Here is a 230,686-nt window from a genome sequence, read left to right as displayed (position 1 = left end):
AATAATGTAATTATGACAGCAAATTTTTTCTTAGGAGCTCCTGGTATTTGGAGTGTCGTACTGATTGTTGTAGTAGTACTACTTCTTTTCGGTGGTAAAAAGATTCCAGAATTGATGCGCGGCCTAGGCGGCGGTATCAAGGAGTTTAAAGACGCTTCTAAAGATGATACTGAGGACAGACCAAAAAGTAATATCGATTCAACTAAATAACCGGTTGAAGTATTTTATTGAAAAACCCCCTAGAAACTACGTTTCTAGGGGGTTTTTTGTATTCTAGCTTTACTGTGAGTTAAGAACTAGTCTTCTTAAATTCAATACTTTTCAAGATAGCTTCCAGCTCAAAGAGATAGTTGCGCTGACTAGCATTAGGAGCAGAAACGAAGCCCTCAATAATCAACCAGTTATTTTTTTGTTTATTGTAAACAGCATAGTTTACAAACGGACCGGCCATAAACTTATTTTTAGCCTCCCAAGTTCCTTTAGTCTCAAAAGCAAAAGCACCATCTATTTGCGTTTCATTCACAAATGGAGAAAATGCATTCTCTGTTTGAAAAATACCGTTATCCACCGGTATTTTCATCCCTCCTACAGAATCACGTACCCTTACAATGTCTTTTACGACAGCACTATCACGAGTAATTTCCTTTAAAGGCACCTCATATATCATGATATCCATGGTTCCCTCAACAATATCTCGTCGCAACCAGGTAAAGTCTGGATCTTCCATACTTGCATACCTATAGGCCTGAGGAACGTTAATAATAATCCCAAATCGATCTGTAATCTGGTCTGTGTTCAATTTTACCTTACGAATCAGTCGCTGCTTTTCTGCGATTTCACTGTCATTAAAAATCCGGATGATCTCGTCAGCATTCTCCCCTAAAACGCGAGATATCTCAGCAGCATTTGAACCTCTCACAATTATTCCTAACTGCGGTCTTGCATATTTATCATTTCTAATCGCGACGCCAGCACTATCTGATTTTTGAATAAAAAGGTAGTTTCTAGATTTCTTGAGCATCCCTTGAAAAGATTGGGGCTTCACCTGATTTAATGAAAACATAGGCTCCTCTCTTACAATTCCATCGATAGGACGCGCTAAAACTGCCCTGACGCTATCGCCTATCTGACCATCCCAGTTATCATTATCAATTACGACAAGAATATCATTCAAGCGGCCAGCACTATCATTTATAATGACAGATTTCTCGTTACAAGAGATAAATACGAACGATAAGGTTAAAATATAATAGAGATGTTTCATAGAATTATTTTAACACAAGAGTCATGCCCGGTTGAAGATCTTTTGACTTTATAGGGTTCAATTTCTTGATTTGATTGATGCTCAATCCATATTTTTTGGAAATTTCCCATAAACTATCGCCATTACGCACCCTGTACGTCTTTGACTTTGCAGTAGTCGCGACAGCGGTACCACGTGATACAATTTTAATGCGTTGCCCTATTTTGAGCCTGTTGCCACGCATACCATTCCAGCGTTTGATCTGGCTTATGGTGACCCCATATTTTTGAGCGATTCTTCCTAAAAAATCACCGCTTCGTACGGTATAGTAAGTATTAGTTTGAGGTTTTAATAATTCTGGACTGGGCTGTTCTACGTCATCTAATTCCGCTTTCGCGAAAGCGTAAATTTTTTTCTCATTACTAACAAAGTCCATCATCTCTTTATACGGCAACCTTAAAAATTGAGGTTTCCCATCAATAACCGGGATCACATCTAATTTATAACTGGGATTGTGAAATTTTATAGTTTCGGCATCCAGATCCAAAGCTTTTGAAATATGGGCAAAACTAATCTTGTTCTTAACTTGAACTGTATCTGTTCCTATACGTAATCTAGGCGTACGCTGCGGTTTAAAACCATGCTCTTTTGCATACGTATACAAATACAATATGGACTGGAATTGTGGTACATAATCTGCCGTCTCCCGTGGAAGATAAGGTCGTAAATTCCAGTAGTTTTTCTTTCCACCACTGCGTCGGATCGCTTTATTCACATTACCTGCTCCAGAATTGTAAGCTGCCAGTGCCAGATCCCAATCGTTGTACATATCATATAGATAATTGAGATATTTAGTTGCGGCAATAGTTGATTTTACAGGATCCATACGTTCATCAACGTAAGAATCAATCTCGAGTCCCATCGCACGACCGGTAGGTAACATAAACTGCCATAAACCAGTAGCGCCCGCTCTGCTGCGTATTCTAGGATCCAGTGCGCTTTCTACCACGGCTAGATATTTCATCTCTAGCGGGATGTCAAAGCGATCCAATTGTTCTTCAAACATGGGAAAATAGTAATCGCTCAAGGTCATAAGACGTTCCATGTAAACCCTCTTGTAGCTAAGCTTTTTCTTGATCAATTGCTCTAGTACGGGATTATAATCGATTTGAAATGGAGTACTCTCGTTAATCCTCTTTAATCGAGCCTTGAGTGTATCTGTAGGTAATGTATTGTCTAATAACTGATCGTTATTAATGGCACCCACATCATCAAACATATAGTCAAAACCATCATGAGTGTAGAGCAAGTCTAAAAACTCCTGATCGTATATATCTACTTGAGGATATGTAATCAAGCCTAGTGTATCACCTGCTGTCAGGGGCGCAACTACTAATTGACCTTCTAGGACTTTAACATGCAACGTATCCTTTTTAACAGCCTCAAATGACGCCTGTTCTTGGGCAAACGTCAGTGTGCAAAAAAGAAGTGCTATCGCTGTACTTATTTTTATTTTTCTCATCGCTTGCTATTCATCAAGGTTCTTGCCACTATCATCCTTTTATAGCCTTAATTCCCGGCAATGTTTTCCCTTCTAGCATTTCCAGCATCGCGCCGCCACCAGTAGAAACATAACTTACTTTATCTTCAAAACCAAATTGTTTCACCGCACTGACAGAATCACCGCCGCCTACTAAAGAAAAGGCGCCATTTGAAGTAGCCTCTGCCACTGCGTTCCCTAGAGCAATGGTTCCTTGAGCAAAGGGTTCCATTTCAAAAACACCTGCTGGTCCATTCCATAGAATAGTTTTGCATTTTTTAATTACTTCTGAAAAGATTACTCTGGACTCCTCTCCTATATCTAAACCCATCCAGCCGTCTGGAATGTCATCTATTGGAGAAATATCACGGGTTGCATTTTCAGAAAACGCGTCTGCTGTAATGGCGTCTACCGGTAAGTGAATTTGAGTGTTTAGGGCTTTGGCTTTTTTGAGAATATCCAAAGCCATTTTCTGCTTATCTATTTCAACAAGAGATTCTCCTATATGCCCCCCTTGAGCCTTGATAAATGTATAAGCCATACCACCTGCAAGAATGAGGTGATCTACTTTTTCTAGGATATTTTCTATCACGGTAATTTTTGAAGACACCTTAGCTCCGCCTAGAATTGCTACCACTGGTTTTTCTGGAGTTTCAAGAACTTTTTTCAAGCTTTCGATCTCGCGTAACATCAGTTTTCCAAAACACTTTTCTTTGAAGTACTTAGCGACCACTGTTGTAGAAGCATGTGCACGGTGCGCGGTACCAAATGCGTCATTGATATAGACATCTCCTAATTCTGATAATTCCTTAGCAAAACGATCGCTACCCGCAGTTTCTTCTTTATGAAACCTAAGGTTTTCTAGCAGTAACATCTCTCCAGGCTGTAAGGCCGCTGTTTTTTTCTTAACCGCATCACCTACACAATCATCAATAAATTGGACTTGTACGCCTAGAATATCAGATGCTGTATCAATCACGTGTTTTAAAGAATATTTTTCTTCTCTTTTTCCTTCAGGCCTGCCTAAGTGTGACATTAAAACAACAGAGCCGCCGTGTTCCAGAACATGAATAATCGTGTCCTTTGCAGCTCGTATGCGGGTATCATCTGTAACTTCCTCGTTATCATTCAACGGTACATTAAAGTCAACACGTATGAGCGCTTTTTTATTTTCAAATGATATATTATCGATATTCATATTCTTCTTTTTTTTGAGAAAGACAAATATAACAGATATGGCTCAACCTCTTGATCAGACCTATATCTTTGCACCATGCAAGAGGACAAGATTGTAGGTTTGGAACATTTGAAGAAACACCTTCAGACAACGGTGGTAAACAACCGTATTGCGCATGCTCAGCTTTTTGTGGCGCCTTCTGGCAGCGGTGCACTCCCGCTCGCGATGTATTATGCGAGTCTGATCCTATGTAAGGATCAAGAATCAAGCTGTCTTAAAAGAGTTCAACAAGTTTCCCATCCAGATTTGCACTTTGCCTATCCCGTTGCTTCTACTCCGCAATCTTCTACTAAGCCTGTCGCTGATGACTTTATAGAACAGTGGAGAACTTTTATTTCTGAGAATCCATACGGTGCTATGGAAGACTGGTATCAAACGGCCGACATAGAAAAAAAATCTTGTGAGATACGGGTGCATGAAGCAGCAGAGATTAGCAGGAAACTGAGCTTAAAGTCCTATGAAGGCGGTGCAAAAATATGCATCATTTGGGGTGCAGAAATGATGAATAATGCTGCTTCAAATAAACTGCTAAAGCTAATTGAAGAACCACCATCTGGTACTGTTTTGATACTAATTACGGAAGATGAGAACCAAATTATAAATACGATCCGCTCCAGGTGTCAGGTGCTGCATATTCCTAAATTATCCACTGCGGCCATTGCTGCATCACTGCGCAATTCAGCACAAGCTTCTGAACATGAATCAAACATGGTGGCTAGACAAGCAAATGGAAGTTATGGTCGTGCTTTAAAACTTCTTCAAAATACCACAGAAGATCTGCAGTTTGAAGAATGGTTTGTCACATGGGTACGGACAGCTTTCAGCGCTAAGGGCAAACCCAGCGCTATAATGGGCTTGATTGAATGGGCAGAAACCATTGCGGGCACTAATCGAGAAATTCAAAAAAGGTTTCTGCTATTCTCCTTAGAATTTTTCCGACAGGCCATGTTAACCAATTATAAAGCTACCAGCGCTGTTTATTTTCAAACTAAGACAAATTTTGACCTTAGTAAATTTGCAGCTTTCATTGATGGACACCGTATTACGGAAATCGCTGAGTCCTTAGAAACTGCGCTTATGCACATTGACAGGAATGCAAATGCAAAAATAGTTTTTACTGATCTGAGCATAGGAATGACTAAAATTCTACACAAAGCAGTTTAAATACCGATTAAAAGAGTCTGTAATCTAGTTAAGTACAGAAAATAACCCATTCCTTCCTATACTTGTTCAAAATTTCAATTTAACATGAATATTCCTGATATAGGACCCATTATAATTCTTTGCTTCATTTTAATTACCTATTTATTTTCAGCTTATGAGAAGATTAATGATTGGAAAGCTCAATTAGAATTTTATAGCAAAATGTTTCAATCTACATTTATAGCTAAAGCAATTACACCCGTGATTGTATTTATATTAGGCTTGGAAGTAATTATTAGCACATTGACTGGTTTAGGTATTTGGGATATAATAGTAAATGAGAGCTATGTATTTTCGGTTTATGCATTAATTGCCTCTAGCATTTTATTTACAATGCTACTTTTTGGATTGCGCATGGTAAAAGATTACGTGGGATCTGCTAGAATTGCGATTTACTTTTTGCTGTCGGTTTTTGGACTGTACTGGACACAATCAATGGTATCTATAGCATAACTGTGCATTATCAGATAATTCTATAAATAACTACTTAAAATTAACGCCTTCTGCGGTCGGTTCATAATTTTTTTAATATAAGATAATGCCGATCGCTAAATAGTCTCTTAAAACGGCTTTAATTTCGTTTTTGGAAGATATAGATGCGTGAAGAGGGCTGGGAAGTGAACATTGCAACAAGATTTGATATCAAACCCACAAAACCTCCAGAAATCATAGGTATTGGTAATTTCTTATATCGAGCCGAAAGAATTGAAACGTAAAAACTATCCCACCACATCGGCTTTGTGTTTTGAAGTTCAAAATGATCTTTGATTAAGTTTTCTATTCCCTTTTGATCAAAGTGAAATAAATGTCTAGGCACATCGTACCCTGCCCAATAAGTCTTAAAGAAAGAAGCATCCCAAGATTTATAATTTGGCAACGCGATTATTAGAATCCCATTTTCTTGCAGCATGGAATATAAATCGGTTATCATTTTCTCCGGATCTGGAATATGTTCTAGGACATGGAACATCTGAATCACTTTATAATGAGATTTTTTACTCACTGGTAAATAATCCCATAAATCTACCCCTTTTCTGTAAGCTACCTTTCTTGCAGCTGCACTAGGCTCGTAACCTTGTGCGTCTAAATGTTTTTCCTTTAGGTACCGAACCAGCTCTCCATTCCCTGCTCCTATATCCAGAATAGCTCCGTCATCGCTATAGCTGGAAATTAGTTTAAATTTTGAGTGGATGTTTCTTTTTCGCGCAAAGCGATACAATCTTGCAAACAAGGATCCATCGGAATCATCATGGGATAAATAGTCGTCAGTGTCGTAGTATTTTTCTAGATCTACTGGCTGAGGGTCTGTTTTTAAAACTCCAGGAATTTTAGTTCTGAAAATTTCGAACGCTTCTTTAGTAAGGAAGTAATCCTGTGTAGAAAGCTGTTTTGTGGTTTTATCAATCATTGTTTCACGTGAAACTATCTGCCCATATGTACTAACAACACCGAAATATCGCTAGGATTCACCCCTGAAATTCTGGAAGCTTGTGAAATGGTAACGGGCTGTACCGCTTTCAGCTTCTGTCGAGCCTCTATAGAAATCGATTGAATATTGCTAAAATCAAACCCAGACGGAATTTTAATATCCTCTAATCGATTCAACTTATCTGCATTATTCTTCTCCTTTTCTATGTATCCAGAATACTTTACTTGTACCTCAACCTGCTCTAAAATATCTTCATCCAGATCGTGTTCCTGTATATAATTCTCCACGTCGTCAAATCTTCTGATATCACTCAAGCCTATTTGAGGTCTTGAAAAAACTTTAAAGTATTTATCGTTTTGGGTAACCTCGGCGGTGTTCTTTTCATTCAAAAGCTCATTCATCTCCGGGAAATCATAACTCGTGTTTCTCAAGAATTGGAGCATGTTTTCTGTTTCTTCCTCTTTACGCTCGACTAGCTTTAAGCGTTCCGCATTTACAATTCCTAAATCGTAAGCACGAGGCGTCAAACGCATATCGGCATTATCCTGACGCAAAAGGGTTCTGTATTCTGCTCTGGAAGTAAACATTCTGTAAGGTTCTTCAGTTCCTTTAGTAATTAAATCATCAATTAGAACTCCTATGTAAGCATCATCCCTGCGCAGAATAAAAGATTCTTCCTCTCGTATTTTACGAACTGCGTTAATCCCAGCCATTAATCCCTGCGATGCAGCCTCTTCATAACCAGTAGTTCCATTAATCTGGCCGGCAAAATATAAATTCTCTACGATCTTAGTTTCCAGTGTATGCTTCAGTTGCGTAGGAGGAAAATAATCGTACTCGATTGCATAACCAGGACGGAAGAACTTGACCTTCTCAAAACCAACTACAGAACGGAGTGCTTTGAACTGGACATCTTCAGGCAACGAAGTGCTAAAACCGTTCACATAAACCTCAACAGTATCCCATCCTTCCGGTTCAATAAACATTTGATGACGGTCCTTGTCTGCAAAGCGATCGATCTTATCCTCAATAGAAGGACAATATCGCGGCCCAACTGATTGAATCCTACCATTGAACATAGGGCTGCGATCGAAACCTTCCCGCAACAAATCATGAACCAGCGGACTCGTATAAGTCATATGGCAATCGCGCTGTTGCGTAAGTTTGCTCGATTTATTGGTATAGCTAAATTTAGAAACGTCAATATCTCCAGGTTGCACAGACATCTTGGAATAGTCTAAAGATCTACCATCAACTCGCGGTGGCGTACCCGTTTTCATCCTTCCAGATTCAAAACCTAGATCGATAAGTTGCTCTGTAATTCCGGTACTATTTCGTTCCCCTGCTCTACCGCCGCCAAACTGTTTTTCACCAATGTGAATCAATCCATTTAGGAAAGTTCCATTGGTAAGTACTACAGATTTTCCTCGAATAGGCAAACCAAGTGACGATTTGACACCTGCTATTTTCCCGTTTTCAATTAACAACCCAGAAACCATTTCCTGATAAAAATCTAGAGTGGGTATAGCTTCTAATTGCAATCGCCATTCTTCAGCAAAACGCATCCGGTCGTTTTGTGTACGCGGTGACCACATTGCTGGGCCTTTAGATTTATTCAACATCTTAAACTGAATCGCACTCTTATCGCTAACGATTCCGCTCAATCCACCTAAGGCATCAATCTCACGAACAATCTGTCCTTTTGCAATACCGCCCATAGCAGGATTACAAGACATTTGACCGATCGTTTGTAAATTCATTGTAACAAGCAATGTGGACGCACCCATATTGGCTGCGGCTGCCGCGGCCTCGCTTCCAGCGTGTCCTGCTCCTACTACAATTACATCATATTCTTCTTGGAACATATTCTATTGTTTCACGTGAAACAACTTGATGTTTTCATCTTCAAGCAATCTCATTTTGTGTTTGTCTTCCTTAGTATGATCTCCAAAACCCAGCATATGCAAGATTCCGTGAACCATGACCCGGCGCAATTCTTCTTCAAATTCTTGACCGAATTCTACCGCATTTTCCCTGACGCGATCAATACTGATATATAGCTCTCCCTCTAAAACATCTTCCGTGCCGTAATCGAAAGTGATTATGTCTGTTAACGTATCGTGGTCTAAGTGCTGTACATTTAAAGAATGCAGGTATTCATCATCACAAAAAACATACCCCAAAGATTCAATCATGGCATCATAAGAATCGGCTACAGAGGTGAGCCAGTCGCCATGCTTTCTAACTTCGGTTAAATCGAAATCGGTTTGTGAAGAAAAATCAATCATTTGTCTTAAAGTATTCCTTGACCTTGCTGCGGTATTGCGGCTGCAAAGGTAATACTTGTCGATTGAGTATCTCTTTATTGTTGAAATAACGTTCTATAACGGCGGGATCTGATTTGAGCGGATTTACAAACTCATTTTGATTAAAAATAGACTTCCTCTGTTGCTCCTCCCCCTGTTCTAGGTTAGCGTCCTTCAGCTTCATCAAATCATGAATAATTTTAGTCATTCTGTTTTGGACCTCTCGATCAAAACCCTGATCCAGTAACTTGCGCTCTACACCTTTCATTTCGCCGGTGATGTCATCTACTTTCTTCTGCAGACCTTCATTGATAATCATGTTTTCCAGTTGATCTCTCAATTGTTGTTGCTGCTTGTAAATCTGATAAATCCGTTCACTTTCTTCTTCACTTTCCCTGTAGGATTGCTGACCTTCTTTCCGATCTGTTCCAGTACCAGCACCGGAGCCATTCTTTCCATCTGAACCTTCAGACCCTTGCCCAGATTGCCCATCAGTTCCATTCTTACCGCCTTTTCCGTTGCTGCCATTCTCACCAGATTTACCTCCAGACCCTGTTTGTCCTGATGATCCTTGCGAACCTTGACCTTGAGCGCCTGCACTTCCTTCTATCCCCTTCTGACCTGACTTGCCCGATTCCCCTTTTTTCCCTTCAGACCCTTCTTTACGGGATAGCCCAGGACTTCCTTGACTGGGTTGACTTCCTTTATTCCCTTGTTTGCCTTCTTTTCCCTCACCATCCTTTTTCAGGCTTTCTTGTTGTTCTATTATATTAGGCAATTGAAATCCAGCTCCTTGACCCGATTTATTCGGCTTGCCAGAAATACTTGCGTCATTTTCGGCATCTAGCAGCTGACTTAAAATAACGGCTAGTTCGTTGGATCCCTGAAGGGAAGACTGTTGCGAAATTTGCCCACGGTTCAAGTCAAGATCTGCTAATTGATCCAATGACTTTTCCATATAGTAATATACTTCTAAAACTTGCTTGTTCACCTCTTTCCCAATCTTAGCATTGCGGGAAGACAGCGCAAACAAACTATCGTCAACATGTTTAAAAGAAGACTCTAGTTCCTTCTGTGCTTTTAGACTTTTACTCAGATTCGGACTATTTCTTTTCATTGCTTTCACTGCCATTAACACGTCTTCCTGTCGTTCAGAAAACACAACAAGATTATCTAGAACCTGTCGCAACATTTCAAGATCCTCCTCAATTTGCTCCCCTTCCATTTGAGCCATGTCCTGATTCATAGCTGCAGCCTGTTGGCGCATTTTCTGTGCGGCACTTTTCTGTTTTGGTTGTGCCTTTTTCGCGTCTTGTTGGCCCAACTTATCACTAGCGTCTTTTTGGTCAGACTTGATCGCATCTGATTCCTGTGGATCAAACTCTAGATCCATGGATTTTTTTAATGAATTATTCTCCTTTTCAAGCTCCCGCAATTCGGCTTCCCATGCCTTGTATTCTGCATTTAAGGCATCTTGCTCGGCCTTCTTATTGTTGGCATCTGTTTTCTTTGATTGGTCATCTTGCCGCTCAGCAATTTCTTGCAGCTTCTTTCCTAACTGATCATATTTTTGGGATACATAATACCTCTTAGTAAGCTCCAGCAATTGCTGCAAACTGCGTTGCTGTTGCTTTGTATTTTGTTGGGTTTGTTCTAATTGTTCCTGTAATTCTTCCTTAGATATCTTGTCTTGATACTCTTCTAATTTCTTAAGAAGTTCCTCATTCTTCTTAGAATCGGCTGCAGTTTCCTTTAGTCGGTCTTGAAGTTGTTGCTTCTTTTCATTCTCCTGCGCACCTGACTTTTCCAGCTGATTGTCCAGTTTATTAATCTGCTTGCGGATTTGCTGCTCCTGATTTTGTTGATTTTTCAATGCCTGATCCAGCTTTTTCTTATCACTAAAACTGCGGGAATCCTTCTCAATCTGTTCCTGTGATAATTCCTTAATGTCCTCCTGATTTTTTTCTTGTTCCTTTAATGCCTTTTCAAGATTTGATAAGGATTCCTTTTGTTGCTGCAACCGTAATTCCTGTTCTTTATCTGCAGTAGGTTTGTTATACGAGTACACTTCCGATTTAACCGACTTATAATTATGTACCGCATCGTTATCTACAACTTCAAAATAGAGACTATACGCATTTCCGGGCTCTAATGGCAAATTTGCCGGGAATTCTTGAAGAAATTGCTGAAAAGTTCCGCCAGAATTGGTAAGTGATAACGTTTTCTTGTTGGACGGATCATCATTTTTATAATATACCATTTGCAAACGACGAATGCCATAATCGTCCGCAGCTTGACCTTTAAAATAAAGCGTACGCTCATCAATGGAATCACGCTTCATTTCCATTGCTAATTCTGGATATTCATCTGCAATAACCTCTATGTTGAAGTCTAGCTTTTCATAATCTCGAACGTATTCATTAGAGGTTGCGATGGTGTATGAAGTTTGTTGTGAGATCGCTTTCGCGAAAGCGAACTTCCCATCAATCACATCAAAATTGTAATTTTTCTGCTCCGTTCTGAATTGAACCAGGTCTGCCGCAATCGCATCAACCCGCCATGTAATTTGCGTTCCTGCAGGCACGAGCGCATTTCCCGTACTCTTGACAACTTCATCCTTTTTCCCGGTGTAGGCAGGGTAATCCAGCATAAGCTCAAAACTGCGGATCGTGGGAACAGCGTTGACAAGGAGCTGATAATCGACACTGCGTACATCATTTGCAGTGAAATAAAACGCAGTGTCGTCAGCGGGACGGTCAAAGGTGAAGCTGTAAGATTCCGGACTGTTTTGGATTAGAAAATAGTTTTGGCCATTGTAATTAATGGAAGCGTTTTCTGGTAACTTTGTTCCTGAAACCTTTATATCCAGTACAAAAGGCTTGTTTTGGAGTGCTTTAAGATCCTTATTTAAAATCTCAAAACTAAAAGGAGCTGGCGGGACGTAATCGTTCTGATAATCTGCCACACGAGAGGCGCTGGAAGTGATCACATTGTTGTTACCGGTAAAAATAAGTGCGGCAATTATAACCACAGGAATCGCCAGATACTTTAAATAATGGCTGTTCTTTTTGAAATCAATCGCCAGACTAAATGGGATGGGCTTGAGCGACTCGCTCTTCTGGTTGATGCTCGCCCAGGTCAACTCGTCATCACCACCCGTGCTGTGCAACTGCAACACATTAATCAACTTATCAGAAACTTCAGGGAAATACGTCCCGATCATGGTACTTGCATCCCTGAAATCGATCCCAGAAAATAACTTTACCAATCGCGCTATAGGAAACGCCACAAACTTGATCAACAACCCAATTTCTACCGCCACAAAACTCCAGAAAAGAATAGTTCTTCCCGTCTTGTTGAGCCAAAAGAAATATTCAATTCCCGAAACCAAAATAAAGTACAACAGCCCGATTGCAAAAAACAAAATCACACCACGAATCAACTCATTCACGTAATATTTACGTATAAATTTGTTGAGTTTAGACTCTATGATTTCAAAGTTGGTCATGGACGTTGTTATAATGTTTTATGGTGCGATCAATTTAAAAATGTTGAGTCCATTGATTTAACGGTTAGCAAAAATTATTTAATCTTCTAAATTAACCATTATTTGGGCATGAGCGCAACCTTTCGTCTCCGCTTCAGATAGGTGGTTCCTCTATTGTTTCAAGTTCTCGCCTTACCCATGAAAAATCAACAACGCTGTGGGCCGTCCACTTCTATATCTCACGCAGTTTACTTTCGAATTAATGCTTTACGAGAATAAAAGTAATTTACCAAAATCCCTCTCGACCTAATCTGAAAGACAGCTATTTGTATAAATAACAATATTCTGTTGCTATTATTTTAGTCGGCATATTCTTCGTCATTTTACACCTCAAATATCTTACCGCTTAGCCCATGTCCTATTATTTTATAAGTCATTAAACAGTACAATCCTCAATTGAGATATGGTCATCCTCCCATGCGGATTGTTACAATGCTCCCGCCGCTTAGGTTTTCGCTAATAAACAAGCATATTCCACACTAAGTGGTGGGGCTACAAACTACAGTTTAATCCATAGATCCATTCGTTTTTCATAGGGGTAGGCTGAAACCTAACCCTATGAAAACGTAGAGTAAAAGTGTAAAAGCTCCTTTCCGAGAAACCGGAAAGGTGGGCAAAGTAAGCGATAGAGAGCTTTGGTCGGATAGGTTGAAGTTCCACAAAACCTAAGTTAACCTTTGGGTTTAGAACAAGCCTCTTGCAACATCATCCACTCCCGATTGCTTAGCCATACAATGCGAAATCAATCTGTCCTATACATTCCTATCGTAAAAAAGCTTCTCCAGATGCGGGTTTCTTGGCAATGAGCCATAACCATTTTCTATCAGGTTCACACGCAACGACTCTGAACTCATAAATCTGAACTCATAACTTCTCTTCACAACTAGCGGATTCCTATCTTTGCACCCACTAAAAAATGCCAAGATATGAGTGCTGATGTACGTGTAAGATTTGCTCCTAGCCCAACCGGGCCATTACATATAGGTGGTGTGCGCACCGCTTTATTCAATTACCTTTTTGCCAAAAAACACAACGGGACATTCATCCTACGTATTGAAGATACAGATCAGAATCGGTTTGTAGAAGGGGCTGAAGATTACATTATTGAATCTTTAAACTGGTGTAACATTCCCTTTGATGAAGGCCCAGGAAAAGATGGTGGCCACGGTCCTTACCGACAGAGTGATCGCAAGGATCGTTATAAGAAGTATGCGTTGCAACTGATTGATAGCGGTGCGGCTTACTATGCTTTTGACACTGCTGAAGAACTTGCGGAAGCCCGAACAAAAACGGAGGCTCAGAAACTAACCTTCATTTACAACCACCACAACCGTTTAGATTTCACAAATTCCTTGACGCTTACTGAAAGCGAAGTCAAAGAACGTCTAGATCGTGGTGATGAATACACGATCAGGTTCAAACCGCAGCCTAAGACGTTGTTTATGTTTGATGAGATACGCAAGGGAATCGAGATCGACACGACCTTGATAGATGATAAAGTGCTGTTCAAAAGTGACGAAATGCCTACCTATCATCTCGCAAATATCGTAGATGATCACGAGATGGAAATCTCCCATGTCATACGCGGTGAAGAGTGGTTGCCTAGTATGGCACTGCACGTTTTGCTGTACGAAAGCTTCGGGTGGGAAGCTCCTAAATTTGCGCATTTACCATTGATTTTGAAGCCTGGTGGAAAAGGAAAATTGAGCAAACGCGATGGTGACAAATTAGGCTTTCCCGTTTTTCCGCTGGAATGGAACCCTGAAAACGGAGAGAAAAGCAGCGGTTATCGCGAGGATGGTTATTTGCCAGAAGCAGTCATCAATATGCTAGCTTTTCTAGGCTGGAATCCAGGAACGGAACAGGAGATTTTCTCGCTTGACGAGTTGGTTCAAGCATTTTCTTTGGAGCATGTCAATAGTTCTGGAGCAAAGTTTGATTTTGATAAGACAAAATGGTTCCAGCAACAATGGTTTGTGGAGCAGGACGATGCTGTGGTGGGAGACGCTTTCGCGAAAGCGTTACAACGTGAAAATATAGAGTATAAATCCCAAGATTATGTCAACATCGTGGTGGGTCTCGTAAAAGAGCGCGCCGTATTTGTGGAAGATCTGTTTGAACTCGCAGGATTTTTCTTTACCGCCCCCACCGAATTTGACGATAAAGCAGCCGGGAAATCTTGGAAAGCTGACACCAGCGAGATCATGAATAACGTGATCACCGTGCTGAAAAACACCACAGATGATAGCGCTGTAGCTTTGAGCGATGCCGTTAAAGGATGGGTTAAAGAACAAGAAATAGGTTTTGGGAAAGTGATGATGCCATTGCGTTTATCCCTTGTGGGAAGCTTGATGGGACCAGACGTTTTTGAAATTGCAAGTCTAATAGGAAAGCAGGAAACTATCGCTCGTATTGAAACTGCGATGGAGAAATTGGGTTAGAAAAGATGACAACCCGCAACTGCAGCAACACAAGTTTTACATTTTCATAATGGTAGGCTTAAGCTTAACCTTATGAAACAAGGTGTTTTTCCTTGTTAAAAAATCTCCGTTAACTAACGTGCCTCGCTGAAGTGAGTAAATATGGTGTCAGAAAATGAGTAAAAAACTCCTTTCCTAGAAAAAGGAAAGGTGGGCAAAGTGAGTGAAAGCGAGCTTTGGTCGGATAGGTTGAAGATTCATTGATATTAGTCTGAGTTCTGGATTACAATCAATCTTAGTGAAACTTCAACCACTCTCTATTGCATCGCCATTAATGGCGAGACCAATCTGTCCTTTGCATTCCTCTCATAAAACTCGTCGGATGCAGGACTCTAGACGAGGAACCACTAGCACTTTCCAGCAAAACAATTTAAAGCTCCTTTCATACGATAGTTGTATTAATTTCCCTTTTAGAAACCCTTCACTGCATGCATAGCGGTGCCGCAACAATGACAATAGAACCAGCAAAGAAATAAGGTTTGCGTGAGGGATAGTAGTGGAAAGCCCACAGGGCCATTGATTTTTTATCGATTGCTCGAGGACTTGTAACGTAAAGCCCGACCGGTTGTCTTGAGCCTAAAGCGAAAGATTGCTGGTCACGCCCATATCATTCTAGTCATACAAAACATTAGGCTAAAAGTAAAATCGCAATCCGGCGCTCAGGTAACTTAATTTTCCTTCCAACTCTTTCCCAGTCGTATCCACACTATCGAGTGCGTCAAAAAATGCATAGTGATAATGTGCGGTAACCCTGATAGTGTTTGTACCAGCAGACAAGCCTATTACTCCGTTGAGGTTTATCGGGTTCGTCTTCTGAAATTCTTCTAAGGACACCGAGACTTCTGATCCTATAAACCTAGATTTATCCACATCATCCAGTTTAAACTCTCCGTTGAGCATTAACGCCGGGCCAGCTTCAATCGTGATGTATTCATTTTTGAAAGGTCGGTATGCAAAAAGCAACTTCACTTCTGCACCCAGCATGCTGGCTTCTATAAGATCAGGAGTTGCAAACTCTTCCAATAATAGGTTATGATTAAAAATACCGATCGCATAAATGATGTCGAAATTGCGGCTCAATTCACCACGGGTTTCTAAAGAGCCCGCGTATCCTAATTTAGCCTCACTGTTTATGGCATTACTTTCCAGCTGCAAAAATGTCGCATCTGCCCCTACTCCTAATCGGTTAATTTTACTGGAAAAGCGCTGGGCATCAACTTGATTTAGAGCGTAGATCATAAGAAAGCAGATCACAATGCGTTTCATGAATTGTTATTTAGAAGCTAAACTTAAGACTAATGATTTGTATCTTGACATCTTCAAACAAATCAATATGGAATTATTTATTATACCGGTACTAATTGTAATCGGTCTCATTATGTTGTTCAGTGTATTCTTTACTGTAAAACAACAAACCGCGGCAATCATAGAACGATTCGGGAAATTTACAAGCATTCGCAATTCTGGGCTTCAATTGAAGATTCCATTAATCGACAAAGTCGCTGGTCGAATCAATCTAAAAATTCAACAACTCGATGTTATTGTTGAAACTAAAACAAAGGATGACGTATTTGTGCGTTTAAAAATATCGGTTCAATTTCAAGTGCGTCGTGAAAAATTATATGACGCTTTCTACCGACTTCAGAATTCCTCAGATCAAATTACCGCTTATGTATTTGATGTAGTACGTGCGGAAGTTCCTAAAATGAAACTGGATTTCGTTTTTGAGAAAAAGGATGATATTGCTATTGCAGTAAAACGTGAACTCAACGAAGCGATGATGGATTACGGTTATGACATTATTAAAACCCTTGTTACAGACATTGATCCTGATGTACAGGTAAAAGCTGCAATGAATCGTATCAATGCTTCAGAACGAGAGAAAACTGCTGCAGAATATGAGGCAGAAGCGGAACGTATAAAAATCGTTGCTAAGGCACGCGCTGAAGCAGAATCTAAACGTCTTCAAGGTCAAGGTATCGCAGACCAGCGAAGAGAGATCGCACGTGGTTTAGAAGAGTCTGTGGATGTCTTGAATAATGTAGGGATCAACTCACAGGAAGCAAGTGCGCTAATTGTTGTGACTCAACACTACGATACACTACAATCCATAGGTGAACACACGAACTCTAACCTTATCCTATTGCCTAACTCGCCACAAGCCGGAAGTGATATGTTAAACAACATGATCGCCAGCTTTACTGCTAGTGCCCGTATAGGTGAAGAAATGAAAAAAGAAAATAAAGACAAGGGAATCGTAAAGAAACCTAGAAAAGAAACCCCACCGATGCCTGATCAGAGCAGGTACGACGATGTGGATGACCAGTTTGATTCTTAGATAGTTTTATATTTATACTGAAGCGCTAATCGAGAGGTTAGCGTTTTTTTTGTGCCATCGTTTAATTAATATACTGAATGTGTACATGAGGTTTTATCAATATATTTAAACTTTAAGGTCTTAAAATCAGCTCATCATGAAATACTCCATTTTACTTCTTTTAGTTTTTTCGTTTTACAGCAATGCACAAACTAAATATGATATCCATGATGAGCTACTCTTTGATGCTTATGATCAAAAAGAAAGCGGCAACTGTGAACTTGCCCTCCAAACTTATAGAAGTGCGATAGAATTGATAAAGCCCAGTTCTGGAAGGTCCTATTTTCTCGCTGCAGAATGTGCCATAAAAATAGGGAAAATGGAAGTTGCAGATGAATGGATCAGAATGGGAGTTACACAGGCTGGAGCACCTTTGTCATATCTGCGGGAATTTGATGGCTTTCAAAACGTTCAGAATGAAACTTTTTACAAAACAATTATAGCAGATTACAATATTTTGCGACGGCAATATTTCAGTTCGATTGAAAATATTGATTTATACAATGAGGTGGAGCAATTGACATTTAGAGATCAATTTGTTCGTAAGACAGGAATGTATTTAGATGGTATTAGTGAACAAGATTATCAAGAGGCGGGAGATGGTTTCAGCAAAGCTCGAGAAGAAAAAGATACGATAAAAGGAAAAGAATTTAAAAAGATTCTATTCCATCAAACCGCAGCAAAATATAATGAAACCACAACTGATCTCATGCAAAAAGTAGATTCTTTGAATATAGCTAGACTAATGGAAATTACAGCAGAGCATGGATGGCAATCAAGGGCCTGGATTATTCTATGGCATCAAAGAGGAACTTATGGCGAGGATAATTACGTTTGGAATTACTTCAAACCTGTAATCGATGAGGAAATAGCAGTTGGAACCATGAGCAGATCCTTCTGGGATACTTTTGACCAATTTAAAGAGATAATGGAAACTGGTACTTTCGGAACTATTCAACTAGGAGAAAGGCCTAAGATTAGAGGAAAAACAGAAGAGAAAAATTAGAATAGATTCTACTATAATAAAATTACCCAGAGAGAGTTTCTAGTTTTATTTGTGTCTAACTATAAATCTAATATTTGCAATCTCTCAGCATAGAATTCAATAATGTTCGGTTAGAAAATAAAAGATACCTACAATAAAAAAAGCGCTGATCTTACGATCAGCGCTTTCTATATTATAGAGTAAATAATACTTCTAATTCCCTAATAATTTATGAGTAAAACTCAAAACATTATGACTCAAGTTATCCCATGCATTACTTGCTATATGAGAAGGGGAAAGACTTTCCTTAACATCAGTCAAATCAAGTTTCATTTTCTCGTAGTCGATTTTTTTCTCCAATTGAAGAATTTCTAAATCTCTATCGATTTGCTCGAAACTACTGTAAACTTTTAGATTCATCTAAGCCTTTCTTTTTTTTATCATTGAAATAGGAAATACTAGCTCTCTTTAAGATAATCTTCCTTAAGATAGGTTTTAAAGTATAGGCAGATATTATCATAATGAAAATATAGAATAGTCCTATAATTAAATAACCTAATGGTAAACTATCAAGTAAACCACCTATATAAATTCCAGCAGCTATACTTAAAAAAAGTAGAGCAATTAATAAAAAGAATGCAAGAATCAACTTGTGTGAGCCATCAACAGCCACGGTTATTGCTTTCTTAAAAAAATCTAATTTATAAAATGCAATCGACGATTCAATATAACGTTGACCTGTCGTTGATAGATCTTCAAAATTCTCTTTAATAGTTTTGCTCAACCCTTATTGATTTATACGTTTACCTTAGCACTTGTAGTTTTAGCAGCCTCACTTACAGATTCTGGCTTTTGATGTTTTGCATTTTTTGAACGCAATTGATCAAGTTTTTCCTCTAAAGCAACGATTGCATCATCTGCTTTATAAGAAGCACTTGAAAGAGCTTTTTCAATACGCTCACTCAAGCTACCTTTTAATTCAGAAGCTTTTCCAGCTAAATTGTTATAAGTATCACGTGTGGATTTCTCAATATCAGCTTGCGTTTTCTTTGCTTGCTTACCTATTTTTTTTCTTGTTTCTTCACCAGATTCTGGGGCATATAATAATGCAGCTGCTGCACCTACTGCTGCTCCTGCTAATAATGCTACTAGTGCGTTTCCTGACTTTGCCATTTTATAATAATTAATTGATTAATTGTCTAACAAAGATAATATAGGGATATAACGGCTATCGTTAATGAGCCGTTAACCTTACACCGTTATTGTATTAAATCATTCCCAATTTTTGTAATAAGACTAATATCATGTTAATTCATCGATGAATTTGCAACAAGTTATGAAGTATTTTTCGCTTTCGCGAAAGCGAACTGTCTTTAACTAATCATCAGGGTTCTCCACCTTAGCCCAAGTATCGCGCAAGGTAACGGTACGATTGAAAACCATGAGATCTTGAGTCGTGTCTGGGTCTACACAAAAATATCCCAAACGTTGAAATTGAACAGTATCACCCACTTTCAAATGTTGCATCGCAGGTTCTGACATTGCTGTAATTGTGGTCAAAGAATCTGGATTTACAAATTCCATAAACTCCTTTTCCTTATCAGTATCTGGTGATGGAACCGTGAATAAGCGATCGTACATGCGCACCTCAACAGGTACAGCGTGTTCTTTACTCACCCAGTGTAACGTTCCTTTTACACGACGCATACTCGCTTCTGTACCACTGCCGCTTTTAGAATCAGGATCATAGGTAGCGTGGATTTCTGTGATGTTCCCATCTGCATCCTTTACACAGGATTCTCCTTTTATGATGTAAGCATTTTTAAGACGTACTTCTTTACCTATGGTCAGTCTAAAATATTTCTTGTTAGCAGACTCCATAAAGTCCTCACGCTCTATATAAAGTTCTTTAGAAAATGGCACTTCACGATAACCGCGAGTTTCATCTTCCTGGCTATTTTCTGCATCCATGATTTCTGACTTACCGTCTGGATAATTTGTGATAACTAGTTTTACCGGATCTAAAACACACATCACGCGATCAGCCTTTTTATTGAGGTCTTCCCTCAAGTGGTATTCCAGGTGGTTCATATCCACAAGGTTTTCACGTCTTGCAATACCTATTGATTCGGCAAAGTTCTTTATGGAATCTGCGGTATAACCACGCCTGCGCAATCCTGATATGGTTGTCATTCTAGGGTCGTCCCAGCCGTTTACGACACCCGATTCTACTAATTGCTGCAATTTTCGCTTGCTTGTTACCGTATGTGATACATTACGTCTGGCAAATTCTCGTTGCTTAGGACGCACTTTTTCTGTGTCTACAACTTGGTCCAAAAACCAGTTATACAATTCCCTATGTGGTAAAAATTCCAGTGTACAAAAGGAATGTGAGATCTGCTCTATGTAATCACTCTCTCCATGGGTCCAGTCATACATGGGATAGATTTTCCAATCCGTTCCTGTACGGTGGTGCGCACGGTCGACAACCCTATATAAAATAGGGTCTCTCATCAACATATTAGTTGATTGCATGTTGATTTTGGCACGCAATACATGTTCCGATTCGCCGTATTCACCATTTTTCATTCCTTCAAAAAGTGCAAGGTTCTCTTCTACACTTCTATTCCTGAATGGACCATCAATGCCAGGTTCTGTGGGTGTTCCTTTTTGTTCTGCAATGAGAACACTGGATTGAGAATCTATGTAAGCTTTTCCATCCCTAATTAGTTGCACTGCCCAATCATATAATTGCTGAAAATAATCTGAGGCATAGCACAATGTATCCCACTCATAACCCAACCACTCTACATCATTCTTGATAGCGTCCACAAATTTTGCTTCCTCCTTTGCAGGGTTTGTGTCATCAAATCTCAAATTAACAGGTTGCCCATATTTTTGACCAAGGCCAAAGTTTAAACAAATAGCACTTGCATGACCTATATGTAAAAATCCATTAGGTTCTGGTGGGAATCTAAATCTAAGTTTCTTTTGATCAAGACCTTTTTCAAGATCCTCATCTATAATATCTTCTATAAAATTATTACGCTTAACAGCATCATTCATGGTCGCTTATTTTAAAGTACCAAATTTAAACATAACGCAGGTCTTTTTTAGTGCGTTGATTATATAGTTGAGAATGCGGTAATTTAAAGCAAATTAGATTTTGACGAGAGTAAAAACTGATTTGACATTAAATATCAATTCATTAAAAAATAGTTTTCGCTTAATGGGAAATATACTTAGGACTAAGAGAAGTTTTAGTTTTCATACAGTATCCCATATTCAATTATGAACATTCCCATAAGAAGAAATGTCTAAGGAATAAAGATCTTTCTTCTCATAGGCGAGTATATAGATGTTACGATCCTCTCAGTAACTCTATCAGCCTTGGCTTTGATTTTCGCTTTGAATATGATGTATCCAGAGAACATGTTTTGTGAACTACGAGGATTGTGTGTTAAATTATAATTAGTGTAAGTATTCCTGTACTGTTCATATTCATACTTAATACATTATGCTTGGTACTAATTTGGAGATCCTAACTACCTTTACTCCATGCATAAAATTCTACTTGAAAACGTACGCGTTTATACAAACCACGGTTGCTTGAATGAAGAAGAACTCATAGGAAGCGAGTATCGTGTTGATCTAGAAGTAACCACAGATCTTACCAAAAGCTCCCAAACGGATGACTTGAACGATACCGTAGATTATGTGTCTCTCAACAGGATTATCAAAGAAGAAATGGCCATTCGTTCTAAATTACTTGAACAAGTGGCACAACGCATTCTTAACCGAGTATTTAAAGAAGAGGAAATGGTAAAGGAGGCAACGGTAAAAGTCTCTAAGATCAATCCTCCATTAGGTGGAGATGTGGAAAAGGTTACCATTCAAATGACTCAAAAGCGATAATACCTTTTCAATTTAGAATATTCGATGACAAGCTATAGAAGCAAAGTTATAATTTACTACTTTTGCATTCCTTAATAATTAAGGCGTCATGGCCGAGTGGCTAGGCAAAGGTCTGCAAAACCTTGTACAGCGGTTCGAATCCGCTTGACGCCTCTTCAAAAATCCCTTGCCTATTTATTTAGGCAAGGGATTTTGCTTTACAGAATCTATTAGTTTGAGGATACTATCTTTTTCTTCAAGGTCTATTTCTGCTTTATGGCCTTCCCTTGATGGGTCAAATGGGATTAGATCCTTATTAACGGAATCTATTTCTGTAATGGCAGGAACTTTATCAATAGTATCCTTAACCACCTTATAGATAACCTGTTTCTCTAAGGTATCGATTTCTTCCGGCTCAGAAAGATCGGGCATAATGTGAATCTGATTTTCAAATTTCTCGGTTGCTTTAGGGAAGAGTCCTTTGAAGATTAAAACGCCACCACAAATCATCATGATAATTGCAATCAACCGTTTGAGCCAGAAGATACGTAATGGGGTGAGGTGTCTGTTAAGACTCTTAGCTAACAAGATCTTAATGATATCAACAATAAAATAAGTGACTAATACGGCAGAAAAGAAAATGAATATACGGTTACCATCGCCTTCCATTTGAGGACTGAATACGACTATCAATCCCAACCAAAAGCCCAGTACGCCAACATTAATAAAATTGAGTAGAAAACCTTTAAAAAGTAATTTAAAGTAATTATTGTGCTGGACAATAAGTACATTGGGATCTACCTCTTTAAGATAAGATTTTCTAGTTTGTGCAAAAGAGATTACACCATAGGCAGCGAGAATACCGCCTCCAAAAATAAACAGACCGGGATCATCCTTCAACTTGACTAAAATAGCCGATGTCATGAAATAAGCTACAAGTAAAAATACCACGTCGGCTAAAATTACTCCTATATCAAATGCTAAAGCCGCCCGAAACCCTTTAATAGCGCTCGTTTCTAATAATGCAAAAAATACGGGACCTATGAGAAATGCGATGACAAATCCTAAAGGTATGGCGCTAATAATGTCTTCTACCATGCAAATTTAATTGGCTAGTAAATCAAAGGTATGCAATAGCGCTTATAAAACATTAAAGGGATAGACAGTTCGCAGCAATATCCCTTTTAAAAATCTATTATTTGATTACGATTCTACCACCAAATGTGGTTTTCTTATTTACGTTTTCAGGATTTCCATAAACGGTGACATAACCTCCAGCACGAACGATGGCATCAACAGATTTACTTGCATATAATTCGACCTCGCCACCGGCCTGAACTTTTACATCGGCATTTTCTGACTTTAGATTTTTACCTTCTACAATTCCTCCGGTATTCACAGTGACTTCTTGCTTGATTACTTTACCAGAAATTTCAACTATACCTCCTGTAACCGCTCTTACTTCTACTCTATTAATATTTATTCCCGCAATCACTTTAGCACCTTCTTGCACTCTAATTTCCACCTGATCCTGTCCAGAAATATCATCTGCATAAATGACAGAACCTTCATTAGCATCAATTGTTTTTACATCTGTATAATAAACGGTCACAAACGTTTGTGCTCCATCAAATATCTTATCTGTTTCCATACGCAGCTTGAGAAGTCCGTTTTTAAAAACATATTCTACCTCGCTACCATCCTTACCTTTGATCTCAAGTTTATTAACGTCTGACTTTACCATTTTTACTTTGATCAAATCAAAAGTTTTGATGGTATTAAACTGGTCGATGTTAACTTCTTGATCTGTTTGTGCCGTTGCTATTAGAGTAACGAACAATGCGAAAGCAGTTCCAAATAATTTCATGATAAGGTTTTTTTAAATGATGCAGGGAAGCATCTATTGTTACAGTTATACTGCATCAATTATTCCTAACTCTTTAAAGAATAGAATTATTGTTTGTAATCCTCAATGTCTATAGCCCTTCCAGATACCACCATATTTATAATCTGGTAGCGCCTGGTTGAGTTCCGTGCAGTTTTTGCAGCAAAAAATCCATTCAGATCCCTTTATAATTTGGATTCTGTACAGCGTCGTGTGCTCTTGATGGCACGTATGACAGGTTTTAGTTTTCAAAGGAAAAGTGACTTACTTCTTTTGGTTGCCTTCCACTTTATCCTTGGCTCCTACCATCCAGAAATCGAGATGTTTTTTGACAAGATCTGCATTTTTAACCTTGACGTAAACCTCATCTCCTAGACGATAAGCATTTTTAGTCTTACGACCCACAACCGCAAATTCCTCTTCTACATATTCATAGGAATCATCGTCTAGGTCTCCCAGACGAATCATTCCTTCACATTTATTGGCGATAATTTCAATGTAGATTCCCCAGTCGGTTGCTCCTGAAATAACTCCTAAAAATTCCTCGTCAGCATGGTCTTTCATGAATTTGACTTGCATGTATTTGATGGAATCTCGTTCTGCTTTTGTAGCAAGGATTTCCATATCTGTAGAATGCACACATTTTTCCATCGTTTCTACCTCATTAACAGACTTTCCTCCATCTAGATAATGTTGTAATAATCGATGTACCATGACATCGGGATAACGTCGTATGGGACTTGTAAAGTGGGTGTAATAGTCAAATGCTAGACCGTAATGGCCTATGTTTTCCGTAGAATATTCTGCCTTAGACATCGTTCGTATCGCAAGCGTGTCGATCATGTTTTGCTCCTTGGATCCTTTTACATCTTCCAGTAATTTGTTCAGGGATTGCGTGATCGTTTTGCGATCTCTCAGGTCTAACGTACGACCAAATTTCGTTACAAATTGTGCGAGGGCAGATAACTTTTCATCGTTAGGCTCTGCGTGAATTCGATAAACAAATGTCTGTTTAGGAGATCTTTTTCCTATAAATGCCGCCACTTTTTTATTGGCCAGCAACATGAATTCCTCGATTAGTTTATTTGCATCTTTCGATGTTTTAAAGAAAACACCTACCGGCTCACTGTTTTCGTTGAGGTCAAATTTCACCTCAGTTTTATCAAAGCTTAATGCTCCTGCTTTCATTCGGGCAGCTCGCATTTTCTTTGCAATGCTGTCCAAAGTTAGAGTTGCCTCAACTATTTCAGGGCTGATTTGAGTTCGCTTTCGCGAAAGCGAAATATCCTCAGGCATATCCCCTTTTCCAGTCTCAATAATATGCTGGGCTTCTTCATAGGCAAATCGCTGGTCTGAATGTATAATCGTGCGACCGAACCATTCTTTAGTAACTTTACCGTTACCATCCATTTCAAAAACCGCAGAAAAAGTCAATTTATCCTCGTTGGGATTCAAGGAACAAACGCCATTTGAAAGTACTTCTGGCAACATAGGAACCACGCGATCCACCAGATAAACCGATGTGGCGCGCTCATAAGCTTCCGTTTCCAGAATCGTATTAGGTCTTACATAATGTGAGACGTCTGCAATATGAATACCGATTTCAAAGCTACCGTTTTCCATCTTTTTGAAGGAAAGTGCATCATCAAAATCCTTAGCATCTGCAGGATCAATCGTATAGGTTAGCGTGTCCCGCATATCACGTCTGACAGAAATATCGTTGTCTGATATGGTGAAATCAAGTTTTTTTGCTTCTTTCTCTACGGCTTCAGGAAACTCATATGGTAAACCATATTGTGCCAAAATCGCGTGGATTTCTGTATCATGCTCACCAGGTTCTCCCAGAACTGCCTTAATAGATCCTGTAGGGGAATCTTGCTTATCGTTCCAGTCGATGAATTCTACCAAAACGACCTGACCATCTTTTGCGCCATTGATCATTTTACCTGGTATGAAGAAATCAGTTTGTACTTTATGATCTGTAACGTTGACAAAAGCAAATTTCTCATGAACCTGAATGGTTCCTACAAATTCCGTTTTGTTGCGCTTGATGATTTTGGTGATCTCACCTTCTGGTTGCTGACCACGACGTCTATGATAAACGTGAACTTCGACATCATCACCGTTAAGTGCTTGTCCTAGCGATTTGCGAGGTACCATGATATCTTCCTGAAGTTCTGTTGTGATAACATACCCAGTACCTCTAGAGCTTATATCTATTCTCCCGGTATAGTAATCAATGGCTTTTATTAGCTTGAATTTGCCTCTATCTACTTCTTCAATTTGACCTTTGGCCTTGAGTTGGTGTAGCTTTTTAATGACTTGATTTCTTCCGCTGGTATCAGTGATACTTAACTTTGAACAAATCTGTTTGTAATTTAGGATACTATCCTTGTCTGTGTTAAAGACATTAGTAATTGCCTGAGTTAAGTTTTGAAACTTAGACTTACTTGGTTTTTTATTATTTGTACTCATATGGGCGTAAAGTTAACATATTCAGAGTACCACAGTTAAAAGATGATCTTAAAGGAATAACTTAATACTCTGTTTACCTGCAATTAACACTTAATTAGGTAAATAATGTATCTTTGTTAAACTTTTCCCTATAAGCAAAGTCATATAGTTATTATGAGATTAAAAAATCCTTTTACTATTTCAAATGTGACCATCTTGTTATTCGTCACCATTTTAATTTTAGGTGTTCTAGCCTTCTATTTTGTAGCCGTTAAATCCATTCTATAAATTCCTTTATTTTTTAAATAATTGAAGTGATTCCGTTATGGGAATTCCTATTCTATAGATTCATTTTTCTCTTATCAACAACTATATATATCATATTTCTTTTTTCTAATAATTTAAAATAAAAATGATGATGATGATGTACTGTGTATAGCGGTATATTTTTAAGAAGAATATTTAGCTATGTTGACATGTATCTAGTTATAACAGGTTGTTCACATATTATATGATAGGTATTGATTTTAAAAACAGCTATTTATATGATTCTAACCACAGTTGTCAATAAGTCAAATTAACCATCATTTGTTCAAAAGTGTATACATTTTTCATTGTTAACTTCTATTGAAAATGGTCTGAAAACTCGCTAGAAAATAGCCTACTTATATTTAGGTTTCCCAGCTCAAAATTTCCATAGCATTTTTTAAATGACTTATCCTAGAACTTTCTTTTAGATTTTATTAACAGGTTGTATGTTGTTTATGATACCTGTGAAAACTAGTATTGTTCATAAGTCCATAATGTGCTGACTAACCGTATTTTTGTATGATAAAAATCCATCAAATGAAAATTTCCATAGGTAACGATCACGCAGGACCGGACTACAAGAAGGCAATCGTTGATTTTTTAAAGAATGCAAACCATGAAATTACAAACCATGGCACTAATGATGAAAAAAGTGTGGATTACCCAGATTTTGCTCACCCTGTTGCCCAAGATATAGTTAATGGAAATGCAGAACTTGCTGTAGTTATATGTGGAAGTGCTCAAGGTGTTTCCATGACAGTCAATAAATATGCTGAGGTACGTGGTGCAGTTTGCTGGACCAAAGAAATTGCTTTTCTTGCTCGCCAGCACAACAATGCAAATATCATATGTATTCCTGCACGGTTTACTTCCATTACACAAGCAGTTGAAATGGTGGAGACTTTTATCAATACTAAGTTTGAAGGTGGACGTCACGATCGCCGCGTTCAAAAGATCAGTTGCTAGTCTATGTCTATAAAAAATTTAGAAAAGCGTTATTTTGAGTTGGCAAACGAACTGCCTACTATTCATAAAGATCTAAATTTTAAAAACCATTGCTACTGGCGTATAGTGCTTGATAAAGTTACTGCCGATAAGTGGAGCAACAGACTAGACACACCAGCGTACAAAAACCTAAATGCAATCCAATTAAAGCAAGTCATTGAGAGGTTGGAACTATATAAGATAGATAAGGAACAGCTTCTAATAGATAATCTGCAGTCTTTAGCATATCGAAAGTTTTAATAGAGTAGGATGTTTAATGGTGGAAATAAGAATGGTGCCATTTTAGGTTGTTATAGTAAATTATGAGTGTCAGTAACGACTTTTATAGCGTCAAGAAATGTTCTTAGCTCAACAAATGGTTGCTAGTCATGACGTAACAAACTGATAATTTAAAAAGATACCCGTAATGGGCAATAAGAGATGAAAAAAGAAGCTTCTATTATAATACACCAACTGCGAACTGCAATTCATCCAGAAAAAAAACTCATGGAAATCTGGCGGGAGTTGGAACTTTATGAGGAAGACGAAAAGGAAGAAACTCTAGAAGATCTAGATCGAGTGCGTCAGGATTTGATGGCACAAGGTGATGAAGAATTCGGTAATATGCTTGAGAAAATTATTACTGATATAAGAATAGGTATCAAACCACCCCAGCAAAATAATGTTCCCAAACGATTCTAGATGATTCAATTTAAGATTAAGACATTTGAAGAACTTACCTCTAATGAACTTTACGATCTCTTGCAGTTGAGATCAGAAGTTTTTGTGGTAGAGCAGGATTGTGTTTATCAGGACATCGACGGTAACGATCAAAAAGCTATGCATATTTTAGGTTATGATGGCGATTTGCTTGCAGCCTATACGCGGGTGTTTAAAGCTGGGGATTACCTTGATCAAAGCAGCATAGGTCGAGTGGTAGTGAGTCCTAAATCCCGCAGATTAGATTATGGTAAACAAATAATGAAAGTGAGTATGAAGTATGCTTTTGATGAGCAAAATGATCAGAAAGTGATCACTTTCAAGGAGCAAAGCGACGAAGAAATTCATATTGAGCGCAGTCGAAGTGCGGAGGCGGAACCACGCATCAAAATATCAGCACAGGTTTATCTTAGGAAATTTTACAATGATCTTGGATTTTTAGAGAGTGGTGATGAATATCTAGAGGATGGAATACCACATATGGAAATGACGGCTACAAAAATGGTTTGATTTGACCATTGCGGCAAATTTCAATTCTATCTGTAATAACTTACTGCTGTGAATTAATCTCCAATATGCTGATGCAGCAAATTTATAGTTGCATGAGTTCACATTGTTAAGGTTTGTATTAAGGTTTCTTATCCCTAAAGAGACTTACATAACAGGATCAGTTGGGTAGTAGCGCTTCTTCAACCAAAAAGAAACCCGAACTAATAAAATAAGCGCTGGAACTTCTACCAGTGGTCCTATAACTCCTGTAAAAGCTTGTCCAGAATTGAGACCAAAAACGGCAATCGCAACAGCAATCGCAAGCTCAAAATTATTTCCAGCTGCAGTAAAAGCAATCGCGGCATTCTCACTATAACTGGCTCCGCGAGCCTTACTGATGAAAAATCCTATCAAGAACATTACTAAAAAGTAAATCAACAACGGCACTGCAATCAAAAGCACATCTTGCGGTAGCTCCACAATCATCTCACCTTTCAAAGAAAACATCAGTACAATAGTTAGTAAAAGGGCAATCAGGGTGACAGGTGAGATAGCGGGTATAAACGTATGCTCATACCAGGTTTTTCCATATAACCTCACTAAAAAGTACCTGCTTAAAACTCCCATGATAAAAGGAATTCCCAAGTAAATCGCCACGCTTTCTGCAATAGTGGTAATAGAAATATCGACGATGGATCCTTCAAAACCAAAATAAGGTGGCAACACCGTAATAAATAGCCAGGCATAAAAAGAATAAGCAAAAACCTGAAAAATACTGTTGAGCGCGACCAGGCCAGCGCCGTATTCTGGAGAACCTTCTGCAAGATCATTCCATACCAGAACCATGGCAATACAACGCGCAAGGCCTATTAAGATCAATCCTACCATATATTCTGGATAATCATGCAGGAAAATAATAGCAAGAACAAACATCAAAACTGGACCAATTATCCAGTTGAGGAGTAATGAAATACTAAGAACCTTTGTGTTTTTAAAGACTTTTGGAAGCAGTTTATAATCGGCTTTTGCGAGTGGTGGATACATCATAAGTATCAATCCTATCGCAATGGGAATGTTTGTAGAACCACTACTCATGCTATTGATGAGTTTGTCCATATTAGGATCGAAATATCCCAGCCCAACACCTATTGCCATGGCAATAAATATCCATAACGTCAGGTATCGATTAAGAAACCCTAGTCTTTTAGAAGCCACTAAGCTTGCATTTCTGAGAAGACATACTTCATTTCGATAGCGATTTGGATGCTACACTGCATATAGGTTTCATGTTGAGAATCTGTACCGTCAGAAGTTTTAGGATCTTCATACGGAATTGAAAAACGCTTTTCGGCTCCAGAAATCACAGGACAATCCTCATCTGCTTGCGAGCAAGTCATGATAGCTGCAAAACCCTCTTCTGGATTGCTGGAATCTTCCACTTTTTTAGAGAACAAATAGGATGCATCGTCTTCAGAATAAGCTACAGAATATACCGGATTATCAGTTTCATCAACCAGTTCAACCTGGAAATGTTGCTTTTTAAGAGTGTCAATAATTGCAACAAATACGGCGGTTGCTTCAGTCCCTCCTGAGTACGTCATGACATTAGGAACCTGAAAATAGGCTGCCATAACTTGCGACCATACCTGGCCTAATTGACTGCGACGGGAATTATGGGTACAAATAAAGCTGAGGTGGATCTCTTGAGAGCTAGAAATCTTAGAAGAAATATAATCCTTCAATGGATTCAACACTTCTTTTCTTGATTCTGAAACGCTGGAGACATTCAGTTCTTCAATGTAAGTTTTTATTGGTGTAAACATAAGAGAGTTTTAGCAGCAACCAGAATCTGGTGTGCAAGAGTTAGCGGTGAGTGTAGAAATACGTATACGTGGCTTTTTCTCCGGAATGCCGCAAGCATCTTCTGCTAGACAAGCCGTTTGTTTATTAGTTAATACAAAGGATGTCCCATCGTACTCTAATCCATATTTACCAATGGTTTCGGCTTGATATTCTACCTCAATTTCTGCATTGGGTAAATTTAATTTTTGTTTTGAAAGTGCTATAATACTTCTCAATTTTTCAGGGTGTAAACGGTGGTCATAATCGTTTGCATTCCACAGTTGAAAATTGATCACTGTTTCTTCTCGTTCTTTACCGCCACAATCTATAAAATGCCGGTGCACTTTTCCTACTTCCGTTACGTGGAAATGTCCAGGAACTGCTGTTCCATCTTCTAGCAAGAATGCGATGCGATCCAGGTCTTCTAGTTCTTTTGAAAATTCAGATAATTTCATAATATATTATTTAGCAGCAATCACTTTTCAAGTTTGGAATTATGATCAAATGTTTGCGCAATTCTTGATTCATCATGTTCCATTTATCAGTATTAATGCAATAACAGATGCTCGCTCCCTCCACGGTGCCGCGTATAATACCGGCTTCCTTAAGTGCTTTTAAATGCTGGGAAATCGTTGGTTGGGCAAGTCCTATTTCTTTAACTAAGTCTCCACAAACACAGGTTTCCCGTTCTAACAGATATTTGATGATGACCAGCCGGGCTGGATGTCCCACCGCTTTCGCGAAAGCGGCAACCGCATTAATCTCCTTAGTAAAATGCTCTGTTTTAGTCAACCCCATAGTCATCGCAATATTACGATCATTAATTTCAAATAAAGGATTTTAATCGACTTTAGTAATATATAATTCCACCCGGCGGTCCTCTTTATCAGTGCCGCCGAGGGGTTTTTTACGACCGAAACCTTGAAATTTCATACGTTTCATGTCAATTTGATATTCTAAAAAGACCCTGTAAATCAATCGTGCACGCGCTTCAGATAGGTCAGATTTCATCGTATTCCTGTCGAGGGCATCTTCAAACCTTGAGTCGATACAACACACGTGCCCATTAATTTCAAAATGAATGTTAGGCCTGGCCCGCAAGATCTCAATCACACGCTTCACTAGCGGAATGGATTCTGGATTGAGTGTCGACCGTCCTCTTAAAAAGTGAATGTCCTTTAAAAGAATAGTCTCGCCTTCTGAAATGTCTTTACGCAACAAGGATTTAAAAGGTTCTTCCTTACTATTTACTGGAGGACTAATGACGGTGGGAACATAAAAATATTCATCCAGATCCATTACAGTTATGGCCTGCTTACTATCTGACTTTTTACGTACTTGATAGATTACTTTCTCTTCGTAATCGTTAATAATTTTAAGTTGATCTGACGTTAAATTCTTTTTCTGCAAGGATTTAATAGCGATCCGGTTTGCAGCAGATTCTTCTAAAATAAAACGTACGTCCACCCTCCTATTTTGTGCACGGGCTTTGATAATAGCCACTCTATTAGAATCTCCATTTAATGCGATTTCCCCTTTCCCGGCAATCTCTTTATAAATATTCATAAGGTTGATATCGTTGTCGAGCAACCACATAGCGACAGTTTCTACCCTATCTTCTGAAAGCTTTTGATTATATTCTAAGGTTCCACGATCATCTGTATATCCTAAAATGACGACATCGAGAATGGGGAGGTATAGTAAATCTTTAAAGAAACTTTCAAAAGACCGTAATTCGCTTCTTTTGAAGGTATGTTTATCTAAATCAAAAAATACACTGTGCTCCACAGTAATTTGCGCGCTAGCGCTAGCCATTAAACAAAACAAAAAAAAGCAAGTCGCTGTTAGCTTCATCAATTTAAAATCTTATGATATTCTGTGGGGCTATTGAGAACTTTAATAGCCGCTTGAATCTCTGCATTATATTTGAGTTGATGATTATAAAGACCCTCTCTATAGAAGTATCTCTTTACAATTTCATCAGTCAGCAAACTCATGATTTCGGCTTTTTTATCGCGTAAGTCTTTTTTCTTAGCATTTTGAATGGATTGCATCATGCCTTTATAACTGGTCGTTATATCATCATCCAGCTCTTCAAGGATCGCTGTTTTGTAAGCTTTCGCAAAAGCGGACTCCGTTTCTGTATCAAAATTAAAGCCGCGAGATTCGATCCACGCCACAAATGCATTGAAGTCTGCATCTGTAAGCTGGATCTTATCAAGGTCTGAATACTGGTGTGAATAATAGAAATCTGTAGCGTAGTCAAAAATCGCATTTTCCCGCAATAATGAGGTTGTGATGGGAGAATAAGCAGCGCTAGGGAGCTTTATGTCTGGATCCACGCCGCCACCATCATAAACGGTACGACCGCTGTTTACCGTTTTATAGGCTTTATAATCTTCCTTTTTTGTGCGTACAGCGTTACCATCTGTATCGCGATTCCAGTAATCCAGCGCCTGTATACTGCGACCGCTGGGTGTGTAATATCTAGAAATTGTAATTTTTACCTGCGTTCCATAACTCAACTCTTGTGGGCGCTGTACCAGTCCTTTACCAAAGCTTCTGGCTCCTATCACCACGCCACGATCGTAATCCTGGACACTACCACTGACTATCTCGCTAGCACTGGCACTGCGGCCATTGATCAAAACCACTAAAGGGATATCTGCATCATAAGCATTGCGTTTAGTCAGGTAGGTTTTATTATACTTATCCACGCTAGATTTTGTACTGGTAATCAATTTATCTTTTTCAATAAAGAGATTAGAAACGTTCACTGCCTCGCTTAACAACCCTCCTGGATTTCCTCGCAAGTCCAGAATAATTTTTTTAGCTCCTTTTTCCTTGAGCTGCTTGATGGCTTCCTTAGTTTCTCTAGAAGCTTTCTCGTTGAATTTTGATAGGATGACATACCCTATTTCTGGTGTAGCCATCTCAAAAAAGGGAACTGCTTGTATTTCTACGGCAGCTCGTTTTAACGTGGCAGTATTTTTTTTCCCTTGCCTCATGTAGGTCACATTCACCTCAGTTCCTGCTGATCCTTGTAGCAGTTCGCCAGCATTATCTTTATAATCTGAAATACTTGTACCATCAATTTTTATAATCTCATCGCCTGCTTTTAGTCCGGCTTTATCTGCGGGATAATCTTTCCAAGGTTCCATGATAATCAATTTATCTGCCTGAGTGCTCACATTTGCACCTATTCCAGTAAACTCACCGCGGGAATTAATCTTGGCTCTTTCGACTTCTTGTTCTGTCCAGTATATCGTGTAGGGATCTAGATCTGATAGCATTCCGTTTATCGCACTATCCATGAGCTCTGCAGGATTAGTTTCATCCACATAGTTCATGTTGAGCTGCTTGTACATTTCTGTAAATATTTCAATCTGTTTTGCGATTTCAAAAAAATCATCTTTAAAGCTCGCTAATGACAAGAAGAATCCAGCACCTAAAATAGGTAATAGAATATGGCGTTTGATACTGATGGTGCTCGATCTCATAAAGTATTGCTTTCTAATAAGTTAATTAAATATAGCTTAAACTGTAGTAAAGAAGCTTTTTAAGACGACTTGTTGACTTCTTCAGGTATGGTGCTTTTTGCCAATTGATGCAATACTGGTTTCATCAACCGTTCCAGGTGTTCATAGTCTGGGAGCTTATTAGACTGGTAGATCCACATGAAATTATAGAACTGGTTTTCTGGGGTTTTTATTTCATGCTGGTGCAATCGATATACCTCGCGCATCAATCGCTTTACCCTATTGCGATCAACGGCAAGTTTAAAAAAACGTTTCGGCACGCTGAAGGCTACTTTGTGATCTTCACCTCCTGGAACACTTAAATACTTTAGGCGTAATGCTCCTTTTCTAATGGACAACCCGCTAACAAAAAGTTGTTCTATCGCCTTTTTACTTTTCAGTTTTTTGTCTTTGCCCAAAGTGAATTTCATACGGTAAAGATACTGGAGTTAACTAATTCTGATAGTTTTTGAAAAAAAGAAAGCCAGCTCATTTGAGCTGGCTTGTCTATATAAAATCAGAACTCCTTATTTAGTATATAAGTTATTTTCCTTATTCACATCTGCCATTTTATTTTTTGGATCGATAGTGATGCTATCAATACTTGCTGCATCGACACCATCTATAGCAAACTCGTAGGTAGGATAAGCCCAGGCCCAGTCATTTTCTACAGTCCAGTTAGTAGGAACTGTTTTTTCATTGTACATCATTTCTAGTGGAACGTAATACATTTTGCTGCTGCCATCTGTCATGGTAACTTGAACATCAAGTGGCATAGGCATAAGACCCTTTCGCGAAAGCGATACCATAGCAGCTCCATTTTCTGTACGCACACCATCAATGGCATAATCGATAGTATTTGTTGTCATGGTCCAGTCTGTAAGGTACCAGTCTAATTCAAAACCACTCACGCGCTCTGCTACTCGTTTAAAATCGTTAGGTGTAGGGTGCTTGAATTTCCAAGTGTTGTAATATTCTTTAATGATCTGGTCGCGCACGTTTTCACCTACAATGTAACCTAACTGTGCAAGGAAAACGGCTCCTTTTGAATAAGCACTGGTCCCATAAGCACCGTTAAGTGCATAGCGGTCTGCATGGGTAGTTTGTGGTTGCTCAATGCCAGAGGTCGCAAGTCTGATGTACCCGCTGTAAGATCCCGCTGATGGGTTTTCCTTGTTCTCGTTGAATACCTCGTTCATGGCCTCATCAGAAATGTAGGAAGTAAAGCCTTCATCCATCCACTCATGTTTAAGCTCATTAGTTGCTAATACATGGTTGAACCAGGAATGTGCAAATTCATGTGCAGTAACGCCAGCAAGACTTCCAAAACTGCGCTCGCCAGTAATTAATGTGCTCATGGCATATTCCATACCGCCATCACCGCCTTGAATCACAGAGTATTGTTTGTAAGGATATTGACCTATATGCTTGTTAAAAAACTCCAACATCTGGTTTGTTGCTGGTTGTAATTTTTTCCAGTTATCCTTGATTGCTGCGTTGTCTTTATAAAAGAAGTGAAGGTCAACATCATTTGCTCCCTTGTAGATATCGTGTATATAATTAGGATCTGCGCCCCAAGCAAAATCGTGCACCATTGGAGCTTTAAAATGCCAGGTTAACATACCGTTTTCTCCTTTTCCTGGACCAGAATTAGGGGTATCATAGCCATGTCCTATTTCTTTAGGATTCTGTAAGTAACCAGTTCCTCCTATCGTATACTCTTTATCTATGGTGATTTTAACATCAAAATCACCCCAAACACCATGAAATTCACGGCCTATGTATGGACTGGCATTCCATCCATCTTTATCAAACTCGACCATTTTAGGATACCACTGTGTCATAGAAAGTGCCACACCTTCTGCATTATTACGACCACTACGTCTAATTTGTACAGGAAGTTGACCATTGAAATCCAATTCAAAAGTTGTGGATTGTCCAGGTTTTAAAGCTTGGGCAAGTGGAACGATAAGAAGAGTTCCTTCTTCCATAGGAGAAAGAGTTTTTCCATCTTGAGTCATATTACTCACATGCAGGAATCCTTGCTCATTAGGCTTTAACGCTTCAATACGAGACCCTACTCGACGATCTGGATCATTAATAGTGCGTGATCGTACATCCATTTCACTTCCTGGCTGGAACGCATTATAATACATGTGATAATAAACGCGATCCAGTGTTTCTGGAGAATTGTTTGTATAAACTAGAGTCTGCTTACCATCATATTGATAGCGATTTACATCCATTTTTATATCCATATCATAATTGACATGTTGCTGCCAGTAGTACGGGTTGTCAGAAGAGGCTTGCGTCTTTTTAGAAACTTGATTAGAACCACAACTGGCTAGAAAAACCCCAGCGGTAATCATTAATAACATTTTTTTCATGAGAAATTTTTAGATCTGGATAAAGATAAGGATTTGAAAAGATTGAGATTATGACTGGGATACATTTTATAATGAGCATGTTCTTTTGGGCGTTGCCTCGGCTATGGCCTCGGCCAGGCTTTTCGTTTCAATCTTTTTAAGCAAGCATAACATCCCGAAAGGCTTAAAAAGGATTTTCACTACAATCCTTAACGCAATATTTACTGTAAATCATTAGGGCAAACGAGAACGCCAAGAGGTCTAGTAACAGTTTGACTAGAATCAAAATTTATAGCAAATAGCACGTGTTTTATTTTTGGTTCATTTCAGATTACTGCATCAAGTGCGGCACAAGCTTGTCGTCCAGATGGGCATTAAGATTGTAATCGTAATGAGAATTTAGAAAATAAAAAAAGACCTTAGAATTAACTAAGGTCTTTAAGTGGGCTCACACTTCGACTGCGCTCAGTGCGGCGCTTGGGTTTAACGCATCAAGTGCGGCACAAGCTTCTAGTCCAGATGAGTATTGAGATTGCGATCGTAATTAGAATTCAGGAAATAAAAAAGACCTTAGAATTAACTAAGGTCTTTGAGTGGGCCCACACTTCGACTGCGCTCAGTGCGGCGCCTGGGCTTACCGCATCAAGTGTGGCACAAGTTTCTCGCCCAGAAGGGCATTGAGGTTGCGACTGTAATGAGAATTCACGAAATAAAAAAGACCTTAGATTACCTAAGGTCTTTAAGTGGGCCCACACTTCGACTGCACTCAGTGCGGCGCCAGGGCTTACCGCATCAATTGCGGCACAAGCTTCTAGTCCAGATGAGTATTGAGATTGCGATCGTAATTAGAATTCAGGAAATAAAAAAGACCTTAGAATTAACTAAGGTCTTTGAGTGGGCCCACCTGGGCTCGAACCAGGGACTTTCTGATTATGAGTCAGATACTCTAACCAGCTGAGTTATAGGCCCCAAAACTATCAAAGCTTGATAGTACTGATTAAAAAGTCTGCAAATTTAAACTATATGCGGGTTTAACCAAACTATTATTTGATTTCCTGACATAACTCTACCAATACGCCATTTGTTCCCTTGGGATGTACAAACGCAACAAGCTTATTATCAGCACCACGTTTGGGTTCTTTATTTAATATAGTAAATCCTTCTTGTTCCAGTCGTTTCATTTCTGCCACGATGTTCTCTACGGCAAATGCGACATGATGAATGCCTTCACCTCGCTTCTCAATAAATTTTGCGATCGCACTTCCTGGATCTGTAGCGGCAAGCAACTCGATTTTATTGTCGCCCGCTTTAAAAAAACTGGTAGTAACGCTTTCGCTTTCTACCGCTTCCTGTTTATAGGCTGCAGTTCCCAGTAATTTTTCATAAACGGCGTTTGCTGCTTCTAAATCTTTTACAGCAATTCCCAGATGCTCTATTTTTCCCAGCATGATTCTGATTTTGTGTAAAAATACTGTTTTACAACATTAGGAACTCACTAATGATGCATTGCCTAGGGTAACTCTTAGACGGCTGAAGACTAAAAAATTGATGAAATGAAAAAATGTATTTGATCTCTTTGCGTTAGGGATAGTAGCGTAAATCCTTTTCTAGTTGCCGCTTTTAGGCGGTAGAAAGAAAAAGATTGCAGCAGATAGCCCGACCGAGGCTTAAGCCGAGGTAACGCCCATATTATCATCATAATATCATTTCTTGAGTTACCTTTGTAAGATGGAAGAAAGTCAACGTCAGAAAAAAATTGCTGGGATCCTTCAAGGGGATATTTCTCAGGTTTTACAAGATAAAATGCGTGAAAACGCCGTGAAAAATTTGATTGTTTCTGTCACTAGAGTTACTGTGACACCAGATTTAGGGTATGCTAAAGTTTATGTGTCGGTTTTTCCACCAGACAAAGCGACTACTGTAGTTGAAGAGATTGTAGAAATGACCAGTGAGTTGCGATACGATGTGGCTGCCAAAGTCCGTCACCAGTTCCGTCGCATGCCAGAGCTTCAGTTTTTTAATGATGACAGTCTGGAATACATGGATCAGATTGACAAAGAGTTGAAAGGGCATAACAATCCTATCGAGAACCCAGACATTTTACCTAGACGCAAGAAGTCCTAGAGTGAACTTTTCGTTTTACATAGCGCGACGGTATCTGGTCTCAAAAAATGGCAAGAACGCCATTAACATCATCAATATCCTCAGTTTTATCATCACCATCGTGGGAACCGCGGCACTATTTATCGTGCTTTCCGGATTCAGTGGTTTGAAAGAATTCAGCACCGGATTTACCGGTTATTTTGATCCCGATTTGCAAGTAACTGCCGTGCAGGGTAAAACGCTGGAAATTCCGCTTTCGCGAAAGCGGGCTCTCGAGAACATTACTGGAATTGCCGTAGTTTCTGAGGTTATAGAAGAAAAGGCATTCTTGAGCTATTCTGAAAAAAATGATATCGCTTACATTAAAGGAGTTCCAGAAAATTATGATCAGATCATTGAGCCGGACTCGATCCTGATTTACGGCAGCTGGTTGACAGATAATGATCCACAAGTAATTATAGGCGCAGGAATAGCTGATGATTTATCTATATCTGTAAATGATTACAGTGCCTTCATGCAAATAATGGTTCCCAGACCTGGAACTAATGCGATCAATGTTATGAACTTGAGCCGCTCGTTTAGTACGTTAGATGCTATTGCTACCGGAATGTTCTCAGTCAATGAAGAGTTAGATAACAAATATATATTCATGCGATTGAGCGCTGCCAGAACCTTGCTCAATTATAGTGACACTACGGCGTCTGCACTAGAAATAAAGCTTACAGATCCCAATATGGAAGATGACGTACGCAAAGAAATCGAGGCTTTGTTTGACGTGGATATTGAGATCAAGAACAAATTGCAATTGAATGGTGCACTCTATAAAATGCTCAATTCTGAAAATCTAGCGGTGTACTTGATATTCACTTTGGTACTGATTATTGCATTATTCAATGTCGTGGGATCCATTATTATGATGATTCTTGACAAGAAGAAAAATCTCAAAACTTTACTCGATCTAGGTGCCGAAGTCGGCCAACTGCGCAGGATATTCTTCCTTCAAGGATCTTTAATGACCATTTCAGGCGGCATCTTAGGATTGTTGATAGGAATGGCTTTTGTCTATGGACAGATGACTTTTAATTGGGTTTATATCGCGCCGGGAATTCCTTATCCGTTTGCGATGGACTGGCTCAATGTGCTGATTGCACTTTCTACCATTGTGGTATTGGGAATTATTGCTAGTTATATAGGAAGTCGCAGGATCAACGACAGATTGCTTTCTCAGGCAAAGCTGTAATCAGCAAAATTTTCTAAGACTTCTTCAAAAGCAGCAAATACAGCGGCGCTATCGTCGCTAGTTACCATTTTCATGCGATGCTCCTTAAAGTCTGGAATTCCTTTGAAATAATTGGTATAATGTCTACGGGTTTCAAAAACGCCCAATTTTTCTCCTTTCCAGGCAATTGCCATTTCAAGATGGCGTCTGGCAACTTCCACACGTTCTTGCATTGTGGGTGGTGCTAAATGTTCACCTGTTTTAAAAAAGTGTTTCACTTCTCTAAAAAACCACGGATAACCGATGCTTGCACGGCCTATCATTGCGCCGTCGAGTCCATATTTGTCGCGCATTTCTACCGCTTTCTCTGGAGTATTCACGTCACCGTTACCAAAAACAGGAATATGCATACGTGGGTTATTTTTCACATCTGCGATAGGTTTCCAGTCGGCATCACCTTTATACATCTGTGCTCGCGTGCGACCGTGGATGCTAATAGCTTTAATGCCTACATCTTGCAACCGCTCTGCCACTTCTACAATCTTAATGGAATCATGATCCCAACCTAATCTAGTTTTTACAGTAATCGGTAGATGGGTATGCTTGACCATGGCTGCAGAAAGCTGAACCATGAGGTCAATGTCTTTTAAAATCCCAGCGCCAGCTCCTTTAGAAACCACTTTCTTCACTGGACAACCGAAGTTGATATCGATAATATCTGGTTTAGTGCGTTCAACAATCTCTACAGATTGTAACATGGATTCCATATTGGCCCCAAAAATCTGGATCCCGACAGGACGCTCGGTTTCATAAATGTCAAGTTTCATCCTGCTTTTTGCCGCATCACGAATCAAGCCCTCACTGGAAATAAACTCCGTAAAAACGACGTCAGCGCCATTTTCCTTACACAGCGTACGGAAAGGTGGATCGCTTACATCTTCCATAGGTGCAAGCAACAACGGGAAATCGGGTAGTTCTATGTCGGCAATTTTAACCATGGGACAAAGATATGGTTAAATCAGGTTTGACCAAAAAACGCGTGGCGCTAAGAAATAACCGAGTTTAACAGGAACTGAGGTTGGGTATTAACGTACTTCAAACTGGTAACAAACGATTGACAAATGATGTGCTTAGATTTTTGGAGTCTATTTATCTACCTCTACATACTTTTTAAAATTCTCCAAAATCGCCTGCCAACCCGCGCGTTGTTGTTCGTCGGTATTGGTTCCTTCGGCATCAAAGGTTTCTCGAATGGTTACTTCATCTTCGTTTTCCTCAAAGTCAATGGACACTAACCTGCCGTCGGGCAATCGATACGTAATCAATTCTTTTGGTACTACTTTCTCATAGACTCCTGCAAAATCAAACCCCATGCTGCCGTCTTTGGCTTCCATTCTCCAAGAGAATTTTCCGTTGGGAATCATGTCATTTTCAGCTTTTGGACAGCGCCATTCATCGGTGGCAAAATTCCAATTGACAATATGTTCCGGTTTTATCCAGAAATTCCACACCTTTTCAATTCCTGATTTAATGGTGGTTTGAACGGTTATCGGTTTTAGGTTTTTTGTATTCATTCACACTGGCTTTTACTATTTCAATCTACTCAATCTTAAAATCCAACACCTTTAGATTCTGTACGTTTTTGATCTTCTGGAGCAGCTACCTCATTGTTACGCAACCTAAAGTTTCCGAACTTGTAGGTAAAACCTAATTCAATAGTGTTTGTTTCTGGTAATGCTAAATATTCGTTATCCTGATTGAGATAACGTGATTTTAAAGGCTGATTCTGGCTCAAGAATATATCGTTATAATTGAGTGTAATGATGGCCCGATTGTTCCAAATGCTTTTGTAAAACCCTATGCTTGATTCAAACTGGTTTTTAAATTCATAGGAGCCAAATAGAATATTGGTGAGATAACTCATTTGCACATCAAGACTAAATGTTTGATCCTTTGACAAGGGAATTCGGTTGAACGTAGTTAGCAAAAATCCGGTTACATCATTTTTTTGTTTCACACCACCAGATTGTATCGCGGTGAATTCGTTCTCCATGTAAAAAAGGCTGGATTGAATCTGCGTAAAAATGGTACCGCCTAGATTTTGTATTGTCATAAAATCCAGACTGTATTGAAGCTCATAATCCATGTTGAAATTTTGAGAATTCACGAAGTTAGTCTGGTTATTTTGAAATGGTAAAACCGCCAGCGCATTATCCGTTCTCGTGTAATAAGCGTCAAAGAAATACTGGTTCTTTATGTTCCAGTTGAGGTTGATTTTGTTAGTGAAAGCAGGCTGTAAATTTGGATTTCCCGTGTTTACATTATTATCATTAATAAAATAAGAAAACGGATTCAAGCTCTCGTAACGTGGCCTATCAATAGATCTTCTGTAGCTTAATGTTAGTGAGTTGTTGTCATTGACTTGGTTTGTGACTGCAATGTTTGGGAATAACTCAAAATAATTTTGGGTGTTGACCTGGCCTAAAGAACGGCTGTCGCCTTCTACATCAGTTTGTTCTGCGCGCAGGCCTGCGGCGATGGCCCATTTATCCCAATCGCGATCCAGCTGAAGGTAAGCGGCATAGATGTTTTCATCGTATAAAAATTCATCAGAAAGTGCGGTGTTGAAATCTCTGGTTCCAGAATCGGTGTCAAAAAAGTCCAGCGAGCTGGTGGAGGAAACATCAGAGAATTTGGCACCTGTTTTTACAATATAATTTCCCAGTGTGTTTTCATAATCCAGTTTGCCCACGTAGATATCAATATTCTGAATGGCATCTGTAAAAAAACTATTAGTTCCTGTAGTAATGCCAGCGGTGTCAAAAAAGATACTTGATAAATCCTGGGTCTTGTCGCGATCTGTAAAGATGTAGTTTCCTTCCAGTGATAATTTACCAGATCCTTCATTGAACGTATGTTGATACTGACCATTTACAAATCCTGTGGTCCGGTCAATTCCCAGGTCTGAATTTGTATTGAATCCATTAGAGTTGGTAGCACCATTGGGTAAAATTAACGTTTGGACATCAGTACGCACATCCTGATTATTGTTAGCAGAATAATTTCCAGAAACACTTATAGAATTGCTGTCATTTAACGTAAAATCAATCACTGTATTCAAATTATGGGCGGCGCTTTTGGTTGTTTTTTCAAAATCTGTAAACCAACGGGATTTGCGCGTGCCATCTGGGTTGAAAAAACCCACTTGAGCCTCGTCCAGCTTCAAATCCCTGCGCGGGTTGTAATTATAGTTTGCATAAATATTGATCCAGTCGTTCTTGTAAAACTGGGAAGTTCCTATCTGGTACTTCGCCAGTTCATCGATGGAATAACTGCCATTGATGGATCCTTTGTAACCCAGCGATATACCCTTGCTGGTGTTGATGTTGATAACTGCAGCGCCCTCTGCATCATAGTTTGCAGACGGGTTTGTAATTACCTCAACACTTTTGATGTTGTCTGCGCTATAACCGGTCAACAGCGCATTTAGTTCATCTGCTGTGATGTAGACCCGTTTATCGTTGATATAGATCACGGCGGGAGAATTCTGCACCATATAACTGCCGTTCATTTCAAAAACGCCAGGAGTCTTCTTGAGAATATCTGCCGTGTTTCCAGTACTTAGCGAACTATTTTCCACATTAAAGATCAAACGGTCGGGACGCTTTTCAATGGTGGGACGCCGTGCTGTTACGGTAATTCCTTCCAGCGATTCAGTGGCGGTTGATAATTGTAGTTCGTTTAGTGTTATGGAATTGTCGAGAGTCAGCTTTCGCGAAAGCGTAACATATCCCACAGAACTTATAGCAAGAGTATAGATTCCAGCGTCTACGCCGGTCATTTTGAAACTGCCTTTTTCATCTGTGGTGGTGCCTTTGTAAAATGTACTGTCTGGCATTTTAAAAAGTAGGGCTGTGGCATAGGCCAAAGGTTGCTTGCCGTCGTCAGTAACTGTTCCTTGAATCGTTTTTTGCGAATACATACTAAAGGAAAAAAGCAGGAACAGTAATGTAAAAATTCTCATACGACAAATTAAGTTGAGGCTAAAAATAACGAAAGCTTGCTACTTAATCACCCGCGCGGATTTAGATTATATTTGTAACCGATTAAATTTCTATGAAAAACATACGTAACTTTTGTATTATCGCTCACATTGACCACGGGAAAAGCACGCTGGCAGATCGTTTGCTGGACGCTACCCAAACGGTGACTAAACGCGAGTCTAAGGCGCAGTTGCTGGATACCATGGACCTGGAACGCGAGCGCGGGATCACCATCAAATCACACGCTATACAAATGGATTATACGGCGCCTGATGGCGAGAAATATATCCTGAACCTGATTGATACTCCCGGACACGTTGATTTCTCTTACGAGGTTTCTCGTTCCATTGCGGCCTGTGAGGGTGCCCTACTTATAGTTGATGCGGCTCAAAGCATTCAGGCACAGACGATTTCAAACCTTTATCTAGCGTTAGAAAATGATCTAGAAATCATTCCAGTTTTGAATAAAGTGGATTTACCATCTGCTAATATTGAAGAGGTTACGGACGATATCGTGGATCTTTTAGGTTGTGATCCTAGTGAGGTAATTCCTGCCAGTGCAAAAACCGGTCAGGGAATCCAGGAAATTCTGGATGCCATCATTGCACGCGTTCCACCACCTAAAGGAAATGTGGATGAACCGTTGCAGGCTTTGGTATTTGACTCTCAGTACAACCAGTTCCGCGGAGTGGAGACTATTTTTAGAGTTATTAACGGCTCTATCAAGAAAGGTCAGCGTATTAAATTTGTTGCAACTGGTGAAAGCTATTATGCAGACGAAATAGGAACCTTGAAGTTAAACCAGGTTCCCAAACAAGAAATTAAAGCGGGCGATGTAGGTTATCTAATAACAGGTATTAAAGAAGCCAAAGAAGTTAAGGTAGGAGACACGATCACTGATCATGAAAACCCAACTACAAACCCCATAGGAGGATTTGAGGACGTGAAACCGATGGTTTTTGCGGGAATTTATCCCGTGGATACAGAAGATTATGAAGACTTGAGATCGAGTATGGAAAAACTCCAGCTGAATGATGCATCACTGGTCTTCCAGGCAGAAAGTAGTGCGGCGTTAGGCTTCGGTTTTAGATGCGGATTCTTAGGAATGTTGCACCTAGAAATTATCCAAGAGCGATTGGAACGTGAATTTGACATGACTGTTATCACTACAGTTCCCAATGTTTCCTACCACGCGTTTACTAACAAGAATCCTAATGACGTGATCATCGTCAACAATCCAACAGATCTTCCAGAGCCATCAACGCTCAATAGAGTAGAGGAGCCATATATCAAAGCTACGATTATTACAAAATCTGATTTCGTTGGAAACGTGATGTCTTTATGTATTGAAAAACGCGGAATCGTAACTAATCAAACTTACCTAACCACAGAACGGGTTGAATTGACTTTTGACATGCCACTGGCAGAGATTGTTTTTGATTTCTACGACCGACTCAAAACCGTTTCTAAAGGATATGCCTCTTTTGATTATGCGCCTATTGGTTTGCGGGTGTCTAAATTGGTTCGAGTGGATATTCTTTTAAATGCACAAACGGTGGATGCCTTGAGTGCGCTTATTCATGCAGACAATGCCTACAATATAGGTAAGAAAATGGTGGAGAAGTTGAGAGAGTTGATCCCGCGCCAGCAGTTTGATATTCCCGTGCAGGCAGCGATCGGTGCTAAGATTATTTCTAGGGAAACGATCAAGGCTTTACGTAAAGATGTTACCGCAAAATGTTATGGTGGAGATATTTCCCGTAAACGTAAACTTCTGGAAAAGCAGAAAAAAGGAAAGAAACGCATGCGTCAGGTAGGAAATGTAGAAATCCCACAAGAGGCGTTTATGGCAGTTTTAAAGTTGAATGACTAAGCGGAGAAGTCGCAAACTTTTAAACTTCAATAAAACAAATCTCAATCGGCAATTAGTTTCTGATACCATTCAGCAATTAATTGCCGATTGTTGTTTTTCATGGATAAGAATCTGTAAATAGCAAATCCCGAAACGAAAGGTGGTGTGTTTTTGACATTATCGGGAATTCTTTTTGGACTTGATTTTTTGCTCACAGCGCACAGCTCACAACATTAAAGCTACTTGATCGCTGAATTTTTCACTGTTAATTAGGTGCCGTTTTCAGAAAAATTAATTTTGCCTCATGCCTCATGCCTCATGCCTCATGCCTCATGCCTCATGCCTCATGCCTAGAATATTATAAATCTTTAAAATTAAGATTCACTTATAACTTCTAAATCAGATTTCTAATTTTTGATTCCCTCATTCATCGATGGGGTGGAATAAGCTACCACTTACCCGGCTTCTTCCATCGTCACTTCACCGCTAGCTTGTTCCACAATCCTTTTTCCCATGTAGACAAGAAATACTTCTTCATCTTCTAAAATATCTACTTCCACATCTTGCGACATGGAAGGAATTAAGTCTACTATTTTTCCATGGCGGGTGAATAATGGAACAATGTCAGAGTCAGTTTTAGTGATTTCTATCAATCCTTTAAAATGCTCTATAGAGCTAAGTTGTATTTCATGAATTTCTCCATAATGACGAGCGACTTCCATCAGGTTTACATAATCATCTGTCGACGAGAAAAGGCCAGAACCTGGATTTTCATTTGGATTGCTTACTTCTGTAGAATGAACAATTCTGAAAGCTCCATTTTCACCATATAATTTACCAAAACGTTCGATCGCAAAATCATTAATTTGAGAGTTGCCAGTCATCGCGAGCAAATAGCCTACGTTATTATATTCTATATCGTCGGTAAGAGAATCGCTATAGATATCAGCCACTTTTGCGTCTAGGCCTTGCTCTTTTGCGATCCTTATGTTGTTGTTGTTAGTGTCAATCAATACAACACTGCGACCGTGTTCCTTAAGGTATTGCGCAATAAGTCTTGAGAATTTAGAAGCTCCCACGATCATAATTCCTTCAGACTGTTTAAGGAATACACCCACGAGTTTAGCAAACAACCGAGCGGTAGTTGCATTAAGAAGTACGGTTCCCAGTACGATCATAAATACTAGGGGTGTTATATATTCTGCTCCAGGAACACCTTGATTTGCTAGTTTAGTCCCAAAGAGCGACGCAATACCTGCAGCCACAATCCCTCGTGGCCCTACCCATGAAATAAATAATTTCTCATTGAGCTTTAAGCCACTTCCCTTTGTACTTGCAAACACTCCTAATGGTCGTAATATCAGAACAACGATCGCAAATAATGCTGCAGTTTTCCAGGAATAGATCAAATAAAGATCTTCCATGTTGATGTTTGCAGATAATAATATAAAGAGGATAGAAATTAGGAGTACACTTAACGATTCTTTGAAGTAAAGTAATTCTTTAAGATTAGGTAAGCTCATATTACCCATAACCATTCCCATCACAACGACTGCGAGAAGTCCAGATTCATGAGCAAATGCTTCACTTAATACAAAAACGCCTAAAACGGCAGCCAGCGTAAATACATTGAGGAGGTAATGAGGAATGATTTTTCTCTTGATCAAAAATGCCAAAGCATGAGCAAAGGAGAAACCAAAGGAAAACCCGAACAACACGATTTTACCGAACTCTTCTAGGGCAACAATCGTAAATTCACCACCAGCATTTGCGCTTATAAATTCAAACACTAAAACCGCAAAAAGAGCACCTATAGGATCAATTAAAATTCCTTCCCATTTAAGAATGGAGCTAACATCTTTTTTAAGCGGTATATTTCTTAAAATAGGAGTGATAACCGTAGGTCCAGTCACAATAATCATGGCTGAAAAAAGCAGTGATATTTCCCAGGAAAAGTCAAAAATATAATGTGCTGCTATGCCGCCACCTACAAATGTGATAATTACTGCAACAGAAATTAGCTTACCAATTACGGGACCCGTATTTAAAATTTCTTCTCTTTTAAGAGTTAATCCTCCCTCAAAAAGAATGATGCTTATGGCTAGCGAGACAAAGTAAAACAGACTCTCTCCAGGAAAAAGACCTTTTTCCCCATCATATATAGGTTGGATTAATTTAGTGGCATCTTCCGTGTAAAGAGTCGCTAGCGGTCCTACTAATAAGCCTATTATTATAAGTGGTAAAATAGCGGGAAGCTTAAAGCGCCATGCCACCCATTGCGCAAGTATTCCTAAGATTATAATTCCAGCTAATTCTACCATAAATTTTTTATAAGCTGTGAAAATACAACCTTTTTTATAAGAAATTTAAAGAGTTCGCTTTCGCGAAAGCGTGTAAACTCGCACCCTATCAACACTATTGGATAAACGGTTGTAATCTCAGAAGAGCTGGAAGTTTGAAAATATAAATAAATTATACAGATTGTTAATAATTGACATCTTAAAATTTGTTTTTAAGGAGTAGCAGTCTTGGCACGTCTCGACATAACTGAAATAGGTTGTTCACCCGTTTACCTTCTAGATAATCTTTTAGGAATGTGTCGTTAGATAATGAAATAAAGAACAGAACTTATGTTTGATGTAAATTAAAAAATTACCCAATTCAGAGTATTTCAATTTATCGACGCACTTCATGATTTTGTATTCTCAAAAACATTTTTATGACAGTTTTCTTGCTCTTAATGTTTCATCATAATGTTAGGTACTATTGTAAACACCCAAAAAATCAGAGGAACAAATTATTAATTTTTTGAAAAGAGTATTATAGACTATTAGTTGAAAGTTTCGCCAGGCATATTTGATGCGAGTATTGTGGAAACCATAAAATTCATCGATCTTAGGCTGTAATGATTTGCCATACCTATTAATGATAGGCGTAAATGAGTATATCAAGACGTAATATAAAAGCTCGCTATAACCTAGGATTACGTTTTTTCTTAAGGAACTACCAGTCTGGATAAATTTGACGTAAACCATCAAGTTTTTAAAAATAGAGAAAGATCAACCTTATGGCCTGGAAGAATGCAGTGTAAAGATGAACCTGTGCTTTCTGGACTAGATATTTATGGTACAAGTATGCTTTATAACCTTTAGAATATTAAACAACTCATAATATTACAAGAACAGCAAACGACAATCTAGCCGATTTTGTATTTTGCGAGACCTATGAAAATTCACCCTGTAGAAGCTGGAAATTTTAAGTTGGATGGTGGCGCCATGTTTGGCGTTGTACCTAAAAGTTTGTGGCAACGTACAAATCCCGCAGATTCTAATAATATGATTGATATGGCAGCACGCTGCCTTTTAGTGGAAAACGGCGATCGATTGACCCTAATCGATTCTGGAATGGGGAAGAAGCAGTCAGAGAAATTCTTCGGTTATTATTATATGGATCATAAATACGATCTGGACAGCTCTCTCAAAAAGCTAGGATTTTCACGTGATGATATTACAGATGTTTTTTTGACGCATTTACATTTTGATCATTGTGGGGGTGTAATCCAGAAAAGTAGTAGGGGAGATTATTTTGAGCCCGCTTTCGCGAAAGCGAAATTCTTTTCAAATTCAAACCATTGGAACTGGGCAACAGATCCTAACGATAGAGAGAAAGCAAGTTTTTTATCAGAAAATATCCAGCCCATTAAGGAAAGTGGTCAGCTTAATTTTATCGATCAAAAAGCTGATTATCATAAGGCAAATGAAATGGATTTTGATATTCTCTTCGTCAATGGTCACACCGAAAAAATGATGATACCACATTTCAGCATGAATGGAAAGACTTTCGTTTACATGGCAGACTTGCTTCCTACTGCCGGTCACGTGCCATTGCCTTATGTTATGGGCTATGACACTAGACCATTATTAACGCTGGATGAAAAGGAGAAGTTCCTTGATAAAGCAGCAACGAATGGATATTACTTGATCCTAGAGCATGATCCCAACCATGAAATAATTACTGTAAAACATACAGACAAAGGTGTAAGGCATGATAAGACTTTCACTTTCAATCAGATTTTTAATTAGAAACTTAAATCCTTTAATTATATGAATACCTTTTTTAAATATAGCTTTTTAAGCGTAGCAGCGGCAGGACTCCTCGCCAGTTGTGGAGGCAGCCAACTAAATATTGTTTCTCCACCCATTGAGAATATTGATCAACAACCATTAAAAGTTTCTGCGCTTACAGATGTTCAGGCAAAGAACTGGAAGGATTATGACCTTGTAAACGATACGATTCCGGGAATGTCAGTAGACAGAGCCTATTCAGAATTATTGACTACAACGGTTAATGGAAAGAAAACAATCCGCAAAGGTTCGCCAGTGATTGTTGCCATTATAGATTCAGGTGTAGATATAGATCATGAAGATCTTGACGGTGTCATCTGGACAAATCCAGGTGAAATTGCAGGAAATGGAATTGATGACGACAAAAATGGATATATAGATGATATTCATGGATGGAACTTTTTAGGAGATATCGTAGATGAGAACCTAGAGTATGAGAGAATTGTACGCGATAAGGACAAACTTCCTGCTGATATCGTGGCAAAGGCTCAAAAGGAATATGATGAGAAAGTAGAAGAGGCCTCTCAAACAAAAATGCAATACGAGCAAATATTACAGCAAGTGAATCAAGCAGATGCTGTTCTTGTAAAAGCAACTGGTAAGAAAGACTATTCTAAAGAAGATTTAGAAGGTGCTAAAAAATCAGAATCTGAAGAAGTGCAGCAAGCTGCTGGTGTGATGGTATTCTTCATGAATCAAGGACTTGAATCTGCAGACCAGGCAAGAGAAGAGTTGACGAAGTTGATAGATGATGCTATCAGCCTTATGAATGGTGCCAAACTGAAAACCAACTACAGAAAAGACTTGCTAGGCGATGACCCGTATGTTTTTGATACTCCAGTATATGGAAATAATGAATATACTGGTCCAGATCCAGAAAAAGCTGATGCATTCCATGGTACGCACGTTGCTGGTATCGTAGCTGCAGAGCGTGATAACGGTCTAGGAGTTAACGGTGTTGCAAACAATGCACAAATTATGGTATTGCGAGCGGTTTCTCAAGCTGATGAATATGATAAGGACATCGCAAAAGCAATTCGCTACGCTGCTGACAACGGAGCTAAAGTAATTAACGCGAGCTTTGGTAAGTATCACTCCCCAAATCCGGAATGGGTATGGGATGCGATCAAATATGCAGCTAGTAAAGATGTATTAATTGTGAACGCCGCAGGAAATGAATCTATTGATACAGATTTTACTCAGGTTTATCCACAAGATCAATTAGGAAGCAATGCTGATATCTCAGATAACTTCATAACTGTAGGAGCGCTTGCACCTGCTTATGGTCCTAATATGGTTGCGGGATTCTCCAACTATGGAAAATCATCTGTAGATGTATTTGCTCCAGGAGTTGCAGTGTATTCAACAGCGCCGCTAAATACGTATAGAAACGCGGGTGGTACGAGTATGGCTTCTCCAGCAGTTGCGGGTGTTGCAGCCGTAATTAGATCTCAATTTCCAAATTTAACAGCTGCCCAAACTAAAACTATTATCATGAATAGTGGACTGACTACAAGTATTGATGTAGTTCTAGGAGATCAATCTAAAAAGCCATTCATGGATATTACTACCTCTGGAAAAATGGTTAATTTGTACAACGCATTGATTTTAGCATCTAAGATGTAAGTCTAGTTGAATTTAAAAAAATAAGCCCTGAAATCGTAAGATTTCAGGGCTTTTTGCGTTTTAATATATTTAAGGATTGTAAAACTGTGGTTTTAGTATCTCATTGTTTATAAAGTTATGATAACAATCGTTAAAAATATCGACAAGCAACGCAAACCATCGATTTTATAAACCAATACGTTCAAATATTCGTATAAACAATAAGAACAGCTTATTTTTGAACATCGACATCCCCTAATGTTACATCAAATCTCTTATTTTGTCATAATGCTTCTGGTATCGGATGGGTCTAAAAATCCTCCGCCACCGGTTCCTAAAGCATTAACTCCAGGACCAGGGCTGTCAGTTCCGATTGATGATGTAATATGGGTTTTAATTATTGCAGCAGTAATAATAGCGGGGTATCACTTTTATAAGATTTGGAAATCATCAAGGATCGCTAACTAAAGATTCAACAAGCGCTTTACGTATTTACCAATTACATCAAATTCTAAGTTCACTATTGTCCCTTTCTGATATTTGTTAAAATTTGTATGCTTATAGGTATATGGAATAATAGCAACAGAAAATGAGCTTTTCTTAGAATCCACAACTGTAAGACTTACACCATTTATGCAGATGCTGCCCTTCTCAATAGTAACATTTTGTGGGGTTCTATCATATTCGAATGTAAATACCCAAGAACCATTTTTTTCTAAAACATCTGTGCAGGTAGCAATTTGGTCTACATGACCTTGAACAATGTGGCCATCCAGCCGGGCATCCAACTTCATCGCACGTTCTAGATTTACCAAATCCCCTACTTGCCATTCACTCAAACTCGTCTTATCCAGTGTTTCTTGTATGGCCGTCACTTTGTATTCCATACCATTGATTGCTACCACGGTAAGACAGACTCCGTTATGGCTCACACTTTGATCGATTTTGAACTCGGTTGCAAGTTTGTTTTCAAAAGTGATTTGAAGATTTGATTTATCTTTTTGAAGATTTACGATTGTCGCGGTAGACTCTATGATTCCTGTAAACATAAGTGTGGGAAAACTGTTATTTTTAGACTTTCAAAAATACTGCGAAAAAGCGCGCATCTTATGGCAAAGCAAAAGAACATTAGAGTAGGAATAAGTATAGGTGACCCCAATGGTATAGGTGGAGAAGTGATTTTGAAAGCTTTTGAAGACCCTGCTATGCTCGAGATGTATACTCCAGTGATATTTGGTAGCGCTCGATTATTCTCATTTTATTTAAAGGAACTCAATCTAACTGCAAAGATTCACGGCATCAAATCATTAGAAGATGTAATCCCTGGAAAGATTAACGTCATGCGTTTACTCAAAGAAGATTATGTTGTGGAGTGGGGAAAAGTTAGTAAGTCAGCGGGTGATGTTGCTATTACAAGTTTAAAAGCGGCAGTAACTGCTTTAAAAGAAGGATTGGTAGATGTTTTAGTGACTGCTCCTATAAATAAGGAGTCCATCCAGTCAGAGGGATTTAAATTTCCAGGACACACTGATTATTTAAATCAAGAACTAGAAGGGGAGAGTCTTATGTTTATGATTTCTGAAACCCTTAGAGTTGGTTTGTTAACGGATCATCTTCCCATCAGTGAGGTTTCAATGAATATTACAGATAAGCTAATTAAGACTAAGATAGGAACCATAAAGGAATCGCTCAAAAAAGATTTTGGAATTACAAGACCTAAAATTGCAGTATTGGGAATCAATCCTCACGTGGGAGATAATGGGGTTATTGGAACAGATGATCAGGACAAATTAATACCGGCATTGGAAGAATTGCGCGAAGATGGAAACATGATTTTTGGTCCTTATGCGGCAGATGCTTTTTTTGGAAGCGCTAATTATAAAAATTTTGATGCCATTTTAGCTAGCTATCACGACCAGGGACTCATTCCTTTTAAAACCATTAGCTTTGGTTCTGGAGTGAATTTTACGGCTGGTCTTAGTCATATTAGAACCAGCCCAGACCACGGGACAGGCTTTGATATTGCTGGAAAGAACGAGGCAAATGCTAGCTCAATGATTGCTGCAATTCATACAGCTGCTGCAATCCATCGCAACCGTAAATTGTATGATAAGTTGACCGTAAACCAGTTGAAATCTCAATCTAGAAAACGTAGAGAGTATTAACAATAGGTTTTTAATAACTTTTATTATCTTTGCCGACTCTTTGAAAAGAGAAGATTATGAAACTCAAGGCCTTCAACATAGCCTTTGCTGGATTAAAAGACGGCAAACATGATTTCGAATTTGAGCTTGATAATGAGTTTTTTGAAAGTTTTGGATACGAAGATTTTAATTCGGCAGCAGTAGTTGTCGATGTGGAACTGGACAAAAGATCTACTTTGATGGATCTAGTGTTTAAAGGTTCGGGTTCAGTAAATGTCAATTGTGATGTTACTGATGAGACCTTTGACATGTCTGTTGATGCAGCAATGGATATTGTAGTTAAATTTGGTGATGAATTTAATGATGAGAATGAAGATCTGTTGATCTTACCTCATGGAGATTACCAGGTTAATGTCGCGCAATACCTTTATGAATTAATCGTTCTATCCATACCTTATAAAAAAGTTCATCCTGGAATAGAAGACGGTACATTAAAGTCTGACGTTCTAGATAAATTAGAAGAATTGAAACCTTCAGATTCCTCTGAAGCTGAAGATGACATAGAAATGGATCCCAGATGGGAAGCATTAAAGAATTTAAAAACGGATAATAATAAATAGCCATGGCGCATCCTAAGAGAAAAATCTCGAAAACAAGAAGAGATAAAAGAAGAACACATTATAAAGCAACTGTTCCTCAAATTGCTACAGACTCCACTACAGGTGAAGCTCACTTGTATCACAGAGCACACTGGCATGAAGGTAAATTATACTATCGCGGTAATGTCTTGATTGACAAGACCGAAGTAGCAGAGGCATAACTCAATAGTCTCTTTTTAACTATCTAATTGGCTAGTTTTCTATAATAATTGATAAAAAATGACACGTTTTCAAACAAAACGTGTCATTTTTTGTTGTTTTTTGTTAGCTTTCAAGGCTGTAGTAATTTATCTAGATTTAAAAAAGGTATGACTGACATGAAAGCGGCGATAACTGCCGTAGGTGCATACGTTCCCGAATATAAGCTCACTAATTCCATCCTGGAAACCATGGTGGATACAAACGATGAGTGGATTCTCTCGCGCACTGGTATTCAAGAACGTCGTATATTAAAGGATCCAGATAAAGGTACCTCCTTTCTTGCTATTAAAGCAGCTGAAGACTTGATAGCAAAATCTGGAGTTGATCCTCTAGAAATTGATCTCGTTATAGTAGCCACCATAACTCCAGATCAACCAGTTGCATCCACATCAGCTTATGTAGCTACTCAAATAGGTGCTACTAACGCCTTTTCTTACGATATGATGGCCGCATGCTCTGGTTTTCTTTATGGGATGAGTACCGCTGCAGCATATATTGAATCCGGCCGCTATAAAAAGATTCTACTGATAGGAGCAGATAAAATGTCCAGCATAATAGATTATACAGACCGCGCTACTTGCATAATCTTTGGAGATGGTGCTGGGGCGGTTCTTTTTGAACCTAATTTTGAGGGATATGGATTGCAAGATGAAATCATGCGATCAGATGGAGGTGGCCGTGCTTTTCTGAGAATTGAAGCAGGAGGTTCTCTATTGCCTACCTCTCATGAAACAGTAGAAAATGGTCAGCATTATGTCTCTCAAGATGGAAAGAGTGTTTTTAAACATGCTGTAAATAATATGGCAGATGTTGCGGAACAAATTGTCAAGCGCAATCACATGTCAAATGAAGATATTGACTGGCTTGTGCCACATCAGGCAAATAAAAGAATCATAGATGCTACTGCAAAGCGAGTAGAATTACCTAGTGAAAAAGTAATGGTCAACATCCACAAGTATGGAAACACGACCAGCGCAACATTACCGTTGTGCATTAATGATTATGAAAGCCAATTAAAACAAGGAGACAATCTCGTGTTTGCTGCATTCGGTGGCGGGTTTACGTGGGGATCCATCTTGTTGAAATGGGCTTATAACAGTTAACACATTTAATAACTTACCTTATGGAAATCAAGGAAATACAGAATCTGATCAAATTTGTAGCAAAATCTGGCGCGAGCGAGGTGAAGCTAGAAATGGATGATTTCAAGATCACAATCAAAACAGGCTCAGACGAACCTAATGTTACCTATTTGCAACAACCCATGCAGGCCGCACCTCAAATGCAGCAGCAAGCAGCAGCGCCTCAAGCAGCCCAAGACACATCTTTACAAGCCACTGCAGCGCCTGCAGCTAGCGCAAGTGAAGACAAGTATATTACTGTAAAGTCCCCCATTATTGGAACATTTTACAGAAAACCATCACCTGACAAGCCTAATTTTGCAGAGGTGGGCGATAGCATTAAAGTAGGCGATACGCTTTGTATCATTGAGGCGATGAAACTCTTCAACGAGATTGAGAGTGAGGTTTCTGGAACTGTAGTTAAAATCTTGATCGACGATTCTTCGCCTGTTGAGTTTGACCAGCCGCTATTTTTAGTAGACCCTTCTTAATAAAAGGATTGAAGTAGTTAAAGTTGAGGTTAGTTCGCTTTCGCGAAAGCGAATTTAAAAGAAGTTTTTTGCGCCATTCATTGCAGCATGAAACTGAATTTACCCAACAAAACATCCACTAAAAGAAACATCATGTTTAAAAAGATATTAATCGCAAACCGTGGCGAGATTGCTCTTAGAGTAATTCGTACCTGTAAGGAAATGGGTATCAAAACCGTTGCCGTATATTCTACTGCAGACGCAGATAGCCTCCACGTTAAGTTTGCAGACGAGGCAGTTTGCATAGGCCCACCGCCCAGCAACCTGTCCTACTTAAAGATGTCAAACATCATAAGTGCCGCAGAAATTACCAATGCAGATGCGATCCATCCGGGTTATGGATTTCTCTCAGAAAACGCCGACTTTTCTAGAATCTGTGACGAGCATAAGATTAAATTCATAGGTGCAAGTGCAGAGATGATCTCCAAAATGGGAGATAAGGCAACTGCAAAAGCTACTATGAGAGAAGCTGGAGTTCCTTGCGTTCCAGGATCAGAAGGAATTATTGAAGATTTTGAAGACTGTAAGAAAGTTGCTTTAGAAACAGGTTATCCAGTAATGCTCAAAGCTACTGCCGGTGGTGGTGGTAAGGGAATGCGTGCTGTTTGGTCTGCAGATAAATTGAAGGACGCTTGGGATAGTGCACGTCAAGAGAGTAAAGCCGCATTTGGCAATGACGATATGTACATGGAAAAACTCATTGAAGAGCCACGTCACATTGAAATTCAAGTGGTAGGCGATAGCTATGGAACAGCCTGTCATTTAAGTGAGCGCGATTGTAGTATTCAACGCCGTCACCAGAAATTGACGGAGGAAGTGCCATCACCTTTCATGACAAAAAAGTTACGCAAAGAAATGGGTGAAGCTGCCGTTCGTGCAGCAGAATACATTGCCTATGAAGGAGCAGGAACTGTTGAGTTTCTTGTGGATAAACACCGCAAATTCTACTTTATGGAAATGAATACCCGTATCCAAGTAGAACACCCGATAACGGAGCAAGTCATTGATTTTGACTTGATACGTGAGCAAATTTTAGTTGCCAGTGGCATTAAAATTTCTGGTAAGAACTATGAGCCATCACTGCATTCTATTGAATGCCGTATCAATGCGGAGGATCCTTACCATAACTTTAGACCTTCACCGGGTAAAATAACGACATTACATGCACCGGGAGGTCATGGTGTGCGTCTAGATACTCATGTTTATGCAGGATATTCTATTCCTCCTAATTATGACAGCATGATTGCTAAGTTGATCACGACTGCACGCACGCGTCAGGAAGCGATTGATAAGATGAAGCGCGCGCTGGATGAGTTTGTGATTGAAGGAGTGAAAACGACCATTCCATTCCACAGACAGTTGATGGATGAGCCAGCTTATGTTGCTGGAGAATACACCACTGCCTTTATGGACACATTTAAAATGAAACCTTTGGAAGAGGATTAATAAGCTTTTGAAATTATATAAGAAAACACCCACTGCTTTGCAGTGGGCGTTTTGTTTTGGGGCTATCTAGTTGCTAAATCTTATAGTTTAAGAACGGCGCTTTATTATTAGAATGAAAAAGACTATTTTCAAGAACTCTATTCTAGTAATTACTGTTTATCGTGAAGTGATTTTGACGCGTGTTGGCTTCAATACAGTGACGCTGGAAATCTGTTAGCAATGTTTTGTGACCGTTCATAAATCTTTCACTGGCATGACATGTCTATGCGTTACTAGAGTTGCTGAAAGGTCAGTTTAAAAGGCGAGAGGTTGTTTCTGTAAAAGTAATAGGGATGAGGATTCAAATATTATAGCAAAATTGATCTAAATAAAAGTCCAAATACTCAAAATATGTCGACACTACCAACAATGACTTAAACTAAATTAACATAAATACGCTTTCCAGCTTTTACATCCGTTGCTGATTTGATCAAAATGTTTTTCTTTTTACAACCACAGGAAATCAAGAAATGATCACCCTTGAAATAAGAATTAATAACTACAGCTTCCAACCCAGAATTTAAAATTCCCATCTGATAGGGGTATAACAACAAGTCTTTTTTAGTATCAAACCAGCTCGCCGGAATTTCATTGACATCATCAAAAAGCGACGCTATATATGGAGTCTGTGGATCTTGAAAAAGTGTTTTAGTTTCTCTGTGATCGATGATTTTACCAGCTTGCACCACGATAGTCTCATCGGTAAAGGAAAGTACGTCGCCACTATCGTGGGTGGCCATAAGACAGCTTATATTTTGCATTTTGAGATAATGGAATAAGCGCCTGCGTAAACTGTTTTTACGGAAATTATCCACGTGTGAGAATGGCTCGTCCAGCAGTAAAAGTTGAGGTTCTTGAGCTAATGCTTTGGCAATGGCGACACGTTGTTTCTGACCGCCCGACAATGTTTTTACTTTGCGATCTGCAAAATCCTGCATTTCCACGATTTCTAATAATTCCATAATTCGGTCCAGTCGGTGCTCGATTTGTATGGAAAGATGCTCGCCCACATTTTCTGTTACTGTTGTAAACGGCATCAAATTAAATTCCTGTGGCACATATTTCATCATGGGATGACCTGGAATTAGGTGATGATCTGCGCCCAGCAACTCGTCACCATTCCATGCAACGGTTCCTTTTTGCGCTTGTAGAAGGCCATAAATCACGTTAAGCAAGGTGCTTTTTCCACAGCCGCTCTCGCCCATGATGGCTGCGTGAGACCCTTGATCTAGTTGAAAGGAAATGTTTGTGAGAGTTTCCGCTTTCGCGAAAGCGAAATTAATACCATCTAGCTGTAACATTTTACAAAGGTACTGCGCAAAAGGATTTTTAGGACTTGTTTAGAGAAAGGCCTGACCGAATTGATGCCAGTCTTTACTGGTCTTAATCCCTAACTTTTTAACGATGGATTTTCTATGAGTCGCCACGGTAGATTCTGAGAGAAACAATTGATCTGCAATAACGCGATTCACCGCACCAGAACAGATTGCTTTAAAAATCTCCAATTCTCGCAAGGTGAGCTGCGCAAAATCGTCCGTATTTTTCATGCGGAAATGAAACTGAGACTTCAATCGGTCTAAGTGCCTAATAGCATGTGGCAAGTGCCTGTGATCTACCTGCAACGTGATCTGAGTCATATCTAAAGATCTAGAAATCTCATAATAAACCTCCTTACTTTCAGGACGGGTAGCGCTTTCTGTCAAGAAATTTAGCGCCTTTTCCTTACTGATGAAATATCTGGGATGCATCACAGAGCTCACACCATTAAATGAATCGATCATGGATCTATGGGCGTTTTGGTCTGCGGGAATTGTGAATGCCAGTTTACGTAACCCACACTTGTATTGTGGTTCTAAAATATTTTTCTCGATCCATTGATGGAGATCTACGGGAATAGACAGGGAAAAATTCTCTTGTAACCATAAAACCCCGGCAGGCTTTATTTTTTTAAAATGACATAAAAAAGCACTCAATTCTTTTTTAAAATGATCGACGCTTATTGTTTTTGAACTCCATTCTTGGATTAGAATGTTATCAAAATCATGAATCGTGAGGTAATCAGACTTGTAGATTTGTTTCATTTTAATTCTATTGGAAGAGCTGGAACTATTTTCCCGCACTATCAAATATTAAAACTATCTGCTTTGAAACCTTAGTAGAACGACGCTATGTCGTGAAATGTATAAGAAGCAACATGAATGACACTTTAAAGAGGTGGCCTTGTAGGAATTATAAATCGATAAAGAGATGAACCTATTGGTTTCAAAACCAATTAAGCAAAGAGCGGGTGCCGTTCCTCACGCAATCTTTGCTTATAAGTACGCGATAGCGGTATTTGACTTCCTGTTTCCATGACTACTAATCCCGACTGAATTGACTTTACCTTATCGATATTGATAACAAAAGATCGATGGACTTGTAGGAACCCACTAGTTTCTAATTCGGTTAAACGATCCTTTAAAGCGCTTCTTTCTGTTATAGGAAGCTGTTCGTCGATGACAAAATAGTCCAGATAATGACCTTCACTTTTTACATATTCCAGCTGGTCAAGTCTGATTACTTGCTTTGAATTAATCAAAATACTCAAGGGCACTTCTGGTTTTTTATTCTGTGCCACTTGATCTTTTAGTTTTTGGAAAGAAGCAGTAATTTCTGCATTTTGCTGCTCTAAGCCATCAGCATGTGATTTACTCTTGCGGTACCTGCGATAAACAATAAAAAGTGTCACGATGATGCCTAACCCCACTAATATTAAAATAATAATGGTCTTTTGGGAAGATTCATTTTTTTCTAAAGCTTCTACTACTGCCTTTTCTTTATTTTCTAGATCAAACTGGTCTGCGGAGCGCTGGATAAGCGCGAGATCGTTATTTTCAATTAGGCTATCCTTTATTGTAGTGTATTCCGTAAAGGCGAGATAAGCCTCTTTGAATTTTTCTTGTTCTTTATATAATTCTGCTTTTTCTAATAATCCGGGATAATTCATCACCCTAGACTCTCTATCGATTTCATTAGAGGTGATGCTATCTAAGATCTTTTCGGCCTTGCCATAATCGCCTTTCATTCTTAAGATCTTCTGCTCATGTAATAGCAGCCCTAATTTAATGCCACGCAACCCGTCTGGTAAGGGTAATGACTTTGCCATTTCAAGATACTTTTCGGACTCTGCAAGATTCCCATCTGCTATGGCTATCCTCAACATCAGCATATAACCAGCTACTTTTCTAGCTGGATCTTGATGAGGAAGCTCTAGTAACTGTTTTGCATAAAATTTACTGCTATCCAGTTGTTTTTCCTTTTCATGTTGTGAAGACAAATTGTGCAAGGCACTGTGCATAAAAACGGGATTAGGATTTTCCCGAGCCGCTTTTAATGCTTTATGAAACCAGCGCGTGACCATTTCAGGCCTATTCATGTGTCGGTATGCAGAGCCTATCATGTAATAGGTGGTAGGCAATTGATTAGGCATCAAATCTTGTTCTAATCTTGCAGTTTCAACTAACGATTTAATACCTGCTTCATAATCACCCACATCAATTAAGGATTTACCCTTAGTAAATAATGCTGAGGTTAATAAACGCTTATCACTGTTTTTCCTGGCAATTTCTTCCTGAAGCGTAGAATATCTGATAGCATTATTAGGTTTTCCCGTAGCCGAATATGATTTTGACAAACCTAGATAAATACGCCCATTTAAACCTGAATCATTCATAGGCATAGTTTGCTCTGCCTTCTGATAGTAATACAATGCGCTGTCTGGTAATCTTAGTTGTCTATAGGCATTTGCTTTCATGAAACTGCCTTCTGTTGCGCTCGTGGCGTCATCTAGCCTCATTAACTTATTCCCATAATGCAATAGAGAGTCAGTGTTTCTGCTGTTAACTCTTGCTTTTTGTCGGTATGTTTCTACTAGCTCTTGCTGTGCCTGAACTAAAAAAGGAATAATTAATAAGAACAAAAAGCAGCCAGTTGCATAGTTCCTGAGGTAAAATTTGTTCATATAACCGCTGGTTTAGGTCTATACAAATTATATAAAACTAAATTAATTTGCCACTTTATGGAAAGAAAATATTTTACAGCCTATTGTTATTCAAATAGTTATTGATTCTATCTTATTAAATCTACCACCTAATTAGTATGAATTGGCTTTTGCGAAAGCTAAATAGCCGGTCGTAAAACGGGATATCAACTTTGATTTGAACACATAAAAAAACCGCCATCTGTAAGGATGACGGTTCAGTGACTATTTGATAAAACCAATTACATTCTTGTATTTTGATCTGAAAGAGGGAGAGATTTATATCCCATATTATAAAGAGTAAATCCATAAATATCTGTCAATTCCTCAATGGTTTTGCTGGTGGGTTTTCCAGCGCCATGGCCAGCATCTGTCTCAATGCGGATAAGCGTTGGGTTATTACCGGACTGCTTAGATTGCAACTCTGCAGCAAACTTAAAAGAATGTGCAGGAACCACACGATCGTCGTGATCTCCAGTTGTCACAAGCGTCGCAGGATATTTTGTTCCCTTTTTGATATTATGGAGCGGTGAATAACCTTTTAGGTATTCAAACATTTCTACGTTATCCTCAGCAGTTCCATAATCATAGGCCCATCCAGCACCGGCAGTAAATTTATTGTATCTCAACATATCAAGAACGCCTACTTGAGGGATCGCAACGGCGGCAAGGTCTGGACGTTGCGTCATGGTAGCGCCTACTAAAAGACCACCATTGGAACCACCTTGAATGGCCAGTTTTTCTGTAGAGGTATATTTTTCCTTTTTCAAGAATTCTGCGGCTGCGATGAAGTCGTCAAATACATTTTGCTTCTCCATTTTAGTTCCCGCATTATGCCATTTAGTTCCATATTCTCCACCACCTCGCAAGTTGGCAACGGCATAAATACCACCCATTTCCATCCATGCAGCACGTGAAACCGAGAATCCTGGATATAACGATATATTGAAACCACCATACCCATAAAGGATCGTTGGGTTTGTTCCATCTTGTTTCATTCCTTTTTTATAAGAAATAATCATTGGGATTTTAGTACCGTCTTTTGATTTATAGAAAACTTGTTTGCTTTCATACATTGCTGGATCAAACTTCACGTCTGGTTTATTGTACACTTCTGAAGTTCCTTTTTCTATATCGTATTTATAGGTGCTTCCCGGCGTCACATAGTTTGTAAACGAGTAATACAAGGTTTCGTCTTCATCTTTAGCGCCAAAACCACCAACGTTCCCAACACCCGGTAATTTCACATCACGTACTAACGTGCCATCATAATTGTATTGCTTGATCTGGGAAACGGCATCCACCATATATTCTGTAAAAATATAACCACCACCAGTAGAAGGGGAGAGCACGCTTGCGGTTTCTGGAATCAAATCTTTCCAGTTCTCTGGCGTGGGGTTTGAAAAGTCCGTCGTAACAACTTTTTTATTAGGTGCGTTGTAGTCAGTTACAATCCACAGTTTATCGCATTCATTGTGAATGATATTGCTGTTCGTATCAAAGTTATCGAGGACGGTAACTAGGGGCGCATCCGGTTGATTCAGGCGTTTCATAAACAATTTACCGCCATTCGTACTAGTACTGGCAGATATGATTAAAAAGTTCTGGTCCTGTGTCACTCCGCCGCCTATGTATCGATATTTCTGGTCTGCTGTGGCGCCAAAAATCACTTTGTCAGAGTTTTGTGGCGTTCCCAGTTTATGATAATATAATTTATGCTGGTCTGTCATAGCGCTCAGTTCGCTCCCCTTAGGCTTATCATAACTAGAATAATAAATCCCTTCATTTTTATACCAGGACATTCCTGAGAATTTCACGTCGATGATCGTGTCGCCTATTTTTTGTTTAGTTTCTGAATCGAGCACAATGATCTTGCGCCAGTCGCTACCACCTTCTGAAACTGCATAAGCAAGTTTTGACCCATCTTCTGTAAAGCTCATTCCGCCTAGTGATATCGTACCGTCTGCCGCAAACGAATTAGGATCTAGGAAAACCGTTGCCGTCGAGGGATCAGCCTCTTTTTGATACCTATAGATAACGGACTGATTTTGCAAACCATCATTTTTATAGTAATAGGCATAATCACCCTCAATAAAGGGAGCGCTTACTTTTTCATAGTTCCACAACTCTGTCAGGCGGTCTTCTATTTGCTTGCGGTATGGGATTTTTGCTAGGTAATCGCGAGTCACCTTGTTTTGGGCTTTTACCCAGGCGCCAGTTTCTGCGCTGCGGTCATCTTCCAGCCAGCGGTACGGGTCTGCAACCACATTGCCAAAATACGTATCTTGAGTATCAACTTTCTTAGTTTCCGGGTAGGTTACGGCCATGTTTACTTGTTGTTCTGGTTCTTTCACCTTGCAGGAATTGAGCGCAAGAATGCTTAAAGCAGCTATATAAATAGGTTTCACTTTCATAATTACTCTTTTATGATGGGGAGCGTTTCCGTTCCTTGATTTGTTGTTATTTTCAAAAGATACATGCCACTTTGCACACCTTCTAGGGAAACTTTTTCCATAGGTTCGAGAACTTTTACCGTTTGACCGCTTAAATTAATCAATTCCAGATTCATTATAGAATCGTACCCAGAGATATTAATTAGATTTTTAGTAGGATTAGGGTAGAATGATATCGCTTTCGCGAAAGCGATATCATTCTCAGTAAGAATATTAGACGAGTATTTGAAAACACCACTGTCATCAGATGTCACTGTAAAACCACCGCTAAAGCCGGTCGTTAGATTAAAAAACGCAACATCAACATGTTGTTCAGAGTCTATGTTAGTCCAGGAAACACCATCATCTAGAGAGTAGGAACTTCCTGCAGCTGCAGGATCAGAACCCACACTTACTATGGAACTGGTCCCTGGAATGTAGGCTATATTATCGCCGTAAGGGCTGCCAGAACCGCTGGTGGTAATTTGATTCCAGGTGACACCTGCGTTAACTGTTGAGTAAACCACGCCTGCATTAGTCTGTAAAACCCCCTTGTTTGTATCTGAAAAACTAAGATCGCCAAAGGTATCTGCACCTCCAAAATCACTGATAGGTGAGGGGTAAACGTTCCAATTTACTCCACGGTCAATAGAATGAAAGATTCTTCCTTTACTAGTTGTAAACCAAATGGAATTGTCCACAACATGTTTTTTTGCCAGGTAACCTGTTTCATTATCTAACGGAGCTCGAATATTTGCTGGATTTAATTCTGTGAAGGTGCTTCCAAAATCTGCGGATCGATAAATTTCCCATTTCCCATTTACAGGGTCACCTATGACAACTCCATCGCCATTATCGTAAAATTGAATGACATTAGGGAAACTCGCTGCTGCCGTAAATTCAGTTTGAGTCACCTTTGTCCAGATGGAACCACCATCTTCCGTTTTCCAGACGCCTCCTGTTTGACTCTCGCTTCTCGCATGTACAGCTATAAATGCTATTTGATCATCTATTGCAGTAATATCACCTATTCCTAGACCTACATCACCTAATGTAAAATTGCCATTAGTCCATGTTAACCCACCGTCAGAAGATTTAGAGAATTGCTGAATGTTATTACTGGGATTGATACCGTTATATCCTATACCCCAAACCACATTTTCATCCACGATATCAAATCTTGAAATACCGGTGGAAGGTGTAGGAAAACCAGTAGAATACTCATTCCAGAATTGTGCTTGAGCTGATAGACAGAAAGCAATTAAAAAAAAAGAAAGTAAAAGTGAACGCATAGGATTGTTTTTTGATAATGATTAAAGTTAGCTCTTTTCCTCGCGCATCACCCATTATTGAGCATTTACCAGCTTATTTTCGATTAAATACTCAGCTATCTGTACCGCGTTAGTTGCAGCACCTTTTCTCAGGTTGTCTGCAACGATCCACATATTCAATGCGTTTTCTGCAGAATGATCTCTACGTATGCGGCCTACAAATACATCATCCTTTCCTTGGGCTATAAGCGGCATAGGATAAAGATTGACATCTGGGTTGTCTTGTACTGTAACACCTGGCGTGTTTGCTAGTAACAAACGTACTTCTGTCTCTGTAAAATCTTTGTGGAACTCGATGTTTACAGACTCAGAATGACCTCCTACAACTGGAATACGTACTGCTGTTGCGGTAACGGCAATTGTTTTATCATCAAGAATCTTTTGAGTCTCTCTAATTAATTTCAGTTCTTCTTTAGTGTAACCGTTTTCTTCAAAGACGTCGCAGTGAGGAATGGCATTTCTATGAATCTGGTATGGATAGGCCATTTCTCCTTTAGAATCAGAGTATTCATTTTCTAACTGTTGCACGGCTTTAACGCCAGTTCCTGTAATGGATTGATATGTGGAGATTACCAAACGTTTGATTCCGTATTTCTTATGCAATGGTGCAAGAGCCATAACGAGCTGGATCGTGGAGCAATTAGGGTTTGCAATGATTTTATCGCTGGAAGTCAATTGGTCTGCATTTATTTCTGGCACGGTAAGCGGTTTGTCCGCATCCATTCTCCATGCGCTGGAATTATCGATAACGGTAGTTCCTGCTGCCGCAAATTTTGGGGCATTTGCTAGACTAACATTACCACCAGCAGAAAATAAAGCGATAGCGGGCTTTATTGCAATAGCTTGTTCCATGCTCACTACTTTATAGGGTTTACCCTTAAAAATAATTTCAGTTCCTACTGATTTCTCAGATGCTACGGGAATCAATTCTGTAATTTTTAGGTTGCGTTCTTCCAGAACTTTAAGTATAACCTGGCCTACCATTCCGGTAACGCCTACAACAGCTATTTTCATGAGGTAAAGTTTATCTGGCAAATTTAAGTGCCAGTGATTGATCTATATATGGAATGTGTATTTAAAATAAAAAAACCGTTTCTGAAAAGAAACGGTTTGTGATTTGTAAACTTGGCTAGAATTAATTCTTAGCTTTTATCGCATCCCGTATTTCCATGAGTAATGCTTCTTCCTTAGTAGGTCCTGCTGGAGCAGCTGGTGCAGCTTCTTCTTTTTTCTTGGCTTTGTTATAGGCTCTTACAATCATAAAGAGTACAAAACCTACAATAATAAGATTGATAATCGTATTGATCCATTCTCCATAGAGTATCGCATTTTCTGCAACTTCAATCGTTCCGTCTGCTGCTAGAACAGCTTGATCCAGTACTATCTTTAAATCTGAAAAATCAACTCCTCCAGTGAAATGACCTACGATAGGCATCATGATCAATTTTACAAATCCATTTACAACGAGAGCAGTTGCTCCTGCAAGTAAAACCGCAACGGCAAGATCAATGACATTCCCAGTCAAAATAAACTTCTTAAATTCTTTAAGCATAATTTATGTGTTAGTTAGTTAGGTTGGCGAAATTTAAAGTATTGTAGTTGTAATAAGAAGTATAGGTCTCATAACTTTAATGAATACCAATTAAGTACTTAAAATCCAATTATTTATCGATTCAAGTAGATTCTTGGAACCCGTCTTTGAATTCCAGTGAGAAGTTCATAAGATATGGTTCCCGCATGTTCTGCTATATTACTAGCGGGATACTGCAGATTGAAAACGATCACTTCATCGCCTACTTTGCTAGGTATGTCAGTGACATCGACCATAAACATATCCATACAAATGATTCCTAAAGTGGGCGCTGCTTTTCCATGTATATGAACGCTTGCTTTTCCATAACCGTAAATCCTATTGATTCCATCGCCGTGTCCCAGTGCAATCACGGCATAGGTTGTGTCTTTTTCTGCTTTGTAACTTCGGTTGTAGCTAATGCTTTCCCCTTTTTTCACGTGGCTTATTTGTGAGATATTTGAAATTAGGGAAGCTATAGGTTTCAGGTTAACGTCATGGTTTTTATCATTGCCATAGCCGTAAAGACCTATTCCAGAGCGTACCATATTATAATGGCCGCTGTCATAATTTAAGATCCCGCTGGTGTTGTCAGTGTGGCGCAGGCATTTGTACCCCAACTCTTTCTCTATGCGATTGCAGATATCGTTGAATTTTTTAATTTGGCTTAGAGTGAACTCTTTTTCATCTAGATCTTCACTAGCCGCAAGGTGTGACTGAAGTCCTATGACCTTTATGGCAGGATTTTTATGGACGAGTTCTAGTGCTTTCGGTATTTCTAAAGGGTCAATTCCCAAACGGTTCATTCCCGTGTTGAATTCTAGATGGATGGGGTAGGACTGTTGGGATTTCGCTTTCGCGAAAGCGGAAAATTTTTCCAGCATCTCCATACTATAAATCACTGGTTCTATGCAACGGTCGATGCATATCTCCAACGTATGAATTTGAGGGTGCAGGGTTAAAATAGGCTTGACAATTCCGGCATTCCTCAATTCTACAGCCTCTTCAACATAAGCAACCGCAAAATAATCCGTTTCTAATTTCTGAAGTTTTTGAGCTACTGTAACGGCACCGTGTCCATAGGCATTTGCCTTTACAACGCTCATAAATAGCGTGTCATCTGGGATTCTGGACTTGAGAAATTGAAAATTATGAGCGAGTGCATCTAGATCTACTTCTAGTCTGGTGCCTTGAAATGCCATAATGTTATCCTGTTTTATCGTTCAATTCCTGTGCGTCTGTGACTGGAATTTCTTTTACTTTACCCGCTAGCATCGCTTTATAATAGGCGCCACGACTTAAAGGTTCATATTCCTGTTGCTCTCCCAGCATAACCACATTTTCATTGCTGGTCTTGCGATAGCTGTATTGCGCAAGATTTCCTGTGCGGGTGCACACCGCGTGAACTTTAGTAACATATTCTGCTGTTGCCATTAATGCTGGCATGGGGCCGAATGGGTTGCCCTTAAAATCCATATCGAGTCCAGCGACAATAACGCGTATACCACGATTTGCAAGATTGTTACAAACGGTAACGATTTCATCATCAAAAAACTGGGCCTCATCAATTCCTACCACCTGACAACCAGTGGCTAGCAAGGGGATATTTGCAGCTGCAGGAACTGGTGTGGAGTGAATTTCATTAGAATCGTGGGAAACAACTTTCTCCTCGTCGTACCTGTTATCGATGGAAGGTTTGAAGATCTCGACTTTTTGATTTGCAAACTGCGCACGTTTAAGCCTGCGTATCAACTCTTCTGTCTTGCCTGAAAACATGGAACCACAAATCACCTCGATCCAGCCGAATTGCTCTTCATGATTCACCGTATTTTCTAGAAACATTTTGTATTTTACAACCTCTTGCGGGATGCCGCTTTGCTCCTGCAATTATTCCAAAAATACAAAGAAACGCGCGGCATATAGAACCATTATGAAAAAGAAAATTGTTGAAGACCTCACAAGTCTCGCCCATCGCATACTACGAATTAAGGAAGAGGAAAACATCCTTGAACTGCAAGCAATTGCTAAAGAACTTTATGAAAAGCTAACTGTCCTAGTTTATACAGAGAATTATTTTTCTGATGTAAAACCTACTACTGAAAAACAGGAGATAGAATCAAAACTTGATCAAGCGTTTACAGATGCTCAGAAAGATGTTCAATCTGTTTCTAAAGATGTAGGAAAGGTTATGGAAGATGCTCAAGAAGAAGTTCGTGAGGCATTTTCTAGTAATGATCTGAGTGAGCTTTTTGTTCCTGAAGAGAAGGACAATAGGGAAGAAATGGAATTACCAGGAATTTCTACTATCCATAAAATGGTCATTGAAATGCCTGATGAAGCTTTAGAAGCACTGGAGAACAGTAGGGAAGAATCTGAAAACACACGTAAAAAACTACCCAATAGATACCGCGATTCATTTACCACTAATAGCTTGAATGATCTTGTTGTTCCTGAAGAAGATGATCGGGAAGAAATAGACCTTCCAGGAATATCTACGATTAATAAAATGGTTTTTGAAATGCCAGATGAGCCTGCGGAAGTGCCCGATGCGACTGCGCATACAAAATCAGAAATGGATTCAGAACCTGAAACAAAGTCAAAGCCAGAAGCTAATTCAGAGCCTCAAGCGATGAAAACACATCAAAAAACGGATTTGCAACAGCTTACGGCAGATTTTCAGCAGATGCCTATTTTTGAACGCAAATCCACCAGTCAGGAATCAGACCGTCCTAAATCTTTAAACTCTAGATTGAACGATGGAATGAAAATAGGAATGAACGACCGCATGGGGTTTGTAAAACATTTATTCAATGGTAGCAATCAAGATTTCAATCGTGTGATGTCACAATTGAATACTATCAGTTCCTATCAAGAAGCTCAGAATTTAATCCAATCCATGGTTAAACCAGATTATAACAACTGGGAAGGGAAGGAAAGTTATGAAAACCGATTCCTAGAATTGATCGAGCGTAAATATCAATAAGCACATATGCTTTAATTTTAGTGTAGACCCAGCCCTAACTTTATACGGAACATACACTGCACTTTAGACTAATATTCATGAAATACACCTATTGGATTGTCACCGTACTTTTTTGTGCGATGATGGTTGTTACTGCTGCGATGTACTTTGTAAATTATGATGAGTTTTCTTCTGAATTTATCAAACTAGGTTTTCCTACCTGGTTGATGTATCCGCTTGCGGCGTTAAAAATTTTAGGTGCGGCAGTTATTTTAATTAGGAATAATAGATCGCTTGTGGAATGGGCCTACGCAGGTTTTGTGTTTAACATTTTACTTGCGTTCACCGCACATTTAACAATAGCAGATGGTGATCAATGGACTGCTTTGACGGCTTTACTTTTAGCGTTAGGTTCTTATTTTTTAGGAAATAAAGTGCGTCCCTTGTTTTAAAAATCAATAAAGCTCTGTTCGCTTTTGCGAAAGCGGACTTTATCTAAATTAGGAAACACTTGCGTCATAATTATTTAGTATTAATCTAGTCTTATCGAGGTTTTGCATCTATTAGAGATTTCTCAAATACTAACTCCTTACGTATCTGATTGATAATGATCACGGCAATAACGGTTAGTGATACACTCGCACTAATGATTAAGTAGGTGTAAAAACCATCAGAAAATTCTGCTTTGAAATATGGGAACAGTTCCCACAGGCCATATAGATAACCACTAAAACAAACCGGTGTGATTACAAAATGGATGCGTTTCCTCCATCGATAATAGGATTTGAGGTATGCTAAATACTGTTTGCCGTCCATTTTTAACAAACCGGATATTTTGCGCAGCTTCGAATAATATTCAATCGCAATCCTGATGGTTAACGACGCTATCATTATAAAAATTCCCACTATGAACATATTGATTTCATCAGGAAACTGCCAGATGGCATATAGAATCAAAATTCCTACTGTAATACACATCACCGCCATTCCTATTTTTTGATTAAGCCGCTGTGCAATTGCTTTTTTAATAATCTCCTGAGACCCAAACGGCGGGATCGCCGCTGACTGCTCTTGCCATATCGCATCTAAAAATTTATTTTCCATGTGTCATACATTTAAAAAGGGCTTCTCGTATTCGGGACAATCGGGTTCTTATTGAGCCATGTGAGTAGCCTAAAGTTGAGGCAATTTCTTCTTGTGGAATCTGTTCCAGTTCTAGCAGGATTACGATTTTGTTCAATGGTTTGAGCTGGTCGATACAGCGATACAATTGCTGGATGTTTTTGCTGTTACGTGGTTCGTCATCGTTAGGGGCATCTGTAGTTTTTGGATCAATTTCAAATTTTATTGGATGTTTTTTTTTCAAATGACCCAGACAACAGTTTACCGCTATTCTATAAATCCACGTACTGATTTGAGAATCTCCTTTAAAAGAATGGCGATGGTTCCATACTTTAATGAAAGTCTGTTGAGACAAATCTCTAGCGGTGGGTTCATCGCCAGTCACGTATCCTAAACAAAGCCGGTACACCTTGGGATAAAGCTGATTGTAGAGACCTGTAAATTCTTTTTCGTTCACAGCCGTCTATTTGAGAAACAGGTTGAGTTGTTCCATAAACCATTTGGGTTGATCCATCATGATAAAATGGGCGCTGTCTGCGTTCATCACAAGATTGTAATCTGATAGATTTTGATATTGTTTGGTATAGTTTGCTTTGGCCATTTCTTCACCGTATGGTTTTCCAGCCCCTAAAATCGTTACCGGAATGTTGATTTGTTTCAAACCCTCACGCATATCAAACTTAAGGTAATCTGTATAGGCATATACAAAGGTCTTACGATCTGTAGTTTTCATCCATTTGATGATTTGTTCCTGCCCAATGGTATTGCTTGTCATTCCTGCAGCCATTCCCATTGCCATCTGGGCAAAGGCGGCTTCATCCATACCTAGCATTTGCTGATTATAGGGGCTTTCATATTGCAAGGTTTCAGGTTTGAAATCTGGAAAGAGTAAAGCACCAGTGGCTGGAAGGGCATCGACAATAAGCAATCTAGAAATGTTGAGGTCTGGATTTGAAGCGAGTTTTATCCCCAAAGTACCGCCTAGACTATGACCAATAATCACCGGTTTCTTTAATTGTTTTTCTTTGATATAATCTTCTATATTGGTCAATACTTTCGGTAACCATGGGAATTCAATGGGCTTCATTCCGGCAAATCCGGCGTAATTAATCACGTGACATTTGTGAGTTTTTGATAGCTCGTCAACGGTGGTTTGCCAGACTTCGTTACCATTGGTGGCAAAGCCAGAAAGTAGAATGATGGGAGCACCGTCGCCAGTAACGGTTACTTCAATAGGGTTGTTCTGAGCATTTGAAATCGCAGTACAAGCGATAAAGATTGTAAATAGAATTTTAGATATTGTTTTCATGAGTTGGATAATTATCGTTTATCCTTTAGATAACCAACTCGTAAATTGTTACGGTTTATTCAGTGAAATCCTCATGGTGTTTTACCGGCTCAGTTCTTTTCAACATAATTTTTAAACAATAAAGGACGTCGTATGCATCGATTAAGAGGCTTATTCTTTGCAAATAAAGCAATGAATAGTTTTGTTTTCTACCCAGTCTCCTCAATCAAATTCGAACTTTAAATGCATCGCACAAATAAACCTCCTAGTTTCCTAAGAGGTTAATATTAAAATGTTTGTAAATGAACTGCAGTTTTGAAGTATCAAAGAGATACGTACAGCGCAGGAATTTAATTATTCAGAGCCTCTGCACCACCAACGATTTCTAAAATTTCGTTCGTGATAGAAGCTTGACGTGCTTTGTTATAGGTCAATTTTAATTGATCTCTAAGTTCAGTTGCATTGTCTGTTGCCTTGTGCATAGCTGTCATACGTGCGCCGTGTTCACTGGCCCATGAATCGCGAACTCCCTTGTAGAGTTGCATTTTTAAAGACTTAGGAATCAACTCCGCTATGATCTCTTCTTTTGAAGGCTCATAAATGTATTCTGTAGCGTTTGCTGGTGCTTCTCCTTCTAATTGAGCCAGAGGCTTCAATGGAAGGAATTCCTCGCTCATCACTTGCTGTGTAGCAGCATTTTTGAAACTATTGTATACAATTACAATTTTATCAAATTCGCCAGCAACGAATAATGCCATCAACTCTTCTGCAATGACAGATACTTTCTCAAAGGAAATATCGTCAAACAAATCACTGTGGTTTGCCTTAACGTTATCGCTCTTTTTAGCAAAATCATTTCCTTTTTTACCGATCGTCATGTAGGAAACCGCAGCTCCTTTCAAATCTTCTTGGTTCAAACGAATCAACTCTTTAATAATATTTGAGTTGAATGCACCAGCAAGACCACGGTTTGAAGTAATAGCAACCACTAGAGCTCTTTCAACCTCTCGCTGCTCTGCATACTTGCTTGTTGCATCTTCCGCCATGGAAGCACTTAAAGTTTGCAGCAGCTCAGTCAGCTTATCAGAATAGGGACGCATTGCAGTAATGGCATCTTGTGCCTTCTTCAACTTTGCCGCACTCACCATTTTCATAGCAGATGTGATCTGCATCGTTGAAGATACTGATGTAATCCTATTTCGTATTTCCTTAAGATTTGCCATTTTCTCTAGTTCAGAGTTATGAGTTTGAAGCTGTTATTTAATATTGAATTAATAACGGGAAGATAAATCTTTCGCTACTGAAGTCAACGTATCAATAACTTCATCAGTCAATTTACCAGCTTTCAATAAATCTAAAGTTTCTCTATGCTTAGCATTAAGGAGTTCTAGATAGTCTCTTTCAAATTCTTTTACTTTATCTACCGGCACGTTTCTAAGAAGGTTTTTAGAACCTGCATAGATAATTGCAATTTGGTTTTCTACAGGATAAGGGCTGTTTTGAGCTTGCTTTAAGATCTCTACGTTTCTTTTTCCTTTTTCAATAACGCTTAGTGTAGCAGCATCTAGATCTGAACCAAATTTCGCGAAAGCTTCCAATTCACGGAAAGCCGCTTGATCCAGCTTTAAAGTACCCGCAACTTTTTTCATCGATTTGATCTGTGCGTTACCACCCACACGAGAAACTGAAATTCCCACATTTATCGCTGGACGAACACCTGCGTTGAACAAGTCACCATCTAGGAAAATCTGACCGTCTGTAATAGAAATTACGTTCGTTGGGATATAAGCAGATACATCACCAGCCTGAGTTTCAATAATAGGAAGTGCCGTTAGCGATCCACCACCTTTAACGATGGGTTTCAAACTTTCTGGCAGGTCATTCATCGTTGCCGCGATCGCGTCATCATTGATAACTTTAGCCGCGCGTTCTAACAACCTTGAGTGAAGGAAGAAAACGTCACCTGGATATGCTTCACGCCCTGGAGGACGACGTAGCAACAGGGAAACCTCACGATATGCAACTGCTTGTTTTGACAAATCATCAAAAACAATCAGTGCAGGACGACCTGTATCACGGAAGTACTCGCCAATAGCTGCTCCAGCAAATGGTGCATATACCTGCATAGGTGCAGGATCTGATGCATTTGCAGCAACGATAGTAGTATAAGCAAGCGCGCCTGCTTCTTCAAGTACGTTAGCAATCAATGCAACAGTAGAAGCCTTTTGACCTATCGCAACATAAATACAATAAACTGGCTCGCCAGCATCGTAAAATTCTTTCTGGTTGATGATTGTATCGATACAAACTGTTGACTTTCCAGTCTGACGGTCACCGATAACCAATTCACGCTGGCCACGACCTACGGGAATCATTGCGTCAATCGCTTTGATACCAGTCTGCATAGGCTCAGTTACAGGCTCACGATAGATAACTCCAGGTGCCTTACGCTCTAGAGGCATTTCATAAAGATCGCCCTCTATAGGTCCTTTACCATCGATAGGTAAACCCAGTGTGTTTACTACACGACCTACAATTCCTTCACCTACTTTAAGGGAAGCAATACGCTCTGTACGCTTTACCGTGTCACCTTCTTTGATTTCAACAGAGGGGCCTAAAAGTACCACACCTACATTGTCTTCTTCAAGGTTCAAAACGATGCCTTCCATCCCGCTTGCAAAAGAAACTAGTTCTCCATACTGTGCGTTTGAAAGACCATAAACACGTGCGATACCATCACCTACGGTAAGCACTGTTCCTACTTCATCAAGGGATGCTGTAGCGTCAAAACCTGATAATTGTTGCTTAAGTATTGCAGATACTTCTGCTGGATTTACTTCTGCCATGTTGTTCTATTTATACTTTTTAATCGTCTATGCTCGGACAAACTAAGCAGGACAAAACTTTTATTTATTTTCTTAATTTTAATATTGCAATTTCCAAAATACCGCTTTCGCGAAAGCGAAAAGAACTCAAATTTCTTACTATCTATTTACTGGCAAACTCTCTTTTGAGTTCACCTAATGTATTGTGGACACTTGCATTAATTTCTTTATCGCCTACTCTTAGAATAAACCCACCCACAATACTAGGATCGATTTTCTTTTCTAAAGTTACTTCAGTTCCAGCAAGTTCTTTTGCTTTGGCCAAAACCTTAGCTTCTAGCTCAGGAGTAATTTCAACCGCTGTAGTTACCGTGGCAACCTCACGCTTGTTCATTTCTTCAAAAAGCAGGATATATTTAGTTGCTATATCTCCTAATATATCTGCACGCTGGTTATCAACGATCAAGTCAAAGGCACCCATGGTAATTCCACCAGCATCTTTGAATATCTGACGCAATGCACCACGTTTTTGTTCTGTCTTTACTACGGGACTTTTTAGAAAATCCTGAAGCTCTGTATTTTTATGAACCGTCGTTAGGACAGATTTCATTTCTTCATTCACGGCAGCCGCTTCCTTCTTATCTATTGCTAGATCGAGAATGGCTTTGGCGTATCGGGATGCTGCTCTTGAAAGTTTCATAAATATCTTCTAGATGTTGGCTTCTGCCAGCATTTTATCAATTAGTGCAAGCTGTGCATCCTTTTCAGAAAGCTGCTGGCGCGTCACCTTTTCTGCAATTTCTACAGAAAGATTAGCCACTTGTGATTTAATATCGGCAAGAGCTGCTTTTTTCTCTGCTAGTATAGCTTCTTGAGCGTTAGCTATAATAGTATCGGCTTTTTCTTGAGCTTGAATAGTGGCATCAGAAATCATTTTCTCTTTGATCTCACGTGCGTCTTTCATCATCACATCGCGTTGTGCACGTGCTTCTTGAGCAGCAGCTTCATTTGATGCTTCCAGTCTAGCCATTTCAAGCTTTGCATCTTCTGCAGCAGCAAGTGCGTCTGCAATACCCTGTTCACGATCGTCAAGAGCGCTTAATATAGGTTTCCATGCAAATTTACCTAACAAGATAATCAAGATGATTAATACAATTGCCTGCATGGCAAATAAGCCTGGCGAAAAGTCGTTGATTAATTCCTCCATAATAAGGTGTTCTAAATGTTTTAATCTTTAATTAAAATCAAGCTTGTAACCAACCGTTACAAGCTTGACTTAGTTTTAATGGATTTACTACTTTCCTAGTAGTAACGCTCCAAATGCAAGTCCTTCAAGAAGTGCACCGATGATAATCATCGCAGTTTGGATTTTTCCAGCTGCTTCAGGTTGACGAGCGATAGCTTCCATCGCTTTTCCACCTATTTGACCAAGACCGAGACCACCTCCTATTACAATAAGACCAGCTCCAATTAAATTGTACATAACAATCGATTTAAAAATTAAACAAAACGTTCTCTAACTATATCTACATCTTCTTCTCCCGTACCCGTATGTTCTGGGTGATCATGCTCTGCAACCGCCATTCCTATGAAAAGGGAAGAAAGCAATGTGAAAATAAAGGCTTGTAGAAAAGCTACTAATAATTCTATGACCATCAAGAATAGCGTGAGGAATAGGGACAAACCAGTGGAACCTACAACACCAAACTGTTCTTTAAGTGTAATTGTCAAAGCAACCAGACCCATAACTATCACGTGACCTGCCGTAATGTTTGCAAAAAGTCGCACTAATAATGAAAATGGTTTTGTGAAGATTCCCAATAGTTCAATAGGGATTAGGAAGATCTTCATAAGGATAGGAACATCGGGCATCCAGAAAATGTGTTTCCAGTAATCCTTGTTTCCGTTAAACTGTACTATAACGAATGTAAATAAAGCAAGACAAACGGTTATTGAAATTTGTCCAGTGATATTAAATCCTAACGGAGTTAAACCTAAAAGGTTTGCGATCCAGATCATGAAGAATACCGTTAACAGGTAAGGCATGAACTTTTTAGACTTCTCCACTCCTATGTTAGGGCGAGCCATCTCGTCTCTTACATATAAAACCAAAGGTTCCAACGCACGGCCGAATCCTTTAGGAATAGATCGTTTCTTATATTGTTTAGCTAGTGTTCCAAACATAAAGACCATCAACAATCCTATAAGCAACAATCCGAAAACGGATTTTGTAATGGAAAAGTCTAGTACTTTATAGGCATTGTTGGGATGAAGCTCTTCATCAAAACTGAGAACATTTGCACCATTGTCAATCTCATAGATCTTGCTATGGTACTTCGCAAGTGTCACGTCGCCTTTTTGAACCAGGACTTCACCGCTATCATCATGGTGAAACTCAGAAGACATAAAAGTTTTCAATCCTTCTGTAGTCCAGACAATGACTGGCAACGGGAATCCTACATGAATGCGTTCGTTTGCATCATTTGTAAAAGAAAATAAATGGAAGTCGTGAACATCTTTTAAGTGATGCTCGATATAGGAATCTATCTCGTCCTTAGTATTAACTCTGCCGTCATTTTCGGCATCAGTAACGTGGACATCATGATCTAATAGATGATCATCCTGTGCCTGCATCCCAGAAGAAGCAGCGAGTAACAAAGCAAAAAAAGCTGTTTTTAAGTAAGCTCTAAACATGAAAATCACCTTAAAAAGTTAGGTCCTTTAATTCGGGTGCAAATGTATGACAAAAAACAATCTTAAAACAGTTCTTTATTTCGATTATTTGATCTCTATAAACCTACAAGTACTGGTTATAAAAAAAGGTTCAATCAATTATCATTGAGCCATTTAATAACAATAGTGACTTCTATAAATAGGAAGATGAAATATGGAGTGAGAAACCCTAACATTTCTGCCTGTGTTAAAGCAGGATCTTCATTCAATAGGTCAGGAAATATGAGAAGAGCAGCTCCACATTTTACAAATACCAATGCCAGAAAACCGAACCCCAATTTATCTGGAACATAATTGTGTGTAAATTTCAAACCGCTAACCGTTATAAAAGTGGCAACTCCCAGAAAAATATAGGTTTTTTCCAGAGAAAGTGCTGGGTCCACAATGAGCCAGGAATGAACACCATAGGCAACAAGTGAAAGCAGTAGAACTAGAAGAAAGGTTTTAAGGTAAAAATTCACGAGATAAAATTAAGCTGCAAATATACGAGGCTTAAAAAGTTGTTTAAGGAATTACATTCTATTCTCTTTTAACGTTTGAAGAATGGTATCGCGTTCTTATTTTTAGGATCGTCTCAATGTTAAAATGGTAGCAAAGATTATTGTTCCACACTGATAATTCCACACTACTGATATTAGAATATTTTGCAAATAAATTCAATAGAGTAGAACAAAGGTGAGCTTCTTTAAGCAGATTGCTCTTTACTTCCACTATTCATTGATTTCACATTACTACTCATATTGCAGGACGCGTTGAAAGTCGCTCCAGGCTCTACAGATAGTTTATGAGTAGAAACTTCACCTTCTATAATCGCTGTTGATTTTAGGGATAACAAACCGTCTACTTTCAATGTGCCAGAGAAAGAACCTTCTATATCTGCATTAGAGCATTCTAGAGTTCCATCAATTTTCCCGTCTTTTCCTATAACAACTTTAGCTTTTGTTTTTAACGTGCCTTTGATTTCCCCATCTATTCTAAAACCAGCCTCGCTTTCTATGTCACCAGTAATTATTGTTCCTTGTGCAATACGGTTTTGTGAATTCCCGATTACTTCTGTATTCTTATTTGATTTCATGCTTGGATTTTTATTGAGACTGTTTCTTATAATCGTCTAGGCTTTTATAAACCTGGACGATTTTGTAATTATCTGTGGCGATAGAAACAGAGATTTTTGGTAAGCCAATTTTATTTTTAGACTTTTCAAGATAGTTTGCTACTTCTTTAGAACGCTCCTTGCTATTGAAACCATGAATAACTATCAATGAAAATTTAGGTGAATAAACGTCTATGGAATAGGTGAGCTGTTCGCCAGCAGCAGTCAGGCCTTGCTTTAACTGTGCAGCAAGTTTCTCTTGTGTTGTGGTGTCTGATGCTGCGACTTGATATAAAATTTTGAAACTGTCTAGGCCCTCTTCTGGAACAAAGGTTTCTGGAATCCTCAATTTTTCAGCTTCGGCAGCTAGAATTGCGGCTTCTTGACCGGTTGCACTACTGGGATAATTAAATGCTACAAAATCAAGACCTTCTTTATAGGCCTTGAAACCATACAACCTTCCAGTGGCATAGGTTTTTAAGAGCTCTAGTTTTGGAACAATGGGATCACCGTTGAATCTGATGATCTGCTCTTCGGTTTGTGTGATGACTGTTGCATAATTTCCTTGCTCATATTCCTTAAAAATGCCATTGTAAATTCCTTCTGGGCTGCCGGTATTGTCTAGTGCACTTTCGGGATTCTGCAAGATTTGCGCATATCTCGTGTTAGGATATTTTGATATGATGGTGGATTTGTATTGTTCCGCTTTCGCGAAAGCGGTATTGTTATCACTCCCATCGCGACCCATTAAATACAGGTTATATAAAGTAGGTAACAATAACTTTTCCTCAGGCTCATAGGTCAACAAGGTCTCAAAGCGATCGATAGCAAGATCCTTGCGCTTGAATTTCTCCTTGTAAAGAACGCCCAGTTGATAATATGCAAAATCCCGGGAGTCTGCAATGCTGTCTAGGGCTATATCTCCTTGTGGCAGTTGATCAATGTAATAGGATGCCAGATATTCTGGCGCCGTTCCATTGTTTTCAATAGCAGTGACCTGGTTTTCTGTAGCCTGATCAATTAGCCCAGAGCTAGTGCTGGATAACCTCCAGTTATCCTCGAGTGGGCGACCACCCCAAACCGATCTGAATTGTAATTTCCCACGAGCTACAGTAGCGGGAACGTAGAAATAAAACACCGCGCCATTGTCATCTCCAGAGAAACCAGCATTATCAACAGGCGCTCCTGGTGGTCCTAATCTATTGTTATTAAGGTTATTGTTAGTTTTAATGGTCGAAAGAGCTGTTTTTTGCTGGGCAAGATTTGCTTCTGTAATTTCAGCTTGTTCTGCTAGTTGTGCTTCACGTTCTTTAAGCTTATTGATGTAAACGTTGTAATAATTAGCCCGTTGATCGTCACTCATAGCAATCACAGATAAAATACTGTCAGCGCTGCGGCGGTTGTTTTCATACAGAATAATGTCAGCTAGGTTTTCTCGTTTTTTCAAAACAGATCGCTGCTCTCTAGACTTGTTCAAATATTTTGTGGAAGCACTGTCAAAATACTTTCCAGCTGTTTCAAACCGAGCATCATCAAAACTAATGCGACCTAGTGCATCATAAGTATTTCCTTGTAGGAATAAATCCTGATCACCTGCTTTTAAGGATTTATTGTAATAGGCAATCGCTCCATCCACGCTATCCACGGACTCCAGATATATAGCTTTTCTATAATTAATCAGATCCAGCCAAGGTCTGTTTTCACGATCCTCTTCCAGTTTATCAAGGATGACAAGTAACTCATCGTCGCCTTCTTGAATGGTGTCTCGCAACTTGATCTTTTCAATAAAAGCATTGATATAATAATTGCGCGGTATTTTACGATGGAGTTCAATAACCTGGTCAAAGTGGACAATAGCGCTAACTTTTTGTCCTTCCCGGGCAAAAAGCTGGCCCGCGATAAATTTATAGCGCCCCTCTGTGGAGCGGTCTTTTGTTTTTTGGGCAGCGCGACTCATGTAGATCAAGGCGCTATCGGTCTTTTGAATGTTTAAATAAGCTTGTGCCAGCGTGGCGTTAGCAAGAATCAATTCTTCGCGATTGATATCAAGACTGTCTTTTGTAATCAGGTCTAGAAGATTTTCAATGGCGATCTCATTGCTTTCTAAACGCATGTTGGTTTTCTCACGCCAGATTTTTGCCACCCGAATGTTATCCGATTCTGGCATGAATTGTAGGATGTAATTGAAAGCTTCTAGAGCGGGAATAAACCGCTGATCATAATACCTTGCTTTTCCCAGGAGCATATAAGCTTCATCAATCTGTGGGTTCACCTCCTCGCCATCAATTTGCATGCTGTGTTTCTGCACCGCTTTTACGGCCTTTTCCTCTGCGCGTTTGAAGTTGGGATCTGTTTGATCATCAGTGCTAATGCGTATTTCGTCCTTTACAGCCAGACGTTCTACAGGAAGAATGTCCCAATAGTTATCGCCATAATTTGCTTCAATGTTTTCAAGGCCTGCTTCTAGAGCTAGATTTCCATTATATAGGACATTATATTCTGTGCCTATTGCATGAAGGTTGCGCGATATAAAGGAATCACTTTTACGACTGCAGCTAGCAAAAACTAGCAATATGCAGGTAATCAGAATCGTATAGGAAGAAATGTATTTCAAGCGAGCTCTGGTTTCTAGCTATCATAACTGTTAGGTGGTCATGATATTGTAACTATGGTCAAAAATAAGGAATTAACTACAACCCTTAACCTGTCGGATTTTCCAGATTATTTTAAGCGTATGATTTTCTTAGAAAAGATACTTTTTACTCCATACTGATTTCCTGATTGTGCCTCTACAACATGCGGTTTAGGCGACAGGACGTAGGCGACCATCACTGGAATAAAGGTGGACCATACGGAATATTCACCCGTAAATAGTGCGGACGTAATAGTCCAGCAAATCAAAAACATACCCAAATAGCTCAGGCTAGTAATGAGATACATTTTTAGTTTAAGAGACATTAGGTGATTATGAGATGTAAATTATCTTTTTGAAAAATATACTTTTAAGACCATAAACCCGACCTTCCTCAGATTCCTCAATATGTGGCTTAGGCGCCAGGATCATTCCGAAAGCCAAGGGAATAAATGTCAACCAAAGCGTGGGTTCTGGATAAAATTGAACCATAATCAATCTGGCGATCGAGAAAAGAATCAAAAAACTCAAACCGTAGATAAGAAATACTTTAATTTTTGGGGACATATTTATTCTTCTTCAATTATTACAGGTGCAGCGTTCTCTTCAACCGGTACCGCATGTAACTCACTAATTCCCATGAAATATTGTTCCAGTTGTGCAAAGGTACCCGCATCTTTCACCTTATCCATGACAACTTTACCTTTTTCTAAAAGAACTACCCGCTGTGCTACTTCAGTAACATGCGCTAGATCGTGACTGGAAATAAGCATGGTAACATTAGGATTAAGAGAAAGCTCTTTGATAATCGCTTTCAATCGTATTTGTGTTGATGGATCTAGGTTTGCAAAAGGCTCATCTAGGATAATTACTTCAGGATCACCTATTAATGTGGCTATGATCCCTACTTTCTTCTGGTTCCCTTTTGAAAGGTCGCGCAGGTATTTTTTCTGACCTATTGCCTCGCCGTTAAAAAAATCGGCATGCTTGACCATGAGCGCATCAATATCTTCTTTTGTCTGTCCTCGCAACTCACCTATGAAATAGAGATATTCCTCTGGAGTCAGGTAACCTATTAGAAAACTCTCATCCACAAAAGCACTGGTAAATGGTTTCCAGTCCTCACTTTCATCGACCCGTATGTCGCTAGAAATAATATGCCCAGTAGTAGGCTGGATCAAATCTAAAAATAGCGAAAACAGAGTTGTTTTCCCAGCACCATTATTCCCGACCAGCCCAACGGATTGACCCTTTGGAATTTGCAGGCTCTCGATATCAAGAACGGTGGTGTCGTTATATTTTTTAGAGAGATTTTGTATGTCGATCATTTCTTAAAATTTAATGGGTTGTAGTGATTTTGATGATAGCTCGCTTTCGCGAAAGCGAACTAACGTGAGTAATAGGGACATCAATCTTTTTGTGCATAAGCAGCAATCGTGTCGTATTTCTCGTTTTTATAAATGTTTTCAATAAGCGTAAACATCCTATCGCGGAAGAGTAACCCCAGCAATCCAGTAACCGCAATGGCGATAAACCCTGCGGCATCGCTTATGGTAAGTGCAAAAGCGTAATAGATCAGTACAGGCAGCACCATTTTAGGAATGGTGAGCAATAGCGTCTTTATATTAAATGCCTTACTATCACCGAAAGCTTTTTTATTGCTGGTCAAATCAATAGGGGTTTTTACAAAAGCACCTCCCAGTAGAGTTACCGTTCCATTGAGGCCTATGTTATAAACACCACCGGCAAGTATCGCCCACAGCCATTCAATTCCAAAATAAACGTAGAAGCAACTAAGTAATGTGCTGATCGCAGTCACAACGGCCATCAACCACCACTTGCTCAACAAAAACTCCCGGTAGGGAATGTTTTGAGACATCATTAATTTATAATAACTGCTGTCCCAAGATGGTACCAGTCCTCCAAAACTGAATAGAAAACCACCAGTACAAAACAAAGCGGCAAACACTTTCCCAAAATCGGACCCGCCATATATTCCAGCGGTAAAAAACAGCCCGTAAAAAATGAAAAAGAAACCCATTATGAAGGTAGTTCTCGCACGCTTGTTGCGCTTGATAAGTTTTATGTCATTCTTTAAATATGTAGAAATTTTACCAAAACGATCCAGGAATTCTAGGTTTTCTGTTTTGGCTACCTCATGTTTAGCTTGTAAACCTGCATCTAGATAGAGTTCCTTTATAAAGTAAGTATAGGAATATTTGTACGTCACATAAGCAAGTGCTAAGGGGATGATAAAACTCCACGGCTGGTTATAGAAAAATTCAAAAGCAGGACCCGTGTAGGCAGTAACATCAAAATAACCATAGTATTGAGAAACCCCTAGAGCTACTAGAATAGCCAGTACTGGATAAAATACCTTATTGAGATTATTGAGAAATACGTTTAAGAAGTTGAGAAGTAAGGTGATTGATAGCATGGCAATGTGCCAGCTTATTACACCTATGGGGTCATAACCTTCAATAAGTAAAACGACGGTAAACGGAATAAAAAAGAAGGCCGGCAGGATATTGAAAAAAGAGACGACCGTTTTTCCTAAAGCATATTTTACAATTTTACCCTTAGTAAAAGGAAGGTAGAGCAAAGGTTTTATGTTAGATACAGGCATTTTTTGCATGAAGTATCTAAAAATTAAGTCGATAACAAACCAGTAAATGAGAAATTTGTTTACTACTTCAAATGGATTTGTAGCGGTAATCTTTCCATCCTCAATCAATCCTTCAATAATGTAAAAACTTACTGCTCCGGCACCAGCAAATTCTAATAAAAAGACGATCGCAAAAAAGCCAATAATAATCTTTAAAAATAGATTTTGCTTAAAGGCTGCAGACCTGACAAAGCTTTTCCATTCGAGATTTGCAAAAAGTTTGAACATAATGATTTGGTTAGATGACCAATTAGTGAAGATAAAATTAAAAATGTTACAACTATAGGTCTGTTTCTTACTTTTGCAACCCAATTAAATGACGCATGATCTTTCATTCCCTTTCCATAAAACAAGTCACTAAAGTTACACCACGAGCTGTGGAAATTGTCTTTGAGATCCCAGAAGATCTTAATGAAGCTTTTTCATTCACTGCAGGACAATATTTAACGTTAAAGGCCACTGTGGATGGCACTGACCTGCGCAGGGCTTATTCCATAAGCAGCGCTCCATCAGACGATGCTTTGAAAGTAGTGGTAAAGGCTGTAGATAAAGGCGTGTTTTCAAACTATGCCATGAAATTGCGAGTGGGTGATGTGCTAGAAGTAGCACCACCAGACGGACTTTTTGTCCATGAGAAAACTGAAACAGGGAATTTCCTATTGATAGCTGCGGGTAGTGGAATAACTCCCATGATGTCTATTTTGAAAACCGCGTTGAACAGCAATTCTGAAAATAGAGTGGCATTGCTTTATGGCAATCAAACAGAAAGCCAGACTATTTATCTAGAGCAACTCAATGATTTGAAAGATCAATATGAAGATCGATTGATCCTAAAATATTGTTTCAGCAGGGAAGAGCGTCAGGATGCGTTATTTGGAAGGATTACAAAATCAAATCTGAATTTTTTCTTGAAACAAGACTGTGATGAGTTCGCTCTGCCTGCCAAGGAACGACAGTCAGGTTTCGCAAAAGCATATCTCTGCGGTCCTGAAGAAATGATCCACATGGTCAAGGATAACTTGATCGAAAAGAAATTACTTACTGCAGAAAATATCAAATTCGAGCTTTTTACCACCGCAGATAGCGAGGTAGAAATCACAGAAGACAGTCATTTATCAGAGATAACTGTAATTCTAGATGACGAGCAACATAGCTTTACCATGCGTCGGGATGAAACCATGCTAGACGTCATGCTCAAAAATGACATCGATGCGCCCTATTCTTGTCAAGGTGGTATTTGCAGTTCTTGTGTAGGATTTATTGAGGAAGGCGATGTCAAAATGCGCAAAAATGCCATTCTCACAGATGATGAGGTTTCTGATGGTTTGACCTTAACCTGTCAGGCTAGCCCAACAAGTGCAAAAGTGAAGGTTAATTTTGATGAGGTATAGATTAGCTCTCATTTTCAATTATCATTGAATATTTTTCAACTCAACCCTTTCAACTAGAAAGTGAAATACAACACCGCGCATTCATTTTGATGACGGATTGTTTGGAGGTTAGTTAATTTTAAAATACACTAATAATCTATAATTGATTGTGAAATGCATTTCCATAAAGGCCGGTCTAAGCCCGCCCCTACAAATTTAGGTGTGATTTTTTATCTTAAGACATAGTCTAAACTGATATCATTCGGATAAGTTCTCAAGCTTCTGATGTAGTTGAAAATGAGTAAGATTAGAAATCAAGAATCAAGAATCAAGATCAAAGACATCTCGCTCCAGCCTGCTCCATTGGCGAGGGAGCAGGATCGTGGATAAGAATTCTTTATTAAATCAATTTACTATGTAACGTTCCTGACTTTACTACATACCTCATTCACATTCTCAATTATTACCGAATATTCTACGTCTAAATTCCGTATTTTCATAGCAAATAATTTATTGCATGATTAATAGAACAGTGGCAAGCGTAAAGGAAGCACTAACCGGTCTTGAAGATGGGATGACATTGATGGTTGGAGGTTTTGGCCTTTCTGGAATTCCTGAGAATAGTATAGCACAATTGGTCAAACTAGGAGTGACTGATTTGACTTGCATTTCCAACAATGCGGGAGTTGATGATTTTGGTTTGGGACTTTTACTTCAGGGCAAACAAATCAAGAAAATGATTTCCTCTTACGTAGGGGAAAATGACGAGTTTGAAAGACAGATGTTGAGCGGTGAACTAGATGTAGAATTAGTTCCACAAGGAACTCTGGCAGAACGTTGTCGTGCGGCTCAAGCAGGAATCCCAGCGTTCTACACACCAGCTGGATACGGTACAGAAGTGGCCGAAGGTAAAGAAGAACGAGATTTCAATGGCAAACCACACATTTTAGAACAAGCATTTAAAGCCGACTTTGCTTTTATTAAAGCATGGAAAGGAGATACTGCTGGAAATTTAATTTTCAAAGGAACCGCCAGAAATTTTAATCCAGTAATGTGCGGTGCAGCAACGATTACAGTGGCTGAGGTTGAAGAACTTGTTCCCGCCGGTGAATTGGACCCTAATCAAATCCATATTTCGGGAATTTTTGTCAAACGTATATTTCAGGGAGAAAAATATGAAAAGCGCATAGAGCAACGTACGACACGAGTGCGCAGCTAAATTCAGCTGTTTTCTTTGAGGAAAAATTCTAGAATTACTTCATCAATTTCTAATGTCCTCTAGAAATCTTAGAAATTATCTATTAATGAATTTGATAATTAGGAATTAGAAAGTCTTTTGTCAAATTAGCAAATCAACAAATTATAATGAGTCTTAGTAAAGAACAAATTGCAAAAAGAATCGCTCAGGAAGTCAAGGATGGCTACTATGTCAACCTAGGAATAGGAATCCCTACATTAGTAGTAAACTATGTTCCAGATGGAATTGATGTTGAATTCCAGTCGGAAAACGGCGTTTTGGGAATGGGACCATTTCCCTATGAAGGTGAAGAAGATGCAGATATCATTAACGCCGGTAAACAAACCATTACTACATTGCCTGGTGCGAGCTTCTTTGATAGCGCCACAAGTTTTGGGATGATACGCGGTCAGCATGTGGACTTGACGATTCTAGGAGCGATGGAAGTTGCAGAAAATGGTGATATCGCTAACTGGAAAATACCTGGTAAAATGGTCAAAGGAATGGGCGGTGCCATGGACCTGGTAGCCAGTGCAGAAAACATTATTGTAGCCATGATGCACACAAACCGTGCGGGCGAGTCTAAACTTTTGAAGCGATGTACATTGCCACTTACAGGAGTTAATTGCATTACTAAGGTGGTTTCAAATCTAGCTGTTATAGAAATCACAGATAAAGGTTTTAAACTCCTCGAACGAGCACCAGGAGTAAGCGTTGAAGAGATTCAAAAAGCAACCGAAGGAACATTAATTGTAGAAGGTGAGATACCTGAAATGAATGTATAAAAAGCTTCTATCTATTGAATTTATCTAAATACCGTCATCATACTGACGCAATATAGATAATGCAGTGATTCTTGATAACACTTTTTCGTATTTAGAAAACCCAAATGACTTTTAAAGCCTTATTAAATCCGCAGTATAAAGCGGCTGATTATTTTTCTATAGATTTATCGGTTAGCAATTCATTTTGGGAGGAAAACGACGTGAGTAATATTCCGACTTTTGAAAAGTATTTAGAAGAGAAGCGCTCAAAGAATGGTAAATTCATAGCTCACGGTGGATTTAAGGAACAGCGCGCTTTGTACCGCAGATCGACTCGATTTCAAGATGGTGAGGTTAGAGATGTACACATGGGGACTGATTTGTGGGCGCCAGCGGGAACAAGTATTCATGCTTTAATGGATGGAAAAATCCACTCATTTGCAGACAATGGTGATGCGGGAAATTACGGTCCTACTTTAATTTTAGAGCATGACTTTGAAGGTAAGAAGCTATACAGTCTTTATGGACACCTTTCAAAATGTGATATGCAGGGATGGGAAATGGGAGTTCGCTTTCGCGAAAGCGAAAAAATTGCAACCTTGGGAACACCCCTAGAAAACGGTGGTTACTCACCACACCTGCACTTTCAAATCATGACAACCATGCAAAATTACCAAGGAGATTTCCCAGGGGTTCTTGCTGAAAATCAATTAAATAACTACTCTGAAATCATACTTGATCCTAATCCGTTTATCTTCGGTTGATGGACCAACAGGAATTGTTATCGCTGCTAGCGTTGAAAAAAGCGCCTCTAATAGGCGATATCATGGCTAAAAAGCTGGTCAGAACCTTCGGTAGTGCTGCCGCTGTTTTTGAGCAACCCTATCGTGAGATTGCAGCGATTGAAGGAATAGGCGACAAAAAAGGCCAGTTCATTAAAGCAAAAGATCTGTTTCTAAAAGCAGAAAATGAGCTTAAATTCATTGAGGAAAACAAACTTAAATACAGGGTATATTACAACGACGATTATCCAGAGCGCCTGCAATATTGCGTCGATGGGCCTACCATATTTTTCGAAAACGGAAAGATCGACTGGAGTAATCCATACACATTAAGCATTGTAGGAACAAGGCAGATCACCAGCCAGGGAGCCGCGTTCCTAGAAAAATTTATTGCAGAAATTGCACCACTCAAACCTACTATTATTAGCGGTTATGCATATGGTGTCGATATTCTTGCTCATAAACTTGCCGTAGAACACGGTTTGCAAACCATTGCGGTAATGGCGCATGGACTGAACCAAACCTATCCGCGCAATCATGCTGCCCACAACAATGATGTAAAAGAAAATGGCGGTTTTGTGACGGATTTCTGGAGTACGGATCCCTTTGACCGCAAGAATTTTCTAGGACGTAATAGGATTATTGCTGGGTTGAGCGAGGCCACAGTAGTTATAGAAAGTGCTGGTAAAGGCGGGTCTCTGGTCACTGCGGGCCTTGCCTGTGATTATAATCGAGAGGTATTTGCGGTTCCCGGTAGAGTTAATGATAAATATTCTGTAGGTTGTAATGATTTGATTCAACAGTCCAAAGCACACATGCTCACAAAAACAGCTGATATTCCCTATATTTTAGGATGGCAAGAAAGTAAGGTGGCTATCCAAAAACAACTCTTTGTTGAGTTAAATGATGATGAAAAAGAGATTTATCAACTTTTAAAAGAAACTGAAAAGGAAATGCTCGACATCATTGCTCTTAACCTTAAAATGCCAGTCCATAAAGTAGCCTCCATTCTCATGTCGATGGAATTGAAAGGCGTCGTAAAGCCATTGCCAGGAAAACTATTTATGCTTGCGTGAGCAACAAGAGCTATTTTTCATAGGGGTGGACTTAAGTCCACTCCTATGAAAACGGAGTCTTTAATACCCTAACTTCTCGCGAACTCTTTTCAACACTCCATTAGCAATAACCCTAGCTTTGACAGCGCCCTCTTGCAGTGCTTCATCTATCTCATTTTTATGGGCCATGTAATGGTCAAATTTTTCACGGTGAATTTCAAACTTGGTAAGAATCAATTCTAGTAAAGCTTTTTTTGCATGTCCGTAACCGTAGTTACCGCCTTCATAGCGGGCTCTCATTTCTTTTACTTCCTTAGGGCTGCCTAATAATTGATAAATGGCAAATACGTTGCAGCTATCTGGATTTTTAGGTTCCTCAAGAGCAGTACTATCCGTTTCAATGGACATTACCTGCTTTTTTAGTTCGTTTTTGGGAAGAAAAATATTGATGAGGTTTCCTTTTGATTTACTCATTTTCTGACCGTCTGTTCCTGGTACGTACATAGTACCTTCTTGGATTTCAGCTTGAGGTTCGATAAGTGTTTCTCCCATTTGATTATTGAAACGACCTGCTACATCACGTGCCATTTCTAGGTGTTGTAACTGGTCTTTCCCTACAGGGACCACAAGAGCGTCATAGATTAAAATATCTGCAGCCATCAACATAGGATATGTAAATAACCCAGCATTTACATCGTCTAAGCGATCTGCTTTGTCCTTAAAACCATGCGCAAGCGTTAATCTTTGATAAGGAAAGAAGCAATTTAGATACCAGTTCAATTCGGTTACTTGTGGAACATCACTTTGACGGTAAAAAGTAGTACGTGACGTATCTAGACCACAAGCGAGCCATACAGCGGCTGTAGCATACGTATTTTCTCGCATGGTTGCTCCATTCTTAATCTGGGTTAAGGAGTGGAAGTCTGCAATAAACAAAAAAGAATCATTTTCAAGTTTTGCAGACATTTCTATGGCGGGTAAAATCGCGCCTAATACATTTCCTAAATGCGGGATTCCAGTAGATTGTATTCCTGTAAGTACTCTAGCCATCGTTCTGTATTGAGCTGCAAAGGTAATTCCTAAGCAGTGTAAACCACAAGTGGGGAAGATAGAGGTTGCCACGTATTTTAATTCTGCTATTTTTGACACTCATGAAATGGACTCGATTTATTCTCATGCCACTCTATAGATTGTGGTTTTACCTACTGATAGGCATTCCTATAATTGTTTTGGCACCTTTCTTAACGGTCTTTACCATTTCTAAAAAAACCTATCCTCAGTTTTTTAAAGTAGCTCAAATCTGGGCATATATCATTGTATATGGTATGTGCTGGAAACCTATTATTTATAGAGACGCTGGAATGATAAAAGGGCAGAGTTATATGCTCGTTGCAAACCACACGAGTATGTTAGACATCATGTTGATGTTGATCGTCGCAAAGAATCCGTTTGTGTTTGTCGGTAAGGCTTCCCTTGCAAAGATCCCCATTTTTGGTTTTTTCTATAAGCGCAGTTGTATTCTCGTGGATCGCAGCGACGCTCACAGTCGCCAGGCTGTTTTCAAGCGAGCTAGCGATCGTCTGGATGCTGGAGTGGGCATCTGTATTTTTCCAGAAGGAGGTGTCCCTGACGACAGATCAATTGTACTTGATAACTTTAAGGACGGTGCATTTAGACTTGCCATTGAGCATCAGATACCGGTCGTTCCCATCAGTTTTTATGATAATAAAAAAAGGTTGCCATTTGCTTTTTTTCATGGATCCTTGGGAAGAATGCGCGCTAGAACACATGAAATTCAGGAAACTGCCGGGTTGCAATTGCCTGGAGATAAAGTCCGCTTTCGCGAAAGCGTGCGTACCATCATTCTTAACGATCTATTGAAATATCAGTAACAGGAGAAGTGTAAAGTGCTGATTAAAAATAAAAACCGCTCTGCATAGCAACAGAGCGGCTTCATTGATCATCGCATGAATTGAGTTTAATGATTAACCAACCTCAATCTTCTTTTTCATATCCCCACAGATGCCTGCAATGACAACATTCTGTGGTTAAAATCTATACATCAAACCCGTATAAACACCTATGGTGTAAGGTTTGAAGTCTGCGGTGTCATTGCGTAAGGTGTTCAATTGATATTTGAAGGTAGGTTCTACAGATATCCCTAACCTTTCTGTAAATCGATAATCAACCCCAAAACCAAAATTTGCACTCTGATTAAAGTTTTGAAAATTAGCATCTTCTCCTAACTCTAATTTGCGACCGTCGTTGCTTATACTCACTTCATTATCTGTCAAAAAAAGTGCGCTCATACCACCCAATATACTAATACCGAACTTGCTGTCCATCAACCTATACTTCACCTCCAGAGGCACTTCTATATACCCCAATTGCTGCGATAACTCACCACTTAAACTAGCAAAGGTTGAGGCGCTCATGAGCTCCTGCGCAAAGGAATCGTTTAGAGAAGACGTTCCGATTTTATTAACAGCACGAGGATCAAAGGCAATCCCGGCACTGCTCCTGTTGACATCAAATGTGCTTGCTTTTAATCCGTAATTTATATCCTCTGTATTGTAATTCATACGTATTTGACTCACTCCACTGCGAACGCTCCATCGCGGTGAAAGATTATAAGCTATTGCTACACCATAACTTAAATTAACTTCAGCGGTATTTGCATTATTCACTACCTGAGAATTTACAGATGATCCACCTAGTGTGTTTGCATACACCGGAGCTACAACCGTGGCGGCACTCCATTTTTTCAGAGAAAGATCTTGTTCTAATGATTTGAATTCTGATAATTTCTCTTTTTCCGCTGCTGCAATTTCTTGAAGTGTTGGAGCGCTATTAGCATCGCTATTTCTTTCATCATCAATAGATGCTATTGCGTCTAAACTTATCTTAGAATCCTTACTGACTTTCTCTTCAACATCAGGAATTTCCTGAGACGCAATTCCTTTTCTTTTTGAAATACTTTCAGTGACGCCGCCACCGTTCAATTTCTCAGAATTCTTAGGATTTGAATTAGCCTTATTTGCTAAGGCATTTTGACCATGCTCTGGAGAAGTGTTTTGAAAAGAACCTCCTTGTTTTTCATTCGAACTTTTTTGATCCTTTGAAAAATTAGATTTATTCTTGAGCTCGCCAGTTCTGTTTTGCAGATTCTCATCACTTTGAGAATTTTCAGTTTCATCTACTGCAATTGCATCGCGAGCAATGTTTTTAGAATTACTTTGATCACTATTAGTATCTACATTACTATCAGCGTTTTCTGAATCTGCTGGGGTTTCTATAACGATGCTTTCACGGCTTATAGGTTCTTCTGAATTCCACAATACAGCAGAAAAAATGAGCACGAGCGCCGCTGCAATACCAGCGATTTTCCACCATAGAGGAAAAACGTCAGGCTTGTCCTTTTTATTCAGATTGCTGGAAATATTTTCCCACGCATCAGCTGGAGCTGGTGTTTCAATATTTTTGAAACGCTCCTGGAATAAACGGTCTATGTTTTTTTTATCTTCCATTATTAGCTGGCATTGCAGGTATTATCCTCGCGCCATTTGATAATCATGTGTTGCAATTTTTGTCTGGCTCTAGAAAGGTTAGATTTAGATGTTCCTTCTGTAATTTGCATCATGTCTGCAATTTCTTTATGCCCATAACCATCTAATGTGTATAGCGAAAAGACAAGTCTATACCTATCTGGTAGCTGCTGGATCATAAGCAACATTTCCTGCATTCCCAGGTTATCTGGCTCTTCTATCTCTAGCACCTCATCAATAACACAATCTCCATCTTCAAGTCGATATACTTTTGTGCCGCGATAGCGTTGTAAAGCAACATTGATTGTAATTCTTTTACACCAGCCCTCAAAAGAGCCAGCATCTTCAAACTGTCCTATTTTTTTAAATATGGTTAGAAAACTATCTTGAAGAATATCTTGGGCCTCTTGATAGTTGGGTGCATACTTCAAACAACACCCGAATAAGGTATTAGAATAACGATCGTAAAGCTCTTTTTGTGCTTTGCGATCGCCATTCTTACAATTATAGATAAGTTGTTTCTGAACCACATTTAATAAATAATCTATTCGACTACCTCAACTGTAAACTCCAGGTATTCTGGTTCACCATCTGCATCTCTTCCTGAAAGAAACCTAAAAGTGTAAGTGCCGTTACTCACTGCAACAAATTTCAAAGTTTTTTCTGTTGGAATATTAAGTTCGTCACAATCACCTGTTTCTCGAACAGTAGTTACAACCGTAACATCACGTTCATTGAGTCTTGATTGCACATCAAATCCTGCAAAAATGTTACAATTTGTGGGGTTGTCATACCGTACAACGATTTCATTTACTTTTCCGAACTTCAAATTCTCAGGCATTTCTACAGAAGTCACTTCGGCAAGTTGATATTGTATTTGCGCGTAATCATTATCATCACCGATGTCGCAAGAAGTGATGCCTACACTTACTAATGCCAACATCAAAATCATTTTTAATCTCATAGCTGTTTTCTTACTAGATGCATAAAAACTTAAAAGGTTGCGTACTAAAAACAAAAAAACCGTTTTAAAATTTAAAACGGTTTCAATAGATTTACAAAAGGCTGGCTTTAAGCGCTTGCCATTTTGATAGATTCCATAATTTTTATTTCCAGCTCATCCATTAAATCTGGATTGTCTTGTAAAATTGCTTTTACAGAATCACGTCCTTGACCTAATTTAGTATCTCCATAAGAGAACCAGGAACCAGCTTTATTGATGATTTCATATTCTACACCTAGGTCAATTACTTCACCTATTTTAGAAATCCCCTCACCGTAAAGAATGTCAAATTCTGCCGTTCGGAATGGCGGAGCTACTTTGTTTTTCACCACCTTAACACGAGTCTTATTTCCTTGAACATCTCCAGCCGCACCTTTAATTTGCGTAGAACGTCTTATATCTAAACGTACAGATGCGTAAAACTTCAATGCATTACCACCAGTAGTAGTTTCTGGATTACCGAACATCACACCTATTTTCTCTCTCAACTGGTTGATGAAAATTACCGTACAGTTAGTTTTAGAAATCGTACCCGTTAATTTTCTCAAAGCTTGAGACATCAATCGTGCGTGAAGCCCCATTTTACTATCACCCATTTCTCCTTCAATCTCTGCTTTAGGAGTCAATGCTGCAACAGAGTCAATAACGATTATATCAATTGCTCCAGAACGTATTAGATTCTCTGTAATCTCTAACGCCTGTTCTCCATGATCTGGTTGGGAAATGATAAGGTTTTCTAGATCAACCCCTAATTTTTCTGCATAAAAACGGTCAAAAGCATGTTCTGCATCAATAAAAGCTGCAATGCCGCCCGCTTTTTGAGCTTCGGCTATTGCGTGTAACGTGAGTGTCGTCTTACCAGAAGATTCTGGTCCATAGATTTCTACCACACGACCACGTGGGTAACCACCTACTCCTAACGCAGCATTAAGAGCTAACGATCCTGTAGAGATTGCCTCGATATCGACCACCTGGCGATCCCCCATTTTCATTACCGTACCCTTTCCGTATGCTTTATCCAGCTTGTCCAGCGTCAATTTGAGTGCCTTCTCTTTTGCTGCTTTTTCTTTATCGTCTGCCATTTTATTTATTTTACGTAAAAATAGGCGTTAGGATATCAGTTTCCAATAGGATGAAGCAATGGTTATTAACGGTTGGAACTGTAGGTTTTTACTTTTGCGAAAGCGGTAAAATAAAAGTTCGAGTTTCATTTGGGCGTTCCCACCAGCATTTCACTAACGTTCAATACTGTTGGTCGGGCTTTACGCTGCAATCTTTTTAAGCGTAAAATGCTTAAAAAGGATTTTCACTTCAATCCCTAACGCAAAACTGCTCCATAAGAAAAGATTTATTTTACTTCTTGTTTCTTGCAACGCAGCGGTCTTTCGTCTTTTTGATACCTTTGCCGCTTCAACACTAGACGTTTATAGCATGCAACTGTACAACAAATTAAGTGCTGAAGAAAGACGTGAGTTAATACGTGAGGCCGGTAAGGAACGGCTCACGATTTCTTTCTATCAGTATGCCCAGATCGGGAATCCAGCCTTATTTAGAAATTATTTATTCATAGCCTTTGATGCGCAAGAAGTCCTGGGACGTATTTATGTTGCCCATGAAGGCATCAACGCCCAGCTTTCCATTCCCGCAGACCGGTTTGCCGACTTCAAGGACTTCCTCGACGGAATCAATTTTCTTGAAAACGTTCGATTGAATGTTGCCCGTGAACATGATAACGAGAGTTTTCTAAAGCTTAAGGTAAAAGTTCGTTCTAAAATTGTTGCTGACGGATTAGAAGATAAGACCTTTGATGTGACTGCGATAGGAACCCACGTTGATGCCATTAAGTTCAATGAATTGATTGCAGACCCAGACACGATCCTAGTCGATATGCGCAACCATTATGAAAGCGAGATAGGTCATTTTGAAAATGCCTGGACACCAGATGTGGATACGTTCAGAGACAGTCTATCCATTATTGAGGAGGAAATCAAGGAGCATAAAAAAGGCAAGAAACTAGTCATGTATTGCACCGGTGGTATACGTTGTGAAAAGGCGAGTGCTTATTACAAACACCGTGGTTTTGAAGATGTATATCAGCTAGAAGGCGGGATCATAGAATACCATCGTCAGGTAACAGAACAAGGATTAGAGAATAAATTTCGCGGGAAGAATTTTGTTTTTGATGCGCGATTGTCTGAAGCGATTAGCGATGAGGTAATCGCCCATTGTCATCAATGTGGGAAGTCCTGTGATTCCCATACCAACTGTGCTAACGAGGCCTGTCATTTGCTTTTCATTCAATGCGAGGAATGTAAAGTGCAATATTTAAACACTTGCAGCACAGAATGCCACGAGATAATTCAGCTACCTATAGAAGAGCAGAAAAAACTGCGTGCTGGACATTATAACAGCAATCATATTTTTAAGAAGGGAAGGTCAGAGAAATTGGAGTTTAAAAAGTACGACAATGATTAAGTCAATTTCTTATTTCATGGTGGACTCATTTACCAGCGAACCGTTTAAAGGAAATCCTGCGGGAGTTTGTTTGCTGGAAGAACCCCTTTCAGATCAGGTCATGCAATCCATTGCAATAGAGGTCAATCTATCTGAGACTGCATTTGTACAAAATCAAGGTGATTACTTTTCCATCCGATACTTTTCGCAATAATGGAAATTCCGCTCTGTGGTCACGCAACGCTAGCCAGTGCTAAGATTCTATTTCAGCAAGATTCTAACTTGAATAAATTAAATTTTAAAACAGGTTCAGGATTAGAATTGCAAGCGGTAAGGTGTGGAGAAAAAGTCTCTCTAAAATTTCCCAACTATGGGATCGTAGGTCGCGATGTTCCAGCAGCATTATTAACTGCCATGGGAATCAAAGAAATCAAAAACAGCGGCTACAATCATGAAAATCTAGAGTTGATGATTGAACTGGAAGACGTTAATGAACTCAGAAACCTAAATCCAGATTTTGCGGCTATGAAGAAATCAATTAGCGACATAAGCGGTGTTGTGGTCACGGCAAAATCAAATCAATCCGATTTTGACTTTGAATCCAGATATTTCTGGCCTTGGAGCGGTGGCGATGAAGATCCTGTGACCGGAGCCACGCATACTTTTTTGACTGGGTATTGGGCCAGGAAACTAGGTAAAACAAAGTTGCGAGCTTTTCAATGTTCACAGCGCACGGGAATTCTGGAAGTTGCTGTTCTGAGTGATGAACATATTTCTATAACCGGTGATGCATGTATTGTACTGGAAGGAAAGCTGATGTTGAATTAATTAAATTTTGCGGATCTAATCATATTTCTGAACCAAAACTTCCGTGGGTATTTGTAAGGTTTCACTCAATTTTCTGATCATATTTAGAGTCAATTTACGCTTTCGATTCAGAATTTCGCTTACGCGGCTTGTAAAGCCTACCGCTTCTGCGAGGTCTTTTTGCTTCATTCCCAATTGTTCCATACGGAATTTTATCGCCTCGATGGGATCTGGCATTTCTATTGGGTAATGTTCGTCTTCATATTTTTCAATAAGAATAGAGAGAACTTCTGCAGCATCGCCATCAGGAGTATCTGGCAATGCATGAAAAATAGATTTTAATCTTGCCAATGCATCCTCATAATCCTGCTCTGTTTTAATCGCCTTAATTTCCATATCAAATTGTGTTAGCATCAATTTTATCATACTCATTATGAGTACCAATGAACAGAATAAAAACTTGTTTTCTCAAATAAGTAATGTCGACAATCAATCGATATTTATTACCGCAAATATTGAAAACGACCCTATTATTTTTTAAGATACTTGCCGAGGAGTACTTCAGTTTAACTTCATTTGGGTTTTCCCAATTAGCTTTTGAAGCTTCTTGATACCACGATTTCAATTGTTGCTCGCTGTCTGGATTAATTTCCCAGAATTTCCGTAAAGTACTTTTGGCAATAACTCTCAAAGTAATTATTTACCGCAAAGATACTATTAATTACCAAATTGGTAATAATTATTAAGCGCCAGCAAGCACCAGCACAAACTCTCCCTTAGGCTTCTTTTCTGTGAAATACTCCAAAGCTTCAGTAACAGTGCCTCGATAATGTTCTTCAAACATTTTTGTGATCTCACGCGATATGGAAATCTGGCGGTCTGCGCCGTAATGGGTTTGGAAGTCGGCTAGGGTTTTGAGGAGTTTGTGGGGTGATTCGTAGAAGATGATGGTTCTGGATTCTTCGGCAAGTTCTTTGAGTCTGGTTTGGCGGCCTTTTTTTACCGACAGGAAACCCTCAAAAACAAATTTATCACAGGGCAAACCGGAGCACACCAGTGCAGGAACAAAAGCAGTAGCACCAGGTAAACTTTCTATTGGAAGTCCTGCGGCAATCAGCTTTCGCGAAAGCAAAAACCCAGGATCACTGATACCAGGAGTTCCAGCATCTGTAATTAAGGCCATGGTTTCACCACCCTTTATCCTAGTCACGATATGGTCAGAAATTTTGTGCTCGTTGTGCATGTGGTAGGAAAGCATGGGCGTTTTGATCTCATAATGATGGAGGAGTTTGCCACTGGTGCGCGTGTCCTCTGCAAGTATCAAATCAACCGAATTTAAGATCTCTACGGCGCGGTAGGTCATATCTGCAAGATTGCCGATGGGCGTTGGGACGAGATAAAGTTTCATGGGTGTGGTTTAGTGCAAATTTAAGTTAGAATTATTAGGTCTATAAGTCTACAAATTTTTACTTATCTTTGGCGTTAGTAACGTAAAAGATATGATTATTTCATTTGGGACAAAAGAAACGGAAAAAATCTGGAGTGGAACAAGAGTGAAGAAATTACCAATCGATATTCAACAAAGCGGAAGACGTAAGTTAAGGATGCTGAACAACTCCCAAGATATAAATGACTTGAGAGTACCGCCATCCAACCGCCTTGAAAAGCTATCCGGCAAACGGAAAGATTTCTATAGTGTTAGAATTAATAATCAATGGCGAATCATTTTCAAATGGGAAATGGGTCAAGCAAGTCAAGTGGAAATAATAGATTATCATTAAAATCATGGAAAAATTAAACAATATACATCCAGGCGAAATTTTATTAACTGAGTTTTTGGAACCTCTTGAAATAACGGCCTACCGACTTTCAAAAGACTTAAAAATACCGCAAACCCGTATTTCAGAAATCGTGAAAGGCAATCGCAGGATCACAGCGGATACAGCTCTTAGGTTAAGCAAGTATTTTGGAAATTCAGCTAAGTTCTGGTTGGGTTTGCAGGATGATTATGATATTGAGAAAGAACAAATTGAAAAGGAAAATGAGTTTGATCAAATCAAGCAACTGGAAGATAGAAATGTTGCCTAATTATGGTTGCGTTACTTTTAAGGAACGGCACAGTCGTTGAAGATTAAATGAAAATCCAATTATGAAATTTCTGTGTCTATTTGCTTTTACCGTAATTATCTCCAGTTGTTCTTCACAGAAAATCACGAATACCATTGGGCCATTTACCGGTGATTATCAGCCGTTCGCTCAATCCTGGACTGGCGGAATTCCAGGTTCTGGCAGTGGGATTAACCTATTTTTACCCTTGTTTGATGCAGATAAAGAAAGTGTGGAAATCGTCTATTATAAGGGAATGACTACAACGGTTGTAGAAATAAGTACAGGAACTCCTCGATATACCATTGCTAGGTTTTCAACTAATTTCAATACTAAACCAGACATGAACATGAATCTAGATCCCAAAAAGGAATACGGTAACGCGTCAACTAAGAATGAAGAGAAGTTTCCATTTGATTTAGAAGATGATGAGGCGATCGTAAAATTTGTCAAAGACGGGAAGTTCACCTTTACCAAAATTAAGGGAGTTCAAAAAAAGTCTGCGATGGATTTGCCGTCAAAACCTCAATAATCTGCCTAAAAAGCAAGTTTTAACGCAAAAATTCCCATCATAGAAATGCAGGCTTAATTGTACCTTTGACGTTCAATAACAACTGTCTTTGAGTTCCATACAACGTCTTTTTAAACACACTTTTGTTTACGGTCTGGCAACGGTTTTGCCCAGATTGCTGACGGTTTTACTCACCTTGTTATTGACGGAATATCTGCCTAGCAAAACTGCTTTTGGCGAGGTTTCTATCATATTTTCCTGGATTATTCTAGCCAACGTTTTCTTAACCTACGGGATTGAGACTTCGTTTTTTCGCTTTTACAGCGAAAACGAAGATAAAAACAAAGTTATCAGTACCGGATTGTTGTCCTTGTTAGGAACAACTCTGGTATTTGTAGTTTTCGCTTTCCTAGGCTTAGATCAAATTGCCGACTGGTCGGGCAAGTCGGCTGATTACTGGAAATGGGTGATCGGGATTCTAGCTTTTGATACGTTGATGGTCATTCCTTTCGCCTACATGCGCGCTCGCGGAAAGGCTTTGAAATATGCGGTGATCAAAATGATCAATGTCATTATATCTGTTGGGATGACGGCTGTTTTCTTGATTTGGTTGCAAGATATTCCCGGGCTGTCACAATTTCTACCAGAAGATAAAGTCGAGTTGTATTTCATTGCACTGATGAGTGCCAGTTTTGTGACGCTTGTTGTGGTGTCCAGCATCTACTTCCGCAGGTGGGAATTTGATTCGGTGTTGTGGAGAAAGATGTTGAGGTACGGTTTTCCTATTCTGATTGCAGGAATTGCCTTTGCCATCAATGAGACTTTTGATAAAATATTACTAGAATGGTTGCTGCCAGAAGATTCCACCGCTCAAGTAGGTGTTTATACCGCATGCTACCGCGTTGCCGTAGGAATGACGCTGTTTGCCACTGCGTTTAAACTAGGCATAGAACCCTTCTTTTTTAGCGAATCTAAAAGTGAGAACGCCACCGCAACTTATGCCATGATTACTAAAATGTTCGTTGTGCTGGGTTCCATTGCATTGTTGTCGTACACTGTTTTTATCGACTTGATCAAACGCGCTATCATTGCCGAGGAATATTGGGAAGCGCTGGATATTGTTCCTATAGTATTGGTTGCTTATCTATTTTTTGGTATTTACCAGACGCTTTCGGTATGGTACAAAGTGACAGATCGGACGAGCTATGGCGCATACATTTCGATTTTAGGAGCTGCGATAACCATAGGATTCAATATTCTGCTAATTCCGCAAATAGGATATATGGCAAGTGCACTGACCACTTGTGCTGCTTATGGGCTGATGATGGTCGTTTCCTATTTATTGGGTAGAAAGCATTATTACATTCCGTATGACGTGAAGAATATGCTGTTGTATCTGGGGATTTCTATAAGTTCCACAGCCTTTTTCTTTTATGGAATCCGCGATTACTTTGGGCCCAACACCTGGCAGATGTACGCTACTGGAATCGCGCTTGCGACAATAGTATCGTTATTCATTCTAAGTCGAGAAAAATCATTTATCAAATCCTTATTGAAAAAATAATGACTGTAAAAATCATCAACAAATCTGCTCATAAATTGCCCGCCTATGAAACTATAGGTAGTGCTGGAATGGACATAAGAGCATCTATTGAAAATTCAATTACTTTAAAACCACTGGAACGCGCCATCGTAAAAACAGGCTTATTCATAGAATTACCTGTAGGAACGGAAGCTCAAGTACGTCCACGCAGCGGTCTTGCCGCAAAAAAGGGAATTACAGTTCTCAACGCTCCAGGAACCATTGATGCCGATTACCGTGGTGAGATAGGCGTGATTCTAGTCAATTTATCAAATGAGGATTTTATCATAGAAAACGGCGAGCGCATTGCGCAGCTGGTCATCGCAAAACACGAACAACCGACTTGGGAAGAGGTGGAAGTTTTGAGTGATACAGATCGTGGTGCTGGTGGTTTTGGGAGTACGGGTGCGAAATGATTTGGGGACTTCTCAATTTATTGATTGGCAATAAAATAGCGTTATAGGTTTACTTTGTAAAACGCATTGTCATTATCTTTAAAGAAAAAACGCCTTATATATGTCTAAACAAGAAAAAGTCCAAGTAGAATTAACTTTCACATTAGATCAGGAACTATTCGAACGTTTCAGAAAGAAGGCCAAGGATCAGAATTTAAGTCAGAACGATTATCTCGAAATTTTGATACGTAGGGATATATGGAACATTCCCAATGACGAAACAATAGCGGCGATTGAGGAAGCGCATAGTGGTAAAGAATTAGAAGAAATAACTGATTTAGATGAGTTTTTAGCATCTTTATAGCTGGAGTATAGATTCTTATGTTCAATAAATTTTAAAGGATGCAATTGATATTAAACCTACCTCAGCAACCCTAAGACTAATAAAAGCGAATTGTTTGTCTCAAATACCCAAAAAATAGTTCCGCACAAATTGAAATGAAAAAAAGGCAATTGGGAATATTACACTTAGCCAATCCTACTCAATATCTGGTTTCAAATTGAAGAAGATCACACAATTAAATTAATTAGGATAGGCTCACATTCTGATTTGTTTTGAAAAATTGAAAAGCTTCGGATGAAGGCATGAATTTTAAAAATCTAAAACAAATTTATTATCGAGGGCAAATCTCGGAAAATTCAAGTCCTCTTATTTAACTGATCTCTAAGATTTAAAGTTTTTACCTTCGTGCTTTACAAAACCATTAAACAGATTCCCATTTTCATGGGAAGTTGCCTATGAAAATAATCGTTCCCATGGCCGGTCGCGGCTCCAGACTTAGACCACATTCCCTTACCGTTCCTAAACCTTTAATTCCGATTGCTAATAAACCTATTGTTCACCGATTGGTACGCGATATTGCGCGGATTTTAAGCGAGCCGGTAGAGGAAATCGCATTTATTCTGGGCGATCCAGCTTTTTTTGGTGATGGTGTAGTCGCGAGTTTGAAGGAACTGGCAGAAAGTCTAGGTGCTAAAGCCAGTATTTACCGCCAGCTAGAACCGTTGGGAACCGGCCACGCCATTATGTGTGCAGAACCATCCCTTTCTGGACCCGCAGTTGTGGCTTATGCAGATACGTTGATTCGTGCCAGTTTTGAACTCGACCCAGAAGCAGATGCAGTTATCTGGACTAAGGAAGTGGAAAAGCCAGAAGCTTATGGTGTTGTTAAGCTTAACGATAAGGAAGAAATCACAGAGTTGGTTGAAAAGCCTACGGAGTTTATAAGCAATCAGGCGGTTATCGGGATCTATTATTTCAAGGAAACTGCAGATCTTAAGAAAGAACTGGAATACGTTATTGAGAATGAGATCATCAATGGGGGCGAGTACCAGATTAACGATGGTATCAAGCGATTGATGGCCGCTGGCAATATTTTCAAAACGGGAACCGTTGATGAATGGATGGATTGTGGGAATAAAGAAGTTGCGATTGACACGAACACACGCATCATGAAGTTTATGGTCAGCGACGGTAGCGATGAGCTCCAGACAAAGGCAACATTAGAGAACTCTGAGATCATTCAACCCTGTGTAATTGCAGATGATGTAGTGATCAAGAACTCCACTGTTGGGCCACATGTGAGCATAGGTTCTGGGAGTGTGATCATTAATTCTAAGATAAGCAATAGTTTGATACAGAACAATTCAACTATAAAGAATGCCACGCTGGACGAGGCTATGGTAGGTAACCATGTTAAGTTCGACGGTAATTTCAAATATATCAGTATCGGTGATTATTCGGTATTGGAATAATTGTTGAAGATCAACATTTTCATGAAAAAGCTCTTGTTTTCTCTTGTGTTGCTATCTTTTTTCGGTGCTATGGCACAGGAAGGAGTGGCGGCTGTGGATGTAAATGAGGACGATCTGGGTGTGGTTTCTGATGCATTTAAGGAAAATTTCTTTGATGCGCTTTCAGAAAAAGCTCGGGAGAATCACGATCGCGCGATTGAAAAACTACTCATTTGCGAGCGCTTGCAGCCAGAAAATGGTGCGGTTCAGTTTGAGCTTGCAAAGAATTATATGGCGAGTAAGGCTTTTGCGAAAGCGGAATCCCATCTACTTTCTGCTATCAAAATCTCTGGAGAGCGCGAGTGGTTGATGGACAATTTGCTCGAAGTTTACAATCAGGAACAGGAATATGACAAAGCCGTCACTGTTTTAGAAAAACTGGCTCGTGACAATACAAATTATGAGGAGCTCTTGCCCGTTGCGTATCTGCGTATTAATAATCGAGAAAAAGCACTCGCCACCATAACCGATTTAGATCAGAAACTAGGAAATAATGAACGGCGCGATGCATTACGGCGATCCTTGCAAAACAACCAGCAACAAGACGAACGAATAACTGATAACCTGGAAGAGCTGGAGCAAAAATTGGCAGTAGATCCAGATAACGAGCAGTTGTACATTCAGCTTATTTATGGCTATAGCCGTATGAATAATATGGAAAAAACACAGGAGATTGCAGAGAAACTCAACGACGCTATTCCAGACAGTGATGCTGCACAAGTCGCGCTGTACAAGATTTACCTGGATTCTGGCGAGTTGAAAAAAGGAATGCAAAGCATGAAGCGCATCTTTGAATCTGATGATCTGGAGGATTCTGTAAAAATGGAGGTACTCAAGGATTTTCTAACCACTGCCGTTAACATTGGTGTCACGCAAACTGAGATAGAATCTACTGTTATAGAATTCACGGATAACGTGGAAAATGTGGAGGCGTATCGTGGACTGGGAGATTATTATAAAAATGAAAAGCAGCTGCAGGCAGCATTAAAATTTTACGAGATAGGCATGAATTTAAACGATCAGGATTTTGAACTAATAAGGAACACAGCATTACTATATTTAGATACGGGTGCTTTCGCGAAAGCGGAAACGCTATCAACTAACGCTCTAGAAATTTATCCGTCGCAGCCCTTACTGTATCTTATCAATGGCGCAGCTTTAAATCAATTGGGGAATAATAAAAAGGCAGTGAAACAGTTAGAGACAGGGCTTTCCTTTTTACTGGATGAGCCACAACTAGAAAACGACATTTACGGACAGCTGGTGATTGCCTATGAAAAACTGGGCGATGCGGAAAACGTGAAGAAGACAAAATTAAAAATGAAAGCAATTTCAAATTAAAATATATGACGACTCAAAGAATTTGTGGAATAGTACTCGCATTGTTTCTAATTTCCTGTGGTGGCACAAAAAAGGTGACTGGAAACGCTGTGGCATCTGCAGCAAAAATGAAGATTATAAAATCTCACAATACTGCGGCGATTGAGTTTAAAACATTACAATCACGAATGAATGTTAAATATCAAGATCCCAATCAATCGCAATCGGTAACCGTAGATTTGCGTATGGACAAAGGAAAGCAAATCTGGATGAGTGCACGAGTTCTGGGCTTTACGGTAGCTAAAGTTAGTATCACTCCAGATCGAGTTCAATTCTATGAAAAGATAGATAAGCGCTCCTTTGATGGAGATTTTGAAATTATTTCTAATTTTTTAGGTGAGGAATTAACTTATGAGCAGCTAGAGAATTTGATGTTGGGTCAGGTAATTGAGCCATTAAATAGTATGGAATATACTGTTGTCAATAATCGATATGAATTCCGTCAGGCGGGTGTTATTGAGAAATTATTTGCTTTGCGACCGTCAGATTTTAAAGTAGGCCAACAATCTATTGCTAAAAAATCTGAAAACACAACTCTGGACGTTCGATATTTGACCTATCAAAATGTAACTGGAAAAACAGTGCCCCAAGACGTTTCTATTAATGCTAACAGTAACGGAAAATTAGTACAAGTAGAACTCCAACTTAATAACGTTGAGTTTGATCAGGAATTGAGTTTCCCATTTGATATGCCCAGCAACTATAAAAACATGACCTTTTAATGAAGTCATTTCTATTACTTATGCTATTCTTCATTGCGGGAATTTCAACAATAACGGCTCAGTCGGAAAAAGCCAAGCTTGAGCAACGTCGCGCTGCCGTGCAGGCTGAAATTAATCAATACGATAAATTGCTGTCTAGTGCAAAGAAGGATAAACGTTCTGTTTTGTCCCAAGTACAGACGATTGATTCTAAAATTTCCAAAACTCAGGAAATCATCAACATCACAAATAAACAAGCAAACCTGATTACTAGAAGCATCAATACAAATGCGACTGAAATTAAAAAGCTGAATACCGAAATCAAGGGGTTGAAAAAAGAATATGGCGAGATGATCGTCAAGGCCTATAAATCAAAAAACGATCAATCCCGTTTGATGTTTCTGTTATCCTCAGAGGATTTTCTACAGGCATATAAAAGAGTGCAGTACTTACAAGCTTATGCAGATTATCGTAAAAAGCAAGCTGATGAAATCACTGTAAAAAGTAATTTGCTAGAGGATAAAAATATACAGTTAGAAAAAGAAAAAATTCAGAAGAGAGAAGTGCTTGCAGCAAACGAAAAGCAACGTATTGCGCTTAGAAAAGACAAAGAGGAGCAGACTGTGTTACTGGTGGAAGTTCGGAAAAATGAAAAGCAATACGCATCAGAAATCCAACAAAAATCACGGGAAAGAGCGCAAATTGATCGTGAGATACGCAAAATCATTGAAGCCGATATTGCTGCATCTAACAAAGGAAAAGTAGGTGCGACTAAAGGAAAATTCTTCCTAACTCCAGAAGCCAAGGCTCTCGCCAGAAACTTCACAAACAATCGAGGGAAACTGCCATGGCCAGTGGCTGAAGGTGTGATCACTCGACGTTATGGAAACCAGCCACACCCAGTGTTGCCTGGCATACAGATCCCTTCTAATGGATTGCGTATTCAATCACCTAAGGGAACAAGAGCCAGAGCGGTATTTGATGGAGAGGTGGCTCAGGTAGTTAAGTCTAGAGATGGAATATTGACGGTTCACGTGCGACATGGTAATTTCACAACCATTTATGGGAACCTAAGAAACGTCAGTGTACACAAGGGAGAGAAGGTAAACACACTAACTTCATTAGGAGAAATCTTTACAGATTATGCTGGAGTGACTGAAATGCAATTTGTTGTTTTAGAAGAGGCATCTACTCAAGACCCTGCACGATGGATTTTACGTAATTAAATAAGGGGTTTTTCTATGTTATTAGTTTTTTGGGCGTTCCCCACGCTATTGGCGTGGCTGTACACTTTAAATTTTTCAAGCCAATAACCACACTCTTATGACGCTTTAAAAGGATTTCGTCACCTGTTTGTCGTGCTTCTGGCAGGCCGGCCCTTTACGCATTAAACCAAGCAATATTTGGAACCTACAAGCAGGTTTATAAAGTGCGTTTGAAAATAATTAGTACTGAGACAGGAGTAAACTTGAGCTACTCAAAAAGCGCTTTCAATTCAGTAGCATCTTTTGCCTTCATTTTCCCTGCAAGGACCAGACTTAACTGTTTGCGGCGCAATGCGGCATCATAGCGTTGCTTTTCCTCTTCTGACTCTGGGTGTATAGAAGGTATTTGCACTGGTCTTCCTGTATCATCCACCGCTACGAAAGAATAAATAGCTTCATTTGCTTTGGTACGCTCGCCACTTTCTCGATCTTCAATAAAAACATCCATATAAACCTCCATGGAAGAACTAAAAGCTCTAGAAACTTGAGCTTCAATAGTTACCACACTTCCTAAAGGAATCATACGACTAAATGCGACATGATTAACAGATGCCGTCACAACTACACGACGACAATGACGTCTGGCCGCAATACTAGCGGCACGATCCATACGAGCCAGCAATTCTCCACCGAATAAATTATTTAGCGGGTTCGTTTCACTAGGTAAAACAAGGTCAGTTACTGTGGTAAAGGAGTGTCTGGGCGTGCGATTGTCCATTGTTTATTTTTTTTGCAAAGGTACGTTGCAATGCGGATAAGACTGTCATTAACAAGTTTTCTAGTTTTTATTTAACGAGTAAGTTTTCATGCACAATATAAAAAGCTCCTTTCCTAGAAAAGGAAAGGTGCGCAAAGCAAACGCGAGCGGGTTTTGGTCAGAGGGGTTGTAATTCCACTAAACTTTGACCCTGATTTATAACTTTAAAAAAGTCTATTGGACCTTCAACCATTCCTGATTGCATCGCTGTGCACGGCGAGATCAATCTGTGTTTTTGCATTCCTCTCGCAAAAAGCACGTTGGACGTAAGTTTCTAGGCGAGGAGTCTTATTCTTATGTTGGTTATTTTGAGGTTCCGCAATTTTGATATCTAGGACAGGTCTTTTTTATAAATTCCCGTAATAACTTTCTACTCATATTTCCCCATCAACCCAAAATCAAATGGTGTCCAGAGTGCTGCTTTAAGTCCGCTTTCGCGAAAGCCGTTATTGATCCAACTGTTGCACGTATTGTGAAACGAATACCGACCAACCGCTTTGTAGAAATCGTCTCTTGAGCCGTATCCTTCATCAGGGAGAATTCTTTTAGTTCCCGCATCATCTAAGCGGAAGGAGTTCTGGATGTATTGGTTCAAATCGCTCAATTCGGTTTTAGATAATTTGACTTCTATCCAGTTATCGCCTGTGGATGAGTATCTGGTAATATGCATTAAGGTCGTATTATCCAGAAAAGCGGCATTAAATGCAGTGCTAAATGTCAGATCGCTCCATTCTGGCATATTGATATAAAAGTTTTCCTCACCCCAACCTACACTAAAATATCGATCATTCGGAGTTCTGTTCAGTCCTTCTAACAATTCATCTTCCATCAACTCAATAGGCAACACCACATCCAGATGCACCCCATTGCTGGATAGGTAAATGGTTTCATTATCGCTGTCACGTTGGGAATCGGTATTTACAGGGATGATGGATAAGATTAAGGAAACAAGAACATACAGCAGCGGTATGGCGATGATTCCTAGAAGAAGCTTTAAAGTAAATTTCAGGATTTTCATAGTGTTCTTTTTTTCCTATCTGTTCTCGACTGCAAACGAACGTAAAACGATTCAGTATTTTTTACTGTGAATGTTTATTCTAGTTGCATTTGATTGTGAAGAACCACCGTTATAGAACTAGCGTTGTCCACCTGAATTATGGATACAGTCATGTTATCAAACGGGTTGTCATAAGCTTTGGATATCGCCTTCGCGAGAGTCCTATGGCAATTTATGACATACTTGACACAGATTGCCCGATGAATTTTCCGGTACATATTTCATTGTTTAAACATAAGGAATGCTGCTATATTAATCTAGGTTTGAAGAAAACACATAATTTTAAAGGGTCTATTTTCATAAACGCGCCATCAGTTCGTTTTAGCGCAACTGGTTATCGATTATTTATTTTAAGTATCTTTACATTTCAAATTTGGCAATGAGGTCTGCCCTTAACCGTTCCATCTGGAGCTAATGACTTCTACCGTTAATGGTTCATACCACTGTAGAATCACGCATTAAAGGTACTATGACAAAATTGAGACTTCAAAAATTCCTGTTCTCCTTCGAACAGATTCCTTCTTTACTATATCTTTTAAAATGGATTTTAATCTGTGTAATCCTCGGCGGTATCGTGGGAAGTGTTTCTGCATTTTTCCTGTTAAGTTTAGAATGGGCAACCTCCTGGAGGGAATCTCATTTATGGATTATAGCGCTGTTACCTATAGGAGGTTTTATAATAGGTTTATCCTATCATTTATATGGAAATAGCGTTGTAAAAGGAAATAACCTATTGTTAGAAGAACTCCATTCCCCTAAAAAGATAATTCCTTTTAGAATGGCGCCTCTAGTTCTTTTTGGTACTGTATTGACCCATTTTTTTGGAGGCTCTGCTGGTCGGGAGGGAACTGCGGTTCAAATAGGTGGAGCTATTGCTGACCGATTTACCAAAATTTTAAATCTCTCAAAACGAGACCGGCAGATTGTATTAATAGCGGGAATAAGCGCTGGTTTTGCTTCTGTATTTGGAACGCCTATCGCCGGAGCAATTTTTGCGCTGGAGGTACTGATTCTTGGTAGAATTAGATTAGATGCTATTGTTCCGAGTTTTATGGCAGCAGTGCTGGCAGATTATTTTTGTAGGCTTTGGGGTATTTCCCATACTCAATATACGATAAGTAATGTGGCAGATATGACAGCTATAAACCTTTTATGGTGCCTGCTTGCAGGTATTATTTTTGGTCTTGTAGCCATGCTCTTTTCAAAATCCACCCATTTTTGGACGCATCTTTTTGGAAAAATTATAAAATATTCTCCTTTGCGACCGGCTATCGGCGGCGTGGTTTTAGCGCTTGCCATATATTTTATGGGAACCACTAAATACATAGGACTTGGAATTCCAACGATTGTAGATGCGTTTCAGGTAAATCTTAATTCTTATGATTTTATTTTCAAATTACTGTTCACCTCCTTTACATTAGGAGCTGGATTTAAAGGAGGAGAAGTAACTCCGTTATTTTTTATAGGGGCAGCCTTAGGAAATGTTCTAATTTGGTTTATACCGTTACCTATGGGGTTATTAGCCGGGATGGGTTTCGTAGCTGTTTTTGCAGGTGCAACAAATACTCCCATAGCTTGTACAATTATGGGAATAGAGCTTTTTGGAATTGAGTCAGGTGTTTTTATTGGGTTAGCCTGTTGCACGGCATACTTATTTTCTGGTCATTCAGGAGTCTATTCTTCTCAAATCATAGGTAGTCCCAAGCACAATTTATTTCTACGGGAAAAAGGATTGCCGCTATCCTCCGTCAAAAATAAAAGATCTAAAAAATGAAAAACTTAATTACGATACGTATTTATTTTGAGTACGGTCAGAAGGTAAATGGCCTATCCTTTTGGAAAAAAATTTATTCCTCAGATTTCACAACGGAGCTGATCAAAAGAGCCAAGGTTTCAAACTTGCATCAAGTACTGCATCTAAATGTAAACAAGGGATATTTAGCTAATCAAACCATCCATTGGGGAACTAGTGAAATCAAACATTTCAAACATCCACACCTTATCGAAATCACTGATTCAGAACTCAAAATCAATAAATTTATTGACGAGCAAAAGGATTTGTTACAGAACACTCAGATCTTGATCGTAAAGAATGAGATTATAATCAGGGAAGTATAGCTTACTAAAAACCCTTTCCTAAGATAGGATCCGTTCAAAATAAAATAAAAAGATAAAAGAAACCTACTTCAAATTCCCACTCAACAACCAGGCGTTTTCATTGCCTAATTTACGCAAGCGGTATAATTCATTGATGGCATCATTGCGCTCCACAAAACTGCCGAAGGCTACATTGTGCAAACCGTACTTGTTAACGCCTATGCGTTCTGCCGCATAACCTTGTTCCTTGAGTTGGGCAACTTTCTTATCGGCATTTATAGGATCGCGGAAGGCTCCTGCGACAACATGGAAATTCTTTATAATAGGGGCAACTTCCATAGTGACGCTAGGCAGCGGTGTGGAAATCAAAAAGCTTGCTTCTTGTACTTTTGTTTTGAATTGCTCGTCAGCCATTTGTTCGATGGCAATACCATCTTTAAAGGCCTGCGTTTGATAGCTGTCCAGTCCTGCGTAAGATCCAGCAACTAAAATAGCAACTGCGGCTGCGACACGAACCCATGCAGCACTTTTAGTTTTAGGAGTTTCCAGCTGGATAACTGGCGTTTCTTCTACCTCTTTTTCTACTATTGGTTGCGCTACTGGTGTACGGTTGATCGCATAAGATTCCTGCTTTGTAAGACCGAATGCTTCTGGCAAATAATTTACCAGATACATAGGTGTAAATGTGAGGGTGTTTTCTGACGACCTTGTAAAACGTCCCACTTTGTGGATGGTAATATCGCCATTTTCATCAATTTCTTGATCTAGAAAGCGTACGTAATCACGTATTCCTTGCATAGCATCTTCATATGGAATTTGCTCTACGGTAGAAATATAATTAACCAGCAACCCGTCGTTCTGTTGTATTTGCTCATTAAAGCTGAGTCCTTTTTTAGGAGGATATAACGTATGTGTGGTCGCAAAATGCTGTGCTGGAACACGACGCGTTATAAACGCACCAAAACCAGGAATTACAACGCACTCATGGCGATATAACAATTCTGAGATGTAGCTGGATAGTTGCATAATACAAACATAAATATTTTGGTAAAACGACAGGCCGCACTTGTGTAATAGTTATTAAGAATCGCGATGTTTTTAGGTTTGTTGCTGGTTTTCAATGCCACAGGCTTCATATGTTTTTCGCTTTCGCGAAAGCGAAACCCGCACAATAACACGGGCATATTATGAAAAGATCGTAACTGCGATGGCAATATCCGCATTTTTCCTATTCTACAGAAAACCAAATAAGCGCTGTTTATTGATGGATAAAAAGTTTGATATCGAGCAGCAGCAACGCACACAGAAGTAGAGAATAACGTAAATTTGCACTCTTATTTTAAGTTGAAAACAATGCTGGAGAAGGTTAAGGAATATATAGGAAAAGTGAAGTCATTTGAGGCAACTACTGCTGATGCTGTGGAGCAATTCCGTATTGATTATTTAGGAACAAAAGGATTGTTGAAGGAACTTTTCTCTGCGTTTAAGGAAGTGCCTAATGACCAGAAAAAAGAATTTGGTCAGGCAATTAACGAGTTGAAACAACTTGCTACAGATAAAGTACAGCAGTTGAAGGAGCAACTAGAATCAAAGCACGAGGAGGCTGGCGTTTTAGGAGACTTGACCAGAACAGGCTATCCTATGAATGTGGGATCAAGACACCCCATATCTTTAGTAAAAAACCAAATTATAGAAGTTTTCTCCCGCATAGGATTTAACGTGAGTGAGGGTCCAGAAATTGAAGATGACTGGCATAATTTTACAGCACTCAACCTGCCAGAACATCACCCGGCTCGTGACATGCAGGATACATTTTTTATCCAGACTGATCCAGACGTTTTGTTACGTACTCATACTTCTAGCGTACAGGTGCGCTACATGGAAGACAACAAACCACCCATTAGAACCATATCACCCGGCCGCGTTTTCCGTAATGAGGCAATAAGTTCCAGAGCGCACTGTATCTTCCATCAGGTAGAAGGTTTATACATTGATAAGGATGTGAGCTTTGCAGATTTGAAGCAGACGTTGCTTTATTTCACACAGGAAATGTTCGGTAAATCAAAGATCCGTTTGCGACCTTCTTATTTTCCGTTTACAGAACCTAGTGCTGAGGTTGATATTTACTGGGGTCTAGAAACTGAAACCGATTATCGCATTACTAAAGGTACCGGCTGGCTAGAGATTATGGGTTGTGGAATGGTGGACCCAGCAGTTCTAAAAAATTGTGGAATTGATCCAGAGGAGTACAGCGGTTTTGCTTTTGGTATGGGAATCGAGCGCATAGCTATGTTGCTATATCAAATTGGGGACATTCGTATGTTTTTTGAAAACGATGTACGATTCTTGAAACAATTTTCCAGCGCCCTTTAATGATCATAGAGAAACTCATATTTGTCTACAATGCAAAGGCTGGAAAGATAAATGCAGCGCTGGATAGCGCGCACAAAATCTTGAGTCCATCCACTTATGAGTGCAAGCTTTGCGATTTGACATTTGATGTATTTAAAGAGAATGAAGAATGGGGACGCTTTCGCGAAAGCGTAACAACCACAACCTCTGTGCAACAATTAGAGTTCTTGCACCGGGATGAATTTGAAAAACAATACAAATCAAAATGGCTTCCTAAATACGATTACCCAGTAATTTTAACCGCAACAGAAAACGGTCTCGAAATTTTTATGAATTCCGTTGCAATGAAGCAGATAAACACCACAACAGACTTAATAAACAATATCAATTCTAAAATTAAACTATTATGAAATACGTTTGGGCATTTGTCATATTTATCATCCTGATCATAGGCGGGATTATTTCTCTTATTGGAGACTTGTTAGAATTTGCTTTTGGGGTAGCATTGACTGGTATCGGCTTAATAGCTTTGATAGGTCTTTGGATTTACATAAAGGTCAAGAACTAGATTGAAAAAGGATATTGTTATACCTGTTGTTAAAGGGGTTCATCTAGCCGTTGTAAAAGAATGGAATGCAGATTTTTCATCTCATGACTGGATGATCTATTTAATCAATGATTTAGAGCAACCTATTGAATCTGTTATGATCATGAGTCGTGGAAAGCATGAGGATGGTCGTAAAACGTCAACATTCAGACATGCATTTAAGGTGGTCCTACCTAAAAGCTCCATGAAAGTAGAACTCATTATGGAAAATGTTTTCCCTTTCATGAACGAATTTGTGCTTACCTATTTTTTAGGATCAACGTTATATGATAAAACTTTTATGTCACCGCCACATTCTATAACCGATTCAAATCTGATAGATTTACCGGTTATGGAATCTCAAGGCATTCTATTAAGCTGATCTGTTTTTCCTAAAACTTCCCAATTGTATTTCTTTCTCGTTAATTCCTGGTTAAAACCTGTCAGTTAGATCCTGTAACTTATACTAAAATGATCTAACAGACGTACTGTACGTCATAACCCTAAAAACCCTAATTATGAATTACAAAAGAATTTTGAGCATTGCGCTCGTAGGATCAGCTTTATTAGTAGGTCAATCAACATTTGCCCAAGATGGAAAAATGAAGAAAGACAAAATGACTAAAACTGAAAAGCCTATGCAGGAAAAAACAGTGATGGTAGGCGGAGCAGAAATGTACCCTTCAAAAAATATCATTGAAAATGCTGTCAATTCAAAAGCTCATACAACATTAGTAGCAGCAGTTAAAGCTGCTGGATTAGTTGAAACACTTTCTGGAACAGGACCATTTACGGTTTTTGCGCCTACAAATGCAGCCTTTGAGAAGCTACCTGAAGGAACGGTAGAAACATTGTTGATGACAGAGAACAAGCCTATGCTTGCTGGTATTTTGACATATCACGTAATTGCTGGAAAAGTAAATGCAGCTGATGTTTTAGCCTTAATTGAGCAAAACGATGGTAGAGCTAGCGTTGCAACAGTCGCTGGCGGTATGTTGACTTTCTTTACAGAAGACGGTGATGTTTACGTAGAAGATGAAAATGGAAACACTGCAATGGTAACTATTGCAGATGTTAACCAGTCAAACGGTGTAATCCATGTTATTGACTCGGTATTGCTACCTAAGAAGTAATCAGATTCCCCTAATCTGAAAAATCCCCAAACTCGGAAAGTTCGAGTTTGGGGATTTTATTTTTTGATTGCTCTTATCTATACAGTAAACCTGGCGTCTGTTTCCATAACAGTACCGCACACATTGCAAGTACGTAAATCTTCGCTAGCATAGAATTCCTTAAATCTTGGAAGGAAGTCCGTTTCAATATCATTTAATTTAAAATAGGTCTCGTGCAACTTATTGTTGCAGTTATCGCAGTACCAGAGCAAACCATCAACCGCATCCTCACTCAAACGCTTGCGCTCTACTACTAATCCTATAGAATTTTCATGCCTCACGGGAGAATGGGGAACTTTACCAGGGTGCAGATACATATCACCCGGTCCTAATTCCATTTTACGTTTCTCTCCATTATCCTGAACATAGATTTCAATGTTTCCTTCCAGTTGGTAAAACAACTCTTCCGTTTCATTATAGTGGTAGTCTTTACGGGCGTTAGGCCCAGCAACGATCATTACAATATAATCGCCGGCATCCTTATACAGGTTTTTATTTCCTACCGGTGGCTTTAGACTTTCACGATTTTCTTCAACCCATTTGTTAAGATTGAACGGTGCTTTTATGGACATGGTTTTTTTTCTTTGAGCGTTCTTTTCAAAGGTCGCAAATAATATTTATCTAAAACTCATTTTTAACCTATTGTCGGTCGCTAGTAGCACATAGGTCTGTCCACCCGTTATCTTTCTTCCTTTAGCGCAATGTTCTTTCTACTTTTCCCGTAAATTGGGGTCAAATTCAACCACCATGAAAAAATTTCTATTCCTAGCTGCTTTATTAGTAATGATTTCCTGTCAGGATAAAAAGACAGAAATGACCGAGACTCCCATTACAAATGAACCAATCCAAACTAGCGAATTTGCCATCGTTATTCACGGCGGCGCAGGAACTATATTAAAGGAAAATATGACTCCAGAGCTGGAGAAGGAATACAATGATAAACTGGCCGAGGCTATAAAAAAAGGTCATGAGATTCTCAAGAATGGTGGTAGCAGCATGGATGCGGTAGAAGCAACCATACGCGTTATGGAAGACTCTCCATTATTCAACAGTGGTAAAGGCGCGGTTTTTACCCACGACGGTGTGAATTCGTTAGATGCCAGTTTCATGGATGGTGAGACCTTGAACGCTGGTGCGGTTGCTGGTGTGACGACTGTAAAAAATCCTATTTCTTTAGCTCGTAAAGTAATGACCGACTCAGAGCACGTGCTATTGAGTGGTGATGGGGCAGACGCTTTCGCGAAAGCGTTACAAGATCCCAACATCGAGATCGTATCAAACAGCTATTTCTACACAGAAAATAGGTTTAAAGGATTGCAGCGAGTGCTGGAAAAAGAAGCTGAAATGGAGGCTGAAAAGCAAGCTAGCGAACCGCAAAAAACTGCGTTACGCAAATTAGAACTTAAAGATCCTTATTTCAACGATTCTAAATACGGTACAGTAGGCTGCGTCGCACTCGATAAAAATGGAAATATCGCCGCAGGAACTAGTACCGGAGGCATGACTAATAAAAAGTACGGGCGTATAGGTGATGCACCTATTATAGGTAGCGGGACGTATGCAAATAACATTACTTGCGGTGTGAGTAGTACAGGCCACGGTGAGTACTTTATAAGAGCGCAAGTTGCCTATGATATAAGCGCACTCATGGAATACAGTGGGATGACTTTAAAGGAAGCTACAAATAAAGTAATCCAAGATAAGTTAGTAAAATTAGGCGGTACGGGAGGCGTGGTTGCCCTAGATCACTACGGTAATGTGTCAATGGACTTCAACACTCCAGGAATGTACCGCGCCATGATGAATGATAAGGATGAGCTGGTAGTTGGGATGTATAAGGAGTAGGTATCTAAGTAAGTTTTATTCAATTTACACGATTAAATTTCTAACACGATTAATATGAGTGCGTATAAAATGCACCAGCTGTATTGAACGCAGCGCCTAAATTGACCAAAATATTATATAGAAAAATCTTATTAGTTTATGAAAATTATTTCCTACAACGTTAACGGTATACGCGCCGCAATGAAAAAGGACTTTATAGAATGGCTTACCGCTGCAGATCCAGATGTTTTGTGCTTGCAGGAAATCAAGGCGATGGAAGATCAAATTGATACCGAAGCCTTTAAAGAAGCAGGATACGAATATCAATATTACTTTAGCGCCCAGAAAAAAGGTTACTCAGGAACCGCTATAATTTCTAAAACCAAACCAAATCATGTAGAATATGGTACGGGAATAGAAACTATGGACAATGAGGGCCGCAACCTGCGCGCCGACTTTGACGGTTTGTCCGTGATGAGTATGTATTTACCGAGTGGAACAAATGATGCGAGACTGGATTTTAAGTTTCAATACATGGATGAATTCCTAGACTACATCACAGATCTAAGAAAAGAAATACCGAATCTCATTGTTTGTGGGGATTATAACATTTGTCATAAAGCTATTGATATTCATGATCCTATTCGCCTGAAAAATACTTCAGGTTTTCTACCGGAAGAGCGCGCCTGGTTTGATCGATTGGTAGAAAGTGGTTTTGTGGATACGTTCAGGATGTTCAGTGATGCACCAGATCAATACTCTTGGTGGAGCTATCGTGGTGGTTCTAGAGCCCGCAATAAAGGATGGAGATTAGATTATCATATGGTGACGCCTCAATTGGTTGATCGTGTTAAACGATCTGTAATTTTAAGCAACGCTGTTCATAGTGATCACTGTCCGGTGTTGATTGAGATGGAATAAATTTCAATCCTTAATCAATTGAACAACTGATTCATGCGCAAAACCCGCCACATCATCAGCTATTCTCAGATGATACCAATCGCCGACATTTCCTAAAATAGTCAAGGTATCATTTTGAATATTCTTAATCAGAGTTGCAGATGCATTGGGCTGTATCCTAAGGTTTGAACCGGATCCAGATCCTATTACAAATCTCGCTAAGGGTAACTTAGCACTGTTTTCAGGAATGGAAATTTGCCAGATATACGGTTTGGGATCAACGGCGCCGCCAGCTCTATAAATTCCAAAATGTAAATGTGGCGGTGTAGTTCTTGCATTTCCTGTGTTCCCTACCAAGCCTATGGTGTCTCCGCGAGAAACTCGCTGACCAGAAGTAACGAGCTGAGAGTCTAGATGCGCATAATAGTGACTGGAAGCTGTCAATTGATCTTGCAGCCAGATTTGCTTTCCGCCTAAGCCTTTATTGCGCACAGAGCTAATTATGCCATCTGCAGCGGCAACAACTGGATGACCACGATCTGCAAATATATCGTTGCCTTCATGATTCCTGCGACCTCCATCCCGGGCAACGCCCCAGAATGATTTGATAGCGCTATTGTTTTTTCCTGCAAGAGGAAACCCTAAAATGGGTTGCTTGTAGATCTTAAAAGAGGTGCTATCTGTTTGCTCGAGAAATGATTGAGCAATGAGTCTGATGCGACGCTGCTTATTGTTGGAAACCTCTAGGATTAGGGAACTGTCTGTTGCTGTTGCGGTTTGAAGTAGTTTGCCGGATAGATCATAGGCCTCTAAAATCCAAGAAGGTTTAATGGTGTCTGTGGTAATGTATGCGAGTAGGCTTTCGCCTTGAGCGATATCAACAACATAACCGGCTGTAAAGGGTCTTGAAGTTGAGGTAATGATATGCTCACTATATGAGTCGCTACTTTCAACGCTATCAATTAGAGCAATCGCTGTCAACTCATTCCAGCGAACCAGCTGTGCAGGGGATTTTTTAAGCGCGCGTTCATACTGTACTCGCACGGACGGTTGGGTGATAAAATCAAAATATTCTGGTTTGTAAAAATAGGTAAGGATGACTCCTGCAACCGCTAGGATGACAAGAATGGACACTATATTTTTACGTAAGATCTGCACGTGTTATTGTTGATTAATAAGCGCTTCAAGTATAGGTTGCAGTCTTTCATCATCAGTTCCCAGGGCATAATCATCAATTAATTTACCGCTACGATCATAGATCATATAGCGAGGTATTGCTTGAATTTTATGCGTTTGATAAAAGGTAGCTTCAGGAAAATTACGCGTTATATAATTATGCTTTAACGTCGTAATTTTTAAATGATTCTGAAAAGGATCCATCGCGGCCTCGGTGCTTATGTTGAGAATTATAAATTCTGTAGAATCCATTGATTTTTCTAAGGCCTCTGTGGCACGCATGATCTCTTTAGGAACGAAGCTGTGAAAAAAATTAAGGTAGATGATTTTGCCTTTATTTTCATCAATCAATTCAGTTAGAGTATAATAGGTGTCGTCACCATCTGTTAAATGAACAACTTCGTTTGAAGATGTATCAACATCTGCATATTTCAGAGGTTTTTGTGGTTCCTGTTTACAAGAAACGAATAGGATTATGGCACTTAAAAAAATTAGATTTTTCATGGCTTAAGAGAATAAAAATTTAACAAGTTCCTCAATTTTGGAAACGGTATGGACGTTAATCCCTTTATTTTTTGGAGCTGACTTTGATGGGGCGATAAACACTTTTTCAAAGCCCAGTTTTTCTGCCTCGTTCACACGCTGTTCCATACGGCTCACTGGCCTTATCTCACCGCCCAAACCTACTTCTGCACTAAAACAATGCTGGGAGGAGATCTCAATATCAAAATTAGACGATAAAATAGCAACCACTACCGCAAGATCTATCGCTGGATCGTCGACGTTGATACCGCCGGTAATATTAAGGAATACATCTTTTTGACCTAGTTTGAAACCGGCACGTTTTTCTAAAATGGCTAGAATCATGTTGAGCCGTTTTAAATTGTAACCCGTGGCACTGCGTTGCGGTGTACCATAAACCGCGGTGCTTACCAGTGCTTGTACTTCAATAATCAGCGGTCTCATTCCCTCCATTGTGGCAGCGATCGCGGTACCGCTCAAATTTGTACCTCGCTGGGAAATTAGTAGCTCACTAGGATTTGTAACTTCTCTCAGCCCATAACCCAACATCTCATAAATCCCAATCTCTTGTGTAGAACCAAAGCGGTTTTTGAGGGCGCGCAGGATTCTGTAGGTGTGGTTTCTATCGCCCTCAAACTGGAGAACGGTATCTACCATATGTTCCAGAACCTTAGGTCCTGCTATGTTGCCATCCTTAGTGATGTGACCTATTAAAACGACTGGTGTATTCGTCTCCTTGGCAAACTTTATAAGCTCGCTGGTGCATTCCCTGATCTGGGAAACGCTGCCTGCGGTGCTTTCTATGTGATCAGTTTGAAGGGTTTGAATGGAGTCGATGATCAATGCTTGAGGTTGGTTTTCTCCTATCTGGCGAAATATATTTTGGGTTTTGGTTTCTGTCAGAATGTAGCAGTTTTCTGCTCCTTTTTTAATTCTTTCTGCCCGCATTTTGATTTGCTGGGCACTTTCTTCCCCAGAGACATAGAGCGTTTTAAAGGGTAGATTCAAACACAATTGCAATAGCAAAGTTGATTTCCCAATTCCTGGCTCACCGCCTAAAAGCGTCACAGATCCAGGTACTAACCCGCCACCTAGTACTCGGTTGAATTCGGCATTTGTGGTGTCCATTCTGGGACTTTCGGTAGCATCGATTTGAGAGATTCGTTGTGGTGTTTGAATTCGCTTTCGCGAAAGCGAACTCGGCTCATCAGCCGCTTGTTCCCAACTGGGTGCCGCTTTTTTCTCCACCACTTCTTCCACGAGCGTGTTCCATTCCTTGCAGGTGGTGCATTGTCCTTGCCAGCGAGAATGCTGTGCGCCGCAATTTTGACAGAAGAAAGTGGTTTTTACTTTGGCCATGGTTACTTTTTTGGAAAGATAAAAATTAAGAGGGGTAACTCGTACAAATATAATAGACGTTTGAAAGCATTTACATATTTAAAAAGTGCACTTCCCTTATCCTAAATTCTTTTCTTGGGAAAATAGTTTCCTTCCTTTGGAAAGGGTTAATTGTGAATTTATTTTCTTAACGAAAACAACAGGAAACAAATCAGTCCAAAAACGAGGACAAGTGCCGTTTGAGACAACCAGACAATCCACCCAAAAGCAGTTCCCACCACCGCTCCATAACCGAATAGCAGCAATACCTGACTGATCAAATAGGGATATGCTCCAAAACCACCGTTTGTAAAAGCCACCGCAAAACTTCCTGCCACAAAAGCGCTGAGAACAGCGCTGAGCGGCATAGAATCGGTATCAGGGATCGCAAAAATGCACACGTAAAACATGGCAAGATACATTCCCCAGATAAAAAGGGTATGTGCCAAGTAAAGCCATTTTTGCTTCATAGTCCAGATGGTGGTAAAGCCATCCTTGATGCCCAGAAGGAAATTGCGAACTTTTTGTATCAGGTTCATTTTTTTGAGAAGAAAAATCCCCAAAACAGCGATGATTAGAAAAACGCCTGTATACATTGCAATTTTGATAGGGTTCGCTTTCGCGAAAGCGGAATCTAAACCAGTCTTGAAGAAGTCAAGAATCTCAGTACTCGCCGTCAATAGTGCGGTGGTGGTAATCGCAAGTAGAATAATAAAGTCCAGAACGCGCTCTGCAATAATGGTTCCCAGGCCTTGATCCACTGGGATATCGTCCGTACGATTCACGATCACGGCGCGGGTAACTTCTCCACTGCGCGGGATGATCAGATTCATCGCATAACCAGAACCGATGGCGATGATATTATTAAGAAAAGTGGGCTTTTTACCCAGTGCAGCCAGCATGTAATTCCACCGCCAGGCGCGGGAAAGATGGCTGAGCATCGCAAAAAACAATCCCAGCAAAATCCATGAGTAGTCAGCATCCCGAAGGTAGGATTTGATTTCCTCAAGTTGCGCGGGCGTGAACTGGTTATAAGAAATAAGAATCAAAAAACCACCCAACAGTAAAGGCAGGAGGACTTTAAGTATTTTAAGCAATGCTTTTTTCAAGCCTTAGGTAAGTGTGTTGTCCTTCTCGTTGGGAAAAAGAAGGCTGGGCTTGAAACTGCGTGCTTCCTCAAGGGTCATTTGTGCATAGCAGATCAAAATGAGCACATCACCCACGGCAACTAAACGTGCTGCGGCGCCATTGAGTGTAATCTCACCGCTACCTCGCGGACCGGGAATAGCATAGGTTTCCAGGCGGTTGCCATTATTGTTATTGACAATTTGAACTTTTTCACCTTCTACAATATTTGCACCATCCATAAGATCTTCATCTATGGTGATACTACCTATATAGTTAAGGTCTGCTCCAGTTACCTTAACGCGGTGAATCTTGGATTTTACAACGGTGATTAACATGCGGCAAAGATACAATTTGTGGTTGTTAAAGAAAACCTCTAATCCAGCAGAATATTGTCTATCAATCGCACGCCTTCCAGATGCACTACGATGAAGCCTCTGTAGGTATATGAGGGATTTTTTTCTGTTGCAGTTTGGAGGGAATTCTCGTCTGCTATGGTAAAATATTCCAACGTAAATTCTGAAACACTTTTGATCTGATCAGTTACAAAGTTCAAAGTTTCGGGAACAGTATGGGTTTTGAAAGAGGTTTTGGCTTTTTGAAGTATCTGATAAATTTGTGCCGCTTTCTCTAGACCATCACGGCTAAGTCGCGCGTTGCGAGAACTCATGGCAAGACCGCTTTTTTCACGGTGAATGGGACAACCTATAATTTTGATATCTAGATTTAATGAAGTGACCAGTTTTTTAATGATTTGTAATTGTTGGAAATCCTTCTCACCAAAGTAGGCGTTATCGGGTTGAACAACTTTAAATAAAAATTGGAGAACGGTTCCCACGCCGTTGAAATGGCCAGGACGTTTTTCTCCTTCCATGACATTTTCAAGTCCGTCAAAGTTATAAGTTTTTGAAGCGGTGTTGTGGCCATAAACATCCTCTACGGTTGGGGCGTAAACTAAAAACCGATCAGAATCCAAACGAGATTTCATCAACTCTAGATCTTGCTCAAGAATGCGCGGGTATTTATCTAAATCTTCCGGATTATTGAATTGGGTAGGATTTACAAAAATGGAAACTATCAGAAAATCGTTGTCTGATAGAGCGCGATCCATGAGTGCAATGTGTCCATCATGCAACGCTCCCATTGTGGGGACAAAACCTATAGATTTAGATGCATCCAACTGATTTTCAATGTGGTTCCTTAAATATTTGTGAGATTCAAACAGCATGATGAAGTTGGGTAAAGGCCTACAAACATAAGGTTTACAAGTGAATGTGCAAGAAAATGTGTATTTTTGCAGGCTGCTAGAAGAAAGGCGAGAAAAAACAGTCTATGAAGGAAAAAAGAGTATTATACGTATCCTCAGAAGTTATTCCCTATTTACCAGAAACCGAAGCATCATCCATGTCTTATTTCGCTCCAAAAATGGTTAACGACCGTGGTGGACAGATAAGAATATTTATGCCACGTTTTGGAAACATAAACGAACGTCGCCATCAATTGCATGAGGTGATACGATTAAGTGGTATGAATATGGTCATCAATGATCTTGACATGCCTTTAATAATAAAAGTTGCCTCCATACCTAAAGAGCGTATGCAGGTTTATTTTATTGACAATGAAGATTATTTCAAACGAAAGGCTACTCTTACAGATGAGAATGGTGATATGTTTGAGGACAATGACGAGCGGGCTATATTTTTTGCAAAGGGCGTTATTGAAACCGTAAAGAAATTGAACTGGGCTCCAGATATCATACACGTTCACGGATGGATGGCAAGCTTATTGCCTTTATACTTGCGTAATTATTATGGGAATGACCCATTATTTGAAGATAGTAAGATTGTTACATCTGTATACAATCAATCCTTTCCAGGAACGTTAGATGAGGAAATGTATGAAAAACTGCAGTTCGATGCATTAGACGATAGTGTGATTAGTTCATTTAAAGAACCATCCTATTTAAACCTTATGAAGAGTGCGGTAGTCTACAGTGATGGAATCATAAAAGGTAGTGAGTCTTTAGATTCAGAACTAGAAAGTTTTATCGATGAACAAGACAAGCCAGTTCTAGAATATCAATCACCAGAAGATTTTGCTGATGCCTACGAGGGGTTTTATCTTTCTGATATCCTTAACGAAAAAGAAGAAGCATAGGAATGAAGAATTTATTGAAGTATGGAACGATGGTTATGGCCATCGTTTTTGTTCTAATTAGTTGTGATACAGATCCCAATGAATTAGGTGGCGATTTCTTAGGAATCGATATTGATGGTACTATATCTGAGCAGGATTTTGATGTGAAAGCTTTCAGCGCTCCTGTTAATGCCGTGCAGACTAATAATTTTAGATCTGTACAGCTGGGTACTTATTCAGACCCATTATATGGCAAAACAACTTATGACTTTGTATCTCAACTAAGCCTGAGTAGAACCGGAATAAACTTTAGTGAAAACCCAGAGTTCAAGAGTGTTATTCTCTCTATTCCTTATTATTCTAGACCACAAGGAGTCGTTAGTGAGAAAACAACTTATGTGCTGGATTCGGTCTATGGCGATCAATCCATTGATATTCAGATTTTCAGAAATAAGTATTTTCTGAATAGTTTTGATATTAATGATGTGGAACAATCGGCAGCTTATTATTCAGATTTAGGAGAGGTGATCAACACAAGCAAGGGAGCCGCTATAGAGTTCCTTACAGGAACGCCAGGTAATGAGACATCGAGCTCCACATTGAAGAATTTTATTCCCAGTCCACTTGAAATAGAAATAAATCAAACAGTAGATGGTGTTACTTCAGTTCGTGAAAGGTTGTCACCAAGATTGAGATTGAACTTGGCTCCAGATTTCTGGAAAAGCCTATTGGTAGGTGCTGATGGAATGCTTAATTTTTCTAGTGACAGTGATTTTCAAAATGCATTTAGAGGTTTATACTTTAAGGTTGTCGGTGCTAGAGGTGATGGTAACTTTGCTCATTTAAATCTAAATGGGGCTAGCATTACCATAAATTACGTGTCAAAATTCATTGATGTAAATGATACTGACGGTGATGGTGACATTACGGAAGAAATAGAGGTCGACTCTTCGTTTGATTTAAACATTACTGGAAATCGTGCCGTTCTTTTAGATCAAAATATCCCTGCAAATGTTCAAAATGACATTGATGACTCTTTTGACCCTGTAAACGGGTCCAGTAAATTATATTTAAAAGGAGGGCCAGGAGCTATGACTTTTATCGATCTGTTCGGACCGGATAATGATAATGATGGTGAGGCAGATGCTTTGACAGATTTGATCTCTAAAAATGTTCTGATCAACGAAGCAAATATCGAATTTTACGTCGATCAAAGCGTTGTTCCAGGAGGTGATTCTGAACCAGAACGTATCTTGATATATGATTATGTGACAAGAAGCCTTCTAGCAGATTTTGATATTTCTCCAAACGGAGCATCTTCTAACTTCAATCATTTGGGAAGATTAGAACGAAATAGTTCAACTGGAAAAGGAGAGAAATATAAAATCAAATTGACTGGTCATATTACACAGATTATCAATGGCGATCTTGACAATAACAGATTAGCTCTGGTGGTATCTCAAAATGTAGGTATTTTAGGATTTTCAAAAGTAAAAAATCAAACTCTACCTCTTGAGATAAAAGAAATACCAGTTAGCGCAGGAATCTCACATGAAGGGACCGTACTCCACGGTAACTTATCTAACAACCCTGCAAAGCGACTGAAGTTAAAAATATTTTATACTGAAACGAACTAAGAATTAAACAGTATGTGTGGAATTGTAGGCTATATAGGAAAGCGCGATGCTTATCCTATCGTTCTTAACGGTTTAAAACGATTAGAGTACCGCGGCTATGACAGTGCAGGAATTGCGCTTTATGATGGTGATAATCTAACAGTTTGTAAGACAAAAGGTAAAGTTGCAGATCTTGAAACCAAGATGCAAAATGAATCATCCATTATTGGAAATATCGGCATTGGGCATACCAGATGGGCAACTCACGGTGTTCCTAATGATGTTAACTCTCACCCACATTATTCTAATAGTGGGAATCTTGTTATTATCCACAATGGTATCATTGAAAATTATGATCCATTAAAAAAAGAATTGATCAAGCGCGGCTACACCTTCAAATCTGATACGGATACTGAAGTTCTTGTAAATCTAATTGAAGATGTGCAGATTCAGCAGAATGTAAAGCTAGGTAAAGCGGTGCAAATAGCTCTTAACCAAACTATAGGTGCTTATGCAATTGCTGTTTTTGATAAAAATAAACCGGACGAGATAGTAGTAGCACGATTAGGCTCTCCTCTTGCTATAGGCGTTGGTGATGATGAATTTTTCATCGCTTCTGATGCAAGTCCGTTTTTAGAATTTACTAAGAATGCGATTTACCTTGAAGATGGTGAAATGGCAGTAATACGCACACACAAGGAAATTAAGATTAGAAAGATTCATGACGACTCTTTAGTGGATCCTTATATTCAGGAGCTTCAGATGAATCTTGAAGAGATAGAAAAAGGTGGTTATGATCACTTTATGTTGAAGGAAATATATGAACAACCACAAGCAATAAGAGATACATTTAGAGGCCGTATGTTACCAGATCAAGGTTTGATCAAAATGGCAGGTATCGACGATCATATCGACAAATTTATCAATGCAAAGCGCATTGTAATTGTTGCCTGTGGTACCAGCTGGCACGCTGGTCTCGTGGCAGAATACATTATTGAAGAGCTTGCAAGAGTTCCTGTGGAAGTAGAATATGCTTCTGAATTTAGATATAGAAACCCAGTTATTGATAAGGACGATGTTATAATTGCTATTTCCCAAAGTGGTGAAACAGCAGATACCATGGCTGCTATTAAACTGGCTAAAGAAAACGGTGCTTTTGTATTCGGTGTTTGTAACGTTGTGGGAAGTTCTATTTCTCGTGAGACTCATGCCGGAGCATATACTCACGCTGGACCTGAAATAGGTGTGGCATCTACTAAGGCTTTCACTACCCAGATTACTGTACTGACTTTAATAGCTTTGCAAATTGCTAAAAAGAAAGGTAAGATATCCACTAGTGAATTTCATAAATACCTTGTAGAGTTGGAGAGCATTCCCAACAAAGTTAAAAAGGCGCTGAAATCTAACGATCTGATTGAACAAGTTGCTCATGCCTATAAAGACTCAAAAAATTGTCTATACCTAGGACGAGGATTTAATTTCCCAGTTGCTTTAGAAGGAGCCTTGAAATTAAAAGAAATTAGTTACATCCACGCAGAGGGTTATCCAGCTGCTGAAATGAAGCATGGCCCCATTGCATTGATCGACTCTCAAATGCCCGTTGTTGTTATTGCTACAAAGAAGGGTCATTATGAGAAAGTCGTGAGTAATATTCAAGAAATCAAATCCCGCGAAGGCAAGATAATCGGCATCGTTACAGAAGGAGATGTTGACGTGCGCGACCTTGCAGATCACGTGATAGAAGTTCCTGATACATTAGAATGCCTAACTCCATTATTGACGACTATTCCGTTGCAATTGTTATCCTATCATATAGCGATTGCCCTAGGTAGAAACGTTGACCAGCCTCGTAACTTGGCAAAGTCGGTTACTGTGGAGTAGTCTTGATCCTATTAAATTATGTGAAGCCCTATTATTGATATAGGGCTTTTGCATGTTCTGAAAGTTTGCTTTATGAGTTGTGGGATCTTTATCGATTCCGCTTTCGCGAAAGCGGAATATGTTCAACATTCATAACAAATGAACAGGATCCAACTCGCTGGTAAAAAAGTAAAAAATCACATATTTAAATAAAAGGGAATACAGTATCTTTGCGCCACTGAAAAAAGGCTTTTTGAGCTGTATCCTTTTAAGTTTTAAACCATTATAGAATGTCTCAGATTACAGGTAAAGTTTCACAAATTATAGGTCCAGTTGTGGACGTTAAATTTGATAGCACGCAAGGTGTACTTCCCAACATTTATGATTCTCTAGAAATCGAATTGAAAGGAAATAAATTAGTTCTTGAAGTGCAGTCACACATTGGGGAAAGTACCGTTCGTACGATTTCCATGGATTCCACAGACGGATTGAGTAGAGGGACTGCGGTAGTTGCTACTGGAAACCCTATCAAAATGCCTATAGGTGATGATGTATATGGTCGTCTTTTTAATGTAATAGGTGATGCGATTGACGGTTTAGGAAATCTTCCGAAAACTGGAGAGAATGGACTTTCCATTCACAGATCAGCTCCTGCATTTGAAGACCTTTCTACATCTACTGAAGTTCTTTTTACAGGTATTAAGGTAATTGACTTGATCGAGCCTTATGCAAAAGGTGGAAAAATCGGACTGTTCGGTGGTGCTGGAGTTGGTAAAACAGTTTTGATTCAGGAACTGATTAACAATATTGCAAAAGGACACGGTGGACTTTCCGTTTTTGCGGGAGTTGGCGAGCGTACTCGTGAAGGAAATGACCTTCTACGGGAAATGTTAGAATCCGGAATTATAAAATACGGAGATGCATTCATGCACTCCATGGAAGAAGGCGGTTGGGATTTGAAGTCCGTTGATAAAGAAGTAATGAAAGAGTCTAAAGCGACCTTCGTTTTTGGACAAATGAATGAGCCACCAGGAGCACGTGCTCGTGTTGCTTTATCTGGTTTAACGATCGCAGAATATTTCCGTGATGGTGGAGCAGATGGACAAGGAAAAGATGTATTGTTCTTTGTGGATAACATCTTCCGCTTTACACAAGCTGGTTCTGAGGTATCTGCACTTCTGGGACGTATGCCATCTGCGGTAGGGTATCAACCTACACTTGCAACTGAAATGGGTGCGATGCAAGAACGTATCACATCGACTAAAAAAGGATCTATTACATCTGTACAAGCGGTTTACGTACCTGCAGATGACTTGACAGATCCAGCACCGGCAACAACGTTTGCCCACCTGGATGCTACAACAGTATTGTCTCGTAAGATTGCAGAGCTAGGTATTTACCCAGCGGTAGATCCACTGGATTCTACATCACGTATTCTTACGGCAGACATATTAGGAAAAGAACACTACGATTGCGCACAACGAGTTAAAGAGTTGTTGCAACGCTATAAAGAACTACAGGATATTATCGCAATTCTAGGAATGGAAGAGCTTTCTGAGGACGACAAACGTGCGGTTTACCGTGCTCGTAAAGTACAACGTTTCCTTTCACAGCCTTTCCACGTGGCAGAGCAGTTTACGGGACTTAAAGGAGTTCTTGTAGATATCAAGGATACCATTAAAGGATTCAACATGATAATGGATGGTGAGCTTGACAAACTTCCAGAAAGCGCCTTTAACCTCAAAGGGAATATTGAAGATGTTATTGAGGCTGGTGAGAAAATGATGGTAGAAGCTTAATCGAGCAAACCTCGAAAAATCACAAAAAATAAATCCCAAATTTCAAGGCGCAATTTTTGAGTTTGGGAATTGTTACAATAAAATTGAGCTCTTATTATTGAGATTTGGGGCTTGTAATTGAGATTTTAAGAAATTATGTATTTAGAAATTGTAACTCCAGAGGAGACTTTATATAGTGGCGAGGTAGAATCGGTTTCTGTTCCTGGAATGGAAGGGGATTTTCAGATGCTGGACAATCACGCACCTATCGTTTCATTACTCACTAGCGGGACTGTAAAGATGTTTGGTGATGTATCGCTTGAATCTGCTGTGGCAGATAAATTCACGAAAGGTAATGGCACCACAGATTTTAAAATAAAAGGTGGTGTTCTTGAGATGAAGGACAATAAAGCAATTGTGCTGGCAGATTAATCCCAGAATTCTAAAAATAAAAAGCCCTCGATTCGAAGAATCGAGGGCTTTTTTTAGTTTAAAATTTTAGTTGAGATTTTTATATTCCTCAAATAATTTCACCAGCTCTGGTTGTTTGCATTTTTTAGCATAATCCACGGCAGTTCTACCTTTATATTTAAAACCGACGTCTGCACCTGCTGCTACAAGTGCGCTAGCCATTTCTTTTCTCCCATATTTTGCGGCATACATTAACGGTGTCTTTCCGCCGCAGGTTGCATTGAGTTCTAACTCATAATTTTTAATCATCGCCTTAAAAACGATATAAGCTTCATATTTAATTGTGAGAGAAAGCAGGTTGTAATTGGATGCATTTATCTCGATACATTGATTGATGTTTTCATTGTTAGCAAACTCATTTAAGAATTCCACAGCGTCATTTTTGATGATTTGTTTTGCTTGGTCTTCGGTGATGGATTGCGCCTGCATAAATAAGGTCATAGCAAAAAGAATGAGCGATAGGATAATTTTGTTCATGATGTTATAATTCAAAAGTTAATCGTTTCTGTATTCTAGAATATCTCCCGGCTGGCAATCCAGCGCCTCGCAAATAGCTTCTAAGGTAGAAAAGCGCACCGCTTTAGCCTTGCCAGTTTTGAGGATGGAGAGATTAGCATTGGTAATCCCAACGATCTCTGCTAGCTCATTGCTGCGCATCCCTTTTTGGGCAAGTACTACGTCAAGATTGATGTAGATGGGCATATTATATAGTTAGATCGTTTTCTTCCTTAATTAATTTTGCCTCCTTGAAAATAGAACTCATAGCAATGCAAAATGAAGCAAGGAAAATAATGCTAGCAAACTCTACGCTTTCTCCACCATTAAAGCGTAGCTCTATAAAACTTAATATTCCAGCAAAAAGTAAAACAGTCGATTTGTAAGTCCATAGTCTAGAAGCACTATTAGAAAATAATTTATTCTGATTTGCTACCATCATAAATTTTACGAAAAGCCCCAGTCCCGCTATAAAAATTAAAGACTTCAAAATTTTAGAAATATCCCAGTAATCTATGGTAGTGCCTTTAGCTTTTAATACTTCATAAATTTCAAAAAAGAAAAAGACAGTAAACGCAGCGGACATGAAATACATGGTTGTACTAAAATGTTTTTTCATATCTATATAGTTAGATCGTTTTCCTGTTTTACAAGCACGCTCATGCCTATAATCTTTGAGATTAATATAAGTATTATGCCAAAGGCTACGAGCATTAGCAATGAGTCAAAAGAATATCCCATATTCATAGATTGTGAGGGTCGGTTCACGGTATTATTATTAGAAAAAAAATAGAAAAAGGCGGGAATCTTAAATAATAGAGCACCTATTACGCAAGCAAGTCCAGCCCTATTAAGGTGTTTAGAAACGTCAAATGAAATTCCCTGCTGTGGAGTCATCAATCTCGCAGCAGCTCTTAAATAATAAATCATACCGAGGAAGAAAAACTGTGCGGCAACACAGCAACTAAGCACTAGATAGAAAGTCCAATGACCATTTGACAATAAGTAACCGCCTAGTTCAAAACTCATGGTATATCCATCATCTGCCATCACAAAATACATCGGGAATGCAAGGACTTGAAACCAAGCAAAAAAATATAGAAACCCTAATACGGCCTTTAAAATGCTAATCCATCTCATAATTATATAGTTAGATCGTTTTCTTGTTTAATCTCAGTACCATCTTCAAAAATCTTACTGAAAGAATATGCCACAGAACTTATAAACCCGACTATAAGACATCCAAAAAAGAATTTAAACTCTACAAAACCAGCTATTAAAAAGGCGATGCCATATATTAAATATATCGTACTTATGGATTTCCATTGTTTGACTGAAACTGTAGAAAATAGTAAACCTTTATTGCAGTTCACCATAAATTTATAAAAGCAATACAGAGAATAAATAAACATTCCAGTAGCTATAGATTTCAAAATCAACTCTAATAATTGGGCACTTTCATAAACGAATTTTGATTTTTCATCATTAAATAAAAGATCGGATTCAACCAAAACATATTTTGCAAAGACGCTTAAAACTAGAAGCGCTATTATTACTATGAAGAATAAGACCGTACCCAATGTAAACCTGTTGAAGTATATTGTTTGCTTCATAATTATATAGTTAGATCGTTTTCTTGTTTGAGTGAATAGCCTTTTTGAGCCATATCTAAGTATAAGTATACTAATAGGGAGGCTATGGTATGAATCACCATTATAAGTGCAGATTCATCCATTCTAAATCCTTCTCTTAGCAATAGAACTGCATAGGCGATTGTAGCTACTCCAACTATAATTAAATTCAACCAAAGAAATTTCTTTAAAGACAATATGGATTCAGCTGAAAATAATGTCTTTGTAATGAACACCTTAAAAAACCTAGAAAGTTTAAAAAAGTAAAGAGAGTAGAAACTGAAAATTATTAACGGAATGATTACAAACCAATTAGGAGGGAAACCTAAGCTGATATTAATAATAGGTATAGTAACAAATAGGAATGAACCTATAGCTGAACCCTCATCTCTTAATGCTACGAAAGGCACATCCCAGCCAAAATAATATTCAGCAAATCCTAATGTGCTAAAAACAAATAGGAATGCAAATAGTACTAAAAAAATCCAAGAAAACGCTTTAGATAAATGATATAGTAATTGTTTCATAATTATACGGTTAGGTCGTTTTCTTGTTTTATAAGGACTCCAGATTTTAAAACATCAGCAGTAAATAGTGTGCCTATGCCTATCACTAGTAACATGAAATCTGTGGTCAGTAGTGAAACTAAACTTGTCTCGTTTCTAAAAGCACTGATTAAATAGATGTCGTTGGCAATCAGTGTTAAACTCGCTGTCAAAAATAGAATACCACCAATTTGTAAAAGGAATGAAGATCTTTTTTCAAACGGCCCTTTTTGAATAACCTTCCACAAGCCAAAGCAAACTAGAAATACTCCAACATAATTAATCAAATTAACAATCCTGTCGAACCAAAAACTCGGATCAGAAGCTATTTTTTCTCCCATCAAGAGTTCCATTTCTTCAAAGAAAAAAACTAAAAATATAATATCACCCAAACAGAAAAGTAAGGCAATCAAAGAAACACCAAAAAGTATTTTCAAATTTTTCATAGTTATACGGTTAGATCATTTTCTTCTTTGATAATAAATCCTGATTTGAGAACATCAGCGGTAAATAGTGTGCCTACTCCCACTATCATCAACATTACATCCACTACAATTAGCGCCATAGCATTTTCGTCATGAGGTATTGTTGCCGATGACATGTCGTTAACTAACGAAATCACACCAACTACAAGCAAAAGAATTCTGCCTATTCTCAAGTTCAGACTTGAGCTCTTTTCAAACGGGCCTTTTTTAATGGTATTCCACAAACCTTTGGAAATAAAACAGACTCCGATAAATAACGCGATCATTAGTAATTGTACATACCAAAACTTGGGATCACTGTAAGGGTAATTTGGTCCAATGGAATCACTAAAATAGAAATAGGTTATTGTCACAATTTGTATTAGAAAGCCAACAATCACAAAAACCGTGAATCCAAAAAGTATTTTCAAATTTTCTATATTTATATAGTTAGATCATTCTTCTTTTTAAAATAAATACCTTTTTGAATAACATCCACAAACAACAGAAGCAAGTAACCCAACATTATTATCAGGACGCTCACCATAAAATCCATGAAAAAACTGTTTTCTTTTACCGAATTAAATGCATCTAATAAACTGATGAGCAACGTCCCAGCTCCCACTCCCAATAGTAGTCTAGAACCAATTCTTAAATAGGAAACTGCTTTATCTGTAAATAAGCCATTTCTGATTCCGCTCCATAAACCAATTGCGATAAAACAAGAGGATAGCAATATCATCGTAAATATGATCTCTATGATCCACCATCGCGGGTTTTGAAAGACGGTCGTGTATTCTGTGTCTTTTATAAACAGCGCGCTAATGCTTTCAAAAAATAAAAGCTGGCTCAGGAAATAGAACAACTGGATAGCTATCAATAAGGTAGATAGTCCAAAAAGTATTTTTAATTTATTCATCGGTAATAATTCAAGACCACAATACTAAACTAAAATTATTGTAAAACAATAACAAAACATTGATAAACAATAAAAACAATTTTCAAAAGTCTGATTATCAGTAGATCCAGGAATAAAGAAACTTCTTCTATTAAATCCTCCTGTTTTCTAGCCGTTTCAAACTCTCCTAGCAATTGCATATCCCGTATTTTTGCACCTATGATTCCAGAAAAACTACTTATCAAACTTGCCCAACGACATGCTAATGGAAGCATGCGGGAGCTCAGAACGACTCAAGGTTTGATAGATTTCTCCTCAAATGATTATTTGGGTTTTTCTAAAAAACTACAACCCCAGGCCAGTACCCAGCATGGTGCAACGGGATCGCGTTTGCTCACTGGCCAGACAGAGATCTGTCAGCATTTAGAAGATAAAATCGCTGCATTTCATAAGGTGGAGTCGGCATTGTTGTTTAATTCTGGATATGATGCAAACCTGGGATTGATAAGCAGCGTGGCGCGTCGTGGTGATTTGATTCTGTATGATGAATATTCCCATGCCAGCATACGCGATGCGATCAAGTTGAGCGATGCAAAATCTCTCAAATTCCGTCACAATGACCTGGGCCATCTTTCCATACTCCTAGATAAATTTTCTGAGGAAGAAAATCAGCAGGTTTATGTGATTACAGAAAGTGTTTTTTCTATGGATGGCGATATGCCTGATCTAATAGAATTGTTGAAATTGATTAAAAAGAAAAGCAACGTGCATTTAATTTTGGATGAAGCGCATGCCTTTGGTACCATAGGAAATCGTGGTGAGGGCCTGGCCCAATCACTGCATTTGGAAACAGATATATTTGCTAGGATTGTCACCTATGGCAAGGCAATGGGCTGTCACGGCGCTGCTGTTTTGGGAGGGTTTGATCTCAACCAGTTTTTGGTCAACTTTGCCCGCAGCTTTATTTACACCACCGCAATGCCTCAACATGCGTTGCATTGCATTTCAAGCGCTTACGATCTACTTCAGCAGGAAGAAAATATCATTACTGATTTGCAATTATTGGTTCAAAAGTTTAATAGATTAGTTATTCAAAGCGGATTGAAATTACGCTTTCGCGAAAGCGTTACTCCCATACAAACCTGTATCATAGAAGGAAATGACAAGGTTAAAAAGGCATCATTACAACTTCAGAATCTGGGTTATGATATAAGACCAATCTTATCGCCTACGGTTCCAGAAGGTGAGGAACGACTGCGCATATGTCTGCATAGTTTCAACACGGCAGTAGAATGTGAGGAAATGCTGAACCAACTCGCTTTAATCATTAAAAAGCTATGAAAACATTCCGCACGGTGGCCATATTCGTTTATCCAGCGGAAGCTCAAGTGATCAAAGGAAAGCTGGAAAGCGAGAATATAAAAGTGTTCCTGCGCAATGAATACACGATAGCGGCAGAGCCTTTTGCGAGTAACGCGATGGGTGGGATCAAGATGGATGTGTATGTAGAGGATTTTATCAAAGCTACAGCGATTATTGAAAAAAGCGACCCAGAATTCACGCAAACCATGACCAGTTCCATCAAATGTCCCAATTGTGGGAAACGCAGTGTGCGGGAGCAACATGATGTGAATAGTGCTACAGGTATTCCTGAAATCCTACGTGCGGCGTTATATAGTATCGTCCCATTTATCAACCACAAGAATTATAAATGCATGAATTGTGCAACTGAATTTGATTTGAATGACTAGTTATTTTATTACAGGAATAGGAACAGATGTGGGTAAAACAGTGGTTGCCGCAATTGTAACGAGAGCCTTAAATGCAGATTACTGGAAGCCCATTCAAAGCGGTCTAACCGAAACAGACCGTGGAACAATCACTGATCTTTTACCAGATTATAAAGAAACATTCCACCCAGAAGCCTACCGACTCAAAACGCCCATGAGCCCGCATAAGGCCGCAGAAATTGATGGGATTACGGTAGAGTTAGAAAAAATAAAACGTCCACAAACAACAAACAACTTAGTTATTGAAGGAGCCGGTGGATTACTGGTTCCCATTAATAATGAAAATACCATAGCCGATTTGATCGCACCTACCGACAAGATTATTTTGGTCAGTTCAGGGTATTTGGGAAGTATTAATCACACGCTTTTAAGCATTGAATTACTAAAATCCCGCGGTCTTAGCTGTGCCGGAATTATCTACAATCATGTGGCGCTGGATGGAACGATTGAAATCATTGAAAAAATGAGCGGTGTTGCTACCATAGGTCATATGGAGAAGCACGAAGAGATCACACCAATTTTAATTCAAGAATACGCTGATAAATTCCGGCAAAAATTACAGTCCTTATGACTTCTGCAGAAATTCTAGAAAAGGATGCGCAATTTATCTGGCATCCCTTAACCCAACATAAAACTGCTTTGCCTCCTCTTGCGATTTCACACGCTCGCGGAAATTATTTATTTGATGGCGATGGTAAGCAATATTTTGATGCTATTTCTAGCTGGTACACCTGTAGTTATGGCCATGCAAATCCAGCATTGACACAAGCCATTAAAGATCAAGTGGATCAATTGCATCATGTAGTTTTTGCGGGTATGACCCACGAGCCAGCAGTGCGATTATCAGAGAAGTTGCTCAAAATTTTACCACACAATCAAGCCAAGATTTTCTTCTCAGAGAATGGATCCACCAGTGTCGAGATTGCGCTTAAAATGGCTTTTCAATACCATTTCAATCGCGGTGAGAAACGTCATGCCGTTGTAGCCTTGGAAGGTGGTTTTCACGGCGATACCTTTGGTGCGATGAGTGCTTCTGGACTTTCCGTTTATAATGGGCCTTTTGAAGATTTGTTGATCGATGTAATCCGGATTCCCGCGCCTACCACTGAAAATATTGAGGACGTTTTAAAAGTGGCGGAACGACTTATTGCCGAAAACCAGATTGCAAGTTTCATCTATGAACCACTCGTGCAAGGCGCTGCCGCCATGCAAATGAATGATGCAACCGCATTATGCCGACTTATAAAACGCTTCCGCGAAAGCGGAATTATTTGCATCGCAGATGAAGTGATGACTGGTTTTGGGAAGACGGGAACTTACTTTGCCAGTGACCAAATCACAAATAAACCAGATATTATCTGTCTTTCTAAAGCATTGACAGGTGGGATTATGCCCATGGCGATCACCAGTTGCACTCAGGAAGTTTATGACGCGTTTTATCACGATGAAACCGGTCGCGGCTTTTTCCATGGTCATACTTATAGTGGGAATCCGCTGGGATGCGCGGTAGCGAGCGCAGCGATAGATTTACTGGTTTCAGATGAGATTCAGAACGGTATGGAACAAATCACAGATTCCCATGCTGCTTTTGTAGAAGAACTGAGCCAGCATAAACTGGTAGGTGAAGTTCGGCATTGCGGGATCATTCTTGCCTTTGAGCTTGCCATAGAAATGAAGCGTTATGGAAATGAGCGCAATGAAATATTTCAGTGGTTTTGGAATAAAGGAGTTTTTTTAAGACCATTGGGCAAGACCATTTATCTGGTACCGCCTTTTACAACAACCTCTGAAGAATTGAAATTTCTCTATAAAACGATTTTGCAATTTTTAGACTCGCGGTCTGTTTGATCTGAATAACCCCTTGTTTTTAGCTGCTTTTCCCCATTTTTGCAAACTGAAAACTACGTTTGAAAAACCCTATTTACATACACGACGCCGCACTAATTTCCCCACTGGGTGCAAGCGGTTTTAAAAGTTCAAAATCCTATTTCTGCACTCAAAACGGAACACTTGTAGGAAAAATTGATGATTCCTCTGAAAAGCAACTCCAATTGTTGAAGGAAGAGAACTCACAATATCATAAACTGGATCGATCTACCTTGCTCGCAATTCTGGTAGCGCGACGGTTGAAACTGGATACTAAGGATGTTGCGATCAACATAGGTTCGAGCCGTGGGGCAACTGGAATATGGGAAGACTTTCATGAAGAATTTTTAAAAACTGGGACGGTTCCAGTTCAGACCTCACCTTTAACGACGCTAGGAAACGTGAGCAGTTGGGTCGCTCAGGATCTAGGGACAGAATCTACCGCATTTTCTCATTCCATTACCTGTGCCACAGCGGCCCATTCGGTTTTAAATGCGATAGCGTGGCTGGAAAGCGGGATGGCAACAACCTTCATCGCTGGAGGTACTGAAGCGCCGCTAACCGATTTTACCATTGCACAAATGAAGGCGTTGCGTATTTATTCGCAAGAGAAAGAAGGTTATCAATGTCGTGCGCTAGATCTAGAAAAGACCCGCAATACCATGATTTTAGGAGAAGCAGCAGCTGCATTTGTACTTTCAAAGGAATCTTCCAAGAGCGGAATTAAAATCTCTGGTTATGGAACGGCAATGGAAAGTTTGAAATCGGCAACATCTGTGAGTTCTGATGGACTTGGGTTTCAGAAATCTATGCACGATGCGATGGGAAATAATTCGGCTGACTCGATAGATGCGATAATTACCCATGCTCCAGGAACTATTCAGGGTGATAGTTCTGAGGTCAGTGCTATCAAGGAATATTTTGGGAATGCGTACCCGCGGTTGTGCAATAATAAATGGCAGATAGGCCATTCGCTGGGTGCAAGTGCTGCGGTCAATTTATACATGGCTATCGACTTATTGAAATATGGTAAATTCCACAGCATTCCTTATTTAGACGATTCCTTTGTGAACCCGCGTGGAGACGAGAGGCAGGCAAATAGGATTTTGATCAACGCCAGCGGTTTTGGCGGCAACTGTGTGAGTATTCTTGTAGAAAAGGAATAACCACTCTTATACGATTAGAAAGTTTTTGTTTTACTTTTGGAACTGATGCGGCTATCTGACAGTTTTCAGGCAACGATAATCACTTCTCTAGAAACTTCATGAAAAATTATTTCATTTTATTAGTGGTGTTGACGTGTTCCGCTTTCGCGAAAGCGCAAGTAGACCCCACTATCTATGACCAATACGAAGGGAACTACATCAATATAGATGGTTACAAAATCTATCTTGAGGTCAAAGGGGAAGGCGGTGCGATATTCTTTCTTCCTGGTGGCCCTGGGAACTCTCACGATTATATGCAGGGCAGTTTTGGCCAGTATTACAAATCCCACAAACTTGTATTTTTTGATTGGTTGGGCAGGGGAAAGTCGAACGATGCAAAAGATAAGGAAGAATACTCCGTCGAGGCAGATGTAGAAATGATCGAGAAAATCCGCAAACATTTGAAATTGGACAAAATAGCCCTCGTGGGTCATTCCTATGGGACCGTTCCTGCTCAGGCTTATGCGATTAAATATAAAAACCGGGTTGATAAAATGGTGTTGATCAACGGTTTTCATAGCGGTGCGATGTGGCAGGCCAACTGTGACAGCTATAACCACTATTCAAAAACGCACTTTCCTGAAAAATGGCAAAAAGTCGATTCACTCAGAGCTTTAGGCTATGTTTCTACCGACAAACCGTTGCAGGATCTGTATGCGACTTTTCCCACTAAATATATTTATTACCATGACACTTCCGTTCAGTCAAATGTTCCTAAGACCTCTTTTAGAGGCTGGAGCAATGATGTTTATGAAGAGATTATAGGACGAGATGGTGATTTTGTAGTGAGTGGTAGTATGATTAACCAGGATTATCGCAGAGCACTGAAAGATGTGACCGCAAAAACATTAATTGTTGCGGGACGATACGATGGCGTTTCTACGCCAGAATTTGCAGTACAATACAAAACATTCATGCCACAGGCACAATTTGAAATGTTCGAGAATAGCGGGCATAATCCGTATCTGGAAGAACCTGAAAAATTCTATCAGCTGTTTGAAGAATTTTTCGGGATAAAGAAATAAAAAACTATGTTGACCAATACAAAACACGACTGGACTAAAGAAGAAGTACTTGCTATATACAACAAACCCATTATGGAATTGTTGTACGATGCGGCTACAGTCCACAGAGAATTTCACAACCCTAACCAGGTGCAGGTTTCTACTTTACTGTCTATTAAAACCGGTGGTTGTCCAGAGGATTGCGGTTATTGCCCCCAGGCGGCTCGCTACCACACCGATATCAAGGGAAATGATTTGATGTCTGTACAGCAGGTAAAAGCACAAGCGTTACGCGCTAAATCCAGTGGTAGTTCCAGAGTTTGCATGGGAGCTGCCTGGAGAAACGTAAAGGATGGACCAGAATTTGACCAAGTTCTAGAGATGGTTCGCACGATTAACAAGCTGGACATGGAAGTGTGCTGTACGTTAGGAATGATTACAGAAAACCAAGCACACAGATTAGCTGAGGCCGGTCTATACGCCTATAATCACAACCTAGACAGTAGTGAGGAATATTATAAGGAAGTAATTTCTACCAGAGGATATCAGGATAGATTAGACACCATAGGAAACGTGCGTAAGACAAACGTCACAGTTTGCAGCGGCGGGATTATAGGAATGGGAGAAAACGTAGAGGATCGTGCAGGTATGCTTATGGCGCTCGCTAGTTTGAGCCCACAACCAGAGAGTACTCCTATAAACGCATTGGTTGCGGTAGAAGGAACACCTCTAGAAGAGCAGCAGCCTATTTCCATTTGGGAAATGATTCGCATGGTGGCGACAACGAGAATTGTAATGCCACAAACGCAAGTGCGTTTAAGTGCGGGTAGAACAGATATGTCCAGAGAAGGACAGGCAATGTGTTTCTTTGCGGGAGCCAACTCGATTTTTGCAGGAGATAAGCTATTGACCACACCTAATCCAGATGTGAACCAGGATATGGAAATGTTTAAGCTGCTGGGCTTAGAACCTATGAAACCATTTGTGAAGAAAGCGCAGCCGGCATCGGTTGAGGCGCAATATTCTGCATATCAGGATCAAGGAGAAAAGCCACGATGGACACGTCCAGAGCATAAGATTGAACGTAATGAAGTTGCTAAGGAAGCTGGGAAGAGCTTAAAGGCTGGGGTTTAGGGATAGTTTAAAGTTTTCTTCTGTCTTAATTAATTTGAATTTTAAAGAATGCAATACTTATTTAATGAAGAGGAAAAAAACATTATTACAGAATTAGCCAATTCAAAGCCACGACGAATTTGGTTAGAATTCATAAAAATCATCATTGAATTCGATGACTATTATATCTCTTTAGAGTGTATTCCGGAAATCGCTGCATCTCCCAACAGTTGTGATGAAGTGATGACAATGGAAATAAAGAAAATTAATGAGATATACACTACATCAAAAAATGCAAAATTGTTGATCAGGAGAGGACTTATAACTAATCTCAAAATCGTCCGAACATTAATTTATTTTAAAGAACCAATTAGCAATCCAACAGAAATTAAAAAAGAAAAGTCCCGATGGGACAGAATGGTAGGCAAAATAAGCGGTCTGGGTAAAAGTAGAATCGAAAAAATGTTTGAAGGTATGGATAGTGTTTTTTACGAGTATATCGTTTGCCATCCACTGTCTGAAGAAGCTAATGAATTAGATTGTGAGGACGTTAATTTAGTAGATGTCGGAATCTTATTTCAAATTCAGGGGCAATTTGCACCACTTTTTATGAATGGAAATTCGTTTGGTTTTAATCACATGGAGCATTTTCCTTTAATCAGTAAAAATGCCTTACAAGAAGGTATTCACAATTATGAATTGATTGCAGTGACATAATATCGTTTTTGTTCGTAATTAAAATCCCAAATCGGAATCTCAAAAACTGTAGGATTAACTAAAAATAATTCGGCAATGTTGCAGATTGATTTATGTTTATTCTCTTTCATCAATTTGTAGGTAACTCCCATATATAATAGTATGTAAGTCCTTAAGATAATTCAAGGCAACTTTTTACATTTGCATTATGAGTCAGTTGAATCTTACAGAAATACCCAGATTTAAAACCCTTTCCAGAGAAGAGTTTATAAAGAACTATCTAAAACCTCAAAAACCGGTTGTGATCGAGCAATTGACTCAGGACTGGCCCGCTTATGAAAAGTGGAATCTGAAATACATCAACAATATTGCTGGCGATAAAACGGTGCCGCTGTATGATGATCGTCCCGTTAAACACGATGAGGGTTTCAACCAGGCGCATGCCACTATGAAGATGTCAGAATATATTGATCTTCTTAAAAAAGGCCCTACAAATTTTAGAATCTTCCTCTACAATATCATGAAGGAAGTCCCGCAGTTGCAAACCGACTTCAAATATCCAGACCTGGGTATGAAGTTGATTAAGGGATTGCCTATGATGTTTTTTGGTGGGACAGACTCAAAAGTGTTCATGCATTACGACATTGATTTCACTAATATTCTACACTTTCATTTTCACGGTAAAAAGCGTTGCATCATTATGGATCCATCGCAATCTAAATACATGTATAAAATCCCTAACGCGTTAATCACCCGCGAGGATATTGATTTTAGCAATCCAGATCTTGCGAAATGGCCGGCTTTGAAAGAAGCGCAAGGTCATGTTTGTGAACTCAATCATGGAGAGATGTTGTACATGCCAGAAGGCTATTGGCATTTTATGCATTATTTGAATCCAGGATTCTCCATCAGTTTGCGATCTTACCCTAGAAAGATCAAAAACTTAGGTAAGGCGTTATATAATATAGGAATCATGCGCCATTACGACAATTTGATGCGCCGCTGGAAAGGGCAGGACTGGATCGATTACAAGAACGAGCAGGCGATTACTCGCACTCACAAACGCTTGAATATCAATCAGGATTGACGCCTTTTAGAAATTAATCTGGAACTAACTCCACTGCTTTAGCATAAACTAAATGCGACTCCCACCCACGATATAATAAATAATCCGCAAGCTTTTTGCGACGCTTGTATTTGTTAGTTTCACTGGTAAGTTGGTTGTTTCGCTTTCGCGAAAGCGTTTCTAAAGTCTCATAGTAATCACTATCGGAAATCTCTGCCAGACCTATATCGATGGTACGTTTATTAAGACCGCGCATCTTTAGTTCGCGCACGATCCTCACTCTTCCCCATTTCTTTATGCGGAATTTTCCACCCGCAAAAGCCTTAGCAAATCGGGTTTCATTCAGGAAGTTATGCTGTAGTAGGTGCGGTATGATCTGATCAATGGCATCATCGATCATTCCTATTTTTTTAAGTTTGCGTTCCACATCTTGATGGCAACGCTCCTGATAGGCACAAAAATGTTCTGCCGCGCGAGTAGCTTCTTCAACGGAATAAGATTTTTGTGGTTGGTTCATGGCGTGAAATTAGGGATTTATCCTTCAATCGTCATTACAATAAATGACTTAGCGGAGCCATTCTTCAATGGATTGACTTTAGAATCAAAAATAATTTGTCAGTGAGTTTAGGCCTAGTTGACTAGCGGAGCCTAAGCATGGCGATAAACAAGCCAGTTGTTTGTCAAGATCATTATTCCTAATGAGATTGTTAATTTGTATCTATTTGAAAACAGAATTCTGAAATTATTAAACTTCCGCGAAAGCAAAAAAAAAGATAACAAAAAAACGCCTACAAGTCGAGCCTGTAGGCGTTTGATAATTTTAGGATAATTCCTTGCCGTCCTTATCTGTGAAATGAAATTCCAGAAAGGTGTAGGCATCTCTAGGCATGACCTTGATCCATTTTTTGTGTTTTACAAACCACTTAGACCTAACGGATGGATATCCTTTAGTTATAAATGCGGCCACAAAAGGGTGTGCATGTAGCGTTACCTTTTTGAGTCCTGATTTCAAGTGACGTTCCAGAGCTTCGGTAATTTCTTGAATCACCAGAATAGGAGCTTGTATCTCGCCAGTTCCATCGCCATCAGGATTTTCCTCGCGGGTCTTGATGTTAACTTCCTGACGCACACGCTGGCGCGTGATTTGTATCAAGCCAAATTTTGAAACGGGAAGTATCTTGTGTTTGGCGCGTTCATCAGCCATTTCATCACGTATGTGCTCATAGAGCTTTTTGCGATTTTCGACTTTACGCATATCGATAAAATCGACCACGATAATTCCACCCATATCGCGCAATCTTAACTGACGGGCGATCTCTGTCGCCGCAATCATGTTTGTCTCTAGTGCGGTTTCCTCCTGGCTGTCTGCCTTGTTGGACCTGTTACCAGAGTTAACGTCTATCACATGCATGGCTTCTGTATGTTCTATGATAAGGTATGCACCTTTACTCATTGATACGGTACGGCCAAATGATGTTTTGATCTGACGTTCGATCCCATGCTTTTCAAAAATGGGAACTTTGGGATTGTTATATTTTACGATATTTTCTTTGTGTGGGGCAATGGTCTTTAGGTAATCCTTGATTTCATTGCATACTTCCTCATCATCCACAACTATGGATGTGTAGCTGTCATTAAAGACATCACGCATGAGGGAATTGGTACGGCTTACTTCTGACATCACTTTTGTGGGATAACTGGCGCGGTTTAATTTACTGCACATGTTTTCCCAGCGAGTCATAAGATTAGTTAGATCCTGATCCAGTTCTGCTACTAATTTACCTTTTGCAACGGTGCGCACAATGACACCGAAACCGTCAGGTTTAATGCTTTTGACAAGTCTTTTAAGTCTGCTCTTTTCTTCTTTATCCTCAATTTTCTGAGAGATAGAGATACGGTCTGAGAATGGCACAAGAACCACATAACGTCCAGGAATGGATAACTCTGCACTTAAGCGAGGTCCTTTTGTGGATATGGGTTCTTTTACTACCTGTACAAGTACAGGCTGGTTAGGATCAACGACGTCAGATATTGAGCCGCTTTTCTCGAGTTCTTTCTCGACTTTTATGTCTTTAAGAGCGTAGTTCTTGAGTCTACCGCTCAAGACTTGTTTGGTGAATTTAAGTTGTGTGAGGTACTGCGGTCCTAGATCATGATAGTGTAAAAAACCATCTTTTTCATATCCTACATCAACAAATGATGCGTTGAGACCGGACAGAACCTTGCGAGTTTTGGCAATAAAAATATCGCTTACTGCAAACTTATTTTCTTCCTCATCTTTATGTAATTCGATCAGTCTACCATTTTTGGTAAGTGCATAATCGATTTTCGTAGCACCGGAACGGATAATAATTTCTTTATCCATGATTCCAATTATTTAATCCAGCCTATGGATATATAGGTTGAATATATTATACATAATATAGGGTGAGTTTTCTATGAAACTCACCTTCCGTGCGGGTTGAACATTGCAACCCTATGTCAAAGAACGTATAAAAAGAAAAAGTAGTACGAGACTACTTTTTCTTCTTGTGACGGTTTGCGCGACGACGCTTTTTACGTTTGTGGGTCGCTACCTTATGTCTTTTTCTTTTTTTACCGCTTGGCATATCTCTTATATTTTACTTTACTTTAACGTTTGTTTTCACTCCTTCTACAAATACTTTGGCCGGTTTAAAGGCTGGGATATTGTGAGCAGGAATTTTTATGGTAGTATTCTTGGAAATGTTACGTCCAGTTTTTTCAGCTCTTGTCTTTACAATAAAGCTACCAAAACCGCGTAGGTAAACATTCTCTCCAGTTTCTAGAGATCCTTTTACTTCATCCATAAAAGATTCAACTGCCGCTTGCACCTCAGTCTTCTCCATTCCCAGTTTATCTGAAATTTTCGATACGATATCTGCTTTAGTCATTATTACTGTTTAAATTTATAATTAGGGGTTTATGAAACAGGGTGCAAAGATAGTCCATTAAACAAATCTAAAATCCCTAATTGATTAAATTTTAAGAACATATCTCTTTTCCCGTAGTACATTCCTCTCTTATGAACTTTTCCCAACCCTTGATTAATTGGTACGATAACCACAAAAGGTCCTTACCGTGGCGTGATACTTCTGATCCTTATCGCATCTGGCTCAGCGAGATAATTTTACAGCAAACCCGTGTGAGTCAGGGGTTGCCCTATTATAATAAGTTTGTGGAAACCTTTCCTACAGTTCATGATCTTGCGGCGGCGCCACAAGAGGATGTATTAAAGCTATGGCAGGGTTTAGGTTATTATTCAAGAGCCAGAAATTTACAGAAGGCGGCATTACAAATTGTCGATAACAACGGTAATTTCCCTAAAAACTTTAAAAAGTTGCTTGATTTAAAGGGAGTGGGAGAATATACAGCGGCAGCAATAGCTAGTTTTGCCTATAATGAGGTGGTTGCTGTAGTTGACGGGAATGTTTACCGGGTACTTTCCAGAATATACGGGATCTCCTTACCTATTAATTCTACGGAGGGTATTAAAGAGTTCAAAAAACTGGCTAACGAGTTGATCGATCCAGAAAACCCTGCCCAGTATAATCAGGCCATCATGGAATTCGGTGCGCTGCAGTGCGTTCCTAAAAACCCTGTCTGTGCGATATGTCCTTTTCAAACAGATTGCATTGCTTTAAATCAGAATAGGATTGCAGAATTGCCGGTGAAAATTAAGAAGACTAAAGTTTTGAGCTTACACCATCATTATCTGGTTACTATTACACCATCAGGAAAGACGGTCTTACAGGAGCGCCCGCAATCTGGTATTTGGGCTGGGTTATATGAGTTTCCATTTGTGGAATCCGACGGCGCATTATTGCCTCGGGAATTAACCAGATCTCAAGAATTCCTGAGTGTTTATGGTGATGTTCGCTTTCGCGAAAGCGGTTACAATCAGCAGCCCATTATTCACAAATTGAGTCATCGCAAGATTCATGCTTATTTCTGGATCGTTGAAACGGAAGCAGAAATGGATCACGCTATTGATGTTGCTGTCGCAAAAGCTAAGCCCTTGCACGTGCTGATGGATCGCTTCATGACGGAATTCTGGCCGGAATAACCAGAACGGAACGTGCTGTTTAACATCGTATTATCTATGTGGATGGCGCGTGCTTTTTCTATATTTGTAAACTCTATAAAACCAATACAGACTAATCATGGCAGGAACCTTAAACAAAGTGATGCTCATAGGCCATACAGGCGACGAGGTCAAAATGAAGTATTTTGATGGCGGTAATTGCATAGGACGTTTCCCGCTTGCTACAAATGAAGAATATGTGAATCGTACCACTGGTGAGCGCGTTTCTAATACAGAATGGCACAATTGTGTCGTTCGTAATAAGGCGGCAGAGGTTTGTGAAAAATACCTACATAAAGGTGATAAGGTTTATGTTGAAGGCCGTATAAAATCCCGTCAATGGACTGGTGAGGATGGACAGCAGCGCTACACAACAGAGATTCAGGTACAAGAGTTTACATTCTTAACGCCAAAGAACGAAAATAACCCCACCGGAGAAAATTCTTCAAGTGGGAATACACCGGCACAAAGTCAGTCTACAGGTACTAATGATGCAGCTCGCCAGCCGCAACAGCAAGCGCCAGCTGCGCCTGCAGTAGATAATAACGACGATGACGGACTGCCGTTTTAATCAATTTGAAATCAAAATCTAGAAATTGGATCCTGACCCATTGCCCTTAGCGCAGTTCTTTTTATTAGCACAGCCAGAACAGATCATTTATCTGGTCGCATTTATTTTATTGCTGGTTTGCAGCGCGCTCATTAGTGGCGCAGAGGTTGCCGTATTTTCACTGAGTACTACAGAGCGGGATGAGATGGATTCTAGATTCCCGAAACGGGAGATAATAGCTAAGTTATTAGATCGTCCCAAAAAACTACTAGCAACTATATTGATTGCTAACAACGCTATCAATATCACCTCTGTTTTGATTTTCAGCATTCTGGCTGAAGTATGGTTCAGTGGTATTGAGAACAATTACATCAGGTTTGCGCTGGAAGTAGGAGTAGTCACTTTTTTGATATTATTATTTGGCGAGATCTTTCCTAAAGTTTATGCGAATAGAAACCCTATAGGTTTTGCAAACTTTATGGCGATACCTCTTAATATTCTGGACAAGCTCTTGAGTTTTATGAGTCTTCCCATGCGCTATGTGACTTTGCAAATTCAAGACAGGTTAGGAAGCAAGAAATCTAACATTACTGTGTCACAACTATCTCAGGCCTTAGAGCTTACAGATGATAACGATACTACAGATGAGGAGCAACAACTACTTCAAGGTATTGTTAGTTTTGGAAATACAGATACTAAGAATGTAATGCGCAACCGTACCGACGTTTTTGCCCTGGATGAAAATCTCACGTTTAGAGAGATTGTGCCTAGAGTTATTAGTAATGGCTACTCACGTATTCCAGTTTTTAAGGAAAGTATGGACAATATTACAGGTGTTCTTTATGTAAAAGACCTGCTGCCTTATATTGACCGTAAGAATTTTGAATGGACTAAATTATTGAGGGAAGCTTACTTTGTTCCAGAAAATAAAAAGCTGGATGATATGCTACAGGATTTTCAGGAACAGAAAAAGCATCTTGCGATTGTTGTGGATGAATATGGAGGAACTAGTGGGTTAATTACGTTAGAAGATATCATTGAAGAAATTGTAGGGGACATAAGTGATGAGTTTGATGATGAGAATCTGATTTACAGTAAAATCGATGATAACAACTACATTTTTGAAGGAAAAACTTCCATAAAAGACTTTTATCGCATTATGGGGTTTGAAGATGAAACCCTACTGCTATTTGAAAATGCCAAAGGTGAATCAGAAACTGTTGCCGGTTTTTTACTAGAACAAACCGGACATTTCCCACGCAAGCTGGATAAAGTAATTTTTGAGAAATTCACGTTTTTGATAGAATCTATGGACAAGAAACGCATCAAGCAAATTAAATGTACGACTCCTTAAAAATTATATTCATTTTTTTACTACTTACCGTGCTTTCCAGCTGTGGCGAGAACGAGACCGTTCCTAAACCTAATGCACAACTAGCGCTTCAATATGCTGCTGCTACTTATAAAACAGTGGACACGGACTGTTCTTATTCTATTGAAGTAAATGATAAAGTGGTTGTTATAAGCAAGGATGATTGCTCAATGACCCTAACTTATCCAGATATGGATGCTACCGTTTTTTTGAATCATAGAGTGGTCGATACTAATTTACGGCAGCTTTTAATTGATGGTCAAAAACTGTCCTATACTCACAATCAAATGGCAGATGCTATAAGTGAGAATCCGTATGTCAATCCAGACAGGAAGGCCTATGGTATGTTATACCAGGTAGAAGGGAATGCTGCATCAAACGTACAGTTTTATGTTACAGACAGCACGCGTAATTTCTTGACCGCTTCCCTCTATTTTAATAGAGAACCTTACTACGACTCCATTCTTCCTGCCGTGGAATATGTGAAGCAAGACATGATAAAAATGATGGAGAGTTTGAAATGGAAGGATTGAAATAGGGTTCGTTCATAAACTCAATCTAAATTCTTTTTTATCAGCTTTAAAGCGTTAGGAAAAGGTCGCACATAATATAAGATGTCTTCTAATCTTACCTCTGATATTGATTCCATCAAACGATCTTATTTCACAAATTTAGCCTTCCTCATTGAGGTTGGTTTCATGTTAAAGAAGAACACCTTATTCCTTTGTTTTAGATGACCTTTGCAGCCCACAAATAGGACCATGAAAGAATCCAGACTCAAGTACGTTTATCTAGTCATTCTCAGCATTATCTGGGGAACCTCGTTTATACTGATCAAAAAGGCATTGGGACAGAATGCAGAGGGTGACTTAGTATTACAACCCTTGCAAGTAGGCGCACTACGTACCATGATTTCAGGCGTTATATTGATCTCCATAGGTTGGAACGCTTTCGCGAAAGTAAAACGCAAAGACTGGCCTTGGTTAGCATTATCAGGTTTGCTGGGAACCTTCTTCCCTGCATTTCTATTTGCTTATGCTCAAACCGAAATTGATAGTGCCGTCAGTGCGATTCTAAATTCTACCGTACCGCTGATTACATTAATTTTAGGAGCAATCGTTTTTGGGATTAGCTTCTCTAAAAGGCAGTTGTTAGGTGTCATTATCGGTTTGTGCGGTGCTGTAGGATTAGTGCTTGCTGGAATGAGCGGTAGTCCAGAACAGAATTATCTTTTTGCTGGTTTCGTTTTAATAGCTTGCTGCTGTTATGCAAGCAATGTCAATATCATTAAGAGATATCTTCAAAATATAAAACCCCTAGCGATTGCCACCGCAAACTTTGTTTTCATATTGCCACTAGCTATCATCGTATTTCTATCAGCTGATGGAGCAAACTTAGAGTTCACATCACAACCTGTTTTGAGAAGTTTAGGATTCATTCTAATCCTGTGCGTTTTCGGAACTGTTGCCGCTAAAATCATGTTCAATAAACTGATCCAGATGACGTCTCCCGTTTTTGCGAGCAGTGTTACCTATCTCATGCCTATCATAGGATTAACGTGGGGCACGCTGGATGGTGAGAAATTCACCACCTGGCAAGCAGTTGCCACTGGAGTGATCATTCTAGCTGTGATTCTAGTAACCAGAGAAAACAAAAAACCAGTCTCTGTGTAGAGACTGGTTTTAGATTTACTTTTAAAGCTTTACTTTCTAAATAAACGCTCTGTAAACTATCGCGCTTTTAAAATAGTTAAACTTGACTTTCGGCAAACTGTTTATTCAAAATCGGCATCAGTAACACCTTCATTGACTCTCAAGGTATTGATGTCAAATCTCATGTCACGACCAGAAAGACTTTGTATAATAGTCATCGGGTATTTTACGCCTTTAACTTCTTTATAGTTATCAAACTTGATCATTGTAGTGAACTTTTGTCCTTGAGCCTCAGCAGTATTTTCTTGAGCCACTAGATAACCAGTACTCATATCATAATACGTTTTCTTTGTATCGCTCCATTTGATAACATACACTTTTTTATCACCCATCATTTCTACACCGACCAATTCTCCTTGATCTGGACTTGTGAATTCTGGGAATAGTGCAGCTTCATCTGCCAATGCTTTTAATTGCTCTCCGGTAATTTCCTGGCTGCCCTGCATACCGCTGGCGTTTCCTTTACCATTTACATAAACTTGCTTTTGAACAACATTACCACCCACGCTTACCGTCTGGCTGTACTTACCATCATTAGTTTTCTTCACGTTTAAGATCAATTCTCCCATAGGTGTCGTGCTTGACCCTACATAAGCAGTTGAATTAACAGCGTCAACATTATCACGACCACCTATAGCCTTGATATAATCTGCAAAAACAGTGTTTACCGTAGTTCCTTCTGGAATGGCAATAGTTGATGGACGTTCTGCAACGTTAGCATCTTTATCATAAAATTTGATAGGCACATTTTTGCCATTAACCTTCATTGTTTCTAATGATTCTAATATATCGCCTGCTTTACCAACGACAACAACGCGCATATTCTCTGTTTTGAAGTATTTGTTGGCAACACGCTTTACATCTTCTTTAGTCACTTCATTTATGTTAGCAATGAAATCCTTGTAGAAGTCTTCGTCCAAATCATTTGTACGAATAGTAATTGCACGATTTGCAACAACGGACTTATCTTCTGAAGACATGATAAAACTTCCTAAGAATTTTGCTTTGGCATTAGCCAAAACCTCATCATCTACATAAGTAGTTTTGATGCGATTCAATTCTTTAAATGTTTCTACGATCGCACTATCTGTAACTTCGTTACGCACTTTAGTCGTCGCACGAAAAGTAGATTTATAATCTTTCCCAGCTCCTAGAGAAGATCCAGCACCATAAGTCCACCCGTTTGCCTCACGTAAATTCATATTCAAATAAGAACCGAATCCACCACCAAAAATGTAGTTAGTTACAAGAGCAGCATGATAATCCTTATCGCTCATTTTAAGCTCTGAAGTATTGATTACTGCAAGTTCAGTCTGCACTGCGTTAGGAACATCAATAAAGTCAATCTCTGTTGTAGCAACGTCCATAACTTCTGGCAAGGCTGCTTTAGGAGCATCCTTAGCCTTCCACTTTCCAAAATACTTTTCCACCATCTTCTTAGCATCCTTTTTGTCAATGTCTCCACTAATCAATAGGTACGCCTTGTTAGGCACGAAGTAATCTGAGTAGAATTGTTTAACATCTGCTAGATTTACAGTGTTGATACTCTCTTCTGTAGCAAACTCTCCAGCTGCGTGACCTTTACCGTAAGCTAATGCGTTGCGCACTTTGCCTGCAATTGCAGCAGCACTACTTTCCCCAGACTTGATCCCCTCGATAAGCTGAGACTTTTCTGTGTCCAGCTCTTCTTGAGTGAAGTTAGGGTGTAAAGCAGCCTCGGCAAACATTGCCATTACTTGATCTGTATATTTAGAAAGTGTGGAAGCGCCACCGCCACCAGTACCTACAAATATGCTCGCTCCTAAATAATCAACTTCCTCATTGAACTTCTCTTTAGGAGTTTTAGTAGTTCCTTTACCCATTATAGATCCTGTCAATGACTGGACACCCGCTTTATTTCCTTCCACAATTGGAGGATTGTTCAAATCAAGGCTAAAACTTACCGTTGGTAATTTTGTATCCTCTACCACTAAAACCTGAAGCCCGTTTTTAAGGTCAAAAGAATAAGGCTCGCCCAGATTAATTTCTGGAGTAGGTCCTGATTCTGGAATTTTTGTTCTGTCAATTTGTGCTATGGCAGATGTTCCTATAAATAGAACTGCCATTACTAATATGATATGCTTTTTCATTTGTTGAATTATTTTTTTGTGATGGTAAATTCAGTTCTTCTTGATTGTTCGTATTGTTGCGCTGTACAATCACCGCTGCTACAATCTACCACTGGATTTGCTTCTCCTTTTCCTGTTCCTTTCAATCTGTCTTTTGAAACACCCTTAGCAACTAAATATGCTATTACTGCATCAGAACGTTTTTGTGACAATGAAAGATTGTAAGAATCTGTACCGCGTATATCTGTATAGGTCTCTGCTGTTAGCATCAATGTTGCATCTTGATTCATAACTGCTGCCATTTTATCAAGTTCCATTTTAGAACTAGCAGTTAAACTTGCCTTATCTAAATCAAAAAATATTTTGTCAGACATTTTATCAGTTTTAGTTGCCATCATTTCTTTTTTCATAGCGTCTACATCTGCTGCTGCTTTATCCATATCTCCTGGAGCTTCTCCAACTAGATAATCTAATTCTAATCGTTGATTAGGCTTCAAATACTGATTAGCCGCTCGTTTTATATCCTCACGAGTTATGCTTTTGTAAATCTCTAACTCTTTATTGATACGGTCTGTATCACCTTGTAACATGTTATAAGTAGCTAGTGATGCCGCAATACCCTCTACACGAGAATTTGAGCTTACGTAGTTAGCTTCAAATTGATTTTGCAACTTCTGATACTCACGTTCTGAAATTAAGGTTGTTTGTAGTTTCTTAATTTCCTCATCCATTACTTTGGCCAGTGTATTTAATTCCGTGTCACCTTTTGCAAGAGCGCCCATAGTATATGTCCCATAATCCTGGCTGGCAGAATTAAATGCTAAAACCTGAAAAGCAATTTTTTCATCCTCTACCATACGCTTCTGCATTCTAGAACTAGCACCACCAGTTAAAACCTGAGAGATGTAATCTAGAACGTAAGCATCACGATCTATGGACTTAGGAGTAATATAGGAGAAGATCTTTGCAGGAATCTGGATATTTGCATCGTATTCTGTCGCATAACGCGTTTCAGTAATAGGATCTTCCACAATGACTTTACGATCTGTACGATCAGACTTGTTCTCGATAGTACCAAAATAATCTTCAATCATTTTTTTAGTATCCTTAACATCAATATCTCCAGCAACTACAAGTGTTGCATTGTTAGGATTATAGAACTTGTTGTTGAATGCCTGAAATTCTGAAAGTTTTGCATTGTTTAAGTCTTCCATGGAACCTATTACAGATTGCCCGTATGGATGCTTCTTAAATAAGTGCTTATCAATACCCGTACGGTAAATAATGGCACCATATGGAGCGTTATCAATACGTTGACGTTTTTCCTCTTTTACAACTTCGTTTTGAGTATCAACACCTATTTGTTCAATCTTAGGCTGAAGCATACGCTCGCTTTCCATCCATAAACCTAGTTCTAGTTTGTTAGAAGGAAAGGTTTCATAGTAATAGGTACGATCTTGTGTAGTGTTTGCATTGTTACTACCACCATTTGCGGCTACAATGTTGAACCATTCACCACGTTCAATGTTTTCTGTACCTTCAAAAAGCAAATGTTCAAAGAAGTGAGCAAATCCCGTGCGTCCTGGATCTTCATCCTTAGCACCTACTTGATACATTACACCTACAGTAACTACTGGAGCTGCATTTTCCTGGTGAAGAATAACATGCAGTCCGTTGGGCAGGTCATATTCCGTAAATTCTACCTTTTGGGAAAACCCCACGACAGAAACAAGAGCTGCTGCCAGACTTAAAATAATTTTATTCATTTTTCTATTTTTACGATTCTTAGGTATAAGTGCTAAATTTCCAATAGATGTTACATAATTGGCAAAGCTTTTCAAAAATAGGTGCTGGAAAAGGAAATTCCGTTAAAGTAAGTTGAAAACACTAGGAGAAAATGAGCAGATAACCGAATTTTAGCCCCTACCAATCGATTTAATTTTATGAAAAAATCAAATACTAATAAATACGCTCTTTTAATTGCTGCCGCTCTGATCGTTTATTTTCTGATCATTGATATGCTAGGTTATGGTGCAGAAATTTACCTATCTTTTTTTAATGCTGTAATTACCGGTGCTGGATTATTTTTTGTCATACGCGATTCTTACCAGCATAATAAGGAGACTTTTGAATATATGGAGGGTTTTCTAGCTGGTATCAAGGCAGGGTTTATAGCAACCGTGATTTACACCATTTTCATGGCTGTTTACATTTTTGAGATCAATCCAGACCTAGCTCAACAATTAGAGAATGAAATCACAGTTGCAGGCTATGGGGTTGAAGTTGCCATGTTAATGTTTATTTTCCTTTCAGGGTTAGCCACTAGTGTGGTGTCTTCATTAATTATTATCCCTATCTATAAGCAATCCTGGAACACTCGTCAAGTGCGTAAAGAACAAGATCCCATGAACGACGAGAAATAGTTGCGTTTATACATGATAGCGTTCCAAGTCTGATGGGATAGTTGATTTCCAGTCTTGTTTTAAAAACTGAACAGATCCTTATTAACAGTACTTATTATTAGAATAGATATTGTCTTTAGTATGTTCTATTAATTATTTACGACCATTCACTTAGAAACTGAAATACTCAATTGATTTGAGTTTTTCTAATTTCGCCACATATTTGAATTACTGGAGAAAGCTTAGAATTAAACGTGATTTATTGACCAAAGTCTTGCTGGCTTTTTCAATTATCGTTGGAAAATAGCTGTTTATAAAGCTATGATTTCAATCAAAGGCTGCATTTAGATTCATTTTACTCGACGTTGTACATATTTTATATAAGCTGTTCCTATTAGGAATTAAACTAAGTTGTCAGCAAGATTTCGTCTTATTTGTACTTTTAATACCATCAGATAATACCATCAGAATTCAAAATAGAGTAGGTATTGTGAGCTTCCTTTTACATATTTCAATCTTTACAGGTTGTAAATAATAGGATTGTTACTAACGACTAATTTGACTAGCTTGTCAAGAAATGCTAATAGGTGGTAACTTAAAGTATTTACAAAATCTATTAAATGGTTTATTTTTACCTAGGATTAATATTGACTCAGACTTATGAATAATTATTTCAAGTACGGAATTTACATTGCAGCCTCATTAATCTGTTATTTCTTGATCATTGATCTTTTGGGATATGCTGATGTTGTCTTTTTATCCTTTTTTAATGCCATACTTACTGGAGGTGGGATCATCTTAGCCGTACGGGATATCTACAGGTTAGATAAAGAGCATTTTGAATATATGAATGGTTTTACGGCAGGTTTTCTTTCAGGCTTGATAGGAACGACGATATTCACAATATTCATGGCGTTATATTTAATTCAGATCAGACCAGAACTGGCTGAAAGTTTAAAAGAGCAAATTACCATTGCAGGTAGCGGTATTGATTTTGCCATTATCGTTTTCGTTTTCTTGTCCGGTGTTGCTACTTCCATAGTTAGTGCTTTGATCATCATGCCTATTTATATGCCGTCATGGAATACAAAGAAGGTGCGTAAGAAGCAAAAACCTATGAACGATAAACACTAGCTCTCAAACGTTTATTAATTGTTTATAACTTTGGTTATTTAAGCAATAGGAGTATATTTGCAGCCCGAAATTAATCACATTAATTAATCATTATGTACGCAATCGTAGAGATAGCAGGGCAACAATTCAAGATCGAGAAAGATCAGAAGTTGTTCGTACATCGTTTGCAAGGAGAAGAAGGAGACACAGTTTCCATCGATAAAGTACTTCTTGTAGGTGACGGCGACAACATCACACTCGGCGCCCCAGCTATAGTAGGAGCATTTGCAGAAGCAAAAGTTCTGGGTCATCTTAAAGGTGACAAAGTAATCGTTTTTAAGAAAAAACGTAGAAAAGGATACCGCAAGAAAAACGGTCACAGACAGTATTTGTCTCAGATCCAGATTTCAAGCATATCTTTAGATGGTAGCAAGAAGAAAGATTCTTCTGATTCCGCTTCCGCGAAAGCGAAAACTGAAAAAGCTGCTGACAAAAAAGCAACTCCTGTAAAAGCAAAAGATGCTCCTAAAGGTAAAGTAGCTAAAAAAGAAGCTGAGGTAAGTGAGAATATGGTGACACGTGCAGAGCACAGCGCCGAAGCTCATGACATTGAAATCAATATCGATAAAGTTCTTCATAGTATAGGAACTGCTACAAAAGCAGAGGCTGAAGACCTTAAGTTGATTAATGGTATCGGTCCAGCTTATGAAACTCGCTTAAACGAGGTAGGTATTTATACTTATGAGCAGATCAGCAAACTTAAAGCTGCAGATCGTGAAGAATTGAGTGCGATAGATGGTATTACCCGTGAGAAGATTGAATCTGAAGAGTGGGTAAAGCAAGCTAAAGCATTGCTTAAGAAAAAATAAAGTATAACCGTTCCCAAATTATTAAGGGACATTTAAATAAATTATCATGGCTCACAAAAAAGGAGTAGGTAGTTCGAAAAACGGAAGAGAATCGGCATCCAAACGCTTAGGTGTTAAGATTTTTGGTGGTCAAGCAGCAATTGCTGGTAACATCATCATTCGTCAGCGCGGTATGGAACACCATCCAGGTGAAAACGTATATGCTGGTAAAGACTATACTTTACATGCTTATGTAGATGGAGAAGTAAAGTTTACTAAGAAAAGAAACAACAGATCTTATGTGTCTATTGTTCCTGTAGCGCAGGCGTAAGCCCAGTTACCTTTCAAACAAAATCCCGATCAGGTTTAACTGGTCGGGATTTTTTTATTTCAGAAGGGCCAGACTATGAATTGAACTGGCCTATATGCCACAGGATTCCAGATGGATCATGTAAGTAGAACTCACTGCCCCAATCATTGTGGATGATCTCTGATATTCTTACTTTAGGAAAATTTGTCTTTAAATTCAATGACTTGAAGTGTTCTAATGTGGTTTCTAGATTGTCAACTTCTAAAAATAGCATCATATTTTCTACCCATTCCTGCACATAAGCATCCTGAAGATAAAACCCAAAGCCTTTCAGGTCAAAATAGGACATATCACTACCTGACCAGTTTTCTACAAAACCTAATTGCCGGTAAAACCCTTTAGCTTCTTCAAAATCTGCACAGCCTATAAAAGGACGGATTCCTTTAGGTTTAATTGTTTCCATTCTTGCGTTAGTTAATTAATCCTTTTTCTGCAAACAAGGCAATTAGAGAATCCACAAATACCCGCTGTTCCAGTTGGCCTTTATTTGCTATTTGAATAGTATAAACATCTGTTGCACCACCTTCGCTCACGATAGCCGTGTCCATCACATTTTTAAGTGATTCTGTAAGTCTTGTGACTGGCCAGTTGGTCATTTGTATAGAGTCTGGAGAAATCTTTAACCCAGCATTGCCGTAGACGCCTAAAGAGTTCCCGGCCTCTATAAAGCCGCTCAAGTTTTCTGTTTCTATTTGCTGGCGTTGGAAATCGCTGTTGCAAGAGGAAAGAAGTATAATGGAGAATAGAAGAAGAATAAAGGCTTTCATAAATTAGTGTTTATTTTACTGAGTGTTATTGTTGTTTGAGTTATGTAGAAAACAAAACATGGTTCGTATTGATAATATTTAAGCGACTTTAAGATGCTTTAAGGGTATCATATCCTGCAGGTATAAGTATGAATTCTTCAAAGTTTCAATCGTTAAACTGATAGGCTGTATTAATTGAGTCAACTCATTAATGCCCATGAGTCATATAGATTGTAACTAGGCTTCTCTTATTTGAACCTTCCACTTGGAAATATACAACTCAGGTTTATTAAAACAAGCCCTTAAATGCTAACAGGGTTACAATCGTAATCCCCATGCCCATTATTACAACACCATTCCAAAAACCAACGCTCAATCCCATCAAACTCCACATTTTCTCGTTATTCTCATTTTTGTAACGCTTGACTGAGATGAATGCTATCAATAAAGTAAAAAACACTAAAACCGATATCGTTATAATTTTTATCATGATTTTACTGGTTTAATTTTCACGGCTACTTATTGTCAGAAACGGATGTTTACGAAAGCGTCATAATTATATAAATTTAAGCATAATAATTTCTTTATGCCTGAAAGTGTTTAGCAACATTCAATGTTATAAAACACACTGCATTAATTCACTTCTTCTGTAATACTCGTCAGTTTTCGCTACATCTTTCACCACTTAAGGGTAAGTGTAGTTTTTCAAGAAGAAGGAAATATTGACTATGGGATCAGAAAAATTGTGGTTTTCACGCTACGAAACTAATTGTCTAACTACTAGACTGAAATTATTTAGGTTCAATGTGAATGAGAACATCTCCTATATTTTTTATCTCTGACTGGAGGTAATCTTTCAGATCGTGAGCAATGTCATGACCTTTACGTACGGTAATATCTCCATCTACTATAACATGCAGATCTACATAATATTCCATTCCTGTCTTGCGGATCAAACATTTTTCCGTTTCAATAACTCCTTCTACATCCGTTGATTTGTCGCGTATTTTTTCCATGAGATCATCGTAAAGATGCTCATCCATTATTTCTCCTAATGCTGGTCTAAAAATCAAATAGCTATTATATAAAATAAATCCCGATGCTAGCAAGGCTGCCCAATCATCTGCCGTTTCCCAGCCCTTTCCAAAGAATAGCGCTATGGATATCCCTATAAACGCCATGATAGAGGTTATCGCATCACTTCTATGGTGCCATGCATCTGCTTTTAAGGAAGTGCTATTTGTTTCTATACTTTTCTTTATAATAATGCGATATGAGATTTCCTTCCACAGAATGATCCCACCTAAAACAAATAGCGTCCAGGACTCCGGAACTTTATGAGGGGTCTGTATATTTTGTATGCTTTCATAAGCAATAATTGCGGCAGAGATCACTAGAAAAGCGACCACTACAAAAGTGATTAAGGGCTCAATCTTACCGTGGCCATAAGGATGATTGTCATCTGCAGGGCGTTTTGCATATTTAAGGCCAAATAAAACCAGTAACGAGGAACAAATATCTGTTGTGGATTCAATGGCATCTGCAATCAACGCATAGGAATTCCCAAAGACACCTGCAAATCCTTTAATTATTGCCAAGGCCGTATTGCCAGCAATGCTAAAGTAGGTGGCTTTAATAGCGGTACTAGAAGAACTCATTGTTAGTGGTGTTTTGAGGCTTGACCAATGAAATAGTCGAAACAGCCAATTTAGAATTTATCTCGCAATACGACATAAAAAAAGCCTCAAATCATTTGAGGCTTTTCTAATATTATGGTCGTCCCTTGAGACGCTTTTCTATCTTCTGTTTCTTTATGGTTACCTCTTTCATGAGATCCATGATGTCATCGTTCTTGGTTTCCTTAAATATCTCATTTAAAGCAAGTACGATTTCTTTACCTTTTCTTGAAGCATGTACACGATCACTTGTAGACATGTTGCTCATAGACATTCCTATGAATTCTTGTGCTTGTTCTTTAATTTCCATTAATTGTATGTATTAAGCTTTCGCGAAAGCGAAACTGCAAAATTTTTATCTAATTGGGGAATATATGATAAAATTCCTAATATCTGTAATATTCCGGCTTGAATGGACCAGTAACTTCTACACCTATGTAATCTGCCTGATCTTTTTTCAATACAGTTAATTCAGCTCCCATTCTAGAAAGGTGCAATTGAGCCACTTTTTCGTCCAGATGCTTAGGTAACATATATACCTCATTCTCATAAGCGTCGCGGTTTGTCCACAACTCGATTTGAGCTAGCGTTTGATTTGTAAATGAGTTACTCATTACAAAACTAGGGTGTCCTGTAGCACATCCTAAGTTTACTAACCTACCCTCTGCAAGAAGTATAATATCCTTACCGTTAATCGTGTACTTATCAACTTGTGGCTTGATCTCAACTTTAGTATCACCGTGTTTTGTATTCAAGAATGAAACGTCAATCTCGTTGTCAAAGTGGCCTATGTTACAAACAATCACTTTATCACGCATCGCTTCAAAATGCTCGCCGCGAATGATATCTTTATTTCCAGTGGTTGTAATTACAATATCTGCATTACCTACCACATTTTCTAGTTGCTTCACCTCAAAACCATCCATAACAGCTTGTAATGCACATATAGGGTCGATCTCTGTAACAGTAACAATAGATCCAGCACCTTTAAATGAAGCGGCAGTTCCTTTTCCTACATCTCCATAACCACAAACGACAACGCGTTTACCAGCTAGCATGGTGTCTGTTGCACGACGTACCGCATCAACGGCACTCTCACGACAACCGTATTTGTTATCAAATTTAGATTTAGTAACAGAATCGTTAACATTGATTGCTGGCATTACTAATGTTCCATTCTTCATGCGCTCGTACAATCTGTGAACTCCTGTAGTAGTTTCTTCAGAAAGACCGTTAATACCTTTGGCTAGTTCTGGAAACTCATCAAAAACCATATTAGTCAAATCGCCACCATCATCAAGAATCATGTTCAACGGCTTGCGATCCTCGCCGAAGAAAAGAGTCTGCTCTATACACCAGTTGAATTCTTCCTCATTCATCCCCTTCCAGGCATATACTGGAATCCCGGCAGCAGCAATAGCAGCAGCAGCGTGATCTTGAGTAGAAAAGATATTACAAGAAGACCAGGTTACATCTGCTCCTAATGCGACAAGAGTCTCAATAAGAACGGCAGTCTGGATCGTCATGTGTAAACATCCCGCGATGCGTGCACCTTTCAAAGGCTTTGACTCACCATATTCTTCACGTAGCGCCATTAATCCTGGCATTTCAGCTTCTGCAAGCTCAATTTCTAGACGGCCATAGTCCGCTAGAGAAATATCTTTTACCTTGTAAGGTGTATAAGGAATTGTTTTTGTACTCATTTTTATAGTTTAATTGATGCTTAGGTCGTTGATGGCATTAGAAATCAACACTTTAAAAGCTTTTTATTATTCTTAAATTGCGACGGCAAATTTACGAAAATTAAGCCATTTCTTATGCCTGTTATCAAAACCATAACAAATCACAGCAACACAACTGTTTACGTCTGGAATGTAACGGAATCAGAAGCGTGGTTGAGATCGGGAATTGATCTTTCTGAAAACTCTGTTAATCGGTTGATTACCATGAGTTCAGAAATGCACCGCCGTGGGTTTTTGAGCATTAGACACTTATTGTTACACGCGGGTTACAACGACAATGATCTTTATTATGATGATCTGGGCAAACCACATTTGATGGATGATAAATATATTTCTATAACGCACAGCTACGAACTTACCGCTATAATAATAAGCGACGTTTCCACTGGCATTGACATAGAAAAGCGCCGTAACAAAATTGAGCGCATTGCCGTAAAATTTGTCAATTATGAGCGTGATTTTATGGACCAACAAGTGGAAAAAATATCACCGCTAACTGTTATTTGGGGTGCTAAAGAATCCATGTATAAATGTCTTGGTCAGAAGGGACTTGGTTTTTACGATCATTGTAAAGTCGAGCCTTTTAAAATGGAAGATAAACACACTATTTCCAGAATCGATTTTGGGGACATTCAGTTATCATTTGATACCTGTTTTGAGGAAATTCTGGAATCAACACTTGTTTACATTTTACCTGCTACTTGATGTCAATTTTACAACGTCTGCGCAATTGCAACCGGACTCTGGGCATCCTTGTAGATCCTGAAAAGTTATGTATGGAAGACTTTTCCGCTTTCGCGAAAGCTATGTCAACCACAACGTCAGAACTCAAAAGGAAACTTCAGTTAGACCATATTATATTTTTGATAGGCGGTAGCACGATGGAAAGTATCAATCTGGATAAGTGGCTAGAAGCTTTTCGTAAAACAACGCAACTAGAATTGCTGTTATTTCCAGGATCACATTATCAAATTTCAGAAAACGCTGATGGCTTACTGTTTCTGAACCTTATTTCTGGGCGCAATCCCCAGTATTTGATAGGCGAGCAAGTGAAGGCTGCAGAAAAGTTGCGGGAATCAAAACTTGAAATAATTCCTACCGCATATATTCTGGTGGATGGAGGGGTGGAAACTGCAGTTGCTAGAGTCTCTGAGACGAAACCCATCGCGCAAAATGAAGAAGAACACATTATCGATACTGCAATAGCCGGTCATCTTATGGGCAATAAATTGATCTATCTGGAAGCTGGAAGCGGTGCACGCACAGCGGTAAAAGTTGACATTATTTCAAAAGTTGTCGCAGCGACTAACGTTCCCGTCATCGTTGGAGGCGGTTTGTGTGAGCTCAAAGAAATAGAAGAGCGGTTTAATGCGGGTGTCAAAATGGTCGTTGTAGGAACTGCAATTGAGCAAAATCTGAGTTGGATAGGTTAGTTTTGTAAACAAAGAACCATATTATGGAAGTATCTATTGAATTAACCATGTCGCCGTTGCAAGATGATTTTGAACAGCACATTATTAATTTTATAAAAGTGCTAAGAGCTTCATCCTTTAAAGTGATGGAAAACCCTCTTTCTACCCAGATTTATGGTCCATATTCATCTTTGATGCCGTTTTTAGTTGATGCAATAGAAGAAAGTTTGTCAGAACAAGATGCGGTTCTCATCTATATGAAACTTGTCAAATCAAATCGTGCCGACTATAAACCACATTTCTAGATGGAGTGGATGGACTTTATTTTTGGTCAGTATAGCGAGTACTCTACAACCCAAGTTCTTCTAGAAGTTACCGCTATAGTGATGTCTGTAATTAGTGTCCTTTATTCTTTGCGCAACAACATTTTAGTATTTCCTTTTGGAATTGTAAGCACTCTGCTTTTTGTCTATTTGTTGTATCAGTGGAATCTCTTAGGTGATATGGTAATCAATGGTTATTACTTTATAATGAGTGTTTATGGCTGGTATTACTGGTTAAAAAACGGGAAGAATAATACGGAAGCACCTATTACCATAACACTCTTTAAGGAATGGGTAACCGCCACAGGAATTGCTGTGGCAACTGGAGTTGCTATTTTTATATTATATAAATCCACGCAAAGATTAGAAAGTTGGGTTTCTTACGTTGACATGTTAACTACTGGGATTTTCTTTGCGGGAATGTGGCTTATGGCACGTCGCAAGCTGGAACACTGGCTGGTATTGATGGTAGGGAATATCATATCAGTGCCACTTTATTTTTACAAGATTGACCAGATGTACAATGCGTTTAGTCTCACTGCCGTGCTTTACATATTTCTCTCTATAATTGCCTTTGTAGGATATAAACAATGGAAAAAATACCTGAACAATCAGATTTCTCTGGCATAAGGATTGTTCTTTATGGCCCAGAAAGTAGCGGTAAATCAACCCTAGCAAATCAACTTGCCAGGCATTATCAAGTGCCAGAAGTACCCGAATTTGCTCGTGATTATCTCCAACAAAAATTTGATGTCAACGGTCATATTTGTGAATATCAAGATATTATTCCTATCGCTATAGGACAGCGTGAAGCAGAAAATCTAGCCAGTCTTCAAGCCGATAAACTATTGATTTGCGATACAGATATATTAGAAACCTATGTCTATTGCCAGTATTACTTTAATAAAATTCCGCAGGAATTAGAGAATGCTGCTCGTTCCTCAAAATGTGATTTATATCTTCTTAAAGATATAGACACTTTGTGGTCGCCAGATGATTTAAGAGATCGACCAGGCGATCGTAAGGAGTTATTTGATAGATTTGAGAACACACTTAAAAAATTCAATCAACCCTATGTGTTGATTAATCAACTAGGTCATCAGCGTTTTTTAAATGCAGTAAAAGCCATAGATAAATTATTATAATGAATTTTACGGAACCCCAACTTCAACAACTAAGGGAAAAGCAAATCTCAACCACAACCGTGGAAGAACAACTTAAAAGGTTTGTAAACGGTTTTCCAGTAGTCAAATTACAGCGTGCTGCGGTAATTGATGATGGGATTGTAACCGTTAACGATGATAAGAGAAGTTTCTACATTAATCTGTATGAAGAAAAAAAGAAGAATCTTGATATTATCAAATTTGTCCCTGCGAGCGGTGCAGCTACTAGAATGTTCAAGTTTTTACATGAGTTCCTGCAGCAATTTGATCCAGTAGTAGATTCTATTAATTCGTTTGTCAATAAAAAAAAGGCGAGGGAACTGTTTACATTTTTTGTAGGATTGGACAAATTCCCGTTTTATGAGGAGATATTGCAAGCATTAAAAAATGAGGACGCCCATTGGAAATCACTTTCTGACCGGGAGCAGAAAGTCCGCTTTGTACGCAAAATGCTTTTTAAGGAAGGCTTTAATTATACGGCAATGCCTAAGGGTTTAGTGCCCTTTCATAAATATCCAGAAAATATTGCTACTGCTTTTGAAGAACACCTTTATGAGGCATCAAGCTATGCGACCTCGCAAAACAAGGCCAAACTTCATTTTACGATTGCTCCAGATTTCAGGGACGATTTTAAGCAAGAATTTAAACGCATTCAGGAAATTGTTGAACTTAAGACTGGAACTCGTTTTGAAATAAATTTTTCACACCAGCAACCGCATACTGATACCCTAGCGGTAGATATGAAGAACCAGCCCATTCTTGATGAAAACGGAGAGTTATTCTTTCGTCCTGCGGGCCATGGGGCTTTACTAGAAAACCTCAATGAACTAAATGCAGATCTCATATTTATAAAAAATATTGATAATGTCACCGTCTCTACTTTTGAGGTTGAGGTAGGAGACTATAAAAAAATGCTTGCGGGAATTCTACTGGATTTGCAGGAAAAATCATTCAGTTACCTTAAGCTTCTAGACATTGAAACGCCATCGAGTGATATGATGCGGGAAATGGAGGAATTCATAAAGGACCAACTACAAAGTACTTTACCGCTGGATTATCATAAATATAAAATGGAGTTTCAACTGCAAGCAATCAAAGAGAGGTTGAATCGCCCATTTAGAGTTTGTGGAATGGTACAAAATGAGGGGGAACCCGGTGGTGGGCCATTTTGGGTGATTAATGAAACAGGGCAGTTGAGCCTTCAGATAGTAGAGAGCGCACAGGTTGATCAGGACAATCACAGACAGCGCAAGATCGCATCAAATTGCACCCATTTCAATCCGGTAGATCTGGTTTGTAGCGTTCGAGATTATAAGAAGGATAAATTTGACCTAACTGAATTTCGCGATTTAGAAACTGGATTTATAACCCGCAAGTCTAGAATGGGAACCGATTTGAAAGCTCAAGAACTTCCTGGACTGTGGAACGGTGCGATGGCGCACTGGAATACAATTTTTGTTGAGGTGCCGCTCATTACTTTCAATCCGGTCAAGAATGTAAACGATCTACTCAAACCTGCACACCAGAGCTAGATGGATATCGAGCAGCTACATAAAGAAGTGAGTTACACAGCCGTTGCAAGCAGTGGGCCAGGCGGGCAACATGCTAATAAAGTAGCCACAAAAGTTTTGCTGGAGTTTGATATTGAAAATAGTACCGCTTTCGCGAAAGGGGAACATTCCAGAATATTAGAGGCTCTTCAAGGACAATTAACTAAAGAGAATTTACTTAAAATCTCTTGCCAAGAATCCAGAAGCCAAGCTAAAAATAAGGAACTGGCTTTTGCAAAATTGGTCAAATTACTTAAGAAAAGTGCAACCCCTAAAAAAGTGCGTCGGAAGCGAGTAGTTCCTGCATCTGTCAAGAGAAAGCGTTTGAATGATAATAAAAAACACAGCGAGAAGAAAGCAAACCGCAGATTCAAGCCCTAAGAAAAACGTACCATTAGTTGTGATAAATGTAATAGCATGCAGTGGATGATGCTCTTATCTTTGTATTATGAAATTAAATGAAATTATCGGCGCTGCAGTAGACAATAGCATGTCTTACCAACAATATCGAGCATTTGTGGAAGCCCACACCGCAAATGGCACCAACTCTGGCGCTGAACAATCAGCAGACCTCGCAGAATATACAAAGTTGAATAACCAGCGCATGAAGCGACTGGATAAAACCGTAAAACTTCTACCAGAATCTGAGGAGTTTTTGAGAAATTTTGAAAAAGATGTCTATTTCCTTGTCATCACAGAAAGTTGGTGTGGTGATGCTGCGCAAACGATACCCATGATCAATGCGGTGGCACATGCTGGAGGGATTGATTTAAAGATTGTGTTGCGGGATGAAAACCTAGATCTGATGGATCAATTCTTAACGGACGGTGGTAGATCTATTGCAAAACTTATATTAGTAGATAATACTACAGGTTTACCAGTGGCTAATTGGGGTCCGCGACCTACTGAAGCGACTGAAATAGTAGCAAAAGAAAAAGAAGAAAAAGGAATGTTCTCACCAGAATTTAAACAAGAGCTGCAAAACTGGTATAATAAGGATAAAGGAAAGGGAACCGAGCAGGATTTGATGGCGATTTTAAAATCTATTCTGTCAACAACATAAGACCTTAAGAAATTATTGTTGGTTAAGTATTTCCTCAAACTCTTCAATATCCAGAGCATTTTCAACTCGATAATTCCCTATTGCTGTTCTGCGCAACGCACTTAAATGACCGCCGTTGTTTAAAGCCGCGCCATAATCGTTAGCCATAGATCTGATGTAAGTTCCTTTGGAACAATCTATTTTGAAATCCACTTCAGGTAATTCAATACGAGTCAATTCAAAGTCGGTTACAGTGACCGTTCTTAACGCGATTTCTGTAGTTTCTCCAGCTCTTGCAAGCTCGTACAGACGTTTACCGTCTTTTTTGATGGCGCTGTAAATGGGTGGTTTTTGTTGAATTTCACCAGTGAACTGTGCAGTAGTTTCCTTTAATAAATTTGGAGTGAGCTGGTCGATAGGAAAGGTTTGATCGATTTCTGTTTCCAGGTCAAAGCTGGGCGTTGTAGCGCCTAAAGTTATGGTTCCCGTGTATTCCTTTTCTTGAGCTTGATAGGTAGTTATGTTCTTAGTCTCTTTCCCGGTACAGATAATCAACAAACCAGTAGCAAGCGGGTCGAGCGTGCCAGCATGACCTACCTTAATCTTTTTCAAACCATAGCGCTGCTTGATCATCCAGCGTACTTTATTGACCAGTTGAAACGAGGTCCAGTTTAATGGTTTGTCGAAGAGTAGGACGTTGCCGTTGCTGTAGGGGTTGTCTGGAGATTTGGAATTCAATAGTAGAGTTTCAATTGATGATAAAGATATTATAGCGCCATACTTCCAGCAATAATCGCCACTATTCCTACTGCAAAACAGTAATAAGAAAAGTAATGTAACTTTGCTTTTTTAACAAGTGAGATCATCCAGGTACAAGCCACCAGTCCGGTAATGAACGCCGCTATAAAACCGACGATTAATGGCAAGCTATTGCTAACTTCCATGCTCAGATCGCCACTCATAACATCCTTGGCAATTTTTCCTATAATCAATGGCACCACCATTAAAAAAGAAAACCGAGCCGCTTTTGTACGGTCATTCCCTAACATTACAGATGTCGATATAGTAGCACCACTCCTAGAAATACCCGGTAATATGGCAATCGCTTGAGCAATGCCTATAATTACGGCATCTTTCCAGGTCACTGATTTACCAGTATGTTTTGCCCGGCCAGCGAGAAATAATAATAAACCAGTGACAATAAGCATGAAACCGACTAATAACACACTACCGCCAAATAAAGACTCCAACTCTTCTTCAAACATCAACCCTACAAATACGGCGGGAATCATTGATAATATAATCTTTAACGAAAACTGAGTTTCCTCATTCCATTTAAAAGAGAAGAGTCCTTTTAATAATTCAAATATGTCTTTTCTAAAAACAACGATGGTGCTCAACGCGGTGGCAAAGTGCAGCACCACGGTGAACATTAAACTTTCGTCTGGCACCATCTGGTCGCCCAGAATTGCCTTGCCTAATTCTAAATGCCCGCTGGAAGAAACCGGCAGGAATTCTGTTAATCCCTGTATTACGCCCAGGATTAGTGCATCAATTACCTCCATTACTTATCCGGATCTAAAAGAATCGCATATACTTGAATTCCAAAACCAATGATCACCAGCGCAGGCGCTAAACGTATCCGCGTCCATGAGAAAATTTCTGGATTGAACACATTGGGATCATCGCTACCGCCACCTGCCATGAAAATAAAACCTAGCGCAATTACCACCAGACCTATAATCATCCACATATAATTCTTCTTCTTAAACACAAACCCAAAAACCGGCTGCACATAATCGGGCTCCGTATTTTTTACAGGTTCGTTCTTTTTAATTGATTTGCTCATAATTTTGCTATATGATCTAAGTCCTAAACATTAGAACTATTTTATTGCATGTTATAATTCAAAATCTCTTTAGCGACAAAAAGCCCCATTGTCCTGCGGACATTTCCCCAAAGGGGAAAAACGCATCAATATCATTGATCATTTTATGAGGTTGGTTCCCAATAATTTTTGAAATTTACCTCATACCTCATACCTCATACCTCATACCTCATACCTCATACCTCATACCTCATACCTAATAGTACAGCTGATCCGTTCTCAAATTCAAATATCTCGTCGTTGCAAAAAACGTACTCACTAGACTGATCAATACCCCAAAAACCAAAACGCCCACAAACAAAATCGCGAGCATTTTATAATTTTGCAAAATCTCCAATTCTGGAACATAGCCATCCATCCAGTACACTACACCGCCCAATGCCACTAGGGCTAATAAAGCACCGATGACGCCCAGTTTAATACTGGTCAAAATAAACGGCATGCGTATAAATCCTTTTGTGGCACCTACCATTTGCATGGTTTTAATGGTAAAACGTTTGGCGTAAATTGATAATCTGATGGAGCTGTTGATCAGGAGGAACGCGATAAAAATAAACACTCCGCTAACGATCAACATCCAGAAAGAGATGCGTTTTACGTTCTCATTCAATAGGGAAACCAGCGGTTTGTCATAACTCACTTCTTGAACAAAATCCTTGGCCGCAAGATCATCAGCAATCTGCTGGATCTGGCTATCATCCACAAACTGTGCATTCAAACGCACGTCGATGGAGTTGGGGATCGGGTTAAAGCCGTCTAGTTTAGCAACGAAATCTTCACCCAGATCTTCAATGGTTTTTTTAGCACCTTCCTCGCTGCTTACAAAAATAGCGCTTTTAGTATAATCCGCCATTTGTAGCGATTTCTCTAATTGCTGCATTTCAATATCCTTAGCGGTATCCTTAAAATAAATCGACATAGGAACCTGCTCGCGGAAGTAATCAGCTAATTTCTGACTATTAAGGAGGAAAAACCCCTGAAGTCCCAGCATAAATAAAACCAAAAATACACTGATCACTACCCAAAAATAGGAGCTAAACACGCGGCGTTTCTGATAAGAAGAAGAAGATGCCATAAATTGCAGTTGCAAGGGATTAAGAGAGCAAAAATAACAAAGTTCCAGAGCTGTCTGGGTTTACAACGCCATAAGTTTCTTACTTGTTGCAAACAGCCTATTTTTGTGCCCTTAATTACGACCACATGTTACTGTACGATCACAAGGAAATTGAAGCGAAATGGCAAAAGCACTGGAAAGATAATGGCACTTTCCATGCCCAGAATCATTCTGATAAACCTAAGTTTTATGCGCTCGATATGTTTCCGTATCCTAGTGGTGCCGGGCTTCATGTGGGTCATCCGCTAGGATATATTGCTAGTGATATCGTGAGTCGATACAAACGCCACACCGGTTTCAATGTATTGCATCCCATGGGCTACGACAGCTTTGGGTTACCGGCAGAGCAGTACGCCATTCAGACGGGTCAACATCCAGCGATCACTACAAAAGATAACATTGCGCGATACCGGGAGCAGATGGATCGCATCGGTTTTAGCTTTGACTGGTCGCGGGAAGTGCGCACGTCGTCACCCGATTATTATAAATACACACAAGAGATTTTTATCCTGCTTTTTGACAGTTGGTATGATAATATTGCAAATAAAGCACGTCCTATAAGTGAGCTGGAATTTTGCTTTCGCGAAAGCGGAACAACCTCCATCAATGCTGCAACTACAGAAGATTTACAACAGTTCAACGCGGCACAATGGAACGCTTTTACGGAAAACGAAAAGCAGGAAATATTACTCGATTACCGGTTGACATTTTTAGCAAATACTGAAGTGAACTGGTGTCCAGCGTTGGGAACTGTACTCGCAAACGACGAGATCGTCAACGGCGTTTCAGAACGCGGCGGCCATCCAGTCGTGCGCAAAAAAATGCGCCAGTGGATGATGCGGATAAGCGCATTTGCAGACCGCTTATTGAACGATTTGGAAGATCTCGATTGGAGTGAATCCATCAAAGAAATTCAGCGCAACTGGATCGGGAAGTCGATAGGATCGATGGTGTCATTTAAACTTGATGGAAATTTTCCCCTTTGGGGAAATGCCGCAGGCAATGGGGCTGATGCTATTCAGAAAGATCTTAAAATCGATGTCTTTACCACCAGACCAGACACCATCTATGGTGTCACCTTCATGACGCTTGCACCAGAGCACGAGTTGGTCGACATCATCACAACCGCAGAGCAAAAACAGGCCGTAGAGGCCTATAAAAAAGCAACATCTGCAAGATCAGAACGCGAGCGCATGGCAGATGTCAAAACGATCTCTGGAGTGTTTACGGGAGCCTACGCCACGCATCCATTAAGCGACGAAAAGATCCCAATCTGGATAGGCGATTATGTACTTGCGGGCTACGGAACTGGCGCCGTCATGGCCGTTCCCTGCGGCGATGAACGCGACCATGCTTTTGCAAACCATTTTGCAGAAAAAAACGGAATGCCAGAAATCAAGAATATTTTTGAAGGCATCGATATAAGCGAAGAGGCCTACGCAGCAAAAGACGATACAAAATTAACCAACAGCGAGTTCCTCAACGGGTTGAGCTACAAATCTGGCGCCATGGCAGCTGCCATTGAAAAGCTCGAAGAAACAGGCGCAGGAAAAGGAAAAACAAATTATCGCCTGCGCGATGCCGTTTTCTCTAGACAACGTTATTGGGGCGAACCATTCCCGGTTTACTATAAGGACGGTTTGCCACAAATGATTGATCGTAAGTATTTACCGCTGGAGCTTCCAGAAGTAGATGAATATTTGCCGACTGAGGATGGCGCGCCGCCGTTGGGAAGGGCTAAGGAATGGTATTGGGATGCGGTGAATAATAAAGTTGTGGCCAACCCATCCCTAGCCCTTCCCAAAGGGAAGGGAACTTCTTCTTCTTCAGAAAAAGCTAGTTTTTCGGAAACTGAGGAGAAGTCCGCTTTAGGTTATTTTACGGCTAAGCCTGAGATCGCCTCTACATTGCTGGAGCGAGCTCAAGAAATGCGTAAAAATCCAACGGATGCAGAAGTGACTTTATGGAAAGAATTAAAAGGAAAAAAACTAGAGTATAAATTCAGACAGCAACACCCGATAGGCGAATTTATCCCTGATTTTGTTTGCCTTACCAGAAAGTTAATTGTTGAGGTTGATGGAAAATATCACGAGTTTCAAATTGATAAAGATGACGCTCGAACTCATAAGCTGGAGCAAAAGCTAGGGTACAAAGTTTTAAGATTTACAAATGAACAAATCACAAACTCACTTGAATCAGTTTTAAAGAAAATCACCGAAGCATTAGAACAACGTCCTAATTTTTTCCCTGGAAAAAATGAAGTCCTTCCTTTTGGGAAGGATTTAGGATGGGTTGGCGATCAGAATGAAATCTACCCACTAGAACTCAACACTATGCCTGGCTGGGCAGGAAGTTCTTGGTATATGTTCAGATACATGGATGCCAATAATGAAACAGAAATCTTCTCCAGCGAAGCGCAAGAATACTGGCAGAACGTCGATCTATATATAGGAGGAAGCGAGCACGCAACGGGTCACTTGTTGTACAGTAGATTTTGGATAAAGTTGCTGCATGATTTGGGCAAAATCACTGTTATCGAGCCGTTCCAAAAGATGATCAATCAAGGGATGATTTTGGGGGAAAGTGCTTTTGTCCATAAAGTAACGATGATGTTTCCTGTTACTGCTGGAGATAAGTTTAGAAATTACACTAAAAACCAAATAAAGCACTTGGAAGAACTCAATGATAGATTCCCAGATCTATTCATTAGTTCAGAGTTTTACGAAAAGAATTTCCATGATTTACCAACTGTTGTGGAACTAAATAACGAATGGAGCTTTGAAAATTTAAAAAACTTCGTCGACTCTATTGATGATTCTTTAATTGATCCAAATATTCTGTCCATTGGCGATATGAAAATTCATTCAGACGTATCTATTGTTGATGTCCACAATAATTTAAATATTTCTGAATTTAAAAAATGGAGAGCTGATTTTGCGGACTCTGATTTTATCACTGAACAAGATCGTACATTCAAAGTCTCCCGCGAAGTAGAAAAAATGTCCAAGTCTAAATACAACGTCGTAAATCCAGACGATATCTGTGATCAATATGGGGCAGACACCTTGAGGTTATACGAGATGTTTCTAGGTCCGCTGGAGCAGGCAAAGCCATGGAATACGGCTGGAATCACAGGAGTTTACGGATTCATGAAAAAGCTGTGGAAGCTGTATCATGATGACAATGGTTTTAATGTGAGCGATGAAAAAGCATCGCCAGACAGCATGAAGACCTTGCATAAAACAATTAAAAAAGTACGTCAGGATATTGAGGATTTCTCATTTAATACCAGCGTGAGCAGTTTTATGATCGCCGTCAATGAACTGACCGCTCAAAAATGCAACAACCGCGAGGTTTTGGAACCACTGGCAGTTCTGGTTTCTCCATATGCGCCACATATCGCAGAAGAGCTGTGGTCTTTATTAGGACACAAAGAATCCATCAGTACTGCGGCATTCCCAGTATTTGAAGAAAAACACATGGTAGAAAGCAGCAAAACTTATCCAATTTCTTTCAATGGAAAAATGAAATTCACGCTTGATTTACCAACTGATGTTTCTAAAGATGAGTTGGAAAAAATGGTTTTGGAGAACGATAAAGTTCAAGAGCAATTGGAAGGAAAAGTAGTCCGTAAAACGATTATTGTTCCCGGTAAAATTGTGAATTTTGTGGTAGGGTAGGTCAAAGTAACGCGCCTTTTTCATAAGGGTAGGCTTAAGCCTACCCTTATGAAAACCAACTATAAAACGATTTCCGGTCATTACTAAAATAGGCGAAGACAGATTGTTGCCTTGTACAGTAAAACAATACGGATTAGTTGAAGTTGCAATTAAGCTTATTTCTAGTTCTGGAATTCATTCAAATGTTGTGGAACTTCAGCCTATCCGTTTTCACTGCTATCGCCATGAATTCACGTTTCCTGTTTCTAGGAAAGGAATTTTTAGGTTTTAGTATTTTGAGAGTTTTGTTGTTTCAAGTAGTGTTTATTCCAAATCATAATAGGACTATATCAACGGCTCCTCGCCTAGAAACAGGGGAGGACAGATTGGCTTCGCCGTTTACGGTGATGCAATCAGGAGTGGTTGAAGTTGCAATTAAGCTTGTTTCTAGTTCTGGAATTCATTCAAATGTTGTGGAACTTCAACCTATCCATTTTCACTGCTATCGCCTTGAATCGACCTTTCCTCTTTTTAGGAAAGGAGTTTTTGGGGTTTTATTATTTTGAGAGTTGTGTTGTTGTACAGATGCTTCTGTCAAATTATTATTTGAATTTCTGGGAAAGGAGTTTTTAAAATTTTAACCAATAATCGGCAATTTGAGAACCGCTAGTTCAAAATGCTATGCATGCATATTGATTACCGCTTACAACGTATGACCGCATCACGGCAAAAACTATCTTTGCACGATGCAGAAAATCCTTTCTTATCCTCTATCGGTTTTGCAGCTGATTTTGTTTTTTTTAGTATTGCTGATTTTTCATCCCATCCAGATGATTTGTCACTGGATAGGAGGCCATGACCTGCATCAGAAAAGTGTGTCGGCATTAAATTGGTTTTTGATGGGCACGCAATTGGTGTTGTTCAATAGATTTTCTGTTAGTTTCAAGGAAGAATTACCGGTGGGTCCATCTTATATTTTTGTGAGCAACCACCAAAGCATGTTTGACATACCACCGTTAATCTATTTTCTAAGAAGATATTATCCAAAATTTGTGGCTAAAAAAGAGCTGGCTAAAGGTATCCCTAGCATCTCTTTGAACTTGAGAATAGGCGAGAATTGCGCCATTGATCGCAAAAACCCTAAAGAAGCTATTGTGGCACTTTCAAGTTTTGCCAAAAATGTCGAAGAAAAACACCGCAGTGTTGTCATTTTTGCAGAGGGAACTCGCAGTAGAACCGGCGTTCCTAAACCTTTTCAAGTGCGTGGATTACAAACAATTTTTAAACATGTACCAGACGCGGTGGTAGTTCCCGTGACAGTGAATAACAGCTGGAAAGTGGATCGTTATGGCAAGTTTCCCTATGGAATGGGCAACCATATAAGCCTCACGATTCATGAACCTATGCCCATCGCAGGAAAAGATCCCGTCGATATCATACAAGCGGCACAATCTGTGGTGCATAACAGTATAACATCAACTGCCGTTTAATGCAATGAGATTGTTAATGTTTTCGCTTTCGCGAAAGCGTACTCGGCTGAAAACCTTATATTTAATAAATTAATTTAACTAATGATAAAACCCCTTAAAAATATCCGAATCGAGGTTATGCAATCCTTGGAATCAAAGGTCGAGTCCTTCATGGACAAGTTCTTGATTCCCGTGGAAAAAATATGGCAGCCTACGGATTTCTTACCAGATTCTACCGTTGATGGTTTCTTTGATAAATTGAAGGAATTGCGCGAACTGGCTAAGGAATTACCGTACGATTTCTGGGTAACGCTTGTAGGAGATACGATCACAGAGGAAGCACTACCAACTTACGAATCCTGGTTAATGGATGTAGAAGGAGTGAATCAAATGGAAGGAAAAGGCAACGCCTGGTCAAAATGGGTACGCCAGTGGACATCTGAAGAGAACCGCCACGGTGACGTTTTGAACAAGTATTTATACCTTTCTGGCCGTGTAAATATGCGTGAGGTTGAGGTTACTACTCAACACCTGATTGCTGACGGTTTTGATATAGGAACAGATCGTGATCCTTATAAAAACTTTGTGTACACCAGTTTTCAGGAACTAGCGACTTACATTTCCCACAACCGTGTTGCCAAAATGGCTCGTGAGTACGGCAGCACAACGCTATCGCGCATGTGTCGTATTATTTCTGGAGATGAAATGCGTCACCACAAAGCATATTCAACATTTGTCGATGAGATCTTTAAAGTGGATCCTAGCAATATGATGATTGCCTTTAAAGAAATGATGGTTCACAAAATCGTGATGCCTGCACATTTTTTGAGAGAATCTGGACAGACGATAGGAGCAGCATTTGAAGATTTTTCAAACAGTGCACAGCGCATAGGCGTTTATACTGCACAAGATTATATCGATATTTTACGCAGTTTGAACGAGACTTGGGATATTGCAAACATCAACAACCTCACGGATGAAGCAGAAAAAGCTCGTGATTACTTGATGAAGTTACCAGCTCGTATGGAACGCGTTGCACAACGCATGAAAATTCCAGCAGAATCCCATACTTTTAAATGGGTGCAACCAGCTTTGGTTGGTGGATGATATTTAAGTTGTAGTTGATGGTTAGAATTCTATAATTTTGATGATCGATTACTACTTTTAGTTATAATCGACAATTGACTTTAAAAAAACCTCTCAAGGCACAGCTTTGAGAGGTTTTTTCTATTTATAAAATATCAAATTGTCTGATTTATAAAGGTATTACTAGTTTGAACTTCTATTGAGAGGGTCAGTCTACTGCTGTAGTTTATGGTATTATATGGGAAACTGATAACCATAAATCAATTAGCAAACTTTTTAAGAAACATAGTCTTTACCCATTAGGGATTAAGGGTTGCTGTGATAATTATCAAATAGATAACTCATAATTGTACTTTAACCTATCCGTAGTTCCTTCCAGTAATTATCTGGCTTTAACCCTACTTTAGTCCCGGGATAAATACGGCCCAGTGTTTTAGGCTCAAAGAATGTATAGGGATAAGAAATAACTGGTGCGCTGGCAGCCTTTAATTTTTCCATGGATTCTGCAGGAATGGTGAACTCAAGTGCGCTCATATTCTCTTTGATTTGAGATAGTTTAGTCGCGCCCACAAGGACGGTTGCTACACTAGGCTGACTTGCGATCCAGTTGATGGCAACGCTTGCCATGGGCTGGTTGATTTCTTCACTTACCTCGTGGAGTGTTTTGACGATATTCCAGTTGCGCTCGTTGTCTTTAGAACTTACCTCGCCGCCATTATCGGTAATTTGTTTCAAGCGTCCTTGCACGTCTTTTTGGCCATCGATCCCGGGCTTGTATTTCCCAGAAAGCAAACCGCCGCCTAGCGGTGACCACGCCATTATACCAGCATTCATATCCTGAGTCAAATCGATAAATTCATTTTCAATCGTACGCTGTATCAATGAGTATTCTAGTTGCAATGCGCAAATAGGTTCATAGTTATTATATCTCGCAATAGTTTGAGCTTTACTAGCATACCAGGCGGGAACATTAGAAAAAGCGTAATGAAGAATTTTTCCTTCTGTAACGAGGTCGTTTAAAGTTCGCATTACTTCTTCTACAGGTGTCATGCGATCCCAGCAGTGCATTATATAAAGGTCGATGTAATCTGTTTGAAGACGTTTAAGTGACTCTTCCAGAGTGCGTCTGATGTTTTTACGGGAATTCCCGCCACCATTGATAAATTTTTCTTCTGTGTTGTTGAATGTAAATTTTGTGGCCAGAACGATGGATTCTCTATTCTTCCGTTCTTTCATGAAATCGCCTATAAATTTCTCGCTGGTTCCACCGGTGTACATATCTGCTGTGTCCACAAAATTACCGCCGTTTTCTAGGTAGCAATCAAAGATTTTAGCACTGTCTTTCTTTTCAATTCCCCATCCCCATTCTGTCCCAAAGGTCATTGTTCCTAGTGCCAGCCTGCTTACTCGCAATCCAGTGTTTCCTAATGTGTAATATGTGTCCAGCGCCATGTTTAAAGTATTTGTTGTTAAAAGTAGACTCTTATGTCAGTCTAATGGTAAGTTAGTTCGCTTTCGCGAAAGCGAAATTAAACTCATCTTAAAATTCCTAAACAATTTCCAGCATAGGAGTGGCGCAATAATTGTTACTTTGATGGCTATGAAATTGTACAGAAACAGCCTGCGTAACCGGATTTTTTTCTCCATGATCCTATTGACGCTTATTTCCAGTGTGCTTATTGCAGGAATGTCGATTTATCAATATACAGAACAAGGCAAGGATTACCACAATAAACGTTTGCAGCGCAAGGAGGAAGCGATCCTTGAGAGTCTTAGATATACCCTAGAAAAAACAGACTGGTCAAATACAACGGATAATCTGCCCTTTATTTTTGACCCGGTAATTTCAGAGATTAGCGATGTTCACAAAATGCCAGTTATTATCTACGATCTGCGCGGACATTTGATCAAGACTTCTGATAGAAATTTTGTTTCGGGAGACATGAAAATGCAATTGGACTCTCTCACGTTATACAACCTTAGAAATGCTGATGAAGGTAGGTATGTCTATCAATTTAGTGAGGAAGGCCTGACTTTTAGATCTAGTTATACCTACTTAAAAGACGACCGTTTTAAAAATATTGCAATTATTCATTTGCCTTATCTTGAGAACGATGACTTCATAGATTATGAGCTTACAGAGTTTCTTTACCGTATAGGAATCGTGTATATTCTAATGTTCATGTTTTCAATTTTGATCGCTTATCTTTTATCTAGATACATCACAAAATCGATACGGGAAATCAGTGATAAAATCAAGAAGCTAAGCATTTCAAAACGTAACCAGAAGATTCACGTTGATGTTACTGGATCTGAAGAGATCAACACTCTAGTAGAATCCTACAACGATATGGTGGATGAGCTGGAGGAAAGCGCGGTCAAACTAGCGACGAGTGAACGAGAGCAAGCCTGGAGAGAAATGGCCAAACAGGTCGCGCACGAGATTAAGAACCCCCTAACGCCCATGCGTTTAACGGTTCAAAGTTTTCAACGCCGTTTTGACCCTGAAGATCCTGAAGCTACTGCAAAACTAGCTGAGTACTCAAATTCACTTATCGAGCAAATCGATGTTATGAGCAATATCGCTGGAGCATTCTCTACCTATGCCACCATGCCAGCTCAAAAAACAGAGCAGACGAATGTTCCAAAAATTACACAGCTAGCGCTGGACATCTTCATTGATTCTGACATTCATTACAGCGAGGATTCGACCGATTTGTGTGCCATATTTGACAGGACACAATTGATAAGAGTGGTCACTAATCTCGTGAAAAACGCAATGCAAGCGGGACATCCTGATCGGGAATCAATAATTCACGTTTGCGTGACTCATAATGAGAATCAAATTTTCCTATCTGTGGAAGACAACGGGATGGGTGTGCATCCAGATAACGAATACAAAATATTTGAACCCAAATTCACTACTAAAAATAGTGGTATGGGTCTTGGACTTGCGATGGTAAAACAAATTGTAGAAAATTTCAACGGAACCATTTCTATGAAAACCGTTTATGGAGAAGGGGCAACCTTTACCGTTAGTTTGCCTAGGAGTAAATGATAAACGTATAAGTATACAGAAGGTTCAGATTTGCCTGGGTTTTAATCTTGTCCAGGTCTCATAGACCCATTTATTTTGGCTGTTTTGGTTCAATTTAGCAAAGGAGTTCTCATTCTCATTCTCTGAATAGCTATTGCACAGGTTCTTACTACTAATTGTTAGTATAAACTTTCGTTGTTAACGCTCTCTGCATATCTTTAGGTTGTATTAACCTGTTTTTGCAACAAGAATCATTTTCTTTAGACATTGAACATTAAACATTGAACATTGAACATTGAACATTGAACCAAAAAGACTCTAAACTTATCTCATGAACAACATACTTATAGCTACCGAAAACCAAATCGCCACCATAACTATAAATAGACCTAATAAGCTCAATGCCTTAAATAAAGAAACGATAGAAGAATTAGGGACTGCCTTTGCAGACTTAGAGGAAGATGAAGGTGTTCGTGTGGTTATCATCACAGGTTCTGGAGAGAAAGCTTTTGTTGCAGGAGCAGACATTTCTGAGTTTGCCGACTTTGACGAAACAGAAGGAAAGAAATTGGCTGGTAAAGGACAAGCCGAGCTTTTTGATGTCATTGAAAATTGTTCAAAACCAGTCATAGCAGCCATTAATGGTTTTGCGTTGGGTGGCGGTCTTGAACTTGCCATGGCAGCGCATTTTAGAGTAGCAAGTGATAATGCCAGATTGGGTTTACCAGAAACATCTTTGGGCGTGATCCCGGGATATGGGGGAACGCAGCGTTTGCCGCAATTGGTAGGTAAAGGTCGTGCGATGGAAATGATTATGACGGCAGGAATGATCAATGCTGGAACAGCACATTCCTATGGACTTGTTAACCACGTGGTGACTTTAGAAGAGTTGATTCCTACTTGTGAGGAGCTAGCCCATAAAATTATAAAGAACAGTCCTATGGCGATTGCCGCAGCGATTGATGCGGTTAATGCTGGATATATGGATGGCACCGATGGTTACCAGGTAGAGATCGATAATTTCGGAAGCTGTTTTGGAACCGAGGAATTTATTGAGGGAACCACCGCCTTTTTAGAAAAGCGTAAAGCAGAGTTTTAATTTAAATTTTAAAATACAAATCAATGCCTGGAATTTGGTCGATTGCACTTCTCATTTTATTATCCTTCGCTGTAATCGGCTTTGGTGTCTTGGTTTTTTATCTTATAAGATATTTCAAGCGAAAGTCTCAGTCGCAATCAGCTATTGATGAAATCTAATATCGCTTTCGCGAAAAATGGAGTTATCAATTATTCATTTAACTCACGATGTGGTAGAATTAAATACCTCACATGTGATTTATGAGGCTTGTGATTTCTCCGTTTTGCTAAAGCCTAATATTTTATACTAATCATTGACATGAGAATAATTATCTCGTTAATCATTCTGGTTTTACTACTGATTTCTTGCCAAAATAATACCTCAAAACCCGCATCCATTGCTACAACAAAGCAGTTTCCAGCATTAGAAGGTCAAGATGATAAAACTGCGTTTTTACAGGAAATTTTTGATGCTGATCAAAGCATACGAACACAATCAAATGAGATTAAGGAAAAATACGGAGTTGATAGTGATGAAGATATTGAGTTTGCAAAAAGTATAAATGCCGTCGACGATGCAAATCTGGAAAAAATAGGTTGGTATCTAGAGAAGTATGATTATCCAGATATGAAAATCTATGGAGAAACTATAAGCCTCACGCCTGCGTTGGTAGTTCATCATTCGATTGATAAGAACGTAAGAAGAACTTTTTATCCCAAGTTCAAATCAGCATACGATAACGGATTACTAAAACCAGATTTTTTTGCCTTGTACCTTGGAAGAATCTATGAAATTGAAAATGGGAGTTATTTTAGAATGAAAAGCCCTTATCAGATTGAAGATCAGATTGACTCCTTGATTGTAGAGTTGAACCTGGAAGATTGACAGGTTATTTTAGAGAGTTTCGGTTTCATGCAGGAATCAACATTCACTTAATTTGAATCTCTCATAAAATAGCACCAGAATATCGCTTTCGCGAAAGCGAATTATCCCCTAAACAAGAAGAAGTCATCTTTCATGTCCTCGATCTTTTCGTCTTTATTAGTGATGATGTATTCGAGAGCTTTTTCTGTAAACTCCAGACCTTTACGGGTGAGAGAAACTACTTGATTTTCAATCGTGATCATATTGTTCTGAACCGCAAGATCCAGCACCGACTTTGCCCTGACCCGCCTCCAATTGATATGCTCTTGCAAGTGAGCAACACCGCGTTCTTCCGTACTATCATGATTGTTGAGGTGTAATAGGAATGTGAGAAGGGATACTTCTTTACGCTGGCGATTTTGACGCAAGAGAACGGCAATAAGTCCTTTGCTGGGAGCAAAGAAATATATTCCCAAAAACAATAACCCTAGCACGGTAGTTATCGATCCAGATATGGAAGCGTCTAACAATCGAGCCAGCCAGTAGCCACCGATGGCACTGCTTACCCCAAATAATATCGAAAGTACCAACATTTTCTTCAAGTCTGTAGTTAGCAAATAAGCTGCTGCTGCCGGTGTGATCATTAACGCCACAACCAGAATTGCACCCACGGCATCAAAGGCGGCAACGGTTGTTACTGACGCTACACTCATCAATCCGTAATGTAAAATAACAGGCGAAAATCCCAAAGCAGATGATAACCCTACATCAAAGGTGCTCAACTTTAATTCCTTGTAAAAGGCGAGCATCAGAGAAATGGTAATCAATAATATAACCGATATAGTCCATAAGGCCTTTGGGCCGATATCAGTATCATTGATGTAAAACCGATCAAATGGTGCAAAAGCAAGCTCGCCTAATAAAACAGCATCCACATCCAGATGGACATCGTTAGCATTCTGGGCAATCAATATAACACCGATGCTGAACAATGCAGGAAATACAAGCCCTATGGCTGTATCTTCCTTAACTAATCCAGTTTTTTGAATCATTTCTACTAATATCACGGTAATAATCCCACTGAAGGCCGCCAGCAAAATGAGCAATGGTGAGGCTAGATCTTGAGTAATCATGAAACCGATGACTATTCCCGGCAGGATGGAATGACTTATCGCATCGCTAATAAGCGCCATTTTACGCAATACGAGAAACACTCCTGGAATCGCACAAGCGGCAGCGGTCACTGCAGCAATCATCTGTATTTCTATGGATGGATTCATGATTCTGGTAGATTAGTGGTGTACAGGTTTGATGCTTTTTTAAAACCATCGTCTGTTAGGGACCAGTTGGCTCCTTGAATGGTGATCCAGTTTTTTTGCTCTAATTGGGATAACGTGTTTTTTGTAAAACCTTGAAAATTGTTAAGTATTCGAATCGCGTGCGGTCTAGAGATATCATCGTGGTTTTTAACGATGGAATACATGAAATAAAGTGTTTTTTGTAATTCTAATTCCCGCCTGTTCCTTATCAGCCGTATTTGCTTGAACAAAATGCCGCGGCCTGGTGAGAAAATAAAAGAAACTGCTACAAAGACGGAGGCGACAAGAACGATTACTGGTCCTGTAGATAGATTGGTCTGACTGGCACTAATCGCTGTACCGAAAACGCCTGAAAACATCCCGAAAATTGCAGCTAATAATACCATTACGCTTAGACTGTTGGTCCATTGACGTGCTGCAGCCGCAGGAGCCAGCAACATGGCACTCATTAAAACAACACCCACCGTTTGCAAACCGATGACAATTGCCAGAACAATAAAAAAACTAATGAGGCCATCTATAAATTTAGTGTTGAAACCGAGTGTCATGGCATAGTCTTTATCAAATAACAACAGTTTAAATTCTTTCCAGAAAAGCAGCAATACCAGCAAGCTAACTCCAGTAACAATGGACATCAAAATCACATCACTTTCTACTAAAGTTGCCGCTTGACCAAAAAGATATTTGTCCAGTCCTGCCTGATTAGCATTGGGCTGTTTCTGAATGTAGGTAAGCAATAACATTCCAAAACCAAAAAATAAACTCAATATCAACCCCAAAGCGGTATCGGTTTTCAAGTGCGTTTTAGATACGATTCCTCGAATCCACCAAGTTCCTATGAGTCCGCTAACAAGCGCTCCTAGTAGTAAAACATTAGTATCCTTAGCTCCTGTGATTAAAAATGCAATGGCGATTCCCGGTAAGGCCGCATGAGAAATAGCATCGCCCAACAAACTTTCCTTCCTCAAAACGGCAAAGCTTCCTAGCATTCCGCATATCGCACCCAGAACCGCGGTTCCCAGCGTTATGGTTCTGAGTGTATAATCTGTGAAGTATTGTGTTATATCCACCTCTAATTATTTATGATCTTTTTATTTTAAATTTTGATGGAGAAATACCTCATCCCAGCCCTCTCCAGCGTAGAGGGGAATTTGTTTTTTATTAAATGATTAAATTGTTGTTTCTCATCATATTTATTTAAATTTTACCTCATACCTCATACCTCATACCTCATACCTCATACCTCATACCTCATACCTCATACCTCATTATTTCTGCACCGCTACTTTATAATTAATCCCATAGGTCTTGGTTAGGTTATCATCATTAAAAATATCTTTGACTGGACCGGTGGCAATGTGTTTTACATTCAAGAAAGTCACCCAATCAAAATATTCTGGAACCGTTTGTAGATCGTGATGTACGACAATAACAGTTTTTCCAGCTTTTCTTAACTCCTTTAAAATATTGATGATTGCAATTTCAGTAGTGGCATCCACACCTTGGAAAGGTTCATCCATAAAGTAAATCGCTGCATCTTGTACCAGGGCTCTAGCTAGGAAAATACGTTGTTGTTGCCCGCCTGAAAGTTGGCTAATTTGTCGGCTTTTAAAAGCTAGCATTCCTACTTTCTCTAGAGCTTCCAGCGATTGCTTTTTCTCCTTAGCTCCCGGTCTTTTAATCCAGCCTAACGAGCCGTAAGTTCCCATCATCACTACGTCCAGGGCCGTGGTAGGAAAATCCCAGTCTACACTTCCCTTCTGCGGTACGTAGGCGACTTTGTCACGTTGTTTAGAATAAGGCTTTCCAAAAATCGCAACAGATCCAGCAATAGGATCGATGATTCCCAGAATGGATTTGATTAAAGTAGATTTTCCCGCACCATTAGGTCCCACGATTGCCATGAGTACTCCTTCAGGTATTGATAAATCAATATCCCAGAGTACAGGTTTGTAATTATAGGCGACGGTCAAATCATCTACAGCAACAGCTATTTTTTCTACCATTATTTAAGTGCGTTAACAATCGTTTTGACATTATGTTTGTACATCCCGATGTAAGTTCCTTCATCAGTACCAGCACTTCCTAGAGCATCACTATATAATTCTCCACCTATACTGATCTCGTGATTTTGCGCTTGCACTGCAGCCTGCAAAGCTTCAACAGTACGACGCGGGACGCTACTTTCAATAAAAACAGCTTTTACCTTATTATCAATTATGAACTGAGTGATACGTTGTACATCCTGCACACCAGCTTCAGTAGCCGTAGAAATTCCTTGAAGACCAACTACATTGAAACCAAAACGACGGCCAAAATAATTGAAAGCATCGTGTGCGGTTACTAAAATTCTTTTCTCTTGCGGCAGTTCATCAATCTTAGCAATGAGTTCCTTCTTCAATTCTTTGATCTTTTCCAGGTAGGTATCTCTGTTTTCCACATAATAAGCTGCATTTTCGGGATCATTTTCGGTTAGTTTTTCTGTGACATAGACGGTCATTTGTGACCAGTAATCCACATCAAACCAAATGTGAGGATCATAGCTGCTGGCAAAATACTCGCTACCTATAAGTGTGCTTTTATCAAGTGCATCGCTAATAGCAATGGTATTTTTTCCTTGAGACGCCATCTTTTCAAATACATCTACCAGTTTCCCTTCGAGATGTAGGCCACTGTAAAAAATAATGTCGGCATTATAGAGTTTTGAGACATCACCTTCACTGGCTTTATAAAGATGTGGATCAACGCCACTACCCATTAAACCTTCCACGGCTACTTTATCGCCACCTATGTTCTCCAGCATATCTGTAATCATTGTGGTCGTGGTCACAATTTTTAATTTCCCGTTATTTGTGTCATTATTACGGCAGGAAACAAGTAGTAATACCACCATAAAATATAGAATATTCTTCATAATTGTGTTGTTCTTAATTTTTTCGCTTTCGCGAAAGCGGGCATTTTCAAAGCCGTTACAAAATTCAAATAGTAGTTTTTAAATACAGGTTATTTGCAATATGCTGAGATATATGAAGTGCTTTAAGCTCTGTTTTTATTATGAAGGATTGATCAAATTCTTCACGGTCCATGATTTCAACAGCACTACCCAACCCTACATTATGCTTATCAAGATATTTCAAAAATTCTTTTGAAGTATCTATGACACCTGTGATTTTCCCGCGATCGCCTTTCTTAAGTTTTGAAAGCTGTATTTGAGTGACCTCCTGATAATTTCCAGCCTTGTCTGGAATGGGGTCACCGTGAGGGTCAATTCTGGGGAAACCTAAATGTTTGTCGAGTTCGTCAATGAGTTTGGTCGATTGAACATGTTCTAGTTGTTCTGCAATTTCATGGACTTCATCCCACGTGAAGTTCAATTTTTCCACGAGAAAGACTTCCCATAAGCGGTGCTTTCTAATGATTTTATTTGCGCAATCAACACCGGTTTGAGTAAGTTTTGTTCCTTTATATGGAATGTAATCAGCTAGATTTTTACCGGCTAATCGTTTGAGCATTTCTGTGACAGAAGATGCTTTGGTATTCATTTTATCGGCGATCTCATTGGTAGATACGAGCACTTCGCCTTTTTGCAGGTGATGAATGGTCTTGATGTAATTCTCCTCTGAAACCGTTTGCATGCGGCAAAGGTAAATTATTTATATGTCACTGCGGAATATAGTATTAGGTAAGACTAAAAAATATTTAAGTACGAATTAGATTTCCCAATGAGACTTGGGATTATTTACCTAGTATGATGATTTTACGGTTATGTATTTAATTTCGAGAGTAATCCTCATCGGTGTTTCAAGAGACTCTGAAATAAACTAAAAGTGACAGATAAATAGAAGGTATTATTTGCGGTTTAGGCACAATGTAATGAGCACTTAAAATTTAGGTAATTTCCTTAGCTTGTTTTAGAAGAAGGTTAAGAAACCCCAAGTGATGTTTTAATCTTTATTTGAACTAGAAAGCAAGTTTCGATGGTGCTTGAACTAACAATTAAAGTGGCATCTGAAACGTAGTTATAATTACCACCTGAGTTTTGTACTTCTCTAATTTGAAAATAAAAAAAAGGAATTAGCAATCAAGATTTCCAGGCAAATTAAGAATTGGCAATGAGTGACTTTAGGTTTATTTCAAGAGACTGCAAAGAAACTAGTACATTCCACGTTCCTTCTGGATCGTTTCATAAGCTTCTTGAACCTTAGTAAACTTTTCCCGGGCACCCTTGATGTAGGCTTCATCCATATCTACCAACTTGTCGGGATGATATTTTTTAGCCATAGTACGGTATGCTTTTTTAACCTCGTGGTCTGGAACGGACTTGTCAATTTCCAAGATCTTATAGGCGTTGTCCTGATCCTTAACAAACATCGCTTTGATGGAAATAAAGTCCCGCTGCGTCAATCGTAAATAACCTGCGATTTGTTCTAAAACTCTTACTTCAGAATCTCTCACGTGTCCATCAGATTGTGCAATGCCGAAGAGGAAGTGTAAAATTTGCAATCGAGATTCATAACGCGTTCTCGCATTCAAATACTCACAAACACGTGAGGCATTGACCTCGTGTTTTTTGACAACATCATTAAAAACGCGAAAAATTGCATTAGCTCGCTCTTTCCCATAGTTGCTAACAAAATATTGCTGCACATATTGCAGCTCGCTAGAAGTTACATTTCCATCTGCCTTCATGACGATGGAGGAAAGTGTCAATAAATGGAGTTCAAAATCTTGTGCGCTAACCGTTGTGGAGCGCTGCTGGAAAGGACTTCCAGTGGTACGTTGCGTCGTGTTTGAGCTGTTTACAAACAGCGAATACAACCATCGCAACACAAAAAACAAAAATATATAACCGAAAAAACTCATGTGCTCAATTAGCCTGCAAAAGTACACAATCGACCACAGTCATCAAACGTCTAAAAGAGGATTGTCTCAATCTGTATAACTTGACTTTAAAACGTAAATATCTTCAATCAACGCTTTGATGTCTTCCTTGTCAGTGCCATCATAAGACCGCTCTCGCAGTCGACCTTCCTTATCTACTAACAGAAAGTTTTCTGTATGAATCATGGCATTTTCACCGCCGTACTTATTTTTTTTAGCAGCGAGGTAGGATTTTCTGGCGAGGTCATAGATCTGCTCACGATCACCGGTAACAAGATTCCATTTAGCATCAATCACACCCTTGCGGTCCGCATATTCCCGCAAAACTTCCACACTATCAATTTCTGGCGTAACGCTATGTGACAGCAGCATAACCTCAGGATCATCCTTGAATTCTTCTTGAATCATGGTCATGTTCTTAGTCATGATTGGACAAATACTGGGACAGGTGGTAAAGAAGAAATCAGCGACATAAATTTTGTCTTTGTAGTTCTTCTCTGTAATCGTGTCTCCATTTTGATTGATCAATTTGAAAGGCGCTATTTTGTGATATTTTTTTACAAAAAGCATGCTGTCATCCACTAGTGAAGGGTCAAACTGGTCTGGTTGCAATACAGAAAGCCGCCGTTCTGGTGTCAATAATTGCTGAATAGCAATCATGATAACCGTCGATAGTACGACCATAAAAATAATACGATACTTATTATGTACAAAGAATTCCCGCATGACTTGTATTTGCTACAAAATTACAATCTTATCTACTCATTAGTGGCGTTATTACTGCATAACTAACAGTTTTAAGCACACTTTTATAAGAGTCGTGTTTAATGGTTTCAATGGTCTTGCTTTCGTAAAAACATGCTCTTTTCCAAAGCCTAGATAAAGCTATTGTTTACAGCTTTTTAGTGATTTTATGTAGAAGGTTATAAGACTTTTCCAAGCAGCTACCGATATTCCAGTGACTTATCACCTACAATGAACTTATTATGTTGCATTATTTACATTTTACCGCTGTCATCAAGTTGAATTAGAAGCGACAAACCTTCCAATAAATAATAAGGAGCAGATTACCTTAGGAAAAGTTCGCTTTCGCGAAAGCGAACTTTTCAACGGATTATGCTTCATATTAAAAAAAAAGACGGAAAATACGTTCTTAAATAAGAGGTAATCCGTTAACTGCTTGTTTTTGATTAAACCTAAACCGAATCCCTTATTTTTGCCGCTTGAAAATTTAATGAACATATGCATCCCACGATTGTATTAATTATAAACTTTTTGATGAGTCTTTCCCTGCTCATCGTCCTTCATGAAATGGGTCATTTTATTCCTGCCAGACTCTTTAAAATTAAGGTGGAGAAGTTTTATCTGTTTTTTGATATTAAATTTTCTCTTTTCAAAAAGAAGATAGGCGATACTGTTTATGGAATAGGCTGGTTGCCGCTGGGTGGTTATGTGAAGATTGCCGGGATGATCGATGAGAGTATGGACAAGGAACAGATGGCATTGCCGCCTGAACCCTGGGAATTTAGATCAAAACCGGCGTGGCAGCGATTGATTGTGATGCTGGGCGGTGTGACTGTAAATGTTATCGTTGGGTTTATCATCTGTGCAGGTTTACTTTATACTCAAGGAACACAAATTGCGCATGGTACTGACTTCAAATATGGTTTTGGTTATGCTAAAACTTTGGAAGAAATAGGTTTTGTACAGGGAGATAAGGTCATACTGATCAATAATGATACTTTAGAGAATGCTAGTGCCTTGCATCAGCAACTGGTTTTGAGAGATGTGCAAACGGTGAGCGTACTGCGTAACAATGAGATGGTTCAAATCGACATTCCAGAAGATATAGGTAACCGGATGTTTCATGATGGTGTGATGGGGTCCCTTGATTATAGGTATCCTTTTGTGGTGGATTCTCTAACTCCTGGTGGTCTTGCAGAATCTCTAAAAATCAAGCGTGGCAGTAAAATTACCTCAGTAGGCGGTTACCCTATCGATTATCAAACTGATGTAACTTATGCTCTCAATAATAATGTAGATGCTGAAAAGCCATTCATTATGTCGATTGTGGAAAACGGAAATCAACGTGATGTTGAGCTTACCATGACTGATGAACAATTGAAAGATGGATTTGGCATGTATATGCGACCTATAGAAAAGGATATTTATAAGGTTAGTACTAGAAATTACTCTGTAGGAGAAAGTATTCCTGCGGGAATTTCTAAGGGATACTGGATCATGCACGATTACATTGCGCAGATGAAGTACATCTTTACAAAGAAAGGTGCAGGACAACTGGGTGGTTTTGGAACGATTGCCAAGTTATATCCAGATACTTTTGACTGGGTCAAATTTTGGGGCACAACAGCTTTGATATCATTTATTCTTGCAGTGATGAATATCTTACCTATCCCAGCGCTAGACGGTGGTCATGTCGCGTTCTTACTCTATGAAATCATTACCGGTCGCAAGCCGGGAGACAAGTTTATGGAACGTGCACAAATCACAGGAATTCTTATTTTACTTGTTTTGATGCTCTATGCAAATGGGAACGATATTTACCGCTGGTTGTTTGAATAAAAAAGAGCGTAATTTTTTCAATGAAAACATTGGCTCAAATTTGAAAACGTATTATATTTGCCCTCGCTAAAGCAGATCGCTTTAGCATGTGTTTACACATTCCTCCTTAGCTCAGTTGGTTAGAGCATCTGACTGTTAATCAGAGGGTCCTTGGTTCGAGCCCAAGAGGAGGAGCAAAATCCCAATCAGCAATGGTTGGGATTTTTGTTTTTACTGGTTTTCAGTAAGTTACAGTAAAGTCTGGTAGTCTTATAATTCTAGTATGTATAGCTCAAGTCAGTCGATCTAATCTGTTTGCTCAAAAAACTATTCCTGTACACTTCACCACAGAATTGAATAAGATTCTAGTTTGCATTCAGATCAGTGTTACAATATTGATTCAATAGTATAATGCTTGTTACAATTATCTGATAGCAGAGCTATCAGATTTAAATTTCACACAACTACCATACTGCTTCATAATCCCTATATTTACCTTAAGTAAAAACACTTTCAATCCGTCTATTAATAGACTGGATTTCAATATATAACGTAGGAGAATGAGCTGTAATAGTTGTGGAACTGATGGCGGAACGCCAGGCGGTTGTAAAAATCATGGTACCTGTGGTACCTCAGGATGTAATAAATTAACGGTATTTGATTGGCTGGCAAACATGGAGTTGCCACAAGGGCAAGAAGAGTTTCCTTATGTTGAAATCCGTTTTAAGAATAGTAGAAAGGAGTTCTTTTTTAATAATGAGAAACTCCCACTCAAAATAGGTGATGTTGTTGCTACAGAGGCAGAAGCCGGTCACGATATAGGAATCATCACATTAACTGGCGAGCTGGTGCGCGTTCAAATGAAACGCAAGCGGGTGAAACAAGACCCAGAAGCAACCCTCAAGATTTATCGCATTGCCACACAACCAGATGTGGACAAGTGGAAGGAAGCCCGTGAGAAGGAAGATGCCATGAAAATTAAGGCCCGTGAGATCGCGATACGCCTTAATTTAAAAATGAAGATATCTGATATTGAATTTCAGGGAGATGGTTCAAAAGCCACCTTTTATTACACGGCAGAACAACGCGTAGATTTCCGAGAATTGATTCGGGAATATGCCGCAACATTCCGCACTCGTATTGAGATGCGTCAGATAGGATTGCGTCAAGAAGCTGCCCGTCTGGGCGGTATTGGTTCTTGTGGTCGTGAGTTGTGCTGCAGCACCTGGTTGACAGATTTTAGATCTGTGACTACCAGTGCCGCGCGTTATCAAAATTTATCGCTCAACCCTCAAAAACTAGCGGGTCAATGTGGCAAGCTCAAATGTTGTTTGAATTATGAGCTAGATTCCTACATGGATGCGCTTAACAATTTTCCCAAACAGAATCAAAAACTCTATACAGATAAAGGAGTGGCATTATGCCAAAAGGTCGATATCTTTAAAGGGTTGATGTGGTATTGTTACGATGGGGAGTGGATGAACTGGCACACACTTACTACAGATCAAGTGCATGAAATAGTTGCAAAAAATAAGGCTAAGGAACCTGTGGCGGGTATTGAAGAATACGCTCGGGAGTTATTAATTGAAGAGAAGGTGAGCTTTGAAAATGTGGTGGGTCAGGATAGTTTGACTCGCTTTGACAATCAATCTACCGGAACAAAAACCAAACGTAAAAAACGTCGTACCAACCGCAACACTACTAAGACTGACGGCAATACTGACGTTGCAAGGGATATTACAGAAAAAAGGGCCCCTCGCAAAAAAAGGGAATCTAGTGATAGGGATAATAAATCAAACCCAAATGCTCCTAAAAAGGATGCAAAACCTCGCAGCAATAAACGTCGCAAACCCGTTGGCGAGAAACCTAATGGTGAAAAACCAAACCCCAACAAGCCAGCAGGAAGCAAACCAGCAGAGAAAAAGGTTGATGGGACTGAAAAAAGAGCGCCTAAACCTAACCCCAACCCAAATAAACCAGCTGGAAATAAGTCACGTAGAAACAAACCTAGAGGGCCTAAACCTGATGGAAATAAGCCTAATACAGATCCTAAATAGATGGAGCGGTTGTTGAAGTTGATATGTGCATTGTGTTGTTTAGGACTTGTGATTTCCTGTGATGAAAACCTTATGGATTCAGGAACTAAATCCTTTCCCAGCGCAGAGTGGTCGCAGGATTCACCGGCCAATTTTGACATCAAACCACCGGACAGTATCACAGATTATAACATATACCTGCGGTTGCGCAATAACCAGGATTATGCCTATAAAAATCTATGGATGATCACACAAATGAAATTTCCACAGGGAAAGATCGTTATTGATACATTAGAATACAACATGGCAGATGCGCAAGGTAAGTTTGAAGGCACTGGGCATGATGTGATTGAAAACAAGTTAGGATATTTAAAGGGATTCCGCTTTCGCGAAAGCGGAACATATCAACTTTCCCTACAACAAGCAATGAGAAAAAGTGGTAGTGCCATTCCTCTAGAACAATTAAGTGGAGTTCTGGATGTGGGCTATTCAATAGAAAAACAACTGCAGGATGGCAATAAGTAAGGCTGAAGTAAAGCGCAAAGAAGATTTGCGCGGCAACGTGATTTTGTTCTGGAAACTTGTGGGACTGGGTATTTTACTGGTCGCATTAGTATTTCTTTTGACCAGTTGGGGCGTTTTCGGTTCCTTACCAGATCACACCAGACTAGAAAATCCAGATACAGACCTTGCGACAGAAATCGTAACGGCTGACGGTGAAACGTTAGGAAAATTCTATCAAGACAATCGCACGCCTGTAGCTTTTGAGGAATTACCGCAAAACCTGGTAGATGCACTTGTTTCCACAGAAGATGAGCGCTTCTATAATCATAGTGGTATCGATGGTTTTGGTACTTTACGTGCGGTAGCCTATCTAGGCTCAAGAGGTGGCGCGAGTACCATCACACAACAACTAGCAAAAAATTATTTTACAGAGCAACCCAGTAGTAATATTGTGGAACGAATAGGGCAAAAACTAAAGGAATGGATCATTTCCATACGTCTGGAAACTCAATATACTAAGGAGGAAATCATTGCTCAATACCTTAATCAGATTGACTTTTTATATCAAGCAGATGGTGTACGTTCTGCTTCACGTATCTATTTTGGGAAAGAACCTAGGGAGCTTAATGTGGAGGAAAGCGCTGTTATTGTAGCAATGCTTAAAAATCCACGACAGTACAACCCTAAACGTGAAATTAGTAAGGATAAATCCCTGCGACGTCGCAATCAGGTCTTTGTGCAAATGGTGCGTAATGATAAAATGACGGAAACTACAAAGGACAGTTTATCAGCTCAACCCATCAAGTTAGATTATAATCCTGAAGGTCATAATGACGGGATGGCAACTTACTTCAGAGAGTATTTGAGAAGCTGGTTGGACAATTGGATCAATGAAAACCCGAACCCAGAAAATGGAGAGAAATTCAATATTTACAGAGATGGATTGAAGGTGAATGTAACGATTGATAGCCGCATGCAAGGAATTGCGGAGCAGTCCGTTACAGATCACATGAAAAACTTGCAAGCGGAATTTGATAAGCAGAACCGCAATTTGAAAACGGCTCCTTTCCGCGATGTGTCTGAAGAAGATGTAAATGATAAAATTCTTGCACCTGCAATGCGACGATCAGAACGCTGGAGAGTCATGAAGGGCGAGGGCATATCTGATGCAGATATTAAGAAGAGTTTTCTTGTGAAAACAGATATGACTATCTTTTCTTGGAAAGGCAGTATAGATACCCTAATGACTCCGCTGGATTCTATCAGGTATTACAAGAAATTTTTACAGGCTGGAATGATGTCCATGGAGCCACAAACAGGTCACGTTAAGGCGTGGGTAGGAGGTATCAATCATGAGAATTTTAAGTTTGATCACGTCAAGAAAGGAAAACGTCAGCCAGGTTCTACTTTTAAGCCTTTCCTTTATGCAACAGCCATTGATCTATTGAACTATTCTCCCTGCAAGGTTTATAGTGATGGAGAATACACTATTCCCGCTGGCCGCTATGGAAATATGCGCGACTGGACACCTAAGAATTCCAGTGGTGGTTATGGAAATTTGAGAACCCTAAAAGACGCATTAGCAAATTCTGTGAACACAGTTTCTGCGCGTTTGATTGATGAAGTTGGACCACAAGCAGTGCTTGATAGGATTAAAACCTTAGGAATTGACACAAGTAATATGAGCGCTCAACCAGCGCTAGCTTTAGGAACGGAAGACGTAAGTCTTTACGAAATGGTAGCGGCTTACGGCGTCTTTGCAAATGGCGGTATTTATAACGAACCTGTCCTCGTTACTAGTATTGAAGATAAAAATGGTACTATCTTATATCAGTATGTGCCAGAATCAAAAGACGTTATGAACCCTGATGTAGCTTACGTAACGGTCAAGCTTATGGAAGGTGTGACTGAAGTAGGTAGTGGTGCGAGGTTAAAGGATACCTGGCGAACAAATCAATCATACGCAAATATTTTAACGGATTACCCTTACAATTTAAGTAAAAGTCAGGCAATTGCAGGAAAAACGGGAACAACTCAAAACCAAAGTGATGGTTGGTTTATGGGAATGGTGCCTAATCTAGTTACCGGTGTTTGGGTAGGTGGTGAGGATCGTGCCGTTCATTTTCCTACAATTACTTATGGTCAGGGAGCTGCCATGGCACTTCCTATATGGGGATCTTATATGAAAGGTGTTTATAAAGATGAGAACATCGGGATATCAAAAGGTGACTTTCCGCGGCCTACAGATCTTTCGATACAAGTCGATTGTGCAGCTTATGAAGAACAAAACGGTACCTCAGGCAATGGTGGCGGTGACGATAGTGATGAATTAGATATGTAAAATTATGATCCAGCGATTAGCTCTTGAAAACATCCTTTTTTTAGACATTGAAACGGTTCCCCAAGAGGAAGACTTTAATAATCTAGTAGAAGAAGATCAAGAGCTATACGAACTCAAAACCCAATACCAGCGTCGTGACGAATTTACGCCGGAAGAGTTTTATGACCGTGCAGGCATCTGGGCAGAGTTTGGGAAGATCGTCTGTATTTCTGTAGGTTTCTTCAAAACTTCAGATTCAGCTTTACAGTTTAGAACCACAAGTTACACAGGTACGGAGATACAGGTGCTCACAGATTTTTCTAAAATGCTGGAAGAACATTTTTCTAGGAATGAAAACCTACTTTGTGGTCATAATGCTAAAGAATTTGACTTCCCCTATATTGCTAGGCGTATGATCATCAATGGGATGGAATTACCGGCAAAGCTGAATCTTTTTGGCAAAAAGCCTTGGGAAATTCCGCATCTCGATACGATGGAATTGTGGAAATTTGGCGATTACAAACATTTCACGAGTCTTAAATTATTGACGCGCATTCTAAATATTGAATCCCCTAAAGATGATATTAACGGATCTCAGGTACGCGATGTATTTTATATTGATAATGATATAGATCGCATCGCAAATTATTGTGAGCGCGATGTTGTAGCGGTAGCTCAAGTATTTCTAAGATTACGCGGTGAAAAAATTCTCACAGATGATCAAATCGTCAGTAAATAAACTCTTAGTAGAGGTAAGCGGGCTCAACGTTTCCTTCGGCCCTGGAGATCGAGCCTCTCAGGTGTTGTATGATGTCAATTTTAAGCTTTTTGAGAACGAAATCTTAGCGATAGTAGGTGAGTCAGGAAGTGGCAAATCAGTGACTAGTAAAGTTTTGATGGGATTGTTACCAGAGGATAATGTTCAGATTGTTGCAGATAAAGCAATGGTTTTGAATAAAGATGTCCTGAAAATGAACAATAGTGAATGGTCACGCTTTCGCGGAAGCGAGGTCAGCATGATCTTCCAGGAACCCATGAGTTCTTTAAATCCTACCATTTCCTGTGGAAGTCAGGTTGCCGAAATCCTTCAAATTCACACCAATTTGAATCTGCAAGAACGAAAAAAACAGGTGCTAGAATTATTTGGAAAAGTAAAATTACCCCAGCCAGACGTTACTTATTTAAAATTCCCTCATGAAATAAGCGGTGGTCAGATGCAGCGCGTCATGATTGCCATGGCAATTGCCTGTAAACCCAAAATATTAATTGCAGACGAGCCTACCACTGCGCTGGATGTAACCGTACAAAAAGAAATTATACTGCTGCTCAAATCGCTGCAAAAGGAGTACGGGATGAGCATTATTTTTATTTCTCATGATTTATCATTGGTTCAAGCGGTGGCAGATCGCATCGCAGTGATGTACAAAGGGCGTATTGTAGAAACGGCCACCGCGGAAGAGCTTTTCAATAATCCCAAAGACAATTATACAAAAGCACTCATAGCAGCCAGACCAGAAACTAACCGTCGGTTGATACGTCTTCCCACGATCAAGAACTTCATGGAAGGAACAAGTGAGGTGGCAATAGAATCAACTCAAGAACGCACGCAGCGACATAAAAAGCTCTATGATGCAGACGCGATTCTCTCTGTTCAACACGTCATCAAGGATTATCAATTGAAGAAAAAAATATTCCAGCCGCAACAAACGTATCGCGCAGTGGATGATGTTAGTTTTAATCTATTTAGTGGCGAAAGTCTAGGATTAGTCGGAGAAAGTGGTTGTGGGAAAAGTACGTTAGGCAATATGATCTTAGGCTTGACTCCCATCACAGCCGGTAGCATACTATTTAATGGAATGGATATTTCCCGTATATCAAAAACCGAGTTGCGCAAACTGCGTAAAAAGATACAGATCATTTTTCAAGATCCATTTGCTTCACTTAATCCGCGTATTAAGGTGGGTGATGCCATTTTAGAACCCATGCAATGGCACGGTATAGGAAACAGCAGACGAGAACGAATAGAAATGGTGCAGCAACTTTTAGAGCGGGTAGGTCTAACGGCAGATCATTATAACCGGTACCCGCATGAATTTAGTGGTGGACAGCGACAACGTATAGGAATAGCTCGAGCTGTAGCCTTGCAACCTGATCTAATCGTTTGTGATGAGTCTGTTAGTGCACTAGATATTTCAGTACAAGCTCAGGTGCTGAATCTCTTGAACGAGTTTAAAGAAAACTTAGGACTATCTTATTTATTTATTTCTCATGATCTTGCCGTAGTGAAGTATTTCTGTGACCGTGTCATTGTAATGAATAAAGGAAAGATTGAAGAACAGAACGAGTCTGATGAGCTCTATGCGAACCCCCAGCAAGAATATACTAAGAAATTGATTGACGCCATTCCACAGTAGATAGAAAGAGGATTGTTTTGACTCTCCAAGACGGCCCAAAATATAAAAATCCCATTCAGCTTATTCCTGAATGGGATTTATATTTTTGTGAAAGCAAAAAACTTATATGTCTAGAACGTAAAAAAAGTACGCGCTACCAGTTTACAAAGACCTTTAATTAATAAATAAGTAGACATGATATTACTAGGTTTTTGAATGGATGTTTGCACAGTTATATGTTTTAAATCTTAGAAAGTTCTAATATCACAATAAACACTTAATTAACTGCTATAAGGTTCTAATTATTCGATAAAAAACACAAATTATCTTTAAATTAAGTTAAGGCTCTCGGCGAGCTGCATCTTCCTGCTCTTGTTTTAGATGATCCAGATAAAGAATCCCGTTTAAGTGATCAATTTCATGTTGGAAGATAACAGCCGTGAAATCCTCGACCATTTCCACCTTGCGTTCTGCATTCATTGTTTCATATTCTACGAGAATAGCATAAGATCTTGAATTTAAAGTGTCGCTTCTGTCTGGAATAGAAAGGCAGCCCTCCCTGCATTCTTGTTTCTTAACAGAGTACTGAATAATATTAGGATTAAGAATTACTTCAAAGGGAAAGTCTGGTTTGTCAAATCGTTGTACCCATGCTATTCTTTTAAGCACACCCACTTGAGGCGCAGCAATACCAGCACCTAATGACATGCTATCTCTTACAGTTGCATACATGCGATCCACTAACCTGCGCAACGTTGGGTCTTTTGGGTCAACATTCACCATCTTACTATTTTCACGTAGCAATAAGGAGTCTGCTTCACTGGTAATTTTAAACACTCTCATAGGTTTATCTGCACTGGAAGCCATGATGAGTTCGCTTTGTTGTTTTGTAAAAGACTCTTCAATATTTTTAACCTGTGCTTGCAAGCCAGAAAAAGTTCCTATGATGGCTAATAAACTGAAAATCTTGATGTTTCTTTTCATGATGTTAGTTTTTAGGTTGTAAATCCATGACATTAAAATCGGGACGTTTCCCAACACTAACGGCACTGGATCCTAAAATTTGAACGGTTCCCGCAGTGAAGTCTTCTTCTGTTGCCTCAAATATATTGTCCACATATTTCTGTGGGTTTCTATCGATATAAGGGAACCAGGTGCTGTGAATCTGGATCATGATGCGGTGTCCTTTTTTAAAGGTGTGCAATACATCCTGTAATGGAAAATTAACTGATGTTTTCTGACCTTCAGTAAACGGTTCTGGATCTGCAAAACTATTGCGGAATCTTCCTCTAAAGGTTTCGGCGCGAACCAGCTGTTGGTAACCTGCGAGCGTTACTCCTGCTGGTGTCTTAGGATCGTTTTCCATATCATTTGGATAAACATCAATTACTTTTACGATAAAATCAGCATCCGTAATGTCTTTTAAGATGACTTCTAAATTTGCTTGTATTTCTCCGGCGAGCCTTGTGTTATCAGTTAGTATATCTGTTTTAAAGGTAAGCACATCTGGTCGTCGGGAAGCGTGACGTTGATCATCTGTCATATAAGCTCGCGGTGTAAAGGTTACAGGTGTCACCTCACTGCGAAAAGGGACTGGCTTTGCCGGGTCACTCACGTAATTAAAGCTGGCGTTTTCATCAGCTTTCTCATTGATGAGCAACTCTTCATTTTTTCCAAAACTAAAGACAATCTGCTCTTGTTGTGGTGGCCATACATTAAATTTCTCCCACTGCTTTAAGCCTGTGTCAAACATGTAAGCCTCTGGCAACTGTGGATTCTTTTTACCTTTTAAGTGATGTTCAAAAAACGGTGTTTCTATCTCACGTTGATAAAATGTGGATATACTATCACCGAAGACGATATGATTTACCATCTGCGTTCCCGGTTCGCGAGCCCAGTTCCCATGACTCCAGGGTCCCATAACTATCGTGTTATTTTTATTTTTAGGATTATTTCGTTCTATATTTTTATAGATCGTCAAGGGGCCGTATAAATCCTCAGCATCAAACCAGCCGCCTACGGTCATTACCGCATGATCAACATTTTGCAAATGGTTGACGATAGAGCGCTTCTGCCAGAATTCGTCATAATTAGGATGCTCTGAAACTTCCTTCCAAAAAGTGTTATCCGGATAAATTTTATCAGTAACATTTTTAAGTGGGCCTAAATCCATGTTGAAAGCATAGGAATCTTTCATATTACCAGCGGCACGCATCGCGTCCCATTTGTCCTCATACCAGCTTTCTGATGTTGGGCCTTCTGTAGGATGCCCAAATACTGGATACGCCATTAGATAACTTTGCAATGTTGCTCCCATATGATGAAAGTCATCAAAGAAAAAATCGCCGATAGGTGCTTGAGGTGAAGAAGCAACTAAGGCTGGGTGAGCATCTGGTAATGCTGCAGCAGTGTAGAATCCTGGATAGGAAATACCCCACTGGCCTACTTTTTTATTAGTGTTCTTTACATTATTGATTAACCATTCCACGGTGTCATAAGTGTCAGAACTCTCATCGATATCGGTTTTATTCTTGACATCGTTACCGGGAATATTAGGCGTCATGTTATTGAAAACTCCTTCACTCATCCAGCGGCCGCGAACATCTTGATAGACAAAAATGTACCCTTCTTTCATCATAAAGTTGTTAGGACCTAGGGAGCTTTTAAATTCACCTTCTCCATAAGGCGCCACACTATAACAGGTGCGCTGCATCATCATGGGGTATTTTTTAGAAGTATCCTTTGGCTCATAAATGACCGTGTAGAGTTTCGTTCCATCTCGCATAGGGATGTATTCGACCGTTTTAGTGTAGTTTTCTTTTACATAAGTTGATGAGGACTGAGCTTTCGCGAAAGCGAAACTCAACATCATCAACACTGCAACAAATATATTTTTCATAATCTCAAAGTTATCGTCTAAAGATAAGTGAACTCACAAAAAAAGGCGCTCTGATATGGAGCGCCTTTGATTGAATTTTATTAAAACTTACCAAATAACCACACGGTTTTCTGGTTTTATGTACATTTTATCTCCCTCTTTGATGTCAAACGCATCATAGAAAGCCTGAATATTTTGAAGCGGCACATAACCACGTTGCATTCCAGGAGAGTGAGTATCGCCCTTGATGCGCTGTTGTAATGCCTCATCGCGCATTTTAGTACGCCATACGGTTGCCCAACTTATAAAGAATCGTTGTTGCTGGGTGAACCCATCGATATTCTCCTCTTTTATTCCCTTGTCATCTAGCCACATTTGCAATGCGTCATAAGCAGCATTTACACCACCTAAATCACCTATGTTTTCTCCTAGCGTAAATTCACCGTTGATGAAAACGTCTGGCATAACTTCAATGGCGCTATATTGATCTGCAAGGTTAGTTCCTAGTCCTTCAAACTTAGTATTATCCTCATCTGTCCACCAGTTTGTCATGTTTCCTGCGGCATCAAATTTAGCACCGCTATCATCAAAACCATGGGAGATCTCATGACCTATTACAGCACCCATACCACCAAAGTTTATGGCAGCATCTGCATTATAATCATAAAAGGGTGGTTGTAATATTGCTGCTGGAAAAACGATCTCGTTATAATAAGGATTATAATAAGCATTCACAGTTTGTGGTGACATGAACCACTCGCTCTTGTCCACTTTATCGCCTAGGTTATCTAGGTTGTCCTCACGATTCCATTTGATCACGGCCATCATGTTGTTAAACAAGTTACCGCCATTATCTGGGCTCGTGATTTCCATTTCAGAATAATCCTTCCACTTGTCTGGATACCCTATTTTGATAGTCATTCCATTAAGTTTCTCGATCGCTTTTTTCTTAGTATCTGCACTCATCCAGTCCAGTGCATTGATGCGCACTTCATAGGCACGTTTAACGTACTCAATCATTTCTGTGGCCTTGTCCTTAGCTTCTTGTGGGAACTTTTCTTCCACATATAATTTACCTAAGGCTTCACCAACAGTTCCATTTACGATAGCTAGGGCACGCTCGTTAGCGGCCTTTTGTTCTACAGCACCAGTCATCGTTTTAGAATAAAAATCCCAGTTTGCATCTTCTAACTCTACCGAAAGAAAGCTAGCAGACTGGTTGATCATGGTCCATTTCAAATAATCCTTAATTACCGGCAAATTGTTTTGAGTAATCATAGGTTGTAAGGCTTTCAAGTAATCTGGTTCTGACACTACGATGGTGTCAAAATCTTTCACGCCCACATTTTTAAAATAAGCCTTCCAGTCCATCGCTGGTACTAATTTTTTAAGATTGGATTTAGGCATCGGGTTATAAGATAACAGTGGATTACGTCTAGCAACCTTATCCAGCCTAGGTTTAGCCATTTTACCTTCAAAAGCAACAATTCCTGCAGCCATTTTACCTGCGGATAAACTATCTGTTCCCGTCATCTTCAACAAACGGGCAACGTGTTCCTGATATTTTTCTAACTTTTCTTTACTATCTGCATCTTTTTCTACATAATATTCTCTGGCCATTCCCAGGCTTCCTGCTCCTAGTTGTGCCACGTTCATATTAGTATCCTTAGCATCTGGTCCTACATTAAATGAAACCAAGCCGTTCAGCCCATAAGCTGATAATTCACCCAGTACTATGGGTAGCTCTGTCACGCTTTTAATGTTATCGATCATTTCAAGGTAGGGCGTCAAGTGTTCATAACCAGCCTTATTGCGATTGTCTGTGTCCATAATCGATTGATAGACATACACCGCTTTTGCTTGATCTGATTCAGGATCTAAATTTTTATCGTCCTTTGCTTTATTTAATATTGCTAGAACGTCTGCGTCTGTATCCTTACGCAGTTTGTTAAAACCGCCCCATACCGTCTGGTCTGCAGGAATTTCTGTGGAGTCAATCCAGGTACCGTTTACATAGCGATAAAAATCATCTTTAGGGCTTACAAGTGTATCCATGGCGGTAAAATCGATACCGGGATAAACTTTATTTTCTGCCATTTCAGTTTCTTTCTCGTCCTTACAAGAGGTAAAGACTGTTACTGCTGCTAGAACTAACAACGACCTAGCGACGTTCCATTTGTAATTCATGATATTAAAAATTTAGATTGTAAATGTAATTTTTCCCCAGAATTAATGCGGCGATTATCAGTGGTTTAACAATTTCTTGCTGTCATTCTGTAATTGATGGCAATTACGCTTTCGCGAAAGCGAACTCCACCTAGGATAAGTTGCACACATTAATTAAATGTTACAAAAAAAGGCTCTTCTTTTTATAGAGGAGCCTTCTGGTTGCAGAGTAGTGGTTTAAGTAACTAGCGAACCAAAAGTTTTTTGACATCTGTGACGCCATTTGCATTCACGTGCAAGAAGTATAGACCGCTAGCAACATCAGTAAGATCCAACTGCGTCGTTTTATCATTGCTAGAATCTGATTGTAGGATTGTTTTTCCCGTCATGTCTGTAACAATATAGCTGTATTCAACTTCCATTTTCCAGTTGATCTTGAAAATACCATTGGAAGGATTAGGATATACACTATAAAGTAAGCTTACATTTTCAGGTTTCTTCTCTATTGATTTTCCAGTGATTTTTACATTATCTAGAACAACGCCTTCTTGATTTCCAGATTGATCAGAATGAAATACAAAACGGAAAACAACGCTAGAAGTACCTTTTAGATTTTCTAGAGATGTTGCATACGTTTTCATCTCTGTATCAGTTCCAGTCCATTGTCCACCAGGACAGTTGTAGCAGTTGCTACCATCGGAGCCTAAATTAGAGTTGTACCAGTTGTCACCATCTTCATTTCCTAAAAGATTCCAGTTCTGACCTTGATCAATGGAATACTCTAAATAAAAGATATCCCAATTCTCTTCTAGATCATATGCCATGTCAAACTGGAACTGGGCATCTGCAGTATCTGTTAGATCATAGCATCCCGTATATAAATAAGCAATTGTCTGGTCTGTGTAGCTACCATTCAAATTTGTGGCGTATACCTTATTATTATTGAATGACTTGTTCAATTTACTACCATTAGGAATTCCGTTTTCCCACAATACCTCTGAGCTTCCATTATTTTCAGTAACCATGACTGCCTGCTCAAAATCATAAGTGGTATCTAATGTTGCAGGAGCATTCTGAAGTATTCTTATGGTCTTGAAGTTATTGCTCAAAAACTCGTCTTGCGCTGTAGTTGCAGTTATTTTGATCTGATAGCTTCCTGGCTTTAAGTTTAGGTTTTCAATAGTGATCTCTTTTGTCCCTTGTGGCTCAATTACTAGGTTATACTTTTCAGAAATCGCAGTTCCATCATTGATGGTATAAGATAAAGTTACTTCATCAATAGTATTGACTCCCATATTACCTAAAGAAACTGTGATATTATTGCTGCCACAATCAATGATGCCACCGGCAGTTGTTGCAGATTTCAAAACAACATCTGTCATAGGCTGGACAAATTCAATAGGTGTTTGCCAGATACCACGACCATAAGTACCCGCAGTCATGATCATGTCATTTGTATTGATCTCGATATCTCTTACATCTACTGTAGGTAACAATTTAGAAAAATTTACCCAAGTATTATTTGAATCTACATACTTGAATACGCCTGCTGTTGTTCCTAAGAACAATGCATTGTCAGCGCTGTTAGCTAGATGTGCAAGAGTATTTTTACCCAGTCGTGGTAAATTATGACTGATGTCTTTAAAATCGGCACCCATGTTATCGCTAACTAACACTTTACCGTTAACAGTTCCTGTAGTAAGATAGAGGATGTTGTTATTGTTGTTGTTTACTTCAATGGCTGTGATGTCCCCTGGTAATTCCTTAATCCATGAGAAGTCCTTTCCAGTATTTGTAGATCTAAAAAGTTGATTTTTTAACGCAACATACATGATGTCCTCATTAATAGGATCCAGCTCTAAAACATCTATGTTTCCCATAAAGCTTTTAGAAACCGCTACAAATTTATTTCCCTCAACTTTATATAATTTGTTATACCCTGCGTAAATAACTCCGGCACTATTCGTTTTTAAAGGAGTGATCCAGTTACCTAAGGCTGGGCCATCAATTTTTCTTGCTAGTGTGCTGCCATCTTCTGTAATATGCAATCCAAGACCAAATTGAGTAAAGCTGTATCTGATGTTAGAATTATTAGGATTAATTCCTGATTCCATACCATCTGCACCGTGGAAATTTTTCCAAGTACCATTGCTAAAAGTGAAACCTCCATTACCTTGAAGACCGCCTGTAATATCCTTACTAGATTGCGGGCTTACCGCAATTCTTAGAAATTGTCCTATTTGAAGTCCTCCCGTCAAGTCTGTAAAAGATGTTGCGTCGTCTGTACTTCTATAAATACCACCGTTAGTCATAGCAAAAAGCTCGTTGTTAAACTGTCTAAGCTGGTGGATGTCGCCGTGGGTATATGCAACAGATTCTGGAGCATTCCAGGAGTTGATCTTTTCAAATCCAGCACCACCATTTGTGGATTTCCATATATTAAGGCATCCCGTAAAAATGACGTCTGGATTAGTTTGTGAAACTTCTAACGCTAGAGAGTACCATGCCTGAGTAGTCTCAATGATATCAGTTCCATTATCTGTCTTTGAAAAAGTGGCTCCAGCATCATTAGACCGGTAGATTCCTAACAACGAATTTCCCATATCCACTGCGAGTAGATAAACCCTAGATGAGTCAGCTTTAGTAACTCCTATAACCATACGTGAAATGCCTGAAGGCAAACCAGTGGTTGTTTGGAAAAAGCTTTTTCCACCATCGCTGGATTTGAAAAAAGAAGAGTTCGTGGTTAGGTAGACGTTGTTAGAATCTCCAGGTTGTAATTTGATATCCTTAGCATTACCGCTAAAAACTTTTTTGAAGGTTAAGCCACTATTAATTGTTACGTACAAACCGCTGTTAGAAGCAACAAATACTTTTTTAGAATTTGTAGGATCAATGTAGATTTCGCTAATTACCGCAGTAGAAGAGTTGAACTTCAAACCAGTTGTAGAAAAACTATTTCCGCCATCAGTAGATTTCAACATTCCAATGCTAGAAGAATCGCCTCCATCATCATCACCGGTTCCTATGTAGACGATATCAGAGTTATTACCATCGATAGCAATTGCACTAACACCTATTTGGGATAGGTGATCTGTAAGTGGTTTCCAGTTATTGCCACCGTCAATAGACTTCCAAAGTCCACCAGTAGGAGTTCCTACATAATATGTGTTGGGATTGTTAGGGTCAACTGCGATAGTATTTACAGTACCTTGACCTGGTGACCATGAAGAAGTGTTTTCATAATTGAATGGTCCTACAGGGCTCCAATTTGATCCGTCTGGTGATACAGCGTTAGGGGTAGTTTTGGCAATGTTTAAGGAATTGAATGCTTCTTGAACTTCACTAGAGGATTGTACAGTTCCATCTGCCTTCAAATAAGACTTTGTTCTTTCTGCCCATCGTAAGAAAGATTTATAACCACTACCAGCTACAGACGTATCGTTTTGTAACCAGTATTGCTCTCCAGTTTTTTTGATATTCTCAAAGGATGGCTCTGCACTACTTTTTGCTACGTTTAGATTCTGCATCCATGGAGCATCTGTACTGAACTGTGCAGTTGCCGTGATTGAGAGAAGAAGAAAAACTAAAGTAGTGATTTTCATAGATGTAACTTGCTGTAATGCTCAAGCAAGATACAAGCACATAGAGGTGCGCTAATTAAGTATTCTATGGGTGGTAACCATATAGGCCAACATACATTCTTATTCGATAAAGTGTAATAACGTGTTGCCGTTAATCGACAGAAATTACTGTTAAATTGTGTTAAAATTAAAATCAAAGAAGTATGGAAGCCCTTTACCCTAAAGGACTTGAATTGATTTAGTAATTAATCCGAAATCTTTTACTTGACGACAAGATGCAAGTTTAGGTCGAGTGACACTAATTCCTCGTTTGCAGTTTGTCGATATATTTTTGGTCCCACTCTTTCTTCATTTCGGTAAGGCTGTCAACGTTGTCATTAGGCACTGCTATGGATAAAACATAGTGAGCAATGCGATAAGAACCATTTTCCTTTTTTAGAATACCACTACCGCGACAAATTCCCATTTGAGTATCGAGTAGTTCATCGAAATAAACCACCTCATTTTCTGAATAGATATTACGTTGTAATGAAGTGAACGACCAGGCTTTACCGCGATCAAAGAAAGGTTTTGAAAAGGCTTTAAATTCTTTAAGTTGCCAGTTTTCAGTCGCTTCTGTACCTATGAAAACTGCATTGCTAGTCATAAGATTAAAATAAGTATCAAAGTCAGCATCTGCAGCCGCTTTATGCCATTGATCTACGATCTCGCCGGCTTGAGGCTTTGAGATTTCTTGATAGGTAGAACAACTGGTCAAACAGGTCACTAAAATAAATGATAGAAAAATAGATCTCATGGTTCAGATTTGAAGTTCAATATAATTAAACCTATTTTCATATCATGGAAAAGATGGAAATAAAGCACCGGTGTGGATGGTGTGAAGGAGATGCCTTATATGAAGAGTACCACGACAAGGAATGGGGAAAGCCAAACTATGATGATCAAGAACTTTTTGAATTTCTAATTCTAGAAACCATGCAGGCTGGATTAAGCTGGATCACCATTCTTAAAAAGCGGGAGAATTACCGCAACGCTCTTGATGGGTTTGATGCTCATAAAATAGCTAGTTACGATCAAAACAAAATTGACGAACTCCTACAGAATGCTGGAATAATTCGTAATAAATTGAAGATAAAGTCTATTATAACAAACGCTCAGTTATTTTTAAATATCCAGAAGGATCACGGTAGTTTTTCAAATTTTATGTGGTCATATGTGAACCACAAACCCATAACAAACGCTGTGAAGAATTATGGTAACGCCGCGCCTAATACCCCACTTTCTGATCAGATTGCTAAAGACCTCAAGAAGCTAGGATTCAAGTTTGTGGGAAGCACAATTATCTATGCTTTTATGCAAGCTACAGGAATGGTCAACGATCACGAGGTCAGTTGCTTTAGATATGACGAGGTGTAGATTAAATTTTCACCACCTTAAAAAGTCAAATAATATTTTATTAATAGAGAAGCTTTCAGAATTTAAAGACTATCGTAAATAAGATAAAAACACTTCCCTATCAATCTCAATTGCGCCTAGACTAGCAAGGTGATCGTTATAAAGTTGCGCATCAATGCAACGGTAGTTCTGCAATTTTAATTTCTCAACTAAATGCCATAGCGCCAGTTTGCTTGCGTCTGTTTTGATAGAAAACATGCTTTCTCCACAAAAAATGCCATGCTGCGGCAAGTCTATACCGTACAGACCACCTATAAGTACTTCATCCTTAAATACTTCGATGCTTTTTGCATATCCTAACTCATGCAAGTTAGTATAAGCTTGCACTAATTCCTCACTAATCCAGGTTCCCATCTGATCAGATCGCGGATTCTCCATACAGTTTCTCATTATCGTCTCAAAACAAGTATTCTCCCGGATTTCATAGCCGCGATTGCGACGGCTTTGGCGCAGCGATTTTGAGACTTTCATAGAGGATTCAATCTGTAAATCAAAAATCATTCTAGGGTCTGGTGACCACCAGCAAATAGGGTCACCGTCGTTGTACCAGGGAAAAATACCTGAGTTGTAGGCGAGTACAAGTCGTTCCACGCTCAAATCACCACCTATAGCTAGCATGCCGTGAACTGCAGCAGTGCTGGGATCCGGAAATAGAAGTTGGTGATTTAAAATTTGCATGATGGAAAGGAAGCTTATGAGGATAAATCCTCCATTTCAAAAAAAATCCCAGCATTTAGGCTGGGATCAAATATTTAAAAGGAAGAACGATTTACCTAGAATGGTAAGTCATCGTTATCCTCATCACTAGAATTTGTAATAGGATCATACTCATCAAAAGGTGGTACACCTTCAGCGGTAGGTGCTGCTCCAGTTCCCATTTTCTCAATGCGCCATCCCGTGATGGAATTGAAGTATTTAGTTTCTCCTTGTGGACTTTGCCATTCACGACCACGTAAATTGATACCTATTTTAACGGCATCACCTATATTGAAGGAATCCAGCAAGCTGGTTTTGTCTTGCACAAACTCCACCATAATCGGTTGTGGATACTGCTCTTCAGTCGTAACGACCATTTCACGTTTCTGGAAACCATTAGATCCGAATGTTTTGGTTTCTCCTATTAGTTTGATTTTTCCTTGAACTTCCATAGTTATGATAATAAAGTTTTCCAGGCATCAGTGATGGCGTTTTTTGCGATCAATTCTTTTGCCTTAATGTGTTTTTCTTTTATAGATGAAGATTGTAGGTTTTCCGCTTTCGCGAAAGCGAGGACTTCATCAGCCTCAGGGATTTCATGAATATTTCCTAGTTTGCCCAGATCATTACCAGTTAAAACCTCACTGTTTCTAACCGTTTGAGGTAACGCGTCCACGCCTACACCATGATTTCTAGACGGCTTCTCCACCTCAAACATCGCATCTTTTGCACGACAGTACCAGTTAGCACCCATACGAGCGACCGTGTCAATCTTGAATGGATCTATGTTTTGATCTGCGTCGAGAATATCGTCATTGATGTGAATGCAAATGACTTCACAAATCACTAGATTTCCTGCTCCGCCATCTGTTCCCAGTTCTTTTATTTCCAGCACCTTGCATTCAAATTGAACCGGGCTTTCTGCAACGCGTGGTGGTTTTACCAGATCGCTTTCCACTGGTGTTAATCCCGCTTTAACAAATTCATTGACGCCGGTTTCATATTCCGTACTTGCCAGCGACATTTGTTGTACCATATTAAAATTAACAATATTGACTACTACCTCGCCCGTTTGCTGGACATTTGTCAATGTATCTTTTATGGTACCATCACGACCACGGCGTACTGGTGAAAAGACAAGCACTGGAGGGTTTGCACTGAAAACATTGAAAAAAGAAAAAGGGGAAAGATTCACCTTACCGTCAACGTCAATAGTACTTGCAAAAGCAATGGGACGTGGCTGCACGGCGCTGGTTAGATAGCCGTAAAGCTTTGAATTCTCTAAGTCTTCTGGTCTTATTTTCATTTAGTTATTACAGGATTTCAAAGGTAGTATTTCTCGCTGCTGTTTCCAATTCCATTTATGGCGAATCCCAAGTACTTTCTTAGACGGATTTACGTTTATGGAATAGTTGTATTTTTAAATGTTTTGAGCAGGCTGCATGAATTTTACTTCAAATAAGAACCTATTGCGATGGATCATCATCGTTTTTGGTGTTTTAATTACTTCTTTAATCCTGTGGAATACATATTTATTTTTCCAAAAACTGAAACAATCAGAACGGCGAAATATGCAAGAATACGCCATCGCATTAAAGGATCTGGGTAATCAATCGCTGGATGCAGACCTAGGAGAATTGGGCCTTACGGTAACTGGCAATACAACGAGTCCCATTATAGTGGAGAATAAAGACGGCGAATTATTTGCAGCAAACTTACCGGAAAATGTATCCAAAGATTCTGTTCAACTGCGAGAATTAATGCTTTCCTATGGCAGCCAGAACGAGCCTATCGTCACTTTATTTGATGGTGCCGTCATTTCCACCACCTACTATGGCGATAGCGATACGCTTAAGAAACTGAAATATTATCCTTTGTCCTTGTTGCTTATTATGTTTCTTTTCGGTGCGGTGATTTTATTTTTTTACAGATCTACTAAAGCATCGGAACAAAACAAATTATGGGCTGGAATGGCAAAGGAAAGTGCCCACCAAATAGGAACTCCGTTATCATCATTAGTGGGTTGGACAGCTATTTTACGAGAATCTGCTATCGATCCTAGTTATGTGGATGAGATGGAAAAAGACATAAGCCGTTTGCAGATGATCACGGAACGCTTCTCTAAAATAGGTTCTATCCCTAAATTATTACCTCTGGATATTGTTGAGCAGACACGAGAGGCTACGGGATATATAAGCTCCCGCTCCTCAAAATTAATCAGCTTTTCTATAACATTACCAGATCAGCCTATTGTGGTTCAAATGAACGAGCAATTATTTGCTTGGGTTATCGAGAATTTAATTAAAAATGGTATTGATGCCATGCGCGGTAAAGGGGCTATTGCAGTAGTACTGCGAGAAGATTCTAAGAAAGTGTACATCACGGTTTCTGATACGGGTAAAGGAATCCCGAAAAGACTCTGGAAACGTATTTTCAATCCAGGCTTTACCACAAAAAAACGTGGGTGGGGATTGGGGCTTTCGCTAGCGCAACGAATCATCAACGATTATCACGACGGCAAACTGCGGGTAAAGGGAAGCAAGCTCGATCAAGGTACCGTGTTTGAGATTGCGCTGGAGAAGGGGTGAATATTTTAAAAACAAACAAAGAATATTCTACATTAATTATTTCTGCACGTCCATTACGTTTTTAAAGAAAGCGTGGAAATAAGTAAATTTATTTTTACAATTATCTCCAAACCAGTAGGATTCCTTGAACTGCTTGTTTATAAGAGATCCTGGAAACTCTGTGATGGAAAAGTTATCTGACATAGCTTCCTTCAATTTTAATCTATCCCAATACAGATTGTCAAACGGCTCCATTTGTATGACCTCATCCACCACCATAAATACGCCAGAGTCTTTTATAACTTCTTCTCCAAATTTATTGTGGCTGCTGTAAGCCAAGTAAAAAGGGACCAAAAAGCTCACACAAATATTGACGGAGTAAAACTCACGATCAACGATCTTAAAAACTTGAAATGTGTAACATCGATCTCCCCACGAATAATTAGTAATATCTAGTAATCCTAAATCATCTCCAAAAACTTTTTTAAAATATTTGATATGGCAGTTGTGTCTGAATTCTCATACTGTTTTAAAACCTTTTTAAGATTTCTAAATTCGTTAGAAAGTTGATAGGCAGAAAAATCTGATTTATCATTATGATAAAATAGAGAAGCTTGAATTTCCAAAAAATTAGTCAGCACAGTTTCCATTTCCAGTTAAAGTAGTTTGATATTCAGTAGGAATGGATATCACGTCGACATTGTGGAAATTAATTCGATTCCCATTTAAAATTTGAAATTGTCATCGTTTCATCCTTTAATCAAATCTGCCTGATAACTACTGATTACTACTAAAAGTAATCTCACTTAGATTTTGATTGTGTCTTAAAAATGCCCTCATTTGATAATTTTTCTTTTTCCATATTATATATAGAGGGTTCTCATCAAATTTACCTTCTCTCAGATCGAAAGTACTCTTTGTAAGGTATTGAGACAGATTATCATCTGGATCAGTATACGATGACCTAGAGCTAACGTTTTTATTTTTGATTGTTTGAATACTGTCTGGTGCTCCATAGTATTCCACAAATACGTTATAAAACTCTTTATCTAGAACATTTCTAAAATGAATTGTTATTGAATTTATAGTACTATTTTCATCTACAACAACGGAAAGTGTGTTATAATTCATAGTAAAATATTCTTTTTCTTTTAAACTACTATCCAAATAATAAAAATCTTTACCAAAAAGCTTATTTTCAAAATCACAGCAAGTAGCCTTTTCAAATATTGATATATGTTTACCAATCATTTTTTCAAACTTTGTATTTAACATAACGGATACAGCTATTAAGGCAGATAAAATAATTTTCATTAGTTACGATTGTATGGATCACTCAATCCGATAATCCTGGTTATGTACGGTGCAGGATTACGTATGGGAAATGGTGGCCTATTCTTATTTATACTACCACCTACTGACCTCAAAGAATTAGTAATTTGTTGTTTGAAAAATTGACCTAGAGCAATATCAGTAACATCTGGGTTTGTAGCAAAATATATATCCGTAAGCTTTATTGCCGTTGTAGCAGATATGGCAGTTGTGTCTGAATTCTCATACTGTTTTAAAACCTTTTTAAGATTTCTAGATTCGTTAGAAAGTTGATAGGAAGAAGTATCTGATTTATCATTATAATAAAATAGAGAAGCTTGAATTTCTAAAAAATTAGTCAGCACAGTTTCCATTTCCAGTAAAAGTAGTTTGATATTCAGTAGCAATAACGCTTCGATCCGCATTGTTGAATTGAACTCTTCCACCATTTGTTACGATGGATAATTGTATTCGAGCCGTTCTCTAAAAAATAATTCCACCATCATTCTAGAAGCAATCATATTTTTGCAGTGATTAGGATCTTCTGAAAAGAATGTTTATATAAGATTAGGCTTTGGCTTTATGTCAAAATAGTTATTTCACCAAAATAGTAATAGGCTGAAGTTTATCTTCTCCTGTTCTAAAACTTGATTTATAGATTCCTTTAGTTTTGGGAGTGAATGAATATGTTGCGGTTCTGATTGGAATGTCGAACGTGCATACCTCCCCGATGTAAACTGCTTCTACCTCAATGCTTTTATTAAATCCAGATCCAGACTCTATGAATCTATTGAAGTTTCCACAACCATTGTTGACTGGAAAGCTGATTTTTAAATCCAGCTTTTGATTTACAAAACCAGTGCTGGGTGCTTCAATGGATGTTACAAACGCAATTTGTTTTTTATTGTTATTAGAATCGTCATCGCTATCGCAGCTTATCAGGATAAAAGGCTACAAAGTAGTAGGAGTAAGGTTGGTGATTTGAAGTTCATTATAGTGGTTTATTTGTAGGTGTGTTTTTGTTTAAATGGTTGCGTAAAGGTTTTGTTTATTTCTGTTAAGATGATGATTTTGCATTTGCTATTGTGAGCAAAGGGAGTATATAATATCCAGTTCCTACAACTAAATATATCGCTTTTAGAAACAAAAAAAATCGTTCCGAAGGAACGATTTTTTTAAACCTTAAACCTTAAACCACCTACGAAACAGCCTTCAGCTTCTGTATTCCGCTTTTGTCTAGCTTTGACTCGGCATAGTGTTTTGTTACTTTGAATTCCTTGGTATCGTCGCTGGGCATTTCAAAGATCGCATCGGTTAGAATGGCCTCACACAGCGATCGCAGTCCGCGGGCGCCTAGTTTCCTTTAAGATGAATCACTCAATTTCTTCAATCCATTGAACAGAATATCTATTTGTTAAGGAGTCACAAATATTTTCGTATAAATAAATTGTATTAAATACCTCATCATTAAATAATATTTTAACAGAATTAGAAGCATCACCTTCCTTGACCAATCTTATTCTTTCTTTGTGGGCTAAATTTTCGAAAGTACTAATCTGTATAATATCTTGTTTAATTCCAGAAGTGTTCATACTTAAGACTTGTGCATCTTCAGGATTAAATATAAAATGTTGTCTATCTATATAGAAATGAACCTCTCCGTTTTTTTGAACGATCTTTTTTAGTTTAGTTTTTTGTGTGTTATCAATATTATAAGACAGATGTACAGGTTCTGATATTTGTGCATTAGTTTGAAAACACAATAATGCTATCAAGGTTATTACGATATTAATCCCTAGTTTAATTGCAGCTTTTATTTCCATTTTTCTTATAATTTAAAATAACAGTTTCAATCCTTGTTCTTTCTTCTGGAGATAAACTTGTCCAAGACGTCGTCTCTGTTAAACCTTCCCAAGTAAAGTCATCATAAAATTGGGAATCCGTAGCATCATTACCATCAAATTCTTTCAATATTTTTGATATTGTGGCTCTATAGTGTGCTGCCATTTGTTCGTGTTGCCAGTTCTTCACATGTCTCCTGTAATAATCATAAATACCTGGAAAATTATTAATGGAAACACTCCCTCCAACAGACCTTACTTTTCGATATAATTCAGCATGAATCACTTCATGAGCCAAAGTCCTAGCGATTCCTAACGCGGTTCTGTTCTCTAACAAGTTACCGTTAATCTTAATTATAATACGATCATTATGACTATTGTTAGTTACGCCGCCTTGAATGTTTGTCAATCCATAATCGACTGTTAGAGCTAAATCGGCTACAGTAAACTCTCGGTCAAAGTTTTTTATGGATGACTTAAAGTTTGAGGAAAGTTGATTTAATTTATTATAAACGCACTCAGCTTTAGTATTCTTAAATGAGGGGTCAATAATTATTTCATCTATTAAATGCCTATCCCTAATCTTCCTCAATGTGGATTCCTCAACACTTACTGTTCTAGTATTTGATGAACCACTGCCACCACCGCCATTGAAATCATCTGGGTAGGAAGTATAAAAATCATATAGATCAGCATCAGTGTCTGACCAGTAGTATTGGGCTGTTCTTCCATTGTGTGTAGTTCTTACGTATCTCATACCACCACCACCGTTCCCATCTTCTGTGTACCAATCTGTGTAACTATCAGTCCAAACTATTAATAACTGCCTATTCAAAGAAAATTTTTTCTCTTGTATTTCAGGACCCTCAATGGTTGAGCCCATTGCAATTACACTTCCATTTCTAACTAAATTTGTAAAGACTAAATCACCATCTTCTTGGAAAATATCTAATTTACCGTTAAATCGCTGGCTATTGACGAAAGGTTTCTTCTTGTTGTTTTTTAAGTTTATATACTTATTAGTATAAAACTTAACACCATTATCCTCTGTAGTTTTTGAAATGGTGTATGTAGCCATTTGCTTTGTCCCAAAATTTGTAGGATTAAATGCTGAATTGTAAATTATAGGATATTCCGTGATTAGTGAATTGAAATTTTCTGAAAATATTTCACTTCCAGACGCCCAGTCAACTCTAAAGTCGTAAGGGATTGAGTTACTGATATTGGAATTTTGAAAAGCACCTTCTAAGCTGGAATAGTTTTCTATGGGATCCTCTTTTTCACAACTAACGATAGTGAATAGAATCAATAGCAATAGGTATATATTTTTCATAGGATTTATTTTAAATATAAATATATAATAAAATTTTATGTTCTAAATTATCCATATAAAGTATTTACACTATCTCCTCCTACTTCTCCGCCAAATAACGCACTGCTAAAGAATCATACATTTTCTCGTGGCGATAAAGTTTCTTTAAAACAAGATTTCTGAATATTACTTATCGTATTCTTTCCTAATGACCCGATTCTATAAATAATGCAGGTGGAATATGATTTTGTACATCCATAATCTAGTTCTATACCATTGAAAAATTTGTGGATCAAAGATGAATCTCTTTACCAATTTAAAAAATCAACATTTCATTTTTATTAGAGATCTTTTTAAGAGTTTCGTTTTTTTTAGAATTAAGGTCATGGTTTATTTTTATAATTTCTGTAATCTGTGAATAGGACAATTTACCCTATAGTAAATTGATAATTAATAGAAAATCTGTCATTGCAGTTAATTGACGTCAGTAATTATACCACGCTTTTAGGGACATTAGAAGAAATACTAGAACAATGACTACTATGTCACTTTCAAAAAATTAAAAACAAAAAAAATCGTTCTTTTAGAACGATTTTTTTGTTTTCAAACTTGAACAACCTACGAAACAGCCTTCAATTTCTGTATTCCGCTTTTGTCTAGTTTTGACTCGGCATAATGTTTTGTAACCTTAAATTCTTTGATGTCACCACCTGGCATGTCAAACATAGCATCAGTAAAAATGGCTTCACAAAGGGAGCGTAATCCACGAGCACCTAGTTTGTATTCGATGGCTTTTCCAACAATGTAATCTAAAGCACCTTCAGTTATGGTAAACTTGATATCATCCATTTCAAACAACTTTTCATATTGCTTGATGATTGCATTTTTAGGTTCTGTAAGAATTGCTCTAAGAGTAAAAGCATCCAGTGGATTCATATGTGTTAACACAGGAAGACGACCGATGATCTCAGGTATCATCCCAAAATCTTTGATGTCCTTAGGAATAATATATTGAAGTAGATTGTCCTTTTCTGCAACAAGATCATTAGACATACTTGCAGAAAATCCTACTGCCTGCATGTTCAAACGCTTGCGTATTACCTTATCAATGCCGTCAAAAGCACCTCCAGCGATAAACAGTATGTTCTCTGTATTAACTTCTATAAATTTTTGATCTGGGTGCTTGCGCCCTCCTTTAGGTGGCACATTTACCACCGTTCCTTCTAGAAGTTTAAGTAACCCTTGCTGCACTCCTTCTCCAGATACATCTCTTGTGATGGATGGATTATCGCTTTTTCGAGCGATTTTATCAATCTCATCTATAAAGACGATACCGGTTTGCGCTTTCTCAAGGTTATAATCCGCAGCTTGTAGTAATCTGGTAAGGATACTTTCTACATCTTCTCCCACGTAACCAGCTTCTGTCAAAACTGTAGCATCCACTATTGCTAGTGGTACATTTAGCATTTTGGCAATCGTCTTTGCAATAAGGGTTTTACCGGTACCGGTCTGACCTACCATGAGGATATTCGATTTTTGAATCTCAATATCATCATTAGATGCTGGCTGTAATAATCGCTTGTAGTGGTTGTAAACAGCTACAGACATCACTTTTTTAGTAAATTCTTGACCAATGATATATTGATCTAGAAAATCCTTTATGGCTTTCGGTTTTTTGAGAGTTAGGTCAGCTTTGGAAATATTACTTTCCTCTTCCTTACCATCTTCTAAAACAATACCGTGGGCCTGTTCAATACAACGATCGCAAATGTGTGCATCCAGACCCGCAATCAAAAGATTGGTTTCTGCCTTGTTGCGACCACAAAAGCTACATTCTAATTGTTCCTTACTCATTCTTGAATTTTTATACTATGGCAGCTGTTAAAAATCTATACGGCTACAATCGTATTATGTTTAGTCGTAATTAGATGGTTTAAAGTTCTTTCGAGTTCGCTTTCGCGAAAGCGAACATTTATCAGAACGAAAACCACTTCTTCTTATTTTACAGACTTATCTCTTTTAAGAACCTCATCAATCATTCCATACTCTAAAGCCTCGTCTGCACGCATCCAGAAATCCCGATCGCTATCTTTATTAATTTGCTCGTAGGTTTTTCCAGTGTGTTCTGCAATGATTTCATACAGCTCTTCCTTCAGCTTTATAGTCTCCTGAATAGCAATCTCAATGTCAGATGCCTGACCTTGTGCACCGCTCGAAACCTGGTGAATCATCACGCGACTGTGTGGCAACGCACTGCGTTTCCCTTTTTCACCGGCACATAATAAAACAGCTCCCATACTAGCAGCCATTCCTGTACAGATCGTAGCGACGTCTGGTTTGATAAACTGCATCGTATCATAAATCCCTAGACCGGCATAAACACTACCGCCTGGTGAGTTGATATAGATTTGAATATCTTTTACCGCATCTGCACTTTCCAAAAAGAGTAACTGCGCCTGTATAATGTTTGCCACCTGGTCACTAACGCCAGTACCCATAAAAATAATCCTGTCCATCATCAAACGCGAGAATACATCCATCGCAACAACGTTCATTTGACGTTCTTCAATAATATTAGGGGTGAAGTTAGTAGGGTACATGCTACCCATTATTTTGTCGTAATACATCGGGTTTATACCGCGATCTTTTACTGCGTATTTTTCAAATTCCTTAGCTATAGTCATAAACGCAATATTACTTTTTGTTGTATTAAAAAGGCGTTAACCTAGTTGTAAAAGTTAACGCCTAAGATAGTGATTAAAGAAAGGCTAGGCGTCGTACGCTTCTTTTATGAAATCTTCATAAGTGACTTCCTTCTCCTTTAGTTTTGCATTTGTCTTGAAGAATTGAAGCATTTTTTCATTCTGCAATTGCTCGCTCATTCTTTTTACTTCTTCCTGATTTTGCATGATACGCGCAACGATTTGATCTACTTCTTCATCAGTAGCATCATTATGACCGTATTGCTTCATTTGCTCACGGATTTGCTCACTTGCATATGCTTTCAAATCTTCAAATTTTAATTGAAGATCTTCATTAGCCTTAAGAATATTAGACTCAATCAATTGATATCTCAATCCTTTTTCAGAACGTTCATATTCTGTTGCGGCTTCTTCTTCTGTCAATTCCTTTTCTCCACTAGTAGCAATCCATTTCTTTAGGAAATCTGCAGGAAGGTCAAATTTTGTATCGTTTATCAAGCCTTCTGTAATGTCAGTAAGTAACTTTTGATCTGTTTGTTGAGCAAACTGCTTTTTAGCATCTTCTCTCAGGCGTTCTCTCAACTCTTCTTCCGTTTTAATCGCATCAGGACCAAATAGTTTGTCGAAAAACTCTTGATTCATTTCGGCCATCTCACGGGAATTTACTTCGGTAACTTCAAATGATACTGGAATATCTAAATCATGCGCCTTATCATGTTCTATTTTGAGCATGTTCATAAGATCGTGATCATCGTTAAAAAGACCTTTAGTGTTCAATTCTATGGTGTCACCTTTCTTAGCTCCTATGAATTTCTTTTCGTTTGCTTTTCCTTTGATCTTATCGATTGGGAAGGTTGCATCAGCATTTATCTCTTCATCATCATTACGGAAGATACCGACAACTTCATCACCTTTTTCAACTTCATCCTTACTCGTTAATTTACCGTACTGCTCTCGTATGCGATCGATCTGTTTGTTAATCGTCTCATCATCTGTTTTGATCTGGTAATGGGTAATCGCTTTTTGACCTTTAAGATCTACCTCAAAGTCTGGAGCCAATCCTAATTCAAAATCAAATTTGAAATCTTCTGAATTCCAATCGATTTCCCCCTGATCTAACGGTAACGGGTTTCCTAATAGATTTAATTTCTCTTCGGTAATGTACTTGTTCAATTGCTCCTGGATCAACTTGTTGATTTCTTCAACAAGAATGGGAGTCCTGTATTTTTTATTTATCAAGCTTGCTGGAACGTGTCCTTTTCTAAAACCTGGAATAGTAGAAGTCTTGCGATAGTCTGCAAGGATTTTATCTAATTTTTCTTTATAATCTGCTTGAGATACCTCAATCGTTAATGTCGCGTTAAGTGCGTCTGTGTCAGTGCGCTTGATATTCATTTAAAGACTTTTATGCTGTTAAATTCGGGCTGCAAAATTAAGCTTTATTTGGATGTAAACAAAGCCATTCATAGTGTGTGTTACTCTCACTCTTCATTCGTTTTGATCAAGAGCGATCTTGCTATTGCGAGCAAGATTGCAAAAATCAAAGCGTACCAAGCATTATCCACAACAAAACCACTCACGAGCCAGTCTGCCATAAGAATGATAAAGGCATTCACAAACAGAAGGAAGATACCTAAGGTCAATACGGTTATGGGGAAGGTCAGTATTACTAAAATAGGCTTAACAATAAAGTTAAGAACAGATAAAGCTAGTGCTACCCACAAAGCCGTAAAAAATCCCTCGACGGCAACTCCTGGTAATAGGTAGGAAAGCAAGATTACAAGGATAGCAGTGAGTACTAAGTTCATTAAAAACTTCATAAGCTTATTTGTTTACCGTAAAAATAAAACATCCGCTAAGAGAAAACTCTTAGCGGATGCTTAAAAAAATTGTAGTGATTACTTACTGTGCAACATTGTTACTAGGTTGTATTGTTTTATAGTTTCCTATTTCAACTTTAGGAACTGTAGAACCATAAAAAGCATTGATTGTTTGTAAAACCGTATTTGCTGTAAATGCATAGCCTCTAGGTGTGGGGTGAACACCATCAAGGGAAAATGCACCACCCGTTGCAAATGTACTTGTCAATATACCGCCGTTGAACGCAACACCGCCGGTAGATAACCCGCCTAAAGCAGTTTTTGCATCTACTAGAGCAAGGCCGTTAGACTGAGCTATAGCTGCAATAGTTGCATTGTATGAATCTTGTGCGGCAGACACTCTTGTTTGCTCTGTCACAGTGAGAACATTTGAGTTTGCTAATGGAACACCCACACCTCTAACACTGCTAGGATTGCTAGGATCTGCTAAAGTACCTAAAAGAGCTCTTGTAGGTAAAGTGATTAAATCAGCAGCGGTTGTTTGACGAATGTTAGGTAATCCCAGCGCTGATAGATTAGTAAGATCCACATCTGTTATAACTACAAAATTAGCTCCTTCTGTAAAATTGATGGTTCTCGCTATTCTTTCCGCAGTGGTTATTAGCTGGCCAGCTTCGGCTGCTCTTAAACCACCATTATATTGCGCGTAAGCCATGTTCACACCAGCAGCAGTTGTAGCGTCTAATGGAATAGGATTTGCTGGAATCGTAGTGAAATAAGGAATTGAAGTAACATCTGGAATGTTTATCAACGCACCCTTAGCACCGTTAGCCGTCATTTTTGCCACTAACGCAGCATAAACTCCAGCAAACGTATTGTTGTTTGTAATGCTGTTATCGCCCTGCATTGCTGGGTTAGTTTGTCCTGTTTGATTGTTATCAACTCCAGACCCACCAGAAGTAGCATATCCTAATATATCGTTGTTTCCTATCCATAAAGTAAAGAAAGTTCCATTTGCAGCAGCTGCATCATCAATTACTGTAGAAGATTCAGAACTTGAGAATCTTGCAAAATATGGATTTGCTGTACCACTAGCGATACCTGCAGCAGACCCATAACCCGGTGCTCCTAAATGAAAAACTCTTGCACCTGGAACTCCATAATTATTTAAAGGGCCGGTTACTTTGTTAGTAATTTCTGTTGTAGGTGTTCCTCCTATACGAGCTGGACCTGGAGACCCATTAGCTCCAACAGCGAGAACAAAACGATTAGGTAAAATTTGATTACCGTTTAAAAGTAAACCACCTAAATTATCATTTACTAAAGGCTGATTGAATTCCCCACCACCGACGAGCTCAAATTGTTGCGCCATGATGTTAGGAAATGAATTCTGCTGTCCTTCTAGATAGAGAGCATTATCTGCATAACCTGATGTCAAAGAGTTTCCTACCGAAACATATTTTGAAAAGTCTGCGGTTCCATTAGTATATAAGTCACCGTCAGTGACGGAATCCTCAAATTCGTTTTCACAACTAACGAACACTGCCGCGGCTGCAAAAAGAGCTAAATATTTAAAATTATTTTTCATTTTTAATTTTTTTTACATGGTATAAGTGATACCGATTCCAGGAACCAGTGCTCGTGATTTGTACGTCCCGCTGAAAGGTGATGGCGATGCGCCCGGGTCAGCATAAGCATTGTAAGATTCTGTTACTTGCTTGAACCTTACATAAAGGAAAGAAGCATCGATTGCCCATCGTGGAGAGAATGCATAAGAAAGGCCAAAAGTGTAGGCATTAGAATCGTTACGTGGTGTTTCTGGTGCAAATAGACCAGATTTAACAGGAGACTCATCAAAGTAATATCCTGCACGTAATGTTAGTGCGTCAGTAGCAGTATATTGAACCCCTAATCGGTAAGAAGAAGCATCTTTATATTCTCTAGGGTTAATGGATTCTGTACCATTTTCAAAAATGATATCAAGGTCTTCATATTCACTCCAGAAAGCGCGGTTATAATCAAATGCAAATAACCACTTGCCTGTTTCGTATCCTACTCCCAAAGTTGCTTCTGCTGGTAATGGTAGGGTAGCCTCAAACCCTTGAACTCCGTTAGATGGAGCTAGTGGGCTGTTAGGGAAATTGCTGAACGTAGCTTCTCCTTCTGTGCTTTCGATATCAATTAAAGAACGGTAGTTGAAACCTATGGTTAAGTTTTCATTAGGAGTAAACATAATACCTGCATTCCAGCCGTATCCTGTTACACCACTATCGCTAATCGCAACATTTGCACGATCACCTTGCTCGTCAGTTAATGATCTAGAAGCATTTCTATTGAAATCTACAGAGCCTATTGCAATTGTTGCTCCCACACCTAAACTTACATTTTCAAAAATCTGATAAGAAATAGTAGGCTGGATAAAAATTGCTTGAAGCTCGATCTCATTAACTAAGTGTGATCCTTCCCAGTCAGTTGGCCAGGTTACAGTACTTCCGTAAGGCGTATAAACACCTAAACCTACCGCAAAACTGTCGCTTACCGCATAACTAGCATACACGTAAAATGGAGTTCCCACCGGGCTGTCGGTTTCTGCAAATGCTCCTGTACTTTCGTTCTGATATTTAACGTCTGAAAACACACCAAAACCACCAGCGCTTACGTTCAGTTTACTTTCTAGGTGCACTAATCCAGCTGGGTTGAAGAACAGTACATCAGCACTGTTAACGACGGCAACACCGGTATGACCCATGGCTAACTGCTTGTTACTCTGTGTGCTCACACGATATCCGCCGGCGTACGCAGCAGCAGACATTAAACAAAGTACAGCAAAAACTTTTAATTTGTTCATATTCAAACGTTTATATAATATTTTTGGATTTAATCAGACCAAATTTAATATTAAATTAATACTACGCAAGTGTTTTCTTAATCATTATGCTTGCATAATAAATTTATTCTATGAAATTCTTAACTAGTTTGTTGAATTCTTCTGGCTTTTCTGCATGTAGCCAGTGGCCTGCGTTGGGGATTGTTTGAAGTTCCGCTTTCGCGAAAGCGTACTCGATTCCAGGTCTATCACTATCTAGAATGTAGCCAGAGTTCCCACCACGTATAAATAGGGTAGGAATGGAAATAGGTGTATCGATGGGATCGTGCGTTCCTACGTCTGAATAGGCCATCGCTAGAGCAGGAAGGTTAAACCTCCACCGGTACTCATTCTTAGATTTACGATGCAAGCTTTTCAAAAGAAACTGTCTGGTGCCCACGTCTTTGATCCCTTTAGACAACTGCTCATCTGCATCACTTCTGGAATCAATTTGAGTCAGGTCAATGGATTGTAATGCGTGAATAATATCGCTATGATGTGGTGGGTATGCTTTAGGAGCGATATCGGCAATTATTAACTTATCGATAAGACCTGAATAAAGCACCGCACATCTCATAGCTACTTTACCACCCATGCTATGACCTAACAAAATAATGTTTTCTAACCCTTTTTCATCGCAATAATTTTTTACATCTTGTGCCATGTCGTTATAATCAAAACCGTCTGTTTGAAAGCTGCGGCCATGATTGCGCTGGTCTAACAGATGCACCTCAAACCCCATCTCGCTCCATTGCGTTCCCAGTGTTTTCCAGTTGTCTGCCATTCCCAGGAATCCGTGTAGGATTACAAAAGGTTTTCCTTCTCCTAATATAAGACTGTGCAATATCATACGAGTCTATGTTTGTACATATTCACAACGTTTTCAAGACCTAGGTATAAACTTTCAGAAATTAAAGCATGGCCTATGCTTACTTCCATTAGATCGACAATCTGCTCACTGAAGTATTTTAGGTTTTCTAGGGATAAGTCGTGACCTGCATTTATTCCTATGCCTAACTCGGTTGCCTTTTTTGCCGCGATAACATAAGGTGCGATCGCTCTTTCTTTATCTGTAGAATAAAGCCGTGCATAATCTTCCGTATAAAGCTCAATGCGATCCACACCTGTTTTTGCAGCCCCTTCAACCATCGATTCTACAGGATCTACAAAAATACTAGTGCGTATCCCTTGCTTTTTAAAATGTGCCACGATGTCTCTTAAATACTCCTCATGTTGAATTGTATTCCAGCCTGCGTTAGAAGTAATAGCATCCGGAGCATCTGGAACCAGAGTTACTTGCGCGGGCTTCACTTGATCCACTAGATCTATAAAACTTTGAATGGGATTTCCTTCAATATTTAATTCTGTGGTGACGATCATTTTTAGATCGCGTGCATCTTGATATTTAATGTGGCGCTCATCAGGTCGCGGGTGTATTGTGATTCCTTGCGCGCCGAATCGCTCCAGATCCATCGCTACCTTTAATAGGTCTGGAACATTACCGCCACGAGAATTACGTAACGTGGCAATCTTATTGATGTTTACACTTAAAATAGCCATAGGGTTTGATTATCTCCTCAAAAATACAAACTAAGCTCACAAGCTTTAAGTAGAGAATTCATTAATTTGCGGTAAAAGAAATATACATGGACATTAAGGAATATATCATCAATGATGTAGATCCACTGGAACTTCAGGACAGCGTACAGCAGGCCAAAAAGATTTTCCAGCAACTTACCTTTTCCCACATGCCGGTTATGGATGGTGACATCTATGTAGGCTGTGTGTCAGAAACAGATGCCCATTGTTTTGAAACTGGTCAGAACCTTACGGATGTAAAATATGCTTTTGACGTATTTATGGTGCGTGAGGATACACACTGGCTGGATGTTTTAGAAGCATTTGCCCAACACAATTCTAATGTGATGCCGGTGCTGGATGAAAAGAACAAGTACTTGGGGTATTATGAGCTCAAGGATATTATGCAGCATTTTAACGACTCGCCATTTCTTTATGAATCTGGAGCGGTAGTTGTCGTTCAAAAAGGGGCAACAGATTACAGTTTCAGCGAGATTGCCCAGATTGTGGAATCAAATGACTCTAAGATATTTGGGTTTTTTGTGAGTAACTATCAAGATCAAATGACAGAGATCACGCTCAAAATTAGCTCAGAGAATGTGAATGCTGTTTTGCAGACTTTTAGAAGGTATAGTTATGATGTTATTAGTGCTGCAGCAGACGACTCTTACCTAGATGCGCTCAAGGAACGTTCTGATTACCTAGACAAATACCTGAACATATAATGAAGAAGATCGCTATTTACGGTCAATACGTTCATGAGGATGCGCTGGCTACTGTACAATCCATTATAATTGCTTTTAAAAAGGAGTCTTATACGGTATTGATAGAATCAGAGTTTTATAAAATGCTCAAGGGATTGAAGCTGCCCAGTGATGTTGCCGTTTTTGATAAGCTCGATAGAAATTTTGATATGCTCATCAGTATAGGCGGCGACGGAACTATATTGAGAGCCGTTGCATATATAGGATCGTTGGACATTCCTATATTAGGGGTGAATACTGGTAGGTTGGGATTTCTTGCTACCGTACAACAGGACGAGATAGACAAGGTCGTCCGTCATGTAATTCAGGGAAAATACAATCTGACTAAACGAACTCTTATAACAGCTGTTTCCACCCATCCAGACAATCACCTACCACCCAACAATTTTGCACTCAATGAAGTTACCGTGAGTCGTATGAATACAACGTCGATGGTACAAATAGAAACCCATTTAAATGATGAGCTGCTCACTAGTTACTGGGCAGATGGATTGATCGTTTCCACTCCTACCGGTTCTACCGGTTATAGTTTGAGTTGTGGTGGCCCAGTAATATCACCGGAAACAGATGCTTTTGTAATCACACCCATTGCTCCCCATAATTTAAATGCCCGCCCGCTGGTAATTCCAGATACCATGACTATTAAAGTAAAGGTGATAGGCAGACAGGATGAATACCTGGTTTCCCTAGACAACCGCATTTCCTCCTATCCTAATGGCACAGAAATCACACTCAAAAAAGCCGACTTTACCATAGATCTTATACAGCTTCACGATCAGAGCTTTATCAAAACCTTGCGCAACAAATTGCTATGGGGAGAAGATAAACGCAACTAGGCAATATTTTGAATTTTCGTTTGTTTTAGGAAGGAACACAATGCTCGATGTTTACTGATGTCGGCTAGTGAGAATTGTTATATTTGCACGTTTTAAAAAAATCGATGAGGTTAATCCTATTGTTCTTAAGCTGTTTCGTTTTCGCTTTCGCGGAAGCGCAGACCTATGAGGTAGGGCTATGGGCAGGAGGATCGAACGTTATTGCAGATGTAGGAAGTACAAAATATGTGAATCCGTCAGACCTTGCTATAGGTGGCATCATCAAATGGAATCGAAGCAACCGCCACAGTTTTAGAGCTTCATTAATCTATTCCTCCATCAGTAATGATGACGATAGGAGCGATGATCAGAGTAGGGTCGATAGAAACTATAATTTTGACTATAATCTATTAGAAGCTTCTGTAGGACTGGAATACACCTTCTGGGAATGGGAACTGTATTCTGGGAAACCACATGTTACTCCTTATATATATACTGGAATTACCGCATTTAGCTACGGTTCACACGCTTTGAACAGTAGCGGTTTATTGGAACAGTACGATAGGGAAATTGACTTTGCTATTCCATTTATTCTAGGAGTGAAAACAAACATTACAGACCATTTAATTTTAGGTGCAGAAATAGGAGCAAGATTTACATTTACAGATAATCTTGACGGTAGCAACCCTACCGGTGATTTAGCAGACAGACAAGATTTAAAATTCGGCAATGAAAATAATAAGGACTGGTATGTTTTTAGTGGTGTGACCTTGAGTTATACCTTTGGCCGCAAACCTTGCTATTGTAATTTTTAATAATGGAAGAAAGTTTATTGGATCTTAATAGATTGCCACAGCACATTGCCGTTATCATGGATGGTAATGGTAGATGGGCAAAAAAGCAGGGTCTAATGCGAGTGCGTGGTCATGAGAAAGGTACTAAAGCAGTTCGTGAAACGGTGGAAACCTGTGCAGAGTTAGGGGTAAAGTTTTTGACTCTTTATGCTTTCAGTACAGAGAACTGGAAACGACCCAAAATAGAAGTCGATACCTTGATGAAGTTATTGGTGTCTAGTTTGCGCAAGGAGTTGCCTACTTTACAAAAACACAGCATTTCATTAAGTGCGGTAGGGTCGCTACACTTACTTCCAGAGAAGGCACAAAGAGAATTAAAAGAAGTAGTAGAGCTTACAAAGAATAACAAAAATATGAGCTTGACGCTGGCATTAAGCTATGGTTCAAGGGAAGAGCTTACAAACGCAGTTAAACTTATTGCAGAAGAAGTGGTCAAAGGTGATCTAGAACTAGACGACATTCAAGAAGCCACCATTAACAACCACCTTTTTACTAAAGATATGCCAGATGTTGATTTAATGATCCGTACCAGCGGTGAGCATAGAATCAGCAACTTTCTGTTATGGCAAATCGCTTATGCAGAGTTGTATTTTACAGATGTACTGTGGCCAGATTTCCGCAAGGAAGATATGCTGGCAGCATTAAAGAACTATCAGGATCGCGAAAGGCGATTTGGTAAAACGAGTGAACAATTATAACACGATGACAAAACAGTTAGCACAAAAGCTACTTTTAGTAATGGCACTAACATTCAGTGCCTTTTCCTTTTCACAGACAACAGCTGACATTCCTATAGGTGATGCTACAGAATATATCATAGGTGATATTGCTGTTACTGGAGCTAAAAGTTATAACGAGAACACGGTAATTGCATTTACAGGCTTGCGCAAGGGCGATAAGATTTTTGTACCAGGTGAACGTCTAAGCTCTGTCGTAAAAAAATTATGGGAGCTAAAGCTTTTTAGTGATATACGAGTCTTTGCAACCGGTATTAAGGGAGATCCCAGCGACGATATTATTGACACTATCAATTTAGAATTCAATATTACTGAGGTTCCTACACTTGAAGAGATCAAAGTAGAAGGCCTGAGTAAGAACCGTACTAAAGATCTTTTGAAAGAATTGAATCTTTCTAAGGGAGCTAAAGCAAATGAAAACCTAGTAACTACAACCCGCAACTTTGTAGAAAAGAAATACAAGGATAAAGGTTTTATAAATGCAGATGCACTCGTGCGTGTGCGTGAAGTAAACGACACCTTAGGCAACAATCTGGTAGATATGAATATCGTACTGGATAAAGGAGAAAAGGTAAAAATTTCTGACATTACGTTTGAGGGTAACGAGCAAGTAGATGATAAGAAGTTGCGTAAAGCGATGAAGAATACAAAGAGGAAGAATTTCTTCAACGTTTTGAAAAGGTCAAAATACGTGGAGGACAAATTCCAGGAAGATCTAATATCCGTCGTTAACAGCTACAAGGAAAAAGGTTTTAGGGATGCGCGTATTATATCTGATACGTTGATCAATGTGGATGAAAAAACTATCGCTTTGAATATTAAAGTGGAGGAAGGAAACAAATATTACTTTGGGGATATTAAATTTATTGGGAATACAGCATACTCAGACAGGGATCTTCAAACAATTCTAAAATTCCAAAAAGGAGATGTCTACAATGGAGTAGCGTTTGATAAGCAAGTTGCAGACCCGGCAGATCCAGATGCACGAAGTTTAGAAAACCAATACCAGAATAACGGTTATTTGTTCTCTAGAATCAACGCCGTTGAAACTCGTGTTCAAAACGATACTATTGATTTTGAAATACGTATTGTTGAAGATAATGTGGCGTATTTTAATAATATCACGGTTAAAGGTAATGTGCGTACTAACGATCACGTAATCTACCGCAACATTAGATCAAACCCGGGAGAGAAATATTCTAAGGCAGCCATTATTAATTCGATTCGGGAATTAGGGCAACTAGGATTTTTCAATGCAGAGAAAATTGATCCACGTATTTTAAACCCTTCCCAGCAAGAAGGAACGGTGGATGTTGAATATACATTAGAAGAAGCAGGAGCCAGCCAGATTGAATTGCAAGGTGGTTATGGTGGTGGTGGTTTTGTGGGAACGCTAGGGTTGAAATTTAATAACTTCTCTCTTAGAAATATTTTCAATAAAGATGCCTATCAGCCGGTTCCACAGGGAGATGGACAGACACTTGCGTTGAGAGCACAGGCAAGTACGATTTTCCGAACCTACTCCTTAAACTTTACAGAACCATGGTTGGGCGGTAAAAAACCAGTATCCTTCAACGTCTCTCTTTCTCGTAGTGAGCAGTTTCGTGTAGATCCACGTGACTTTAGACAAGTGGACAGAGATCAGCGATTTGTTATCACAGGAGCAACTATAGGGTTAGCCAAAAGACTGGAATGGCCAGATCCATACTTCCAGTTTTCACAAGCATTATCGTTCCAGCATTATAACCTTAAAAACTATAGAACCAGCCTATTTAACTTTCCTAACGGGTATTCAAACAACATAGCTTATACGGTAGGATTAGTAAGGGATGATGTAGGAGTGAATCCTATATTTCCAACTTATGGATCTAAATTTTCATTGACTGCAAAAATGACCTTACCCTATTCATTATGGAATGGAGTGGACTATGAAAACCTTGAAAATGATCCAAATTTCCGTACCAACGGAAGACCTGATTTAGCAAAAATTGACCAAGAGCGTTTTAAATTTTTGGAATATTATAAGATCAAATTTGACGGTACCTGGTACACGCAGCTTTATGATAAACTAATACTGCAGACTAAAACAGAATTTGGATTTTTGGGAGCCTATGATAACAAGCGTGGCCTTGTTCCTTTTGAACGATTCTTTGTAGGTGGTGATGGACTAGGGTCCTTCTCACTGGATGGTCGCGACATTATTAGAATGCGTGGGTATGATCAAAATGCACTTACCACAACTTCAGACGGTGATACAGTTTACAATAAATTCTCTCTCGAGGCACGTTATCCCATCACTTTAGAGCAGGCGGCATCCATATATGTACTAACATTTGCAGAGGCTGCTGGATCGTACGATACTTTTAGGAGTTATAATCCGTTTGATGTACAGCGATCTGCAGGTGCAGGTCTGCGGGTATTCATGCCGGCATTTGGATTGTTGGGAATCGATTTTGGTTATGGATTTGATCCAGCGCCTTTAGCAAATACCATAGATCCTAGTGGATGGCAGATACACTTTATAATCGGCCAGCAGTTTTAAGATGGCACGATTATTTCTTTAAATCAAGTGGTTATGAAAAACAGGATTTCGATTTTATTGATGTTGACGTTGCTTTGTTTCGCTTTCGCGAAAGCGCAAAGAGGAATACGAGTAGGTTATGTCGATATGAATTACATCCTGGAAAGCGTTCCTGAATACCAGAAAGCGTCAGACCAGCTGGAACAAAGAATGCAGTCGTGGAAAGTAGAGATTGAGAAAATGGAGTCCGAAATAGGACAGATGGAAAGTTCTTTAAAAAATGAACGTGTTTTATTGACTAAGGAACTGGTAGAAGAGCGGGAAGAGGAAATTAGTATCAAACGCGAACAGTTAAGTACGTATCAACAAAAAAGATTTGGTGCCGAAGGAGATTTTATCAAGCAAAAGCAGCAATTGATTCAACCTGTCCAAGATCAGGTTTTCAATGAAATGCAAAAGATAGGTCAACAGAAGAAATACGACATCATTCTGGAAAGATCTGAGGTGACTATGTTATACAGCGATGATCGTCACGATTTGAGTGATGATGTATTGAGAGCCATAGGGCGCACAGGAAAAGCAAACGATCGCGCAGAGGCTAGAGGTTTAGGAAAAACAGCTCCAGTAAAAGAGATGGTTTTGGATGAGCCGTACATGTCTGTGCAGGAAGCAGCAGATGATGCTGCAGTTGATCGCATCAAACAGGAAGCCGCAGATAGTAGACAAGCGATTAGAGCAGAAAAAATCAGGGTGCGAGACAGCATTAAGGAAGCAAGAGCAAGAGCTTATAAAGAGCGTCGTGATCAAATGATCAAAGAACGCG

The 230,686-nt window shown here is 39.2% G+C and carries 228 protein-coding genes, 3 tRNA genes, 1 pseudogene and 1 riboswitch (1 of these 233 running past the window's edge); of the genes and pseudogenes, 105 read left to right on the top strand and 127 right to left on the bottom strand.

The window, feature by feature from the left end; all coding sequences use genetic code 11:
- The first annotated feature begins 12 nt into the window (after window positions 1–12).
- A complete protein-coding gene (locus IQ282_RS09415; RefSeq protein WP_194851609.1) occupies window positions 13–210 on the top strand; it encodes a Sec-independent protein translocase subunit TatA/TatB in 198 nt (65 codons plus the stop codon).
- Window positions 211–289: 79 nt separating this feature from the next.
- On the opposite strand, the gene IQ282_RS09410 is transcribed toward IQ282_RS09415, so the two are convergent.
- From IQ282_RS09410 to IQ282_RS09400, 3 genes are read right to left on the bottom strand one after another with little or no spacing between them, the layout of a single operon-like run.
- Window positions 290–1,264, bottom strand: coding sequence for a DUF4837 family protein (locus IQ282_RS09410; RefSeq protein WP_194851608.1), 975 nt, complete (start codon window positions 1,262–1,264; stop codon window positions 290–292).
- Window positions 1,265–1,268: 4 nt separating this feature from the next.
- A complete protein-coding gene (locus IQ282_RS09405; protein ID WP_194851607.1) occupies window positions 1,269–2,765 on the bottom strand; it encodes a LysM peptidoglycan-binding domain-containing protein in 1,497 nt (498 codons plus the stop codon).
- A 31-nt stretch (window positions 2,766–2,796) separates the two neighbouring features.
- Entirely contained in the window at window positions 2,797–3,981 is a 1,185-nt protein-coding gene (locus IQ282_RS09400) for a phosphoglycerate kinase (RefSeq protein WP_194851606.1), read from the bottom strand.
- A gap of 75 nt (window positions 3,982–4,056) precedes the next feature.
- Here IQ282_RS09400 and IQ282_RS09395 point away from each other — a divergent pair, with 75 nt between their 5' ends.
- Together IQ282_RS09395 and IQ282_RS09390 are read left to right on the top strand one after the other, a co-directional pair.
- The gene (locus IQ282_RS09395) at window positions 4,057–5,184 is read left to right on the top strand and encodes a DNA polymerase III subunit (protein WP_194851605.1); all 1,128 of its coding nucleotides are present in this window, start codon (window positions 4,057–4,059) and stop codon (window positions 5,182–5,184) included.
- Between the two features lie 84 nt (window positions 5,185–5,268).
- Window positions 5,269–5,676, top strand: a complete 408-nt coding sequence (locus IQ282_RS09390; RefSeq protein ID WP_194851604.1) for a DoxX family protein — start codon at window positions 5,269–5,271, stop codon at window positions 5,674–5,676.
- Window positions 5,677–5,794: 118 nt separating this feature from the next.
- Here IQ282_RS09390 and IQ282_RS09385 read toward each other — a convergent pair whose 3' ends face one another.
- From IQ282_RS09385 to IQ282_RS09370, 4 genes are read right to left on the bottom strand one after another with little or no spacing between them, the layout of a single operon-like run.
- Window positions 5,795–6,631: a class I SAM-dependent methyltransferase gene (locus IQ282_RS09385; RefSeq protein WP_194851603.1), complete on the bottom strand. Its 837-nt coding sequence runs from the start codon at window positions 6,629–6,631 to the stop codon at window positions 5,795–5,797.
- Between the two features lie 14 nt (window positions 6,632–6,645).
- Window positions 6,646–8,517, bottom strand: coding sequence for a tRNA uridine-5-carboxymethylaminomethyl(34) synthesis enzyme MnmG (gene mnmG, locus IQ282_RS09380; RefSeq protein WP_194851602.1), 1,872 nt, complete (start codon window positions 8,515–8,517; stop codon window positions 6,646–6,648).
- 3 nt (window positions 8,518–8,520) lie between these two features.
- Window positions 8,521–8,940: an rRNA maturation RNase YbeY gene (gene ybeY, locus IQ282_RS09375; protein WP_194851601.1), complete on the bottom strand. Its 420-nt coding sequence runs from the start codon at window positions 8,938–8,940 to the stop codon at window positions 8,521–8,523.
- The gene (locus IQ282_RS09370) at window positions 8,933–12,466 is read right to left on the bottom strand and encodes a DUF4175 family protein (RefSeq protein WP_194851600.1); all 3,534 of its coding nucleotides are present in this window, start codon (window positions 12,464–12,466) and stop codon (window positions 8,933–8,935) included. The genes ybeY and IQ282_RS09370 overlap by 8 nt, the downstream gene beginning before the upstream one ends.
- 965 nt (window positions 12,467–13,431) lie before the next feature.
- Between IQ282_RS09370 and gltX the strand changes: the two genes are divergently transcribed.
- A complete protein-coding gene (gene gltX / locus IQ282_RS09365; protein ID WP_194851599.1) occupies window positions 13,432–14,946 on the top strand; it encodes a glutamate--tRNA ligase in 1,515 nt (504 codons plus the stop codon).
- Between the two features lie 672 nt (window positions 14,947–15,618).
- Here the strand turns inward: gltX and IQ282_RS09360 are convergent.
- Window positions 15,619–16,251, bottom strand: a complete 633-nt coding sequence (locus IQ282_RS09360; protein ID WP_194851598.1) for a hypothetical protein — start codon at window positions 16,249–16,251, stop codon at window positions 15,619–15,621.
- Window positions 16,252–16,318: 67 nt separating this feature from the next.
- On the opposite strand from IQ282_RS09360, the gene IQ282_RS09355 reads away from it, so the two are divergent.
- Together IQ282_RS09355 and IQ282_RS09350 are read left to right on the top strand one after the other, a co-directional pair.
- Window positions 16,319–17,323, top strand: coding sequence for an SPFH domain-containing protein (locus IQ282_RS09355; protein WP_194851597.1), 1,005 nt, complete (start codon window positions 16,319–16,321; stop codon window positions 17,321–17,323).
- 136 nt (window positions 17,324–17,459) lie between these two features.
- A complete protein-coding gene (locus tag IQ282_RS09350) occupies window positions 17,460–18,368 on the top strand; it encodes a hypothetical protein (protein ID WP_194851596.1) in 909 nt (302 codons plus the stop codon).
- A gap of 192 nt (window positions 18,369–18,560) precedes the next feature.
- On the opposite strand, the gene IQ282_RS15095 is transcribed toward IQ282_RS09350, so the two are convergent.
- The 4 genes from IQ282_RS15095 to IQ282_RS09335 all read right to left on the bottom strand — a co-directional run bounded on the left by IQ282_RS15095 (window position 18,561) and on the right by IQ282_RS09335 (window position 21,413).
- Window positions 18,561–18,767 carry a DUF6327 family protein gene (locus IQ282_RS15095; RefSeq protein ID WP_394355199.1) on the bottom strand — a complete coding sequence of 69 codons (207 nt, stop codon included), beginning with the start codon at window positions 18,765–18,767 and terminating at the stop codon, window positions 18,561–18,563.
- Window positions 18,745–19,131 (bottom strand): hypothetical protein, encoded by a 387-nt coding sequence (locus tag IQ282_RS09345; RefSeq protein ID WP_194851595.1) that lies wholly within the window; start codon window positions 19,129–19,131, stop codon window positions 18,745–18,747. The genes IQ282_RS15095 and IQ282_RS09345 overlap by 23 nt, the downstream gene beginning before the upstream one ends.
- An 11-nt stretch (window positions 19,132–19,142) precedes the next feature.
- Window positions 19,143–19,520 (bottom strand): YtxH domain-containing protein, encoded by a 378-nt coding sequence (locus IQ282_RS09340; protein WP_194851594.1) that lies wholly within the window; start codon window positions 19,518–19,520, stop codon window positions 19,143–19,145.
- Window positions 19,521–19,724: 204 nt separating this feature from the next.
- Window positions 19,725–21,413: a glutamine--tRNA ligase/YqeY domain fusion protein gene (locus IQ282_RS09335; RefSeq protein WP_194851593.1), complete on the bottom strand. Its 1,689-nt coding sequence runs from the start codon at window positions 21,411–21,413 to the stop codon at window positions 19,725–19,727.
- 492 nt (window positions 21,414–21,905) lie between these two features.
- On the opposite strand from IQ282_RS09335, the gene folB reads away from it, so the two are divergent.
- Complete coding sequence (gene folB, locus IQ282_RS09330) at window positions 21,906–22,262, top strand: dihydroneopterin aldolase (protein ID WP_194851592.1); 357 nt, start codon at window positions 21,906–21,908, stop codon at window positions 22,260–22,262.
- A gap of 82 nt (window positions 22,263–22,344) precedes the next feature.
- Window positions 22,345–22,415: transfer RNA gene (locus tag IQ282_RS09325), tRNA-Cys, on the top strand.
- Between the two features lie 21 nt (window positions 22,416–22,436).
- On the opposite strand, the gene IQ282_RS09320 is transcribed toward IQ282_RS09325, so the two are convergent.
- The 3 genes from IQ282_RS09320 to rnr form a co-directional block, all read right to left on the bottom strand.
- Window positions 22,437–23,339 (bottom strand): LysE family translocator, encoded by a 903-nt coding sequence (locus IQ282_RS09320; RefSeq protein ID WP_194851591.1) that lies wholly within the window; start codon window positions 23,337–23,339, stop codon window positions 22,437–22,439.
- Window positions 23,340–23,436: 97 nt separating this feature from the next.
- Window positions 23,437–24,108 carry a head GIN domain-containing protein gene (locus IQ282_RS09315; RefSeq protein ID WP_194851590.1) on the bottom strand — a complete coding sequence of 224 codons (672 nt, stop codon included), beginning with the start codon at window positions 24,106–24,108 and terminating at the stop codon, window positions 23,437–23,439.
- Window positions 24,109–24,390: 282 nt separating this feature from the next.
- Entirely contained in the window at window positions 24,391–26,601 is a 2,211-nt protein-coding gene (gene rnr / locus IQ282_RS09310; protein WP_194851589.1) for a ribonuclease R, read from the bottom strand.
- 825 nt (window positions 26,602–27,426) lie between these two features.
- On the opposite strand from rnr, the gene rpiB reads away from it, so the two are divergent.
- The 4 genes from rpiB (at window position 27,427) to IQ282_RS09290 (ending at window position 29,103) form a co-directional block, all read left to right on the top strand.
- Window positions 27,427–27,855, top strand: coding sequence for a ribose 5-phosphate isomerase B (gene rpiB, locus IQ282_RS09305; RefSeq protein WP_194851588.1), 429 nt, complete (start codon window positions 27,427–27,429; stop codon window positions 27,853–27,855).
- 3 nt (window positions 27,856–27,858) lie between these two features.
- A complete protein-coding gene (locus IQ282_RS09300; protein ID WP_194851587.1) occupies window positions 27,859–28,134 on the top strand; it encodes an acetyltransferase in 276 nt (91 codons plus the stop codon).
- 180 nt (window positions 28,135–28,314) lie between these two features.
- Complete coding sequence (locus IQ282_RS09295) at window positions 28,315–28,575, top strand: hypothetical protein (protein ID WP_194851586.1); 261 nt, start codon at window positions 28,315–28,317, stop codon at window positions 28,573–28,575.
- On the top strand, window positions 28,576–29,103 hold the full coding sequence (locus IQ282_RS09290) for a GNAT family N-acetyltransferase (RefSeq protein WP_194851585.1): 528 nt from the start codon (window positions 28,576–28,578) through the stop codon (window positions 29,101–29,103).
- A gap of 144 nt (window positions 29,104–29,247) precedes the next feature.
- Here IQ282_RS09290 and arsB read toward each other — a convergent pair whose 3' ends face one another.
- The 10 genes from arsB to mce all read right to left on the bottom strand — a co-directional run bounded on the left by arsB (window position 29,248) and on the right by mce (window position 38,253).
- Window positions 29,248–30,297, bottom strand: coding sequence for an ACR3 family arsenite efflux transporter (gene arsB, locus IQ282_RS09285; protein ID WP_194851584.1), 1,050 nt, complete (start codon window positions 30,295–30,297; stop codon window positions 29,248–29,250).
- Window positions 30,297–30,905: a low molecular weight phosphatase family protein gene (locus tag IQ282_RS09280; RefSeq protein ID WP_194851583.1), complete on the bottom strand. Its 609-nt coding sequence runs from the start codon at window positions 30,903–30,905 to the stop codon at window positions 30,297–30,299. The genes arsB and IQ282_RS09280 overlap by 1 nt, the downstream gene beginning before the upstream one ends.
- A 9-nt stretch (window positions 30,906–30,914) precedes the next feature.
- The gene (locus tag IQ282_RS09275; RefSeq protein ID WP_194851582.1) at window positions 30,915–31,379 is read right to left on the bottom strand and encodes a DUF6428 family protein; all 465 of its coding nucleotides are present in this window, start codon (window positions 31,377–31,379) and stop codon (window positions 30,915–30,917) included.
- A gap of 10 nt (window positions 31,380–31,389) precedes the next feature.
- Window positions 31,390–31,722 (bottom strand): ArsR/SmtB family transcription factor, encoded by a 333-nt coding sequence (locus IQ282_RS09270; RefSeq protein WP_194851581.1) that lies wholly within the window; start codon window positions 31,720–31,722, stop codon window positions 31,390–31,392.
- 42 nt (window positions 31,723–31,764) lie between these two features.
- On the bottom strand, window positions 31,765–32,739 hold the full coding sequence (locus IQ282_RS09265; RefSeq protein ID WP_228547281.1) for an OmpA family protein: 975 nt from the start codon (window positions 32,737–32,739) through the stop codon (window positions 31,765–31,767).
- Window positions 32,740–32,777: 38 nt separating this feature from the next.
- Complete coding sequence (locus tag IQ282_RS09260; protein ID WP_194851579.1) at window positions 32,778–34,424, bottom strand: S41 family peptidase; 1,647 nt, start codon at window positions 34,422–34,424, stop codon at window positions 32,778–32,780.
- A gap of 59 nt (window positions 34,425–34,483) precedes the next feature.
- A complete protein-coding gene (gene rnpA, locus IQ282_RS09255) occupies window positions 34,484–34,873 on the bottom strand; it encodes a ribonuclease P protein component (protein ID WP_194851578.1) in 390 nt (129 codons plus the stop codon).
- A gap of 96 nt (window positions 34,874–34,969) precedes the next feature.
- A complete protein-coding gene (locus IQ282_RS09250) occupies window positions 34,970–36,829 on the bottom strand; it encodes a M1 family metallopeptidase (RefSeq protein WP_194851577.1) in 1,860 nt (619 codons plus the stop codon).
- Between the two features lie 874 nt (window positions 36,830–37,703).
- Window positions 37,704–37,777 (bottom strand) — tRNA-Ile (locus tag IQ282_RS09245).
- A gap of 74 nt (window positions 37,778–37,851) precedes the next feature.
- Window positions 37,852–38,253: a methylmalonyl-CoA epimerase gene (mce, locus tag IQ282_RS09240; protein ID WP_228547304.1), complete on the bottom strand. Its 402-nt coding sequence runs from the start codon at window positions 38,251–38,253 to the stop codon at window positions 37,852–37,854.
- Between the two features lie 283 nt (window positions 38,254–38,536).
- Here mce and rbfA point away from each other — a divergent pair, with 283 nt between their 5' ends.
- Together rbfA and IQ282_RS09230 are read left to right on the top strand one after the other, a co-directional pair.
- Window positions 38,537–38,932, top strand: coding sequence for a 30S ribosome-binding factor RbfA (gene rbfA, locus IQ282_RS09235; RefSeq protein WP_194851575.1), 396 nt, complete (start codon window positions 38,537–38,539; stop codon window positions 38,930–38,932).
- 1 nt (window position 38,933) lies between these two features.
- Window positions 38,934–40,151 carry an ABC transporter permease gene (locus IQ282_RS09230; RefSeq protein ID WP_194851574.1) on the top strand — a complete coding sequence of 406 codons (1,218 nt, stop codon included), beginning with the start codon at window positions 38,934–38,936 and terminating at the stop codon, window positions 40,149–40,151.
- Here the strand turns inward: IQ282_RS09230 and dusB are convergent.
- The 3 genes from dusB to IQ282_RS09215 all read right to left on the bottom strand — a co-directional run bounded on the left by dusB (window position 40,136) and on the right by IQ282_RS09215 (window position 44,154).
- Window positions 40,136–41,128, bottom strand: coding sequence for a tRNA dihydrouridine synthase DusB (dusB, locus tag IQ282_RS09225; protein WP_194851573.1), 993 nt, complete (start codon window positions 41,126–41,128; stop codon window positions 40,136–40,138). The genes IQ282_RS09230 and dusB overlap by 16 nt on opposite strands.
- Before the next feature lie 147 nt (window positions 41,129–41,275).
- The gene (locus IQ282_RS09220) at window positions 41,276–41,704 is read right to left on the bottom strand and encodes an SRPBCC family protein (RefSeq protein ID WP_194851572.1); all 429 of its coding nucleotides are present in this window, start codon (window positions 41,702–41,704) and stop codon (window positions 41,276–41,278) included.
- A gap of 35 nt (window positions 41,705–41,739) precedes the next feature.
- Window positions 41,740–44,154 (bottom strand): TonB-dependent receptor domain-containing protein, encoded by a 2,415-nt coding sequence (locus IQ282_RS09215; RefSeq protein ID WP_194851571.1) that lies wholly within the window; start codon window positions 44,152–44,154, stop codon window positions 41,740–41,742.
- 92 nt (window positions 44,155–44,246) lie between these two features.
- Between IQ282_RS09215 and lepA the strand changes: the two genes are divergently transcribed.
- On the top strand, window positions 44,247–46,046 hold the full coding sequence (lepA, locus tag IQ282_RS09210; RefSeq protein WP_194851570.1) for a translation elongation factor 4: 1,800 nt from the start codon (window positions 44,247–44,249) through the stop codon (window positions 46,044–46,046).
- 434 nt (window positions 46,047–46,480) lie between these two features.
- Here lepA and IQ282_RS09205 read toward each other — a convergent pair whose 3' ends face one another.
- Window positions 46,481–48,346 (bottom strand): cation:proton antiporter, encoded by a 1,866-nt coding sequence (locus IQ282_RS09205; RefSeq protein ID WP_194851569.1) that lies wholly within the window; start codon window positions 48,344–48,346, stop codon window positions 46,481–46,483.
- Window positions 48,347–49,249: 903 nt separating this feature from the next.
- Here IQ282_RS09205 and IQ282_RS09200 point away from each other — a divergent pair.
- Entirely contained in the window at window positions 49,250–50,107 is an 858-nt protein-coding gene (locus IQ282_RS09200; RefSeq protein WP_194851568.1) for an MBL fold metallo-hydrolase, read from the top strand.
- Between the two features lie 21 nt (window positions 50,108–50,128).
- Window positions 50,129–51,775, top strand: coding sequence for a S8 family peptidase (locus IQ282_RS09195; protein ID WP_194851567.1), 1,647 nt, complete (start codon window positions 50,129–50,131; stop codon window positions 51,773–51,775).
- Window positions 51,776–52,218: 443 nt separating this feature from the next.
- Here the strand turns inward: IQ282_RS09195 and IQ282_RS09190 are convergent, their stop codons facing one another.
- Complete coding sequence (locus IQ282_RS09190) at window positions 52,219–52,803, bottom strand: riboflavin synthase (protein ID WP_194851566.1); 585 nt, start codon at window positions 52,801–52,803, stop codon at window positions 52,219–52,221.
- A 60-nt stretch (window positions 52,804–52,863) separates the two neighbouring features.
- Between IQ282_RS09190 and pdxA the strand changes: the two genes are divergently transcribed.
- The 6 genes from pdxA to accC all read left to right on the top strand — a co-directional run bounded on the left by pdxA (window position 52,864) and on the right by accC (window position 57,855).
- Window positions 52,864–53,919: a 4-hydroxythreonine-4-phosphate dehydrogenase PdxA gene (gene pdxA / locus IQ282_RS09185; protein ID WP_194851565.1), complete on the top strand. Its 1,056-nt coding sequence runs from the start codon at window positions 52,864–52,866 to the stop codon at window positions 53,917–53,919.
- Between the two features lie 56 nt (window positions 53,920–53,975).
- Window positions 53,976–54,518, top strand: a complete 543-nt coding sequence (locus tag IQ282_RS09180) for a YceD family protein (protein ID WP_194851564.1) — start codon at window positions 53,976–53,978, stop codon at window positions 54,516–54,518.
- 2 nt (window positions 54,519–54,520) lie between these two features.
- Window positions 54,521–54,718: a 50S ribosomal protein L32 gene (gene rpmF, locus IQ282_RS09175; RefSeq protein WP_041495498.1), complete on the top strand. Its 198-nt coding sequence runs from the start codon at window positions 54,521–54,523 to the stop codon at window positions 54,716–54,718.
- 147 nt (window positions 54,719–54,865) lie between these two features.
- Window positions 54,866–55,861, top strand: coding sequence for a beta-ketoacyl-ACP synthase III (locus IQ282_RS09170; protein ID WP_194851563.1), 996 nt, complete (start codon window positions 54,866–54,868; stop codon window positions 55,859–55,861).
- Between the two features lie 20 nt (window positions 55,862–55,881).
- Window positions 55,882–56,370, top strand: coding sequence for an acetyl-CoA carboxylase biotin carboxyl carrier protein (gene accB, locus IQ282_RS09165; protein ID WP_194851562.1), 489 nt, complete (start codon window positions 55,882–55,884; stop codon window positions 56,368–56,370).
- A 132-nt stretch (window positions 56,371–56,502) separates the two neighbouring features.
- Window positions 56,503–57,855: an acetyl-CoA carboxylase biotin carboxylase subunit gene (gene accC / locus IQ282_RS09160; protein ID WP_194851561.1), complete on the top strand. Its 1,353-nt coding sequence runs from the start codon at window positions 56,503–56,505 to the stop codon at window positions 57,853–57,855.
- A gap of 413 nt (window positions 57,856–58,268) precedes the next feature.
- Here accC and IQ282_RS09155 read toward each other — a convergent pair whose 3' ends face one another.
- The 9 genes from IQ282_RS09155 to IQ282_RS09115 form a co-directional block, all read right to left on the bottom strand.
- Entirely contained in the window at window positions 58,269–59,195 is a 927-nt protein-coding gene (locus IQ282_RS09155; protein ID WP_194851560.1) for an ABC transporter ATP-binding protein, read from the bottom strand.
- A 39-nt stretch (window positions 59,196–59,234) separates the two neighbouring features.
- Window positions 59,235–59,975 carry a LuxR C-terminal-related transcriptional regulator gene (locus IQ282_RS09150; RefSeq protein ID WP_194851559.1) on the bottom strand — a complete coding sequence of 247 codons (741 nt, stop codon included), beginning with the start codon at window positions 59,973–59,975 and terminating at the stop codon, window positions 59,235–59,237.
- A 191-nt stretch (window positions 59,976–60,166) separates the two neighbouring features.
- The gene (locus IQ282_RS09145; protein ID WP_194851558.1) at window positions 60,167–61,894 is read right to left on the bottom strand and encodes a LytTR family transcriptional regulator DNA-binding domain-containing protein; all 1,728 of its coding nucleotides are present in this window, start codon (window positions 61,892–61,894) and stop codon (window positions 60,167–60,169) included.
- A 260-nt stretch (window positions 61,895–62,154) separates the two neighbouring features.
- Window positions 62,155–64,326, bottom strand: a complete 2,172-nt coding sequence (locus IQ282_RS09140) for a prolyl oligopeptidase family serine peptidase (RefSeq protein WP_194851557.1) — start codon at window positions 64,324–64,326, stop codon at window positions 62,155–62,157.
- A gap of 2 nt (window positions 64,327–64,328) precedes the next feature.
- Complete coding sequence (locus IQ282_RS09135; RefSeq protein ID WP_194851556.1) at window positions 64,329–65,636, bottom strand: T9SS type A sorting domain-containing protein; 1,308 nt, start codon at window positions 65,634–65,636, stop codon at window positions 64,329–64,331.
- A 54-nt stretch (window positions 65,637–65,690) separates the two neighbouring features.
- Entirely contained in the window at window positions 65,691–66,689 is a 999-nt protein-coding gene (locus IQ282_RS09130; RefSeq protein ID WP_194851555.1) for an aspartate-semialdehyde dehydrogenase, read from the bottom strand.
- 121 nt (window positions 66,690–66,810) lie between these two features.
- Window positions 66,811–67,227, bottom strand: a complete 417-nt coding sequence (gene mscL / locus IQ282_RS09125; RefSeq protein ID WP_194851554.1) for a large conductance mechanosensitive channel protein MscL — start codon at window positions 67,225–67,227, stop codon at window positions 66,811–66,813.
- A 113-nt stretch (window positions 67,228–67,340) separates the two neighbouring features.
- Window positions 67,341–68,447 carry an alanine racemase gene (alr, locus tag IQ282_RS09120; protein WP_194851553.1) on the bottom strand — a complete coding sequence of 369 codons (1,107 nt, stop codon included), beginning with the start codon at window positions 68,445–68,447 and terminating at the stop codon, window positions 67,341–67,343.
- 4 nt (window positions 68,448–68,451) lie between these two features.
- Window positions 68,452–69,087, bottom strand: coding sequence for a thymidine kinase (locus IQ282_RS09115; RefSeq protein ID WP_194851939.1), 636 nt, complete (start codon window positions 69,085–69,087; stop codon window positions 68,452–68,454).
- Window positions 69,088–69,175: 88 nt separating this feature from the next.
- Between IQ282_RS09115 and IQ282_RS09110 the strand changes: the two genes are divergently transcribed.
- Together IQ282_RS09110 and IQ282_RS09105 are read left to right on the top strand one after the other, a co-directional pair.
- Window positions 69,176–70,228 (top strand): hypothetical protein, encoded by a 1,053-nt coding sequence (locus IQ282_RS09110; protein WP_194851552.1) that lies wholly within the window; start codon window positions 69,176–69,178, stop codon window positions 70,226–70,228.
- A gap of 77 nt (window positions 70,229–70,305) precedes the next feature.
- Complete coding sequence (locus IQ282_RS09105; RefSeq protein ID WP_194851551.1) at window positions 70,306–70,659, top strand: DoxX family protein; 354 nt, start codon at window positions 70,306–70,308, stop codon at window positions 70,657–70,659.
- 91 nt (window positions 70,660–70,750) lie between these two features.
- Here the strand turns inward: IQ282_RS09105 and IQ282_RS09100 are convergent, their stop codons facing one another.
- The 16 genes from IQ282_RS09100 to IQ282_RS09025 all read right to left on the bottom strand — a co-directional run bounded on the left by IQ282_RS09100 (window position 70,751) and on the right by IQ282_RS09025 (window position 84,793).
- Window positions 70,751–71,311, bottom strand: a complete 561-nt coding sequence (locus IQ282_RS09100; RefSeq protein ID WP_194851550.1) for a hypothetical protein — start codon at window positions 71,309–71,311, stop codon at window positions 70,751–70,753.
- A complete protein-coding gene (locus tag IQ282_RS09095; protein ID WP_194851549.1) occupies window positions 71,301–71,786 on the bottom strand; it encodes an RNA polymerase sigma factor in 486 nt (161 codons plus the stop codon). Before IQ282_RS09095 ends, IQ282_RS09100 begins: the two co-directional genes overlap by 11 nt.
- A 6-nt stretch (window positions 71,787–71,792) precedes the next feature.
- Window positions 71,793–72,638, bottom strand: a complete 846-nt coding sequence (locus tag IQ282_RS09090; protein ID WP_194851548.1) for an alpha/beta fold hydrolase — start codon at window positions 72,636–72,638, stop codon at window positions 71,793–71,795.
- A 329-nt stretch (window positions 72,639–72,967) separates the two neighbouring features.
- A complete protein-coding gene (atpG, locus tag IQ282_RS09085; RefSeq protein WP_194851547.1) occupies window positions 72,968–73,840 on the bottom strand; it encodes an ATP synthase F1 subunit gamma in 873 nt (290 codons plus the stop codon).
- Window positions 73,841–73,888: 48 nt separating this feature from the next.
- Window positions 73,889–75,463 (bottom strand): F0F1 ATP synthase subunit alpha, encoded by a 1,575-nt coding sequence (gene atpA, locus IQ282_RS09080; protein WP_194851546.1) that lies wholly within the window; start codon window positions 75,461–75,463, stop codon window positions 73,889–73,891.
- Between the two features lie 142 nt (window positions 75,464–75,605).
- The gene (gene atpH, locus IQ282_RS09075) at window positions 75,606–76,142 is read right to left on the bottom strand and encodes an ATP synthase F1 subunit delta (RefSeq protein ID WP_194851545.1); all 537 of its coding nucleotides are present in this window, start codon (window positions 76,140–76,142) and stop codon (window positions 75,606–75,608) included.
- Between the two features lie 9 nt (window positions 76,143–76,151).
- Complete coding sequence (locus IQ282_RS09070; protein ID WP_194851544.1) at window positions 76,152–76,649, bottom strand: F0F1 ATP synthase subunit B; 498 nt, start codon at window positions 76,647–76,649, stop codon at window positions 76,152–76,154.
- Between the two features lie 87 nt (window positions 76,650–76,736).
- Window positions 76,737–76,925 (bottom strand): ATP synthase F0 subunit C, encoded by a 189-nt coding sequence (gene atpE / locus IQ282_RS09065; protein WP_194851543.1) that lies wholly within the window; start codon window positions 76,923–76,925, stop codon window positions 76,737–76,739.
- A 17-nt stretch (window positions 76,926–76,942) separates the two neighbouring features.
- Window positions 76,943–78,136: a F0F1 ATP synthase subunit A gene (gene atpB / locus IQ282_RS09060; RefSeq protein ID WP_194851542.1), complete on the bottom strand. Its 1,194-nt coding sequence runs from the start codon at window positions 78,134–78,136 to the stop codon at window positions 76,943–76,945.
- A 134-nt stretch (window positions 78,137–78,270) separates the two neighbouring features.
- Window positions 78,271–78,636: a DUF6168 family protein gene (locus tag IQ282_RS09055; RefSeq protein ID WP_194851541.1), complete on the bottom strand. Its 366-nt coding sequence runs from the start codon at window positions 78,634–78,636 to the stop codon at window positions 78,271–78,273.
- Between the two features lie 224 nt (window positions 78,637–78,860).
- On the bottom strand, window positions 78,861–79,250 hold the full coding sequence (locus IQ282_RS09050) for a bactofilin family protein (RefSeq protein WP_194851540.1): 390 nt from the start codon (window positions 79,248–79,250) through the stop codon (window positions 78,861–78,863).
- A gap of 10 nt (window positions 79,251–79,260) precedes the next feature.
- On the bottom strand, window positions 79,261–81,882 hold the full coding sequence (gene porW, locus IQ282_RS09045) for a type IX secretion system periplasmic lipoprotein PorW/SprE (RefSeq protein ID WP_228547280.1): 2,622 nt from the start codon (window positions 81,880–81,882) through the stop codon (window positions 79,261–79,263).
- Between the two features lie 107 nt (window positions 81,883–81,989).
- A complete protein-coding gene (locus IQ282_RS09040; protein WP_194851539.1) occupies window positions 81,990–82,226 on the bottom strand; it encodes a hypothetical protein in 237 nt (78 codons plus the stop codon).
- A gap of 7 nt (window positions 82,227–82,233) precedes the next feature.
- Window positions 82,234–82,467, bottom strand: a complete 234-nt coding sequence (locus IQ282_RS09035; protein WP_194851538.1) for a hypothetical protein — start codon at window positions 82,465–82,467, stop codon at window positions 82,234–82,236.
- A 2-nt stretch (window positions 82,468–82,469) separates the two neighbouring features.
- Window positions 82,470–83,228 carry an ABC transporter ATP-binding protein gene (locus IQ282_RS09030; RefSeq protein WP_194851537.1) on the bottom strand — a complete coding sequence of 253 codons (759 nt, stop codon included), beginning with the start codon at window positions 83,226–83,228 and terminating at the stop codon, window positions 82,470–82,472.
- Window positions 83,229–83,308: 80 nt separating this feature from the next.
- Window positions 83,309–84,793 carry a DUF5687 family protein gene (locus IQ282_RS09025; RefSeq protein WP_194851536.1) on the bottom strand — a complete coding sequence of 495 codons (1,485 nt, stop codon included), beginning with the start codon at window positions 84,791–84,793 and terminating at the stop codon, window positions 83,309–83,311.
- Between the two features lie 95 nt (window positions 84,794–84,888).
- Here IQ282_RS09025 and IQ282_RS09020 point away from each other — a divergent pair, with 95 nt between their 5' ends.
- The 5 genes from IQ282_RS09020 (at window position 84,889) to IQ282_RS09000 (ending at window position 89,794) form a co-directional block, all read left to right on the top strand.
- Complete coding sequence (locus IQ282_RS09020) at window positions 84,889–85,956, top strand: ferredoxin--NADP reductase (protein ID WP_194851535.1); 1,068 nt, start codon at window positions 84,889–84,891, stop codon at window positions 85,954–85,956.
- Between the two features lie 496 nt (window positions 85,957–86,452).
- The gene (locus IQ282_RS09015) at window positions 86,453–87,154 is read left to right on the top strand and encodes a CoA transferase subunit A (protein WP_194851534.1); all 702 of its coding nucleotides are present in this window, start codon (window positions 86,453–86,455) and stop codon (window positions 87,152–87,154) included.
- Between the two features lie 146 nt (window positions 87,155–87,300).
- Entirely contained in the window at window positions 87,301–87,957 is a 657-nt protein-coding gene (locus IQ282_RS09010; protein ID WP_194851533.1) for a CoA transferase subunit B, read from the top strand.
- Window positions 87,958–88,061: 104 nt separating this feature from the next.
- Complete coding sequence (locus IQ282_RS09005; RefSeq protein ID WP_194851532.1) at window positions 88,062–88,700, top strand: peptidoglycan DD-metalloendopeptidase family protein; 639 nt, start codon at window positions 88,062–88,064, stop codon at window positions 88,698–88,700.
- On the top strand, window positions 88,700–89,794 hold the full coding sequence (locus tag IQ282_RS09000) for a DNA-processing protein DprA (RefSeq protein ID WP_194851531.1): 1,095 nt from the start codon (window positions 88,700–88,702) through the stop codon (window positions 89,792–89,794). The genes IQ282_RS09005 and IQ282_RS09000 overlap by 1 nt, the downstream gene beginning before the upstream one ends.
- 60 nt (window positions 89,795–89,854) lie before the next feature.
- Here IQ282_RS09000 and trpS read toward each other — a convergent pair whose 3' ends face one another.
- Window positions 89,855–90,823, bottom strand: a complete 969-nt coding sequence (gene trpS, locus IQ282_RS08995) for a tryptophan--tRNA ligase (protein WP_194851937.1) — start codon at window positions 90,821–90,823, stop codon at window positions 89,855–89,857.
- A 101-nt stretch (window positions 90,824–90,924) separates the two neighbouring features.
- On the opposite strand from trpS, the gene IQ282_RS08990 reads away from it, so the two are divergent.
- On the top strand, window positions 90,925–91,665 hold the full coding sequence (locus IQ282_RS08990; RefSeq protein WP_194851530.1) for a lysophospholipid acyltransferase family protein: 741 nt from the start codon (window positions 90,925–90,927) through the stop codon (window positions 91,663–91,665).
- Window positions 91,666–91,821: 156 nt separating this feature from the next.
- Here the strand turns inward: IQ282_RS08990 and IQ282_RS08985 are convergent, their stop codons facing one another.
- The 4 genes from IQ282_RS08985 to recA all read right to left on the bottom strand — a co-directional run bounded on the left by IQ282_RS08985 (window position 91,822) and on the right by recA (window position 95,403).
- Complete coding sequence (locus tag IQ282_RS08985) at window positions 91,822–93,300, bottom strand: outer membrane beta-barrel protein (protein ID WP_194851529.1); 1,479 nt, start codon at window positions 93,298–93,300, stop codon at window positions 91,822–91,824.
- A gap of 2 nt (window positions 93,301–93,302) precedes the next feature.
- Complete coding sequence (locus IQ282_RS08980; RefSeq protein ID WP_194851528.1) at window positions 93,303–93,848, bottom strand: RNA polymerase sigma factor; 546 nt, start codon at window positions 93,846–93,848, stop codon at window positions 93,303–93,305.
- A gap of 14 nt (window positions 93,849–93,862) precedes the next feature.
- The gene (locus tag IQ282_RS08975) at window positions 93,863–94,261 is read right to left on the bottom strand and encodes a hypothetical protein (protein WP_194851527.1); all 399 of its coding nucleotides are present in this window, start codon (window positions 94,259–94,261) and stop codon (window positions 93,863–93,865) included.
- 128 nt (window positions 94,262–94,389) lie between these two features.
- A complete protein-coding gene (gene recA / locus IQ282_RS08970) occupies window positions 94,390–95,403 on the bottom strand; it encodes a recombinase RecA (RefSeq protein WP_194851526.1) in 1,014 nt (337 codons plus the stop codon).
- Between the two features lie 349 nt (window positions 95,404–95,752).
- Here recA and trhO point away from each other — a divergent pair, with 349 nt between their 5' ends.
- From trhO to IQ282_RS08955, 3 genes are read left to right on the top strand one after another with little or no spacing between them, the layout of a single operon-like run.
- The gene (gene trhO / locus IQ282_RS08965) at window positions 95,753–96,796 is read left to right on the top strand and encodes an oxygen-dependent tRNA uridine(34) hydroxylase TrhO (RefSeq protein ID WP_194851525.1); all 1,044 of its coding nucleotides are present in this window, start codon (window positions 95,753–95,755) and stop codon (window positions 96,794–96,796) included.
- Window positions 96,789–96,989 carry a PhzF family phenazine biosynthesis protein gene (locus tag IQ282_RS15040; RefSeq protein WP_194851524.1) on the top strand — a complete coding sequence of 67 codons (201 nt, stop codon included), beginning with the start codon at window positions 96,789–96,791 and terminating at the stop codon, window positions 96,987–96,989. The genes trhO and IQ282_RS15040 overlap by 8 nt, the downstream gene beginning before the upstream one ends.
- A complete protein-coding gene (locus IQ282_RS08955) occupies window positions 96,989–97,603 on the top strand; it encodes a PhzF family phenazine biosynthesis protein (protein ID WP_194851523.1) in 615 nt (204 codons plus the stop codon). Before IQ282_RS15040 ends, IQ282_RS08955 begins: the two co-directional genes overlap by 1 nt.
- 15 nt (window positions 97,604–97,618) lie before the next feature.
- Here IQ282_RS08955 and IQ282_RS08950 read toward each other — a convergent pair whose 3' ends face one another.
- The 3 genes from IQ282_RS08950 to rsmI are packed head-to-tail and all read right to left on the bottom strand — an operon-like array spanning window position 97,619 to window position 98,990.
- Window positions 97,619–97,978 carry a helix-turn-helix domain-containing protein gene (locus IQ282_RS08950; RefSeq protein WP_194851522.1) on the bottom strand — a complete coding sequence of 120 codons (360 nt, stop codon included), beginning with the start codon at window positions 97,976–97,978 and terminating at the stop codon, window positions 97,619–97,621.
- Window position 97,979: 1 nt separating this feature from the next.
- On the bottom strand, window positions 97,980–98,273 hold the full coding sequence (locus IQ282_RS08945; protein WP_194851521.1) for a type II toxin-antitoxin system HigB family toxin: 294 nt from the start codon (window positions 98,271–98,273) through the stop codon (window positions 97,980–97,982).
- A gap of 51 nt (window positions 98,274–98,324) precedes the next feature.
- Complete coding sequence (gene rsmI / locus IQ282_RS08940) at window positions 98,325–98,990, bottom strand: 16S rRNA (cytidine(1402)-2'-O)-methyltransferase (protein ID WP_194851520.1); 666 nt, start codon at window positions 98,988–98,990, stop codon at window positions 98,325–98,327.
- A gap of 91 nt (window positions 98,991–99,081) precedes the next feature.
- Between rsmI and IQ282_RS08935 the strand changes: the two genes are divergently transcribed.
- From IQ282_RS08935 to IQ282_RS08890, 10 genes are all read left to right on the top strand, one after another.
- Window positions 99,082–99,363, top strand: coding sequence for a type II toxin-antitoxin system RelE/ParE family toxin (locus IQ282_RS08935; protein WP_194851519.1), 282 nt, complete (start codon window positions 99,082–99,084; stop codon window positions 99,361–99,363).
- A 4-nt stretch (window positions 99,364–99,367) separates the two neighbouring features.
- Window positions 99,368–99,670: a HigA family addiction module antitoxin gene (locus tag IQ282_RS08930; protein WP_194851518.1), complete on the top strand. Its 303-nt coding sequence runs from the start codon at window positions 99,368–99,370 to the stop codon at window positions 99,668–99,670.
- A gap of 61 nt (window positions 99,671–99,731) precedes the next feature.
- Complete coding sequence (locus IQ282_RS08925) at window positions 99,732–100,220, top strand: hypothetical protein (protein WP_194851517.1); 489 nt, start codon at window positions 99,732–99,734, stop codon at window positions 100,218–100,220.
- Between the two features lie 88 nt (window positions 100,221–100,308).
- The gene (locus IQ282_RS08920) at window positions 100,309–101,763 is read left to right on the top strand and encodes a lipopolysaccharide biosynthesis protein (RefSeq protein WP_194851516.1); all 1,455 of its coding nucleotides are present in this window, start codon (window positions 100,309–100,311) and stop codon (window positions 101,761–101,763) included.
- Window positions 101,763–102,197, top strand: a complete 435-nt coding sequence (dut, locus tag IQ282_RS08915) for a dUTP diphosphatase (RefSeq protein ID WP_194851515.1) — start codon at window positions 101,763–101,765, stop codon at window positions 102,195–102,197. The genes IQ282_RS08920 and dut overlap by 1 nt, the downstream gene beginning before the upstream one ends.
- Before the next feature lie 100 nt (window positions 102,198–102,297).
- Window positions 102,298–102,540, top strand: a complete 243-nt coding sequence (locus tag IQ282_RS08910; RefSeq protein ID WP_194851514.1) for a toxin-antitoxin system protein — start codon at window positions 102,298–102,300, stop codon at window positions 102,538–102,540.
- A gap of 434 nt (window positions 102,541–102,974) precedes the next feature.
- The gene (locus IQ282_RS08905) at window positions 102,975–103,991 is read left to right on the top strand and encodes a sugar phosphate nucleotidyltransferase (protein WP_194851513.1); all 1,017 of its coding nucleotides are present in this window, start codon (window positions 102,975–102,977) and stop codon (window positions 103,989–103,991) included.
- 21 nt (window positions 103,992–104,012) lie between these two features.
- Window positions 104,013–105,371: a tetratricopeptide repeat protein gene (locus tag IQ282_RS08900; RefSeq protein WP_194851512.1), complete on the top strand. Its 1,359-nt coding sequence runs from the start codon at window positions 104,013–104,015 to the stop codon at window positions 105,369–105,371.
- 5 nt (window positions 105,372–105,376) lie between these two features.
- On the top strand, window positions 105,377–106,132 hold the full coding sequence (locus IQ282_RS08895) for a DUF4292 domain-containing protein (protein WP_194851511.1): 756 nt from the start codon (window positions 105,377–105,379) through the stop codon (window positions 106,130–106,132).
- Window positions 106,132–107,337, top strand: coding sequence for a murein hydrolase activator EnvC family protein (locus IQ282_RS08890; protein ID WP_194851510.1), 1,206 nt, complete (start codon window positions 106,132–106,134; stop codon window positions 107,335–107,337). Before IQ282_RS08895 ends, IQ282_RS08890 begins: the two co-directional genes overlap by 1 nt.
- Window positions 107,338–107,584: 247 nt before the next feature.
- Here the strand turns inward: IQ282_RS08890 and IQ282_RS08885 are convergent, their stop codons facing one another.
- The 3 genes from IQ282_RS08885 to IQ282_RS08875 all read right to left on the bottom strand — a co-directional run bounded on the left by IQ282_RS08885 (window position 107,585) and on the right by IQ282_RS08875 (window position 109,408).
- A complete protein-coding gene (locus tag IQ282_RS08885; protein WP_194851509.1) occupies window positions 107,585–108,094 on the bottom strand; it encodes an acyl-CoA thioesterase in 510 nt (169 codons plus the stop codon).
- Between the two features lie 409 nt (window positions 108,095–108,503).
- On the bottom strand, window positions 108,504–109,151 hold the full coding sequence (locus IQ282_RS08880) for a DUF2459 domain-containing protein (protein ID WP_194851508.1): 648 nt from the start codon (window positions 109,149–109,151) through the stop codon (window positions 108,504–108,506).
- A 74-nt stretch (window positions 109,152–109,225) separates the two neighbouring features.
- Window positions 109,226–109,408, bottom strand: coding sequence for a hypothetical protein (locus IQ282_RS08875; RefSeq protein WP_194851507.1), 183 nt, complete (start codon window positions 109,406–109,408; stop codon window positions 109,226–109,228).
- A gap of 148 nt (window positions 109,409–109,556) precedes the next feature.
- Window positions 109,557–109,621, top strand: a riboswitch (Fluoride riboswitch).
- 38 nt (window positions 109,622–109,659) lie between these two features.
- Between IQ282_RS08875 and IQ282_RS08870 the strand changes: the two genes are divergently transcribed.
- Together IQ282_RS08870 and IQ282_RS08865 are read left to right on the top strand one after the other, a co-directional pair.
- Window positions 109,660–110,964 carry a voltage-gated chloride channel family protein gene (locus IQ282_RS08870; protein WP_194851506.1) on the top strand — a complete coding sequence of 435 codons (1,305 nt, stop codon included), beginning with the start codon at window positions 109,660–109,662 and terminating at the stop codon, window positions 110,962–110,964.
- Window positions 110,961–111,308: a DUF190 domain-containing protein gene (locus IQ282_RS08865; protein ID WP_194851505.1), complete on the top strand. Its 348-nt coding sequence runs from the start codon at window positions 110,961–110,963 to the stop codon at window positions 111,306–111,308. Before IQ282_RS08870 ends, IQ282_RS08865 begins: the two co-directional genes overlap by 4 nt.
- A gap of 63 nt (window positions 111,309–111,371) precedes the next feature.
- On the opposite strand, the gene IQ282_RS08860 is transcribed toward IQ282_RS08865, so the two are convergent.
- Window positions 111,372–112,313 (bottom strand): HU domain-containing protein, encoded by a 942-nt coding sequence (locus tag IQ282_RS08860; protein ID WP_194851504.1) that lies wholly within the window; start codon window positions 112,311–112,313, stop codon window positions 111,372–111,374.
- 327 nt (window positions 112,314–112,640) lie between these two features.
- Between IQ282_RS08860 and pheS the strand changes: the two genes are divergently transcribed.
- The 5 genes from pheS (at window position 112,641) to IQ282_RS08835 (ending at window position 115,358) form a co-directional block, all read left to right on the top strand.
- Complete coding sequence (pheS, locus tag IQ282_RS08855) at window positions 112,641–113,660, top strand: phenylalanine--tRNA ligase subunit alpha (RefSeq protein WP_194851503.1); 1,020 nt, start codon at window positions 112,641–112,643, stop codon at window positions 113,658–113,660.
- A complete protein-coding gene (locus IQ282_RS08850) occupies window positions 113,660–114,049 on the top strand; it encodes a GTPase (protein WP_228547279.1) in 390 nt (129 codons plus the stop codon). Before pheS ends, IQ282_RS08850 begins: the two co-directional genes overlap by 1 nt.
- Window positions 114,046–114,207 (top strand): hypothetical protein, encoded by a 162-nt coding sequence (locus IQ282_RS08845; RefSeq protein ID WP_194851502.1) that lies wholly within the window; start codon window positions 114,046–114,048, stop codon window positions 114,205–114,207. Before IQ282_RS08850 ends, IQ282_RS08845 begins: the two co-directional genes overlap by 4 nt.
- 1 nt (window position 114,208) lies before the next feature.
- Entirely contained in the window at window positions 114,209–114,607 is a 399-nt protein-coding gene (locus IQ282_RS08840; RefSeq protein WP_194851501.1) for a hypothetical protein, read from the top strand.
- 136 nt (window positions 114,608–114,743) lie between these two features.
- Window positions 114,744–115,358, top strand: coding sequence for a fasciclin domain-containing protein (locus IQ282_RS08835; protein WP_194851500.1), 615 nt, complete (start codon window positions 114,744–114,746; stop codon window positions 115,356–115,358).
- Window positions 115,359–115,435: 77 nt separating this feature from the next.
- On the opposite strand, the gene IQ282_RS08830 is transcribed toward IQ282_RS08835, so the two are convergent.
- Window positions 115,436–115,969, bottom strand: coding sequence for a 3-hydroxyanthranilate 3,4-dioxygenase (locus IQ282_RS08830; protein WP_194851499.1), 534 nt, complete (start codon window positions 115,967–115,969; stop codon window positions 115,436–115,438).
- A gap of 175 nt (window positions 115,970–116,144) precedes the next feature.
- On the opposite strand from IQ282_RS08830, the gene IQ282_RS08825 reads away from it, so the two are divergent.
- Together IQ282_RS08825 and IQ282_RS08820 are read left to right on the top strand one after the other, a co-directional pair.
- The gene (locus IQ282_RS08825) at window positions 116,145–117,242 is read left to right on the top strand and encodes an isoaspartyl peptidase/L-asparaginase family protein (RefSeq protein WP_194851498.1); all 1,098 of its coding nucleotides are present in this window, start codon (window positions 116,145–116,147) and stop codon (window positions 117,240–117,242) included.
- Window positions 117,243–117,380: 138 nt separating this feature from the next.
- Window positions 117,381–118,142 (top strand): exodeoxyribonuclease III, encoded by a 762-nt coding sequence (locus tag IQ282_RS08820; RefSeq protein ID WP_194851497.1) that lies wholly within the window; start codon window positions 117,381–117,383, stop codon window positions 118,140–118,142.
- 3 nt (window positions 118,143–118,145) lie between these two features.
- Here IQ282_RS08820 and IQ282_RS08815 read toward each other — a convergent pair whose 3' ends face one another.
- From IQ282_RS08815 to panC, 6 genes are all read right to left on the bottom strand, one after another.
- Window positions 118,146–119,279, bottom strand: a complete 1,134-nt coding sequence (locus IQ282_RS08815; protein ID WP_194851496.1) for a M23 family metallopeptidase — start codon at window positions 119,277–119,279, stop codon at window positions 118,146–118,148.
- A gap of 3 nt (window positions 119,280–119,282) precedes the next feature.
- The gene (locus tag IQ282_RS08810; protein WP_194851495.1) at window positions 119,283–119,801 is read right to left on the bottom strand and encodes a TlpA family protein disulfide reductase; all 519 of its coding nucleotides are present in this window, start codon (window positions 119,799–119,801) and stop codon (window positions 119,283–119,285) included.
- A 3-nt stretch (window positions 119,802–119,804) separates the two neighbouring features.
- The gene (radA, locus tag IQ282_RS08805; RefSeq protein ID WP_194851494.1) at window positions 119,805–121,178 is read right to left on the bottom strand and encodes a DNA repair protein RadA; all 1,374 of its coding nucleotides are present in this window, start codon (window positions 121,176–121,178) and stop codon (window positions 119,805–119,807) included.
- Between the two features lie 158 nt (window positions 121,179–121,336).
- Window positions 121,337–122,305: a lysylphosphatidylglycerol synthase transmembrane domain-containing protein gene (locus IQ282_RS08800; protein WP_194851493.1), complete on the bottom strand. Its 969-nt coding sequence runs from the start codon at window positions 122,303–122,305 to the stop codon at window positions 121,337–121,339.
- A 3-nt stretch (window positions 122,306–122,308) separates the two neighbouring features.
- Window positions 122,309–122,659, bottom strand: a complete 351-nt coding sequence (panD, locus tag IQ282_RS08795; RefSeq protein ID WP_194851492.1) for an aspartate 1-decarboxylase — start codon at window positions 122,657–122,659, stop codon at window positions 122,309–122,311.
- Between the two features lie 38 nt (window positions 122,660–122,697).
- Window positions 122,698–123,552 carry a pantoate--beta-alanine ligase gene (panC, locus tag IQ282_RS08790; RefSeq protein ID WP_394355202.1) on the bottom strand — a complete coding sequence of 285 codons (855 nt, stop codon included), beginning with the start codon at window positions 123,550–123,552 and terminating at the stop codon, window positions 122,698–122,700.
- A 101-nt stretch (window positions 123,553–123,653) separates the two neighbouring features.
- Between panC and IQ282_RS08785 the strand changes: the two genes are divergently transcribed.
- From IQ282_RS08785 to IQ282_RS08765, 5 genes are all read left to right on the top strand, one after another.
- Window positions 123,654–124,478, top strand: a complete 825-nt coding sequence (locus IQ282_RS08785; RefSeq protein ID WP_194851490.1) for a glycogen/starch synthase — start codon at window positions 123,654–123,656, stop codon at window positions 124,476–124,478.
- A gap of 2 nt (window positions 124,479–124,480) precedes the next feature.
- Window positions 124,481–126,094: a DUF4270 domain-containing protein gene (locus IQ282_RS08780; protein WP_194851489.1), complete on the top strand. Its 1,614-nt coding sequence runs from the start codon at window positions 124,481–124,483 to the stop codon at window positions 126,092–126,094.
- Between the two features lie 12 nt (window positions 126,095–126,106).
- Window positions 126,107–127,954 carry a glutamine--fructose-6-phosphate transaminase (isomerizing) gene (gene glmS, locus IQ282_RS08775; RefSeq protein WP_194851488.1) on the top strand — a complete coding sequence of 616 codons (1,848 nt, stop codon included), beginning with the start codon at window positions 126,107–126,109 and terminating at the stop codon, window positions 127,952–127,954.
- 269 nt (window positions 127,955–128,223) lie between these two features.
- Complete coding sequence (atpD, locus tag IQ282_RS08770; protein ID WP_194851487.1) at window positions 128,224–129,732, top strand: F0F1 ATP synthase subunit beta; 1,509 nt, start codon at window positions 128,224–128,226, stop codon at window positions 129,730–129,732.
- A gap of 135 nt (window positions 129,733–129,867) precedes the next feature.
- Window positions 129,868–130,143 carry a F0F1 ATP synthase subunit epsilon gene (locus IQ282_RS08765; protein ID WP_194851486.1) on the top strand — a complete coding sequence of 92 codons (276 nt, stop codon included), beginning with the start codon at window positions 129,868–129,870 and terminating at the stop codon, window positions 130,141–130,143.
- A gap of 66 nt (window positions 130,144–130,209) precedes the next feature.
- Here the strand turns inward: IQ282_RS08765 and IQ282_RS08760 are convergent, their stop codons facing one another.
- From IQ282_RS08760 to IQ282_RS08720, 9 genes are read right to left on the bottom strand one after another with little or no spacing between them, the layout of a single operon-like run.
- Complete coding sequence (locus tag IQ282_RS08760) at window positions 130,210–130,659, bottom strand: ankyrin repeat domain-containing protein (protein ID WP_194851485.1); 450 nt, start codon at window positions 130,657–130,659, stop codon at window positions 130,210–130,212.
- A gap of 18 nt (window positions 130,660–130,677) precedes the next feature.
- Entirely contained in the window at window positions 130,678–130,884 is a 207-nt protein-coding gene (locus tag IQ282_RS08755; RefSeq protein WP_194851484.1) for a helix-turn-helix domain-containing protein, read from the bottom strand.
- A gap of 1 nt (window position 130,885) precedes the next feature.
- Window positions 130,886–131,296, bottom strand: coding sequence for a DUF2975 domain-containing protein (locus IQ282_RS08750; RefSeq protein WP_194851483.1), 411 nt, complete (start codon window positions 131,294–131,296; stop codon window positions 130,886–130,888).
- 2 nt (window positions 131,297–131,298) lie between these two features.
- The gene (locus IQ282_RS08745) at window positions 131,299–131,817 is read right to left on the bottom strand and encodes a DUF2975 domain-containing protein (RefSeq protein ID WP_194851482.1); all 519 of its coding nucleotides are present in this window, start codon (window positions 131,815–131,817) and stop codon (window positions 131,299–131,301) included.
- A gap of 2 nt (window positions 131,818–131,819) precedes the next feature.
- Entirely contained in the window at window positions 131,820–132,290 is a 471-nt protein-coding gene (locus tag IQ282_RS08740; RefSeq protein ID WP_194851481.1) for a DUF2975 domain-containing protein, read from the bottom strand.
- 2 nt (window positions 132,291–132,292) lie between these two features.
- Window positions 132,293–132,835 (bottom strand): hypothetical protein, encoded by a 543-nt coding sequence (locus IQ282_RS08735; protein ID WP_194851480.1) that lies wholly within the window; start codon window positions 132,833–132,835, stop codon window positions 132,293–132,295.
- A 2-nt stretch (window positions 132,836–132,837) separates the two neighbouring features.
- Window positions 132,838–133,299: a DUF2975 domain-containing protein gene (locus IQ282_RS08730; protein ID WP_194851479.1), complete on the bottom strand. Its 462-nt coding sequence runs from the start codon at window positions 133,297–133,299 to the stop codon at window positions 132,838–132,840.
- A 2-nt stretch (window positions 133,300–133,301) separates the two neighbouring features.
- Complete coding sequence (locus IQ282_RS08725) at window positions 133,302–133,748, bottom strand: DUF2975 domain-containing protein (protein WP_194851478.1); 447 nt, start codon at window positions 133,746–133,748, stop codon at window positions 133,302–133,304.
- Window positions 133,749–133,759: 11 nt separating this feature from the next.
- Window positions 133,760–134,236 carry a hypothetical protein gene (locus IQ282_RS08720; protein ID WP_194851477.1) on the bottom strand — a complete coding sequence of 159 codons (477 nt, stop codon included), beginning with the start codon at window positions 134,234–134,236 and terminating at the stop codon, window positions 133,760–133,762.
- Window positions 134,237–134,434: 198 nt separating this feature from the next.
- On the opposite strand from IQ282_RS08720, the gene IQ282_RS08715 reads away from it, so the two are divergent.
- The 9 genes from IQ282_RS08715 (at window position 134,435) to IQ282_RS08675 (ending at window position 142,976) form a co-directional block, all read left to right on the top strand.
- Window positions 134,435–135,556 (top strand): aminotransferase class I/II-fold pyridoxal phosphate-dependent enzyme, encoded by a 1,122-nt coding sequence (locus IQ282_RS08715; protein WP_194851476.1) that lies wholly within the window; start codon window positions 134,435–134,437, stop codon window positions 135,554–135,556.
- Complete coding sequence (locus tag IQ282_RS08710) at window positions 135,553–135,966, top strand: putative signal transducing protein (RefSeq protein WP_194851475.1); 414 nt, start codon at window positions 135,553–135,555, stop codon at window positions 135,964–135,966. Before IQ282_RS08715 ends, IQ282_RS08710 begins: the two co-directional genes overlap by 4 nt.
- Window positions 135,959–136,576, top strand: coding sequence for a dethiobiotin synthase (gene bioD / locus IQ282_RS08705; protein WP_194851474.1), 618 nt, complete (start codon window positions 135,959–135,961; stop codon window positions 136,574–136,576). Before IQ282_RS08710 ends, bioD begins: the two co-directional genes overlap by 8 nt.
- Complete coding sequence (bioA, locus tag IQ282_RS08700; protein WP_194851473.1) at window positions 136,573–137,853, top strand: adenosylmethionine--8-amino-7-oxononanoate transaminase; 1,281 nt, start codon at window positions 136,573–136,575, stop codon at window positions 137,851–137,853. The genes bioD and bioA overlap by 4 nt, the downstream gene beginning before the upstream one ends.
- A gap of 59 nt (window positions 137,854–137,912) precedes the next feature.
- A complete protein-coding gene (locus tag IQ282_RS08695) occupies window positions 137,913–139,037 on the top strand; it encodes a beta-ketoacyl synthase N-terminal-like domain-containing protein (protein ID WP_194851472.1) in 1,125 nt (374 codons plus the stop codon).
- A 98-nt stretch (window positions 139,038–139,135) separates the two neighbouring features.
- Entirely contained in the window at window positions 139,136–140,101 is a 966-nt protein-coding gene (locus tag IQ282_RS08690) for an alpha/beta fold hydrolase (protein WP_194851471.1), read from the top strand.
- A gap of 6 nt (window positions 140,102–140,107) precedes the next feature.
- Window positions 140,108–141,214 carry a biotin synthase BioB gene (bioB, locus tag IQ282_RS08685; protein WP_394355198.1) on the top strand — a complete coding sequence of 369 codons (1,107 nt, stop codon included), beginning with the start codon at window positions 140,108–140,110 and terminating at the stop codon, window positions 141,212–141,214.
- Between the two features lie 48 nt (window positions 141,215–141,262).
- Entirely contained in the window at window positions 141,263–141,910 is a 648-nt protein-coding gene (locus IQ282_RS08680) for a hypothetical protein (RefSeq protein WP_194851470.1), read from the top strand.
- A gap of 187 nt (window positions 141,911–142,097) precedes the next feature.
- The gene (locus tag IQ282_RS08675; protein ID WP_194851469.1) at window positions 142,098–142,976 is read left to right on the top strand and encodes a cupin-like domain-containing protein; all 879 of its coding nucleotides are present in this window, start codon (window positions 142,098–142,100) and stop codon (window positions 142,974–142,976) included.
- Window positions 142,977–142,989: 13 nt separating this feature from the next.
- On the opposite strand, the gene IQ282_RS08670 is transcribed toward IQ282_RS08675, so the two are convergent.
- From IQ282_RS08670 to IQ282_RS08660, 3 genes are all read right to left on the bottom strand, one after another.
- Entirely contained in the window at window positions 142,990–143,472 is a 483-nt protein-coding gene (locus tag IQ282_RS08670) for a regulatory protein RecX (protein WP_194851468.1), read from the bottom strand.
- 303 nt (window positions 143,473–143,775) lie between these two features.
- Complete coding sequence (locus IQ282_RS08665) at window positions 143,776–145,320, bottom strand: Rne/Rng family ribonuclease (protein WP_194851467.1); 1,545 nt, start codon at window positions 145,318–145,320, stop codon at window positions 143,776–143,778.
- A gap of 256 nt (window positions 145,321–145,576) precedes the next feature.
- Window positions 145,577–145,867 carry an HU family DNA-binding protein gene (locus IQ282_RS08660; protein ID WP_194851466.1) on the bottom strand — a complete coding sequence of 97 codons (291 nt, stop codon included), beginning with the start codon at window positions 145,865–145,867 and terminating at the stop codon, window positions 145,577–145,579.
- A gap of 131 nt (window positions 145,868–145,998) precedes the next feature.
- Between IQ282_RS08660 and mutY the strand changes: the two genes are divergently transcribed.
- The 5 genes from mutY to IQ282_RS08635 all read left to right on the top strand — a co-directional run bounded on the left by mutY (window position 145,999) and on the right by IQ282_RS08635 (window position 150,652).
- Window positions 145,999–147,039, top strand: coding sequence for an A/G-specific adenine glycosylase (mutY, locus tag IQ282_RS08655; protein WP_194851465.1), 1,041 nt, complete (start codon window positions 145,999–146,001; stop codon window positions 147,037–147,039).
- A 97-nt stretch (window positions 147,040–147,136) separates the two neighbouring features.
- Window positions 147,137–147,628, top strand: a complete 492-nt coding sequence (locus IQ282_RS08650; protein WP_194851464.1) for a single-stranded DNA-binding protein — start codon at window positions 147,137–147,139, stop codon at window positions 147,626–147,628.
- Between the two features lie 25 nt (window positions 147,629–147,653).
- Window positions 147,654–148,961: a gliding motility-associated protein GldE gene (locus tag IQ282_RS08645; protein ID WP_194851463.1), complete on the top strand. Its 1,308-nt coding sequence runs from the start codon at window positions 147,654–147,656 to the stop codon at window positions 148,959–148,961.
- Complete coding sequence (gene gldD, locus IQ282_RS08640; RefSeq protein ID WP_194851462.1) at window positions 148,946–149,512, top strand: gliding motility lipoprotein GldD; 567 nt, start codon at window positions 148,946–148,948, stop codon at window positions 149,510–149,512. Before IQ282_RS08645 ends, gldD begins: the two co-directional genes overlap by 16 nt.
- A 228-nt stretch (window positions 149,513–149,740) precedes the next feature.
- On the top strand, window positions 149,741–150,652 hold the full coding sequence (locus IQ282_RS08635; RefSeq protein ID WP_194851461.1) for a DMT family transporter: 912 nt from the start codon (window positions 149,741–149,743) through the stop codon (window positions 150,650–150,652).
- A 101-nt stretch (window positions 150,653–150,753) separates the two neighbouring features.
- Here IQ282_RS08635 and IQ282_RS08630 read toward each other — a convergent pair whose 3' ends face one another.
- Together IQ282_RS08630 and IQ282_RS08625 are read right to left on the bottom strand one after the other, a co-directional pair.
- Window positions 150,754–152,820 carry an insulinase family protein gene (locus IQ282_RS08630; protein WP_194851460.1) on the bottom strand — a complete coding sequence of 689 codons (2,067 nt, stop codon included), beginning with the start codon at window positions 152,818–152,820 and terminating at the stop codon, window positions 150,754–150,756.
- A gap of 8 nt (window positions 152,821–152,828) precedes the next feature.
- Window positions 152,829–154,565, bottom strand: a complete 1,737-nt coding sequence (locus IQ282_RS08625) for an insulinase family protein (RefSeq protein ID WP_194851459.1) — start codon at window positions 154,563–154,565, stop codon at window positions 152,829–152,831.
- A 177-nt stretch (window positions 154,566–154,742) separates the two neighbouring features.
- On the opposite strand from IQ282_RS08625, the gene IQ282_RS08620 reads away from it, so the two are divergent.
- From IQ282_RS08620 to rpmA, 4 genes are all read left to right on the top strand, one after another.
- Window positions 154,743–155,222, top strand: a complete 480-nt coding sequence (locus tag IQ282_RS08620; RefSeq protein WP_228547278.1) for a DUF4199 domain-containing protein — start codon at window positions 154,743–154,745, stop codon at window positions 155,220–155,222.
- A 639-nt stretch (window positions 155,223–155,861) separates the two neighbouring features.
- Entirely contained in the window at window positions 155,862–156,335 is a 474-nt protein-coding gene (locus tag IQ282_RS08615) for a DUF4199 domain-containing protein (protein WP_228547277.1), read from the top strand.
- Window positions 156,336–156,427: 92 nt separating this feature from the next.
- Entirely contained in the window at window positions 156,428–157,183 is a 756-nt protein-coding gene (gene rplU / locus IQ282_RS08610) for a 50S ribosomal protein L21 (RefSeq protein ID WP_194851458.1), read from the top strand.
- Window positions 157,184–157,229: 46 nt separating this feature from the next.
- The gene (gene rpmA, locus IQ282_RS08605) at window positions 157,230–157,493 is read left to right on the top strand and encodes a 50S ribosomal protein L27 (RefSeq protein ID WP_194851457.1); all 264 of its coding nucleotides are present in this window, start codon (window positions 157,230–157,232) and stop codon (window positions 157,491–157,493) included.
- Window positions 157,494–157,566: 73 nt separating this feature from the next.
- Here rpmA and IQ282_RS08600 read toward each other — a convergent pair whose 3' ends face one another.
- The 5 genes from IQ282_RS08600 to ahcY all read right to left on the bottom strand — a co-directional run bounded on the left by IQ282_RS08600 (window position 157,567) and on the right by ahcY (window position 161,657).
- Entirely contained in the window at window positions 157,567–157,935 is a 369-nt protein-coding gene (locus tag IQ282_RS08600) for a VOC family protein (RefSeq protein WP_194851456.1), read from the bottom strand.
- Between the two features lie 7 nt (window positions 157,936–157,942).
- Window positions 157,943–158,299 (bottom strand): hypothetical protein, encoded by a 357-nt coding sequence (locus IQ282_RS08595; RefSeq protein ID WP_194851455.1) that lies wholly within the window; start codon window positions 158,297–158,299, stop codon window positions 157,943–157,945.
- Window positions 158,300–159,069: 770 nt separating this feature from the next.
- On the bottom strand, window positions 159,070–159,936 hold the full coding sequence (locus IQ282_RS08590) for a cation diffusion facilitator family transporter (RefSeq protein WP_194851454.1): 867 nt from the start codon (window positions 159,934–159,936) through the stop codon (window positions 159,070–159,072).
- Window positions 159,937–160,048: 112 nt separating this feature from the next.
- Window positions 160,049–160,264, bottom strand: a complete 216-nt coding sequence (locus tag IQ282_RS08585; RefSeq protein ID WP_194851453.1) for a hypothetical protein — start codon at window positions 160,262–160,264, stop codon at window positions 160,049–160,051.
- Window positions 160,265–160,340: 76 nt separating this feature from the next.
- The gene (gene ahcY / locus IQ282_RS08580; RefSeq protein ID WP_194851452.1) at window positions 160,341–161,657 is read right to left on the bottom strand and encodes an adenosylhomocysteinase; all 1,317 of its coding nucleotides are present in this window, start codon (window positions 161,655–161,657) and stop codon (window positions 160,341–160,343) included.
- A 114-nt stretch (window positions 161,658–161,771) separates the two neighbouring features.
- On the opposite strand from ahcY, the gene IQ282_RS08575 reads away from it, so the two are divergent.
- The 8 genes from IQ282_RS08575 (at window position 161,772) to IQ282_RS08540 (ending at window position 167,207) form a co-directional block, all read left to right on the top strand.
- Window positions 161,772–162,401 carry a 4'-phosphopantetheinyl transferase family protein gene (locus tag IQ282_RS08575; protein WP_194851451.1) on the top strand — a complete coding sequence of 210 codons (630 nt, stop codon included), beginning with the start codon at window positions 161,772–161,774 and terminating at the stop codon, window positions 162,399–162,401.
- A complete protein-coding gene (locus IQ282_RS08570) occupies window positions 162,401–163,129 on the top strand; it encodes a geranylgeranylglyceryl/heptaprenylglyceryl phosphate synthase (RefSeq protein ID WP_228547276.1) in 729 nt (242 codons plus the stop codon). Before IQ282_RS08575 ends, IQ282_RS08570 begins: the two co-directional genes overlap by 1 nt.
- Window positions 163,130–163,152: 23 nt before the next feature.
- Entirely contained in the window at window positions 163,153–163,413 is a 261-nt protein-coding gene (locus IQ282_RS08565; protein WP_194851449.1) for a thiamine-binding protein, read from the top strand.
- The gene (gene pnuC, locus IQ282_RS08560; RefSeq protein WP_194851448.1) at window positions 163,414–164,061 is read left to right on the top strand and encodes a nicotinamide riboside transporter PnuC; all 648 of its coding nucleotides are present in this window, start codon (window positions 163,414–163,416) and stop codon (window positions 164,059–164,061) included.
- Window positions 164,022–164,576 carry an AAA family ATPase gene (locus IQ282_RS08555; RefSeq protein WP_194851447.1) on the top strand — a complete coding sequence of 185 codons (555 nt, stop codon included), beginning with the start codon at window positions 164,022–164,024 and terminating at the stop codon, window positions 164,574–164,576. The genes pnuC and IQ282_RS08555 overlap by 40 nt, the downstream gene beginning before the upstream one ends.
- Window positions 164,576–166,126 (top strand): DUF4301 family protein, encoded by a 1,551-nt coding sequence (locus IQ282_RS08550; RefSeq protein WP_194851446.1) that lies wholly within the window; start codon window positions 164,576–164,578, stop codon window positions 166,124–166,126. The genes IQ282_RS08555 and IQ282_RS08550 overlap by 1 nt, the downstream gene beginning before the upstream one ends.
- Window positions 166,127–166,525 carry an alternative ribosome rescue aminoacyl-tRNA hydrolase ArfB gene (gene arfB / locus IQ282_RS08545; RefSeq protein WP_194851445.1) on the top strand — a complete coding sequence of 133 codons (399 nt, stop codon included), beginning with the start codon at window positions 166,127–166,129 and terminating at the stop codon, window positions 166,523–166,525.
- Window positions 166,526–166,592: 67 nt separating this feature from the next.
- Window positions 166,593–167,207, top strand: a complete 615-nt coding sequence (locus tag IQ282_RS08540) for a thioredoxin family protein (protein WP_194851444.1) — start codon at window positions 166,593–166,595, stop codon at window positions 167,205–167,207.
- A gap of 12 nt (window positions 167,208–167,219) precedes the next feature.
- Here the strand turns inward: IQ282_RS08540 and truB are convergent, their stop codons facing one another.
- The 4 genes from truB to IQ282_RS08520 form a co-directional block, all read right to left on the bottom strand.
- Window positions 167,220–167,924, bottom strand: coding sequence for a tRNA pseudouridine(55) synthase TruB (gene truB / locus IQ282_RS08535; protein WP_194851443.1), 705 nt, complete (start codon window positions 167,922–167,924; stop codon window positions 167,220–167,222).
- A gap of 29 nt (window positions 167,925–167,953) precedes the next feature.
- Window positions 167,954–168,751, bottom strand: a complete 798-nt coding sequence (locus tag IQ282_RS08530) for an undecaprenyl-diphosphate phosphatase (RefSeq protein WP_194851442.1) — start codon at window positions 168,749–168,751, stop codon at window positions 167,954–167,956.
- On the bottom strand, window positions 168,751–169,035 hold the full coding sequence (locus IQ282_RS08525) for a DUF3098 domain-containing protein (RefSeq protein ID WP_194851441.1): 285 nt from the start codon (window positions 169,033–169,035) through the stop codon (window positions 168,751–168,753). Before IQ282_RS08525 ends, IQ282_RS08530 begins: the two co-directional genes overlap by 1 nt.
- A gap of 235 nt (window positions 169,036–169,270) precedes the next feature.
- Window positions 169,271–170,149: a cell division protein FtsX gene (locus IQ282_RS08520; RefSeq protein WP_194851440.1), complete on the bottom strand. Its 879-nt coding sequence runs from the start codon at window positions 170,147–170,149 to the stop codon at window positions 169,271–169,273.
- 125 nt (window positions 170,150–170,274) lie between these two features.
- Between IQ282_RS08520 and IQ282_RS14985 the strand changes: the two genes are divergently transcribed.
- From IQ282_RS14985 to IQ282_RS08495, 3 genes are all read left to right on the top strand, one after another.
- Window positions 170,275–173,868, top strand: coding sequence for a leucine--tRNA ligase (locus IQ282_RS14985; RefSeq protein WP_228547275.1), 3,594 nt, complete (start codon window positions 170,275–170,277; stop codon window positions 173,866–173,868).
- A gap of 725 nt (window positions 173,869–174,593) precedes the next feature.
- Window positions 174,594–175,337, top strand: a complete 744-nt coding sequence (locus IQ282_RS08500; protein WP_194851439.1) for a lysophospholipid acyltransferase family protein — start codon at window positions 174,594–174,596, stop codon at window positions 175,335–175,337.
- An 81-nt stretch (window positions 175,338–175,418) separates the two neighbouring features.
- A complete protein-coding gene (locus IQ282_RS08495; RefSeq protein ID WP_194851438.1) occupies window positions 175,419–176,423 on the top strand; it encodes an acyl-ACP desaturase in 1,005 nt (334 codons plus the stop codon).
- Window positions 176,424–176,756: 333 nt separating this feature from the next.
- Here IQ282_RS08495 and IQ282_RS08490 read toward each other — a convergent pair whose 3' ends face one another.
- Entirely contained in the window at window positions 176,757–177,854 is a 1,098-nt protein-coding gene (locus IQ282_RS08490) for an aldo/keto reductase (RefSeq protein WP_194851437.1), read from the bottom strand.
- 148 nt (window positions 177,855–178,002) lie between these two features.
- Between IQ282_RS08490 and IQ282_RS08485 the strand changes: the two genes are divergently transcribed.
- The 3 genes from IQ282_RS08485 (at window position 178,003) to IQ282_RS08475 (ending at window position 181,402) form a co-directional block, all read left to right on the top strand.
- Complete coding sequence (locus IQ282_RS08485; protein WP_194851436.1) at window positions 178,003–179,460, top strand: sensor histidine kinase; 1,458 nt, start codon at window positions 178,003–178,005, stop codon at window positions 179,458–179,460.
- Between the two features lie 310 nt (window positions 179,461–179,770).
- A complete protein-coding gene (locus IQ282_RS08480) occupies window positions 179,771–180,538 on the top strand; it encodes an enoyl-CoA hydratase/isomerase family protein (protein WP_194851435.1) in 768 nt (255 codons plus the stop codon).
- Window positions 180,539–180,835: 297 nt separating this feature from the next.
- Window positions 180,836–181,402 carry a hypothetical protein gene (locus IQ282_RS08475; RefSeq protein WP_194851434.1) on the top strand — a complete coding sequence of 189 codons (567 nt, stop codon included), beginning with the start codon at window positions 180,836–180,838 and terminating at the stop codon, window positions 181,400–181,402.
- A 101-nt stretch (window positions 181,403–181,503) separates the two neighbouring features.
- On the opposite strand, the gene IQ282_RS08470 is transcribed toward IQ282_RS08475, so the two are convergent.
- From IQ282_RS08470 to IQ282_RS08440, 7 genes are all read right to left on the bottom strand, one after another.
- A complete protein-coding gene (locus IQ282_RS08470) occupies window positions 181,504–182,661 on the bottom strand; it encodes a metal ABC transporter permease (protein ID WP_194851433.1) in 1,158 nt (385 codons plus the stop codon).
- Entirely contained in the window at window positions 182,658–183,770 is a 1,113-nt protein-coding gene (locus IQ282_RS08465; RefSeq protein ID WP_194851432.1) for a metal ABC transporter permease, read from the bottom strand. Before IQ282_RS08465 ends, IQ282_RS08470 begins: the two co-directional genes overlap by 4 nt.
- Before the next feature lie 198 nt (window positions 183,771–183,968).
- Window positions 183,969–184,706 (bottom strand): metal ABC transporter ATP-binding protein, encoded by a 738-nt coding sequence (locus IQ282_RS08460; RefSeq protein WP_194851431.1) that lies wholly within the window; start codon window positions 184,704–184,706, stop codon window positions 183,969–183,971.
- On the bottom strand, window positions 184,706–185,614 hold the full coding sequence (locus IQ282_RS08455) for a metal ABC transporter solute-binding protein, Zn/Mn family (RefSeq protein WP_194851430.1): 909 nt from the start codon (window positions 185,612–185,614) through the stop codon (window positions 184,706–184,708). The genes IQ282_RS08460 and IQ282_RS08455 overlap by 1 nt, the downstream gene beginning before the upstream one ends.
- 64 nt (window positions 185,615–185,678) lie before the next feature.
- Entirely contained in the window at window positions 185,679–186,335 is a 657-nt protein-coding gene (locus IQ282_RS08450) for a metal-dependent transcriptional regulator (protein ID WP_194851429.1), read from the bottom strand.
- 517 nt (window positions 186,336–186,852) lie between these two features.
- Window positions 186,853–187,563: a molecular chaperone DjiA gene (locus IQ282_RS08445; protein ID WP_194851428.1), complete on the bottom strand. Its 711-nt coding sequence runs from the start codon at window positions 187,561–187,563 to the stop codon at window positions 186,853–186,855.
- 66 nt (window positions 187,564–187,629) lie between these two features.
- Entirely contained in the window at window positions 187,630–188,307 is a 678-nt protein-coding gene (locus IQ282_RS08440; RefSeq protein ID WP_194851427.1) for an SCO family protein, read from the bottom strand.
- A 552-nt stretch (window positions 188,308–188,859) separates the two neighbouring features.
- On the opposite strand from IQ282_RS08440, the gene rseP reads away from it, so the two are divergent.
- The 7 genes from rseP to IQ282_RS08405 all read left to right on the top strand — a co-directional run bounded on the left by rseP (window position 188,860) and on the right by IQ282_RS08405 (window position 197,417).
- Window positions 188,860–190,164 (top strand): RIP metalloprotease RseP, encoded by a 1,305-nt coding sequence (rseP, locus tag IQ282_RS08435; protein WP_194851426.1) that lies wholly within the window; start codon window positions 188,860–188,862, stop codon window positions 190,162–190,164.
- A gap of 100 nt (window positions 190,165–190,264) precedes the next feature.
- Window positions 190,265–190,338, top strand: a tRNA-Asn gene (locus IQ282_RS08430).
- Between the two features lie 365 nt (window positions 190,339–190,703).
- Complete coding sequence (gene ricT / locus IQ282_RS08425; protein WP_194851425.1) at window positions 190,704–192,200, top strand: PSP1 domain-containing protein; 1,497 nt, start codon at window positions 190,704–190,706, stop codon at window positions 192,198–192,200.
- Complete coding sequence (locus IQ282_RS08420) at window positions 192,201–192,704, top strand: gliding motility lipoprotein GldH (protein WP_194851424.1); 504 nt, start codon at window positions 192,201–192,203, stop codon at window positions 192,702–192,704.
- Window positions 192,691–195,024, top strand: coding sequence for a penicillin-binding protein 1A (locus tag IQ282_RS08415; protein ID WP_194851423.1), 2,334 nt, complete (start codon window positions 192,691–192,693; stop codon window positions 195,022–195,024). The genes IQ282_RS08420 and IQ282_RS08415 overlap by 14 nt, the downstream gene beginning before the upstream one ends.
- Window positions 195,025–195,028: 4 nt before the next feature.
- Window positions 195,029–195,742 carry a 3'-5' exonuclease gene (locus tag IQ282_RS08410; protein ID WP_194851422.1) on the top strand — a complete coding sequence of 238 codons (714 nt, stop codon included), beginning with the start codon at window positions 195,029–195,031 and terminating at the stop codon, window positions 195,740–195,742.
- Complete coding sequence (locus tag IQ282_RS08405; protein ID WP_194851421.1) at window positions 195,720–197,417, top strand: ABC transporter ATP-binding protein; 1,698 nt, start codon at window positions 195,720–195,722, stop codon at window positions 197,415–197,417. Before IQ282_RS08410 ends, IQ282_RS08405 begins: the two co-directional genes overlap by 23 nt.
- Before the next feature lie 318 nt (window positions 197,418–197,735).
- Here the strand turns inward: IQ282_RS08405 and def are convergent, their stop codons facing one another.
- From def to IQ282_RS08380, 5 genes are all read right to left on the bottom strand, one after another.
- A complete protein-coding gene (gene def / locus IQ282_RS08400) occupies window positions 197,736–198,380 on the bottom strand; it encodes a peptide deformylase (protein WP_194851420.1) in 645 nt (214 codons plus the stop codon).
- Window positions 198,381–198,384: 4 nt separating this feature from the next.
- Window positions 198,385–200,295, bottom strand: coding sequence for a CocE/NonD family hydrolase (locus IQ282_RS08395; RefSeq protein ID WP_194851419.1), 1,911 nt, complete (start codon window positions 200,293–200,295; stop codon window positions 198,385–198,387).
- A gap of 87 nt (window positions 200,296–200,382) precedes the next feature.
- Window positions 200,383–202,461, bottom strand: a complete 2,079-nt coding sequence (locus tag IQ282_RS08390; RefSeq protein ID WP_194851418.1) for a M13 family metallopeptidase — start codon at window positions 202,459–202,461, stop codon at window positions 200,383–200,385.
- Between the two features lie 224 nt (window positions 202,462–202,685).
- On the bottom strand, window positions 202,686–206,045 hold the full coding sequence (locus tag IQ282_RS08385) for a T9SS type A sorting domain-containing protein (RefSeq protein ID WP_194851417.1): 3,360 nt from the start codon (window positions 206,043–206,045) through the stop codon (window positions 202,686–202,688).
- 277 nt (window positions 206,046–206,322) lie between these two features.
- Complete coding sequence (locus IQ282_RS08380; RefSeq protein WP_194851416.1) at window positions 206,323–206,820, bottom strand: nuclear transport factor 2 family protein; 498 nt, start codon at window positions 206,818–206,820, stop codon at window positions 206,323–206,325.
- 53 nt (window positions 206,821–206,873) lie between these two features.
- Between IQ282_RS08380 and IQ282_RS08375 the strand changes: the two genes are divergently transcribed.
- Entirely contained in the window at window positions 206,874–207,440 is a 567-nt protein-coding gene (locus IQ282_RS08375) for a DNA-3-methyladenine glycosylase I (RefSeq protein ID WP_194851931.1), read from the top strand.
- A gap of 69 nt (window positions 207,441–207,509) precedes the next feature.
- On the opposite strand, the gene aat is transcribed toward IQ282_RS08375, so the two are convergent.
- The 3 genes from aat to IQ282_RS08360 all read right to left on the bottom strand — a co-directional run bounded on the left by aat (window position 207,510) and on the right by IQ282_RS08360 (window position 209,481).
- On the bottom strand, window positions 207,510–208,157 hold the full coding sequence (gene aat / locus IQ282_RS08370; RefSeq protein ID WP_194851415.1) for a leucyl/phenylalanyl-tRNA--protein transferase: 648 nt from the start codon (window positions 208,155–208,157) through the stop codon (window positions 207,510–207,512).
- A gap of 95 nt (window positions 208,158–208,252) precedes the next feature.
- The gene (locus IQ282_RS08365) at window positions 208,253–208,627 is read right to left on the bottom strand and encodes a DUF3127 domain-containing protein (protein ID WP_194851414.1); all 375 of its coding nucleotides are present in this window, start codon (window positions 208,625–208,627) and stop codon (window positions 208,253–208,255) included.
- A gap of 2 nt (window positions 208,628–208,629) precedes the next feature.
- Complete coding sequence (locus tag IQ282_RS08360; protein ID WP_194851413.1) at window positions 208,630–209,481, bottom strand: flavin reductase family protein; 852 nt, start codon at window positions 209,479–209,481, stop codon at window positions 208,630–208,632.
- 136 nt (window positions 209,482–209,617) lie between these two features.
- Between IQ282_RS08360 and IQ282_RS08355 the strand changes: the two genes are divergently transcribed.
- Window positions 209,618–210,763: a sensor histidine kinase gene (locus IQ282_RS08355; RefSeq protein WP_194851412.1), complete on the top strand. Its 1,146-nt coding sequence runs from the start codon at window positions 209,618–209,620 to the stop codon at window positions 210,761–210,763.
- Between the two features lie 36 nt (window positions 210,764–210,799).
- Here IQ282_RS08355 and IQ282_RS08350 read toward each other — a convergent pair whose 3' ends face one another.
- From IQ282_RS08350 to IQ282_RS08290, 14 genes and pseudogenes are all read right to left on the bottom strand, one after another.
- Window positions 210,800–211,096, bottom strand: a complete 297-nt coding sequence (locus tag IQ282_RS08350; protein WP_194851411.1) for a hypothetical protein — start codon at window positions 211,094–211,096, stop codon at window positions 210,800–210,802.
- A gap of 423 nt (window positions 211,097–211,519) precedes the next feature.
- The gene (locus tag IQ282_RS08345; protein ID WP_194851410.1) at window positions 211,520–212,056 is read right to left on the bottom strand and encodes a hypothetical protein; all 537 of its coding nucleotides are present in this window, start codon (window positions 212,054–212,056) and stop codon (window positions 211,520–211,522) included.
- Window positions 212,056–212,478: a hypothetical protein gene (locus IQ282_RS08340; protein WP_194851409.1), complete on the bottom strand. Its 423-nt coding sequence runs from the start codon at window positions 212,476–212,478 to the stop codon at window positions 212,056–212,058. Before IQ282_RS08340 ends, IQ282_RS08345 begins: the two co-directional genes overlap by 1 nt.
- 773 nt (window positions 212,479–213,251) lie before the next feature.
- A pseudogene (locus tag IQ282_RS14980) lies at window positions 213,252–213,413 on the bottom strand (ATP-dependent Clp protease ATP-binding subunit ClpX); the annotation flags it as partial.
- Window positions 213,414–213,426: 13 nt separating this feature from the next.
- Complete coding sequence (locus IQ282_RS08335) at window positions 213,427–213,876, bottom strand: hypothetical protein (RefSeq protein WP_194851408.1); 450 nt, start codon at window positions 213,874–213,876, stop codon at window positions 213,427–213,429.
- Window positions 213,854–215,227: a hypothetical protein gene (locus IQ282_RS08330; protein ID WP_194851407.1), complete on the bottom strand. Its 1,374-nt coding sequence runs from the start codon at window positions 215,225–215,227 to the stop codon at window positions 213,854–213,856. Before IQ282_RS08330 ends, IQ282_RS08335 begins: the two co-directional genes overlap by 23 nt.
- Before the next feature lie 597 nt (window positions 215,228–215,824).
- A complete protein-coding gene (gene clpX, locus IQ282_RS08325; protein ID WP_194851406.1) occupies window positions 215,825–217,060 on the bottom strand; it encodes an ATP-dependent Clp protease ATP-binding subunit ClpX in 1,236 nt (411 codons plus the stop codon).
- A gap of 143 nt (window positions 217,061–217,203) precedes the next feature.
- The gene (locus IQ282_RS08320; protein WP_194851405.1) at window positions 217,204–217,890 is read right to left on the bottom strand and encodes a ClpP family protease; all 687 of its coding nucleotides are present in this window, start codon (window positions 217,888–217,890) and stop codon (window positions 217,204–217,206) included.
- An 84-nt stretch (window positions 217,891–217,974) separates the two neighbouring features.
- A complete protein-coding gene (tig, locus tag IQ282_RS08315; protein WP_194851404.1) occupies window positions 217,975–219,303 on the bottom strand; it encodes a trigger factor in 1,329 nt (442 codons plus the stop codon).
- A gap of 86 nt (window positions 219,304–219,389) precedes the next feature.
- Window positions 219,390–219,728: a phage holin family protein gene (locus tag IQ282_RS08310; RefSeq protein ID WP_194851403.1), complete on the bottom strand. Its 339-nt coding sequence runs from the start codon at window positions 219,726–219,728 to the stop codon at window positions 219,390–219,392.
- Between the two features lie 82 nt (window positions 219,729–219,810).
- Window positions 219,811–221,316 (bottom strand): SGNH/GDSL hydrolase family protein, encoded by a 1,506-nt coding sequence (locus IQ282_RS08305; protein WP_194851402.1) that lies wholly within the window; start codon window positions 221,314–221,316, stop codon window positions 219,811–219,813.
- Between the two features lie 12 nt (window positions 221,317–221,328).
- A complete protein-coding gene (locus IQ282_RS08300; RefSeq protein ID WP_194851401.1) occupies window positions 221,329–222,576 on the bottom strand; it encodes an OmpP1/FadL family transporter in 1,248 nt (415 codons plus the stop codon).
- Between the two features lie 103 nt (window positions 222,577–222,679).
- Window positions 222,680–223,444, bottom strand: a complete 765-nt coding sequence (locus IQ282_RS08295; RefSeq protein ID WP_194851400.1) for an alpha/beta fold hydrolase — start codon at window positions 223,442–223,444, stop codon at window positions 222,680–222,682.
- A complete protein-coding gene (locus IQ282_RS08290) occupies window positions 223,441–224,154 on the bottom strand; it encodes a pyridoxine 5'-phosphate synthase (RefSeq protein WP_194851399.1) in 714 nt (237 codons plus the stop codon). Before IQ282_RS08290 ends, IQ282_RS08295 begins: the two co-directional genes overlap by 4 nt.
- A gap of 86 nt (window positions 224,155–224,240) precedes the next feature.
- Here IQ282_RS08290 and IQ282_RS08285 point away from each other — a divergent pair, with 86 nt between their 5' ends.
- The 6 genes from IQ282_RS08285 to IQ282_RS08260 all read left to right on the top strand — a co-directional run.
- Window positions 224,241–224,897 carry a CBS domain-containing protein gene (locus IQ282_RS08285; protein ID WP_194851398.1) on the top strand — a complete coding sequence of 219 codons (657 nt, stop codon included), beginning with the start codon at window positions 224,241–224,243 and terminating at the stop codon, window positions 224,895–224,897.
- A complete protein-coding gene (locus IQ282_RS08280) occupies window positions 224,897–225,772 on the top strand; it encodes an NAD kinase (protein ID WP_194851397.1) in 876 nt (291 codons plus the stop codon). Before IQ282_RS08285 ends, IQ282_RS08280 begins: the two co-directional genes overlap by 1 nt.
- A 104-nt stretch (window positions 225,773–225,876) precedes the next feature.
- A complete protein-coding gene (porG, locus tag IQ282_RS08275; RefSeq protein WP_194851396.1) occupies window positions 225,877–226,566 on the top strand; it encodes a type IX secretion system protein PorG in 690 nt (229 codons plus the stop codon).
- A 2-nt stretch (window positions 226,567–226,568) separates the two neighbouring features.
- The gene (locus IQ282_RS08270) at window positions 226,569–227,303 is read left to right on the top strand and encodes an isoprenyl transferase (protein ID WP_194851395.1); all 735 of its coding nucleotides are present in this window, start codon (window positions 226,569–226,571) and stop codon (window positions 227,301–227,303) included.
- 4 nt (window positions 227,304–227,307) lie between these two features.
- Complete coding sequence (gene bamA / locus IQ282_RS08265) at window positions 227,308–229,884, top strand: outer membrane protein assembly factor BamA (RefSeq protein ID WP_194851394.1); 2,577 nt, start codon at window positions 227,308–227,310, stop codon at window positions 229,882–229,884.
- A gap of 33 nt (window positions 229,885–229,917) precedes the next feature.
- A protein-coding gene (locus tag IQ282_RS08260; RefSeq protein WP_194851393.1) for an OmpH family outer membrane protein crosses the window boundary here: on the top strand, window positions 229,918–230,686 show its 5' portion. Its footprint extends 80 nt past the window's final position; the window shows 769 of its 849 coding nt (coding positions 1–769); it begins with the start codon at window positions 229,918–229,920; its stop codon lies off the right edge, out of view.

Origin of the sequence: Nonlabens antarcticus, assembly GCF_015356755.1 — a bacterium.
Classification (GTDB): domain Bacteria; phylum Bacteroidota; class Bacteroidia; order Flavobacteriales; family Flavobacteriaceae; genus Nonlabens; species Nonlabens antarcticus.
This window is presented reverse-complemented; position numbering and strand designations above follow the sequence as displayed.

Excerpts from the sequence above, each read along its gene's own strand:
- IQ282_RS09415 (WP_194851609.1), top strand. The coding sequence starts at position 13 with ATGACAGCAAATTTTTTCTTAGGAGCTCCTGGTATTTGGAGTGTCGTA.
- IQ282_RS09410 (WP_194851608.1), bottom strand. The coding sequence starts at position 1,264 with ATGAAACATCTCTATTATATTTTAACCTTATCGTTCGTATTTATCTCT.
- IQ282_RS09405 (WP_194851607.1), bottom strand. The coding sequence starts at position 2,765 with ATGAGAAAAATAAAAATAAGTACAGCGATAGCACTTCTTTTTTGCACA.
- IQ282_RS09400 (WP_194851606.1), bottom strand. The coding sequence starts at position 3,981 with ATGAATATCGATAATATATCATTTGAAAATAAAAAAGCGCTCATACGT.
- IQ282_RS09395 (WP_194851605.1), top strand. The coding sequence starts at position 4,057 with ATGCAAGAGGACAAGATTGTAGGTTTGGAACATTTGAAGAAACACCTT.
- IQ282_RS09390 (WP_194851604.1), top strand. The coding sequence starts at position 5,269 with ATGAATATTCCTGATATAGGACCCATTATAATTCTTTGCTTCATTTTA.
- IQ282_RS09385 (WP_194851603.1), bottom strand. The coding sequence starts at position 6,631 with ATGATTGATAAAACCACAAAACAGCTTTCTACACAGGATTACTTCCTT.
- mnmG (WP_194851602.1), bottom strand. The coding sequence starts at position 8,517 with ATGTTCCAAGAAGAATATGATGTAATTGTAGTAGGAGCAGGACACGCT.
- ybeY (WP_194851601.1), bottom strand. The coding sequence starts at position 8,940 with ATGATTGATTTTTCTTCACAAACCGATTTCGATTTAACCGAAGTTAGA.
- IQ282_RS09370 (WP_194851600.1), bottom strand. The coding sequence starts at position 12,466 with ATGACCAACTTTGAAATCATAGAGTCTAAACTCAACAAATTTATACGT.
- gltX (WP_194851599.1), top strand. The coding sequence starts at position 13,432 with ATGAGTGCTGATGTACGTGTAAGATTTGCTCCTAGCCCAACCGGGCCA.
- IQ282_RS09360 (WP_194851598.1), bottom strand. The coding sequence starts at position 16,251 with ATGAAACGCATTGTGATCTGCTTTCTTATGATCTACGCTCTAAATCAA.
- IQ282_RS09355 (WP_194851597.1), top strand. The coding sequence starts at position 16,319 with ATGGAATTATTTATTATACCGGTACTAATTGTAATCGGTCTCATTATG.
- IQ282_RS09350 (WP_194851596.1), top strand. The coding sequence starts at position 17,460 with ATGAAATACTCCATTTTACTTCTTTTAGTTTTTTCGTTTTACAGCAAT.
- IQ282_RS15095 (WP_394355199.1), bottom strand. The coding sequence starts at position 18,767 with ATGAATCTAAAAGTTTACAGTAGTTTCGAGCAAATCGATAGAGATTTA.
- IQ282_RS09340 (WP_194851594.1), bottom strand. The coding sequence starts at position 19,520 with ATGGCAAAGTCAGGAAACGCACTAGTAGCATTATTAGCAGGAGCAGCA.
- IQ282_RS09335 (WP_194851593.1), bottom strand. The coding sequence starts at position 21,413 with ATGAATGATGCTGTTAAGCGTAATAATTTTATAGAAGATATTATAGAT.
- folB (WP_194851592.1), top strand. The coding sequence starts at position 21,906 with ATGCATAAAATTCTACTTGAAAACGTACGCGTTTATACAAACCACGGT.
- IQ282_RS09320 (WP_194851591.1), bottom strand. The coding sequence starts at position 23,339 with ATGGTAGAAGACATTATTAGCGCCATACCTTTAGGATTTGTCATCGCA.
- IQ282_RS09315 (WP_194851590.1), bottom strand. The coding sequence starts at position 24,108 with ATGAAATTATTTGGAACTGCTTTCGCATTGTTCGTTACTCTAATAGCA.
- rnr (WP_194851589.1), bottom strand. The coding sequence starts at position 26,601 with ATGAGTACAAATAATAAAAAACCAAGTAAGTCTAAGTTTCAAAACTTA.
- rpiB (WP_194851588.1), top strand. The coding sequence starts at position 27,427 with ATGAAAATTTCCATAGGTAACGATCACGCAGGACCGGACTACAAGAAG.
- IQ282_RS09300 (WP_194851587.1), top strand. The coding sequence starts at position 27,859 with ATGTCTATAAAAAATTTAGAAAAGCGTTATTTTGAGTTGGCAAACGAA.
- IQ282_RS09295 (WP_194851586.1), top strand. The coding sequence starts at position 28,315 with ATGAAAAAAGAAGCTTCTATTATAATACACCAACTGCGAACTGCAATT.
- IQ282_RS09290 (WP_194851585.1), top strand. The coding sequence starts at position 28,576 with ATGATTCAATTTAAGATTAAGACATTTGAAGAACTTACCTCTAATGAA.
- IQ282_RS09280 (WP_194851583.1), bottom strand. The coding sequence starts at position 30,905 with ATGTTTACACCAATAAAAACTTACATTGAAGAACTGAATGTCTCCAGC.
- IQ282_RS09275 (WP_194851582.1), bottom strand. The coding sequence starts at position 31,379 with ATGAAATTATCTGAATTTTCAAAAGAACTAGAAGACCTGGATCGCATC.
- IQ282_RS09270 (WP_194851581.1), bottom strand. The coding sequence starts at position 31,722 with ATGGGGTTGACTAAAACAGAGCATTTTACTAAGGAGATTAATGCGGTT.
- IQ282_RS09265 (WP_228547281.1), bottom strand. The coding sequence starts at position 32,739 with ATGGCTAGCGCTAGCGCGCAAATTACTGTGGAGCACAGTGTATTTTTT.
- IQ282_RS09260 (WP_194851579.1), bottom strand. The coding sequence starts at position 34,424 with ATGAGATCGAGCACCATCAGTATCAAACGCCATATTCTATTACCTATT.
- rnpA (WP_194851578.1), bottom strand. The coding sequence starts at position 34,873 with ATGAAATTCACTTTGGGCAAAGACAAAAAACTGAAAAGTAAAAAGGCG.
- IQ282_RS09250 (WP_194851577.1), bottom strand. The coding sequence starts at position 36,829 with ATGAAAAAAATGTTATTAATGATTACCGCTGGGGTTTTTCTAGCCAGT.
- rbfA (WP_194851575.1), top strand. The coding sequence starts at position 38,537 with ATGGAAGAAAGTCAACGTCAGAAAAAAATTGCTGGGATCCTTCAAGGG.
- dusB (WP_194851573.1), bottom strand. The coding sequence starts at position 41,128 with ATGGTTAAAATTGCCGACATAGAACTACCCGATTTCCCGTTGTTGCTT.
- IQ282_RS09220 (WP_194851572.1), bottom strand. The coding sequence starts at position 41,704 with ATGAATACAAAAAACCTAAAACCGATAACCGTTCAAACCACCATTAAA.
- IQ282_RS09215 (WP_194851571.1), bottom strand. The coding sequence starts at position 44,154 with ATGAGAATTTTTACATTACTGTTCCTGCTTTTTTCCTTTAGTATGTAT.
- lepA (WP_194851570.1), top strand. The coding sequence starts at position 44,247 with ATGAAAAACATACGTAACTTTTGTATTATCGCTCACATTGACCACGGG.
- IQ282_RS09205 (WP_194851569.1), bottom strand. The coding sequence starts at position 48,346 with ATGGTAGAATTAGCTGGAATTATAATCTTAGGAATACTTGCGCAATGG.
- IQ282_RS09200 (WP_194851568.1), top strand. The coding sequence starts at position 49,250 with ATGAAAATTCACCCTGTAGAAGCTGGAAATTTTAAGTTGGATGGTGGC.
- IQ282_RS09195 (WP_194851567.1), top strand. The coding sequence starts at position 50,129 with ATGAATACCTTTTTTAAATATAGCTTTTTAAGCGTAGCAGCGGCAGGA.
- IQ282_RS09190 (WP_194851566.1), bottom strand. The coding sequence starts at position 52,803 with ATGTTTACAGGAATCATAGAGTCTACCGCGACAATCGTAAATCTTCAA.
- pdxA (WP_194851565.1), top strand. The coding sequence starts at position 52,864 with ATGGCAAAGCAAAAGAACATTAGAGTAGGAATAAGTATAGGTGACCCC.
- IQ282_RS09180 (WP_194851564.1), top strand. The coding sequence starts at position 53,976 with ATGAAACTCAAGGCCTTCAACATAGCCTTTGCTGGATTAAAAGACGGC.
- rpmF (WP_041495498.1), top strand. The coding sequence starts at position 54,521 with ATGGCGCATCCTAAGAGAAAAATCTCGAAAACAAGAAGAGATAAAAGA.
- IQ282_RS09170 (WP_194851563.1), top strand. The coding sequence starts at position 54,866 with ATGACTGACATGAAAGCGGCGATAACTGCCGTAGGTGCATACGTTCCC.
- accB (WP_194851562.1), top strand. The coding sequence starts at position 55,882 with ATGGAAATCAAGGAAATACAGAATCTGATCAAATTTGTAGCAAAATCT.
- accC (WP_194851561.1), top strand. The coding sequence starts at position 56,503 with ATGTTTAAAAAGATATTAATCGCAAACCGTGGCGAGATTGCTCTTAGA.
- IQ282_RS09155 (WP_194851560.1), bottom strand. The coding sequence starts at position 59,195 with ATGTTACAGCTAGATGGTATTAATTTCGCTTTCGCGAAAGCGGAAACT.
- IQ282_RS09150 (WP_194851559.1), bottom strand. The coding sequence starts at position 59,975 with ATGAAACAAATCTACAAGTCTGATTACCTCACGATTCATGATTTTGAT.
- IQ282_RS09145 (WP_194851558.1), bottom strand. The coding sequence starts at position 61,894 with ATGAACAAATTTTACCTCAGGAACTATGCAACTGGCTGCTTTTTGTTC.
- IQ282_RS09140 (WP_194851557.1), bottom strand. The coding sequence starts at position 64,326 with ATGAAAGTGAAACCTATTTATATAGCTGCTTTAAGCATTCTTGCGCTC.
- IQ282_RS09135 (WP_194851556.1), bottom strand. The coding sequence starts at position 65,636 with ATGCGTTCACTTTTACTTTCTTTTTTTTTAATTGCTTTCTGTCTATCA.
- IQ282_RS09130 (WP_194851555.1), bottom strand. The coding sequence starts at position 66,689 with ATGAAAATAGCTGTTGTAGGCGTTACCGGAATGGTAGGCCAGGTTATA.
- mscL (WP_194851554.1), bottom strand. The coding sequence starts at position 67,227 with ATGCTTAAAGAATTTAAGAAGTTTATTTTGACTGGGAATGTCATTGAT.
- alr (WP_194851553.1), bottom strand. The coding sequence starts at position 68,447 with ATGGCATTTCAAGGCACCAGACTAGAAGTAGATCTAGATGCACTCGCT.
- IQ282_RS09115 (WP_194851939.1), bottom strand. The coding sequence starts at position 69,087 with ATGTTTCTAGAAAATACGGTGAATCATGAAGAGCAATTCGGCTGGATC.
- IQ282_RS09110 (WP_194851552.1), top strand. The coding sequence starts at position 69,176 with ATGAAAAAGAAAATTGTTGAAGACCTCACAAGTCTCGCCCATCGCATA.
- IQ282_RS09105 (WP_194851551.1), top strand. The coding sequence starts at position 70,306 with ATGAAATACACCTATTGGATTGTCACCGTACTTTTTTGTGCGATGATG.
- IQ282_RS09100 (WP_194851550.1), bottom strand. The coding sequence starts at position 71,311 with ATGGAAAATAAATTTTTAGATGCGATATGGCAAGAGCAGTCAGCGGCG.
- IQ282_RS09090 (WP_194851548.1), bottom strand. The coding sequence starts at position 72,638 with ATGAAAACAATATCTAAAATTCTATTTACAATCTTTATCGCTTGTACT.
- atpG (WP_194851547.1), bottom strand. The coding sequence starts at position 73,840 with ATGGCAAATCTTAAGGAAATACGAAATAGGATTACATCAGTATCTTCA.
- atpA (WP_194851546.1), bottom strand. The coding sequence starts at position 75,463 with ATGGCAGAAGTAAATCCAGCAGAAGTATCTGCAATACTTAAGCAACAA.
- atpH (WP_194851545.1), bottom strand. The coding sequence starts at position 76,142 with ATGAAACTTTCAAGAGCAGCATCCCGATACGCCAAAGCCATTCTCGAT.
- IQ282_RS09070 (WP_194851544.1), bottom strand. The coding sequence starts at position 76,649 with ATGGAGGAATTAATCAACGACTTTTCGCCAGGCTTATTTGCCATGCAG.
- atpE (WP_194851543.1), bottom strand. The coding sequence starts at position 76,925 with ATGTACAATTTAATTGGAGCTGGTCTTATTGTAATAGGAGGTGGTCTC.
- atpB (WP_194851542.1), bottom strand. The coding sequence starts at position 78,136 with ATGTTTAGAGCTTACTTAAAAACAGCTTTTTTTGCTTTGTTACTCGCT.
- IQ282_RS09050 (WP_194851540.1), bottom strand. The coding sequence starts at position 79,250 with ATGAAATCAAATAAGAATACAGAAGTAATCGGGAATTCACAAAACCGT.
- IQ282_RS09040 (WP_194851539.1), bottom strand. The coding sequence starts at position 82,226 with ATGTCTCTTAAACTAAAAATGTATCTCATTACTAGCCTGAGCTATTTG.
- IQ282_RS09035 (WP_194851538.1), bottom strand. The coding sequence starts at position 82,467 with ATGTCCCCAAAAATTAAAGTATTTCTTATCTACGGTTTGAGTTTTTTG.
- IQ282_RS09030 (WP_194851537.1), bottom strand. The coding sequence starts at position 83,228 with ATGATCGACATACAAAATCTCTCTAAAAAATATAACGACACCACCGTT.
- IQ282_RS09025 (WP_194851536.1), bottom strand. The coding sequence starts at position 84,793 with ATGTTCAAACTTTTTGCAAATCTCGAATGGAAAAGCTTTGTCAGGTCT.
- IQ282_RS09020 (WP_194851535.1), top strand. The coding sequence starts at position 84,889 with ATGATCTTTCATTCCCTTTCCATAAAACAAGTCACTAAAGTTACACCA.
- IQ282_RS09015 (WP_194851534.1), top strand. The coding sequence starts at position 86,453 with ATGATTAATAGAACAGTGGCAAGCGTAAAGGAAGCACTAACCGGTCTT.
- IQ282_RS09010 (WP_194851533.1), top strand. The coding sequence starts at position 87,301 with ATGAGTCTTAGTAAAGAACAAATTGCAAAAAGAATCGCTCAGGAAGTC.
- IQ282_RS09005 (WP_194851532.1), top strand. The coding sequence starts at position 88,062 with ATGACTTTTAAAGCCTTATTAAATCCGCAGTATAAAGCGGCTGATTAT.
- IQ282_RS09000 (WP_194851531.1), top strand. The coding sequence starts at position 88,700 with ATGGACCAACAGGAATTGTTATCGCTGCTAGCGTTGAAAAAAGCGCCT.
- trpS (WP_194851937.1), bottom strand. The coding sequence starts at position 90,823 with ATGGCTAGAGTACTTACAGGAATACAATCTACTGGAATCCCGCATTTA.
- IQ282_RS08990 (WP_194851530.1), top strand. The coding sequence starts at position 90,925 with ATGAAATGGACTCGATTTATTCTCATGCCACTCTATAGATTGTGGTTT.
- IQ282_RS08985 (WP_194851529.1), bottom strand. The coding sequence starts at position 93,300 with ATGGAAGATAAAAAAAACATAGACCGTTTATTCCAGGAGCGTTTCAAA.
- IQ282_RS08975 (WP_194851527.1), bottom strand. The coding sequence starts at position 94,261 with ATGTTGGCATTAGTAAGTGTAGGCATCACTTCTTGCGACATCGGTGAT.
- recA (WP_194851526.1), bottom strand. The coding sequence starts at position 95,403 with ATGGCAGACGATAAAGAAAAAGCAGCAAAAGAGAAGGCACTCAAATTG.
- trhO (WP_194851525.1), top strand. The coding sequence starts at position 95,753 with ATGCAACTGTACAACAAATTAAGTGCTGAAGAAAGACGTGAGTTAATA.
- IQ282_RS15040 (WP_194851524.1), top strand. The coding sequence starts at position 96,789 with ATGATTAAGTCAATTTCTTATTTCATGGTGGACTCATTTACCAGCGAA.
- IQ282_RS08955 (WP_194851523.1), top strand. The coding sequence starts at position 96,989 with ATGGAAATTCCGCTCTGTGGTCACGCAACGCTAGCCAGTGCTAAGATT.
- IQ282_RS08950 (WP_194851522.1), bottom strand. The coding sequence starts at position 97,978 with ATGGAAATTAAGGCGATTAAAACAGAGCAGGATTATGAGGATGCATTG.
- rsmI (WP_194851520.1), bottom strand. The coding sequence starts at position 98,990 with ATGAAACTTTATCTCGTCCCAACGCCCATCGGCAATCTTGCAGATATG.
- IQ282_RS08935 (WP_194851519.1), top strand. The coding sequence starts at position 99,082 with ATGATTATTTCATTTGGGACAAAAGAAACGGAAAAAATCTGGAGTGGA.
- IQ282_RS08930 (WP_194851518.1), top strand. The coding sequence starts at position 99,368 with ATGGAAAAATTAAACAATATACATCCAGGCGAAATTTTATTAACTGAG.
- IQ282_RS08925 (WP_194851517.1), top strand. The coding sequence starts at position 99,732 with ATGAAATTTCTGTGTCTATTTGCTTTTACCGTAATTATCTCCAGTTGT.
- dut (WP_194851515.1), top strand. The coding sequence starts at position 101,763 with ATGACTGTAAAAATCATCAACAAATCTGCTCATAAATTGCCCGCCTAT.
- IQ282_RS08910 (WP_194851514.1), top strand. The coding sequence starts at position 102,298 with ATGTCTAAACAAGAAAAAGTCCAAGTAGAATTAACTTTCACATTAGAT.
- IQ282_RS08905 (WP_194851513.1), top strand. The coding sequence starts at position 102,975 with ATGAAAATAATCGTTCCCATGGCCGGTCGCGGCTCCAGACTTAGACCA.
- IQ282_RS08900 (WP_194851512.1), top strand. The coding sequence starts at position 104,013 with ATGAAAAAGCTCTTGTTTTCTCTTGTGTTGCTATCTTTTTTCGGTGCT.
- IQ282_RS08895 (WP_194851511.1), top strand. The coding sequence starts at position 105,377 with ATGACGACTCAAAGAATTTGTGGAATAGTACTCGCATTGTTTCTAATT.
- IQ282_RS08890 (WP_194851510.1), top strand. The coding sequence starts at position 106,132 with ATGAAGTCATTTCTATTACTTATGCTATTCTTCATTGCGGGAATTTCA.
- IQ282_RS08885 (WP_194851509.1), bottom strand. The coding sequence starts at position 108,094 with ATGGACAATCGCACGCCCAGACACTCCTTTACCACAGTAACTGACCTT.
- IQ282_RS08880 (WP_194851508.1), bottom strand. The coding sequence starts at position 109,151 with ATGAAAATCCTGAAATTTACTTTAAAGCTTCTTCTAGGAATCATCGCC.
- IQ282_RS08875 (WP_194851507.1), bottom strand. The coding sequence starts at position 109,408 with ATGTACCGGAAAATTCATCGGGCAATCTGTGTCAAGTATGTCATAAAT.
- IQ282_RS08870 (WP_194851506.1), top strand. The coding sequence starts at position 109,660 with ATGACAAAATTGAGACTTCAAAAATTCCTGTTCTCCTTCGAACAGATT.
- IQ282_RS08865 (WP_194851505.1), top strand. The coding sequence starts at position 110,961 with ATGAAAAACTTAATTACGATACGTATTTATTTTGAGTACGGTCAGAAG.
- IQ282_RS08860 (WP_194851504.1), bottom strand. The coding sequence starts at position 112,313 with ATGCAACTATCCAGCTACATCTCAGAATTGTTATATCGCCATGAGTGC.
- pheS (WP_194851503.1), top strand. The coding sequence starts at position 112,641 with ATGCTGGAGAAGGTTAAGGAATATATAGGAAAAGTGAAGTCATTTGAG.
- IQ282_RS08850 (WP_228547279.1), top strand. The coding sequence starts at position 113,660 with ATGATCATAGAGAAACTCATATTTGTCTACAATGCAAAGGCTGGAAAG.
- IQ282_RS08845 (WP_194851502.1), top strand. The coding sequence starts at position 114,046 with ATGAAATACGTTTGGGCATTTGTCATATTTATCATCCTGATCATAGGC.
- IQ282_RS08835 (WP_194851500.1), top strand. The coding sequence starts at position 114,744 with ATGAATTACAAAAGAATTTTGAGCATTGCGCTCGTAGGATCAGCTTTA.
- IQ282_RS08830 (WP_194851499.1), bottom strand. The coding sequence starts at position 115,969 with ATGTCCATAAAAGCACCGTTCAATCTTAACAAATGGGTTGAAGAAAAT.
- IQ282_RS08825 (WP_194851498.1), top strand. The coding sequence starts at position 116,145 with ATGAAAAAATTTCTATTCCTAGCTGCTTTATTAGTAATGATTTCCTGT.
- IQ282_RS08820 (WP_194851497.1), top strand. The coding sequence starts at position 117,381 with ATGAAAATTATTTCCTACAACGTTAACGGTATACGCGCCGCAATGAAA.
- IQ282_RS08810 (WP_194851495.1), bottom strand. The coding sequence starts at position 119,801 with ATGAAAAATCTAATTTTTTTAAGTGCCATAATCCTATTCGTTTCTTGT.
- radA (WP_194851494.1), bottom strand. The coding sequence starts at position 121,178 with ATGGCCAAAGTAAAAACCACTTTCTTCTGTCAAAATTGCGGCGCACAG.
- panD (WP_194851492.1), bottom strand. The coding sequence starts at position 122,659 with ATGTTAATCACCGTTGTAAAATCCAAGATTCACCGCGTTAAGGTAACT.
- IQ282_RS08785 (WP_194851490.1), top strand. The coding sequence starts at position 123,654 with ATGAAGGAAAAAAGAGTATTATACGTATCCTCAGAAGTTATTCCCTAT.
- IQ282_RS08780 (WP_194851489.1), top strand. The coding sequence starts at position 124,481 with ATGAAGAATTTATTGAAGTATGGAACGATGGTTATGGCCATCGTTTTT.
- glmS (WP_194851488.1), top strand. The coding sequence starts at position 126,107 with ATGTGTGGAATTGTAGGCTATATAGGAAAGCGCGATGCTTATCCTATC.
- atpD (WP_194851487.1), top strand. The coding sequence starts at position 128,224 with ATGTCTCAGATTACAGGTAAAGTTTCACAAATTATAGGTCCAGTTGTG.
- IQ282_RS08765 (WP_194851486.1), top strand. The coding sequence starts at position 129,868 with ATGTATTTAGAAATTGTAACTCCAGAGGAGACTTTATATAGTGGCGAG.
- IQ282_RS08760 (WP_194851485.1), bottom strand. The coding sequence starts at position 130,659 with ATGAACAAAATTATCCTATCGCTCATTCTTTTTGCTATGACCTTATTT.
- IQ282_RS08755 (WP_194851484.1), bottom strand. The coding sequence starts at position 130,884 with ATGCCCATCTACATCAATCTTGACGTAGTACTTGCCCAAAAAGGGATG.
- IQ282_RS08750 (WP_194851483.1), bottom strand. The coding sequence starts at position 131,296 with ATGAAAAAACATTTTAGTACAACCATGTATTTCATGTCCGCTGCGTTT.
- IQ282_RS08745 (WP_194851482.1), bottom strand. The coding sequence starts at position 131,817 with ATGAGATGGATTAGCATTTTAAAGGCCGTATTAGGGTTTCTATATTTT.
- IQ282_RS08740 (WP_194851481.1), bottom strand. The coding sequence starts at position 132,290 with ATGAAGCAAACAATATACTTCAACAGGTTTACATTGGGTACGGTCTTA.
- IQ282_RS08735 (WP_194851480.1), bottom strand. The coding sequence starts at position 132,835 with ATGAAACAATTACTATATCATTTATCTAAAGCGTTTTCTTGGATTTTT.
- IQ282_RS08730 (WP_194851479.1), bottom strand. The coding sequence starts at position 133,299 with ATGAAAAATTTGAAAATACTTTTTGGTGTTTCTTTGATTGCCTTACTT.
- IQ282_RS08720 (WP_194851477.1), bottom strand. The coding sequence starts at position 134,236 with ATGAATAAATTAAAAATACTTTTTGGACTATCTACCTTATTGATAGCT.
- IQ282_RS08715 (WP_194851476.1), top strand. The coding sequence starts at position 134,435 with ATGATTCCAGAAAAACTACTTATCAAACTTGCCCAACGACATGCTAAT.
- IQ282_RS08710 (WP_194851475.1), top strand. The coding sequence starts at position 135,553 with ATGAAAACATTCCGCACGGTGGCCATATTCGTTTATCCAGCGGAAGCT.
- bioD (WP_194851474.1), top strand. The coding sequence starts at position 135,959 with ATGACTAGTTATTTTATTACAGGAATAGGAACAGATGTGGGTAAAACA.
- bioA (WP_194851473.1), top strand. The coding sequence starts at position 136,573 with ATGACTTCTGCAGAAATTCTAGAAAAGGATGCGCAATTTATCTGGCAT.
- IQ282_RS08690 (WP_194851471.1), top strand. The coding sequence starts at position 139,136 with ATGAAAAATTATTTCATTTTATTAGTGGTGTTGACGTGTTCCGCTTTC.
- bioB (WP_394355198.1), top strand. The coding sequence starts at position 140,108 with ATGTTGACCAATACAAAACACGACTGGACTAAAGAAGAAGTACTTGCT.
- IQ282_RS08680 (WP_194851470.1), top strand. The coding sequence starts at position 141,263 with ATGCAATACTTATTTAATGAAGAGGAAAAAAACATTATTACAGAATTA.
- IQ282_RS08675 (WP_194851469.1), top strand. The coding sequence starts at position 142,098 with ATGAGTCAGTTGAATCTTACAGAAATACCCAGATTTAAAACCCTTTCC.
- IQ282_RS08670 (WP_194851468.1), bottom strand. The coding sequence starts at position 143,472 with ATGAACCAACCACAAAAATCTTATTCCGTTGAAGAAGCTACTCGCGCG.
- IQ282_RS08665 (WP_194851467.1), bottom strand. The coding sequence starts at position 145,320 with ATGGATAAAGAAATTATTATCCGTTCCGGTGCTACGAAAATCGATTAT.
- IQ282_RS08660 (WP_194851466.1), bottom strand. The coding sequence starts at position 145,867 with ATGACTAAAGCAGATATCGTATCGAAAATTTCAGATAAACTGGGAATG.
- mutY (WP_194851465.1), top strand. The coding sequence starts at position 145,999 with ATGAACTTTTCCCAACCCTTGATTAATTGGTACGATAACCACAAAAGG.
- IQ282_RS08650 (WP_194851464.1), top strand. The coding sequence starts at position 147,137 with ATGGCAGGAACCTTAAACAAAGTGATGCTCATAGGCCATACAGGCGAC.
- gldD (WP_194851462.1), top strand. The coding sequence starts at position 148,946 with ATGTACGACTCCTTAAAAATTATATTCATTTTTTTACTACTTACCGTG.
- IQ282_RS08635 (WP_194851461.1), top strand. The coding sequence starts at position 149,741 with ATGAAAGAATCCAGACTCAAGTACGTTTATCTAGTCATTCTCAGCATT.
- IQ282_RS08630 (WP_194851460.1), bottom strand. The coding sequence starts at position 152,820 with ATGAAAAAGCATATCATATTAGTAATGGCAGTTCTATTTATAGGAACA.
- IQ282_RS08625 (WP_194851459.1), bottom strand. The coding sequence starts at position 154,565 with ATGAATAAAATTATTTTAAGTCTGGCAGCAGCTCTTGTTTCTGTCGTG.
- IQ282_RS08620 (WP_228547278.1), top strand. The coding sequence starts at position 154,743 with ATGAAAAAATCAAATACTAATAAATACGCTCTTTTAATTGCTGCCGCT.
- IQ282_RS08615 (WP_228547277.1), top strand. The coding sequence starts at position 155,862 with ATGAATAATTATTTCAAGTACGGAATTTACATTGCAGCCTCATTAATC.
- rplU (WP_194851458.1), top strand. The coding sequence starts at position 156,428 with ATGTACGCAATCGTAGAGATAGCAGGGCAACAATTCAAGATCGAGAAA.
- rpmA (WP_194851457.1), top strand. The coding sequence starts at position 157,230 with ATGGCTCACAAAAAAGGAGTAGGTAGTTCGAAAAACGGAAGAGAATCG.
- IQ282_RS08600 (WP_194851456.1), bottom strand. The coding sequence starts at position 157,935 with ATGGAAACAATTAAACCTAAAGGAATCCGTCCTTTTATAGGCTGTGCA.
- IQ282_RS08595 (WP_194851455.1), bottom strand. The coding sequence starts at position 158,299 with ATGAAAGCCTTTATTCTTCTTCTATTCTCCATTATACTTCTTTCCTCT.
- IQ282_RS08590 (WP_194851454.1), bottom strand. The coding sequence starts at position 159,936 with ATGAGTTCTTCTAGTACCGCTATTAAAGCCACCTACTTTAGCATTGCT.
- IQ282_RS08585 (WP_194851453.1), bottom strand. The coding sequence starts at position 160,264 with ATGGAAATTAAAGAACAAGCACAAGAATTCATAGGAATGTCTATGAGC.
- ahcY (WP_194851452.1), bottom strand. The coding sequence starts at position 161,657 with ATGAGTACAAAAACAATTCCTTATACACCTTACAAGGTAAAAGATATT.
- IQ282_RS08575 (WP_194851451.1), top strand. The coding sequence starts at position 161,772 with ATGCCTGTTATCAAAACCATAACAAATCACAGCAACACAACTGTTTAC.
- IQ282_RS08570 (WP_228547276.1), top strand. The coding sequence starts at position 162,401 with ATGTCAATTTTACAACGTCTGCGCAATTGCAACCGGACTCTGGGCATC.
- IQ282_RS08565 (WP_194851449.1), top strand. The coding sequence starts at position 163,153 with ATGGAAGTATCTATTGAATTAACCATGTCGCCGTTGCAAGATGATTTT.
- pnuC (WP_194851448.1), top strand. The coding sequence starts at position 163,414 with ATGGAGTGGATGGACTTTATTTTTGGTCAGTATAGCGAGTACTCTACA.
- IQ282_RS08555 (WP_194851447.1), top strand. The coding sequence starts at position 164,022 with ATGGAAAAAATACCTGAACAATCAGATTTCTCTGGCATAAGGATTGTT.
- IQ282_RS08550 (WP_194851446.1), top strand. The coding sequence starts at position 164,576 with ATGAATTTTACGGAACCCCAACTTCAACAACTAAGGGAAAAGCAAATC.
- arfB (WP_194851445.1), top strand. The coding sequence starts at position 166,127 with ATGGATATCGAGCAGCTACATAAAGAAGTGAGTTACACAGCCGTTGCA.
- IQ282_RS08540 (WP_194851444.1), top strand. The coding sequence starts at position 166,593 with ATGAAATTAAATGAAATTATCGGCGCTGCAGTAGACAATAGCATGTCT.
- IQ282_RS08530 (WP_194851442.1), bottom strand. The coding sequence starts at position 168,751 with ATGGAGGTAATTGATGCACTAATCCTGGGCGTAATACAGGGATTAACA.
- IQ282_RS08525 (WP_194851441.1), bottom strand. The coding sequence starts at position 169,035 with ATGAGCAAATCAATTAAAAAGAACGAACCTGTAAAAAATACGGAGCCC.
- IQ282_RS08520 (WP_194851440.1), bottom strand. The coding sequence starts at position 170,149 with ATGGCATCTTCTTCTTCTTATCAGAAACGCCGCGTGTTTAGCTCCTAT.
- IQ282_RS14985 (WP_228547275.1), top strand. The coding sequence starts at position 170,275 with ATGTTACTGTACGATCACAAGGAAATTGAAGCGAAATGGCAAAAGCAC.
- IQ282_RS08500 (WP_194851439.1), top strand. The coding sequence starts at position 174,594 with ATGCAGAAAATCCTTTCTTATCCTCTATCGGTTTTGCAGCTGATTTTG.
- IQ282_RS08495 (WP_194851438.1), top strand. The coding sequence starts at position 175,419 with ATGATAAAACCCCTTAAAAATATCCGAATCGAGGTTATGCAATCCTTG.
- IQ282_RS08490 (WP_194851437.1), bottom strand. The coding sequence starts at position 177,854 with ATGGCGCTGGACACATATTACACATTAGGAAACACTGGATTGCGAGTA.
- IQ282_RS08485 (WP_194851436.1), top strand. The coding sequence starts at position 178,003 with ATGAAATTGTACAGAAACAGCCTGCGTAACCGGATTTTTTTCTCCATG.
- IQ282_RS08480 (WP_194851435.1), top strand. The coding sequence starts at position 179,771 with ATGAACAACATACTTATAGCTACCGAAAACCAAATCGCCACCATAACT.
- IQ282_RS08475 (WP_194851434.1), top strand. The coding sequence starts at position 180,836 with ATGAGAATAATTATCTCGTTAATCATTCTGGTTTTACTACTGATTTCT.
- IQ282_RS08470 (WP_194851433.1), bottom strand. The coding sequence starts at position 182,661 with ATGAATCCATCCATAGAAATACAGATGATTGCTGCAGTGACCGCTGCC.
- IQ282_RS08460 (WP_194851431.1), bottom strand. The coding sequence starts at position 184,706 with ATGGTAGAAAAAATAGCTGTTGCTGTAGATGATTTGACCGTCGCCTAT.
- IQ282_RS08455 (WP_194851430.1), bottom strand. The coding sequence starts at position 185,614 with ATGAAGAATATTCTATATTTTATGGTGGTATTACTACTTGTTTCCTGC.
- IQ282_RS08450 (WP_194851429.1), bottom strand. The coding sequence starts at position 186,335 with ATGCAAACGGTTTCAGAGGAGAATTACATCAAGACCATTCATCACCTG.
- IQ282_RS08445 (WP_194851428.1), bottom strand. The coding sequence starts at position 187,563 with ATGAGTTTTTTCGGTTATATATTTTTGTTTTTTGTGTTGCGATGGTTG.
- IQ282_RS08440 (WP_194851427.1), bottom strand. The coding sequence starts at position 188,307 with ATGCGGGAATTCTTTGTACATAATAAGTATCGTATTATTTTTATGGTC.
- rseP (WP_194851426.1), top strand. The coding sequence starts at position 188,860 with ATGAGTCTTTCCCTGCTCATCGTCCTTCATGAAATGGGTCATTTTATT.
- ricT (WP_194851425.1), top strand. The coding sequence starts at position 190,704 with ATGAGCTGTAATAGTTGTGGAACTGATGGCGGAACGCCAGGCGGTTGT.
- IQ282_RS08420 (WP_194851424.1), top strand. The coding sequence starts at position 192,201 with ATGGAGCGGTTGTTGAAGTTGATATGTGCATTGTGTTGTTTAGGACTT.
- IQ282_RS08415 (WP_194851423.1), top strand. The coding sequence starts at position 192,691 with ATGGCAATAAGTAAGGCTGAAGTAAAGCGCAAAGAAGATTTGCGCGGC.
- IQ282_RS08410 (WP_194851422.1), top strand. The coding sequence starts at position 195,029 with ATGATCCAGCGATTAGCTCTTGAAAACATCCTTTTTTTAGACATTGAA.
- IQ282_RS08405 (WP_194851421.1), top strand. The coding sequence starts at position 195,720 with ATGATCAAATCGTCAGTAAATAAACTCTTAGTAGAGGTAAGCGGGCTC.
- def (WP_194851420.1), bottom strand. The coding sequence starts at position 198,380 with ATGAAAAGAAACATCAAGATTTTCAGTTTATTAGCCATCATAGGAACT.
- IQ282_RS08395 (WP_194851419.1), bottom strand. The coding sequence starts at position 200,295 with ATGAAAAATATATTTGTTGCAGTGTTGATGATGTTGAGTTTCGCTTTC.
- IQ282_RS08390 (WP_194851418.1), bottom strand. The coding sequence starts at position 202,461 with ATGAATTACAAATGGAACGTCGCTAGGTCGTTGTTAGTTCTAGCAGCA.
- IQ282_RS08385 (WP_194851417.1), bottom strand. The coding sequence starts at position 206,045 with ATGAAAATCACTACTTTAGTTTTTCTTCTTCTCTCAATCACGGCAACT.
- IQ282_RS08380 (WP_194851416.1), bottom strand. The coding sequence starts at position 206,820 with ATGAGATCTATTTTTCTATCATTTATTTTAGTGACCTGTTTGACCAGT.
- IQ282_RS08375 (WP_194851931.1), top strand. The coding sequence starts at position 206,874 with ATGGAAATAAAGCACCGGTGTGGATGGTGTGAAGGAGATGCCTTATAT.
- aat (WP_194851415.1), bottom strand. The coding sequence starts at position 208,157 with ATGCAAATTTTAAATCACCAACTTCTATTTCCGGATCCCAGCACTGCT.
- IQ282_RS08365 (WP_194851414.1), bottom strand. The coding sequence starts at position 208,627 with ATGGAAGTTCAAGGAAAAATCAAACTAATAGGAGAAACCAAAACATTC.
- IQ282_RS08360 (WP_194851413.1), bottom strand. The coding sequence starts at position 209,481 with ATGAAAATAAGACCAGAAGACTTAGAGAATTCAAAGCTTTACGGCTAT.
- IQ282_RS08355 (WP_194851412.1), top strand. The coding sequence starts at position 209,618 with ATGAATTTTACTTCAAATAAGAACCTATTGCGATGGATCATCATCGTT.
- IQ282_RS08345 (WP_194851410.1), bottom strand. The coding sequence starts at position 212,056 with ATGAAAATTATTTTATCTGCCTTAATAGCTGTATCCGTTATGTTAAAT.
- IQ282_RS08340 (WP_194851409.1), bottom strand. The coding sequence starts at position 212,478 with ATGCGGATCGAAGCGTTATTGCTACTGAATATCAAACTACTTTTACTG.
- IQ282_RS08335 (WP_194851408.1), bottom strand. The coding sequence starts at position 213,876 with ATGGAAATAAAAGCTGCAATTAAACTAGGGATTAATATCGTAATAACC.
- IQ282_RS08330 (WP_194851407.1), bottom strand. The coding sequence starts at position 215,227 with ATGAAAAATATATACCTATTGCTATTGATTCTATTCACTATCGTTAGT.
- clpX (WP_194851406.1), bottom strand. The coding sequence starts at position 217,060 with ATGAGTAAGGAACAATTAGAATGTAGCTTTTGTGGTCGCAACAAGGCA.
- IQ282_RS08320 (WP_194851405.1), bottom strand. The coding sequence starts at position 217,890 with ATGACTATAGCTAAGGAATTTGAAAAATACGCAGTAAAAGATCGCGGT.
- tig (WP_194851404.1), bottom strand. The coding sequence starts at position 219,303 with ATGAATATCAAGCGCACTGACACAGACGCACTTAACGCGACATTAACG.
- IQ282_RS08310 (WP_194851403.1), bottom strand. The coding sequence starts at position 219,728 with ATGAAGTTTTTAATGAACTTAGTACTCACTGCTATCCTTGTAATCTTG.
- IQ282_RS08305 (WP_194851402.1), bottom strand. The coding sequence starts at position 221,316 with ATGAAAAATAATTTTAAATATTTAGCTCTTTTTGCAGCCGCGGCAGTG.
- IQ282_RS08300 (WP_194851401.1), bottom strand. The coding sequence starts at position 222,576 with ATGAACAAATTAAAAGTTTTTGCTGTACTTTGTTTAATGTCTGCTGCT.
- IQ282_RS08295 (WP_194851400.1), bottom strand. The coding sequence starts at position 223,444 with ATGATATTGCACAGTCTTATATTAGGAGAAGGAAAACCTTTTGTAATC.
- IQ282_RS08290 (WP_194851399.1), bottom strand. The coding sequence starts at position 224,154 with ATGGCTATTTTAAGTGTAAACATCAATAAGATTGCCACGTTACGTAAT.
- IQ282_RS08285 (WP_194851398.1), top strand. The coding sequence starts at position 224,241 with ATGGACATTAAGGAATATATCATCAATGATGTAGATCCACTGGAACTT.
- IQ282_RS08280 (WP_194851397.1), top strand. The coding sequence starts at position 224,897 with ATGAAGAAGATCGCTATTTACGGTCAATACGTTCATGAGGATGCGCTG.
- porG (WP_194851396.1), top strand. The coding sequence starts at position 225,877 with ATGAGGTTAATCCTATTGTTCTTAAGCTGTTTCGTTTTCGCTTTCGCG.
- IQ282_RS08270 (WP_194851395.1), top strand. The coding sequence starts at position 226,569 with ATGGAAGAAAGTTTATTGGATCTTAATAGATTGCCACAGCACATTGCC.
- bamA (WP_194851394.1), top strand. The coding sequence starts at position 227,308 with ATGACAAAACAGTTAGCACAAAAGCTACTTTTAGTAATGGCACTAACA.